This is a genomic window from Bythopirellula sp. (assembly GCF_041737835.1).
GTDB lineage: Bacteria > Planctomycetota > Planctomycetia > Pirellulales > Lacipirellulaceae > Bythopirellula.
Window position 1 is genome coordinate 173,015 of record NZ_JBGSQY010000040.1, and the last position, 230,686, is coordinate 403,700.

General features: G+C 54.2%; 198 protein-coding genes, 3 tRNA genes and 1 pseudogene (2 of these 202 cut by a window edge). 99 read left to right on the plus strand and 103 right to left on the minus strand.

The features are described from left to right. The 10 genes from AC6T8Q_RS12295 to AC6T8Q_RS12340 form a co-directional block, all read right to left on the minus strand. Positions 1 to 792, minus strand: partial view of an amidohydrolase family protein gene (locus tag AC6T8Q_RS12295; RefSeq protein WP_500679358.1) — the 5' portion only. The gene continues 420 nt to the left of window position 1, outside the view; only the first 792 of its 1,212 coding nucleotides appear in the window; the start codon lies at positions 790 to 792; the stop codon falls past the left edge of the window. A gap of 62 nt (positions 793 to 854) precedes the next feature. Then, positions 855 to 3,134 carry an ABC transporter permease subunit/CPBP intramembrane protease gene (locus AC6T8Q_RS12300; protein ID WP_500679359.1) on the minus strand — a complete coding sequence of 760 codons (2,280 nt, stop codon included), beginning with the start codon at positions 3,132 to 3,134 and terminating at the stop codon, positions 855 to 857. Between the two features lie 6 nt (positions 3,135 to 3,140). Then, positions 3,141 to 3,917 carry an ABC transporter ATP-binding protein gene (locus AC6T8Q_RS12305; RefSeq protein ID WP_500679360.1) on the minus strand — a complete coding sequence of 259 codons (777 nt, stop codon included), beginning with the start codon at positions 3,915 to 3,917 and terminating at the stop codon, positions 3,141 to 3,143. 143 nt (positions 3,918 to 4,060) lie between these two features. Then, the gene (gene mqnC / locus AC6T8Q_RS12310) at positions 4,061 to 5,200 is read right to left on the minus strand and encodes a cyclic dehypoxanthinyl futalosine synthase (RefSeq protein ID WP_500679361.1); all 1,140 of its coding nucleotides are present in this window, start codon (positions 5,198 to 5,200) and stop codon (positions 4,061 to 4,063) included. Then, complete coding sequence (locus AC6T8Q_RS12315) at positions 5,197 to 6,006, minus strand: menaquinone biosynthetic enzyme MqnA/MqnD family protein (RefSeq protein ID WP_500679362.1); 810 nt, start codon at positions 6,004 to 6,006, stop codon at positions 5,197 to 5,199. Before AC6T8Q_RS12315 ends, mqnC begins: the two co-directional genes overlap by 4 nt. Positions 6,007 to 6,157: 151 nt before the next feature. Beyond that, positions 6,158 to 6,700 (minus strand): methyltransferase domain-containing protein, encoded by a 543-nt coding sequence (locus AC6T8Q_RS12320; RefSeq protein ID WP_500679363.1) that lies wholly within the window; start codon positions 6,698 to 6,700, stop codon positions 6,158 to 6,160. Next, the gene (locus AC6T8Q_RS12325; RefSeq protein ID WP_500679364.1) at positions 6,684 to 7,070 is read right to left on the minus strand and encodes a rhodanese-like domain-containing protein; all 387 of its coding nucleotides are present in this window, start codon (positions 7,068 to 7,070) and stop codon (positions 6,684 to 6,686) included. The genes AC6T8Q_RS12320 and AC6T8Q_RS12325 overlap by 17 nt, the downstream gene beginning before the upstream one ends. A gap of 61 nt (positions 7,071 to 7,131) precedes the next feature. Further along, positions 7,132 to 8,946 carry a putative ABC transporter permease subunit gene (locus AC6T8Q_RS12330; RefSeq protein WP_500679365.1) on the minus strand — a complete coding sequence of 605 codons (1,815 nt, stop codon included), beginning with the start codon at positions 8,944 to 8,946 and terminating at the stop codon, positions 7,132 to 7,134. An 8-nt stretch (positions 8,947 to 8,954) separates the two neighbouring features. Next, entirely contained in the window at positions 8,955 to 9,677 is a 723-nt protein-coding gene (locus AC6T8Q_RS12335) for an ABC transporter ATP-binding protein (protein WP_496922947.1), read from the minus strand. A 53-nt stretch (positions 9,678 to 9,730) separates the two neighbouring features. Continuing rightward, the gene (locus AC6T8Q_RS12340) at positions 9,731 to 10,720 is read right to left on the minus strand and encodes a hypothetical protein (RefSeq protein ID WP_500679366.1); all 990 of its coding nucleotides are present in this window, start codon (positions 10,718 to 10,720) and stop codon (positions 9,731 to 9,733) included. A gap of 572 nt (positions 10,721 to 11,292) precedes the next feature. Between AC6T8Q_RS12340 and AC6T8Q_RS12345 the strand changes: the two genes are divergently transcribed. Next, positions 11,293 to 11,538: a response regulator gene (locus AC6T8Q_RS12345; protein ID WP_496922945.1), complete on the plus strand. Its 246-nt coding sequence runs from the start codon at positions 11,293 to 11,295 to the stop codon at positions 11,536 to 11,538. A gap of 26 nt (positions 11,539 to 11,564) precedes the next feature. Here AC6T8Q_RS12345 and aroA read toward each other — a convergent pair whose 3' ends face one another. Then, the gene (gene aroA / locus AC6T8Q_RS12350) at positions 11,565 to 12,854 is read right to left on the minus strand and encodes a 3-phosphoshikimate 1-carboxyvinyltransferase (protein WP_500679367.1); all 1,290 of its coding nucleotides are present in this window, start codon (positions 12,852 to 12,854) and stop codon (positions 11,565 to 11,567) included. 164 nt (positions 12,855 to 13,018) lie between these two features. Here aroA and AC6T8Q_RS12355 point away from each other — a divergent pair, with 164 nt between their 5' ends. The 6 genes from AC6T8Q_RS12355 (at position 13,019) to AC6T8Q_RS12380 (ending at position 19,716) form a co-directional block, all read left to right on the plus strand. Then, entirely contained in the window at positions 13,019 to 15,265 is a 2,247-nt protein-coding gene (locus AC6T8Q_RS12355; RefSeq protein ID WP_500679368.1) for an FdhF/YdeP family oxidoreductase, read from the plus strand. A gap of 43 nt (positions 15,266 to 15,308) precedes the next feature. Further along, entirely contained in the window at positions 15,309 to 15,554 is a 246-nt protein-coding gene (locus AC6T8Q_RS12360) for an addiction module protein (protein ID WP_500679369.1), read from the plus strand. Then, the gene (locus AC6T8Q_RS12365; protein ID WP_500679370.1) at positions 15,551 to 15,853 is read left to right on the plus strand and encodes a type II toxin-antitoxin system RelE/ParE family toxin; all 303 of its coding nucleotides are present in this window, start codon (positions 15,551 to 15,553) and stop codon (positions 15,851 to 15,853) included. Before AC6T8Q_RS12360 ends, AC6T8Q_RS12365 begins: the two co-directional genes overlap by 4 nt. A gap of 51 nt (positions 15,854 to 15,904) precedes the next feature. After that, positions 15,905 to 17,587: a M2 family metallopeptidase gene (locus AC6T8Q_RS12370; RefSeq protein ID WP_500679371.1), complete on the plus strand. Its 1,683-nt coding sequence runs from the start codon at positions 15,905 to 15,907 to the stop codon at positions 17,585 to 17,587. A gap of 154 nt (positions 17,588 to 17,741) precedes the next feature. Continuing rightward, positions 17,742 to 18,344, plus strand: a complete 603-nt coding sequence (locus AC6T8Q_RS12375; RefSeq protein ID WP_500679372.1) for a hypothetical protein — start codon at positions 17,742 to 17,744, stop codon at positions 18,342 to 18,344. 46 nt (positions 18,345 to 18,390) lie between these two features. After that, entirely contained in the window at positions 18,391 to 19,716 is a 1,326-nt protein-coding gene (locus AC6T8Q_RS12380) for a hypothetical protein (protein ID WP_500679373.1), read from the plus strand. A gap of 63 nt (positions 19,717 to 19,779) precedes the next feature. Here AC6T8Q_RS12380 and AC6T8Q_RS12385 read toward each other — a convergent pair whose 3' ends face one another. Beyond that, positions 19,780 to 21,723, minus strand: coding sequence for a preprotein translocase subunit SecA (locus tag AC6T8Q_RS12385; protein ID WP_500679374.1), 1,944 nt, complete (start codon positions 21,721 to 21,723; stop codon positions 19,780 to 19,782). 93 nt (positions 21,724 to 21,816) lie between these two features. Next, positions 21,817 to 22,779 carry a hypothetical protein gene (locus tag AC6T8Q_RS12390; protein WP_500679375.1) on the minus strand — a complete coding sequence of 321 codons (963 nt, stop codon included), beginning with the start codon at positions 22,777 to 22,779 and terminating at the stop codon, positions 21,817 to 21,819. 250 nt (positions 22,780 to 23,029) lie between these two features. On the opposite strand from AC6T8Q_RS12390, the gene AC6T8Q_RS12395 reads away from it, so the two are divergent. Next, positions 23,030 to 24,409, plus strand: coding sequence for an APC family permease (locus tag AC6T8Q_RS12395; protein WP_500679376.1), 1,380 nt, complete (start codon positions 23,030 to 23,032; stop codon positions 24,407 to 24,409). Between the two features lie 27 nt (positions 24,410 to 24,436). Here the strand turns inward: AC6T8Q_RS12395 and AC6T8Q_RS12400 are convergent, their stop codons facing one another. Together AC6T8Q_RS12400 and AC6T8Q_RS12405 are read right to left on the minus strand one after the other, a co-directional pair. Further along, complete coding sequence (locus AC6T8Q_RS12400) at positions 24,437 to 24,877, minus strand: hypothetical protein (protein ID WP_500679377.1); 441 nt, start codon at positions 24,875 to 24,877, stop codon at positions 24,437 to 24,439. A gap of 130 nt (positions 24,878 to 25,007) precedes the next feature. Beyond that, positions 25,008 to 27,035, minus strand: a complete 2,028-nt coding sequence (locus AC6T8Q_RS12405; RefSeq protein WP_500679378.1) for a M13 family metallopeptidase — start codon at positions 27,033 to 27,035, stop codon at positions 25,008 to 25,010. 119 nt (positions 27,036 to 27,154) lie between these two features. Here AC6T8Q_RS12405 and queG point away from each other — a divergent pair, with 119 nt between their 5' ends. Both queG and AC6T8Q_RS12415 read left to right on the plus strand, forming a co-directional pair. Then, positions 27,155 to 28,195 carry a tRNA epoxyqueuosine(34) reductase QueG gene (gene queG / locus AC6T8Q_RS12410; protein WP_500679379.1) on the plus strand — a complete coding sequence of 347 codons (1,041 nt, stop codon included), beginning with the start codon at positions 27,155 to 27,157 and terminating at the stop codon, positions 28,193 to 28,195. 61 nt (positions 28,196 to 28,256) lie between these two features. After that, positions 28,257 to 29,336 carry a tRNA dihydrouridine synthase gene (locus AC6T8Q_RS12415; RefSeq protein WP_500679380.1) on the plus strand — a complete coding sequence of 360 codons (1,080 nt, stop codon included), beginning with the start codon at positions 28,257 to 28,259 and terminating at the stop codon, positions 29,334 to 29,336. A 96-nt stretch (positions 29,337 to 29,432) separates the two neighbouring features. Here AC6T8Q_RS12415 and AC6T8Q_RS12420 read toward each other — a convergent pair whose 3' ends face one another. The 5 genes from AC6T8Q_RS12420 to AC6T8Q_RS12440 form a co-directional block, all read right to left on the minus strand. After that, entirely contained in the window at positions 29,433 to 33,200 is a 3,768-nt protein-coding gene (locus tag AC6T8Q_RS12420) for a hypothetical protein (protein WP_500679381.1), read from the minus strand. 209 nt (positions 33,201 to 33,409) lie between these two features. Beyond that, entirely contained in the window at positions 33,410 to 34,531 is a 1,122-nt protein-coding gene (locus AC6T8Q_RS12425; protein ID WP_500679382.1) for a hypothetical protein, read from the minus strand. Positions 34,532 to 34,570: 39 nt separating this feature from the next. Beyond that, positions 34,571 to 35,341, minus strand: a complete 771-nt coding sequence (locus tag AC6T8Q_RS12430) for a WecB/TagA/CpsF family glycosyltransferase (RefSeq protein WP_500679383.1) — start codon at positions 35,339 to 35,341, stop codon at positions 34,571 to 34,573. A 17-nt stretch (positions 35,342 to 35,358) separates the two neighbouring features. Continuing rightward, positions 35,359 to 36,771, minus strand: coding sequence for an O-antigen ligase family protein (locus tag AC6T8Q_RS12435; protein WP_500679384.1), 1,413 nt, complete (start codon positions 36,769 to 36,771; stop codon positions 35,359 to 35,361). 28 nt (positions 36,772 to 36,799) lie between these two features. Then, on the minus strand, positions 36,800 to 38,383 hold the full coding sequence (locus AC6T8Q_RS12440; RefSeq protein ID WP_500679385.1) for a GumC family protein: 1,584 nt from the start codon (positions 38,381 to 38,383) through the stop codon (positions 36,800 to 36,802). A 338-nt stretch (positions 38,384 to 38,721) separates the two neighbouring features. Here AC6T8Q_RS12440 and AC6T8Q_RS12445 point away from each other — a divergent pair, with 338 nt between their 5' ends. The 6 genes from AC6T8Q_RS12445 (at position 38,722) to AC6T8Q_RS12470 (ending at position 45,196) form a co-directional block, all read left to right on the plus strand. Then, a complete protein-coding gene (locus tag AC6T8Q_RS12445; RefSeq protein ID WP_500679386.1) occupies positions 38,722 to 39,870 on the plus strand; it encodes a GNAT family N-acetyltransferase in 1,149 nt (382 codons plus the stop codon). 12 nt (positions 39,871 to 39,882) lie between these two features. Beyond that, on the plus strand, positions 39,883 to 40,767 hold the full coding sequence (locus AC6T8Q_RS12450; RefSeq protein ID WP_500679387.1) for a polysaccharide deacetylase family protein: 885 nt from the start codon (positions 39,883 to 39,885) through the stop codon (positions 40,765 to 40,767). Positions 40,768 to 40,783: 16 nt separating this feature from the next. Then, the gene (locus AC6T8Q_RS12455) at positions 40,784 to 42,313 is read left to right on the plus strand and encodes an oligosaccharide flippase family protein (protein ID WP_500679388.1); all 1,530 of its coding nucleotides are present in this window, start codon (positions 40,784 to 40,786) and stop codon (positions 42,311 to 42,313) included. After that, positions 42,310 to 43,497, plus strand: coding sequence for a glycosyltransferase (locus tag AC6T8Q_RS12460; RefSeq protein ID WP_500679389.1), 1,188 nt, complete (start codon positions 42,310 to 42,312; stop codon positions 43,495 to 43,497). The genes AC6T8Q_RS12455 and AC6T8Q_RS12460 overlap by 4 nt, the downstream gene beginning before the upstream one ends. 149 nt (positions 43,498 to 43,646) lie before the next feature. Beyond that, entirely contained in the window at positions 43,647 to 44,249 is a 603-nt protein-coding gene (locus tag AC6T8Q_RS12465; protein ID WP_500679390.1) for a lysophospholipid acyltransferase family protein, read from the plus strand. 2 nt (positions 44,250 to 44,251) lie between these two features. Further along, on the plus strand, positions 44,252 to 45,196 hold the full coding sequence (locus AC6T8Q_RS12470; protein WP_500679391.1) for a phosphatidate cytidylyltransferase: 945 nt from the start codon (positions 44,252 to 44,254) through the stop codon (positions 45,194 to 45,196). A gap of 10 nt (positions 45,197 to 45,206) precedes the next feature. On the opposite strand, the gene AC6T8Q_RS12475 is transcribed toward AC6T8Q_RS12470, so the two are convergent. From AC6T8Q_RS12475 to AC6T8Q_RS12485, 3 genes are all read right to left on the minus strand, one after another. Then, a complete protein-coding gene (locus AC6T8Q_RS12475) occupies positions 45,207 to 46,211 on the minus strand; it encodes a DUF1559 domain-containing protein (protein ID WP_500679392.1) in 1,005 nt (334 codons plus the stop codon). Positions 46,212 to 46,281: 70 nt separating this feature from the next. Beyond that, positions 46,282 to 47,538: an MFS transporter gene (locus AC6T8Q_RS12480; RefSeq protein WP_500679393.1), complete on the minus strand. Its 1,257-nt coding sequence runs from the start codon at positions 47,536 to 47,538 to the stop codon at positions 46,282 to 46,284. A 186-nt stretch (positions 47,539 to 47,724) separates the two neighbouring features. Next, positions 47,725 to 48,750, minus strand: coding sequence for an SMP-30/gluconolactonase/LRE family protein (locus AC6T8Q_RS12485; RefSeq protein ID WP_500679394.1), 1,026 nt, complete (start codon positions 48,748 to 48,750; stop codon positions 47,725 to 47,727). Positions 48,751 to 48,901: 151 nt separating this feature from the next. On the opposite strand from AC6T8Q_RS12485, the gene AC6T8Q_RS12490 reads away from it, so the two are divergent. Then, positions 48,902 to 49,606: a carboxylesterase family protein gene (locus AC6T8Q_RS12490; protein ID WP_500679395.1), complete on the plus strand. Its 705-nt coding sequence runs from the start codon at positions 48,902 to 48,904 to the stop codon at positions 49,604 to 49,606. Between the two features lie 79 nt (positions 49,607 to 49,685). Here AC6T8Q_RS12490 and rho read toward each other — a convergent pair whose 3' ends face one another. The 3 genes from rho to polA form a co-directional block, all read right to left on the minus strand. Further along, on the minus strand, positions 49,686 to 51,164 hold the full coding sequence (gene rho / locus AC6T8Q_RS12495; protein WP_496922917.1) for a transcription termination factor Rho: 1,479 nt from the start codon (positions 51,162 to 51,164) through the stop codon (positions 49,686 to 49,688). Positions 51,165 to 51,432: 268 nt separating this feature from the next. Beyond that, the gene (gene coaE, locus AC6T8Q_RS12500; RefSeq protein WP_500679396.1) at positions 51,433 to 52,041 is read right to left on the minus strand and encodes a dephospho-CoA kinase; all 609 of its coding nucleotides are present in this window, start codon (positions 52,039 to 52,041) and stop codon (positions 51,433 to 51,435) included. Between the two features lie 74 nt (positions 52,042 to 52,115). Further along, on the minus strand, positions 52,116 to 54,971 hold the full coding sequence (gene polA / locus AC6T8Q_RS12505; RefSeq protein ID WP_500679397.1) for a DNA polymerase I: 2,856 nt from the start codon (positions 54,969 to 54,971) through the stop codon (positions 52,116 to 52,118). Positions 54,972 to 55,345: 374 nt separating this feature from the next. Between polA and AC6T8Q_RS12510 the strand changes: the two genes are divergently transcribed. Further along, the gene (locus AC6T8Q_RS12510; RefSeq protein WP_500679398.1) at positions 55,346 to 56,755 is read left to right on the plus strand and encodes a hypothetical protein; all 1,410 of its coding nucleotides are present in this window, start codon (positions 55,346 to 55,348) and stop codon (positions 56,753 to 56,755) included. On the opposite strand, the gene bioA is transcribed toward AC6T8Q_RS12510, so the two are convergent. From bioA to hisN, 7 genes are all read right to left on the minus strand, one after another. Further along, positions 56,756 to 58,135, minus strand: coding sequence for an adenosylmethionine--8-amino-7-oxononanoate transaminase (gene bioA, locus AC6T8Q_RS12515; protein ID WP_500679399.1), 1,380 nt, complete (start codon positions 58,133 to 58,135; stop codon positions 56,756 to 56,758). Between the two features lie 14 nt (positions 58,136 to 58,149). Then, complete coding sequence (locus AC6T8Q_RS12520; RefSeq protein ID WP_500679400.1) at positions 58,150 to 58,938, minus strand: SAM hydrolase/SAM-dependent halogenase family protein; 789 nt, start codon at positions 58,936 to 58,938, stop codon at positions 58,150 to 58,152. Between the two features lie 9 nt (positions 58,939 to 58,947). Then, positions 58,948 to 60,423, minus strand: a complete 1,476-nt coding sequence (gene gatB, locus AC6T8Q_RS12525; RefSeq protein ID WP_500679401.1) for an Asp-tRNA(Asn)/Glu-tRNA(Gln) amidotransferase subunit GatB — start codon at positions 60,421 to 60,423, stop codon at positions 58,948 to 58,950. Positions 60,424 to 60,513: 90 nt separating this feature from the next. Then, positions 60,514 to 62,052 carry an Asp-tRNA(Asn)/Glu-tRNA(Gln) amidotransferase subunit GatA gene (gene gatA / locus AC6T8Q_RS12530; RefSeq protein WP_500679402.1) on the minus strand — a complete coding sequence of 513 codons (1,539 nt, stop codon included), beginning with the start codon at positions 62,050 to 62,052 and terminating at the stop codon, positions 60,514 to 60,516. A 24-nt stretch (positions 62,053 to 62,076) separates the two neighbouring features. Further along, the gene (gatC, locus tag AC6T8Q_RS12535) at positions 62,077 to 62,367 is read right to left on the minus strand and encodes an Asp-tRNA(Asn)/Glu-tRNA(Gln) amidotransferase subunit GatC (RefSeq protein WP_500679403.1); all 291 of its coding nucleotides are present in this window, start codon (positions 62,365 to 62,367) and stop codon (positions 62,077 to 62,079) included. Between the two features lie 47 nt (positions 62,368 to 62,414). After that, positions 62,415 to 62,690, minus strand: coding sequence for a 50S ribosomal protein L28 (gene rpmB, locus AC6T8Q_RS12540; RefSeq protein ID WP_500679404.1), 276 nt, complete (start codon positions 62,688 to 62,690; stop codon positions 62,415 to 62,417). A gap of 103 nt (positions 62,691 to 62,793) precedes the next feature. After that, the gene (hisN, locus tag AC6T8Q_RS12545) at positions 62,794 to 63,624 is read right to left on the minus strand and encodes a histidinol-phosphatase (RefSeq protein ID WP_500679405.1); all 831 of its coding nucleotides are present in this window, start codon (positions 63,622 to 63,624) and stop codon (positions 62,794 to 62,796) included. Between the two features lie 209 nt (positions 63,625 to 63,833). On the opposite strand from hisN, the gene AC6T8Q_RS12550 reads away from it, so the two are divergent. The 6 genes from AC6T8Q_RS12550 (at position 63,834) to AC6T8Q_RS12575 (ending at position 71,879) form a co-directional block, all read left to right on the plus strand. Further along, positions 63,834 to 64,172: a hypothetical protein gene (locus AC6T8Q_RS12550; RefSeq protein ID WP_496922906.1), complete on the plus strand. Its 339-nt coding sequence runs from the start codon at positions 63,834 to 63,836 to the stop codon at positions 64,170 to 64,172. Positions 64,173 to 64,276: 104 nt separating this feature from the next. Beyond that, positions 64,277 to 65,899 carry a hypothetical protein gene (locus AC6T8Q_RS12555; protein WP_500679406.1) on the plus strand — a complete coding sequence of 541 codons (1,623 nt, stop codon included), beginning with the start codon at positions 64,277 to 64,279 and terminating at the stop codon, positions 65,897 to 65,899. A gap of 96 nt (positions 65,900 to 65,995) precedes the next feature. Next, positions 65,996 to 67,096, plus strand: coding sequence for a hypothetical protein (locus AC6T8Q_RS12560; RefSeq protein WP_500679407.1), 1,101 nt, complete (start codon positions 65,996 to 65,998; stop codon positions 67,094 to 67,096). Positions 67,097 to 67,193: 97 nt separating this feature from the next. Then, on the plus strand, positions 67,194 to 70,781 hold the full coding sequence (locus tag AC6T8Q_RS12565; protein WP_500679408.1) for a cytochrome c biogenesis protein: 3,588 nt from the start codon (positions 67,194 to 67,196) through the stop codon (positions 70,779 to 70,781). Between the two features lie 14 nt (positions 70,782 to 70,795). Next, entirely contained in the window at positions 70,796 to 71,053 is a 258-nt protein-coding gene (locus AC6T8Q_RS12570; RefSeq protein ID WP_500679409.1) for a hypothetical protein, read from the plus strand. 13 nt (positions 71,054 to 71,066) lie between these two features. Next, positions 71,067 to 71,879: a TatD family hydrolase gene (locus AC6T8Q_RS12575; protein ID WP_500679410.1), complete on the plus strand. Its 813-nt coding sequence runs from the start codon at positions 71,067 to 71,069 to the stop codon at positions 71,877 to 71,879. Between the two features lie 61 nt (positions 71,880 to 71,940). Here AC6T8Q_RS12575 and AC6T8Q_RS12580 read toward each other — a convergent pair whose 3' ends face one another. Then, positions 71,941 to 73,026 (minus strand): hypothetical protein, encoded by a 1,086-nt coding sequence (locus AC6T8Q_RS12580; protein ID WP_500679411.1) that lies wholly within the window; start codon positions 73,024 to 73,026, stop codon positions 71,941 to 71,943. Between the two features lie 702 nt (positions 73,027 to 73,728). On the opposite strand from AC6T8Q_RS12580, the gene AC6T8Q_RS12585 reads away from it, so the two are divergent. Beyond that, complete coding sequence (locus tag AC6T8Q_RS12585) at positions 73,729 to 74,322, plus strand: PEP-CTERM sorting domain-containing protein (RefSeq protein ID WP_500679412.1); 594 nt, start codon at positions 73,729 to 73,731, stop codon at positions 74,320 to 74,322. A gap of 139 nt (positions 74,323 to 74,461) precedes the next feature. Here the strand turns inward: AC6T8Q_RS12585 and AC6T8Q_RS12590 are convergent. The 6 genes and pseudogenes from AC6T8Q_RS12590 to AC6T8Q_RS12615 form a co-directional block, all read right to left on the minus strand. Beyond that, a pseudogene (locus AC6T8Q_RS12590) lies at positions 74,462 to 74,919 on the minus strand (transposase). Between the two features lie 154 nt (positions 74,920 to 75,073). Continuing rightward, a complete protein-coding gene (locus AC6T8Q_RS12595; RefSeq protein ID WP_500679413.1) occupies positions 75,074 to 76,399 on the minus strand; it encodes an alkaline phosphatase family protein in 1,326 nt (441 codons plus the stop codon). A 2-nt stretch (positions 76,400 to 76,401) separates the two neighbouring features. Then, positions 76,402 to 77,241 (minus strand): sugar phosphate isomerase/epimerase family protein, encoded by an 840-nt coding sequence (locus tag AC6T8Q_RS12600; protein ID WP_500679414.1) that lies wholly within the window; start codon positions 77,239 to 77,241, stop codon positions 76,402 to 76,404. Between the two features lie 31 nt (positions 77,242 to 77,272). After that, positions 77,273 to 78,193: a UbiA family prenyltransferase gene (locus tag AC6T8Q_RS12605; RefSeq protein WP_500679415.1), complete on the minus strand. Its 921-nt coding sequence runs from the start codon at positions 78,191 to 78,193 to the stop codon at positions 77,273 to 77,275. Beyond that, positions 78,190 to 79,053: a sugar phosphate isomerase/epimerase family protein gene (locus AC6T8Q_RS12610; RefSeq protein ID WP_500679416.1), complete on the minus strand. Its 864-nt coding sequence runs from the start codon at positions 79,051 to 79,053 to the stop codon at positions 78,190 to 78,192. Before AC6T8Q_RS12610 ends, AC6T8Q_RS12605 begins: the two co-directional genes overlap by 4 nt. 67 nt (positions 79,054 to 79,120) lie before the next feature. After that, on the minus strand, positions 79,121 to 80,290 hold the full coding sequence (locus tag AC6T8Q_RS12615) for a THUMP-like domain-containing protein (protein WP_500679417.1): 1,170 nt from the start codon (positions 80,288 to 80,290) through the stop codon (positions 79,121 to 79,123). 228 nt (positions 80,291 to 80,518) lie between these two features. On the opposite strand from AC6T8Q_RS12615, the gene AC6T8Q_RS12620 reads away from it, so the two are divergent. From AC6T8Q_RS12620 to AC6T8Q_RS12630, 3 genes are all read left to right on the plus strand, one after another. Next, positions 80,519 to 81,367, plus strand: a complete 849-nt coding sequence (locus AC6T8Q_RS12620; RefSeq protein ID WP_500679418.1) for a DUF6690 family protein — start codon at positions 80,519 to 80,521, stop codon at positions 81,365 to 81,367. A gap of 30 nt (positions 81,368 to 81,397) precedes the next feature. After that, entirely contained in the window at positions 81,398 to 82,303 is a 906-nt protein-coding gene (locus AC6T8Q_RS12625) for a GNAT family N-acetyltransferase (protein ID WP_500679419.1), read from the plus strand. A 540-nt stretch (positions 82,304 to 82,843) separates the two neighbouring features. Beyond that, positions 82,844 to 84,286 carry a DnaA ATPase domain-containing protein gene (locus AC6T8Q_RS12630; RefSeq protein WP_500679420.1) on the plus strand — a complete coding sequence of 481 codons (1,443 nt, stop codon included), beginning with the start codon at positions 82,844 to 82,846 and terminating at the stop codon, positions 84,284 to 84,286. A gap of 22 nt (positions 84,287 to 84,308) precedes the next feature. Here AC6T8Q_RS12630 and AC6T8Q_RS12635 read toward each other — a convergent pair whose 3' ends face one another. The 3 genes from AC6T8Q_RS12635 to AC6T8Q_RS12645 all read right to left on the minus strand — a co-directional run bounded on the left by AC6T8Q_RS12635 (position 84,309) and on the right by AC6T8Q_RS12645 (position 86,333). Further along, positions 84,309 to 84,947 (minus strand): transposase, encoded by a 639-nt coding sequence (locus AC6T8Q_RS12635; RefSeq protein ID WP_500679421.1) that lies wholly within the window; start codon positions 84,945 to 84,947, stop codon positions 84,309 to 84,311. Positions 84,948 to 85,071: 124 nt separating this feature from the next. Further along, a complete protein-coding gene (locus AC6T8Q_RS12640; protein ID WP_500679422.1) occupies positions 85,072 to 85,812 on the minus strand; it encodes a methyltransferase family protein in 741 nt (246 codons plus the stop codon). 98 nt (positions 85,813 to 85,910) lie between these two features. After that, on the minus strand, positions 85,911 to 86,333 hold the full coding sequence (locus AC6T8Q_RS12645) for an EamA family transporter (RefSeq protein ID WP_500679423.1): 423 nt from the start codon (positions 86,331 to 86,333) through the stop codon (positions 85,911 to 85,913). A 103-nt stretch (positions 86,334 to 86,436) separates the two neighbouring features. On the opposite strand from AC6T8Q_RS12645, the gene ribH reads away from it, so the two are divergent. From ribH to AC6T8Q_RS12665, 4 genes are all read left to right on the plus strand, one after another. Beyond that, entirely contained in the window at positions 86,437 to 86,910 is a 474-nt protein-coding gene (gene ribH / locus AC6T8Q_RS12650; protein WP_496922887.1) for a 6,7-dimethyl-8-ribityllumazine synthase, read from the plus strand. Between the two features lie 151 nt (positions 86,911 to 87,061). Beyond that, positions 87,062 to 87,463 carry a transcription antitermination factor NusB gene (gene nusB, locus AC6T8Q_RS12655; protein ID WP_496922886.1) on the plus strand — a complete coding sequence of 134 codons (402 nt, stop codon included), beginning with the start codon at positions 87,062 to 87,064 and terminating at the stop codon, positions 87,461 to 87,463. 107 nt (positions 87,464 to 87,570) lie between these two features. Continuing rightward, positions 87,571 to 88,512, plus strand: a complete 942-nt coding sequence (gene ftsY / locus AC6T8Q_RS12660; RefSeq protein WP_496922885.1) for a signal recognition particle-docking protein FtsY — start codon at positions 87,571 to 87,573, stop codon at positions 88,510 to 88,512. Between the two features lie 360 nt (positions 88,513 to 88,872). Next, positions 88,873 to 90,345 (plus strand): ammonium transporter, encoded by a 1,473-nt coding sequence (locus AC6T8Q_RS12665; protein ID WP_500679424.1) that lies wholly within the window; start codon positions 88,873 to 88,875, stop codon positions 90,343 to 90,345. Positions 90,346 to 90,768: 423 nt separating this feature from the next. Here AC6T8Q_RS12665 and AC6T8Q_RS12670 read toward each other — a convergent pair whose 3' ends face one another. Further along, positions 90,769 to 91,776: a serine/threonine protein kinase gene (locus AC6T8Q_RS12670; RefSeq protein WP_500679425.1), complete on the minus strand. Its 1,008-nt coding sequence runs from the start codon at positions 91,774 to 91,776 to the stop codon at positions 90,769 to 90,771. 253 nt (positions 91,777 to 92,029) lie between these two features. Between AC6T8Q_RS12670 and AC6T8Q_RS12675 the strand changes: the two genes are divergently transcribed. Further along, on the plus strand, positions 92,030 to 92,377 hold the full coding sequence (locus AC6T8Q_RS12675) for a P-II family nitrogen regulator (RefSeq protein ID WP_496922882.1): 348 nt from the start codon (positions 92,030 to 92,032) through the stop codon (positions 92,375 to 92,377). 24 nt (positions 92,378 to 92,401) lie between these two features. Beyond that, positions 92,402 to 93,067 (plus strand): hypothetical protein, encoded by a 666-nt coding sequence (locus tag AC6T8Q_RS12680; protein ID WP_500679426.1) that lies wholly within the window; start codon positions 92,402 to 92,404, stop codon positions 93,065 to 93,067. A 10-nt stretch (positions 93,068 to 93,077) separates the two neighbouring features. On the opposite strand, the gene atpC is transcribed toward AC6T8Q_RS12680, so the two are convergent. The 10 genes from atpC to AC6T8Q_RS12730 form a co-directional block, all read right to left on the minus strand. Then, positions 93,078 to 93,497 carry an ATP synthase F1 subunit epsilon gene (gene atpC / locus AC6T8Q_RS12685; protein WP_500679427.1) on the minus strand — a complete coding sequence of 140 codons (420 nt, stop codon included), beginning with the start codon at positions 93,495 to 93,497 and terminating at the stop codon, positions 93,078 to 93,080. 32 nt (positions 93,498 to 93,529) lie between these two features. Beyond that, positions 93,530 to 94,984, minus strand: coding sequence for a F0F1 ATP synthase subunit beta (gene atpD, locus AC6T8Q_RS12690; RefSeq protein ID WP_500679428.1), 1,455 nt, complete (start codon positions 94,982 to 94,984; stop codon positions 93,530 to 93,532). Positions 94,985 to 95,043: 59 nt separating this feature from the next. Further along, positions 95,044 to 95,925, minus strand: a complete 882-nt coding sequence (gene atpG, locus AC6T8Q_RS12695) for an ATP synthase F1 subunit gamma (protein ID WP_500679429.1) — start codon at positions 95,923 to 95,925, stop codon at positions 95,044 to 95,046. A 58-nt stretch (positions 95,926 to 95,983) separates the two neighbouring features. Continuing rightward, the gene (gene atpA, locus AC6T8Q_RS12700) at positions 95,984 to 97,519 is read right to left on the minus strand and encodes a F0F1 ATP synthase subunit alpha (protein ID WP_500679430.1); all 1,536 of its coding nucleotides are present in this window, start codon (positions 97,517 to 97,519) and stop codon (positions 95,984 to 95,986) included. A 62-nt stretch (positions 97,520 to 97,581) separates the two neighbouring features. Then, positions 97,582 to 98,226: an ATP synthase F1 subunit delta gene (gene atpH / locus AC6T8Q_RS12705; RefSeq protein WP_500679431.1), complete on the minus strand. Its 645-nt coding sequence runs from the start codon at positions 98,224 to 98,226 to the stop codon at positions 97,582 to 97,584. A 9-nt stretch (positions 98,227 to 98,235) separates the two neighbouring features. Continuing rightward, positions 98,236 to 98,886, minus strand: coding sequence for a F0F1 ATP synthase subunit B (locus AC6T8Q_RS12710; protein WP_500679432.1), 651 nt, complete (start codon positions 98,884 to 98,886; stop codon positions 98,236 to 98,238). Positions 98,887 to 98,944: 58 nt separating this feature from the next. Continuing rightward, positions 98,945 to 99,268, minus strand: a complete 324-nt coding sequence (atpE, locus tag AC6T8Q_RS12715) for an ATP synthase F0 subunit C (protein WP_500679433.1) — start codon at positions 99,266 to 99,268, stop codon at positions 98,945 to 98,947. Positions 99,269 to 99,331: 63 nt separating this feature from the next. After that, positions 99,332 to 100,240 (minus strand): F0F1 ATP synthase subunit A, encoded by a 909-nt coding sequence (atpB, locus tag AC6T8Q_RS12720; protein WP_500679434.1) that lies wholly within the window; start codon positions 100,238 to 100,240, stop codon positions 99,332 to 99,334. A gap of 8 nt (positions 100,241 to 100,248) precedes the next feature. Next, the gene (locus AC6T8Q_RS12725) at positions 100,249 to 100,710 is read right to left on the minus strand and encodes a hypothetical protein (RefSeq protein ID WP_500679435.1); all 462 of its coding nucleotides are present in this window, start codon (positions 100,708 to 100,710) and stop codon (positions 100,249 to 100,251) included. A gap of 40 nt (positions 100,711 to 100,750) precedes the next feature. After that, positions 100,751 to 101,047: an AtpZ/AtpI family protein gene (locus tag AC6T8Q_RS12730; RefSeq protein ID WP_500679436.1), complete on the minus strand. Its 297-nt coding sequence runs from the start codon at positions 101,045 to 101,047 to the stop codon at positions 100,751 to 100,753. Positions 101,048 to 101,681: 634 nt separating this feature from the next. On the opposite strand from AC6T8Q_RS12730, the gene AC6T8Q_RS12735 reads away from it, so the two are divergent. Both AC6T8Q_RS12735 and larE read left to right on the plus strand, forming a co-directional pair. Beyond that, entirely contained in the window at positions 101,682 to 102,725 is a 1,044-nt protein-coding gene (locus AC6T8Q_RS12735; RefSeq protein ID WP_500679437.1) for a DUF4912 domain-containing protein, read from the plus strand. 43 nt (positions 102,726 to 102,768) lie between these two features. After that, the gene (gene larE / locus AC6T8Q_RS12740; RefSeq protein WP_500679438.1) at positions 102,769 to 103,644 is read left to right on the plus strand and encodes an ATP-dependent sacrificial sulfur transferase LarE; all 876 of its coding nucleotides are present in this window, start codon (positions 102,769 to 102,771) and stop codon (positions 103,642 to 103,644) included. Between the two features lie 623 nt (positions 103,645 to 104,267). On the opposite strand, the gene msrQ is transcribed toward larE, so the two are convergent. The 3 genes from msrQ to AC6T8Q_RS12755 all read right to left on the minus strand — a co-directional run bounded on the left by msrQ (position 104,268) and on the right by AC6T8Q_RS12755 (position 107,585). Next, positions 104,268 to 105,968, minus strand: coding sequence for a protein-methionine-sulfoxide reductase heme-binding subunit MsrQ (msrQ, locus tag AC6T8Q_RS12745; RefSeq protein ID WP_500679439.1), 1,701 nt, complete (start codon positions 105,966 to 105,968; stop codon positions 104,268 to 104,270). Between the two features lie 26 nt (positions 105,969 to 105,994). Continuing rightward, positions 105,995 to 106,963 (minus strand): protein-methionine-sulfoxide reductase catalytic subunit MsrP, encoded by a 969-nt coding sequence (gene msrP / locus AC6T8Q_RS12750; RefSeq protein WP_500679440.1) that lies wholly within the window; start codon positions 106,961 to 106,963, stop codon positions 105,995 to 105,997. Positions 106,964 to 107,108: 145 nt separating this feature from the next. Continuing rightward, positions 107,109 to 107,585 carry a hypothetical protein gene (locus AC6T8Q_RS12755; protein WP_500679441.1) on the minus strand — a complete coding sequence of 159 codons (477 nt, stop codon included), beginning with the start codon at positions 107,583 to 107,585 and terminating at the stop codon, positions 107,109 to 107,111. A gap of 250 nt (positions 107,586 to 107,835) precedes the next feature. On the opposite strand from AC6T8Q_RS12755, the gene AC6T8Q_RS12760 reads away from it, so the two are divergent. Both AC6T8Q_RS12760 and AC6T8Q_RS12765 read left to right on the plus strand, forming a co-directional pair. Beyond that, a complete protein-coding gene (locus AC6T8Q_RS12760) occupies positions 107,836 to 108,558 on the plus strand; it encodes a response regulator transcription factor (protein WP_500679442.1) in 723 nt (240 codons plus the stop codon). Further along, entirely contained in the window at positions 108,555 to 109,616 is a 1,062-nt protein-coding gene (locus AC6T8Q_RS12765; protein ID WP_500679443.1) for a sensor histidine kinase, read from the plus strand. Before AC6T8Q_RS12760 ends, AC6T8Q_RS12765 begins: the two co-directional genes overlap by 4 nt. A gap of 280 nt (positions 109,617 to 109,896) precedes the next feature. Here AC6T8Q_RS12765 and AC6T8Q_RS12770 read toward each other — a convergent pair whose 3' ends face one another. From AC6T8Q_RS12770 to AC6T8Q_RS12780, 3 genes are all read right to left on the minus strand, one after another. Next, the gene (locus tag AC6T8Q_RS12770) at positions 109,897 to 110,481 is read right to left on the minus strand and encodes a hypothetical protein (protein WP_500679444.1); all 585 of its coding nucleotides are present in this window, start codon (positions 110,479 to 110,481) and stop codon (positions 109,897 to 109,899) included. Positions 110,482 to 110,483: 2 nt separating this feature from the next. Continuing rightward, positions 110,484 to 111,077 carry a DUF1559 family PulG-like putative transporter gene (locus tag AC6T8Q_RS12775; protein ID WP_500679445.1) on the minus strand — a complete coding sequence of 198 codons (594 nt, stop codon included), beginning with the start codon at positions 111,075 to 111,077 and terminating at the stop codon, positions 110,484 to 110,486. A 252-nt stretch (positions 111,078 to 111,329) separates the two neighbouring features. Then, positions 111,330 to 112,028 carry a hypothetical protein gene (locus AC6T8Q_RS12780; protein ID WP_500679446.1) on the minus strand — a complete coding sequence of 233 codons (699 nt, stop codon included), beginning with the start codon at positions 112,026 to 112,028 and terminating at the stop codon, positions 111,330 to 111,332. 365 nt (positions 112,029 to 112,393) lie between these two features. On the opposite strand from AC6T8Q_RS12780, the gene AC6T8Q_RS12785 reads away from it, so the two are divergent. After that, positions 112,394 to 112,612 (plus strand): glutaredoxin family protein, encoded by a 219-nt coding sequence (locus tag AC6T8Q_RS12785; protein WP_500679447.1) that lies wholly within the window; start codon positions 112,394 to 112,396, stop codon positions 112,610 to 112,612. A 15-nt stretch (positions 112,613 to 112,627) separates the two neighbouring features. Further along, positions 112,628 to 113,770: a glycine oxidase ThiO gene (gene thiO, locus AC6T8Q_RS12790; RefSeq protein ID WP_500679448.1), complete on the plus strand. Its 1,143-nt coding sequence runs from the start codon at positions 112,628 to 112,630 to the stop codon at positions 113,768 to 113,770. Between the two features lie 11 nt (positions 113,771 to 113,781). On the opposite strand, the gene AC6T8Q_RS12795 is transcribed toward thiO, so the two are convergent. Further along, on the minus strand, positions 113,782 to 114,351 hold the full coding sequence (locus tag AC6T8Q_RS12795; protein WP_500679449.1) for a hypothetical protein: 570 nt from the start codon (positions 114,349 to 114,351) through the stop codon (positions 113,782 to 113,784). 139 nt (positions 114,352 to 114,490) lie between these two features. On the opposite strand from AC6T8Q_RS12795, the gene AC6T8Q_RS12800 reads away from it, so the two are divergent. The 11 genes from AC6T8Q_RS12800 to AC6T8Q_RS12850 all read left to right on the plus strand — a co-directional run bounded on the left by AC6T8Q_RS12800 (position 114,491) and on the right by AC6T8Q_RS12850 (position 124,028). Continuing rightward, on the plus strand, positions 114,491 to 115,759 hold the full coding sequence (locus tag AC6T8Q_RS12800) for a nickel-dependent putative hexonate epimerase (protein ID WP_500679450.1): 1,269 nt from the start codon (positions 114,491 to 114,493) through the stop codon (positions 115,757 to 115,759). 223 nt (positions 115,760 to 115,982) lie between these two features. Further along, positions 115,983 to 117,041 (plus strand): sigma-54 interaction domain-containing protein, encoded by a 1,059-nt coding sequence (locus AC6T8Q_RS12805; protein WP_500679451.1) that lies wholly within the window; start codon positions 115,983 to 115,985, stop codon positions 117,039 to 117,041. Between the two features lie 367 nt (positions 117,042 to 117,408). Beyond that, entirely contained in the window at positions 117,409 to 117,834 is a 426-nt protein-coding gene (locus AC6T8Q_RS12810; RefSeq protein WP_500679452.1) for a response regulator, read from the plus strand. A 41-nt stretch (positions 117,835 to 117,875) separates the two neighbouring features. Next, positions 117,876 to 118,070, plus strand: a complete 195-nt coding sequence (locus AC6T8Q_RS12815; RefSeq protein WP_496922857.1) for a hypothetical protein — start codon at positions 117,876 to 117,878, stop codon at positions 118,068 to 118,070. A gap of 57 nt (positions 118,071 to 118,127) precedes the next feature. Continuing rightward, complete coding sequence (locus AC6T8Q_RS12820) at positions 118,128 to 118,772, plus strand: PEP-CTERM sorting domain-containing protein (RefSeq protein WP_500679453.1); 645 nt, start codon at positions 118,128 to 118,130, stop codon at positions 118,770 to 118,772. 52 nt (positions 118,773 to 118,824) lie between these two features. Then, the gene (locus AC6T8Q_RS12825; protein ID WP_500679454.1) at positions 118,825 to 119,898 is read left to right on the plus strand and encodes a PEP-CTERM sorting domain-containing protein; all 1,074 of its coding nucleotides are present in this window, start codon (positions 118,825 to 118,827) and stop codon (positions 119,896 to 119,898) included. A gap of 171 nt (positions 119,899 to 120,069) precedes the next feature. Next, complete coding sequence (locus AC6T8Q_RS12830; protein ID WP_500679455.1) at positions 120,070 to 120,777, plus strand: hypothetical protein; 708 nt, start codon at positions 120,070 to 120,072, stop codon at positions 120,775 to 120,777. Positions 120,778 to 120,828: 51 nt separating this feature from the next. Further along, entirely contained in the window at positions 120,829 to 121,470 is a 642-nt protein-coding gene (locus tag AC6T8Q_RS12835) for a PEP-CTERM sorting domain-containing protein (RefSeq protein WP_500679456.1), read from the plus strand. 49 nt (positions 121,471 to 121,519) lie between these two features. Then, positions 121,520 to 122,701 (plus strand): WD40/YVTN/BNR-like repeat-containing protein, encoded by a 1,182-nt coding sequence (locus tag AC6T8Q_RS12840; protein WP_500679457.1) that lies wholly within the window; start codon positions 121,520 to 121,522, stop codon positions 122,699 to 122,701. Positions 122,702 to 122,735: 34 nt separating this feature from the next. Next, positions 122,736 to 123,344 carry a PEP-CTERM sorting domain-containing protein gene (locus tag AC6T8Q_RS12845; RefSeq protein ID WP_500679458.1) on the plus strand — a complete coding sequence of 203 codons (609 nt, stop codon included), beginning with the start codon at positions 122,736 to 122,738 and terminating at the stop codon, positions 123,342 to 123,344. Between the two features lie 33 nt (positions 123,345 to 123,377). Next, a complete protein-coding gene (locus tag AC6T8Q_RS12850) occupies positions 123,378 to 124,028 on the plus strand; it encodes a choice-of-anchor F family protein (RefSeq protein WP_500679459.1) in 651 nt (216 codons plus the stop codon). A gap of 1 nt (position 124,029) precedes the next feature. Here AC6T8Q_RS12850 and AC6T8Q_RS12855 read toward each other — a convergent pair whose 3' ends face one another. From AC6T8Q_RS12855 to AC6T8Q_RS12865, 3 genes are all read right to left on the minus strand, one after another. After that, positions 124,030 to 124,986 carry a serine hydrolase gene (locus AC6T8Q_RS12855; protein WP_500679460.1) on the minus strand — a complete coding sequence of 319 codons (957 nt, stop codon included), beginning with the start codon at positions 124,984 to 124,986 and terminating at the stop codon, positions 124,030 to 124,032. Between the two features lie 9 nt (positions 124,987 to 124,995). Continuing rightward, positions 124,996 to 125,069: transfer RNA gene (locus AC6T8Q_RS12860), tRNA-Arg, on the minus strand. A 179-nt stretch (positions 125,070 to 125,248) separates the two neighbouring features. Next, entirely contained in the window at positions 125,249 to 126,097 is an 849-nt protein-coding gene (locus AC6T8Q_RS12865; protein ID WP_500679461.1) for a PEP-CTERM sorting domain-containing protein, read from the minus strand. 184 nt (positions 126,098 to 126,281) lie between these two features. Here AC6T8Q_RS12865 and AC6T8Q_RS12870 point away from each other — a divergent pair, with 184 nt between their 5' ends. Beyond that, the gene (locus AC6T8Q_RS12870) at positions 126,282 to 126,920 is read left to right on the plus strand and encodes a hypothetical protein (RefSeq protein ID WP_500679462.1); all 639 of its coding nucleotides are present in this window, start codon (positions 126,282 to 126,284) and stop codon (positions 126,918 to 126,920) included. Positions 126,921 to 127,091: 171 nt separating this feature from the next. Here AC6T8Q_RS12870 and AC6T8Q_RS12875 read toward each other — a convergent pair whose 3' ends face one another. Continuing rightward, entirely contained in the window at positions 127,092 to 128,096 is a 1,005-nt protein-coding gene (locus AC6T8Q_RS12875; RefSeq protein ID WP_500679463.1) for a glycoside hydrolase family 25 protein, read from the minus strand. A 280-nt stretch (positions 128,097 to 128,376) separates the two neighbouring features. Here AC6T8Q_RS12875 and AC6T8Q_RS12880 point away from each other — a divergent pair, with 280 nt between their 5' ends. The 9 genes from AC6T8Q_RS12880 to AC6T8Q_RS12920 all read left to right on the plus strand — a co-directional run bounded on the left by AC6T8Q_RS12880 (position 128,377) and on the right by AC6T8Q_RS12920 (position 137,219). Further along, positions 128,377 to 130,230, plus strand: a complete 1,854-nt coding sequence (locus AC6T8Q_RS12880) for an adenylate/guanylate cyclase domain-containing protein (RefSeq protein ID WP_500679464.1) — start codon at positions 128,377 to 128,379, stop codon at positions 130,228 to 130,230. Positions 130,231 to 130,408: 178 nt separating this feature from the next. After that, positions 130,409 to 130,482: transfer RNA gene (locus tag AC6T8Q_RS12885), tRNA-Asp, on the plus strand. A gap of 386 nt (positions 130,483 to 130,868) precedes the next feature. Beyond that, a complete protein-coding gene (locus AC6T8Q_RS12890; protein WP_500679465.1) occupies positions 130,869 to 131,234 on the plus strand; it encodes a hypothetical protein in 366 nt (121 codons plus the stop codon). 70 nt (positions 131,235 to 131,304) lie between these two features. After that, positions 131,305 to 131,682, plus strand: a complete 378-nt coding sequence (locus AC6T8Q_RS12895; protein WP_500679466.1) for a hypothetical protein — start codon at positions 131,305 to 131,307, stop codon at positions 131,680 to 131,682. A 292-nt stretch (positions 131,683 to 131,974) separates the two neighbouring features. Beyond that, positions 131,975 to 132,217 (plus strand): hypothetical protein, encoded by a 243-nt coding sequence (locus tag AC6T8Q_RS12900; RefSeq protein ID WP_500679467.1) that lies wholly within the window; start codon positions 131,975 to 131,977, stop codon positions 132,215 to 132,217. 224 nt (positions 132,218 to 132,441) lie between these two features. Next, positions 132,442 to 132,903, plus strand: coding sequence for a hypothetical protein (locus AC6T8Q_RS12905; RefSeq protein ID WP_500679468.1), 462 nt, complete (start codon positions 132,442 to 132,444; stop codon positions 132,901 to 132,903). Positions 132,904 to 133,100: 197 nt separating this feature from the next. Beyond that, positions 133,101 to 134,660 (plus strand): alpha-amylase family glycosyl hydrolase, encoded by a 1,560-nt coding sequence (locus AC6T8Q_RS12910; protein ID WP_500679469.1) that lies wholly within the window; start codon positions 133,101 to 133,103, stop codon positions 134,658 to 134,660. Positions 134,661 to 135,015: 355 nt separating this feature from the next. Continuing rightward, the gene (locus tag AC6T8Q_RS12915; protein WP_496922837.1) at positions 135,016 to 135,705 is read left to right on the plus strand and encodes a response regulator transcription factor; all 690 of its coding nucleotides are present in this window, start codon (positions 135,016 to 135,018) and stop codon (positions 135,703 to 135,705) included. 92 nt (positions 135,706 to 135,797) lie between these two features. Beyond that, on the plus strand, positions 135,798 to 137,219 hold the full coding sequence (locus AC6T8Q_RS12920; RefSeq protein ID WP_500679470.1) for a sensor histidine kinase: 1,422 nt from the start codon (positions 135,798 to 135,800) through the stop codon (positions 137,217 to 137,219). 194 nt (positions 137,220 to 137,413) lie between these two features. Here AC6T8Q_RS12920 and AC6T8Q_RS12925 read toward each other — a convergent pair whose 3' ends face one another. Together AC6T8Q_RS12925 and AC6T8Q_RS12930 are read right to left on the minus strand one after the other, a co-directional pair. Next, positions 137,414 to 138,937, minus strand: a complete 1,524-nt coding sequence (locus tag AC6T8Q_RS12925; RefSeq protein WP_500679471.1) for a PEP-CTERM sorting domain-containing protein — start codon at positions 138,935 to 138,937, stop codon at positions 137,414 to 137,416. A gap of 123 nt (positions 138,938 to 139,060) precedes the next feature. Then, on the minus strand, positions 139,061 to 140,194 hold the full coding sequence (locus AC6T8Q_RS12930; protein WP_500679472.1) for a DUF1559 family PulG-like putative transporter: 1,134 nt from the start codon (positions 140,192 to 140,194) through the stop codon (positions 139,061 to 139,063). A gap of 501 nt (positions 140,195 to 140,695) precedes the next feature. On the opposite strand from AC6T8Q_RS12930, the gene AC6T8Q_RS12935 reads away from it, so the two are divergent. The 5 genes from AC6T8Q_RS12935 to AC6T8Q_RS12955 all read left to right on the plus strand — a co-directional run bounded on the left by AC6T8Q_RS12935 (position 140,696) and on the right by AC6T8Q_RS12955 (position 147,931). Further along, entirely contained in the window at positions 140,696 to 141,865 is a 1,170-nt protein-coding gene (locus AC6T8Q_RS12935) for a XylR family transcriptional regulator (RefSeq protein WP_500679473.1), read from the plus strand. Between the two features lie 331 nt (positions 141,866 to 142,196). Next, positions 142,197 to 143,120 carry a PEP-CTERM sorting domain-containing protein gene (locus tag AC6T8Q_RS12940; protein ID WP_500679474.1) on the plus strand — a complete coding sequence of 308 codons (924 nt, stop codon included), beginning with the start codon at positions 142,197 to 142,199 and terminating at the stop codon, positions 143,118 to 143,120. Between the two features lie 85 nt (positions 143,121 to 143,205). Beyond that, on the plus strand, positions 143,206 to 145,575 hold the full coding sequence (locus AC6T8Q_RS12945) for a dockerin type I domain-containing protein (RefSeq protein ID WP_500679475.1): 2,370 nt from the start codon (positions 143,206 to 143,208) through the stop codon (positions 145,573 to 145,575). Between the two features lie 32 nt (positions 145,576 to 145,607). Beyond that, positions 145,608 to 147,173 (plus strand): right-handed parallel beta-helix repeat-containing protein, encoded by a 1,566-nt coding sequence (locus tag AC6T8Q_RS12950; protein ID WP_500679476.1) that lies wholly within the window; start codon positions 145,608 to 145,610, stop codon positions 147,171 to 147,173. Beyond that, entirely contained in the window at positions 147,170 to 147,931 is a 762-nt protein-coding gene (locus tag AC6T8Q_RS12955; protein ID WP_500679477.1) for a rhamnogalacturonan acetylesterase, read from the plus strand. Before AC6T8Q_RS12950 ends, AC6T8Q_RS12955 begins: the two co-directional genes overlap by 4 nt. Here AC6T8Q_RS12955 and AC6T8Q_RS12960 read toward each other — a convergent pair. Then, positions 147,925 to 149,769: a redoxin domain-containing protein gene (locus AC6T8Q_RS12960; protein WP_500679478.1), complete on the minus strand. Its 1,845-nt coding sequence runs from the start codon at positions 149,767 to 149,769 to the stop codon at positions 147,925 to 147,927. The two genes, AC6T8Q_RS12955 and AC6T8Q_RS12960, sit on opposite strands and share 7 nt — an antisense overlap. A gap of 410 nt (positions 149,770 to 150,179) precedes the next feature. Here AC6T8Q_RS12960 and AC6T8Q_RS12965 point away from each other — a divergent pair, with 410 nt between their 5' ends. From AC6T8Q_RS12965 to AC6T8Q_RS12980, 4 genes are all read left to right on the plus strand, one after another. Further along, positions 150,180 to 152,192, plus strand: coding sequence for a hypothetical protein (locus tag AC6T8Q_RS12965; RefSeq protein ID WP_500679479.1), 2,013 nt, complete (start codon positions 150,180 to 150,182; stop codon positions 152,190 to 152,192). A gap of 146 nt (positions 152,193 to 152,338) precedes the next feature. Then, positions 152,339 to 152,503 carry a hypothetical protein gene (locus AC6T8Q_RS12970; protein WP_496922826.1) on the plus strand — a complete coding sequence of 55 codons (165 nt, stop codon included), beginning with the start codon at positions 152,339 to 152,341 and terminating at the stop codon, positions 152,501 to 152,503. A gap of 9 nt (positions 152,504 to 152,512) precedes the next feature. After that, positions 152,513 to 153,484 carry a GGDEF domain-containing protein gene (locus AC6T8Q_RS12975; RefSeq protein ID WP_500679480.1) on the plus strand — a complete coding sequence of 324 codons (972 nt, stop codon included), beginning with the start codon at positions 152,513 to 152,515 and terminating at the stop codon, positions 153,482 to 153,484. A gap of 258 nt (positions 153,485 to 153,742) precedes the next feature. After that, positions 153,743 to 154,066, plus strand: coding sequence for a DUF6793 family protein (locus tag AC6T8Q_RS12980; protein ID WP_500679481.1), 324 nt, complete (start codon positions 153,743 to 153,745; stop codon positions 154,064 to 154,066). Positions 154,067 to 154,156: 90 nt separating this feature from the next. Here the strand turns inward: AC6T8Q_RS12980 and AC6T8Q_RS12985 are convergent, their stop codons facing one another. From AC6T8Q_RS12985 to AC6T8Q_RS13000, 4 genes are all read right to left on the minus strand, one after another. Then, on the minus strand, positions 154,157 to 155,176 hold the full coding sequence (locus tag AC6T8Q_RS12985) for a hypothetical protein (protein WP_500679482.1): 1,020 nt from the start codon (positions 155,174 to 155,176) through the stop codon (positions 154,157 to 154,159). Between the two features lie 365 nt (positions 155,177 to 155,541). Next, positions 155,542 to 156,153, minus strand: a complete 612-nt coding sequence (locus AC6T8Q_RS12990; protein ID WP_500679483.1) for a superoxide dismutase — start codon at positions 156,151 to 156,153, stop codon at positions 155,542 to 155,544. Positions 156,154 to 156,401: 248 nt separating this feature from the next. After that, positions 156,402 to 156,713, minus strand: a complete 312-nt coding sequence (locus AC6T8Q_RS12995) for a hypothetical protein (RefSeq protein ID WP_496922821.1) — start codon at positions 156,711 to 156,713, stop codon at positions 156,402 to 156,404. A 35-nt stretch (positions 156,714 to 156,748) separates the two neighbouring features. Continuing rightward, positions 156,749 to 159,049: a diguanylate cyclase gene (locus tag AC6T8Q_RS13000; protein WP_500679484.1), complete on the minus strand. Its 2,301-nt coding sequence runs from the start codon at positions 159,047 to 159,049 to the stop codon at positions 156,749 to 156,751. Between the two features lie 426 nt (positions 159,050 to 159,475). Between AC6T8Q_RS13000 and AC6T8Q_RS13005 the strand changes: the two genes are divergently transcribed. Next, positions 159,476 to 160,513 carry a hypothetical protein gene (locus AC6T8Q_RS13005; RefSeq protein ID WP_500679485.1) on the plus strand — a complete coding sequence of 346 codons (1,038 nt, stop codon included), beginning with the start codon at positions 159,476 to 159,478 and terminating at the stop codon, positions 160,511 to 160,513. 108 nt (positions 160,514 to 160,621) lie between these two features. Next, a complete protein-coding gene (gltX, locus tag AC6T8Q_RS13010; RefSeq protein ID WP_500679486.1) occupies positions 160,622 to 162,193 on the plus strand; it encodes a glutamate--tRNA ligase in 1,572 nt (523 codons plus the stop codon). A gap of 84 nt (positions 162,194 to 162,277) precedes the next feature. On the opposite strand, the gene AC6T8Q_RS13015 is transcribed toward gltX, so the two are convergent. From AC6T8Q_RS13015 to AC6T8Q_RS13035, 5 genes are all read right to left on the minus strand, one after another. Beyond that, a complete protein-coding gene (locus AC6T8Q_RS13015) occupies positions 162,278 to 165,217 on the minus strand; it encodes a secretin N-terminal domain-containing protein (RefSeq protein ID WP_500679487.1) in 2,940 nt (979 codons plus the stop codon). A gap of 118 nt (positions 165,218 to 165,335) precedes the next feature. Beyond that, positions 165,336 to 166,337: an isocitrate/isopropylmalate dehydrogenase family protein gene (locus AC6T8Q_RS13020; protein ID WP_500679488.1), complete on the minus strand. Its 1,002-nt coding sequence runs from the start codon at positions 166,335 to 166,337 to the stop codon at positions 165,336 to 165,338. A gap of 244 nt (positions 166,338 to 166,581) precedes the next feature. Next, positions 166,582 to 167,004 carry a hypothetical protein gene (locus AC6T8Q_RS13025; protein WP_500679489.1) on the minus strand — a complete coding sequence of 141 codons (423 nt, stop codon included), beginning with the start codon at positions 167,002 to 167,004 and terminating at the stop codon, positions 166,582 to 166,584. 230 nt (positions 167,005 to 167,234) lie between these two features. Then, positions 167,235 to 167,456, minus strand: coding sequence for a hypothetical protein (locus AC6T8Q_RS13030; RefSeq protein ID WP_500679490.1), 222 nt, complete (start codon positions 167,454 to 167,456; stop codon positions 167,235 to 167,237). Continuing rightward, positions 167,440 to 168,516 carry a saccharopine dehydrogenase family protein gene (locus AC6T8Q_RS13035; protein WP_500679491.1) on the minus strand — a complete coding sequence of 359 codons (1,077 nt, stop codon included), beginning with the start codon at positions 168,514 to 168,516 and terminating at the stop codon, positions 167,440 to 167,442. The genes AC6T8Q_RS13030 and AC6T8Q_RS13035 overlap by 17 nt, the downstream gene beginning before the upstream one ends. Positions 168,517 to 168,618: 102 nt before the next feature. Between AC6T8Q_RS13035 and AC6T8Q_RS13040 the strand changes: the two genes are divergently transcribed. Beyond that, entirely contained in the window at positions 168,619 to 169,629 is a 1,011-nt protein-coding gene (locus AC6T8Q_RS13040; RefSeq protein WP_500679492.1) for a hypothetical protein, read from the plus strand. Between the two features lie 527 nt (positions 169,630 to 170,156). Then, complete coding sequence (locus AC6T8Q_RS13045) at positions 170,157 to 171,554, plus strand: RtcB family protein (protein ID WP_500679493.1); 1,398 nt, start codon at positions 170,157 to 170,159, stop codon at positions 171,552 to 171,554. Between the two features lie 29 nt (positions 171,555 to 171,583). Here AC6T8Q_RS13045 and AC6T8Q_RS13050 read toward each other — a convergent pair whose 3' ends face one another. Further along, positions 171,584 to 172,999 (minus strand): vitamin K epoxide reductase family protein, encoded by a 1,416-nt coding sequence (locus AC6T8Q_RS13050; protein WP_500679494.1) that lies wholly within the window; start codon positions 172,997 to 172,999, stop codon positions 171,584 to 171,586. 82 nt (positions 173,000 to 173,081) lie between these two features. Between AC6T8Q_RS13050 and AC6T8Q_RS13055 the strand changes: the two genes are divergently transcribed. Next, positions 173,082 to 173,264, plus strand: coding sequence for a zinc ribbon domain-containing protein (locus AC6T8Q_RS13055; protein ID WP_500679495.1), 183 nt, complete (start codon positions 173,082 to 173,084; stop codon positions 173,262 to 173,264). Between the two features lie 88 nt (positions 173,265 to 173,352). Beyond that, the gene (locus AC6T8Q_RS13060; protein WP_500679496.1) at positions 173,353 to 174,156 is read left to right on the plus strand and encodes a polyphosphate kinase 2 family protein; all 804 of its coding nucleotides are present in this window, start codon (positions 173,353 to 173,355) and stop codon (positions 174,154 to 174,156) included. Between the two features lie 34 nt (positions 174,157 to 174,190). On the opposite strand, the gene AC6T8Q_RS13065 is transcribed toward AC6T8Q_RS13060, so the two are convergent. Next, positions 174,191 to 175,063 carry a secretin GspD/PilQ domain-containing protein gene (locus tag AC6T8Q_RS13065; protein WP_500679497.1) on the minus strand — a complete coding sequence of 291 codons (873 nt, stop codon included), beginning with the start codon at positions 175,061 to 175,063 and terminating at the stop codon, positions 174,191 to 174,193. 382 nt (positions 175,064 to 175,445) lie between these two features. Here AC6T8Q_RS13065 and AC6T8Q_RS13070 point away from each other — a divergent pair, with 382 nt between their 5' ends. Beyond that, entirely contained in the window at positions 175,446 to 176,867 is a 1,422-nt protein-coding gene (locus tag AC6T8Q_RS13070; protein ID WP_500679498.1) for an AAA family ATPase, read from the plus strand. A gap of 50 nt (positions 176,868 to 176,917) precedes the next feature. On the opposite strand, the gene AC6T8Q_RS13075 is transcribed toward AC6T8Q_RS13070, so the two are convergent. Both AC6T8Q_RS13075 and AC6T8Q_RS13080 read right to left on the minus strand, forming a co-directional pair. Further along, positions 176,918 to 178,006 (minus strand): protein arginine kinase, encoded by a 1,089-nt coding sequence (locus tag AC6T8Q_RS13075; RefSeq protein WP_496922804.1) that lies wholly within the window; start codon positions 178,004 to 178,006, stop codon positions 176,918 to 176,920. Between the two features lie 120 nt (positions 178,007 to 178,126). After that, positions 178,127 to 178,669: a UvrB/UvrC motif-containing protein gene (locus AC6T8Q_RS13080; protein ID WP_496922803.1), complete on the minus strand. Its 543-nt coding sequence runs from the start codon at positions 178,667 to 178,669 to the stop codon at positions 178,127 to 178,129. A gap of 318 nt (positions 178,670 to 178,987) precedes the next feature. Here AC6T8Q_RS13080 and trpE point away from each other — a divergent pair, with 318 nt between their 5' ends. Beyond that, positions 178,988 to 180,523, plus strand: coding sequence for an anthranilate synthase component I (gene trpE, locus AC6T8Q_RS13085; RefSeq protein WP_500679499.1), 1,536 nt, complete (start codon positions 178,988 to 178,990; stop codon positions 180,521 to 180,523). Positions 180,524 to 180,580: 57 nt separating this feature from the next. Here the strand turns inward: trpE and pyrF are convergent, their stop codons facing one another. Further along, a complete protein-coding gene (gene pyrF / locus AC6T8Q_RS13090; protein ID WP_500679500.1) occupies positions 180,581 to 181,498 on the minus strand; it encodes an orotidine-5'-phosphate decarboxylase in 918 nt (305 codons plus the stop codon). Positions 181,499 to 181,690: 192 nt separating this feature from the next. Here pyrF and AC6T8Q_RS13095 point away from each other — a divergent pair. After that, positions 181,691 to 181,764: transfer RNA gene (locus AC6T8Q_RS13095), tRNA-Pro, on the plus strand. A 9-nt stretch (positions 181,765 to 181,773) separates the two neighbouring features. Here the strand turns inward: AC6T8Q_RS13095 and AC6T8Q_RS13100 are convergent. Both AC6T8Q_RS13100 and AC6T8Q_RS13105 read right to left on the minus strand, forming a co-directional pair. Beyond that, positions 181,774 to 182,052 (minus strand): BON domain-containing protein, encoded by a 279-nt coding sequence (locus tag AC6T8Q_RS13100; protein ID WP_500679501.1) that lies wholly within the window; start codon positions 182,050 to 182,052, stop codon positions 181,774 to 181,776. Between the two features lie 92 nt (positions 182,053 to 182,144). Continuing rightward, the gene (locus tag AC6T8Q_RS13105; RefSeq protein ID WP_496922800.1) at positions 182,145 to 182,354 is read right to left on the minus strand and encodes a hypothetical protein; all 210 of its coding nucleotides are present in this window, start codon (positions 182,352 to 182,354) and stop codon (positions 182,145 to 182,147) included. 855 nt (positions 182,355 to 183,209) lie between these two features. On the opposite strand from AC6T8Q_RS13105, the gene AC6T8Q_RS13110 reads away from it, so the two are divergent. After that, complete coding sequence (locus AC6T8Q_RS13110) at positions 183,210 to 186,071, plus strand: PAS domain-containing hybrid sensor histidine kinase/response regulator (protein ID WP_500679502.1); 2,862 nt, start codon at positions 183,210 to 183,212, stop codon at positions 186,069 to 186,071. A gap of 9 nt (positions 186,072 to 186,080) precedes the next feature. Here AC6T8Q_RS13110 and AC6T8Q_RS13115 read toward each other — a convergent pair whose 3' ends face one another. From AC6T8Q_RS13115 to AC6T8Q_RS13150, 8 genes are all read right to left on the minus strand, one after another. Continuing rightward, on the minus strand, positions 186,081 to 187,532 hold the full coding sequence (locus tag AC6T8Q_RS13115; RefSeq protein ID WP_496922798.1) for a sigma-54-dependent transcriptional regulator: 1,452 nt from the start codon (positions 187,530 to 187,532) through the stop codon (positions 186,081 to 186,083). 319 nt (positions 187,533 to 187,851) lie between these two features. Continuing rightward, a complete protein-coding gene (locus AC6T8Q_RS13120; protein WP_500679503.1) occupies positions 187,852 to 188,055 on the minus strand; it encodes a hypothetical protein in 204 nt (67 codons plus the stop codon). A gap of 47 nt (positions 188,056 to 188,102) precedes the next feature. Continuing rightward, complete coding sequence (locus AC6T8Q_RS13125; protein WP_500679504.1) at positions 188,103 to 188,591, minus strand: phage holin family protein; 489 nt, start codon at positions 188,589 to 188,591, stop codon at positions 188,103 to 188,105. Continuing rightward, positions 188,570 to 188,752 (minus strand): hypothetical protein, encoded by a 183-nt coding sequence (locus AC6T8Q_RS13130; protein WP_496922795.1) that lies wholly within the window; start codon positions 188,750 to 188,752, stop codon positions 188,570 to 188,572. The genes AC6T8Q_RS13125 and AC6T8Q_RS13130 overlap by 22 nt, the downstream gene beginning before the upstream one ends. Then, positions 188,745 to 189,161 (minus strand): hypothetical protein, encoded by a 417-nt coding sequence (locus AC6T8Q_RS13135; protein WP_500679505.1) that lies wholly within the window; start codon positions 189,159 to 189,161, stop codon positions 188,745 to 188,747. Before AC6T8Q_RS13135 ends, AC6T8Q_RS13130 begins: the two co-directional genes overlap by 8 nt. A gap of 23 nt (positions 189,162 to 189,184) precedes the next feature. Then, complete coding sequence (locus AC6T8Q_RS13140) at positions 189,185 to 189,496, minus strand: hypothetical protein (protein ID WP_500679506.1); 312 nt, start codon at positions 189,494 to 189,496, stop codon at positions 189,185 to 189,187. Positions 189,497 to 189,529: 33 nt separating this feature from the next. Beyond that, positions 189,530 to 189,937, minus strand: coding sequence for a CsbD family protein (locus AC6T8Q_RS13145; RefSeq protein ID WP_496922793.1), 408 nt, complete (start codon positions 189,935 to 189,937; stop codon positions 189,530 to 189,532). 201 nt (positions 189,938 to 190,138) lie between these two features. Then, the gene (locus tag AC6T8Q_RS13150; RefSeq protein ID WP_500679507.1) at positions 190,139 to 190,687 is read right to left on the minus strand and encodes a hypothetical protein; all 549 of its coding nucleotides are present in this window, start codon (positions 190,685 to 190,687) and stop codon (positions 190,139 to 190,141) included. Between the two features lie 354 nt (positions 190,688 to 191,041). Between AC6T8Q_RS13150 and AC6T8Q_RS13155 the strand changes: the two genes are divergently transcribed. Together AC6T8Q_RS13155 and AC6T8Q_RS13160 are read left to right on the plus strand one after the other, a co-directional pair. Continuing rightward, a complete protein-coding gene (locus tag AC6T8Q_RS13155; protein ID WP_496922791.1) occupies positions 191,042 to 191,209 on the plus strand; it encodes a DUF1328 domain-containing protein in 168 nt (55 codons plus the stop codon). Between the two features lie 110 nt (positions 191,210 to 191,319). Further along, complete coding sequence (locus AC6T8Q_RS13160; RefSeq protein WP_500679508.1) at positions 191,320 to 191,640, plus strand: hypothetical protein; 321 nt, start codon at positions 191,320 to 191,322, stop codon at positions 191,638 to 191,640. Here the strand turns inward: AC6T8Q_RS13160 and AC6T8Q_RS13165 are convergent. The 3 genes from AC6T8Q_RS13165 to AC6T8Q_RS13175 all read right to left on the minus strand — a co-directional run bounded on the left by AC6T8Q_RS13165 (position 191,618) and on the right by AC6T8Q_RS13175 (position 193,686). Further along, positions 191,618 to 192,727 carry a zinc-binding metallopeptidase family protein gene (locus AC6T8Q_RS13165; RefSeq protein ID WP_500679509.1) on the minus strand — a complete coding sequence of 370 codons (1,110 nt, stop codon included), beginning with the start codon at positions 192,725 to 192,727 and terminating at the stop codon, positions 191,618 to 191,620. The genes AC6T8Q_RS13160 and AC6T8Q_RS13165 overlap by 23 nt on opposite strands. Before the next feature lie 142 nt (positions 192,728 to 192,869). Further along, positions 192,870 to 193,073, minus strand: a complete 204-nt coding sequence (locus AC6T8Q_RS13170) for a CsbD family protein (protein WP_500679510.1) — start codon at positions 193,071 to 193,073, stop codon at positions 192,870 to 192,872. Between the two features lie 91 nt (positions 193,074 to 193,164). Continuing rightward, complete coding sequence (locus AC6T8Q_RS13175; protein WP_500679511.1) at positions 193,165 to 193,686, minus strand: PRC-barrel domain-containing protein; 522 nt, start codon at positions 193,684 to 193,686, stop codon at positions 193,165 to 193,167. Between the two features lie 452 nt (positions 193,687 to 194,138). Between AC6T8Q_RS13175 and AC6T8Q_RS13180 the strand changes: the two genes are divergently transcribed. Both AC6T8Q_RS13180 and AC6T8Q_RS13185 read left to right on the plus strand, forming a co-directional pair. Then, positions 194,139 to 197,897, plus strand: coding sequence for a PAS domain S-box protein (locus tag AC6T8Q_RS13180; RefSeq protein ID WP_500679512.1), 3,759 nt, complete (start codon positions 194,139 to 194,141; stop codon positions 197,895 to 197,897). 199 nt (positions 197,898 to 198,096) lie between these two features. Beyond that, on the plus strand, positions 198,097 to 198,303 hold the full coding sequence (locus AC6T8Q_RS13185) for a carbon storage regulator (protein WP_496922785.1): 207 nt from the start codon (positions 198,097 to 198,099) through the stop codon (positions 198,301 to 198,303). Between the two features lie 3 nt (positions 198,304 to 198,306). On the opposite strand, the gene AC6T8Q_RS13190 is transcribed toward AC6T8Q_RS13185, so the two are convergent. Next, on the minus strand, positions 198,307 to 199,017 hold the full coding sequence (locus tag AC6T8Q_RS13190) for a phosphatase PAP2 family protein (protein WP_496922784.1): 711 nt from the start codon (positions 199,015 to 199,017) through the stop codon (positions 198,307 to 198,309). 6 nt (positions 199,018 to 199,023) lie between these two features. Further along, a complete protein-coding gene (locus AC6T8Q_RS13195) occupies positions 199,024 to 199,929 on the minus strand; it encodes a diacylglycerol/lipid kinase family protein (RefSeq protein ID WP_500679513.1) in 906 nt (301 codons plus the stop codon). Between the two features lie 269 nt (positions 199,930 to 200,198). Between AC6T8Q_RS13195 and AC6T8Q_RS13200 the strand changes: the two genes are divergently transcribed. Together AC6T8Q_RS13200 and AC6T8Q_RS13205 are read left to right on the plus strand one after the other, a co-directional pair. Beyond that, positions 200,199 to 202,028: an alpha-amylase family glycosyl hydrolase gene (locus AC6T8Q_RS13200; RefSeq protein WP_500679514.1), complete on the plus strand. Its 1,830-nt coding sequence runs from the start codon at positions 200,199 to 200,201 to the stop codon at positions 202,026 to 202,028. 25 nt (positions 202,029 to 202,053) lie between these two features. Further along, positions 202,054 to 202,257 (plus strand): hypothetical protein, encoded by a 204-nt coding sequence (locus AC6T8Q_RS13205; RefSeq protein ID WP_500679515.1) that lies wholly within the window; start codon positions 202,054 to 202,056, stop codon positions 202,255 to 202,257. 58 nt (positions 202,258 to 202,315) lie between these two features. On the opposite strand, the gene AC6T8Q_RS13210 is transcribed toward AC6T8Q_RS13205, so the two are convergent. After that, a complete protein-coding gene (locus AC6T8Q_RS13210) occupies positions 202,316 to 203,467 on the minus strand; it encodes a hypothetical protein (protein WP_500679516.1) in 1,152 nt (383 codons plus the stop codon). Positions 203,468 to 203,614: 147 nt separating this feature from the next. Here AC6T8Q_RS13210 and AC6T8Q_RS13215 point away from each other — a divergent pair, with 147 nt between their 5' ends. Both AC6T8Q_RS13215 and AC6T8Q_RS13220 read left to right on the plus strand, forming a co-directional pair. Next, positions 203,615 to 204,049 carry a hypothetical protein gene (locus AC6T8Q_RS13215; protein WP_500679517.1) on the plus strand — a complete coding sequence of 145 codons (435 nt, stop codon included), beginning with the start codon at positions 203,615 to 203,617 and terminating at the stop codon, positions 204,047 to 204,049. A 351-nt stretch (positions 204,050 to 204,400) separates the two neighbouring features. Then, positions 204,401 to 206,155, plus strand: coding sequence for a glycoside hydrolase family 3 protein (locus AC6T8Q_RS13220; RefSeq protein ID WP_500679518.1), 1,755 nt, complete (start codon positions 204,401 to 204,403; stop codon positions 206,153 to 206,155). A gap of 37 nt (positions 206,156 to 206,192) precedes the next feature. Here AC6T8Q_RS13220 and AC6T8Q_RS13225 read toward each other — a convergent pair whose 3' ends face one another. Continuing rightward, complete coding sequence (locus AC6T8Q_RS13225; RefSeq protein ID WP_500679519.1) at positions 206,193 to 211,505, minus strand: PVC-type heme-binding CxxCH protein; 5,313 nt, start codon at positions 211,503 to 211,505, stop codon at positions 206,193 to 206,195. A gap of 33 nt (positions 211,506 to 211,538) precedes the next feature. After that, positions 211,539 to 212,738, minus strand: coding sequence for a Gfo/Idh/MocA family protein (locus AC6T8Q_RS13230; protein ID WP_500679520.1), 1,200 nt, complete (start codon positions 212,736 to 212,738; stop codon positions 211,539 to 211,541). A 244-nt stretch (positions 212,739 to 212,982) separates the two neighbouring features. Here AC6T8Q_RS13230 and AC6T8Q_RS13235 point away from each other — a divergent pair, with 244 nt between their 5' ends. Beyond that, entirely contained in the window at positions 212,983 to 214,149 is a 1,167-nt protein-coding gene (locus AC6T8Q_RS13235; protein ID WP_500679521.1) for a XylR family transcriptional regulator, read from the plus strand. A 162-nt stretch (positions 214,150 to 214,311) separates the two neighbouring features. Continuing rightward, on the plus strand, positions 214,312 to 215,862 hold the full coding sequence (locus tag AC6T8Q_RS13240; protein WP_500679522.1) for an MFS transporter: 1,551 nt from the start codon (positions 214,312 to 214,314) through the stop codon (positions 215,860 to 215,862). A 1-nt stretch (position 215,863) separates the two neighbouring features. Here AC6T8Q_RS13240 and AC6T8Q_RS13245 read toward each other — a convergent pair whose 3' ends face one another. Then, on the minus strand, positions 215,864 to 216,772 hold the full coding sequence (locus tag AC6T8Q_RS13245; RefSeq protein WP_500679523.1) for a metallophosphoesterase: 909 nt from the start codon (positions 216,770 to 216,772) through the stop codon (positions 215,864 to 215,866). A gap of 612 nt (positions 216,773 to 217,384) precedes the next feature. Between AC6T8Q_RS13245 and AC6T8Q_RS13250 the strand changes: the two genes are divergently transcribed. From AC6T8Q_RS13250 to AC6T8Q_RS13285, 8 genes are all read left to right on the plus strand, one after another. Further along, positions 217,385 to 218,317, plus strand: a complete 933-nt coding sequence (locus AC6T8Q_RS13250) for a hypothetical protein (protein WP_500679524.1) — start codon at positions 217,385 to 217,387, stop codon at positions 218,315 to 218,317. 132 nt (positions 218,318 to 218,449) lie between these two features. After that, complete coding sequence (locus tag AC6T8Q_RS13255; protein ID WP_500679525.1) at positions 218,450 to 219,490, plus strand: DUF1559 family PulG-like putative transporter; 1,041 nt, start codon at positions 218,450 to 218,452, stop codon at positions 219,488 to 219,490. Between the two features lie 19 nt (positions 219,491 to 219,509). After that, on the plus strand, positions 219,510 to 219,953 hold the full coding sequence (locus tag AC6T8Q_RS13260) for a hypothetical protein (RefSeq protein WP_500679526.1): 444 nt from the start codon (positions 219,510 to 219,512) through the stop codon (positions 219,951 to 219,953). Between the two features lie 32 nt (positions 219,954 to 219,985). Then, positions 219,986 to 221,125: a hypothetical protein gene (locus AC6T8Q_RS13265; protein WP_500679527.1), complete on the plus strand. Its 1,140-nt coding sequence runs from the start codon at positions 219,986 to 219,988 to the stop codon at positions 221,123 to 221,125. Positions 221,126 to 221,217: 92 nt separating this feature from the next. Beyond that, the gene (locus AC6T8Q_RS13270) at positions 221,218 to 222,360 is read left to right on the plus strand and encodes an alkaline phosphatase family protein (protein WP_500679528.1); all 1,143 of its coding nucleotides are present in this window, start codon (positions 221,218 to 221,220) and stop codon (positions 222,358 to 222,360) included. 61 nt (positions 222,361 to 222,421) lie between these two features. Next, the gene (locus tag AC6T8Q_RS13275; RefSeq protein WP_500679529.1) at positions 222,422 to 223,684 is read left to right on the plus strand and encodes an endonuclease/exonuclease/phosphatase family protein; all 1,263 of its coding nucleotides are present in this window, start codon (positions 222,422 to 222,424) and stop codon (positions 223,682 to 223,684) included. 341 nt (positions 223,685 to 224,025) lie between these two features. Continuing rightward, positions 224,026 to 225,318: a DUF5722 domain-containing protein gene (locus AC6T8Q_RS13280; RefSeq protein ID WP_500679530.1), complete on the plus strand. Its 1,293-nt coding sequence runs from the start codon at positions 224,026 to 224,028 to the stop codon at positions 225,316 to 225,318. Between the two features lie 120 nt (positions 225,319 to 225,438). After that, positions 225,439 to 226,752: an MFS transporter gene (locus AC6T8Q_RS13285; RefSeq protein WP_500679531.1), complete on the plus strand. Its 1,314-nt coding sequence runs from the start codon at positions 225,439 to 225,441 to the stop codon at positions 226,750 to 226,752. 22 nt (positions 226,753 to 226,774) lie between these two features. On the opposite strand, the gene AC6T8Q_RS13290 is transcribed toward AC6T8Q_RS13285, so the two are convergent. Both AC6T8Q_RS13290 and xdh read right to left on the minus strand, forming a co-directional pair. Then, on the minus strand, positions 226,775 to 227,365 hold the full coding sequence (locus AC6T8Q_RS13290) for a nucleotidyltransferase family protein (protein ID WP_500679532.1): 591 nt from the start codon (positions 227,363 to 227,365) through the stop codon (positions 226,775 to 226,777). Positions 227,366 to 227,501: 136 nt separating this feature from the next. Next, positions 227,502 to 230,192 carry a selenium-dependent xanthine dehydrogenase gene (xdh, locus tag AC6T8Q_RS13295; RefSeq protein ID WP_500679533.1) on the minus strand — a complete coding sequence of 897 codons (2,691 nt, stop codon included), beginning with the start codon at positions 230,190 to 230,192 and terminating at the stop codon, positions 227,502 to 227,504. A 245-nt stretch (positions 230,193 to 230,437) separates the two neighbouring features. On the opposite strand from xdh, the gene AC6T8Q_RS13300 reads away from it, so the two are divergent. Next, a protein-coding gene (locus tag AC6T8Q_RS13300) for a YgeY family selenium metabolism-linked hydrolase (RefSeq protein WP_500679534.1) crosses the window boundary here: on the plus strand, positions 230,438 to 230,686 show its 5' end (the start). Its footprint extends 1,014 nt past the window's final position; 249 of the gene's 1,263 nt are visible here — the first part of the coding sequence; it begins with the start codon at positions 230,438 to 230,440; its stop codon lies off the right edge, out of view.

Below are 230,686 nucleotides of genomic sequence, written 5' to 3' on the forward strand. Positions count from 1 at the left end.
TTCCTCGAACGAAAGATAGTTGCCGTGAATCACGAGCGACCTTGGCGATTGTGACATCACACGCAAGTAATCGAGGGGCTTGCTGCCAAGTGGGATCGCCTGAGGGTCCCACATGCTGCGGTCGGCGAGCAATTGTTGAAACGGGCCGGTGTTATCCCTCAGGAGTTCAAGCTCTTCGAGAGATTCAGCCAAATGCATCGCCACCGGCAAGTTTCGACTAGCAGCGCTGTCGATCAGTCGTTGCAACAACTCGGGATGCACCGTGTAAGGAGCATGCGGGCTAATACCGACGTTGAGATGCTTTTCCAGCGCCGCATCGAGCCGATCTTCCAAATCTCCGTGCACGGAGTCACAGCGTGCTGCGGAGAAGCCAATCACTTCCTGAAATGCCAACAGCTGTGAGCCAGAAAATTCGCTGTAAGCGGAAGCCGAAGTCGTTGAAATTTCGCCGAGTGTCGTCACTCCCGCGCGAAGCGATTCATTCAATCCTAGCGAGATTGCCGCGGCGGGATCGCGATCAGCCCGATGCCGCGTGCCGATCACCTGGCGAATCCATTCGGGCAGTGCCATGCCCGCTCGGCCGAGCGGTTTCTGGCAATCGCTAAACTCCAAATGTGTGTGGGCATTCACCAGTCCCGGCATGAGGACCACGTCGCCCAGATCGATCTCCTGGCCATGGAAAGCTGGACCGACCGCGACGATTCGCTCTCCCTCGATCGAGATAACGCCGTTAGCAATCGGCGGAGAAGCAACGGGAACAACCCAACGGGCGCGGAGAGAAATTTGTGTCATGACGGCCTAAAGCATGTGCTCAAAATGTGTAGCACTTATTCTGGCCTTGCCCACAGAATTGCTCAAGCACCGGCGAATTGCTGGTGATCGAGCGCTTCTTGCAACTTTTCTTCCTGTGTGCGGCGATACGGCAGGCGATGCAGCCACCACAGGACCAATGCCGCGGCGAACAAGCAAGCGATCATAAAGCCGGGTTGGAATATTCCTTCGCCGTCAGTGCGCACGACATACTCCAGTAGGGGGTAGTCGTCGACGATTTTCTCAAACTGCGGGGCAATCTTCGCTAACACCAGCGTCAGGCTGTTGAAGATCGCATGAAATAGCATGCAGGGGATGAGGCTGCTGGTTTGTACCGCAATGAAGCCGAGCACAAGTCCCACCGCTGCCGCAGAGATCTTTTGCTGCAAGATAAAGTGAGCCATGCCAAACGCGATGGCCGAAATGCTGATTGCCCACCACTTGTGGCCGAGATGCCGCAGGCCGGAGAGGACAAAACCACGGAAGGCGATCTCTTCGCAGACGGCCGGCAAAAGTCCGATCAACACAAACGGCAGCCACCAATTCGGCGCGTCGCCAAGTGTTTTCTCGAGGGCCATGATTTGTTGCTGAACTTCCGTCGAAAACGGATAAAGTTGCTGCACCCATTGGCTCACTTGATGCCCCAATGGAAAGACAAGTAAAGCCAAAAGTGCAGCCGCAACGACATGCGAAAACCGCGGCAACTTGTCGAGCAGCAGCGTTCGCGCTGGGCGGCGCGTAAACAACAGCGTCATCAATCCCACGGGTAGCGCGATGCAGACCACCTGACTGATGAACAACATTTGGGCAAGCGAAAGAAAATCGCTTCCCATCCCCGCTTTGGCCGAGAGCGACAGATTCACAAAGAACTGCACGATCAGCACGACGGCGATGCAGAGCAAACCTTGCGCAAGCGTCGGCGTGTCGGCACGGTCACGGAATACATGGGTGATCCAACGCCCCAAGTCGAGCCGTTCGCTTTCGCGGAATAGCACGGATTCTCGATTGAATTGATCTTCGGCCCAACGAATGGCCAGCAAACAGCACCCGAGCGTCACTCCCACGACAGGAACCAAGTAACGCACGACTTCCCAATATTGCCCTTCGATCACGGCGCGTAGTACAAGCACGACGCCAGTGACAGGTATTAAACTGTTGCCAAGATTGAGCTCAACACCAGGTGAGAGCGGCAGCATCATCAACGGCATGATCACCAAAAGCAGGGGCATCAAATAGTACTGGCCCTCCTTGGTGCTGCGAGCAAACGCCGCGCAGGCGAGGCACATCGCACTAAAGAACGCCGCAATCGGTAGTAGCGCGATCACCAACCAAATCACGGAAACGAGCGGCGGCAGGGCCAAACTTTTAGCTCCTGGTAGGCTCGCAATTTCTTGGAATTGTCCCAGAATAAATTTCGCCGTCAGCCCCATGCTGCTCAGGTTCAATAGGGCGGTCACAATACTGAACGTCATGATCGTGAGCAGCTTGCCCCACACGATTTCGCGACGTTCGGCAGGACTCACAAGCAAAGTTTCTAGCGTGCCGCGTTCTTTTTCACCGGCGCAAAGGTCAATAGCCGGATAAAACGCGCCGGTCAGAGCCCAAATGAATAAGATAAATGGCAGGATTTTCGACCAGATGGCCGCCGAGCGTTGCTGCTCACGAGCGACATCTTGCTGTCGCACTTGAAAAGGATTCGTGGCATCGAGCGGCACATGGCTGTCACGGAGATTGGTTTGAGTCACCGCCACGCGCCAATCTCGCATCACGGCATCGACCCGCAATTGGGCAATCCGTGATTTTTCATTTGCTGAATTGTAGAAGATCTCCGGTTCGGGCACCTTGGCCTCGTCGGCGACCTCGTCGTTGGCACTGCGATTCATTAGCGAGGATCGCACTTCTTCAAGCCGTTCACTAAATCCCGGCGGAAAATAGAGTACAACTTGAACATTACCCTGCTCAATGGCCTGCCGAGAAGCATCTAGCAAGCGTTTGCCCTGTGGAATTTCATCGTCTTTCCACAATTCGTCAGGACGAATGACCTGCAAACTCTTACTGTCGTCGACACTCACGAACCAACTGCTCACAAAGCGATCTTCGTGTAACAGATCGGGTAGCCAAGGGCTGTCCGCAAGCTGTTCTTCCCCTAGCACCAGAACCTTCGAGGCATTGTTTCGCAAAAACTGCGAAAGCTGAAAGAAGCTCATCCCCAACAGCGGGTAGAGCAACAATGGCAGCACGGCAATCAAGAACAACGTCCGCCGGTCGCGGAGTTGGTCCCGCATCTCGCGGGCATACACCAATTTGACGTTGTGCAGATTCATGCGGAATTATTTGGCCTCGACCAGCGCGGCCTCTTCGGCGCGAATGAGTTCGAAAAACGCATCTTCCAAGTCACCGCCGCCATGTTGGTTGCGCATGTTGTCGACCGTGTCCTCGGCGAGAATCTTTCCTCGATGCATCACGGCTACGCGGTCGCAAAGCCGTTCGGCTTCGCGCATGATGTGCGTGGAAAAGACAATACACTTTCCTTCGTCACGCAGCTCAGCAACGATGTCCAGCAGCGCGCGAGCCACGAGGACGTCGAGCCCACTCGTGGCTTCGTCGAAGATCAACACGGGGGGATCATGGACAATCGCCCGGGCAATCGAAACTTTCTGCTTCATGCCGGTCGACATTTTCGCGCCCAATAGGTCGCGGATATTTTGCATTTGCAGGCGCTCGAACAAATCCTCCATCCGATCATGGAGTTGTTGTTCTGCCATCCCGTACAGTCGACCATAGTATTCAACCATTTCCCAGGCGGTCATGCGATCGTAAACCGCGGTGTTGGCCGACATAAAGCCGATATGGTGCCGCACGAGCGAGGGCTGCGTGACGCAGTCAAAACCATTGATGCTGGCTGTGCCACTCGTGGGTTGCAGCACCGTGCTTAAGATTCGCAGAGCCGTCGTTTTGCCCGCACCGTTGGGTCCGAGCAGACCGAACACTTCACCAGCACTGGCTGAAAAGCTCAAACCGTCGAGCGCGATAAAATCGCCACGGCGCAAGTCGGTATAAGACTTTGTCAACGAACGAGCTTCGACAACGGTGCCTGACAACGACATGGTGTCCTAACGAATGCTGCAAAGAAAACGCCACCGCCTCAAACTGGCCAATTATGGCGTCCGCCGACGAGTGCGAAAGAATCTGTTCCTGTTTGAAGGATAACAGAAACCGCCCGAATTGCGAAGCAAGTTCTTGGCCCGATTCAGTTTACGATGGGCAGGCTGCGAAGGTTCGCACCACCAGGCCGCACAATCGATTCGACCGGACGGTCGATCAGCTCGTAAAAGACATTCCGCTGCCGGGGCTCGTAACCGAGTTCCGCGATGGCCCCGCGAATTTCATCGAGTGTTAGGTGATGAACGGTCCCCGCCTCGGCGACAACGTTTTCCTCGATCATGAGACTGCCCATGTCGTTCGCACCATAAACCAACGCCATCTGGCCAATCTTGAGTCCTTGCGTGACCCAGCTCGATTGAATGTTGGCGAAGTTATCGAGATACAACCGCGCGACCGCATTGGTTTTCAAATATTCAAACGAACCCGCAGGAGGGACGTTCGACATCTCGGTGTGATCGGGCTGAAAGGTCCAACAAATGAATGCCGTGAAGCCGCCGGTTTCATCTTGGAGTTCACGCAAGCGATCCAAATGCTCGACGCGTTCAGCCAGCGTTTCGACATGGCCAAACATCATGGTCGCCGTGCTGCGGCCACCCATTTCGTGCCAAATACGATTCACGTTGAGCCAATCGTCGGTCAGCACTTTGCCGCGGGTGATCGCATGCCGCACACGGTCGACCAGGATTTCCGCGCCACCGCCGGGGAGGCTCCCTAATCCCGCGGCTTTGAGACGCTCTAGCACTTCGCGAGTGGGCAGTTTGCAAACTTTGGTGAAGTGATAAATTTCCGGTGGGCTAAAACCGTGGATGTTCACTTGAGGAAACTCGCGTTTGATGTCGCGGAGCATTTCCTCATACCACTCGAGCTTGTATTCGGGGTGCAGGCCCCCTTGCAGCAGTATTTGATCGCCGCCGATTTCGACCGTTTCTTGAATCTTTTGTAACAGCTGGCCGCGGTCGAGCGTGTAACCTTCATTCGATTTGGGCGTGCGATAGAACGCGCAAAAATCACAAACTGCCGTACAGACATTTGTGTAGTTGATGTTGCGATCGATGTTGTAGGTGCGGTAGCTCTCCGGGTGCAGCCGGCGCGTGACTTCATCCGCCGCACGACCGAGTGACGCCAAATCGTGGGATTCCAACAAGCGCAGTGCTTCGTCGGCTGTGATCCGTTCACCGGCCACGGCTTTGTCGAGAATGTAAGGGATCGAAGGTTGAGCAATCATCGCCGCACAACTCCTTCGCAATTGTGAGAAATTAATCCGAGAGCCAACGCCTTTTCGCGGAATAATTCCAACCCGCGGCGTTCTCGGCCACCAAGTTCAAAATGCAAATTCCGCGACAGATATTCGAATACTAAATCATAAGGAAGCTGCATCGCAACCGCCTGCTCGCGGGCGATTTCCGCCAGATTCTCGCAGCCACGATCTCGTGCGGCTGTGAACGCTTTTTCCGCGGCAGCCGTGTCGATGCCTGGCCGCGCGACCCACATGGCAAACACGAACGGAAGTTCCGCCCAACGGCACCAACGGTCGCCGAGATCCCAAACTTCAATAAACTCGTCGTCGGGCGAGCGAATCGCTCGATCACCAATCACGAGGACGGCATCGGTATCAGTTTGCGTAGCTTCATGCCCCAACGGCAAGTTGGAAAGTCGTGGTTTTACGCCGGCAAGTTCGCGTAACAAAATTTGCGACAGCACGGCACTCGTGCGTGAGCCTTCATCGAGAGCCAAAGTGCGAACCTGTTTGGGAGGCACGCGAAACAAAAGTTTTACGCTCAGCACGGGGCCGCGGCATGCGATGCAGGCATCGGAAACAATCGTCCAATCGGGATGGGCGAGCATTTCCGCCGAAGGAACCAGCGCGATATCGAGTTCTCCCGCGGCAAGCGCATCGGCCAAGCGGCTCGGATAATCGAACACAAGCTCGGCGTCGGGAAGCATTTCCGCGAGGCCATAAACCAACGGCTTGGTGTTGAGATAGGTGACCGCACCGATGCGAAGTTCAGAATTGTCGTGCGAGGTATTCATGGGATATTCGTGGAAAGCGGGCCGATGCAGCGATTATAGAGGGCCTGTGGAGGGCCGACTAGGCGGACTGCATCGGCGGCTTTTGTGGTCGCTTCCCACGAGGTTACCCGCAATAAGAGTGTTGCAATTAACTCAGCGCAAAATGTCGAAACTAGGTTCCGTTCGATGTTAATCGCAAACCATAGTGCCACGGCGGTAAATCAAGTACCGGCCCCGCTGACAAACCTGCTTCCGTGGCCCAGGCGACGATTTGTTCGGGACGCGGTCGCATATCGAGAGTCGGTCCACGGGGCGTTTCACCGTAGCGCCAGTGAACTACAAGAACCGCTTCCGCAGCATTGGCGGCATGACGCAAAAGCTCAACGGGCTGTTCGCAATGCAAAATGTTGAATAGAAGCGCCGCATCGGCGTGTCTTCCAAAGCCGTGCTCCATCACGTCGCGGTATTCACACACGATCGGCATGTCGGCGGCACGTTGCCTCGTCCGTTCGAGCATGGCTAAGTCGACATCAAAAGTATAAAGCGTTCCCGTGATCACCTGCGCGATGGGGATGCTGAACGTGCCATATCCACAGCCAAGTTCGACGACATCCTGCAAGCGACTATCGATTTCGAGTTGGACGAGAATTCTAGGAACATCGAATAATGATTCCCAGTAGACTTCGTCGGGCATGCCACTATCGCGGACTTTCATCGTGCTTCTTAAAACCCGCCTCGATTAATTCTTTGTATCCCGGCTTAAGCACGCGGACCTTGTAGCCTTGCTCTTCGAGGATTTCGCCCGCGGCTTCAGCCCGCATGCCGATAACGCAATGCGTGTACAAGATTCGATCCTTGGGAAGAATCTTCGCGACTTTCTCGGCGGGCAATTCTTCTAAGGTATTGATCGGCAGAAAAATTGCCCCTGCGACGTGGCCTTTGTCCCATTCATCCTTAGAGCGCACGTCGACGAGCACCGCCTTCTTCTTGGTGATATTTTCTTTGACTCGCGCGAGCGAATCGTCGGTGAACTCAATCGCGGTCGTGGCCATGCCAATGGCAATCGCTAGCAGAATACTGATCATGGCTTCCTCCTTAGTTGTTTCGCAATTGTATGGCGACTCGCCCGGATGGCAACGGCAAGATTTACACCTCCAATTCCCGAAACGCCTTCAAACCGCTGCGTAAGGGAATGATCGTGACGATCGCTGCGAGGATAATCACTCCTGCGAGTCCTAGACCGACCCATAGTTGCAAATTGCCGGGATGACCGATTTGTGATTGCAGATCGGCATCGCTGGTGAGCAGATAAAAATGGCAGGGGAGGGCGGTCATTAACACGACCAGCAGAATATAAATCGCGCTTAGTACCAAATTGAGCGTCCCGCCAAAGCCTGCCGCGATTTTCGAGGGCGATTGCTCGTGGAAGTCCGGCATGATTGCCCCCAATCCCACGGCCATACCTGACAGACCAATGCACAAGAGCACGCTGATAAATTGATGCACCAGCGTGACCAGCAACGACACGTCGAGCAATATATCGCTGGCCAGCACCAGGGCAGCACATGGGAACCACGATCCGCACGCCGCGAAGACAAACTTTCCCCATAGAATCGTGTCACGTTTGATCGGCAAGCGTCCCAGAATCCAAAACCGTCGTCCTTCAAGACTGATCAGCGGGTAGATAAATCGCGTGGTGAACGTCGAAAGAATCAGCCCCACCACGGCCAGATTCAAGAAGCTGACGATATTGACCCAGGTCATGATGCTCAGATCGGCACGGTGTTGCCGGAAGCGGTCGATATTAGCGAAGTACAACATCAACAGGCCAAAGAAGATAATGAACTGCGACCATTGCACGGGGTCGCGGCGAAACAGGCGGATGTCTTTGATGATCAACAGCTGCGTTTCGCGTGGCAGAAAGAACATTAGCTTTTCAAAAATGCGATCGATCCAAACCATGCCGGCGTGGGCTTCTCGAGCCTGACGGGAATTCAAACCGTAATAGCTATCGCGAAAGACAAGCCCGCCGATCCACAATAGCACCAAATGAAAGAACAGCGCGTTCGACACGAGCACGACGAGATACTTACCGCTATCCAACCAGGGGAGATCGTTGTAATCATCGCTTTGCCGACGAGCGGCATCCAGCAGCCCGTTACTCAGCCACGTGCTGGGCAGCCATTCCCCGCGAGTGAATTCAAACCGCTGGAAGGTTTGCTTGAACCACGCCGTGCCCAAAAGATCGGCGTTATCGATATCCAGCGTGTGCCAAATGGAACTGTAGGCGATAGCCACGACCACGAGCGCGATCGCGCCGACGATTATCCGTCGTAGATGCGGCACGCGGCTGATGAGAATCAGACAGGCAATAGCTCCGATCGAGCAAGGAATGTATGCGAACGAAATCATCAGCGCCGGCAAATATGCGTAATAATACCATGGAGCTTTCACGACCAAACCGTAGGCGACCATCATTGGGCTGGCCAGCAGGAAGAAGCCCCAACTGCTGAAAAACAGGGCTTCTTGAAAGCGATAGTAAACAAGCCGCGAATCGCGCACGGGTAGCGTCATCAACAATGAAGTTTCATTCGACGCATAAAGCCCACCGTACAGAATGATGCCGGCGGAAAATATCAGCATCACTTGCAGCGACATGAAGAACAGCGTGAAGACAAACTGCACGGTTTGCGCGTGATAGGTCGCCCCCGGCGGGCCGACATTGGACACCACAAACGAAAAGCCCATGTAAAAGAGCGCGAACAAGCCGGCCCAGAAAAAGATGCTCAGCGAGATCACCAAGCTGGTCCGCATTCGCGAATGGGTGAACAGATGCTTGAGCTGGCTACGCGATTCGCGCAAGCGCAGTTTCCAAAACAGCCGCCCTTCGCGTTCGTGCGTCGGCAGCCGCTCGACGTCGGCCAGATAATCGGGCTGAAAAGGAACGTCTGCCGTAGCCATCGCTGTGCTTAATCCTTTGTCAGCGCCAAATAGAGCGATTCCAGATGGCCGTCGGTTTCGGGGATACGCTGTCGCAATTCCGCCATCGGTCCACTGAACACCAGCTGGCTGGCCTTCATTACAGCTACGCGGTCGCAAATTTCCTCGGCGATCTGCAACGTATGAGTCGACATCAACACCGTGCGGCCGCTGTCGGCATAAGCGCGCAACAGATCTTTCACCAACCGAATGCTCTGCGGATCGAGGCCCACCATCGGTTCGTCGACGACCAGCACTTCGGGCTGATGAATCAATGCCGCGGCAAACACCGTGCGTTGCCGCATACCGTGGGAATAACTTTCGGTGAGCCGATTGAGAAACGGCCCGAGTTGAAAGCGTTCGGCTTCGCGATCGACCGCATTACGAACTTCCGTGGCGGAGAGGCCATAGAGTTCCGCGACGAATTCCAGGAATTCCCGCCCGGAAAGTTTTTCGTACAAATAAGGCTGATCGGGGACATAGCCGATGAGTCGGCTTGCTTCGCGAGGATTTTCGCTGACAACATATGGCCCGACGCGAACCTGCCCCTCGCTCGGCTTGAGTAGTCCTACGAGCATTTTGATCGAGGTGGTCTTTCCCGCACCGTTGTGACCCAACAGGGCTAGCAATTCCCCTTTGCCCAGCGTCAGATTCAAGCGATCAACGGCAACCCGATTGCCATAGGCGCGGGTGACGTCTTCGAAGCTGATCATGGGAGGAAGCGGCTCTGACACACTCACGATTATTATCGCCCGAGCAGTTCTGCTCAAGGATTCGTGGTGGCCGGGGAAAAGGGCGATCCCCCGTTGAGCATGTCGACCAAGGGAGTGGGAGACAAACGCTCCACTTTTTGATGCTTCGAGAACACAACCGGTTCCAGATCAACGATTTGGTCGAATAGTTCTTGACCAATCGCCGCGGATTGCTTGTCAGAAAGGCGATTGAAACGGAGGCGGGCAGTTCCCAAGAACACGTCGCGACGCAGCACGGTCCCTTCGGGCTCGACCCAAGAAACTGCCTGTAATCGCGCCTTGTCGGAAATGCCCGAGCCGATAATGCCGTGGTATTCCACCTTCAGCACACGACGGGACTCCTCTCCAAATTCAATCTGCTCTTCGCCGACCACTTCGGCATGGATCAATTCAGTCGGTTCACCGGGTGCGCGGAACGGGCTGTAGACTTCTTCCTGCCAATGGCGGCCGACATACATATAAGGAAGTCGGGCATCGGGAAACAACATTTCGTTGAGCGACTTGCTATCGGGCATGTAAATCGGCACTTCGTAAGGAAGCTGGCCCGAAATCACGTTGAGCCGCAAATAGGAATCTTTCACACGGCCCGAGAGCCGCAACACTGAAGGCATTTCGTTAAGCATCACCTTGCTATCAAAAGAAGCAAAGTTCCCGAGCGAATCGAATTCAACCCGCGAGATCACATCGAAAGACATTTCACCCAGGCTGGGCACGGCCATGCGCATCCAAGCGGGAGCGAGATCGATAATCGGCATCTCTTTGAGAGATATGCGGTTGTGTAGCTCGACGCTACCACCCGCCCCCGGTACGCGGACGCTGGCCGCTTTGCCGACATTCTTGCCTTCCCATTCGACATTCCACGCCACGGCTTGGCCGTTTTCGTAGGTTTCGATAGCAGGAGGTTGCCCATCTTGAAAGGTGGGTAGAATGCGATCCGTGAATAGCCAAGTCATGCTGCATAACCACAGCACAACCACAGCTAACACAAAAATCTTATTGGCCATGGGCGCGGCTCCAGGGTAAGGAAAGCCCAGTAGTTTGTTCCAAACTCAACACAACCTACACAACTCTAGGTCTGGCTGGCTCGGAAATTGGTTCACGATGGCCCGGGTCGAGCGGGGCAGCGCCACTTCTATTCCTGATCCGGCTTGCATTCTATCCGACTTCTCACGTAATTGCGACAGAATATCGCAAATTTACAAAACACAGTGAACAACTGTGAATTTTCTGCGTATAGCATCGACCATTGTGATATTTACTGGGATGCGGCTATGTTGGCCCATTTCTTGCATAGTTGGCTGAACCGACAGACGGTTCGCGCTGTCAACTCTTCCAGTATCTTGCGCTCTATGACCCGGAATCAGAATTTTGAATCCTAACTAGCTTCCCACAACTGTTAGGGTGTCTGGGTTATAACCTGGATGCAGCGACTGCACTTTGTTCGAAAATTAACCAAGTTTTAATGACACAAAGTCGTGCTGTCAGGAATTGCATTTCGATATTGGATCAGTTACGTTATTAACCAGCGCGGCCATGGATTGTTTCTGGACGAACAAGCTTTAACAGGAGGTAATCTATGCCAAGTGGTGCTTATTTCATTCGTAGTTGCCCTACTTGCGGCAGGTCCCTCGAAGTGCGGGTCGAATACCTCGGGAAGATGGTATCCTGCAAACATTGCTCGGCTCAGTTCGATACGAGCGATCCCCCTTATTTCTCTGACGGCGCGAGCGAATCGTCGCTCAATTTGCTAGCGCGTGCCGAAGAGCTTTTGCAAGCGGTGAAGGTTAACAAATCTGAAGAGAGCTGTTACGCACTCGATTAGGCTCTTCACGGATTAGGCAATTTTAATCAATTCGCCTTTGCGACCAATCTCGCTAGATCGTCGAAGAACCGTGGGTACGTTTTGGCAGTGCAGCCCGGATTTCGGATGACTACGCCGGGCTGTACTAACCCCGCAATCGCAAAACTCATCGCCATCCGGTGGTCGTTGTAGGTATCGATCGCAGCTGCACGCAGTGGTCCGGGCGCAATATCTAAGCCTTCGGCGTGTACGATAACGTTGGCACCAAGTTTTCTTAATTCCGTCGCCACGGCTGCGATGCGGTCCGTTTCTTTATGGCGGATGTGGCCCACATTACGAATCCGCGTGGTGCCTTCGGCAAACAGCGCCACCACCGCCAGCGTTTGCACGGTGTCACTGATGCCGTTCATATCGATGTCGATTCCCTGCAGCGGCATGCCGATCACCGTGATCGAATCCTTTTCGTGATGAACTTTGCAGCCCATTTGGGCCAGGCATTCCACGAAAGCAACGTCCCCTTGCAGACTTTCACGGCTCAAACCTTTGACCGTGACCTCACCGCCCGTGACCGCAGCAGCTGCCCAAAAGTAACTCGCCGCCGAGGCATCAGGCTCAATGTCATAATCAGTAGCGGTGTAGTTGCCGATGCTCGGAATCTCGATCTTGGCATAATCGCTTGCAGGAATGGTCTCAATACCAAACGATTGCATGACTCTCAGCGTCATCGCCACGTAAGGAATCGAAACGAGCGTGCCCGCGACATTCAAAGTCACTGGATTCTTGGCACACGGCGCTGCCATTAGCAGCCCACTTAGGAATTGACTCGAAATATCACCGCGTACCTCTGCCGAGCCGCCATCGAGGCCATCCGCGTGCACGACAACAGGGGGACAACCTTGGGCCCCATCACAAACGACCTTTGCCCCCAGCTGATTGAGTGCATCTACCAAATCGACAATCGGGCGCTCACGCATACGCTCGATTCCATCCAACCGATACTTGCCTTGTCCCAAGGTCACCAGCGCCGTGAGAAAGCGAATCGTCGTACCGCTATTGCCGACGAAAATATCAGCTGCATTGGCAGCTATTTTTCCTCCGCAGCCCTGCACGCGAAGTGTCTCGCCAGCATCGTTCACTTCAACATCGATCCCCAACTGCTTGAGCCCGGCGATCATCACATGGGTATCTTCGCTGTCGAGTGCCCCGGTGAGCAACGACTCACCCTGCGCAAGCGCGGCGCAAACTAGCGCGCGATTGGTGATGCTCTTAGACCCCGGGGGACGAACTTGGCCACGAATCGGCCCCGCGACAGGTTGTATCTCGATCTCAGCGGACATAAATCGGTGAATTAAGAAATCTTAGTGAAAATCGCCGCCCACGCGCGATTGGTCGTTTGATGCTCGGCGTGTATGCTTAGGACTAGAATATCGCGACTAACACTCTTCTGCCACCCGCAAGCCAATTCCGTCGACGCACTCCACCACACACCCTCGCGCTTCCCATGAAAAAAGTTTCTTCCGGCGGCGGCTGGCCAGCCATTTGGTACACGCTACGGAAAGGCCGCGAAGCAGGCGGGCTTTGGAAACTATGGAAGGCGATGCGTTCCAAAAACGCATGCAAGACCTGCGCACTCGGCATGGGTGGACAGCGCGGCGGTATGGTCAACGAGCAAGGGCACTTTCCCGAAGTCTGTAAGAAATCGCTGCAAGCCATGGTCGCCGACATGCAGGGGGCGATCAACACCGACTTCTGGCAACAGTACACCCCCGATGAGCTCAAACAATTCACCCCGCGCGAGTTGGAAAACTGCGGTCGACTGACGCAGCCTTTGCTCTACTCACCAGAGTTACGGCGTTATCAACCAATTTCTTGGGAAAGTGCCTATCAACGAATCGCCAGCAAATTACGCGAACTCTCGGCCGATGAGACCTTTTGGTATTTCAGTGGCCGCAGCAGCAACGAAGCTGGATTCTTGCTGCAGATGTTCGCGCGGCTCTACGGCACGAACAACGTCAACAATTGCAGCTTTTATTGCCATCAAGCCAGCGGCGTGGGGCTCACAAGCAGCACCGGCAGCGGCACGGCCACGATTGCGCTCGAGGATCTCGACGCAGCGGATTTGGTGTTTGTGATCGGCGGCAATCCGGCCAGCAATCATCCGCGGCTTATGCGCACCTTGATGGAAGTCCGTCGTCGTGGTGGGGAAGTGATCGTCATCAATCCCATCATCGAAACGGGCCTCGTCAATTTTCGCGTGCCGAGTGATTTGCGTTCGCTGTTTTTTGGAACCAAGATCGCCAGCCTTTATGTGCAGCCACACATTGGTGGGGATCTCGCGATGCTTACGGGCATTGCCAAACGGATCGTCGAACTGAATGCCCACCTGCCGAGCTTCTTGGAACAATACTGCAACAACTGGCCGGAACTCAATCAGAATCTCGCCGACACTTCTTGGGGTGAGATTATCTCGAAGTCGGGCGTCACGTTTGAAGAGATCGATGCGATCGCCCAGCGGTATTCGAAATCGCAAAACGCGGTTTTTAGTTGGACGATGGGCATCACGCACCATGTCCACGGCGTGCAAAACGTACAAGCCATTGCTAACTTGGCACTGCTGAGGGGGATGGTAGGTCGTCCCGGCGCAGGATTATTACCGATTCGCGGGCATTCCAACGTGCAGGGGATCGGTTCGGTTGGTGTCACTCCCAAGTTGAAAGATGCGATTTTTGACAGGTTGCAAACTCATTTTGGCGTGACGCTCCCCACGACGCCGGGACTCGACACGATGGGTTGTATGGAACAGGCCACGGCGGGCAAACTGAAGTTCGGTTTGTGCTTGGGTGGAAATCTGTACGGTTCCAATCCCGACGCCACATTCGCGCAAAAATCGCTTGAGAAGCTCGATATGCTCGTATATCTGAGCACAACTCTCAACACGGGCCATGCTTATGGCTTGGCACGCGAAACGATTATTCTGCCCGTGCTCGCGCGCGATGAAGAACCGCAAGCCACCACACAAGAGTCGATGTTCAATCTCGTGCGATTGAGCGACGGCGGCCCACGCCGCCACGCGGGCCCCAAAAGCGAAGTCGAAGTCATCGCCACAATCGCGCACAACATCGCCCAAGGCGAGCCCGCTTCAGCGGGCGGTGCAGCGGGCTGCGTAAACGCTGGTTTGAAATCCATCGATTGGAAATCCATGCGCAACACAGGCCGCATCCGCGAAGCTATCTCAGCCATTGTCCCCGGTTTCGACAAAATCAAAGACATCGACCGCACGAAAGAGGAATTCCAAATCGCCGGCCGCACGATCCACGAGCCCAGCTTTCCGACTCCCGATGGCAAGGCTGTGCTGCATACCCATGAATTACCAGAACTTTATGGGGCTATCCCTGGCGAACTGCGCCTCATGACGATTCGTAGTGAAGGGCAGTTCAATACCGTCGTGTATGAGGATTACGATCTCTATCGCGGCGTGCCCGATCGTCGAGTTATTTTGCTTCACCCCGATGATGTTACGGTATTCGGACTGGACGAATCAACAACGGTGTCTGTCCACGGACCAGCAGGCTTGATGAGCGGTGTGCGTATTCATGGCTTCCCCCAAATCAAACCAGGCAACGCGGCCATGTACTATCCCGAATGCAATGTCCTGGTCAGTCGTCATCTCGACCCCGATAGCAAAACCCCTGCTTTTAAGTGCGTGGTGGTAACATTAACTCCTGAAACAACACCTGTGGCCGTGTAGATTTTCGATTGCCCGCGTTCTATCCGCGAGAGATAATCAAATTATGAATACGTCTGTCCCCCACCTTCTGGAAGCGGCCCTCACTTTGACCGAAAGTGATCGCGCTCATCTTGCCTATCAGTTGCTTAGCAGCCTCCCCATGCCCGGACTGTCCTGCGAAGACGCAGGATTTGCTGCTGAAGTTGAACGACGAATCACTGAGTTTGAGGCGGGACATGTATCGGCCTCAAGCCTCGATGATGTGACCTTGCGAGTCCAGGGTGCTTTGGCAAGCAGGAAGTCTCGATGAAGCCGCAAGTTTTGCCCGTTGCCGAGGCAGAGCTTTTGCAGGCTGTACTATGGTATGAAAATCAACGTGAAGGACTTGGGGAAGAATTTTATGATCAAGTCCTTCATGCGATGGAAGAGATTGGTAAAAATCCACAGCGATTTTCCATCTATGAAGGATCGCTGAATTCTCGCCAACTACGACGTGCCATTGTCGATCGTTTTCCTTACGTTGTAATTTATGACTTAAGAGCCGATTATGTTCTGATTGTCGCCATTGCCCATACAAGTCGGCAGCCTGATTATTGGCTGCAACGATGACCCACGCGGTACTAAATTGATTCACGTATTCATTGCAGGCTCGAATATCATATGAACTGCCAAATTGCCACATTATTTGTTGCCATGGTTCTCATCACGGGACTTCATGCCACCAGTTCCGCCCAAGACAATACTGCCGCGGCGCGGGATTTCATCAAGCATTACGAAGAGACCGTCGTCCCCATCGAAATCGCTCTCAGCCGCGCGTGGTGGGATGCCAACACCACCGGCAGTGACGAAGCGTTTGCGTCTAAGGAAGCTCTCGACAAGCAACTAAACGAGCTGCTGGCTTCGAAGGAAGATTTCGCCAAGCTCAAGCTGATTAAGGCAGCGCAGATCGATGATCCTCAAGTGGCCCGCCAAATCGAGCTGCTTTATCTGTTGTACCTAGGCAAACAAGTCGACATCAAGCTGCTCAACCGCATGTCGTCGAAGTCCAACGAGATTGAAAAAACGTTCAACACCTTCCGCGCGCCGGTTGGCGACAAGTCGCTCACTGACAGCCAGGTTCGCGAAGTGCTGCTCAAAAGTCAGGATTCCGCCGAGCGGCAGGCCGTGTGGGAAGGCTACAAGCTGGTCGGTGAAAAAGTTGCCGAGGATTTGCGCGAGCTCGTCAAGATGCGCAATCAGGCGGCGCAGCAACTAGGGTTCAAGAATTATCATGTGATGCAGCTGGCGATCAACGAGCAAGATCCCGCTCAAGTGTTGGCGCTTTTTGACGAACTCGATGAGCTCACGCGCGAACCTTATGCCAATGCGAAGCAGGAAATTGATGCCTCGCTGGCTGTGTATAGCAATATCCCCGTGGATGAGTTGCAGCCCTGGCATTATCACGACCCATTCTTTCAAGAGCCTCCCGCCGTCTATGAGGTTGACCTCAGCGGACCCTTTGCGCAGGCCGATATTCTCCAAATCAGCCGCGAGTTCTATCAAGGCATTGGCTTGCCGATCGACGATGTGATCGAGCGGAGCGATCTCTACGAAAAGCCGGGCAAGAGCCCGCACGCCTTTTGCACCGACATCGACCGCGAAGGAGACGTGCGCGTACTGGCCAATATCGTTCCCAACGAATATTGGATGGGAACGATGCTGCATGAGTTGGGCCATTCGGTTTACACGAGTAAGTACATCCCCAGCACGCTCCCTTACTTGCTGCGGGTGAATTCGCACATTCTCACCACCGAAGGGGTGGCCATGATGTTCGAGCGTTTCGCCACGAGTGCCGACTGGCTCAAAGCCTATGGTGTGAAAGTAGACGACCCCGCGGCCTACACCGCCGCGAGCCATCGCATGCGACGCGACAAGTTGTTGATCTTCTCGCGTTGGTGTCAGGTGATGTACCGCTTTGAAATGGCCATGTATGAAAATCCCGATCAAGACTTGAACAAACTATGGTGGGATCTGGTCGAGCAGTATCAACTCGTGAAGCGACCCAAGGATCGCAATGCACCCGATTTTGCAAGCAAGATTCACATCGTCACGGCCCCCGCATATTACCACAACTACATGATGGGCGAACTGTTTGCCTGCCAAGTCCACGAAGCGATTGCCAAAGAATTGAAACTTCCCGGCGATCCGGCCCAAGCCATCTACACACGCGACCCACGTGTCGGCGAGTTCATGCAGGCAAAAGTCTTCGATCCCGGCGTGATGCTTCCCTGGAACGAGCTCACCAAGCATGCCACCGGCGAGGAACTCAATGCCAAAGCCTTTGCGGCGGAATTCGGTGAGTAAGCAATTCGTTAAGCAGTTCCCGTTTAGGATGAATCTTGCTGGCAAAGACTTGCTTGCTGGCAACGCTCAACTTACGCTAAGAGTTTAGTTCGCTGCGGAATGTAAAATTCTGTACACTCATCCTCTTTGAATTACGCTTCCCCAAGGCATGGCCATGAAACGATTTGTGAGCCTATTCATCGCTGGCTCGTTGTTGGCAGGATGTCTCTGCATCCGGCCCTTGATTTCCGTGGCACAGCAACCCGTCGGTGACAGTCCTCATCCGTCGACCACTACTGGGGAAATGGATGCCGCGCGAGAACAGATTTGGAACAGCCCCGAGATGCTCGAAGCGCGGGCTCACATGGAGTTGACGTTCCAAAGGTCCGCCCAGATTACTGACGAGCAAGCCGCTCAGTATATGGCCGACCTGAAAGCGATGTCTCCCGAGCAAATGCAAACTTGGCTGCTTCAACATCAAGCTCAACGCGCCCAGGTGCAGCAGGAAGAAGCCCGCTGGTCGAATCTGCGGCGGGACGCCTCACGGGGAAATTTGCCCGCGCAAAATGTCGGCGGCTTTCGCAATCCCGTGGCAACGCGCAGCAATGTCTCGTCGGGGCGGCCCGTGACGAGCCCTCCGATTCGGCAACCCCAACAGCCGGTCCAAAAGCCGTTTTCCGACCCCCAGTACGCTCGAGCGCTGAAACCCCTCGTTTCAAGTCGAGACGTGGCTCGCGCGGAAATCCTGCGCAGTTTTAGCCCGTGGTTCGTCTATTAAAATTGCGCTACGATTTGACCCATTAAACAAAGCAGACGTTTCAAATATGAACTCTCATCGCTTATCCCGTATTCTTGGCCTGATGCTCAGCGCCTTAATGCTGTTAGGCACAGCACACGCCCAGGAAATTCGCCAGCCGCTTCCCAATGGCTCGAGCAATGCGGCCTTGCACTATCAACGGGCGATTTTGTTTCTCGATAACGTCGATCCTGAGTTGAGAAAACTGCTCGACGAACCGCTATGGAAGCTTGTCACACCCGACATGACAAGCGATCAACAAAACAAAATCTCGCAGCTTCTTTTCCAGGGTCGCCATGCCTTGCGAGCGGGGATGATTGGCACGCAACAGAACGCGGCGGATTTTGGTACCGATTTGCGCGCCTACGGTTCGGCCATTCTTTTGCCACACGTGGAATCGCTGGGGCAATTGGCCAAGCTGATCGCCCTTTACGGCATGCAGCAGCAGGGAAATGAACAGTGGGCTGACGCCGCGGAAACGTATCTTAGCGTCGTGCGGATGGGACGGCATCTCACCGAGCAGCCTACACTGGGGGAATCCGCCAAAGGAATTCGCATTCTCGAGACAGGCTATTACAGCATCGTCACCTGGGCCACTCATTGCCCGGATCATAAACTGACTGCCTCAGCGCGGCTGTCGCTGTTGGCAGCCAACTCCGCATCGGTATCGCCGCTCAACGCGATTAACACCGAAGCCGCGATCGTGGATTTGCGGATCACTCAACTCCAAGGAGCTTATCCGAACGGCAACTGGCCAGAAATTTTGCTGGCTACGATTACCGATGTGCCAGAAGCCGAAGACGTTGCCGATTGGCAAGAGTTCGCCAAATCGCAGGCCATCAAACACGGCGTGCCGGACTCGGTTTTCACGAGCGCCGAAGAGTTCGACAAATTCGCTGATCACATGCGAGAAGTCAACAGGCAATATTATGCACGAACGCTCGCGGCGTTGGCTTTGCCACCACAACAAGCCATTCTCACAGGACAAAAAGTCCATACGGAATTCGCCGATCAGTTATTGCGAATAGGAAATGCTGAAACGCTCAGCCCTGGCCAGATCGCTGCATTCTATGCGACCCACGAAGCCGCTTTTCGGCTCTTGAATGTGACGCTTGCCGTTTGCGCTCAACGAGAGGGAGAACTCTTCTCGCCCGATCTCACAAAAGTCGCCGCCACCTTTGGCGGGAAGTTACCCATAAATCCCATCGACGGCAAAGCCGCTCAGTATCAAGTGAGCAGCGACCGCAACGGTTTTCGTATTTCGTTCCCTGCCATCAAGATTGGCGAAATCGAAGTTCCTCAAGTCGCGTTTGATTACAACTTCGCCCAAAAAACAAAGAAGACAAACCGCTAATGCACGCTAATCTGCGCTAATGAATTATTAGCGACCATTAGCGTAGATTAGCGGTTTACTTTGTTATCCTGGCGTGTCGAGATAAGGGTCTTGGCCCATGGCCCGCTGAATTTTTTGCCGTTCCTTTTCGTGATAGAGCATAATTTTGCGATCACGAAAGTGCCGTCGTTCCACCCGGCGCTGGGCTTTGTGAAAAATTTGCTCCATCGACTTGAGCGCTCCCTGTGAGCGCAGGCCCAATTCACGCAGTCGCGTTGCTTTCTTGGGACCGTAACCAAGGAGCAAAATCTCGTCGTCGAGCGCGAGAAACTGGCGGTACGAACCAGGATCCCCCTGGCGACCGCAGCGGCCAATCAACTGGCGGTCGATTCGCTTGGCTTCGTGGAGTTCCGTGCAAATGACGTGAATGCCGCCAAGCTCATGCACCCCCGGCCCCAATCGAATATCCGTTCCACGCCCCGCCATGTTCGTGGCCACGGTGACTTTGCCTTCTTGCCCGGCAGCTGCGACGATTTCGGCTTCACGTGCGACGTGTTTTGCATTGAGTACAACCGGTTCGATACCGCGTTCAGCGAGCATATTGGCTAGGTGCTCGCTCTTATCAATCGAGCGTGTGCCGATGAGAACCGGCCGGCCTTTTTGATGTTCGGCGATCGCATCTTCAACGACCCCCAACCACTTTTGGTCGATCGTGCCGTAAACCTGCGTCGGCAACTGCTTGCGGATAGGGGGGCGATTTGTCGGAATCGATTCCACTTTCACACGGTAGATTTTTTTCAGTTCGCCGCGGCTCGTTGAGGCCGTGCCAGTCATCCCGCCCAGGCGTTCGTAACGCAGAAACAAATCTTGGATCGTGATCCGAGCCGCCTGATTCGTGGCGAACGTGATTTCGACCCCTTCCTTGGCTTCGACCGCTTGATGAATCCCAGCGCGCCACTTACGCCCCTCGGCCATGCGGCCCGTGAACTCGTCGACGATCACGATTTCACCGTCGCGCACCACGTACTGACGATTGAGAAACATCTCGCGATCGACTTTGATCGCCCGCTGGATGTATTCGTAAATCGATGACAAGGGCAAACGATCCATCGCAGTCGGCTTGGGCAGCATCCGCACGAGCTGTCGCCCGGCGAGCGAAAGTTCGACTGTTTTGTCGTCATGATCATAAACGTAGTGTTCGTCTTCAATAAAATCGGTCTGCCGCTCGGCAGCCCAGCGATAGGCTTCGGTCGCGATTTTTTCGTCTTCACCTGGAAGAGCACTAATAATGAGCGGTGTGCGAGCTTCGTCGATCAGAATGCTGTCGGCTTCGTCCACCAGCATGAAATGCAATCCACGCTGCACGGGTTGATCGCCAGCGGCATCGCCCACCGTGCCGAGCATTTTGCCGAACAAATCTTGATTGCCTTCACCTTGCGACCGCATGAGCAACCGATCGCGGAGAAAATCGAAGCCCATTTCGTTGGCCGTGCCGTAGGTCACGTCGCAGGTATAGGCCTTGCGGCGTTCAGGCTGCGGTTGCTGGCCTTGAATCACTCCCACGGTCATACCCAACGCGGAATAGAGTGGTGTCATCGATTCAGCGTCACGTCGGGCCAGATAATCATTAACGGTTGCCAGATGAGATCCTTTGCCCTCAAGCGCCGCCAGATACATCGGCAATGTCGCGGTAAGCGTTTTGCCTTCGCCAGTCTGCATTTCGATGATCGAACGATGATGAACGGCCGCCCCACCCAGAATCTGCACGTCGAAATGCCGCATATTCATTTTGCGGCGACCTGCTTCACGCACGAGGGCAAACGCCTCGACGAGTAGCTTATCGAGCGATTCGCCACTCCGGACACGATACCGCAATCCCAAGCTGGTTTTGCGCAGGTCGTAGTCGCTGAGCTGCTGCATCTGCGGCTCCAGGGCGTTGACCAGCGGGACATAACTCGCGCAGCGGGCAAGATGATCTCCAAGCTTGGCTCGGATGGTGCAACTCAAACCACTGGGAATTTTCGACACGCTTGACTACCGCGAGATGTCTGGAGCAGAGAAAGAGAATAAGTCCCTCTGAATGATTCCATCATACCGGGACACGCGCGGTTGGAGAATGACTTACCGTTGCCGTTGAATCCCTTGCACCGTGTCGGAGGGCACGAACGTGCCGTCGCCGTTGTCGTGAGGTTCCATGAATCCTTGGATCAGCAAGAACTCACCGGGCTGCAATCCGCCGAGAATTTCGGGATTGCTAATCACCGCCACACCGCCGTAGTGATCGGGGGTCCCTTGCAGCGGAATATAGCGGACGCCCCAGTAGCCGGTTTGTGGATAGTATTGCAACTGCCCCCGGAGCGTGGCGTAGGAACCGTCAAAGCCAAAACGGGCCGGATCTTCCTGAGGTGTGCCAGGAGCTTGCGCGGGAATTGGTTCAACTGTAGCTGCTGCCGTTGCTTGTTGCGAACTCCCTTGCGGACGGAAACCATCACTCGCTGCCGCGGGGGTTGGCGTCGCCGTGTATTGGGCTGGTTGAACCGTGTTGGGGAAGCCTTGAGTTTCAATCGCAGGAGGCGAGTAAACAAACGGCGTACTCGTACCCATTTGCTGATTCGCCGCGACTTGCAGGATGTCATTCGGATTGCTGTTGGGCACTGATGCGAATCGCATGCTCTGATCGTCGGGATTGATTCGCACGACAGAGTTTTCCGTGCCCGTGGGGGCAGGGGTGTAACTTGTGGCTGGTGGTGCGCCATAAGGGTTGGCAGCGGGTTGATTCCAACCGCCGGGCGGGGTGACGGGCGCGCTTTGCAAAGGCTGTGTTTGTGGCGGAGGCGTCACCGAAGGAATCACGGTGCTTGCCGGGGCAAAAGTCGTTGCTGGTGCTCCCCCAGGAACGACTGCAGGGGCGCTGGCCATACCGGGATCACCAGGGTAATAAGGTTGAGCCGTCCCCGGCGCGAGAGTGCGCGTGGCTGGTGGTGGAACGCGATCAGCAGACGCGAAAGGGTTCGTGAGCGGCGTCGACTGAGAGCGACAGCCGCCTATCACGCAAAGCATTATGATTGCGATGACCCACCGCATCGGTAGATTCCTTTCCACCGCCTGGAGCGAAAAACAAAGCCACGTCTGGCTACGGTGCGAATGTTAACTAACTTGCCGATTGTGTCCAGACGGATTTGCCAGCTTTGCGAGACACCTGCTAAGAACTTGCCCAATTTGTTACGATCTTCAGCACAAGCCTCGAAAAAATTGCGGTAACGCAGACCCTTGAGGCAAATAGGCAAAATAGGCAGAGCACGAATCTGCTTCGCGATGCATTACTGGAGTGTGCGTGGCAGATAGCGAAAGTAACACACCAACTGAAAGCCCTCGGCTCTACGGCTATTGGACGGCCCATTTTGTCGTCGTGGCCAGCATGATCGGCGCGGGGATTCTCTCCACGTCGGGATATATCTTGCGCGACACAGGCAATCCCGCAGCTATGCTAGCGCTTTGGATTGTCGGCGGCGCAATGGCCTTGGCCGGAGCGGTGACAGTCGCCGAATTGGCCACGACCTTTCCGCGCGTGGGTGGCGACTATGTATTCGTCCGCGAAGGTTTTGGTCCCGCAACAGGCTTCGTCGCCGGTTGGGCCACCTTCTTCCTGGGATTCGTTGCCCCCACGGCAGTCATCGCCAGATTGGCGGGGTCCTATCTCATCGATCCGTATGAAACTTTCCTCAGAGAGCAGGGGCTCAACTTCATAGCAGATTACGGCCCGCAATCCGTTGCTGCCATGATCATCATCTGTAGCTCGATCGCCCACGTGTTGGGTCATCGCCAGAGCGCAACATTTCAAACGATCTCAACGATCAGCAAGCTGCTTGTGCTCGCGCTCTTGTGTCTCGCCGGATTGTTTTCCAGCCACGCTCATTGGGAATACTTGCAGCAAAGCAGTTGGCCACCAAGGGATCAATGGTCGCTGCTCGCCACCGATTTGATTTACGTCTGCTATGCCTATTCGGGCTGGAATGGGGCCGGCTATCTCGCGGGTGAAATCAAGAATCCCACCAAATTGTTACCACGCTCTTTGATCGGAGGCACGGTGACGGTGATTGTCATCTATCTGGCATTGAATCTAACATACGCCATCGCCTTAGACCCACAAGCTATGCAGCAGCTGCCCGTGGATAAGGTCGAGAACGTCGCCGAAATGGCGATGCAGCAATTATTTGGAACCACCGCCGCGACTCTCGGCGCGATGCTGTTGGGATTGGGACTGATCGCTTCGGTCAGTGCTTACATGATGATCGGTCCGCGTGTTGCGTTAGCCATGGCCTATGACGGTGCGTTCCTTCCGTTCGCTGGCTATTTGCACCCCACGCGGCAAACGCCTGTCGCGGCGATCTTTCTACAAGGTTTGCTGGCCTGCGTGCTCGTGTGGTCGGGCAGCTTTTTACAACTTTTGGATTATGTCGCCGTGGGGCTCTCGGCCGTGTCGGGGTTGATGATCGCCAGTATCTTTCCCATCCGGTGGCGTGAATTGGATCGACCCTACCGGATGCCGTTCTACCCACTGCCGCCTATCTTGTATCTGGTGCTTGTCACTTGGACCATCGCCAACACCCTGATGCAGCCCGACCGTCGCGTGCCCGCGCTCTTAAGTTTGGCCACAATGGCCCTCGGTGTTGCATTTGCCAGGCGCATAAAAAAAGCTCGCCCCCAACAATAAGGGCGAGCTTCTCGTTTTATGCAAATGTTATTTCGACGACGCCGTGTGCATCACATCCGTATCTACAAATGGATTCATCACCACCAACGGTGCCGGGGCGTTTGAGGCCTTCGTGACTTTGTCTTCTTCAGCCGCCGGCATTTCGACGGACGTTTGCTCGACGTAGGGATTCACGATTTCCTGAGCCGAGACCGTTTCCACGACTTCAGGTGTCATCGTTCCGGGCGGATAGGCAAACGGGCTGTAACCGTAGCTACGTGGAACCGGAGCACTGTAATACACCGGCGGGAAGGCTGCGTAATAGGGCACCTTCTGAGCCAGCACGGAATACAACCGACCGATGTCCCAGTAACCACCCATACCAAAACCGCCCATGCCGCCACAGGCACCGCCGCATTGGGCGTTTGCTTCACCGGCTACCAAGCCGCACAACAGGGCCACCGCCAACAAACCGCTTCTCTTGATCATCGCCGCAAACCTCAGAGGTGAATTAATCACGCTAGAAAATAGCCATCACAACCGCTATCTCCAGAATAATTGCTCGCCAAGGTATTGCAAATTCAGGCCATTTTCAGCACAAAACGGGCCTGCAAACGAATTACCAAATCTTGATCCGCTCGGCCGGGGCCCGGTAGAGCTCGTCCCCAGGCTTCACGTCAAACGCATCGTAGAACGCGTCGAAGTTCGAGACCGGGCCATTCGAACGATACATCGACGGCGAATGGGGGTCGGTCAGCAAGCGATTGACCATCTCGGCATCGCGATATTTGCGCTGCCAACTCTGACCCCAACCCAGAAAGAAGCGCTGATCGCCGGTCCAACCGTCGATCACGGGAGCTTCCTTGCCGTCGAGCGCGATGTTGTAAGCCTTATGGGCAATAGACATCCCCGACAAGTCGGCGATGTTCTCGCCCAAGGTGAGCTCGCCGTTCACGGTCTTATCGGGCAGTGGTGAATACTTGCTGAATTGATCCACCAACTTGGCCGTCTGCTTGTGAAAAGCCTCGCGGTCTTCGTCGGTCCACCAATCGTTGAGATTCCCGTCTCCATCGTACTTGCTTCCCTGATCGTCGAAAGCATGGCTGATTTCGTGGCCAATGATCGCCCCGATGCTGCCGTAGTTGACTGCATCATCCGCCGTGACGTCGAAAAACGGCGGCTGCAAAATCCCCGCGGGGAAGACGATCTCGTTCTGTCCTGGATTGTAGTAAGCATTGACCGTGTGTGGTGTCATGTACCACTCGGAACGATCCACTGGCTTACCAAGCTTATCGACCATCCGCTTGTACTCGACCTTAGCGGAGCGCATCAGATTGCCCAACAGATCGTTGGGATCAACCACCAACGTCGAATAATCGCGCCATTTGTCGGTGTAGCCAATCTTGGTTGTAATCTTCGAAAGTTTTTCCTCGGCCCGCTGTTTGGTGGCATCGGTCATCCACTCAAGCCCCATGATGCTTTCTTTATAAGCCTGCATCAGGTTGCCGACGAGCTCGTCCATCCGCGCCTTGGCTTCGTGCGGAAAGTGTTCTTTCACATAAATTTGGCCCACGGCATCACCCAGTGCGCCAAAGCCCCGCTTACCTGCCAGCGCTTCGACGGCCCGCTTCCAACGGGGTTGGAGTTCGGGCACGCCCGCGAGCTGCTTGCCATACAGATCGAACTGGGCATCGACGTACTCGGCCGGCATGCCGCTGGCGAAGCTGTCGATCAATTGATAGCGCAAATACTGCTTCCAAGTCTCGAGCGGCGTCTCCGTCACAAGCCCATCAAGCTCTTCAAAGAAGCTGGGGGTCACCACGTTCAACTCTTCGAGATCAACAACCTCTGCCCCATCGAAATATTTATCCCACGGGATGCTCGGCGAGAGCTTCTTCAGATCGTCCACCGACTGCTTGTTGTAACGCTTGTGCGCATCGCGAAGCTCGGTCCGAGTCCATTGCAACTTGGCCAACTTGGATTCCAAATCCAAAATCGTTTGGCCGATTTTGTCGTCGTGAGGAAGTTCGCTCAGCTCAAACACTTTGTTGACATATTTGACGAGTGCTTCCCGAGCGGCCTTGTAGTCGGCCGTGTCTTCCAGATAGTAATCGCGATCGGGAAGCGAGGTCCCCGATTGAATGATTGCCAGCAAATATTGCGACGAATCTTTGTCGTCCTGATCGACGTAAATCCCAATTGGCGAATCAACGCCGATCGTTGCCAAATAGCCAAAGTGCTTGATCAGATCGTCGTGGCTCTTGAGTTGATCGATCGCGTCGAGTTGCACCTTGAGGGCTGAAATTCCCTGATTCTCGATTTCTTCTTCGTCCATATAGCTCAAATAGAAATCGCCGATCTGCTGCTCGATGCTCCCCTCGGGATAATCGCCCTCGTTCAGGCGGTCGCAAATCTCGCGAATCGCGATTTGTGCCTCGTCCTCCAGCACGCTAAATGAGCCGAAGTTCGATTTGTCCGCCGGAATCGGCGTGTGCTTGAGCCAATTGCCGTTTACGTGCAAAAACAAATTGTCCTGCACGCGGATGCTTGGATCGACGTATTTCTTATCAATGCCGGAACGCAATTCCGCGGCAATCAGTTGGCAGGGGAACAGCAGGACGCACATCAAAAGCAGAACAAACCGCATCGTTCAATTTCTCCGGGACAGCTAGCCAATTAAGGGAATGAGTAAGTCTAGACAATTGAACCCAGACGGGCGAGACCGGTCGGCTCGTGAGTGGCGGCGGAGGCTGCTAGAATTGTGCCATGCCGCAACTCGACGTGACCACTTTATTGAGACAACGTGCCCAGGATTTGGGATTCGCGCTCTGCGGCATTTGCCCAAGCCGCTCGCCCGTGGGTGCCTCGCGGCTCGATGAATGGCTCGCCGCCGGGTACGCGGGACAGATGCAGTACATCGCCGACCGCCGCGAGGCTTACAACGATCCGCAGCACGTTTTACCGGGCGTACGGAGCATTGTCATGCTGGGAATACTATACGCCACGAGCGACCCAACACCGACGGATTCGACCTCGGGTCGCGTAGCCCGCTACGCCTGGGGCAATGCTGACTACCATGATCTCATTCGTGATCGATTACACAGTCTGGCCGATTTTTTACGCGAGCTTGTGCCCGCTGCCAACACACGCGGCGTGGTGGATACGGCTCCCCTTATGGAACGTGAATTCGCTCAGCTGGCCGGCCTTGGTTGGGTCGGCAAGAACACGCTGCTTCTTTCCAAACATGCCGGCAGTTATTTTTTTCTCGCCGCCTTGCTCACTAACGTCGAACTGGAGTACGACACCCCGTTCGTGGCCGATCATTGCGGCACATGCACGGCTTGTCTCGATGCCTGCCCCACGCAAGCGTTTCCGCAACCGTACGTGCTCGATGCTTCGCGGTGCATCAGTTATCTCACGATAGAAATGCACGATGCAGTGCCACTAGAACTTCGCGAAGGCATGCAAGATTGGGTTTTCGGTTGTGATGTATGTCAGGAAGTATGTCCGTGGAATCGCGGCGCGCCGAAATCGACGGAACCATCGTTCCAGCCGCAAGCTGATCTCAATCCAATCAATCTTGTGGAACTATTCGATCTGGATGAAGCCGCCTTCCGCGCGCGTTTTCGTCACACACCGTTATGGCGTGCCCATCGACGCGGGCTCTTGCGCAGCGCCGCCATCGCACTCGGCAACCACGGCGATCCGCAAGCGCTGCCCGCACTTAAAAAGGCCATGAGTGATCCCGAGCCAGTGGTTCGCGAAGCCGCCGAGTGGGCAATCGTGCGAATTAATGCTTGTTCCTAGCCGGACCTCCACGCGGTCCGGGGCTGTTGACGATTCCCACTCCCCATCGACAATAAAGAACATGCTCCACCCCATCCCGCAAACATTGCCAATCGGCCCGATCACGCTCGACTTTCCCGTCGTGCAAGCGGCACTCAGTGGCTACAGCGATACGGCGATGCGGTTGATCGCTCGCCGCTTGGGCGCGCCCTATACGTTGTGCGAAGTTTTGCTCGATCAATTCATCTTGCAAGTTCGCAAGCGCTCGCGGACCCACCATATCATGCACGTTGACGACGAAGAGCATCCCGTCGCCGGGCAACTCATGGGAGCTGATCCCAGCCAGTTCGGTCCGGCGGCCCAGCGTCTCGTCGAACAGGGCTTCGATGTGATCGACATCAACTTTGGCTGCCCAGTGAAAAAAGTCTTAGGTCGCTGCCGGGGTGGTTTTCATTTGAGCCAACCCGCCGTGGCCATCGAAATCATCGAGCGTGTTCGCGCGGCTGTTCCCGCTCACGTTCCCGTAACTCTGAAGATGCGCCGCGGCATCGACGACACCGCCGAAAGCCGCGATAACTTTTACACGATCTTCGATAAGGCCTACGAACTCGGTGTGACCGCGATCACGGTGCATGGCCGCACGGTCCAGCAGCGGTACGAGGGTCCCTCGCGGTGGGAATTCTTGCGCGAATTGAAAGAGTACGCCGGCAACCGAGTCATCCTCGGCAGCGGCGATCTCTTCGATGCCCAAGCTTGCATCGACATGCTCCGCTACACGGGAGTCGATGGCGTGACGGTCGCCCGTGGTGCGATTGGCAATCCTTGGGTCTTTCAACAAACTCGGGCTCTCGCGGCAGGTTTGCCACTCCCCGCTCCGCCGACGCTGTTCGAGCAACGCGACGTGATCGCCGAGCATTACCGGCTTGCCGAGGAACTTTATGGCCCTGAGCGTTGTCTGCCAAACATGCGTAAGTTCGGCATCAAATATTCGCGACTCCATCCGCAGGGCGAGCTCGTCCGCGCTGATTTCTGTAAAGTGAAACAACCAGGAAGTTGGCGCTCGGTATTATCCAAGTGGTACAGCATCGATGGCCCAGGTCTGCATCCTGTCGTGGAAGAGCCGAATCCGCTCTCGACAAGTTGCGCTCCGTCACTAACTTGAAGAGTGATTTAAACGCTAAGATCGCTGAGTGGCAGAGGACCGCAAAGTCAAACATCTCTGCGAACCTTGGTGTCTTGGCGACCTCTGCGTTTAAGTTTACCGCCAAATCTTTGGCACCCAGCCACGCAACCGGCCACCGGGCTTTGTCTTTGATTCGTCGGTTTCCTGTGCTTCCGGCTGTTTGGCAATTGCCGACGGCACGCGTTCTAGAGGCGGCACATATTCGACAAGGTAACGCGACCAATATTCGTTCAATAGTCGCAGGCAATCGACCACCTGATCATCTTCCAGGGCCGTCTTCGCTGCGAACACCCGTTTGACGAGCTCGCTGCGGCGGGAATCGTCAAAACGCAAATCGCACAATGCCACATCATCGATCAGTACGTTCGCCTGTCCCACGATGTGGAACTGCACACGGATTTGATTCGCATCCCCCACCGGTAGATCGCTCACCAGCATTTCCAGTGGTTTCCATTGGTTCTCCAGCGCGGGGGCATCAAAGGTCTGCACGCGGCGATAGGTTTGGCCGTTGTCTTCCGTCTCGATGGCTATCGCCAGCCGAGCATCTCCGGAAATTTCCTCGGCACGCACTTGAGCGTTTACGACTAACATGCCGGTTTCGGGCAGCGGGAATAAATGACTTTGCACCGCCACGCCCACGGCGTCCTCGCTCTTGAGTCGTACGGAACGAGCACCACTCCGCATCGCGGTTGTTTCCAATTCGACGGAACCTTTTTCACCCTTGCGCGGTTGCCAGCCGAAAATGCGGCTCGCCGTGTCGTCCAATTCAAAACCAGGATTCTGCAACTGCGGATAATCGCGAGCGATGTTGAGATTGCCCGTGCGGTTTTCAATGTCTTGAATCCGTCGCTGCAAATATTCTCGTGCTACGGCATCGGAGCTAACTTTGGCTTCGCCGGCACGGACACTAGCGTTATCAAACCGCCAAACGTGCAAACCGTAAGGCGCCAACGCCAAGGGCCAGTTTGATCGACCGGTCGTAAGCTTCCCTGAGAACTTAGCAGTCTCCGTTGATGCTTCATCGCGGCGGCCTAGCTCTTGCCAAGCTGTTTCCGCAGGTGCATCCAATTCGAGCGTCCCCAACACGGGCCAGGGGGATTCGTTCACGCACAACAAGAATGTTTCGTTCTCCGCACGACGAAGCTGCATCACAAGCGGCTGCTTGCGCATCGTGCGCGATTCCGTTCCTTGCGACGGAAGTTCAGCGAGCGACTGCAGATAGTCGCGGTGCTCGGAATCGATCACCATCGGCAAGTACTCACCCCCTTCGACAATCGTGCCTAGCTCGCCGTTGACCAGCGAACGCAGGATCGGCTTTTGATTCAGCGAGCTTGTCGGCATGGATTGCTCGGCCAAGATCAAAAACGTGCGATCCTTGGTATAAGGACTGCGATCGTCAAACGATGCCAGTCGAGTCTGCCGCGACGGATGAAACACCATCTCATGCGATAAACTGTTTCCGCCGGCAGTCACATCGTGCAGCACGAGGTCGGCGACTTGCTCTTGAACGTGATTTCGCGAGCTGAGTCGACTTGTATTAGTAATCTCGAGCCCTTCAATCGCTGCCAGCTTAGCCAGATCGATGCCCCGTTCGGCAAGGGCTTCTGAGTTGCGGCTAGGATTCGTCACATACCGCCGCGCCACTTGGGCAAGCGCCTGATCGGCAAACAGATTTTCGGTTGTTAGCACGAGTTTCATGTCAGGCCGTTGAGCACGGAGTTGCTTCGCAAGTTTGGCATAAAACTGCGTGACTTGCTCAACTCTCCATTCAATCCACGCTTGTCGGTGTCCTCCTGCAAGTGCGGCAGCAACCGTTTCCTGCGGAAGCTCAATGCCGGTGTCGGCACTGAACGCAGCTAAGACTTTGTCGTTCATCGCCACATCCAGCGGGCCAAGCATGCCGTAACCTCGGCTATCTAGCTGCAACGCAATCCCGGTAAAGGATGCGTGCCGGCTGTAGCGGCGGGCGACCTCCATCACCACGGCTTCCAATTCATGCTGCACGCGCACATCGAGCAGATTGTAGTTGGCTTTGCCACCAGCATCGTTCGTGACAGTCAGCCGCGGCAAGGGTGCGGTCAATTGAATCGCGGGGAGCACTCGTACTTCTTCGCGATCGCAAACTCGCAGCAGCATTTCCAACACGTCTTTGCGTACGGGGTCTTGCCCACACGCCGCCAACAAGCCCGTATCGAAACGCGGAGAGGGCTGCAGCATGCTACTAGGATAGATGGCACTGCCGTCGGCGGCCACCGAGAGCATCAAGCTGTTGTAGCCCGACAATTTCAAATGCTGTGTGAGACGCCGGGCCCCATCAAGAAAGGTCGACCAACTTTGCACGCTAATGCCACTCGCCGGATCGATGACTTCCGCTGCACCCATGTTTTGTGCGAACTGCGGTTTGGCGATATACCCCGCCACCATGCGGCCATCGGAGGTTGAAGGCGTTTTAGTAACCGAGGCACTAGCCGCATCATCGTGCCGCGATAAGGTAATCTTTCCAAACACGCCCCGCTGCGTCGCGTGCCGATTTACAATCAACAGTTGGGGGCTACCCGTCCGTGGCCAAAAGATGACGCGGTGAGTGGCTGTCTGCGAGGAATCGGTCGAAATCACGTCATCGACATGCAGTCCCGAATCAAGCACTGGCGCGGTCACACGCCCGGCGGCATCGGGTTCAATCAAACTTACGCCCAAATGTTGCTTTTCGCTGATCGGATAGGTGATCTCGACCAAATGGGGCACACCCACTTCGAGCACGGGCAGTGTAAAAGCCTGCCACGAAGGTTCCTGGGGATTAGTTGACGGCGGGAGTTCTACCAAACCATGAGTGTCCCCCTCTCGTGGCAGCAAACGCACATTGCCAATCGCCCCAGGAGGTTTGCCAGTCAGGCGTGACACTTGAGCCCATGTGGGAAAGCGTTGCCACCAACTCGGATTGGCCGGATCAATCGACAACACAGTGAGCCAGTGATCGCCGAGCGTCGGAACTTTTTGATTGGGGTCGATCACCACGAAATCGATCTCACGCGTGGCGAAAGGCTTACTCCCTTGGCCCGGAACAAACCGCGTGGCGAAACCATCTTCGTGTCTTGCGCTCAACGAAAGACGATAAGCTCCTTCCGCGCCGGGGCTCACAACGTCGAGTGCCAATTGCCCATTCGCGGGTGAACCTGTCATGAGTGTTTGTGACGATTGCCAAACGATGGCCTCGGAACCGATCGCTCGCACGACGGCATCGAAGATCACCGGTCCCACGGCAAGTTCTTCCGTGAAATCAGTTTGCAATCGCAGCGGCCAATTTTCCTTTGGGGCAAAAATCAAGTTTTCGCGTGATGGCAGGACCCGGAAACGATCACCAGGGCAGCGATAAGCCAACAGATAGCTCCCCAACGAGTCAATCGGCTCGCGAAGCTGCTCCTTAGCCAACTTGCTCAGCGGAACTTCCACAACCGTCGGTTCGCTCGCCTGTTCCGATTGCATTTCAAATCGCAACAGCGATTCGCTCTCGCCCGCGATGGTGATGTCGCAGCCGTCAAAGCCACGCTTTTCCCAGGGATCGATTTTGATCTGATTGTCGCGAAGTTGAATCGCGATGGGGGCATCGGCTTCCATGCCTAACGGCTGGAGTTCGGTGAGCTTGGCACCTGCGCAACTGATCTGCCCCGTCCAGCGATGTTTAGCACGATCGCCGTTACTCCAAGCAACGCGCAACCGCAGAGTGATGTCTTCAGCAAAGCACTGAGAAAATACTAAGAGCGTGGCGAGCAACGTGAGCATCGCACGGGTGAGCCAGCGTTGTCTGCGCATCGCGAGACACACGCCGCCGTAGAGCTTCCGCATTTTCGGACGTCCTTGTCCGATCATGGCTCACCAAATTGTCAGAGTAAGAGCGAAACAGCTTCGTCGCGCGAGATTCATCCTGAACTTGCGCGTGCTGGCAAATCGCCTAAATTGGGTGGCGGATTGTAGATAGCACGATCCTGGGTAGCTAGACCAGTTGAGTGCTAGCCAAGAGAATTTCTGGAAGGCGCTTCGCGGTTGCTAGCAGTTCATCGCCAAGGAGAAACAAGTTCGTCGGGCAGTGCTTGCTCGGCAGTCGTGCTATCACTCAGCAGGGTAACAATTTCCGGACAACGGCTGGCAATGTCGTTCGCTTCCCAACGATCGTCGGGCTTGGCATAGAGCTCGCTATGTTCACCTCGAATGAGCATCCAAGCGGGCGACCGCACCATTTGCTGGCCTTTATTGCTAGCTGTGGCAAGATCACGGAGTGTAAGTGGCATGCCCCCCAATGCCGGCAGCAGTGACATTCCCTCTGAACTGCTAGTGCGGAACCAATCGCGTAGCGTGGCTGCAATGTCTTCGGGTTGAGCAAATCCTATCACTCGGGGCAGGGGGGCCAAACTTTCTTGCGTAATTATCAAACATGGCAAATGCAATTGCTCGCTGTAGAGCGTGCAACAATCGCTGCCGACGCAACCGTGCTCGCCCAGCGAAAATCCCCGCGAACCAAGGATCATCGCCAGCTTTTCACTTCCGGCGAGTTCCTCAAAAGCTTCAATCGCCCCCGCCACGCACAATTCCAACACACTCACTTGTGCCGCGTAGGCCACGAGATATTGCAGCAATTCGTCGGGATCGTCGATGCCCTGCAAATTCGTCGGAGGGTCAACAAACTCCGGGGGCAGCGGGTCTTCCTCATCCATCATGTGCGCACGCAATTCCAACGGCGCGTCCCAGGTTCCGCACAATCCGCTAAAGTGGACCCAGAGCAAGCTATTGGCCTGCTGTTCCGCCGCATCTTTTTGCCACGCGGCAAACTGCTCGACAACTCGCGCAAAGAATCGCGTGGCATGAGATTCTTCGCTTTGTTCGGCTGACTGATTCGCCATCCGTTCGACGTGCATGACTTCATCGAAATTGCCAGCTTGCTCAGCAATCGTGGGATCATCGGTGATCAACCACCGCCTTGTTGGAGATTTCAGCTGCGGGCACGCATCTCGATAAAAATCAGCCAGGGCCGGGGACTTGGCAAGCAGCCATTCCACCACAAGTGCGCGGCTCGCGAGCTCGTCAAAAAGCGGTGTGGGAAACGCCGTATTCCCATAAGCCCCCCACGCCGACGCGCGCAAGCCATCTACCGCAATTACCAAAGCCAGGCGATTTTCCATCGCACTACTATAGCGGATTGAAGCGATTTAGCGCAGTGCCTACGCCCGTGCGCCGCGCCATTCCCGCCACACCAGTTGCGGGAAAATCCAGGCATCGCGCAAATAGCGTTTCGCCAGCCGCGATGGCTCTGTCGCTAAGCGATGGAACCATTCAAGTCCCATCCGCCGCATCCAGAGTGGCGACCGCGCTTTTTCACCGGCGAGGAAATCGATCGTCGCGCCCACGCACAAGGCCACGCGGGCCTGCATTTGGTCGGCGTGACGCTCGACCCACAATTCCTGCTTGGGAGCACCCAAACCAATCAAAAGAAGTTGTGGTTCGGCCTCGGCAATCATTTTTAGTATTCGATTGTTCTCGGCTGGATCGCTTTCAAACCCGAGGGGTGGCGAGTAAATCCCCACCACGTCGACGTTTGGCCAACGCTCATGAATGTTCGCCGCAGCACGTTGCCCAACACCGGGAGCGGCACCGAGTAAAAACACTCGGAATGGCTCATTTTTATCCATGCTTCCCTCGAATAACGCTGGCACCAAATCGCTTCCCGCCACGCGCTCGGGAAGTGCACGCCGCAACAGCCGGGAGGCCCACACCACGGGTGCCCCGTCTGCCAGCACAAGCGCGGCGTTGTCATACGCTTGCCGCAAGTCGCTGCGAGTTTGGAACATCACCGTGTGATCGACGTTCGGCGTCACCACATAACGGCAAGGCGCTTTGTCCGTCGTACGACACCAACCCAACACCGTGTCCACGGCCGTGGGCATGTCGATCGCGTGAATTCTCATCCCGAAAAGTGAAATCGTGTTGAGCATTGATGACTGGTTCCTCTTCAAGTTGCCAAACGCATGCCGTTCATATCTTGAACGGATGCAGAGTTCACTAGCTTCGATTGTCTTACGGTTTGTGTGCGGAGCAGAGCCTGCAGCCCCACGGTCACGCCACAGGTCAAACTCAGGACCCATTGCTCGCTGGGCGAAAGGGTCAGATCGTGGAACAGTGCATTCGTGACATAAGCGATTAGCGCAGCTAGCGAAAATAAACCTTGATTCCGCATCCAAGCAGCTGCGCTCGTGTTCGCCATCAGTTGCCAGGCCGCTCGTCCCCACGCAACCAGCAAGCCGACAAATAGAGTCAAACCGACGATGCCGGTCTCAGTAAGAATGCTCAAAAAAGTGTTGTGGTGATCGAGCGGACGAATCGATTCGAGTTCAATCTTTTGGCTACGGTCCGACAGATAGGGCATTTTTTTATCGTAGAACCGGCCAAAGCCGCACCCAAACAGCGGATCGTCACGAAACATACGCATCGACACATAGACAAACGAAGCGCGTTGATAGACCGAATGTCCCGCATCGCCATCGGAATCGTCGCGGCCCATGTTGATAACTTTGCCACCGAAGAAAATTCCGCCCAATCCCGTTCCCAACACCAAGCCGGCAATTACCGCGGGTCGCCAGGTTTTGGGGAAGTGCAAAAACGGAATGACGGCCAATCCCCCCGCGAGTCCCAACCAACATGATCGGGTGTACGTGTAGTAGAGTGCGGCGCACATCAACAGCATTACAGCCATCAAAGCCAACTTGCCCCAGCGCCCGACTTGCTGCCACAAAAACCACGCCGCCCAAAAGCAAACAGTGAGATAAACGCCCAAGCTAGCCGACATCAACGCAGGCCCACGCGCGCGGCCGAAGTGCGTGCCGAGTGTCGGATCGGCAATGAAGCGGGGAAACACGGCCCACCACTGCTCTTTGACCTCAGCAATGCCGGTCAGGGCCAAATACAATCCGAGTAACGACAGCCCCGCGAGTAACCATTTCCAATGTTTAGGATCAAGCTCCGAATTCCGCGCGATCCAATAAACCGCCGCCGACATCCAAAACGTTGCGATCAACCGCCAGAATGGTGGCACGCTCGACGCCACGCTGCCAGGTGGTTCGGTCAGCACGCAACGCACCGTCAGATAGCCGACTAGCAACAGCCCCAGCCAATCGGCCCCGGTGAGCGGGGCGATTGAAAACTCTTTCCGCCACCAGCGCCACGCAAATAGCGAAACGAGGCCTGCGATCAACACGCGATCCACGGTCAACGGCAACGGTCCTAGCCTGATTTCCCAAAAGTCGCGGGTGAGAATATAGCCGAAGGCAATAAACACCGTGCAACCCATGAGCAACGAGCCGTGCCGGCAATAGGCCAACGCCCACGCCAAGCCCGCCACGCCAAGGATTGTCAACAGAATTTCCATGCTTCCATCTCGTTAGCAAATGGCCAGCTTATGAACCAACGGAAGTGGGAACGCTGAACGATGAACCACTTCCCAGTGGCAGCACAACGGTAGAAGTCGCCGGCTTGGTCGTTTCCACTTTGCTGGCGGGGATGGCATTCGCTTCGCGTAGTTTTTTCGTGTAGCTGCTGAAATCAAACCCCGCGGTCGACGGCCGTGGCGTAAGCGGCTGAGTGACTTGCGGAACTTCGGCTAGTGGAACTCTTTGGGGTTCTCTTTGTTTCACGTCCTGAGCCGTTGGCAAACTGAGGAACAGCCATCCCAGACCCAACACCATCCCCGCAAATGTACCGAGCATTACCACGGTCGTGCGCCCCATTCCTACGGGGTAGGGACCCGTCTCTGGTGAATCGATCGGGGTCACGAGTTGAGCACTCGCGGCAGCCACTTGTTTGGCACGGACTTCGCTGAGTTGCTTGCGGGCTTCGCTCAAGATGGCCCGACTGCTGTCGACGCTCGCCACCCGACTCGAATATTCGGCCCGCAATTCCGCCAAGCCATTGAGTCGCGTTTTTAGTCCGGCAATTTGCGAATTCAAAACTTCCAATCGATTGTGGCTCAAGCCAACATCGACTTGCAAACCTTCGACAACCACGGCCAGTTCGCGATGCAACTCCGTCCGAATCCGAACCACGGTTTCCTGCGCGGCTCGCACGTGGGGGTGATCCGCCGTTCGTGTGCCGCTGAGTTTGGAAACTTGCAGTTGGGCGTCAACCAAACCATCTTTGAGTCGCTGAAGCGTTGGCTGAATTTTCAGCAAGCTTCCCGGCATGGCGACAAGCTTTTGTGGATTGTCTTGAGCGCCTTGGAGCACAATCAGGAGGTCTTCCGCCTCACGCAACCGAGCCTCAACGGCCCGGCTTTCTTTTTCGAGTTCCACCAGTTGCTGGCGAAGGTCACTTTGGCCCCCCATGGCGGAATGCAGAATCCGTAGTTCGCCAAGATCGCTGCCAACTTGGGCTTCAAACTCCTTAAGTTTGGCATTCTCTGCTTGGTGAATCTCGGCCGAGAGTTCAACTTGCTTTTCCAGATCGTTGATCAATCCTTGCGAGCGTTCCTGTCGTAGTTGACTCAAACGCAATGAAAGTTGCTTGCAGAGTTCACCCACCAAGGCAATCGCCCGTTCGCGACTGGGGTCCTTCACGCCGAAGTAAAAGATTTCCGTTTTGCCAAATTCCGCGCCGTTGGGTGGCGTCATGCTGAGCCGTTTGCGAAATTTTTCAATTTGCTCCGCATCAGGCTCCGTGGCTGGTAGGCCCTCGGCACGATCGACGTTCTTGATTGTAGCGCTGACGACTTGATGACTCTTGGCGAGTTCGAGGATCGTTTCCTGAAAGGTCCGCATTTCGTACAAGTCGGCGAACTTGCCGGGCTGCTTCGCGCCGGTCGAGACCGAAGCCTCCTCGCGCACAACCATACCCTGAAATGCTTCCCAGTTGCGAGTCATAAACGCCGCATACACGAGCGACAGCAAGCCACAAGTCACCATGGTGATGATCCAATCACGACGGCGCTCGATAATCAGCTTGATACAGCGTTGGGGCGTCAGGTCAAAAGTTTCGGCGTTGTTCATCAATGTTTCCCTTCCAAGGCACGCCACGGCTGGACAAATATCTCGTCCACCCCACGGGGTGATCACCCGCCGGCGAGGGAAAGAACGATTTCACGCGGCATGGGCCGCTAGTTTTCCCTAATAGAACGTAGCTTACGCAGCAAGCTACTGAGTCCAGCAAGCATCTGACGTCGGTTGGGTGTTGCCAAAACGCCACATGTGGCGAAATCTCCACCGTGTTTTTGCCAAATCCGCCGCGAAATCTGTGTTTTCTGTCCTAGGTTTAAGTACCCGTAACCACATGAAATCCTGTGGAACGCCACAGGTTATATGCCGCTCATTAGCTTTTGAAGCCAATCATGCTCGTACGCCCAATCAACAACATCGACGATCTCGCGCCGTTCCAAGCACGTTGGGATGAGCTTGCCGGGGATTGTCCGTTTCGCTGTTGGACGTGGCTCACCACTTGGTGGAAGCATTATGGCACAGGCCGCTCGCTGAATGTGCTGTTGGTCTTTTACGACGACAATTCAAGTTGTAGTGCTGACGTCAGTTGCCGCAACCAATCACTACCTCTCGAACAGCTCGTCGCCATACTTCCCTTGTACATCGATCACAGCCACACCCAAGGGAACGTCTTACGGCTGATGGGTGATGGCGAAGTTTGCAGCGAGCATCTCGATCTGCTGTGCGTGCCCAGCGAACTCGATGAAGCGAGCCAGGCACTTGCTGAATACCTCGTGGCACACGCCGACGATTGGGACGCACTCAAACTCACGGCTTTGGCCGAAGGAACGCGGAATCTCGATTCCTTATTGGTGGCCTTGACGATGGCCGGCTGCGAATTGAATCGCACGGCAGGCGTGAATTGCTGGTCGATTCCACTGCCAGCGAATTGGGACGAGTTTCTTGCGATGCAGTCGAAATCGCACCGCAAGCAGCTCCGACAACTCAAAAACCGAGTCCTTGAGAGCCCGCGCGCTGCCGCTTACGAAGTTAGCGACTTCCGTGAGTTTGACGTGGCTTGGGAGATTCTCATCGATCTCCACCAGCGCCGTCGCCTTAGCTTGGGAGAACCCGGTTGCTTCGCGTCGCCCCAATGGGCCAACTTCCATCGCGAAGTCGCTTTGGAATTCCTGAATCAAGGCCGCTTGCGATTGTCGGTTGTGGAACTCGACAGCGAACCGATCGCGGCGGAATATCACCTTGCTGGCAATGACGCCATCTATGCCTATCAAGGGGGCATCGATCCTGAACGCCGCGATGACGAACCGGGGCAACTTTCGATGATCCTGTGTATCGAACATGCCATCGCAGCGGGCTGCACACGCTTTGAATTGCTACGAGGTGATGAACCCTACAAAGCCCATTGGCGCGCCGCGGCCACACCCACAAGCGATATTGAAGTCATCGCGCCACGCACGCTGGCAAAACTGCGGCACTATTCATGGAATGGTCTTCGCCGCGCCGGCCGCCTGGTCCGCCAATTCACGAACTTGCTGAGTTAACGGAGCGCGTGAATGCTGGACAACTACAAAAGTCAGATTCTGGGACTGTATTACCTAGCCACACTGCCTCAAAGGCGACAAGCGGCTGAGCAGCGATGCGAAACCGGCACCGTGCCGATTATGTCGCTCTTGTATCATCGCGTGGCCGACACACATCCCAACACCTGGACGATCAGTTGGGAGCAATTCCGTTATGAAATGGAATGGCTGCAGCAGCACTTCGATCTGGTCTCGCTCGAAGAAGCGCAGCGCCGCATTGCCGCAGGCAAAAACTCGCGTCCGACGGTCTGCATCACGTTCGACGACGGCTATGCCGAGAATTGCGACAAGGCGATTCCCTGGCTGATCGAACAAAAGATTCCCGTTACTTATTTTGTTACCAGCAACAATATTCTCACGGGCCAGTCTTTTCCTCATGATTTGGCCGCTAATTGTCCGTTGCCACCGAACACCGCCGCACAGATTATCGATATGGCCGCGGCCGGCATCGAGATCGGGGCCCATACGCGCTCACATCCTGATTTAGGTCGGGTCACTTCGCTTGAAGAACTCACCGAAGAAATAGTCGGCTCGAAACAAGATCTCGAGGCCTTGCTGGAAAAGCCCGTGCGCTATTTCGCATTCCCTTACGGCCTGCACGAGAACATGACCCCCGCTGGCTTTGCGATTGCCTATCAAGCCGGCTTCACAGGGGTTTGCTCGGCCTACGGTGCGTACAACATGCCCGGCGACGACAGCTTCCACATTCAACGGATACACGGCGATCCCCAATGGTCGCGCTTCTTGAATTGGATGACGGTCGACCCACGCAAGATTTACAAACAAATTCCGTTTGACACGGGTCCTTACCGTCACGCTTTGCTGGCAAACCTCGCAACGGAGGTTTCCTGCGATTAGCGCTCCACACGAAAACTTGGCTTCGGCTCAACACGCCCGCATGCGGACCGACACGCTCGCCGCGAGCGTGGTGATTCTGATTGTCGCAACCGTCATTCAGCGCAGCGTCGGCTTTGGCCGAGGCGTGCTGTTCTGTCGGTGGCTGTCGCCGGAAACGCTCGGCCAATGGGATATGGCGTACAGCTTTTTGCTGCTGTTCGCCCCACTCGCCGTGTTGGGCATACCCGGTTCTTATGGCCGTTATCTGGAACATTACCGCCAGCGCGGCCAATTGCGCTTGTTCTTAAAACGCACGATGGTTTGGACCGCGGTGTGTAGTACTGTTTCGATCTTGATTCTGCTCGGTTTCGCGCCACAGTTTTCCAGCCTCGTCTTTGGCACCGATGGCAGCGTCAGCAGCATTTATGCCATAGCGGCTTGCTTGGCGGCAGTCATCTTGCATCACACGCTGACTTCGCTGTTAACGGCGCTGCGATTGTTCCGCGTAGTTACGATCATGAATTTCCTGCAGAGCCTGCTCTTTGCCGGCTTAACACTTGCCTTGCTCACCAAGCATGCCAGCGTGTTGAGCATCGTCGGTGGCTACGGCTTTGCTTGCTTAATAGCGTCACTGTGGGGCATCTGGTGGGTCTGGCCGGGACTCAAGTCGGAGGAAGCAACAACGACCCATATTCCGCACCTTGCATTCTGGTCGCGGCTTTTGCGGTTTGCACTGTTTGTATGGGTCACCAATTTGCTATCGCATTTGTTTGCCGTGGTCGACCGCATGATGGTCCTGCATTGCAGCGGGCTGGATTCTGTCGTTGCCCTCGAACAAGTCGGCAACTACCACAGCAGCCGGATCGTCCCGCTGTTGCTGGTTTCGTTTGCCGATTTGCTCAGCGGACTGATCATGCCGCATTTGAGCCATGACTGGGAATCAGGCCGCCGCGAACAGGTTGGCCGTCAATTGAATCTCGCCGTCAAGCTCTCGTCGCTGGGTATGCACGCCGTGGGTATGGGAGTGCTGCTGCTCTCCGCATTCATGTTCGACGTCATTTTGCAGGGCAAGTACAACGATGGGTTGGCCGTGCTGCCGTGGACACTCGCAGGCTGTGTGATCTCGGGGACGTATGTCGTCGCGCAAAACTACTTGTGGTGTGCCGAGCACCCGCGACTCGCCGCCTTGCCATTGGCCATCGGCTTGTTAGTCAACATAATTCTCAATTTTCTGTTCATCCCCTGGTGGGGTTTACATGGCGCCGTGTTGGCCACGGCCATTTCGACTGTGCTATGCCTAGCCATTATTTTGCTGTTAAGCCAGCGTCACGGCATGAAGCTCGATCCCGGTACGTGGATCACCTGCGCATTGCCAATCACTTTGGGTTTTGGCAGCTACGTCGCCACCGCGGCATTTGCCTTAGTCACGATTGTTGGTGTCAGCACCAACTTGATTCTCAACGCCGAGGAACGCGCCCAAATGCACATGTTGTGGGAGATGGCTCTGAGCAAACTGAGATCGATCTTTCCCAAGCTCACCGCGGCACGCACAACGGAATCACTATGAAAGCCCAAGAAAATAATCATCCGTTGCGCGTTTTGTTTCTCGTAACCAGCATGCCTGTCGGCGGTGCTGAAACGCTGCTCCTCAATCTGGTTCGTGGCCTCAATCGCCAGCAATTCTCTCCCGAAATTGCTTGCCTGAAAGAACGCGGGCCCTTGGGCGAAGAACTCGCACGCGAAATGCCCGTGTATCACAATTTGATTTCGTGCAAGTTCGACCTCTTGGTGCTGCCCCGTTTGTGGCGGTTGATGCGTAAACAGAAAATTGACGCCGTGGTCACCGTCGGGGCAGGGGACAAAATGTTTTGGGGACGTCTGGCCGCAAAACTCGCCGGCGTGCCCGTAATCGCCTCCGCGCTGCATAGTACGGGCTGGCCTGATTCCGTGGGTCGCTTGAATCGTATGCTCACGCCAATTACCGACGCCTTCATCGGTGTGGCGGATGCCCACGGTCAACACTTGGTCGAGAACGAACATTTCCCCGCTGAGAAAGTTCAGATCATTTACAACGGCATCGACACCACACGATTTTGTTCGGGTGACAAGTCACAAGCCCGGCATGATCTCGGTCTGGCCGCCGATGCTAAAGTCGTCGCCATTCTGGCGGCGTTGCGTCCCGAAAAGAATCACGCGATGTTTCTCTCTGGTGCGGCCGAAATCCTTCGCCGGGAGCCTCGTGCAAGATTTCTAATCATCGGCGACGGCCCACTGCGCGGCGAATTGGAACACCTCGCTCAACAGTGGGGCGTGGCTGACGTAACGGAATTCCTTGGCTCACGTCACGACGTCGAGCACGTGCTGCAGGCCGTCGATGTGTTGGCCCTCACGTCGCATAATGAAGCCAGCCCTGTTTCTATTCTCGAAGGACTCAGTTGTGGCGTTCCTTGCGTGGCCAGCAACGTCGGCTCGGTGAGTGAAACGGTGATCGACAATATAACCGGCAAATTGTTTCCCGAAGGCAATCAAACGGCCTATGTCAACGCGGTTCTCGAATTGTTGGAGAACGAAACTTTACGCGCAAAAATGGGCGCCGCGGGACGGCAATTAGTGATCCAGGATCGTTCGCTCGATGCGATGGTGCACGGCTACGAATCGTTGCTCACACGAATTTATTCACTTAAGACCAAGCAATCCGTCGCACCGGCAGCAAGTTCCAACCGCAAAGCCGCCTCCGCTGGATTGAGGTAGACGTGGCTCTCTTCCGTCAGGGCTAACGGCTGGATAGGATAGAGAGTTTAGGGCAAAACGGAAATCCATCACAAACACTTCCAGCAAAGCCCCACCCACTTGTTCAGGCTCGTTTGATTGCCAACCGAACCAAAGTTCACACCTAGCGCATGATTACCGAGACCCTGCTAACTTGGACCGCCCGCATTATCAGCGGGGTCAGCGTGCGCTGGGTCGATTCGCAACCCGACACCTGCCAGCGGGTCTACTTCGCCAACCACACGAGCCATCTCGACGTCGTGTTGGTTTGGTCGGCACTTCCGTCCGACGTGAGGCATCTCACACGACCGATTGCCGCAAAGGATTATTGGGATCGCGGCGTACTGCGGCCTTATTTGGCCAAAGTGTTCAACGCGATGCTCATCGACCGCACCGAAATTAAGGTCCACCATAGCCCGGTCGACATGATGCTCCGTGAAATCGGCAACACGCATTCACTGATTCTGTTTCCCGAGGGGGGACGCAGCCCAGGGGAAGAAGTCGGCGAATTCAAAAGCGGCTTGTACTATCTGGCCAAGAAACGGCCTGATTTGGAATTGATTCCCGTTCACATCAACAACATGAATCGCATCTTGCCCCGCGGCGAATTTCTCCCCGTGCCGCTATTGTCGTCGCTGACTTTCGGCCCTCCTATGTGGCTCGAAGCCGGCGAACCAAAGATGGATTTTTTGAATCGCGCCCGTATGGCCGTACTGAATTTGAGGAATTCTTGATCATGCAAAACTGGGGATTGATCGGCACTGTTTTGCTGCTCTTGATCGGAGCCACATTTGGTGGGCAATGGCTGAAGCGCCAGACTACGCTCGGCTTGGATCAAAAGGCCGTTGATTCTTTCAACAGCCGCATCCAAGTCTGGTGGTTCTTCTCGATCGTCCTGGGAATCGCCTTTTTCCATCCCACGACAACTGTCGTGCTGTTCGGCCTGCTGTCATTTTGGGCCTTGCGAGAATACATCACCCTGACTCCCACGAGCATTGGTGACCACCGCGCTCTGTTTTGGGTCTTCTGCTTCTTTACGCCGATGCAGTTCATTCTCGTGGGACTTAACCTGTACGGCTTTTACAGCATTTTGATCCCCGTCTACGCGTTCTTGTTTCTTTCCACACGCGTGGCCATCTCGGGAGATTTCCACCGCTTTTTAGAGCGTGTTGCCAAGATCCAGTTTGGTCTGCTGGTGTGCGTTTACTGCTTGAGCTTCGCACCGGCACTGTTGTTCATGAAACTCGAACAGGCCGACACCGACGCGTCGGTCAACGCGCGGCTTCTGTTCTTTTTCATCACGATGGTGCTTTTCTCCGAACTCGCCCAATTCCTATGCAGCCGCTCGTTCGGCAAGCACATCATTGCCGAAACAATCGACGAATCGCGCACCTGGGAAGGTCTGCTGGGCGGGGCAGGGGCCACGGCCGTGTTGGGAATCATTCTCTACTGGGCAACGCCGTTCGAGTATTTCTGGCAGGTGATGATCATGTCGGTGCTGGTCGCGTTTATGGCCTCAGCGGGAGCACTCACTATGGCCGCCATAAAACGCGATCGCGGCGAAGTCCGCTCAGGAACGCTCATCGAAGGACACGGCGGAGTATTGAGCCGCATCGACGCGATCTGCTTTGCGGCTCCCGTGTTTTATCACGTCACGAAGTACTTATTCGAAATTGAGTGATAAGCAGTTCTCATGGCAATTGCACGACTTCTCCGTCGGCCATCGCAGAGAGCGATTCCAGAATGCTCTGCTCCGTATCTTCGTTAAGAAAATGGACGGAACCATCGGCAAAAACTGCATTGGCGCCATTACCATGTAAGCTGCCTGCGCACGCGTACGTCCGTAACTGGGCCGGGTTGGGATCCATGATCACCCCTGGCCATGTTGTCCAGTTAATCGGATAGGCGCCAACGTCGATCCCCACCATCACCCAGCCTCGGTAGGCCCAAGCCGATGCCATGCCATTGTGGATCGTACGAGTTCTTTCGGCGAAGGCCAGTGTTTGCGATAGTCCATCTAAAACATTCTTGTCACGGAACTCCGTGTTTTCACCAAACATTCGCCATGTTCGCTCGGGCTGTTGTTGCCAATCTTTGCATTCATATCCCGGGGCAGTACTAAAATCGTAATTCGACTTCGCCCCACCAAAACCATTGGCCGCGGCATAAAGTCCTACTTCTGGGACAAAAATATCCCCCATATCGGAGGGACACAAGAAGATTTCAAGCACCTGTGTTGATAACTTGGCGTTGCCGCTCGTCACGGGATCGCCAACTAAATGACCTAGAGAATCTGTTGGGGAACAACAAGAATTATTGCCAACCATCACATTGGAACCAGCATGCTTTTGATCGAATTGATCATAGATTGTTTGCTGTTCTAGGTAAGGAAGCAAAAACACCAAGCCGTTCCAATTGCGAATCTCTTTTGATCCTCTAAATTCCGGGTATCGGCACCAGCCGTAGTCGGCACCCGCAAACGGAAATTTTTGATGGGCCGCGTGGTAGTTATGCAGCGCCAAACCTAATTGCTTCATGTTGTTCGTACACTGCATACGTCGCGCCGCTTCACGAGCCGCTTGGACCGCAGGCAATAGTAGCGCGATGAGCACGCCGATAATCGCAATCACTACCAGTAGCTCTACCAGCGTAAATCCCGATGTGCGACGGAAAGATGGAGACGACGAAGGTTTCAAGGTTGCTAATCCAGAGGAAGTGCGACAACATCCTCTAGAATAGTCTTCCCAGGCGGCGCATCCCACCTACTCAGTCGGGTTTAGCCCCCTGATTTTCCTGGTTATGTACCGCCAAACCGGTACAAACGATCCCAGAAACCGCCAAAACGCCCGCCGTTAGCAGAAACGCTGTGTTAATGCCCCAGTGCGTAACGGCAAATTCAGCAGAGCGCGGGCCGATGGTCGCCACGGTCCAGGCCCCCCCCATCATCAGGCTGGAAGCCAAATTCGCCCGATGCGGCAACAAATGCTGCGCGAGCGCAATCGAAATCGGAATCATCGCCGAGAAACCAACCCCCGCCATGGCCGCGCAAACGTAAGCCAACTTCACGGGCATTAATGGCAGCAAAGCCACCACCGGGGAGAAGACCAACGGCACGAGAATCATCGGCATCCGTTCGCGGTTGGCGTGCACAAACCGTCCAGCGAAAATGCCACCCATCGCCATGCCCAAAATCATCGCAGCATTGAGATTTCCCACCGTAGGTGCCGCGGATTTGGCAACGTGTTCCAAGCTCCAATTCGTGTGCTCCGCCGCGACGTTATCCTGAGCCCATCGCACGAACAAATAAACCAATGCCGTGTTCACGCAATACCGCAGTGCCGACGACACATACAAATACCACACGCTCTTCCAATTGTTCTTGATGACGCTCAGATCGAGCGATTGCTTGGAATGAATCTGCACGGCCGGCAGCAAGGATTGGCAACGATAGACAAAAATTGCCAAGAGGATCGCTGGCAGCGCAATATAAGGCAGCGTCTCGAATCCGTAGCTCGTGGATAGCCAGCGAGGAAAGATCATCGCACCGACCACGCCACCCACCATGCCAGCGACGAAGTGTATGCTTGCCGCCGAATTGCGGCGGTGCTTATACATCTGTGCGACGGTCGTCGCCGCGATGGGATGAAACACGCCGTTGCCAATCATGCCGGCGATATAAGCCAGTCCCAACAGGGTGCTAGTTTCGGTAAAACCGATCGCCGCAAATCCAAATCCGGCTAGCAAGATCCCCACCACGGTCATGATCCGCGTGCGGAATCGGTCGCTCATCACGGCACAAAGCGGCTGGGCAAGTCCCGAAGTCAACGACCCCAAGCCGATCAGCCACGCTGATTGTTCAGGAGTGAGGCCCGCCCGAACTTCGATCAAGCCTAAGCTTGCGGGCAGCAGCGTCGACAACGCATCGATGAAGAAATGCCCCAGCGACAAGGCTAAGAACGCGAGGCCGATGCCGCTCGCAAATTCGCGTTTCGAGTCAGCTTCGAGCAGGACACCTTGGCTCATGGAAAGATCGTCGATGGAAATTCAAGAAGGTGGGAAGATGGGCAGGAATTCGCCACAGCTGTCCGCTAGGACAGGACCATGGTGCCGTCCCGAAGGACATGACCAATCCTACCGGCCGCCTTCCTCACGGACCACACCAATCAGCATGAAGTTCGCGCTTAGAAAAGGCAATTCCACGGCTAACAGCTATTCCAATCGCCAAGCCGCGGCACGAGTTTTGGTCTGAATGCGGCACAAATACATATCCGCCGTGATGTACAACACCGAGCCATCGTCTCCCCAAGCACAATTGGCGGTCGCCACGCCGGTGTTAATACGCCCCAAAAGTTTTCCTGCCGGCGTAATGACGTGAATCCCACCGGGGCCGGTCGCAAACAGATTCCCCTTGGCATCGACTTTCAAGCCATCGGTTGAACCCTTGAGTCCTTTTTTGGCCAGCGGCAAGGCATCGTAAAAAATTCGGCTATTCGAAACGGCGCCATCTTCGGCGATATCAAACGCCCGAATGATCGGCGCGCTGCCGTCACTTTGCGCGACATACAAAATTTTCTCATCCGGTGAAAACGCGATGCCGTTCGGCCGCGTCATATTCTTGCTCACGAGTGTCACTTCGCCGTTGGGGCGAATACAAAACACGCCACAGAAGCCGTATTCCTGATGTTCATCTTTCTCGCGGTTCGGCAAGCCATACGGCGGATCAGTAAAATAGATATCGCCCGTCGAACGAACCACAACATCGTTGGGGCTATTGAAGCGCTTGCCGTCATAGCTATCGGCAAGCGTTACTTTGCCTTCTCCAAATGCCATCGACGACACCCGGCGGTCGCCATGTTCGCAGGAAATCAATTGCCCCTTGCCGCCGAGCGTCAAACCGTTGCTCCCTGGCTCGTCACTGTAACGCCCGATGCCCGTATAGCCGGAGGGTTTGAGGAATTCGCTGATTCCTTTGCCTTCTTGCCATTTGAAAACCGTATTTTTCGGCACGTCGGAGAACAACAGGTATCCCCCATCGCGTGGCACCCACACCGGCCCTTCCGACCACTCAAAACCCATCGCCAGCACTTCGATCTTCGCATCAGGATCAACGAGTTCACTGAGCGCAGGATCATCCTGCACCACCTCGCCGATAGTCGGAAAATTGCTCATGTTCTGGGCCCAACCAACCTGAACGCCAAGCGCCAACAGCGCAGCGAATAACACCACGGATTTCATCAAATCTCCCTCACACAAACGAGAAGCAAAGCACGTGCCACACTAGAATACTCTCTAAAGTGTATAAACGCGAGACGTAGGGCTTGCCCTTACCAATAGGTCAGCACAAATTGAGTTTTAAGACAAAAATCTTTAATTCGGGAAACCTATCATGATCCAATCCCTCTCGGTTTCACTCGCTATTTTCTGCATCGCATCCACGCTCGCACACGGCGAAGAATCTGGCGAAAAATTCACAGCAACGATCACTAAGGAAGTCGCCGCTCCCTACCTCGTAGTGACCCCCGAAGGTTATAGCAAAAAGAAAACTTATCCGTTGTTAATCTTTCTGCACGGACGTGGTGAAAGCGGAGACGATCTTGAGAAAGTCGCGATTCACGGCCCTTATAAGACCGTTGCTGACTTGAAGCTGCCATTCATCATCGTTGCGCCTCAAACACCCATTGATGAACGTTGGGATGTCGACATGCTCTCAGCCCTTGTCGACCACGTGCTCGGGGAATTACCCGTCGACGAAGATCGTGTCTATCTCACGGGTCTCAGCTTGGGAGGATTCGCTACTTGGGATCTCGCCATACGCCGGCCGGAAGTCTTCGCCGCGATTGCTCCAGTTTGTGGCCATGGCAAACCTTCGCAAGCCGCCAAGATTAAAGATATTCCCGTTTGGGCTTTTCACGGTGCGCTCGATCCCGTGGTCTCGCTTGCGGGAATGACCGATATGATCAACGCACTTTATGCCGTGGATAACGACGCACGCTTCACAGTCTATCCTAATGCCGGCCACGACAGTTGGACCGAAACTTACAAGAATCCCAAACTCTATAAATGGCTCCTAAGCCACAGTAAATCAAAATAGGGAATGGTGGTTGAATACCCAAAGCCGCTACTTGAGGTCTGTTGTTTTATAATTCAACCTGCGCTTTTGGAAATGCTGCCTATTCCTTGATACTCATCAAAAATTCAGCGTTTGACTTCGTCTTGCGCAGACGGGTGGTCAGCAAGTCCATCGCATCGGCGGGATTCATTTCGTTGAGAACTCGCCGCAACATACAGACACGGCGATACTCTTCGGGATCCATAAGCATCTCTTCACGGCGGGTGCCGCTCTTGTTGATGTCGATGGCCGGCCAAATGCGCTTGTCGACCAATTGGCGGTCGAGGACGATCTCTTGATTGCCGGTCCCTTTGAATTCCTCGAAGATCACTTCGTCCATGCGGCTGCCAGTGTCGATGAGCGCCGTGGCGATGATCGTCAGCGAGCCACCCTCTTCCACTTTGCGGGCCGAGCCAAAGAACCGCTTGGGCCGTTGCATCGCGTTGGCATCAATACCGCCAGAAAGGATTTTGCCCGAGTTGGGGCATTCCGAGTTCCAAGCGCGAGCCAAGCGCGTGATCGAATCGAGGAACACCACGACGTCGCGGCCGTATTCGACCATCCGCTTGGCTTTTTCGATCACCATTTCGGCGACCTGAATATGCCGCGCCGCGGGTTCGTCGAAGGTCGAGCTGATCACTTCGCAGTTCGGACCTTTGACTTCGCGCTCCATGTCGGTGACTTCTTCGGGCCGTTCATCGATGAGCAGCATCACGACATGCGCGTTGGGATAGTTGGCCAGTACTGCTTTGGCCATCTTTTGCATGAGGATCGTCTTGCCGGCACGCGGCGGGCTCACGATCAAACCACGCTGCCCGAAACCGATCGGCACGATCATGTCGACCACGCGCATCTCGATTCCCTCGGGGCTCGCTTCCAGGGCAATCCGCGAGTCGGGATGAACAGGGGTGAGATTATCGAAGAACACTTTGCGGGAGAGCAGATTGGGATCTTCGCCGTTGATGGCTTCCACTCGCAAGAGCGCAAAATAGCGTTCGTTTTCCTTGGGGGGACGAATCGTTCCCGAGACGGTCGCGCCAGTGTGCAAACCGAATCGGCGGATTTGGCTGGGCGAAACGTAAATATCGTCAGGACACGACAGATAATGATAGTCAGGGCTACGCAGGAAGCCGAAACCATCGGGCAGGATTTCGAGCGTCCCTTCGCCGAACATCATCCCGTCGAGCTTCACCCGCTGCTTGAGGATGCGGAAGATCAGGTCCTGCTTCTTGAGACCAGCGGCTTCTTCGACCCCTTCGGCCTCGGCCACTTCGATCAATTCAGGCATGCCCATCTTCTGCAGCGCAGCTATGTGCATATTGGCATCGGGCTTATCGGTCCGCTCGATGGACTTACCAACGCGACGCACCCGCTCGGCGGCCTTGTCGAGTTCCTCGGCAATCGAAAGGGGCTCTTCGCGCTCAAGTTCGGCGAGAGCTTCGCGGTCGATGTATGTGCCGTTGGATTCGAGGGGACGGCGATGGCGGTGCTGCGAGAAACTACGGCCAGACCTTGTACCGTGGTTGCCGGTTTCGGACATGACAACAAACTCCTGAAAAGCGAGGGTATTGGCGCGCGAACGGCGCCGGCGGGAAAGTTAAAAGCGCGGATCTATGAGGAGGCACTCCAGGGGAGATACTCCGCATTATGGCAGGAACGCAAACAAAATGGAAAGCGAATTTGGCGGGATTTTTTTGACACTCGATTCGTGTCAGGCGGGGCAGTCTTGGCAGTGAACCAGCGACCGATGCAAGCATTATGACACAGAGACCACGGCTAGGGAAGCAGTCGCGGATGCGGTTTCCCCGTCATATCGGCAGGGAAAGCGACTTCCAGAACTCCTCGACGCGCTGGCGAAGCTCGTCGAGCGTGCCATCATTCGCGATCACATGCGTGGCTCGGCGTCTTTTCTCTTCTATCGGCATTTGGGCAGCTTCTCGTGTTGTGAAATCTTCCGCCGTCCAATTTCGCGAGGATTTCGCCCTCAGCTGGCGATCTTCCAAAGGACTGTCGACAAACAGCACGATATCGCAACCTTGCTGCCAACCAGCCTCCAACAGCAGCGGAGCATCGATCACCGCCACGGGAGTTTTGGCAATTTTCAGCCGCGTGAGTTGGTATTCAAACTCATCTTTGATCCGACTGTGGAGGATTTTCTCCAAAAATTTGCGTTCCACGAGAGCCGGCTTATGGGTCGAAAAAACTCGCTCGGCTACCGCCTTGCGATCAACGTTACCATCGGCCAGCAGGATTTCACTGCCCCAACGCTCGGTGAGCGCATGCTTCACCTCGGGGAAATTGATGACTTCGTGGGCTGCTTTATCCGCATCGAGCACCACGGCCCCTAACGCCGCCAGCTCCTCGGCCACAGCCGATTTGCCGCTTGCGACCCCTCCGGTCAGTCCAATGATGAACATGTTTCGTTACCGTCTTTCCCGCGAAGGTGGGAAGCCATTCGATTTCCAACAATTCCAATGGGGATGATCACACGTCACGAATCTTGCCACGATTCGCACTCGGCCCAGTTATCGCCAAATTTAACATCGACTTGCAAAGGCACGGCCAGCGACATGACGCCACTCATTTCTTCCACCACCAGCCGTGCGAGCGTATCGATGCTGTCGGGCGCCACTTCAAACACGAGCTCGTCGTGGATTTGCAGCAGCATCGTCGCCGGTAGTTGGGATTCTTTGAGTCTGCGGGCGACACCGATCATCGCCAGCTTCATCAAGTCGGCGGCAGAACCCTGGATCACGGAATTCACCGCCGTCCGTTCCGCCAGATTCAATTGCCGCAAGAGCCCCGATTTCTCTTCGCGGAGACCCAGCGGTACTGGCCGCACTCCCTGCACCGAACGCCGTCGACCCAACAGCGTGGCGACATAGCCTTGTTGGCGGCAGCGGGTAAGCGTCTCGGTCATGAATCGCAACACGCCCGGATATCGAGCAAAGTAGGTTTCGATGAACTCGGCCGCTTCTTCTTTGGAGATGCCCAATCCCTTGGCCAAGCCAAACGGGCTTTGGCCATAGATGATTCCGAAATTCACCGCCTTGGCATTACGGCGCATACTGCTGTCGACTTCCTCGAGCGGAACATTCTGAACTTGGCTCGCCACGAGGGTGTGAATGTCTTCATTGTTCGCGAACGCCTTGAGCAAAGTTTCGTCGCCAGAGAAGTGCGCGAGCACACGCAATTCGATTTGGGAATAGTCGGCCGCCAGCAATTTCCAACCCGCTGGCCCCGCCTTGAACGCCGAGCGAATTTCACGCCCTTCGGCGGTGCGGATCGGAATGTTTTGCAGGTTGGGATTGCTCGAACTGAGCCGCCCCGTCGCGGCTACAACTTGGTTGCACGAAGCGTGAACCCTCTTAGTTTCCGGATGCACCATCGTGGGAAGAGCGTCGACATAGGTGTTGAGCAGTTTGGCGTACTGGCGGTGCTCGACGATCTTCGCGGGGAGCGGATGCATTCCGGCGAGTTCTTCCAGCACACTCGCATCGGTGCTGGCACCAGTCTTAGTCCGTTTAATGACGGGCAGCTTCAACTCGCTGAACAGCAATTCGGCCAGCTGTTTGGGGGAAGCAATATTTAACGGATGTCCGGCCAACTCTTCGATTTCTATCGTGAGTTTGTCGAGCTTTGCTCGGTATTGTTTGCTGAGCTCCGCCAAGCGATTCGTATCTATTGCGATCCCGGCAAACTCCATGTCTCCCAATGTTTGCACGAGCGGCACCTCCGCCGCCTCGTTGAGCGATTCCAGCCCTTGCTCTTCCAATCGCGCGGTCAACAGCGGCACCAAACGCAATGCGACTTCGGCATCTTCCGCCGCGTAGGGAGCGACTTGCGCGACGGGCACTTCGTCCATCCGTTTTTGATTTTTACCCGTGCCGATCAAGGAGTCGATTTTGATCGTTTCGTGTTCCAGGTAGCGAAGAGCGAGCTGATCAAGATTGTGGCTCCGTTCGCCCGCATCGAGCAAATAGCTGGCAATCATCGTGTCGAACTTGATGCCTTCAAGCGCAATTCCAGCCCCGCGCATCGCCACGTAATCGTACTTGAGATTTTGACCCACCTTGGCAATGTCTGGGTTTTCGAGAATCGGCCGCAAAGTATCGGCCACAAGCTCGGGGGCAAGCAAATTTCCCCCCGCCGGACCGCGGACGGGAATGTAATATCCCTCGCCAGGAACTATTGAAATCGCATAGCCGACAATTTCGGCTTGGCGTGCATCGATGTTTGTTGTTTCCGTGTCGATGGAAATCAATGGCTGTTGCTGCAATTTGGCGGCGAACTCGGTGAGTTTTTCCGGTGTGTCGATGACTTGCACTTGCAGTGCGGAGGCAGCTGCCTTGACCTGCGTTGGCGTTGCTTGATCCAAAGCCGAAATGCGTTGACCCAACGAACGAAATCCAAACTCTCGAAACAGTCGCTCGATTTCGTCGTGATTTATCGGCCTTTCCCGGGCGTCGTACCAATCGGGTTCCAGCGGCACATTGGTATCAAGCCGCGCCAGTCGCTGGGAAAGCAACGCATCGCCACGATGCTCAATGAGATTTTGCTGCCGCTTCGCACCCGCGACTTTCGAAGCATTATTGAGCACGTTTTCGAGCGTGTCATATGTCGCCAACAGTTCTTGTGCGAGCTTGGGGCCAAACAGTGGTACTCCTGGCACGTTGTCGACTTTATCCCCGACAAGGGCTTGGAAATCGACCACTTGATCGGGCCGGATTCCCCAGTCCTGCATCAACGAATTAGCATCGTAAACTTCGTTCTTGCGAATATTGAACAGCGACACACGATCGGTAATCAACTGCCGACAATCTTTATCTCCCGTGACGATCAGCAGGTTAGCGCCTAGTTCATCGCATTGCCGTGCCAAGGTGGCCAGCACGTCGTCGGCTTCAAACCCAGGGCTGGTTAGCACCGGAATGCCCAATGCATCGAGCACTTGGCAAATCTTGGGGATCTGCGGCTGGAGGTCGGCGGGCATCTCGCCGCGATCTGCTTTGTACGCGTCGAAAAACTCGTGACGGAACGTGGGACCCGGCAGATCAAACGCACAAAAAATGGCATCGGGTTGGCGCGTTTCCCAAAGCTGTAGCACGTCGCGCGTGAAGCCGTAAACAGCTGCCACCGGCTCGCCGTGAGGACTGGTCATTTCCGGAATCGCGTGAAAGACCTGGAAAATCAGCGAATGAGCATCCACCGCCACTATGTTCCAACCTTCGAGCGAACGGGGCTGGCTTTCCGGCTTTTCTTGGCGGGCCAACGTCGCGACGGGGGGCACAATGGCTGGCTCGTCGTGTTCCATACCGGGGAGTGACGGTTGTTGGGATTGCTTGGCCATGGAGGGTCGTCGGGGTGGCAGGGGGGTGCGGCAGTACGGAAAGACGGATTGTGTGAATTGCCCGGCCAGAATTCGACCCGACGAGTCTCCTAAGTATCGCTCAACGGACCGCCTGATGACCAGGGCCGAGTCGTTTGGCGGCTCTCCCCAAAGCGCCTAACCGCCATTTGTTGACATGACGTAATCCCACAATTAAGCTCGACTTAGGACGAATTTCCTCATGCAGACATACCTCGTCTTGCAGCGCTCTATTCGTTTTTGCTTCGTGGTCATCGTCGTACCTACAATAGATGAAACATCGCGAACTGATGGGCGGCCCACTTTAGCAAGCCCAGCAAACCACCGTTCACAGCTTTTTCTAGGACAGAGAAAAGATGGCGTCTCGAGAGAACACAACTTTGCAGGGCGTCGTGATCGCGCTCGTGCTGCTTTTGTTACTGATGTTTGTGGGCTTGTTTCTGCTGAACAATGCACGCAAAACGGAACAATCGCGCGCGAATGATGCCTCGACACAGGCTCAACAAGCGCAGAGTTCGCTCGGCGAGTTGCAGGCCGAAGCCAACAGCTACAAGACTTGGATGGGCTTCAACGAAGACGACACGTTAGAAACAATTCAGAAGTCGTTCGAGGAAGATATCGCCAAGTACGGCGCTTCATTTGAAGAGAACGACCGGTTTTACAGCCCGCTGTTAGCCAATTTGTCTGAAGAGAATAAAAATCTTTCTAAGAGCGAAGCCACGGCTAAATCCGAGAATAAGCAATTGAAAGAAAAATTGCTCGCTACGGAGAAAGAGAAGGACTTACAGATTCAGCAGTTCAGTAAAGAAGCTGCCAAAGCCGTTGAAGACTTGAAGGCGGAGCGGGCCAAGTTCGACCAATCCCGGGCCGCGATGAATACTGAAAACCAAAAGCTTTCTCAACAGCTGGCCGATCAACGTACACAAATCGATAAAGTCAACGCCGACGCTTCCACAGCCACAAAAAAGCAACTTGAAGAAGTGACCGCCATGAAGCAGGACATCGAAATCCTGCGTGGTAATCAACTTGATCCGGATCCATTCGCCCAACCCGAAGATGGCCTGATCAGCTGGGTCAACCAAAAAGAGGGCAAAGTTTGGATCAACATCGGAGAAGCCGATGCCCTACGTCCCCAGGTGACGTTCAGCGTTTATAGTGGCGACGAAGCCGACGCTCTTAAGGCCGACACCAAGGGAAGTATCGAAGTCACGAAGATTTTGAGCCCGCATCTGGCCGAGGCGCGCATTACGAGCGACATTCCCACCCGGCCTTTGATGGAAGGTGATAAGATTTACAGCCAAGTCTGGAATCGTGGCCGACAAGTTGGCTTTGCCTTGGCCGGCATTCTCGATATGGACGGTGACGGCAAAACCGATATCGATGAACTCAAAACGGTCATCGCCTTGAACAATGGCAAGGTCGATGCTCAACCCGCGGAGAACGGCGAAGTCGCCGGTCAAATGACGGTCGATACGCGCTACTTGATTCTCGGTCAGTTCCCGGAAGGCTCAATTCCGAATGTTGATAATCAGCGGCTTGCCTGGGAAACAATGACCGAAGCTGCCGACCGTCTTGGAATCGAAACGATCACGCTCGACGAATTTCTGAACCTGATGGGTTGGAAATCCGATCGCAGAACAGTAACGCTAGGTCCCTCAGCTAAGCCCGATGACTTCCCGGCCAAGAAGCCTAGCGACTACAAGCCGCCCCGAACTTCAGCCGGTGCGATTGAATTCCGTCCTCGTAAACCACAGCCCACGTTCTGATCAATCGTCACCCGCAAGGTGTGCAACTTGATCCGGCGGAAGCGGATTGGCTGTCACTGTTGCTATTGAATCGTGCAACATCTCGCCGAAGAATGTGAGTTCGTCTTGGGTGATCGACAGCGGGGGCATGATCACGAGTGTGTCGCCGAGTGGCCGCAACCACAGGCCGCGTTTCAAGGCTTCACGGCAGATTTGGTAGGCGATTCGCATTTCCACGGGATAGCGTTCTGCATTAGCGCCCGTTGGAGTTAGTTCCACGGCGGCAATCATCCCCATCCGTCGCGTGCTGGCCACATGCGGTAGACGTTCGAGATTTGCTAACAACTCGTTCAATTGCTCTTGGCGGTTGCTTACGTCTTGCGCGCCGCCGGAATCTTGTGTAATCTCCAACGCTGCCAATGCCGCGGCAGCCGCGAGCGGGTTGCCGGCATACGTGTGGCCGTGGCGAAAGGATCGCGCGCTGGCGGCGGTTCCAAGAAACGCTTGATAAATCTCAGACGTGGCAATCGTTGCCGAGATCGGTAGATATCCCCCTGAAAGACTCTTGCCCAAGCATAAGAGGTCAGGCACTACGCCTTCCAATTCACACGCCGACATCTTACCAATGCGGCCACAACCGGTGACAATCTCATCCGCGATCAATAGCACATTGTATTTCCGCGTCAGCTCGCGAACGCCATGCAAATAGCCCGCGGGATGGAAGATCATTCCCGCCGCGGCTTGAATGCAAGGCTCGATTACCATGGCGGCAATGGTTTCATGCTCCGCTGAAAGCACGCGATCCAATTCAGCCAGATAGTAGCTCGCATCGGCCCCCGCGGGCAATTTCTCCCGATCGGGGATCGGCAGGCGAATCACGTCGAACAAGAGCGGCTGAAACATCGCGTTGAACCGGTCGATGCCTCCCACGCTGGCGCTACCCAGCGTGTCGCCATGATAGGCTTCGCCCAACGCGATGAAACGTTGCTTCTTTGGCTGAGGATATTCATGTTGCTGCCAATATTGAAACGCAATCTTGATCGCTGCTTCAACCGCAGAGGAACCGTCGCTGCCAAAAAACACGTGATTCAGATCGCCGGGTGCCAGTTCGGCCAATCGTTTGGCCAGTTGAATCGCCGGCACCGTAGCCATTCCCAGCGAGGTCGCATGGGCTACTTGATCGAGCTGATTGCGGATCGCGGCGTCGATCTTGGGATGACGATGGCCATACAGATTGCACCACATGCTGCTGATGCCATCGAGATAGCGATTCCCCTCAACATCGTAGAGCCAAACCCCTTCGGCTCGCTCGATCACCAACGGCGTATATTCTGCCATTTGGGTGAAAGCGTGCCAATAATGTTGGCGGTCCCAGTCGATTAGTTCTGCGGAAGTGGGCATCGAACTCAAAGGGTTTACCAGCAAACTTCGACGGGGGCACCCACACCGACGCCGAGCATAATCTTGGCACTGTCGTCCACGATGGCAATTTCCAGCTGATCGTTCGAGCCAATTAACGCCACAAGGGTCATCGGCGGTTGGTCGGCGTAGGTTTTGAAAATGCACTGCGTTTCGTGCTCGTCGCAACGAACCGTCACCGATTCGTCGGTCGGCACGTCGGCGAGCATGTCGCGTGTGATATCGGTGATCAGGTTGCCGAAGGAGTCGACCGCCACCACTTTCCCTTCGATCCGATTTGCCATTCTCGTTGCTCCAGGCCAATCCAGTTTCTGCAATTCCAAGTGTGCTGGACCAAGTTGATCGGGATCCAAACCTAAGCTGAGCCGCGCCGCGACCGGGGCCATAATGTCCCGGCCATGGAACGTGGGTGCCACAGGTTGACGAAAATATTGTTCCGCAGTGATGTGGATTATCTTAGTGGGTGGCTGCCGGTCCGCCAACCGACTTAATAGCCCATTATCGGGGCAAACGAACCGCTGGTCGGCAATATCGGCATAAATAATGGCTCGCGAACTGCCCACGCCGGGATCGACAACCGCGATGTGAATCGTCCCTGCGGGAAACAACAGAGTCGTGTCGGCCAAGGCCATGGCCCCTTGAGCGATCTGCTGCGGCGGGATCGCGTGGGTAATGTCGACGATCTGTAGCGCTGGATTGATCGCGAGCATCACCCCCTTCATCGCCGCGCCATAGGGGCTCGATACGCCAAAATCGGTGGTAAGTGTGATAATCGAGGAGGACATAGGCTTCCTCTACACTTTACCACTCTCGATCAGCACTAAACAAATTTCGCGAAAACGGCCAGGATCGATGTTGGGGTTTAGTTTTTTCGCTTGTCCGATGAGCGAACTGACGGCCTGAGCTTTGCCACCCCGGACATCGGCCACGATTTTGGGATTTTTCGTGAGCAAATCCCGGCAGAGATCCTCAATTGCCGACTCATCAACCTGCTCGATTCCAAGCTTTTTAATGGCCTCCGCGACACTTAGATTTTCGCTCCGCATAATCTCGAACGCATCTTTGGCCCGCGGCTTGGGAAGTTGGCCGTCATTAATTGCCGAGATCATGCCGCCAAGTGTCGCTGCGGAAATCGGAAACTCGGCGATGGTTTGCTCGTTGTCTTTTAAGTAACGCAGGATGTCTTGCGTAATCCAATTACACGCCGCTTTGGGATCGCCGCACTTTTGTGCAGATTCTTCAAAATACTCGATCAGCGCGCGGCCCTGATTCACGATCACGTTGGCGTCATACGCCGAGAGGCCAAGTTGCTCCGTGAACCGCTTACGTAAATCCGCGGGCAATTCGCCCAATGAGTTCCGCACCGCCTCAATTTGCTCCTTGGTCACCACAACGGGAACCAGATCGGGATCGGGAAAATAACGATAATCGCTCGATTCTTCCTTGCTGCGTTGGCCGCGTGTCACTCCCGCGACGTCGTCCCAACCCCGTGTTTGCTTAGGGGCATCACCAATTTTCTTGCCCGTTTCTTGCCATTCGCGATATTGCCGCTCTACTTCGTAGTCGAGAGCCCGCTCGACCGCGCGGAAGCTGTTCATGTTTTTGATTTCGACGATCGGCGTGGCAATTTTGCCTTGCGGTGTGTCGATGTGCAGGTTCACATTGGCGTCGACTCGCAGGCTTCCTTCTTGCATGTTGCAATCGGAGACCGCGATGTGCATCAGGAGCAGCTTCAACTCTTGCAAAAACGCTTTCGCTTCGCCCGAGCTACGCATATCAGGCTCGGAAACGATTTCCAACAGCGGCGTGCCCGTCCGATTGAGATCGATTTCACTATCGGCCTTACCAGCGACTTCATCATGCACGCTCTTGCCCGCGTCCTCTTCAAGATGGGCCCGTGTGATGCGAACTCGCTTGGGCTCGAACGCGCCTTTGTCGTCAGAGATTTCGAGATAGCCATTTGACGACATCGGCAAGTCGTACTGGCTGATTTGGTAGCCCTTCGGCAAGTCGGGGTAGTAATACTGTTTGCGATCCCATTTCGTGAATGCAGGAATCTCGCAGTTAATCGCGAGTGCCGTTTTGAGCGACAACTCGTAAGCCTCGCGATTCATCACGGGCAATGTTCCAGGCAAACCGATACAAACCGGGCATGTTTGCGTATTGGGCTCGGCACCAAACTGCGTGCTGCATCGGCAGAACAACTTGCTCTTCGTGGCAAGCTGCACGTGAACTTCCAAACCGATGATGGTGGTGTAAGGTTTTGACATAGTCTACGTTTTTAACCACGAAAGACACTAAACACACGAAATAAAGTGATAAACTCTTTTATTTTTTCGTGTCATTCGTGTGTTTCGTGGTTAAATTTTTGGCCGACGTTTGTGCCAATCAGTCGCGTTTTCGTACATGTAAGCCGCGCGTAAAAGTGATTCCTCTGCCAGCGGCGGGGCCATCAATTGCAAGCCAATAGGAAGGCCCGCCTTGCTGAATCCACACGGCAAGCTGATTCCCGGCAAACCAGCAAGATTCGCGCTCACGGTGTAAAGATCGACCAAATACATCGCAAGCGGGTCATCGACCATCTCGCCAATCTTGAACGCCGTTTGGGCTGTCACGGGGCTGAGAATCAAATCAACACCCGCAAACGCTGCATCAAAATCCTGACGAATCAATCGGCGGACTTTCAATGCCTTGAGATAATATGCATCGTAATAACCAGCGCTGAGAGCATAGGCGCCAAGCATAATCCGACGCTTCACTTCAGCACCAAAACCCTCCGAACGCGAACGCCGGTACATCCGCACAAGCGAAGAGTCGAGTCGCCGCAGGGCAACTTGATCGCCAGCGGCTTCCAACGATTTGCGTTCCATCGCCAGGTCGGCCAGCATCGCTTTTTCATCAGTGCGATGGCCATAGTGGACACCGTCGTAACGAGCGAGATTGCTGGACGCTTCACAGGGGGCAATCACGTAATAAGTCGCCACCGCGTATTTGCTATTGGGCAGCGAGACCTCTTTGACGGTTGCTCCAAACAATTCATAAACTTTGACCGCCTCGCGAACTGCTTGCTCCACTTCAGGATCAAGCCCCGCGGCGAAGTGTTCGCACGCCAAACCGATCTTTAAACCCTTGAGAGGTTGCGTTACGGTCTTAGAAAATTCGGGAACCGCTTTATCGAGCGACGTCGAATCGCGGGGCTCATGCCCGGCGATTGTTTCCAACAGCAGCGCGGCATCTTGAGTTGTCCGCGCGAGAGGTCCTGCTTGATCGAGGCTGCTCGCGAAAGCCACTAGGCCGTAACGACTCACCCGGCCATAGGTCGGTTTCAGTCCTACAACGCCACACAATCCCGCGGGCTGGCGAATCGAGCCACCCGTATCAGTGCCGATCGAAAGTGGTGCCATTTCCGCAGCCACGCACGCCGCAGCGCCACCGCTTGAACCGCCAGGAGAGCGTTCCAGATCCCAGGGATTTCTCGTGAGTTGAAAAGCGGAATTTTCCGTCGAGCCCCCCATCGCGAATTCATCCATGTTGGTGCGGCCGATCAGCACCGCATCCGCCGCTTTCAAATTCGCCACGACCGTGGAATCGTAGGGCGCGCGGAAATTCTCGAGCATCCGCGAACCACAAGTCGTGAGCGTGCTTTGATCGCACAATACGTCTTTCACGGCAACAGGTAGCCCCGCCAGTTTGCCGAGGGGTTTGCCTGCCTTGCGGCGAGCATCGACATCCGCGGCTTGGGACAGGGCGGCATCGCTCTCGACTCGCAAGAACGCGCCGACTTTTCCATCGATTGCCGCGATACGATCGAGATAGGCCTGGGTCAACTCAACGGCTGTAATATCGCCGGAGGCAAGTCGCTCTAGTTGCTCGGTGGCCGACGTCTCGACAAGCGACATTGCGAAAACCCAAACAGAGAAATTTCATTCACCAAGCACGGGGGGAACAAGATAGCCACGATCATTGTGTCGCGGTGCATTCGACAAGGCAGCTTCCCGCGACAAGCTCGGCTCGACAACGTCGTCGGCAAACACATTGTGAACTTCGACCGCATGAGCCATCGGTTCAACACCCGTGGTGTCGACTTCGGCGAGTTGATCCACGTAGTCGACGATATTCGCGAGTTCCCCCGCCAAGCGATCCAGCTCCGAATCGCTCAATTGCAAACGGGCCAGCAACGCCACATTCTCGACGTCGGCACGTGTGATCGCCATGAGAATCCCCACCTACGAACCGCAAACAACGGTCACGGTTTCGAAACTTAGGTCGCGGCCGGTTGATCGGGGACCTTGAACGGCGCCTGACGAACGATCTTGGTGATCGTGCCCGAGCGGATGCACTGGGTGCAGGCCAGAATCGTCTTGTGCGTGCCGTTAGGAGTCGTCACGTGGATTCGTTGCAGATTCGGCTTGAATTGCCGAGCGGTAATGCCGGTGATCTTCGTACCGACGCCGCCCAGGTACTTCTTCTTACCGCGGATCGTCACCGAGTTACCGACTTGGGGGCCTTTGCCACAAACGTCACATTGTCGGGCCATGTCGCTGGTCCTTCGTAAACAGAGCTATATTCAATTGATTGTTGGGTAAACTCCTGAATATAGCGATTCGCAAAAAGAACGCAACCGCTGTTCAGGACAGAGTTTAGCCCAAATCGGCAATTTCTTCGGCTAAGGAATCGCCGAGGATTTGCCGAACTTGGGCGGCCAAGGCGCCATTCGTCGCCACGGCCTCGCCGCTGTGAACGGTCGGCCTGCCCTGCCAATCGAAGAATTGTCCCCCGGCTTCCTCGATAATCGGCTGCAATGCGGCGGCATCCCAGAGGTTCATGATGGGGTCAATCATGATTTCGGCTCGCCCCGTGGCGACGAGCATATAGCCAAACGCATCGCCCCAAGTGCGGCTCACCCGGCAGGATTCGGCCAATTTATCGAAAACCTCTCGCCCATCCTGCGGGCGGTCCAGCGTGTAGGAACGCACGCAGGTGGTCAAATAAACGGATTCAGCCAGGGAACTAACCTCGGAAACTTTGGCCGAATGCCGTTCCCCATCGTCGACGACATGCCAACAGCCTTGCCCCTTGGCGGCGTACACCATTTCGTCGACGGCAGGAGCGAAAATTACACCGATCAGCGGCTCGTCGTTCTGCATGACGGCGACCAGGGTTGTGTACAAAGGCACCCCACTGATAAACGATTTGGTCCCGTCGATGGGGTCCAAAATCCACTGATAGCCGCTCGTTCCCGAAGTTTTTCCGAATTCCTCACCCACAATCGCGTCGTCGGGAAATTGCTGTGAAATCAGCTCCCGCAACAGCTTCTCAGCCCCTTGGTCAGCCACGGTGACCGGCGAGCCGTCTCCTTTGCGTTCCACGGCCAGCCCTGGTTTGCGGTAGTGCTGCAACGTGAAATCGCCCGCTTTTCGAGCGATTTCGACGGCATATTCCAACCGGCTTGTGATTTCTGCGTTGCTCATGGCTGCCAAGTTAGCAAACGCCCCCAAAATCGCCTAGTTGCGGTTTCTTGAGGGCCTTAGGTGTGATTCTGGCGATTATGCTGTTTGAGTAAATCCAGATGGCGCAATAGGATGGGGTGAAATTTCCTTGAAGTGGAGGGGTCGGCTCTTAGAATAGAGGTTGAGGGTCACCCGCTGTTGATTCTACCCAAAATGGAGGAGATCGAGCGATGCGGCAATGGATTGTCTTGGCAGTGGTAGCCCTCGGGTTGGGTTTGTTGGCCAACGGTTGGCAGTCGGGTCACGAGACGGCATTTGCCGCTCCACTCAATGCCGGCCTGGGATCGACGGGCCTAATTACTCATGTGCAAGAACTTGATAACAAGCTGCTGCGGGTGGTAATGATCGACCCCGCTCAGCGCGTGATGGGCGTATACGACATCAGCCGCGATACGGGTGAGATCCAGCCGAGAAGCATTCGCAATTTCAACGCCGATTTGCAAATGCTGCAGTTCAACAGCGATACCCTCTCGCCCGCCGACATACAAAACACCTTGGAACGACAATAAGCTCGAACGATTCGACAATTTAGATAACTGCTCGTTGCTCGCATGGAGGTTTTAGCGCCGAGCCGAAACGTGAATCCAAACCATTTGGAACACCAGAGGCAGCGATGGAATTTGTCAATTTTGAAGACGCACTCAAGAAACTCAACATCTCGGCAGAACAACTCAATGAGTTGCGCGAGAACAATATGCTGCGGGCCTATCGCGATGGCTCGAGCTGGAAGTTTCGGAGTGAAGAAATCGACCGGATGTCAACCGAAGGCGTTCCCGATCTGCCTCCGCCGAGTGACATCAGCTTGATCGACCCTTCTGATTTAGTCGACGCCGAGCCGCTACCCGACTTTAACTTTGACGACGATCTGGGCCTCGCGGATCTGCCCGAGATCGATCTCGATGAGCCAAGCTCGTCACGCGAACCCGATGAATCGGCTCTCGATCTTCGAATGGCTGATACCGATTCGATATCGGCGGGCAGCGAACTCGAACTTGCTGGACTAGAAGATACGGTCACGGCAGGAACGAGCGATCTCTCCTTGGATGCTCCCGACGAACCGAGCGATCCTACCGATTCGATTCTCTTGAGCGATGAAGAACTGGGAGAATCGGTCACCGGTTCTTTGAGCACAATTATCGGCCGCAAAGAACTGAATTTGCCGGATGCCGATCTAGACCTCGAACTGGAGCTCGACGACGTTACCGACGAAGAAGACACCAAGCTGTCAGCGGCTGGCGCCTCGGACGTGCTTTCCTCGACCGTGGCCGGTTCGGGTGTGCTCGATGAAATGGAAGATCTCTCCGACGCCAAGAAAGCGTTTAAAGATCTCGAAGAATTGGAAATCGATCTCGCCGCGGAGTCGAGTCTGGCCTTGAACCCGGCCGACGTTGCTGACGCCAGAGAGAAAGCCAGCAAGTCGCTAACGAGCCCGAAGGGTGATAGCGATCTGAAGCTAGGCGATGATGATGAACCCGAAGACGAAGGCAATATGGGTTCGACCGATGTGCCGTTGGAAGATTTGGCAGCCGCGGGCACGAATCTCGAAGAAGCCGACGGCGATGTGGAACTGGAACTGGCGGGGGATGACGATCTGATCCTCGCCGACGCGGGTGGCAGCGACCTAACGCTCGACAGCGGCGATAGTGGCATAAATCTTATCTCGCCTTCGGACAGCGGCCTGGCTCTCGATGACATTCCTTTGGACGTTGGCGGCTCGGCGATTTTGAGCTCCCTGTCTCTCGAAGGCTCCGACCCTGAGATATCGCTGCTGGGCAGCGATATCGGTGCTGCTGCCTCGGGGGCGGCGCTTCAAACCGACGATGACTTCCAACTCACCCCATTGAGCGAAGGGGGCTTGGACGACGGCGACAGCAGTTCGCAAGTGATCGCCTTGGATGCCGATCTGGGTGGCTTCGATGGCGAAGGTGCTGGCCTGCTGGAAGATGGCTTCTCGGCGGATGATGAGGGAGTTCTCCTGACGGAAGATTTTGGCGAAGCCCCTGCTGGGGACCTTGGCATGGCCGCTTATGCAGGCGCGGTTGCCGTGCCCGTGGCGGGCCCCGAGGCACAATTCGGCATTGGCAGCATTCTGTTGTTGGTTGCCAGCGTCATGTTCCTTGGCTTCGGCGTATTCATGATGCTCGACATGCTGCAGAACGTCTGGAGTTGGAACGGCAATTATACGGTCAACAGTTCCATGCTGGACGCTATTTTGGGGTTGTTTGGCTTACGCTAATTCCGCTCACCGGCCTCACGGGTTGCGAACATCAAAAGAATCGGTCACGCTGCAGTTTGGCTTCTCGACAACTGCATGACGTGATCAGGTTCTCTCATGACCACCTTGGGTGTTCGACATTTTATCGGTCTGGCTTCGTTGATTCCTTTTCTTTGCCTGGGCTGCAAGCCACAAGGCGAAATCAGCACATACACGGTTGAACGCACGCGGCCTCCACGCGAGGCGATCGTTGCGAAAGATGTCGCCGCTGATTTCGATCGCATGCTCACCGCGATGCTCCCTGTCGGTGATCAGGTTTATTTCTTCAAATTGGTCGGCAAGAGTGCGGCCATTAATCGCCATCGCTCGGAGTTTGAGGCTTTCTTGGCCGATGTTGGCACGGGAAGTCCACTCACCTGGAAGTTGCCCACGGGTTGGAGTGAAAAAGGCCCCTCGGAGATGCGAATCAACACAATTGTGGTCCCCGATGAAGCGGGCGATCTGGAGATTGCGATTTCTTCGCTGCCGAAGTCCGACAATTGGGGCGAGTTCGTGTCGTCGAACGTGAATCGTTGGTTGGACCAGTTGGGACAAGGGGAACTGCCACGGCAGACGATTCTCAACCTGACCAAGGAAACGAAAACCAACGCCGGTCCGGCCACGGTGATTGAGCTTGTTGGCATCATACAAAACACGATGGCGATGAATCCTCATGGCAACATGGCAGGCACCACCGAACCAGCCCAGTCGACTCCTCCCGTTGCGAGCGCGACTCCTCCGGCGGCTGGAAGTGCCGAGTTCACGCTGACGACTCCCGACGGTTGGCAGCCGGGCCGCGTGTCGGCGATGCGTAAAGCCGCGTTTGTGATTACCGATGGCGATCAACAGGCCGAGTTCACGCTGATTGATTTGCCCGCCTCAGGTGGGGCACAAATTACCGATGTGCTGGCCAACGTGCAGCGCTGGGCGGCGCAGGTTGGACTTCCCGTTGACGACAAACTGGCGGGGCTTGTCGAAAAAATTGAGATCGACGGCACCGAGGGAAGTTTCGTCAATCTCGTCGGGCCAGAAGGGACCAATCCACGGCAGGCGATCTTGGCGGCAATGGTTGTGCGTGGTGGAAAAGTCTGGTTTTTTAAGCTCTTCGGCGCCGCACCACTTGTCGAACGAGAAACCGAGAATTTCCGCAATCTCACGGACTCCGTGAAATTCAAATAGCTGAATTCCCACTGAGTGGCGTTACCGAACTGGGCCTACAGCGGTAAACTTAAAGAATCATCATAAAGGCGGATTCCCCACCCACTTGGCAATTGTCGTGGCTACTACCGATCTCGGAAATTACGAAAAGACCAGTTCAGTTCCTCACTCTCGCCCGGCGCACGCTGCTGTTAATGCTGGCGTCCTTTCCACGGCCCTGTCGGCGTTTGCCTCGCTGCGTCTGACGGTTGTGTTGTTCGCGCTGAGCATTTTTCTGGTGCTGGCCGGGACGCTCGCGCAAATCGATCACGATGTGTGGTTTGTGGTTCACGAGTACTTCCGCACGTGGATTGCTTGGATCGAATTCAAGATTTTCTTTCCGCGTGAATGGAACGTAGGCGGAGCCTTTCCGTTCCCCGGCGGGTGGATGTTGGGAGCGTTTTTAGCCGCCAACCTGCTCGCCGCGCATCTCACGCGCTTTAAAGTCACCGGTCAGGGCCGCCAATTGTGGCTGGGCGTGGGGCTGATCGCCTTTGGCATGTTCTTTACTTATGCCGTCGTGCAAAGCGGCTTGGGCGACACCGTTCGCAGCGAACTTTCCTCGGGATTCTCCAACGGGTTGTGGCACGCATTGCGATTTGCCTTGGGTGGCGGCACGCTGCTTTTTGGTTATGGACTCGCACTGTCCTATCGTAATCGGCTGGTTACAGGTTCTGCTTGGTTATGGTGGCTGGGTGCGGCCTGCTGTACTGCGCTCGCTGCTGTGGCGATCTGGCTGTTCCTAAATCCCCAAGCGAAGCTCGATCCCTCGGGCTTGCGAATCATGTGGCAGCTGATCAAAGCAACTGCCGCGGGATTGATTTTGCTGGCCGGTTGTTACTTTGTTTTTGGCAAGCGAGCCGGTGTTGTGCTGCTGCACGGCGGCATCGCATTGTTGATGTTCAGCGAGCTCCACACAGGGCTGAACTACCAAGAAGCCCGGATGAGCATCACCGAAGGCCAAACCGTCAATTTTGCTGAAGACACTCGCCACACGGAGTTGGCGATCATCGACAAGTCGAACATTCAGGAAGACAAGGTAACGGTCATCCCCGGCGATTTGTTGTGGCAAGCGTTTGATTCGAAAGAGATCATTGAAAGAGATGAACTGCCATTTGCCATTCGCGTGACCGAGTACTATCCCAACGCCGTAACACGGCTGGCTCAACCGGGCGAAACGTCGCAAGTCGACTCCGGCTGGGGAAGTTTGCGAGTTATTGAAGAACGCCCCAGAAACACGGGAGCCTCCTCGGAACAAGGCATCGATCTGCCCGCCGCCACTATCGAGATCCTCTCAAAGAAGGATCACAAGCCGTTAGGTTCCTATTTGGCTTGGGCATTGCCTTCCTCGGTGGCGCAGGGCGACGTCGTCAGCGTGGACGGCAAAACCTACGAAATCGAAATGCGTTTTGAGCGGTTGTACAAACCTTATTCGGTGCACCTGATTGACTTCAGCTTCAAACGCTATGTGGGGACGGACACTCCGAAGGATTTTTCCTCGGAGGTTCGCCTCGCCGATCCGGATAACAACATCGATCGCACGGCCAAGATTTGGATGAACAATCCTTTGCGCTACGGGGCCGACACGCTTTATCAAGCGAGTTGGGATCAAGAAACCGAAAAGGGGACAGTGCTGCAAGTTGTGAGCAACACCGGCTGGATGATCCCCTACGTGTCGTGCATGTTGGTCGGCACGGGGATGCTTTATCACTTCGGTTTGACGTTCGTACGATTCGCCGAGCGTAAAACGTCGCCCAAATCTGTAGTTCGCAGCGAAACAGCCTCGGGATTATTGGCCAACTGGAAATCCCCTGCGGTGTGGGTTCCAACTTTGGTGGTCCTCGTTTTCGCCGGTTGGGTGTCGGGACGTGCTCGTGCCCCCAAAATTCCGGCCAACGAAATGAATGTCTATGAGTTCGGCCAACTGCCGCTCGCTTATGAGGGACGCATCCAGCCGTTTGATACGCTGGCTCGTAACGTGCTGACCGTCATTTCTGGCCACGGCACAGTGGAACTCGATAAAGAAAGCCTGTTTGGCATCAAGCCGAAAGTTGCCGCAACAAAATGGCTGCTCGATGTCATTACCGGTTCACCCAGGGCGCAAGACTATCAGATCTTTCGGATAGAAAATCTCGACCTCTTGCAAACCCTCGGATTAGAGCCGCGTGACGGTTTTCGTTACAGCGTCTCTGAACTCACCGATCGCCGGGAAGAAACACTCAAGCAATGGCAACTCGCACGAGAAGTTCCGGCCGAAAAACAAACGCTCGAGCAAAAGAAGATGCTGCAGCTCACAAAGCGAATTTTCCTCTACACGGCCCTGCAAGATTCATTTGCCAATCCCGCAATTCGTACCGATACCGAAGAAAACCTGCGGGCTGATCTGGCGATGATCGGCCAAGAAATGCAGCGGCTGGAAAAAGCGGGGCCACGCGCCATTCCACCGGTCGAACCCGATCAGCCTTGGCAAATCGTCTTTGCCGCGGAAGTCGAATACGCCGTGAATGGGCTCATGCAGAAGCCGCAAAACGAAGCCACACCAGCGTTTCGTGCGATCCTCGACGCTTATCGGGCCGACGATCTGGACAAGTTCAACACCTCGCTGGCTGGCTACCGGAAGATTGTGGCTGAACGTGCCGTAGCTGATGCCGCCTACCAACAAGAACTCGTGAAGGAACAGGCCGCTGGGGAACGCAAAACGGCCGAGCAACTCGATCTAGGCCGCATCGCTTACGAAGCCTATTTCAATCACTTCAATCCGTTCGTGTTGGCGATGGCGTTGTATCTAGTTTGCTTCGTTCTGGCGGCTTGTTCGTGGCTGGGTTGGTCGGAGATTCTCAATCGGTCGGCCAATTGGTTGCTATGGTTCACGTTTGGCTTGCACACCTATGCGCTTGTTGCTCGCATCTACATTTCCGGCCGGCCGCCGGTCACGAATCTCTATTCCTCGGCGGTGTTCATCGGCTGGGCCGCAGTGTTGTTTGCCCTCGTATATGAATATGTCTACCGCAAAGGGCTCGGCAATTTGCTCGCCGCGATAGTCGGTTTTCCCACGCTGTTCATCGCTTATAACTTGGCGGGTGACGGCGACACCTTCATGGTTTTGCAGGCCGTGCTCGACACGCAGTTCTGGCTCGCGACTCACGTGGTCTGCATTACGCTCGGTTATTCGACGACGATTCTCGCCGGCATGATGGGGATCGTGTACGTCGTGATGGTTTTGTGGCTCAAACGACTGGACGAAGAAAGCCGCAAGCAACTCATTCGTATGACTTACGGCACGCTTTGTTTCGCGACGTTCTTCAGCTTCGTGGGAACGGTTCTTGGAGGTTTATGGGCCGACGATTCGTGGGGTCGCTTCTGGGGCTGGGATCCGAAAGAAAACGGGGCGTTGATTATCGTGCTGTGGAATGCCCTCGTGCTGCATGCCCGCTGGGGCGGCATGATCGCCCATCGTGGTCTCGCGATTCTCGCCGTTTTCGGCAATGTCGTGACTGCTTGGTCCTGGTTCGGCGTGAACCTGATGGGCGTGGGCCTGCATTCCTACGGTTTTACGGAAGGCCGAGTGAAATGGCTGCTGCTGTTCGTATTGAGCCAATTGGCCGTGATGGTGCTCGGCCTTGCCGTTAGTTCCTCATCGAACAAGTCCGTGGTCGAAGCGGAATAAGCTGGAGTTCTGCCATGTCGCCTCCACAATCAAGCCGTGAGATCATGGATCGTGAATATCTGCCTACGCGGGCGAAAATTCTCGAAATCGCGGCGGCGCTCGATCGCGTTTCGCGATCTGGGAGTGGCACGCCGGACGATCCCCGCTGGCAGCAACTGCAAACGGCAATTCAACTGCTGCTTAACGACGAGAATGATCGCGCCGAGCAAGTGCAGCTTTTATTCAGTCGCGCGTTTGACGAAAACTGGCGGCAGACCTTGGGTGTGAAGTAGCAGGCGGCTTAACGTGTATTACATCGATCCCCATATCCACATGGTCTCGCGGACGACCGACGACTACGAAACCCTCGCGAAGATGGGTTGCGTAGCGGTGAGTGAACCGGCTTTCTGGGCCGGCTACGACCGGGGGAGTGTCGACGGCTTTCGCGACTATTTCACTCAACTCACCGGTTTCGAGCCCAAACGCGCGGCCAGCTACGGCATTCAGCACTTCACGTGGCTCTGCATCAATGCCAAGGAAGCGGAGAATGTGTCGCTCTCACGCGAAGTCTTGGCAATGATCCCCGAATTCTTGGATCGCCCTGGCGTGCTGGGGATCGGCGAAATTGGGCTCAACAAAAACACGCGTAACGAAGCTATCGTGTTCCTCGAGCACCTTGATTTGGCCGTGAAGACCGACGAGCAAATCCTCATCCACACGCCGCACTTAGAAGACAAACATCAAGGAACGCGGATGATTCTCGACATGCTTAAGGGCGACAGCCGGATCAATCGCAGCCGGGTGCTCGTCGATCACGTGGAAGAACACACGATAAGACCGGTACTGGAGGCGGGCTTTTGGGCGGGGATGACGCTCTACCCCGTGAGCAAATGCACGCCCGCCCGCGCAGCAGATATGGTGGAAATGTACGGCCCGGAGCGCTTGCTCGTGAATTCCGCCGGTGATTGGGGGCCCTCGAAACCAACGGCCGTGCCTGACTTCATCATGGAAATGCGCCGCCGGGGTCACAACGAAGCACTCATCCGGCAGGTGGTTTATGACAACCCCCTGCAGTTCTTCGGTCAAAGCCGCGGATTTAAGTTCGTCGAACCCAAATAGCAAACGCCCAGGGATTGCAATCCCTGGGCGTTGGTTTGCACTTATCAGTAGGTGTTAATTCCTACTTATTTGATTGACGCGAGCGATTGGCCGTTTGCTGCTGGCGTTTGGCTTTGGCTTTTTCACGAGCCTCAGCATTACGAATCTCGCGGTCAACCTTACGCTGAACGACGCTCTCGATGCGTGATGAATTCACCACGTGCAACGAAGGATCATCGATCACGAACGGCGTCGACCAAGTCTTGCCGTCGTTGTTGTTGCACACGTCGATGAAGAACGTCCGCAGCCGTTGAGCGTTGAAGCCGTACGGGAATTGCGAGGTAATGTAGTCAGCAGCTGTCAGATCTTCAACACCTGGCTTAGCGTAGTAGTGAACCTGACCATCGGGCGTGACCGACAGCCCCAGCGTCCACCAACCGAATTGATCGGCGGGAATTTCCTTGCAGCGAATATCACGGCCACGGGTATCGCCGCGATAGGTCAAGAAGGCAGAATCTTCCTTGGCACCCTTGTGGCCCTTACTGCGGAAGTGAATCCACAAGCCCGGCCAGTAGGGTTCGTTCTCGGTGACGGTCCGTGAACCGCCGAAGAAGCCGCCCTTGGATTCCGACTTAGTGTTGATGGTCGACGTGCTAATGCGGAAACCAAAGTGGGGACCGGTGCGATTCTCCCATTCATCGGCTTCCGGCAAGTAAACACGAATCGTGGCACTCGGCATTTCGCTCACGGGAATTGTCCCGATGCGAGCCAAACTGTTGGCCACGAGGTCGTCTTGCTGCGTGTCCCGCGACATGTAACCCGGGATGCCGGAGTTCAACGTACGAACAAGCAACGCATGATTGCTGCCTGGCAAACCGCCCGCGGGCGTGGGCACGATTTGCATGTGATCGGGATGGCCACGCTCGGGGCCTTCGACCCACAAGCCATTCGTGGAACGTCCCGTCGGCGAGCGCAAACGCTCGTCTTGTTCACGCGAACTCTTGGGAAAGTTGTGGATAAAGCTCCACTCGGTGTCTTCAAAATCGTCGCCAACGTAGTCGATTCTCGCGCCCGTGCCCGGAATGAGCGGACGAGCGGCAGTGGCAGTGTTCACCAAAACTAAGGCACAAACGGCTGCGGAAATGCAGCGACCAAATGTATGTTTCATAATTCATTCCCGGCGAAGGTGAATGGTCTGGGGCAGGAGCGCTCTGCGGGGTGCTCTCCTCAGGAGTATCGGAACCTCAAGGCTGGAGATTCGGTTCAACCGACACGCCAGACAGAGTCTTCCCAGATTGCCTGAATTCCGTGCTATCATCGGTTCATGTTGCGTATAAATCCCTTCTCTCGCATTTGGTTGGCCAGGTTTGCCAGCTTGGTCAGGTTTGCAGCAGCTCAAACGTTGCCAAGCAACTTTGTCATCTTGCTCAACTTCATCAACTTGATCACGCCTGGAGATTGAACAAGTTCCCTCGGTCTTGCAAACGGCCGTGCTTCACACTCTTGGTCATTCTGAGAACGCCTAGGCGACAGATGAATCTAGGTTGCCATTTCTCACGGCTCGAAGCCATTGCCGGAACTTCGTGAAACTCGTTCGCGGCCTACGAATAACCTACTCCCGTAAACGCATCACGTTTGCAACCGTCACCATAGCAGAAGTCGTGGCACAATTTCTACAGAAACGTCCCTGGCCTTTTTGGCGTTGCACGGAGGCACTTGTCATTTAGAAGTCGTAAAAAATGGCTTGAAATGGGAATTATTTTTGGCCGCCTCTCTGTTGACCCCTGTTTGCCGCTAGGGACAATGGATTCCCAGTTGGACGCCAACTCCGTGCTGACCGACAACTTCTTTTCTTCGGGGTGTTAGCGTAATGAAGAATACTTTCTTAGCTCTCGTGTTTTGGTTGTTGCTCGTCATGACTCACTTGGCCAAGGCACAAGAGAATCTCGTGATGAATGGTGGGTTCAACGGCAACTGGAACGGTTGGACGATCACAAATACTCCTTATGGTATTGGTTACCATTCACAGGTGGGCAATCCTCCTGGTGCCATTCAACTTGACGATGCCTACACGACACCCGGAGTTGACCCCACGGTGAGCCAAATCATCACCAACCTTGTGCCCAACCAGCCTTATCTTATAACGGGTGAATATCGCCAAGGAAAAATCCGTGGCATTGGCCTGCCACTGGATCTGCCCAGCTTTGGCGTGGCCCTAAACGGCGACTATCTTTTCACGGCATACTCGCCTGGAAATATTCCAGATTGGACGCAGTTTCGTTTTTTCTATACTGCATCGTCATCTACGGCTTTGCTTAGCATTTCATCGCAAATCAATGGAACGGGTGTTTCGTATGACATCGATAATATAGCGATGTACGCGGTGCCGGAGCCGAGTAGCGCGATATTGGTGGTATTTGGAGCAGTTCTGGGGATGTTTTGCAGGCGAACCTTTGGTCCTTGAAGGACTTGCTGTTAGAAACTTTGGATTCATTACCTTTTTTTGCTTCTTCAGCCACGAAGTGGCGACCCTAAGTCAGCCCAGGCCAACGGCCTGGGTTGTGAATATCCGTAACGATTCTTAAAGCCCCAACGGGGCGATGCTAATCCCAGGCATAATGCTCATCAATCTGGATGCCATGACGCTGGCAAAGAAGTCGAAACTCATCTTGAAACGACATCTGACGATGATGTTCCTCCTGGTTAGCTATGTAGAGTTTAACCTGCTCGATATTCGACTCACTGACAGAGAAGATGCCATAGCCACTTTGCCAATGAAAATCTGCCAATGTAGGCGATTGTCGTTTGAGCCACTTTGTTGATTCTGTTTTACCTCTTCCACAACGTCCTTGATGGCAAACTTACGCGAAAGCAAACACAGGATATGAACATGGTCAGGCATTCCACCAATTAATATCGCGGGCGAGTCGACATTGTTCTTTAGAATGGCCGCCTTATAAGCGTAGAGTTCCGCGCGCAGTTCAGGCTCATTCAGATAAGCAGCCCGGTGCTTGGTGCTGTAAACCAAATGTACGGCGACTTTGGCCAAAGATTGAGGCATGGCCTTAGTATCGCCCCGTTGGGGCTATGGATCAATGTTTTTCCCTTTCACCCAGGCCGTTGGCCTGGGCTGACATAGAGGCGCCACTTCGTGGCTTAAGAATGGTTGATCTGCGATCCTGCGCCACCAGCGGTCGTCGACTTTTTGGCTTCGTTCAAATCCCAAACTGCCGCAGCACGATATCGGCCACGTCAGTATCGGCCAAGGGTTGCTCCACGAACACGCCGCGTTCGCTGCAGAGCAACACGCCGCGCTGGTTGGGCTGCCGCGCGGGGACACCGTGGGAACCGCGGACTAAACTCGCGTCCAGCGGAATGCCCTTGTTGATGGAGTCCCAAAACATTTCGACGGGATCGTAGCCCGGCTTGCGATGGATATCGACCGTCCGAGCAAACGCGGGGGCCAGCAGATCATCGAACCACCAATAGTAGGCTTGCCAACTGTTGGGCGAGGAAATCAGCACCACATCGCCAGCCAGCTCGTGATTGAGCTCGTACTTGTCGAGTTCCGCGTGTGGCACGACCTCCGCGATGCCTTCCCGGTCGGCGAAAAGCTCACAGACTTTTGCGATTACCGCGGGATCGCGATTCTGAACGAACACGTGCGAGAATTGATGATCGACCAGCGCCCAGGCTTGGCTTGCAGCGACATCAAGCAGTTCGCGGCCATCTTCCAACTTCACTTGCAACAGGCCCGCTTCACGGAGCAAGCGGTTGGGGTACGTGACATGATCGACCGGCGTGATCGTATATTCACTCGCCACGAGCCACAGCGGTTTTACATCCTTGTAGGCTGCTGAAAAACCGTCGACCAACCGGCCAATCTGCTCATCGAGTTCCGCCACGGCTCGCAGCGCAGCGGGGCTGTCGGGGCCTTCTTTTTGAGCAGCGTAATCGAGATGTGACAGATATATATAAAACAGATTGGGCTGATAACGCTCGGCGGCGAAGAGGGCCGATGTGACGATCCACTCCGTGGATTTGATGTTGGCAAACGGCCCCCAAAAATGCTGCAGCGGGAAGTGGCCGAAGTTTTCGAGTAACTCAGGGTAGAGCGACTCGGGTTTCGTATAGCACCAGAGCGATTCGCTGCCGTCAGGATTGTGTTTGGGTGCTGGCCAGCAAATGACGTCCGCACCGGCACCGATGCAATGCAGCGGAAACCAAGCCGCGGCGGTAAGTTCGGGATTCTGCTCGTGCATCAAATCCCATAGTTGTGGCCGCTGGATACAACTATTCGGCGAGGTCCACATCTCGACCTGATTGGTGTCGCGAAAGAAAAATCCGTTCGACACCACGCCATGCTCATTCGGCATGAGCCCGGTCGTCATGTTGGCTTGCACAGTGCAAGTCACACCGGGAAAACTTGGCACAAGCTCCGTGGAATCGCCGTCACTTACGAGTGCGGACAGGCGCGGCATCAAAGCAAGGTCTTGCCGTCGCAGACCGGGAACCGAGAGTAAGACAACATATTCAGACATTGTTAATTCGTGCGTTTGATAAGTGGTTTCAAAAAATCAAAAGACTGCTGTGCCACAGCGGGTCCAACGTGACAGTGGCGGCTGAGTTCCACGTTGAGCGGTCCATCATAACCCACTTCACACAGTGCGGCGACAATGGGTGGAAAGTCCATTTCCCCTTCGCTAAACATCAAATGCTCGTGAACACCGGCGCGCATATCCTCGATGTGTATGTTGGCAAGGCGGTGATGCCAGTTGCGAATCACATTGGCAATCGGAACTTCTCCCAGGCAATGCAAATGGCCTACGTCGAGTGTGAGCATCAGTTGTGGAGAATTGATCTGATCGAGCAATTCTAGAAAACTGGCCATCGTGTCGATGAGCATTCCCGGCTCGGGTTCAAACGCCAGGACGACGTTCTTTGCGTTGGCATAGTCGAGAACGACTCGCAAACCTTCAACCAAACGCTCCATGGCCGCCGCGCGCGATTCACCTGTCGGTAAAATCCCCGACCAGAGCGATACGCATGCGCTGCCCAGTTCAGCGGCGATGTCGATGGATTTTTTCAGAAAGTCGATGCGGATCTCGCGATCGGCCGCATTGGCTGTCAGCAATGTTGGCTCGTGCTTGAGCCGTGGATTCAGCAGATAACGCGCCCCGGTTTCGATGACGGAAGTCATCTCGTGCTTTTCGAGCAAAGATCGAGACTCTGCCAACTCTTCACGAAAATGCGAACCATACGGATTGAGCGTCGCGTGATCGAGCGTGATCGCCACGCTGCGATAGCCAATCTCGGCCAGCAATTCAATCGACGCTGGCAGGCTATGATGGGCTAATCCATTCGTGTTGTAACCTAGTCGCATCAATCGATTGTCCGCCAATGTCGGTGCACGCTCAAGTCATTGCGATTCGGCGTGCGAGTAGCTTCGTGGGTATCCAAAAACTGAGGACGATCAACCCAGCCATCCAACCCGCCGCCAGTGTGGCGACGGCTGCATCGATCAGCAGAAACGCGCCAATCAAACTGCCAACGGTTTGACGAACTGACATTTGATTTGGAGCCATAAGTAGCGTGTAAGCCAAAGAGATTTCCCAACTCAACAGCGCCAACCAAACGAGAAACCACGCTTTGAGCGAAACTGCCGTCGCTTCCATGGCCAGTGGCAAACCAACGATCCAAAAGAGGGTCAAGATCACGGCGATACAGCCAGCCCACAAATCCAGGTGGTCGATCGAATCCGCTTCGTGCCGGGCAATCCGAGTGAGCCCATACGTGTGGAAGAAGAGCCCCCACGCCAACAGCCAAGCACTCGACCAGTCGCCGGACATCGTTCCCGCAATACTCGCCCCCAGCAGCACATTCATCATGCGGCAGCCAGCCATCGCCAGTGGCCCCCACCGCGTGGACTTCAGGCCAACATTGTAACCAACGATTGTTGCCGCCAGGGCCAAGGCGATCTGCGTTGTTAACCATTGATGCGTGAGCCAACTCACAACATAAGCCACAAAAACTCCACCAGCAAGCAAACTCATTCCCACCCATTTCGCTGCCTGCTTGGAAATTCGCTCCGCTGGAATCGGCCGTTCGGGACGCTCTTTGGCATCGAGCGCGGCATCGCATACGTCGTTGAGGACCACCCCCGCTTCGTACAGCATGACCGAAGCAACGATCAACAGCAGCAGCGGCGTGAGCGGTTGCCAACCGCGATTGATTAACAGATACCCAGCAATGACGTTCGACGCCGCGGTGAACACATTGGCGGCTCGCAGGATTTGCCACCACGCCGGCCAATCAATCGGGCGGGAAGAACTCACGGCGACTCCGCGATGCCGAGAACGTTGAGCGCGTTCGTGAGAAACGTGCGTGCTTCCTGGGCGGCTTTATCCGGCGAGTGAATATAGGGATAAAGCTCCACGGTTAGCCAGCCTTGATAACCGGTCGCCGCGATCGCGCGGAGCGTGGCGGGAAAATCAATCGCGCCGTGGCCAGGGATCAGATGATTATGAACGCGGGTGGCGGCAATGTCTTCCAAGTGATAATGAACCGTGTGAGGAGCCATCCGTGCGACCCAATCCTGTGGGTCTTCGCTCACACAGTAAGCATGTCCCACATCGAAATTCAGTCCTACCAGTGGCGAATCAAGCCGCGAGACAAATTCCAGGTATTCCTCAAACCGCTCGATGTACAACTCGGGCTCAGGTTCGATGAGCAGCATTACGCCCAATTGTTCGGCCACTTCAACGCAGGGCATCACTTCTTCATAAAAGATGTTGCCCGCTTGCTCGCGTGTTTGTTCGGGCGCAAGGTGCCCCCCGGGTTCGGTCGTGATGTGCGGCGCGCCCAAATCGGCAGCCAATTGTAAGGCACGCTTGGTGTGTTCGCGGCGAATCGCACGATAATGCGGATCGGGATCGGTCCAACCCGGGTGCCAATAGGGTTGCCGCGGATCGCCGACGGCGTTCATCATAAAGGCGTTGATGTTAGAGATCGTCAGCTGGTAATCATCTAAACATTGCCGAATCGCTTCGCGGCGTTCGGGCAGCAAGCCCGCGGGCCAAGCGTGCGGCACGTCGGCCAGCAATTCAATGCCGCGATAGCCCATGCCTGCGATGCGGCGAATGGTTTCTTCAATGGAAAAGGCGAGGTAAGCGTTGGAGCTGAAGGCGAGTTTCACGAGATTGTTCCGGCAAGCAAAAGCAGTAAGCGATCTATTCTAATGTTCCAGGCCACGGCTGTTACCCCTATGTTTGCCGCTCGGCCAGGATCGCGATTTCTTTTTTACCATGCCGGGTGAGTAAAAGAGTGAGGGATTTGCTGCCGGAAAGCTTGAGTTTTTTACGCAGCTCTTCAGGCCGCACAGCGACGCCGCGCGTTTTGATTTCGAGTTCGCCGATTTGAAGCGCGTTGATGTGCTTGACAAGGTCCGCCGTTCGCAGTGGCAGGACTTCGAGAACACGAAAACAGGATACTAGCGGATGCTCGACTTTTTGATCCGCCGTGAGATAACTTTCACAGGGAGTCAGAACATGGCACTCAAGAGATTCGGCGAGCGAGCCCGTCAGCCGCGCGGCACGGATGGCTGGGTCGGTGTCGTACACGTAAGCGTCCACGCTGTCCGCGATATCGGCGGGTACATCGGGCTCTCCCACAAATGAAGCATGAGTCTCGGGGGTAACTAAAGTCGCACGACGTTTTCCCGGTGAGCGCGCTAAATCACCGAGCCAAGCCACTTGCTGCCGGCATTCGCGGTCGCGCGAGATCCATTCCAACTCGGCGCTTGCCTGCCATTCTGCAGAGAGTTCTGCCGCGGGGGCGAGTTTAATCGCTCCCGACGGGGATCGCTGCAACCAACTTTGAATGATTACTTCACTCGGCGAATGCCATTGGAATTGAATCGAACGACGGCCATCGACACGGCGGTCGGGATCGAGGTGCCATTGTTCATCCGGCTGCGGGGGGTGTTCTTCGACAAGTCCGGTGCGCACATCGGTTTCCCGTTGCCATGCTCTCAAATTCGCCGCGGCGAAGAGCGCTATTTCAGGAGCACGGTCCCAACCAACCGTCGGTGCATGTCCCGCCAAGGCCATTAAATCCCCGCCGATCCCGCAGCAGTAGTCGACGATTGGTTGATCCGCACGAAATCGCTGAGCCTTATAGGCCGCGACCCAGCAGTCGGTCGCTTGTTGCAGGCCGATGTCGGTAAAGAACATTTGCGCCGCAGGTTCACCAAATTTCTTGGCCGCTTTCTGCCGCAAAATCGCTTGTTCGGCGACAAGGCGTGCTCGCTCGCTGGAAAGTTCTTTGCGGAGTTGGTTTTGCAGCCGCGCCGACGTTTCCTGACCCGCGCATGCGGCAAGCCAGCGATGGGCCTCGTCGCTCACGAGCCACTGATAGTCGGCAAGATCGGTCAAGTTTTCCTCATTGTTACTACATGGCAAGCGTGCCGGGGCCTGTCGCCACTATCAAGCAAACTGCACCGGCTATTCGGCGCCGGGGCAAGCAATGCAACCCGGCGGTCGATAAAACTCAATAGGAACGGAGTCCTTAACCAGCGTGGCCTTGCCACGATTTTAGCCGATCACGTTCCTGACCCCCACCCGTCTCGTTGGCTGGGCGGTACAAATGTAGGCATTCTCAATATGTTCTCGCGAGCTTTGGCAATCCCCGTGATTTTGGGTGCGGCCGTGGCCGTGCCGTATTTCTCAAAAGGGACCGACGGCATCAAAGAGATGTGGAACTCGGCCAGCGCGACATCCCCGGCCGACGTTGATATAGCAGAAGTTCCGGAGGCCCGTCATTTCGATCCGTTGCCGCAAGGTCCGGGCCACGAAATCTATCCCATCAGCACTCCGCTCGAAGGCGATGCTAGTGCCAGCCTTGAAGAAGTGTTTCGCTTCGACGTGACCAAGGAATGGGTCTACCAGCGCTGGGCGCGTAAGTCGACGGCCCTGGCTGAGCTTGGCCTGTATGGTGTGCGCGTGCCGCTGGTGAGTGGAACACAGATTCACGACATCGCGGGTTCGCTCACATACTTTTTTGATCGAGCGGGGCAGGTCCAACGGATTTCATTCAAAGGCCACACGGGTGATACAACCCGCGTTCTCGCGCTTGCGCAGCAAAAAGGATTGCAACAACAAATTTCTCCGATCGTGGGAGAGCAGCTTTTTCAAATGAAGCGTGGCGACGACGTGTTCAGCGAAGTCCGCACCAAACCGTCGGCCGTTTTGTGGTCGAGTTCGCCGCACGATAGTTTTGCCGTCGAAATGGACCTGCAACGCCCGGAGGCCACGACGCCGCTGCCGCCGAAACTCGCGCCGCTGCCGGAAGTGAAGGAATCCGCCACCACCGCAAAAGCTGAAGGCGCCGCAGAAACCGAAGCTCCTGAAGAACAAAAGAGCTTTTCAGAATCGCTCAAGACATTCTTTCCCCGCAGTCGTATCCCCGCCGAGCAAGTGAAAAACTTGGAGCGGCAGGACCGCATCTGGTAGTAAGTGTCGAACGCTTGGTATGCTGCCGCGATGAGTTCCATTGAAATATCGCGCTGTGCTGCCACCGATTTCCAAGCCGCGCTCAAGGTTCTGCACGACGGGCTTTCCGTCGATCAACAAGCGTCGCTGGTGCAGACGCTTGATTTGTTGCGCGGAGGTGACGAATCGATCTTTGCGGGTTTGCTGGTTGCCAAGTCTGATGGCCATTTGATCGCGGCCACGTGGATCCAATTCACCCCCGGCCAAGCAGCAGTCGTGTGGCCGCCTGGGTTTGACAGCCCCGCCGCCAAGCAACTCTTCCAATCCGTCGGCGAACTTTTGGAGCAAAACCAGATCGCGCTCGCACAAATCGTGATCGCCGCCACAGAATCTGTTCGTGAAGACCTGCTCGCTGTTGGCGGATTTCACCGGCTTGTCGATTTGGCGTATCTGACGCTCGAGCGGTCCAACTTTCCCAACTTCACCAACAGTCACACTTTGGAATTCTTGCCCCACGCGGACCAGCATCAGCATCGTCTGGAGATCGCAATTAAACAGTCGTACGACGGAACGCTCGATTGCCCCGAGTTGAACGATCTGCGCACGCCCGCCGAGGTGATCGACGGCTATAAGGTTCAAGGAGAGTTCAATCCCCAGAACTGGTTTCTTGTGCGGCACGAGAATCAAGATGTGGGTGTGTTGATCCTCGCCGAGCACCAACCGGGCGAATACTGTGAACTTGTATACATGGGTGTTACCCCCAACGCGCGTGGCCGAGGGTTCGGCGAGCAGATTGTGCGGTTTGCAATCGAACGGGCCAAGCAAATGAATGCCGAACGCTTAGTGCTGGCCGTCGACGAGCGCAATTCACCGGCATTTGAGTTATATCGCCAGCTCGGTTTTGTGATGTGGGATCGTCGTACGGTTTATGCCAGGTTGCGTGGCCGCGGCGTATAAATGGACATGTTAAATTGGGCGAGTTGAAATTGTGTGTCACTCGCAAACGAAGGCCACAGGATTTTGTGGTGTCGCTTGCTAACCCTCGGTTTCTCGACGATTTCGACAACTTCCACACGGCGATGAACGACCGCCGAGTCTCTCGTCACACACAAACAGATTATCCACAGGGGTGGTCAGGGTTCGGAAAGAATTTTTCCAACTTTTTGCTCTCAGAAAGTGGCCAGAAATTGGGCTTTAGTGAACCGTCTGAAAAGGGACACGAGCACGGCAACAGTCAAGACCTAGCAACCGAGTGCTAGCACTCTTAGAATCAGCCCCCACACAGGAATTGATTGGGCTGCCGATGGGGCAGGGAAACCGCGAGTCACCTTCTGATGGCGGAAAACGGTGACAGACGGACATGCCAGTTCGGCTGTGAGTTTTGGGCAATCTTTTTCTCCGATTTTCAAGCGGGAGTCAAGTTCTCGGAAATGAGGACTGCGAGTTATTGGATACTCGCCTTGGAAAGTCGATAATCGGATCTTGCAGGAAGTGAACATGGACGATTCGGACAGGCTGTCCGCGTTGCGCGCTGAACTTGTCGAGCGATTGGGAAGAGAGCGATACGAACTGTGGGTCGGACCACAGACATCGCTTGAGCTTACCCTACACGCTTTGCGAGTCGGTGCTCGCTCGCAGTTCGAGTTGCAATGCGTTCGCCGTCACGTTCATGCCAGCTTTGCGGAAAGTTGTCGATTGATCTGCGGTCACGACGTCGCGATTGAATACTTTGTGCAATTGGCCGAAAATCTTCCTGTGAAGACCGATGGTAAGTTGGTCCAGCAAAGTTTGCTCGACGAGTCGCTAGCCCCCGTCAAGGATGTCATGCCCGCCACGCTGATCCAGCAACCGCCTGTCGCAACAAAAAAGCCGCCGCGGTCCGCGGGCTCGGCTATGTCGCGGTCGACGTTCGCCAATTTCGTGAGTGGGCCCTGTAATGAATTAGCCCACCGCACGACCATCGCCGTGGCCGAACGCCTTGGCCATTATGGCCCCTTATTTCTGTATGGTCCCTCGGGCATCGGCAAAACGCATTTGCTCTATGCGATGCTGCACCACCTGCGCGGCACGAATTCGCTCGTGCGAGCGCTGCGTCTCACGGCGGAGCAATTCACAACCGAGTTTCTCGACGCCCTGAATCAGCGTACCTTGGCGAGCTTTCGTCATAAGTATCGTTCGGTCGACGTTCTGCTGATCGACGACATCCAATTCTTGGTCAACAAACGGGCCACTCTCGACGAACTTTTGGTCACGATTGATTCGCTGCAGGAAAAGGGAAAGCAAGTCATCCTGACTTGTGATACGAGCCCCACGGACTTGCTGAAAGTCAGCTCGGAATTGGCGACTCGAATTTCTGGCGGATTGGCCGTGCCGTTGGAAATGCCTGACTTCGCTACGCGGCAAGCCTTGGTACGAAAGTTTATCGCCGAAATGCATCCCGTGATTGGCATGGCTATCGATGACGAGACGGTCGTCGTGATAGCCACCCAAGTCGCTGGCAGTGCACGTCAACTGCGCGGAGCGATCAATCGCTTGATCGTCACCAGCCAAGCCTTGCGGAAGCCGCTCACCGCGGACCTCGCCCGCAGCATTCTCGCGGAATACATGCAGCAGATCACACCGACCGTTCGCCTAGCTGATATCCAGCGGGCCGTGTGCGAAGTGTTCGGCGTCGAGGCGAGCAGCCTCAAGTCGGCCAGCAAGGTTCGTAACGTGGCCGAGCCACGGATGCTGGCCATGTGGCTGGCCTGTCAGTTCACCCGCTCGGCACTCGGTGAAATCAGCGAATTCTTTGGCCGTCGCAGTCATAGCACGGTCATCTCCGCGCAGAAGAAAATCGAGCGGATGGTCAGCCAAGGTGACAACGTTTCCACGGGCCATCTTAACTGCAGCGTCGAAGAAGCAATCCGCAAAGTGCAGCAGAAATTGCGCCGGGCGTAACGCGAAGAACTGCCAGCACTTATCAGTATCTCCTATTCCCCACACTCGATTCTCCCACGGGAATTCTCCCGCGTTCACGACTCCACACAACCAACGGCCATGGTTGGCAATGACAAACATAGTGAATCGCCGTAGCCTTATTCTTCACAATCCGAGCTGATCCACCATCCGACCACCATGTCCCCGCTTCGCGTTCACCGAATAAGCGATTCAGCCTTCGTGATCCATAACCTTTAAAATCTCGCAAGAGTTGGCTTTTCATGGCAATGCCTCCCCCCGCTGACGCGGGAGGCTCAAAATTCGCCAACGAGCCTCCCGCGTCAGCGGGGGGAGGCTCTACAACCAAATGCACATGGTTCTCCATAATCGACACAGCATGCAGCACCCAACCACGATAGGCGGCCGTTTCTAAAAATTGTTCGAGTAACTGCTCGGCTTGTGCGAGATCAACATAAACAGGCTGACCTTTCAATTGCTCAATCGCTGCTTGATAGAGCCCCGGCATCGAACCGTCGAAGGCTTGCCCGGGTTGAGAATGCTCACGCCGCACTGATGACAATGCGTCGTTGGACCGCCGTTCTCGAACATTCGTCACGGACCCTCGTTTATTACCCGGCAACCATTGGCCATAGAATGTCGACGTGATGAGCCAACAAGGCATGTGAGTAGTCCTATCTGCAAGGAATGTTGCATATAGTGTACTTACGTCCACTTATTTGTCGAGAGCTGCTTTGGATATTTTTGGAAAGAGCTCCCCCCGCTGACGCGGGAGGCTCGTTTCGTGGCTAAACCTCGCCCCAATACAAAATCTGTGTGTGCTTCTTGAGCGTGCGCAGCAGCAAATAGATGATGCCGCCTGCGGCAAAGAGTAGCGACCATTCCGCTTCGAGCGTGAGCCGATCTTCGATAAACCAATGCTCGATCACCTCAATGGCGGTGTGCAGCAAGATCACCATGAACAAGCCGGTGTATTCACGCCGCAAAACCGTGCGCCACGAAAAACCGCGCGTAGCTGCTGTCCACTGAGAGAAACGTGGAATGAACGCGGGCGTTCGACTCGCCCAGTGATCGAACTGTTCGCCGAACTTGCGTTGCAAAAACGCTTCTTCGGCAATCATGATCCGTTCATAATAAAGATAATAAGCCGTCGTGTAGAGCAGCGGGAGCCACCACTCAAACGGCACAAGGACAGCGCCCAAGCCGATCAGATAGTTTCCCAGATACAAAGGATGGCGGATCGTAGAATAAATACCGGTCGTATTGAGAACAGTCGCTACTTGCCCTTTGGTATTACGGCCCGAAGTCCCTTCGGGGACGAATCCGACTGTGATGATGCGCACACCAAGACCGACGAACGAAATCGCCAGACAAATGAATTCCCAAGTTTCGTGAAACTCAAGACTGCCAAACGGCCAGACCATATTTGCCAGCACGCTGATAAGAATTGGAACGGCAACAAGCGGCAAATAACTACGCCGACGAAATAACCATTCGCCGTGCAATTCCATTTCTGATTTCAGTGACAAGGCGGTAGCTCCAGCGAGTTAGGAAATGTGGTGCTACTGTATGGCGAGTCCAGATAGCCGTCATGACGAGTTCAATTACGATTCCGTAAGACTGCTGACTACTTTCCGGATACGACGACCAATCCCGCCAGAATCAGTAGGCTCCCAACGGCAATCCGCGGGGTGAGATTCTCACCCAAAAATAGCCACGCCAACAAGACAGCAACCACGAAGCTCCCTTTATCGATCAAGGAGATCGTGGAGACCTCGCCTAATTTAAGGGCCTTGTAATAGAAAACCCACGAGATCGCCGTCGTTAATGCGGACAAAACTAACCAGAAATAATTTCTCGAAGTGAGCTGCTGAATATGTGCTTTGGGAACAGCGAACATTGCAAAGGCAATCACGAAAAAGAAGACAAAGCACGTCCGCACCGCGAGGCCCAGCTCGCCGGAAATTCCCGTAAGGCCTTGTTTGGCAATGACCGCTGTCAGCCCCGCGAAGACCATCGAAATGATGGCAAAGATGACCCAGCGTTCCATGGATGAGATTCCTGGCTTTAGGATTTCGCGTTACGGGATATTGATTTCTTGAGCGTTATTTTAACGGCTTACGCAAGCTCCTTTTAGGTGCGATAATGGTTTGATGGCGAATATTATTGAACCCGCTCCGCATGATGCTGCCGATCGCTACGCGATTGTCGTCGCTGAGTGGAACAAATCGATCACCGGCAAACTTTTGGATGGTGCCGTCACAACGCTCACGGCGGCTGGCGTTGCGGCTGAGAATATCGACGTCGCTTGGGTGCCGGGGGCGTGGGAAATTCCGATTGTGGCTCAGCGTTTTGCGCAGAGTCAGCTCTACGCCGCAGTGATCTCGCTGGGGGCTGTCATTCGTGGCGAAACCACGCACGACCAGCACATCAATCGGGCGGTCAGCTTGGGGCTGCAAGAAATTGCCCTGCACAACGAAGTACCGATGATTTTTGGCGTTCTCACCTGCGAATCGATGGAACAGGCGGTCCATCGGGCTGGCGGAAACGTTGGCCATAAAGGGGTAGAATGTGCCGAAGCGGCCCTGAAAATGGTCGGATTGCTCAAGAATTGCCCGCCCGAATAGAATAAGGATAGCCGACCACGAGGAAACGGAACGCTAATCCGCGCTAATCATCACTGATCTCAGATTAGTGGTCATAAGCGTCGATTAGCGTTCTGCATTTGCTGAACGAGACGGCAGGTGTTTTAGAAATTCATAGATTGCGTTGTAGAAGATGGCTGGACGTACACGAGCTCGAGAAGTTGCCTTGCAGGCCCTGTTTCAAGAGGATCTCAATCCCCGAGATTCCCGCGATCAGGTCATGCCATTGCTAGAGAACCGTCTCAAGGAACCTGATCTCCGCGACTTTGCCGTGTCGCTGGTGATGGGGGTTCTGCGCAATCGGGACGAACTCGACGCCTTGATCGCCGCCAAGGCCGATAACTGGAGCGTGGGCCGGATGGCCGCGACCGATCGCAATATCTTGCGGATGGGGGCCTACGAGATCCGCTACACCGACACGCCCCCGCGAGTGGCCGTCGACGAGGCCGTGGAATTGGCCAAACGATTTGGTGCCGCGAATTCCTCGCAGTTCGTCAATGGAATTCTGGATAAGTTGATCGAGAAGAAAGCGTAGGCCGGAACAAGCCGTGCGCAGTTCCGGCGCAACATCCGATAAACTGCCGGAACAGCGCTACCGCTCGTTCCGGCCAACATAAATCACAGGACCACTTTCAAAAGCTCATGGGTTTTTTCGACAAGATTAAGAGCGGTCTGCAGAAGACCAAGAATGTCCTCTTCACCGACGTTCGCGATTTGTTCAAGAGCGAAGGCCGGCTGATCGACGAAGAATTTCTCGACGAAATGCGAGCGATCTTGTTCAAGACCGACATGGGCTACGACTCGGCCGAAGAGATCGTCACCGAGGTGGCCAAGAATTTCCGCGGTCGGGTGGTTCACTTGGAAGATGTAGTGGCCACCTGGAAAGCGAAGCTGACCGAGCTGATGGGTCAGGCCGATTCGCCGATCCGCTTTGCCGAGTCGGGACCCACCGTGATCATGGTCTGCGGCGTCAACGGTGCCGGTAAAACAACATCGATCGCCAAGCTCGCGCATCTGCTGAAATCCCAAGGGAAATCAGTCGTCCTGGGAGCTGGCGACACGTTCCGTGCCGCCGCGGTGGAGCAACTCACGCTGTGGTCCAAGCGGTTGGGTGTGAATATCGTGACGGGAGAGCAGGGGGCTCATCCCGCCTCTGTGGCCTACCGAGCGGTGGAAGAATGCCTCGCCACGGGGGCCGATGTTTGTATCGTTGATACAGCAGGCCGTCTGCAAACGCAGAAGAATCTCATGAGCGAGCTCACGAAGATTCAGCAGTCGATTCGGAAACTGATTCCCACCGCGCCGCACGAAGTGTTGCTGGTGCTCGATGCCACGACGGGCCAAAACGGCATCAGCCAGGCGGAAAAGTTTACCGAAGCAGTCGATTGCACGGGGATCGTGCTGGCCAAGCTCGATGGCACGGCCAAGGGGGGCGTAGTGGTCGCCATCAAACAGCGTGTGGGTCTGCCCGTAAAGTATGTCGGCGTGGGCGAACAGCCCGAAGATTGGGCTCTCTTTAGCCCGGGCGACTTCGTGGCCGCGCTCTTTGCGGATATCGAGAAGACAGCCCCAGCATCTGCCTAGAACGGCTGCTGTTTTGCCTGCGGCTTCTGCCTACAAGCGCGACATGGTGTGATTACCTTGCTGGCAAAATCGTAAGGTTGCGCTCCAGTCAACCAGTTTTTCTCGCTCATACCGCCGGCGCAAACTCTTGCCAGTTGGCACGTTACAGCAAGCCTGCCCATTCTGAAGCCAGGCATGGCATGGGGATTGCTCTCCGCAAAGCCAACCGATTCGGATGTCGCCATAGATGCAAGGACTCAGCGTTCTCTGGCGATCCAAGAAGCGTTGTCGTGACGCTTCCAGGACCACAAAGGCGGAATTCTAGATACTTCCAGGTCCTGATTGACTAATCCTTCTGACAATCCAATAAGGGCGAATCTTATGTCAAGTGTTTTGACACTGCGCAGCTGGCAGTATCTGCTAGTTGCCCTAATCTTGTCGCTACAAGCGACGCCAATGATGACCCAAATTTCTTGGGCACAAGAAGAGGCCGCAACCGAAGAGGCCCCCGCGGAAACTCCGGAAGCCGAAGCGGCAGAGGCAGAAGAAGCCGAAACCGAAGCACCTACGGATCTTGGTCTCGGCTACGCACTGGACAACATCATGTTGTTCGTCTGTGCCTGTCTCGTGTTTTTCATGCAAGCCGGTTTTGCCTTGGTGGAAACGGGTTTTAATGCCTCGAAGAATGCCATCAATATCTTGTTTAAGAACACGATGGACTTCTGCATCGGCTCGATTTTGTTCTACTTCGTCGGTTTCGGATTGATGTATCCGGCAAGCTATGGAGTCGATGTCACCGAACACAAATACTTCGCGTTCGGCGGCATGGGATTGTACGAAGCTTCGAGTCCCCGGGAATTCAGCCCTTCGACGGACTGGTTCTTCCAATGCATGTTCGCCGCGACTGCCGCGACGATCGTATCGGGTGCCGTGGCTGGTCGTATCAAGATTGGTGCTTACTTTGTCTACAGTGCTTTCATCTGTGCGATTGTTTATCCGATTAGCGGTTTCTGGAAATGGGGCGGCGGTTGGTTAACCCAATTGCCGGATGGTCAAGTCTTCCAAGATTTTGCCGGCTCTGGTGTGGTGCATGCGGTTGGTGGATTTGCGGGTTTAGCTGGCGCGATGCTGCTCGGACCTCGAATTGGTCGCTACGTCGGTGGTAAAGCCGTGCCGATGCCTGGACATAGCTTGCCTCTAGCTGCACTCGGTGTGTTCATCCTGTGGCTGGGGTGGTTTGGCTTTAACCCTGGCAGCCAACTTGGTTTCCAAGCGACGGCTGAAATTGATATCGTCATGCACGTTGCTATTACAACGACCTTAGCTGCCGCCGCCGGTGGCGTGGCTGGTACGTTTGGTTCTTGGCTGTTGTTTGGCAAGCCCGACCTGGGAATGGCCCTTAACGGCATCCTCGGTGGTTTGGTCGGTATCACGGCTGGTTGCGATGCCTTCACCGTTGAGATGGCAATCCTGATTGGTGTGATCGCGGCGTTCATCGTGATGGGTGGCTGCATCCTCTTGGACAAGCTGCAAATTGATGATCCCGTCGGTGCATTCCCAGTCCACGGTCTGTGTGGCATCTGGGGTGTGATGGCCATCGGCATTTTGCCAAACGTCTATACCACGGCCTCCGTGGCTGAAAAATTGCGTGGCACGGCAGCCGCCGACTTCGCGGCAGTCACGAGCTTCAAGACGCAATTGATTGGTGCGTTGGCCTACGCCGGTTGGGCGTTCGTTACGATGTTCATCCTCTTTGGAATTCTTAAAGCGATTGGCTTCTTGCGAGCTAACGAGCACGAGGAAACCAAGGGTCTCGACATCAGCGAGCATGGTATGCAGGCTTATCAAGCCTAGAAAGTTGATAGTAGTCGCTTGTCGGGCGACGGTTGACGCCGCCCGACAAGTGTCCTTGATAATGTTGGATCGACTCTTGCCTGGGTCGCCGATGATGTCCCATGTGGCTTGGTCGCGCTTTGCCGCCTACAGTGCGACCAAGCCGGGACGTCATCAAATTTAGATAGCCAATAAAACAAAAGGCAGAGATCGCAAAGTCGCAGAGGGCCGCAAGAAGCGATCTTACAAGAATCTTCTTACACTCTGCGAAATCTCTGCGCCTTCGCGCACTCTGCGATTAAGCGTCTGCGTTGAATCGGATTATGGCCCGTCCAGAAGGATGCCCCAATGGCTTGGGTGGGTTTTCCGCCTAATCCCGCCCAGGCCGGGGTGTCTTTCCTGGACTTTTTCTTTTGGGCCGTTCTGAAGTCGTACCGTTGCAGTCTACTTGCTAAACATGGCAATTCCGGCAACTAATGCGGCAAGCACTAACAGAACCGCCACGAGGCGTTGCACATTGGGCTCGTCTACGCTGGCACGGTGTTCTTCAAGTGGCGGCACGTATTGAGTAAACCGCGATAAATCGGGACCATACTCTTTCATCAGATGATCGTTGAGATTGCCCTGCACCATGCGGGCGTTGAAGGGCCGCTTCTCGGGGTCTTTCTCCAAGAGCTGCATGATGATTTGCTCGAGCCACTCGGGGCAATCGATCCTTTGTTCGCGCAGGCCCTTGGGCTTTTCGCTCAGATGCTGCTTCCAAACTTGCGCGAAATTCGCGCCGGCAAATGGCGGACTGCCGGTTAGCATTTCATACATCACGCAACCCAGCGAATAGAGATCGGCCTTGCCGGTGATCGCTTTGTCGCCGCAAATTTGCTCGGGCGACATATAAGCATAGGTTCCCACGGTAATGCCCGTGTCGGTGATGTCGGCGTCGTGGGTATCGCGGGCGATGCCAAAATCGCCCAATACCAACTTACCATCCTTGTCGAAAAACAAGTTGCTCGTTTTAAGATCACGATGAATGATGCCGTGGTTGTGCGCGTGTTGCAGCGCCGAGGCGATTTGCGCGGCATAGGCGGCGGTTTGCTGCCAGGTTAGCGTTCCCTGCTTTTGAATGCGAGTCTTGAGATTGCCCTTCTCCAAAAGTTGCATGGCATAAAAATAATGCCCATCCATGATCCCCCCGCCATAGTTGCGGACGATATGGGGATGCTTGAGGCGCTCCATGATCACGATTTCGCGCTGGAAGCGGTTCACGATGTTGTCATCGTGCGAAATGTTGGGATGCAGCAGTTTGACGGCGACCGGCTCGTCGATGTCGGGGCTTTCCGCGCGGTAGACGACACCCACGGTGCCAACGCCCAGCGGTTCCATTAACTTGAACGTGGCTGAAGTCGGTAGAAACTTCAGATTGCGGCGAGGTGTCGGTGTGGCGGAATCGGTCATCGGCTTGGAGAAGGTTGAGGGACTTCCGACAAGGATGCCCAGTATTGATCTGCCACGGCGATGACAGCGGATTGCCCGAAGTATAGCCACTGCCGTGATAAACACCAACCGACGCGAGGCGGCGGTTTCTCGTGCTGTTTTCCCGCTCTTTCAGCCACCGGGCACGGATTTTGGGATTTCGGATTGTGACCTGGGGATTTAGGATAATAAGCAAAGGATTTATTAGGCCGCCGAAAAACCCGTCATTGCTCCCATGAAACTCATCATCGCCATCATCCAGCCCAGCAAACTGGAAGACGTTAAAGCCGCCCTCTCGAAAGTGGAAGTCGTCCGCCTCACGATCATGGACGTCCAGGGCTTCGGCCGGCAAAAGGGCCAAACCGAAGTCTTCCGTGGCCGTGAAATCACGGTCAATCTGCTCCGCAAGGTGCAGTTGCAGATCGCCGTGAACGACCACTTCGTCGAGCCGACAATCAACGCGATCATCGAAGGGGGCCGAACGGGGGACGACGGCTCGATCGGCGACGGCAAGATCTTTGTGCTGCCGCTCGAAGATTGCATCCGCATCCGCACGGGCGAGCGCGGGCCTGAAGCGATATAACACTTACACCACGCGGTCGCTGCCATGAACACTCTCGCCAAAAATCTCGTCTGGACAAGTTGGCTTTCATTCTGTTTATTGCTCTACGGCGCCGCGATCGCCGCGGAGACTGCTCCTGCGACAACCAAAACCGCCACGGAACCCTTCTATCCCTTGGCCGTGGGGAATCAATGGGACTACGAAGTCCATGCCAACGGCAATGTTTCGGAAATCTCGAATCGCGTGGCTAAAAAAGAAGTCATCGATGGCGAAACACTTTATCGCGTCGACACCTCCGCCGGAGGGAATGTCTCAGCCAGCGAGCATCTCCGCCATGCTCAAGCCGGGTTGTATCGCGACCGCTTCAATGGGTTGGAGTTCTCACCGCCGATCATCCTCTTGAAGAATCCGCCGACTCCCGGGGAAAAGTGGGAGACAGTCACAAAGGTTGGCGATCAAGATTTCAATGTGAAGTGTGTCATCGGCGACTATGAAGACGTCAAAGTTCCCGCGGGCACGTTTAAAGCGTTGAAGCTAAACGTCTCGACTACCGTGGGACCTGATACTTTTGTGAGCGATTACTGGTTCGCTCCCGAGACGGGGATCGTTCAGCAAGGTTTGGATCTGGCAGGCATCAAGGCACTGCTCAAGCTCAAGAAGTTTACGGCGGGAAAGCCGGAAGGTGCGCCGGCGCCACCCGCTGCACCGTAGCATCCGCCAACTATTTGGCTTTCACCGCAACTCGCAACTGAGCGCGAGCTTGTTTGACGATGCGATCTCGAATCGCCAATTCTTCGTCGCCGCTGACTTGGCGACCCAAGGCCAACGCCAATTGCTCGGCCGCGGCCAGTTGATCAACCGCTCCGGCAGGAATAGCCCGATTGGTGAGCACCGAGATGAGGTTGTCGTTCACTTGAACGAAGCCACCGTCGATGTAATAGCTAATCGTGGTGGCACCCTGGCGGAGACGCAGTTCACCGTAGCCCAAACGCCCAATCATCGGCGTGTGGTTCTTGCCGATGCCCACTTCACCGTCGTACAACGGCAGAGCGATAAAATCGGCCTCGGTGTCGAGCACGGTTTCTTCCGGCGTGACAACGATGCAGCGCAAGACGGCGTTAATGGTTTCGGTTGTGCTCATGGTGAGTTAGATCGTCGCTTTACTTAGCTTGATTACTTAGCTTTCGCGCTGGCCTGCAATTTGTGAAATTGGGCTTCGGCTTGCTCGATGGCACCGACGTACATGAAAGCGTCTTCCGACAGGTGATCCCACTTGCCGTCGCAGATTTCTTCGAAGCTGCGGATCGTGTCCGAAAGCGGCGTGATTTCGCCTGGCTTGCCAGTGAAAACTTCGGCCACGAGGAACGGTTGCGACAGGAATCGTTCGATACGGCGGGCACGGTGCACGACCAACTTGTCTTCTTCGGAAAGTTCGTCGACGCCGAGGATCGCGATGATGTCTTGAAGTTCGCGATAACGTTGCAAAGTCTTCTGCACGCGGCGGGCACAGTTGAAGTGCCGCTCGCCGACGTACTGCGGATCGAGAATACGGCTCGATGAGGCGAGCGGATCCACCGCAGGATAAATACCCTTTTCCGAAATCGAACGTTCCAGATAAATGAACGCGTCCAACTGGCCGAAGGCGGTCGCCGGGGCAGGGTCGGTCGGGTCGTCCGCCGGCACGTATACGGCTTGCACCGAGGTAATAGCTCCGTTGCTGGTCGACGCGATACGTTCCTGCAAGGCACCCATTTCGCTCGCGAGAGTCGGTTGATAACCCACCGCGGAAGGCATACGGCCCAAGAGGGCCGACACTTCGCTACCTGCTTGCGAAAAGCGGAAAATGTTGTCGACGAACAACAGCGTGTCGGCACCTGTCTTATCGCGGAAGTATTCAGCCATCGTCAAAGCCGACAAAGCCACGCGGAGACGGGCACCCGGCGGTTCGTTCATCTGACCGAACACCATGCAGGTTTGATCGATAACGCTACGGCCGGTATCGCCGATTTTGGCTTCCTGCATTTCCAGCCATAGGTCGGTTCCTTCACGGGTTCGTTCACCCACGCCTGCAAACACCGAGTAACCACCGTGAGCCGACGCGATACGGGCAATCAACTCGGTGAGAATAACCGTCTTACCAAGACCGGCACCACCGAACAGACCGGCCTTACCACCGCGGACGAACGGGGTTAATAGGTCGATCACTTTAATACCAGTTTCGAACAACTCGGTTTTGGTCGAGAGCTGATCCAATTTGGGAGCTTCGCGGTGAATCGGCCAACGTTCTGCGGCTTCGACCGGACCACGGCCGTCGACCGCTTCGCCCAACACATTGAACACGCGCCCCAGCGTGGCTTCACCAACGGGAACGCTCACCGGTCCGCCGGTGTCGACGCATTCCTGGCCGCGAATCAAACCATCGGTGCTTCCCAAAGCGATGCAACGCACGCGGCCACCGCCGAGTTGCTGTTGGACTTCGCCCGTGAGATTGATCTTCACGCCCTTGTTATCCGACACGACTTGGACGGCGTTGTAAATCGCCGGCAGCGAATCGTCGGAGAACTCGACGTCGAAGGTCGAACCGATCACTTGGGTAATATGGCCGATGTTCTTGGTAGCTGTTGCCATGATTTTTCTAATTCTCCCGGCGACTCGTTGAGTCGCGGCTAACTTAAACTCCAACAGTTCTATTTCAACGCTTCAACGCCGCCGATCAGGTCCATCAATTCCGACGTGATCCGGCCTTGTCGTGCGCGGTTGTATTGCATGCTCAAACTCTTAATCAATTCGCCAGCATTCTCGGTGGCACCCTTCATGGCGACCATCCGGGCGATCTGCTCGCTCACCGCCGAGTCGAGGAAGCACTTAAACAGCTTCACCTTGAAACTCGTGGGAACGACCTCTTCCAAAATGCTTTCTGGAGAAGGCAGAAATTCGTACTGCGGCCCGGTGTTTTGCGAGGCATCGTCTTCGACACTCGCAGCCAGCGAGCCAAGCGGCAGCAATGTCTCGACCGCCACTTTTTGACGGGCGATGCTTTCGTATTTCATGTACACCACGTCGAGCCTATCCAGCTTGCCCGTGATGTATTCTTCGAGATAGCGATTGGCGAGTAGTTCAACTTCGTCGAACGATGGCTTATCTTCAAAATGCGTGTAAGTGTGGTCCGCTTGATAACCACGGAACTTAAAGCCCGCGATACCGCGTTTGCCAGAGAGTTCCAACCGACACTGAGGCACTTCGGCTCGTAGTCCACTCCACCGCTCGAGACCGGCGCGAATCAAATTGCCGTTGAAACCACCGCACAACCCACGATTAGCCGTCAGCACCAACAACGTGGCGTTGTTCACCTCGTCGCGTTGCTCCAGCAGCGGGTGGCTCACTTGGAGACCCGTTTTGGTCAGGTCGGCCACCAACTTCGTGATGCGATCGGTGTAGGCGGTGGCCGCAGCTGCTCGATCCATCGCTTTCTTGAAGCGCGCCGTCGCGATCAGTTCCATCGTCCGCGTGATCTTGCGGATGTTGCGAACCGACTTGCGGCGTTTATCGAGTTCTCTGGGATTGGCCATGTTTAGTGCTTGAAAACGGTTTGCGAAATCCTAGCCGCGATTCAACGAATCGCAGGTCTTATACTGTCACGGTCGCGTGTTCGGTCACACCGACGAATTGCGTGTTGAATTCGTCGATCGCGGCGCGAATTTTGGCGGTTAACGCGTCGTCGAGATCTTTCTTCTCGGCCAGTTCCTTGCGAATTTCCGACTTTTGATCGGACATAAACTTCAGGAACTTGTCTTCCCACTCGGCCACGCGGTCGGTCGGCAACTTGTCGAGATAACCACGCGTACCGGCGAAGATCACCAGCACCTGGTCAATCACGTTGAGCGGCCTGTATTGGCCCTGCTTGAGCAATTCCACCATGCGGTAACCGCGATCCAAACGAGCTTGAGTCGCGGGATCGAGTTCGGTACCCAACTGGGCGAACGCTTCGAGTTCGCGGAACGCAGCGAGGTCCAAACGCAGACCACCGGCCACTTTCTTCATGGCCTTGATTTGAGCGGCACCACCCACGCGCGACACCGAGATACCAGCGTTCATAGCGGGCTTCACGCCGGCGAAGAACAAGTCCGGTTGCAGATAAATCTGACCGTCGGTAATTGAAATCACGTTCGTGGGAATGTAGGCCGAAACTTCGCCTTCGAGCGTTTCGATGATCGGCAGCGAGGTAATCGAACCACCACCCAACGCTGCCGAAAGCTTACAGGAACGCTCCAGCAAACGGCTATGGCAGTAGAACACGTCGCCGGGGAACGCTTCGCGACCCGGCGGACGACGCATCAACAGCGACAATTCGCGATAGGCCACGGCTTGCTTGCTCAAGTCGTCGTACACGACCAAGGCGTGACCGCCGTTGAACATGTACTCTTCGGCCATCGCCGTGCCGGAGTAAGGGGCAACATATTGCAGCGGGGCAGGGGCGCTGGCACCGGCGACGATCACAGTGGTGTAATCCATGGCGCCAGTTTCACGGAGCCTCTCGATCACGCCGGCCACGGTCGATTCCTTTTGGCCGATGGCGACATAGAAGCACTTCACGCCTGAGTCGCGTTGGTTGATGATCGCGTCGATGGCGATTGCGGTCTTGCCTGTCTTACGGTCGCCGATGATCAATTCGCGTTGACCACGACCAATCGGGGTCATCGCGTCGATGGCCTTGATACCGGTTTGCAGCGGCTCGTGCACCGGCTGACGTTCCGACACGCCCGCGGCGATCACTTCCACGGGACGACGTTTGCTGGTCACGATGGGACCTTTGCCGTCGAGCGGGTTACCCAGCGGATCGACCACACGGCCCAAGAGCTCGTCACCCACGGGGACGCTCAACAAGGTTCCCGTGCTGCGAACTTCTTCGCCTTCGTTGATGTTCAGATAATCGCCGAGGATAATCACACCCACGGAGTTCTCTTCGAGGTTGAACGCCAAGCCTCGCACGCCGCTGGCGAACTCGACCATTTCACCCGCCATTACACCGGATAGGCCGTAAACCTGAGCGATACCGTCGCCCACTTCCAACACGCGGCCAACGTCGCGGACGTCGATGTGTGTCGAGAATTGCTCGATCTCTTTTTGGATCACTGAAGCGATTTCGTCGCTATTGAACTTCATCGAAGCACTCCCGGATATTTCTTTTTGCTTTTAATGTTTTGCTTAGTTAGTCGTCGAAGCCATTAGGCCCCGGACTCTTGGTAAAACTGCTCGGGGCGTTGCTGAATCATCTCGACCGCACGCGCGATCATCGCTTGGCGTGCTCGTTCCAAATTCGACCGCGTCGAAGCATCCAGCACGCGATCCCCCGTGCGAACCACAAAGCCACCGATCAGCTCGGGGTTGATCTTCACGGTCACCAAAGGCTCAGCCGCGAGCTTCTTGGCAAGTCGCTCGATCATTTCCTTTTGAAGCGATTCCTCAACCGGATGAGCAAACTCGAGCGTCACCGCGACTTGATTCTTGCGGATTGTCCACAGTGCATTCGCATTGCGAATAATCTGCCGCAACACACCCAACCGACCGTGCCGAGCGATTACCTTCAAAAAGTTGAGAGAATTCGCCGACAATTGATTCGCAAACACACGATCCAAGATGCCTAGCTTGTCGTCGTTGGAGACCAGCACCGAGGCAAACACCTTTTCCAAGTCCGGAAACTTGTTGAGCACCTCAGTAACAACAGCGTTGAGCTCATCCATCAAACTCTGCTGAGCTTGAGAATCACCCGCCGAGTTCAGGCCAGCCTGAGCGTACACCTTCGCCAGCTTTTCGACGTCAACGTCGAAAACCGATTCTTGCGCGAAGTGTTGGGTTACGGAGTCGCTCATAGCTCTCACTTAGTTATTGCTGGCAGCCAAGGTCGTCAGGGCGTCGCGCACCAATTGGGAATGCTGCTCGGAAGTGAGATTCCGACTCACCACTTTGCCAGCCAAATCGACGGCTTGGTTGGCAATCGTCTCGGCGATGTTTTTCATCGCGAGATCGGCCGCCCGTTCCACGTCTTTCAGCGCCCGATCCCGTTCGGCATCCGCCAGCGTTTTGGCCTCGGCCAAGATTTCCGTCTTAGTATGCTCGGCATCGCGACGGGCTTCTTCCAACAACGCACGGACTTCGTTGGCGGCACTGGCCAACTTGGCCTCGTACTGCACGAGCATTTGCTTAGCTTCCTCGTGCTTTGCCGCCGCTTCGGCCAGGTTGTTACGAACCGATTGCTCACGCTCGGTGAGTGCCGCCGAAATGGTCGGCCAAGCAAACGTGCTCAAGATGCCAAAGAGCAGCAAGAACACCACGCCGGTCCAGATCGCTAGGTCGGGATCAATCGCCAGTGGATTGGGATTCCCGCCATGCTCTCCCCCATGCGCGTCACCGTGCTCGGCAGTTTCAGCCGCGTGATCATCGCCTTGAGCCTGGCAGACCGACGTGTTGGCAAGCCAACCCATCAGGGTCAAACCCAAGAATACAACAAAGCCAAATTGACGAATGTTCATGCGCAACACCTGTCGCAGTTTCCACAGCGGCACGTGACCCCACTGGCCACGGCCAAAACTAGTTGTTGAACAACATACAAACGATCAACGCGAAGAACGTCGCACCCTCGATAAGAGCGGCGGCGATAATCATCGCGGTTTGAATGTTGCCAGCAGCTTCGGGCTGACGAGCCATGCTCTCAACGGCGTTGCTGCCAATCTTGCCGATGCCCATGGCGGCACCGATGATCACCAAACCTGCACCAAACGCGGCACCAGGATTCAGGCTGAAACCAGCGGGAGCAACCACAGCGGCGCCTTCAGTTTCTTCTTGAGCCATGGCTGGGCTGGCCATAAATACCAACGCCAAACAAAACACCATCATTTTCGCCAACTTGATCACGTTAATGTCTCCTTCGACTAAGCAAAAAGTGGAACGATTACGGGTAAGCCGGTTTGTCAATCGTTAGTGCGGGTGGACCGCCGCTCCGATAAACAAGGCCGACAAAAAGGTAAAAATATAAGCCTGCAAAAAGGCCACAAACAGTTCGAGTAAACTCAGGGCAGTGGCACCCAAAACGCTGGCGGCAGTGACGCCACCCCAGATCGCTTGGCCCGCCACGGCACTAGCCGCGATAAACGCCATCACCACCGACAACACCACGTGGCCGGCCATCATGTTCGCCAAAAGACGAACGGCCAACACACAGTGCTTTATAAATAAGCCCAGAATTTCAATCACGAAGATCAGCGGAACCAAGCCAATCGCAATTGGCTTGGGGAGATCCATGTGAGGGACTTGAGCCTTCAAGAATCCGAAGAAGCCAAATTGCTTGATGCTCGAACCGCATACCACGAGAAATGTCGTGAGTGCGAGAGCGCCGGTCGTGGCTAAAGCTCCCGTGGGAGAACCCATCCAGGGGATCATCCCCATCAGATTACAGCCCAGGACAAAGAAAAACATCGTCCACAGGAACGGAACAAACCGGTCGGCATCGTGATCGCCGATGCAAGGCCGGGCAATTTGGTTTCGGATATAAAGCAAGAAGACTTCAAGCAAATTCCACAACTTGCCCTTGGGAACCTTGCCCCCTTTGATTCGCATCGCCAACACGATGAACAACACGCAGATAATCAAAGCAATGATGACTTCCAAAACCATGAACTTGGTCAGTCGCAAGTCGAGTGGTTTGATCGTGTCATCGAGCAGGGCATTGCCCGTGTGCATCTCGAAGAGCGGCTCATCAGGAGCCAGAGGTTGGGGAAGCTCAATATGCCCATGGTCGTCGTGCGAAGTGAACGCACGCGGCAAATGGAAGGATGTCGAGTCTTCGACGTGCCCGAATAGTTCGTTGGGATGTAAGGGATTGGCCATAGTAAAACCTATTGCAGCTCAATCTTTCCACTGTTGTGAGACGGGGTGATCGAGCGTACCGAGAGAAATGTCTCGACAGCCAACGAAACCAAATAGGCCATGATCAAGAAGCCGGCAAACACTTGACCTTGCGGGCCATTCTTCTGTAGAGCCAGCCAGATGCACATCACCAAGGGTGGCAATAGCCGGCATCCCATCGCGAGCAATACGCCGGCCATTTGCTGGCCGCGCTGAGCGAAATAATGAGAAATCGTGAGGGCCGCGAGCCCGGGGGTAATGCATACACCGGTCGCGGAGAGCAGGGCCTCGACTCCGTTGCCACCCAACCAAATCGCAAGCGGCAGGCAAAGCAGGGTGAAACCAACAAGCGACAGGATTAAGATCATCGCGGACGCGACAAAGCTATTAGCGCAGGCGACCAAGCTGTTATCCGAGTTGCTGGTCGGCCAACTGGGGGCTTGCTGAGTCACGGGATGACTTTCTGGTTCACCAAAAAAATGTTAAAGATCGTTAGCGCAAATCTGACCGATTCTTAGCCTTATACTTCGGGGCAGACTGGGCAATTACCTTCAACTGCTTGAAGGCCAAATACCCCCCCACCGCAAAGCCCAGGAGCAGAAACAAGGGTAGTGTTCCTGTCCTCTTATCCAACCAATAACCCGCCAGTCCCGGCAGAACCATTTCCAAGGAGATGGTCATGATCCGCGACGCCCATTCGGAGGCTCTCGCCGTGGCCGAACGTCCGTCGGAAGCGTCGCCATTATCTTGAGCAGCGTCATCTTGACCAACTGGGGGCCGCAATGACATCGCTTTGAAATGCCTGTAGAGGTTGCGCTCGAAAGAATCGGACCGCTTAGAATGAGCCACAGACCTCCAGCCCAAGACTTCATCCCTCGCGGACTTGATTAATCTAATTACAGTTCAGAAAGGCGCAAAGGGGTATTCGTGAATTTTTTCACAAATTAGTTTGTGTTTTCATAACTCTTTATTGCATAGATGGTTATGAGATATTCTCGGAAATGCGCATAAGGGCTTACGTCGACAAGCAGGGTCGGAAACAAGCTTAGTAACAACTTACCAGCGGCCATTTGTTGCAAGCTCCCGCCCGATAACGATTTACGACGCAAAATGGCAGCAAAAAGCTTGCAATTCCGTAATTTAAGGGTAGTATGGGTTTTGCGGGAATTGCCGACTCTCAACAAAGGCGGGCCAGATTTCTGCAAAGCTCTCGTTTGGTCATGGAACGCCAAACAACAATCCGCACGGCAATTCGGCTGGATGTCGCCAGACTTTCCACCGCCGCATTCTGATTCGGCGTCTCTCACACGGATGTTCTATCCGTATCCATCAGCTTCGAGAGTAATCGCGTTCGAGAACGCAGGGGTTTTGCGATATGACTGCTGCTGCATTGCGCTCCCGCACCGCAAAGGACTTGGCCCAAATGGCTCGTCAAAATGGCGTGGCCGGTTGGCATTCGATGAAAAAAGAAGAATTGATCGACGCCTTGGTGGTGATTGCACGTAAACGGAATCTCGAAACACGGCAGCCGGGCAATGGGCATGCCACCAACGGACGCGACGTGCAGCTCGGCACACAAACTCCCGCGCATGTCCGCAAGAGTTTGGAACAGCTGCATCAAAAGCTCGCAAATCTCAAAAACCTCGCCCACTCAGCCAAGCCCATATCCAGCGAAGTGAAAGACGACCGCTTGGTCGTGATGGTCCGCGATCCCTATTGGCTACATGCCTGTTGGGATCTCTCGCAGCGCAGCGTCGATCGGGCGCAAGTCGCCATGGGACCCCGCTGGCATACGGCGCAGCCGACCTTGCGAGTGATTCGCATCATGGAAGCCGGCACCTCGAAAATCGAACGCGACATTACGATTCACGGCGGCGTGTCGAATTGGTACGTCGACGTCAACGAACCACCTTGCAGCTTTCGCATGGAGATCGGCTATCTCTCTGCCGACGGCATGTTTTATGCGCTCGCTCGCAGCAACTCCGTGCAAACTCCGCCCGCGGGTTCTAGCGACGCGGTCGACGAAAATTGGTCCGACGTCGCCCAAAATGCCGACATGATCTACGCCATGAGCGGCGGTTATTCTCCCCAAGGGACAAGCCGCGAATTGCAAGAATTGCTCGAAGAACGTCTCCGCCGGCCGCTGGGTTCGCCGATGCACACACGCTTTGGCAACGGTGCGGCAGCATTGCTCCAAGAGGATGAAAGCATGGCGCTTGCCGTCGATGCCGAAGTCATCATCTACGGTGCTACCAATAAACATTCACACGTGACACTCAAAGGTGCGCCGGTGCAGGTCCGTCCCGACGGCACATTTTCGGCTAAGATCAAACTCCCCGAACTGCGGCAAGTGATTCCGATCGTCGCCAGTTCCTGCGACGGTGTCGAGCAGCGAACCGTGATTCTCGCCATCGAGCGAAACACCAAGATCATGGAACCAGTGGTCCGCGATCTCACTGGGCACTAGAATTCAGTCTTTGCCAGTGCATCGCACACAAATGACTGAATCCATGTCGTCTGCTTCCCAAGATCAACTGGTCGAGTTTCTCGCCAAGCTGCCTGATTGCCTCGTCGCATTTTCAGGCGGCGTCGATAGCGCGGTCGTGGCTAAAGCCGCCCAGGTTGCGTTAGGGGATCGTGCCGTCGCCGTCACGGGCGTGAGTGCGAGCCTCGCCACGGGGGAACTCGAAGCCGCGCGCCGCATTGCCGCGGCCATCGGCATTCGCCATGAAATCATCAACACCGACGAACTCAGCGACCCCGGCTATTTGGCCAATGCCCCGTCGCGATGTTGGCACTGCAAGAACGAGCTCTATTCGCAAATCCGCGGATTGGCCCAAAAGTTAGGCATGACACAAATCGCCAATGGCACGAACCGCGATGACCTCGGCGACTTTCGACCCGGCTTGCAAGCCGCGGCGGAGCAGGGCGTACTCAGTCCGCTTGTCGAATGCGGCATCGATAAGCAAGGAGTTAGGCAACTGGCTCTCGACTGGCAACTTGAAGTGTGGGACAAGCCCGCCTCGCCCTGCTTATCCAGCCGCGTGGTGTACGGGCTCGAAATCACGCCCGAACGTTTAGCACGCATCGATGCAGCCGAAGCGTTGCTCAAGGAGTTAGGTTTCACGGGGGTGCGAGTGCGTTGCCATCACGACGAGCTCGCAAGGCTGGAAGTCGCGGCTGATGAAATCGCGCGGCTCGCCGATACAGAATTGCGCACAAAGATTGCCACACGCTTACGCGAGTTCGGCTTCCGGTTTGTAACGATCGACCTGGAAGGCTTCCGCTCGGGGAGTTTCTTGCCGTTGGTGATTCCTGTCATTCCCGCGCAGGCGGGAGTCCAGAGAGCACCGTCAAATCCTGAATCTCCGCCTACCCGGGAATGACGAAGCGGGACTAAATGAGGATGCAGGATTAATACCCTCCTCAGAAGTGGGGCACGCACCTATGACCGGTTTCTCTGTTTGTAAACGAAGCCGACACGATATCATAGGACCGGACTAAACGTCAGCTGCGACGGGATGCTAAAACGCGCTAGCCGATGCAGGACACGCCCTCCTTACGCACTTTGTTAATGAGGGGTACGGAAACTCGCCGATGACGGTCAAAGCTGTCGAAGGTCTCACATGAGATTTCCAAAAACCTAACGGTCGACAGACATTAAAAATAGACCTGTGTTTTCAGATGACAAGGCGCGAAATTTTGCTTTCTTGACCTTTCCCGATAAAGTAACGGATCCCGCATTGGGAAAGACTCAACGTCTAAGTTAGCCCGGATGGAAAGTTCCTGGCTCCATAAGGTCAGGCAAGACCTTGATCATCTAGCGCCCCTCAACCATTCGATATATCTATATACTCAAGGGAATCAATTTAGGTCGGCTGCATCGCATTCAGCCCTGATCGCAAGTTGCTGGCCTTCGGCAACGCGGATGTGATGACACAATTAAGTGCTCAACGCATTTTTTCAGATTCTGTTTAATCGCAACCTCAAGTGCTCTTACCTATTTACTTCATGCTTCCAAGGACAAATCTTCCAACGCATACGCTTGGCAGGCGAGGATAAAGCCAGCTTGCTTTTCGCTCTCTAGTAACGCATCTTCGGCGTTCATCTTGACCCTGCCCAAGGAAAGTTTGGTTTTGCACTGGCCGCAAACCCCGCTGCGGCACTCGAAGGGGAGATCGACGCCGATTTCTTCCGCCGCTTCGAGGACCGTCACATTCTTGGTAATACGGCCTGATTTAGAAGATCGCTGGAAGTGGATACCAGCGTCTTCGGCAACCATTGTGACATCGCCATTCTTTATTATTGGTTTGGTAACATCAACGAGTGGCGAATCGACCGCTGGCGAAACGAAAGCTTCGGTTTTGATCCGCTCACGAGTGACCCCCATGCTGACTAGCGACTCGGTCACCCCAGTCATCATCGGTTGCGGGCCGCAGAGATGCACCAGTGGCGTTCGCCAATCGTCCACCCATTTTTCGAGTACCATGCGATTGAGGCGGCCACATTCGCCGGTCCAAGCGGGATCGGCCTCGGCGGCCGAGAGAATGATGTGTACATGTAGATTCGGAAAGCGGGCCGACAAATGTTTCAGCTCTTCATGGAAGATAATGGCGTCGGGAGTGCGCGCGGCAATGAGAAAGTCGATTCTGCCGGGCCAGCAGGAATCAGTGAGGTAGCGGGTCATTGACATCAAAGGCGTGATGCCAACTCCTCCGGCAATCAATACGACTCGCTCGCAACCCTTTCCATCGAAGACAAAATGACCCGCCGGTGCGGAGACTTTGAGGCGATCGCCTTCGCGAACGTGGTCATGCAAATTCCGCGAGGAGGTACCAAATGGCTCGCGTTTCACGCTGATCTCACAATAGCGGGAGCGCGAGGGGGCCGAGGCAATGGTGTAACATCTGATTACGCGACGGCCCTCGATCTGTTGTTCGAGAGTCAGGTATTGTCCTGGTTGGTAGTCGAAGGGGAGCGGACCGCCGTCGACCGCAACGAGTCGAAAGGTGCGAACTTCGGATGTTTCCGAGAAAATCCGAGCAACGCGGAGTTCGCCTTTCCAAAATGAGCGTTTGAGCGGAGCTGGGGAGGTCACGGATTTCGGCTTTTGTTGGGCTGCCTGACGGAGATCGCGATAGTGCAAAACGAAGCGCGATCCCAGCAGCAAGCCGAGTAGCCCCGCGAAGGCGAGCGGTTGGCGGACGTCGGATTTCACGAGCAAATAATAGTGTAATACTCCCAAGGCAATTGCGAGATAGGCCAAGCGATGGAGGAGTTTCCAGCGTTTGCCGCCGAGTCGCCGGACCATGGAATCGCTGGAAGTAATTGCGAGCGGCGTCAACAAAACCACGGCCGCAAAGCCGACTTGCAGATACCGCCGCGACAGGATTTCTTGCAAGGTGCTGGTGAGATTCAAGGCTCGATCGAGGCCGACATAAATCGCTAGGTGGATGCAGACATAATAAAACCCCCACAAGCCCAACGGGCGTCTGACTGCCAGCAATTCGTTCCACTTGGTGACACGCCTCAGAGGGGTCACAAGAAGTGAGAGCATGAAAAAGATGAGCGCGAGTAGTCCCGTGGTGCGCAGCGCATCGTTCACGGCATTAGCGCCCAAGCGTCCGTGATAGGCATCCCAGGCCAGTATTAAGCCAGGAATCGCGCCATTGACCCAAACCAGAGTTTTGTAGAATTTCGCTTTGCTCATAAACGGTCGATCAAAGATACACGTTTCTAAAAATTGGTACTCAAGTCCATCCCTTCGTAGAGATGAGCGACTTGGTCGGCATAGCCATTGAAGGGAAGAGTATTGCGGCGGCCTGATTCGCCGATGCGTTGTTCAGTGGCCTGACTCCAGCGCGGGTGGTCCACAGCTGGATTCACGTTGGCGTAGAACCCATACTCATCCGGTCCATAACGATTCCACGAGGTGACGGGTTGGTCGGCGACCAATGAAATCTTGACAATCGACTTGATTCCCTTGAAACCGTATTTCCAGGGGACGACCAAGCGAATCGGGGCACCATCCTGCGGCGGTAGTTCCCGACCATAAAGTCCGGTGGCCAAGATGGTGAGCGGGTGCATGGCCTCGTCCAAACGCAAGCCTTCAATATAGGGCCACTCGAGGACAGCGGTTTTTTGCCCGGGCATGCGGTCGGGGGCGAGCAATGTTTCAAATGCCACGTACTTGGCGGTGGGCAGCGGCTCGACGGCTGCGAGCAATTTTGCCAACGGGAAGCCAGCCCACGGGATGACCATCGACCAAGCTTCAACGCACCGCATACGATAGACGCGTTCTTCGGGAGGACCAAATTGGCCCAAATCATCAAGTCCGAACACTTGAGGTTTATTGACTAGGCCCTCCACAGCGAGTTGCCAGCCATCGGTCTTGAAGTCCGCGGCCAGCCGAGCGACGTCCATTTTGTTGGTGGTGAATTCGTAAAAATTGTTGTAGTTGGTGATCGACTCGAACGACGTTTTTGGCTCATCAACGAAGAATCCGCTCGCTGGGGGAGTATCTTGAGCGGCAACAACTTGCGGTAGCTCCCGGGTCTCAATCGTTTGCATGGGCGTGCCCTTGAGCAGTCGATAGAGCAACGCCGTACCCGCAGCGGTCCCCAGTAAAGCCCCAGAGCGGAGCAACGCGCGGCGATTGAAATAGAGTTCGGGAGGTGTAATTTTGTCTTGGTTGTCATCACTCATGTGAGTGTCTCTTAAAGTGGGAAACGACAGCAAATAATCAATATGCCCTTGCGATAAAGGAAGGTATGCCCAGGGGAGCAACCCCTGGGCCGGGCAAGCAACATGTTCACGGGGTTCATAAAGATACCACACAAGTCTCAAAGAGCTACTTGGCCACCAGGGCTTCGCCGTGCATCATCTCCATTTTGCTGGTGACCATTTGGCGCACCATCACTTCCTGCATCAAGGACATCATGAATGCCTTGTCATTCATCATTTTGGTTTTGGCAGCCATGAGTTTATCAGCCATCATTTTGTCGGCCTGAGGTTTCTTTTCCATTTCCATCGCCATGTCGTTTTTCATGGCCATCATCATTGGTTTGTCCATCATCATTTCCTGGATCATCATTTCGCGCGCCATCATCATGGTCATTTTGTCGCTGGCCATTTTGTCGTCGGCCATCATGCCCATCATTTCCTTTTTGGCCATCATCAAGCCTTCATCCATCATTTTCTTGTCCATCATAGGCTTTTGCATCATGGCTTTTTCCATTTTGGGAGCGGCCGTCGTTTGACACATCGCTGTCGGGGTTAAAATCATGCTGAAGATCATTCCCAGGACCAACATCAATAGAGTACGCATTATTTTCTTCTCCATAACTGTGGTAAGACTGCCAGCAACGCCAGGCGACGTTTCGCGTCCTGACAAGTTGCTTTCCGACACGGCATCGGAATCAGGAAATCTTAGGAAGAGCTGGTGCTGATCTTGTAACGATTGCGTAAAGATTTGGTAAAGTGGGCCGTGAACTTATGATAACTCCATGCCGCAAGCAGCCAACAAGCATTAAGTTTACAATAATATTCTTGCCCAAAGCCTCAACTCGGATTGCGACATGACTGCGACGAAATTGCCGTTGATTCTGCTGGCGGAAGACGATTTGAAGACATCGAACTTGCTGGCGGTTTACCTAGAACGGGAAGGTTACCAGACGATTGCCGCTTACGATGGCCAACAGGCGATTGATCAGCATCGCAGGCGGAACCCTGATTTTGTCGTGCTTGATGTGATGCTGCCCCATAAAGATGGCTGGGAAGTCTGTCGCGAAATCCGTCAGCATTCCGAAGTGCCCGTGCTGTTTCTCACGGCCCGAGATGACGAAAGTGATCGGCTGCTGGGCCTGGGACTAGGGGCCGATGATTACGTCCTCAAACCCTTTAGTCCCCGTGAGGTTGTGGCTCGGATTAAGGGGATTTTGCGGCGCACACGAGCCGTGAATGTTTATGACGCGGCAAGCGATGTTCTTACTCACGGTGCACTCGTCCTTGATACGACGAAACGGCGCGTAAGCTTGGACGGTGAGTCGGTGGAATTAACGCCTATCGAGTATACCTTGCTCTTGACGCTGATGTCGACTCCCGGGCGCGTGTTTCAGAGGGATGAAATCATCACTCGGCTTTATCCTCGCGGCGAATCGGTGGTTGATCGCGTGGTGGATGTTCACGTGGGTAAATTGCGGCAAAAAATCGAAGCTGATCCCGCGGACCCAAAATACATCATCACCGTGCGCGGCACGGGATACCGATTTGCCGACCGGCGCAGTGAGTTAGGATCATGAAGCTGCGGCTGATCTGGAAACTCGTGCTGATTAACGTCATCTCGGTACTGATCGTGGTGGCGATTGTGGATGTCGCGCTGCGCGCGCTGGCCGCCGATTATTTCATGACCCTTGTTGAAGAGTATGACATCGATCCCAGCGAAGTGCATGCCATGTTTTTGGCCGCCGTGGAGCGCTATCTCGTGGGAGCGTGCTTGGCGGCGTGCGTGGTTTCGGTAGGGCTGAGTTCCTGGCTTACGTATCGCTCGATTCGCCCACTCCAATTGGTCATGAATGGTGCGAAGCAAATTACCGCCGGCGATTATTCGGTGCGGATCGACGAGAGCAATTGTGGCGAAGTCAGCGATCTGGCGCGGACGTTCAATCAAATGGTCGATAGCCTCGCGCGCACGGAACGGCTCCGTAAAGAGATGGTCACCAACCTTGCGCATGAGCTGCGCACCCCTTTGACAAATATTCGTGGCTATCTCGAAGCACTGACCGATGCGGTGATTGAACCCCATCAAGAAATCTTTTCGTCGTTGCATGATGAAACGCTGCGGCTGGTGAGTTTGGCGGATAATTTATTGCAAGAAGCTCGGGCACAGGCGGCTCACGGCGGTCTACGGATCACTACCCTGCGACTCGACGATGCTGTATTACAGTCCTTGCAGTTGTATCAACTCAAATTCGCGCAGAAGCAATTGCATGTTGTGAAGCAACTGGAGGCGGCTGCGGTGGAAATCCGTGCCGATGCGGAGCAGCTCGCGCAGGTCTTGACCAACTTGTTGGAAAATGCCTGGCGATACTCGCCGGTCGGCGGCAACATCCAAGTCCTTGCCGCGAGGCAACCGATGGCGATTCGCGTCGAGATCACCAACGATTCGGCCACGTCTATCGATCCTGGCATCGACATCTTCCAGCGTTACGAGCGGGGGGGAGCGTCAGGTTCGTCCGCAGACGGTGGTACAGGCCTGGGGCTGACGATTGTTAAACAGATTGTCGAAAGCCATGGCGGGGCTATTGGCTGTGATCTACAGGCCGGAAAAACTCGGATTTGGTTTACATGGCCTGCGTAGCTCGAAACAGTTTTAAAAATACGCCCTGATCAGGCCGCTAGATGATTCTTCGACAATTTTATTGCGTTCACTAATTCAAACTGCACGGAAGTCGTGATCTTAATCAAGTCATTAACACGTGGTACATGTCAATAATCGATCATTATTTCTACCGTCGCGGGTTGACAAGGCTCCCGGCCTGCTTGTGCCAGTTTTTCCATTCTGTTCTTGATTTCCTAACACCGTTGCGCGCACAGGTCGAACCGACGTTGGGGAGTGCCTGCGCCGGCTAACGACACGATTAAAACCCACCACCACCAAACGGCGGCATGGGCTGCAAGCCGCGTTCCTTGCGGCGGTCGTTCATCATGCGCATGCCGTTTTCGAACTTCGAGCGTTGTTCGGGCGTGGTCCAATCGAGCATCTTTTTGCCGATCTCGCTCATCCGCTTGGGATCCATCGGCGGGCGACCGCCACCAGGACCTCCTGGGCCACCCGGTCCGCCACCCCGGGCTTCCATTTCGTCGATTCGTTTGTCGAGTGCCTTGCGCTGTTCTTCGGGAGTCATCTCCATGTACTTGTCGTATTCCTCCTCGAAGCGTTTGGCCATCATCGGCATGAAGATTGGCATACTGCTCTCAAAAAACTCTGCCCGCTGGGCTTCGGAGAGGCCAGCCATTTGTTCGCGCATGGCGTTGCGCTGGTCGCGGAAAGCATCAGGGGAGCCGCCCTGCATCTTCGCCACGTTTTCGTCGCGAATCTGTTGAAGCTCAGCCACTTTGGGATCGCTGCTGTATTCTTTGGAGTCGAACCAGCCCCAAGCCCACGCGGCGAAGAGCAACACCACGACAGCCGTGGCACCATACATGATCTTATTCTTATCCATCATTACTCCTCAGGAACGACAACCGCGTCGACGTGCCCATCGAGATATGCGTAGTTTCGCGCACCATTTTCGCCCGGCGAGCCGTGAAACGCATCGAAGTCATAGACGATCCAGACTTCGCCCGTCCCCACGGTTCCCACCCGAGTATCCAACACCTCGGGACGCGTCCTGTTCTCAAACCGCACGGAAGGGTATTCATAACTTAAACCCTCCCGCTCGTGCCAGGTTTCGAAGCGATCGTCCTCGGCGATGTCGCCGTTTTCATCAGGGATCTGCTTATAGTAGTCGCTGGGGCAACGGAAAATCTCGCGATTATTTTCGCAGAACGGGGCCAGCACATCATAAAGCGAAGGCAGCTTGCTCGGATTTTCGGTCTTCGGCAATCGCGCGGTCATCGGGAATTTACCGCGTTCTCCCTGGCGGTCGAGATATTGGGTCATCGCCAGCCCGATCTGCCGCAGATTCGATTTGCACTGCGTGCTCCGCGACGCTTCCCGCGCCCGTTGAATCGCGGGAAGCAGCAGCGCCACAAGTACGCCAATGATTCCAATCACGGTGAGCAATTCGACGAGGGTGAATCCCGGTTTGCGTTTCATGCTGGCAAGCCACTCCAAGCCAGTACCTATTGGCACATTACTTACAGCGTAATTCTTTACTGGCACTACGCGAGTTTCGCTCGAAAGCTTACGAGCCTGCGTCAATTATCACCGCAAATGGCTATAGAAAGCAAGAAAAGCTGGGTAAGACAGCAGACTGCCAGAAATCATCTAAGCCAATAACTGAGGGACGAGAGTCTAGAGCCAAACATTCTGGCTCTAGACTCTGGTCTTTTGGCTATCCACTTTCACTTACCACTTGTGATGACGCTTTGTCACCTTCTCGGTCTTCGGTCGACGTGCTCCGCGACCGCCGCTGGCCAAATAGCCGTATTCGATCGCAAACCACTCGGCATACCGCTCGCGGTCCGTGTAGTTGGTATTGCGATCGTCGACCAAATGGCCCAGCTCGTGGATCAGGATGTTATTGAGATAAAAATCCTGCAATGCTTCCTCGCTCCAAGTCAGCCGCCAGGAATAGGCATCGGGCCGATCCCAGCGTCCACCGTACATTTTGGCTTCGTTGACCGTTTCAGGGCGGGGTGGGGCATGGAAGACTTCTTCGCGCGATTCTTCCAAAGGATACAGGTAAAGCGTCGCGCCCCACTGCATTCCGTAGCAAGGAAAGCTCATCTTCTTGCGGGTCATGCAGCTGAACTGCACATTCTCCAACCCTTTGAGAAACTTTTGCGGCACCTGGGCTAAGCGCTCGCGTACTTGCTCCGGAGTGAGAATGTGGCTGTAGCCATCCCCGGGAACTTGGACGATAATCTGGTAATCCGCGCCATTTTCGGTCGGTTCGTGCCAATCTTCGGGAGGCGCAAAAGGTGCGCGGGCGTCGCGACTGCCAAGTTGCAGATTGCGTGCGCGCTGCGACCACACGGCCTTCGACTGGACAATCGGGCGGCGATCTTGATAGTTGTTACGGGTGAATTGTCGTCGTGATTTCATAGTTGGAACCTCTAGGCAAAGGGGCTTTGCTGCGGCGGCTCCCGAAGGAGAGCTTCTCAAAGGTCAGAGGCGGGGATGTTCGACCCTTGTGAAGGCCCAAAAGGAGACTTGGTGGGCCCGTTTGAAGCTTATTCCAGCATACCTTGCGGGCCACTGTGGGTTCAAACAAGTGCCTTAAGTGGCGACTGGCAATGAACTTAAGCGATCCACGCCACCCCCTCCTTCGGGGGTGGACAGTTCGGTTCGCCGGGAACTGACATGTGTACGGATGTTTATTATTTATGTTCGCTTCAATGGCAACAGATGACTGCCAATCAACAACACAACATGTAGTCATCACTATTCGCGCGTGATACAAACCACCGATGAACGTAATTCTTTACACTCGAACAGGTTGCCATCTTTGTGATGTCGCATTGGCCACGTTACGCGAACATGGAGTTGAACCCACGCTTCAAGATATTGATGCCGACGACAAACTCCGCGATGAGTTCAATGTGTGCGTGCCTGTGGTCGAGATCGACGGCAAGATTCGCTTTCGTGGCAAGGTGGATCCCATCCTGTTGAAGCGGTTATTGAAGTAGACTTTAGACTGTCTCATGCAAGCGTATGCCAAATCTTCTGAAACCCTTGATGTCCTGCTAATCGGCGGGGGCGTGATGGGGCTGTCGCTCGCCTGGGAGCTGGCCCAACACGGTGCCAAAGTCTGCATCGTCGATAGTGGCCCGATGGGGAGTGAAGCCTCGTGGGCCGCTGCGGGTATGCTCCCCCCGGGACCGAATCGCACTCTGTGGCCACAATGCTCGGCTTACGAGCAGCTTCAAGGTCTCAGCCACGAGCTGCATCCTCAGTGGCACGAACGACTTCGCGAGTTTATTGAAATCGACAACGGTTACCGTCCGACCGGTGCGATTTACATCGCCGATGGCACACCCGCCGCCAATGCCAGCTTGCAAAGAAATCAACAAGAATGGTGGCAGTGGCAACTCGAACAGCATTCGCTCGATTCCACATCACTTTGCGACCTCGAGCCCGCGTTGGCCGTTACGGGTGAGGCCGTTTTGCTGCCAAGTGAATCTCAGGTCCGCCCGCCGCGTCATCTCAAGGCATTACTAGCTGCGTGCCAAAAATCGGGAGTCGAATTGCGTACCGGTTGCCAAGTCTTGGGCTGGCAAACAACCGGCAACAAGATCACGGCTGCTCTGACGAGCACCGGCCCCATTTCGGCGGAGAATTATTGCCTCACGAGCGGCTGTTGGACCGGTGCGCTCGCCGCAGGGCTGGGTTTGAGCCTGCCAATTCGCCCCGTCCGGGGACAGATTTTGCTACTCAACGGCCCTCCTCATATGCTGCGACGGATCGTCAATGCTGGACCCCGTTATCTCACCTCACGACCCGATGGCCGCGTGCTCGTGGGGGCCACGCAGGAAGAAGTCGGCTTCGACAAGCAAAACACAGTCGAAGGTTTGGCCGAGTTAATGAATTTTGCTCGGACGCTTTGCCCCGCACTGGCAAAGTTCACCTTAGAGAAAAGCTGGTCAGGTTTGCGGCCCGGCACGGCCGACGATCTGCCCTATCTAGGCCGGCTGCCACACCATGAAAATGGTTGGATCGCCGCCGGTCATTTCCGCGCTGGAATTCAACTATCCCCCGCCACGGCCGTGGTGATGCGGTCGCTCATCTTGGGGCAGGAACCGCCGGTGGATGTCACCGACTTAGGAGTAGCTCGTTCCCTCAATTAACACGACAGTACTTATACATCCCGTCCATGCGCTTGCCGCCAGGCGTCGCGCGCGATCGCAGTGAAGCTCACGGCGAGAAAGGCGAGCCAAGTTCCCAGCACTCCGCCAGAAATTGTTGCCACGACCCAACCAGCTATACCGATGCGATAGCCAATCGTGAGCCACACGACGCTGCCGGCCAAAGTGGACCCCACCACTAAACCTGCGAGCAGCATCCATTTGATCCCGCGCACCAAGCGACCAAAGTTCCGCAGATTGGTTTCCGGCAAGAGGACCAGATTCGCAAGCTCATCAGCCGAAGTAACGTGTGGATCGTCGGGCGACTGGCGCGGGTCAGCGTTTCGCCAGCGTAGTACTTCTGTGGAGGTATCTCGCAATCGGGTGCCGATGAGATTCCCCAACACGTGGGCCCCGACCAGCAAAGCACCGATCACGATCACCCATGGAACCGGGCCGTCCGTTAGAGCCACCAAGGCGCATAAGATGCTTAAAAGGGTCACGACCAAAAACATCTGCTTCAGCCGAAATTTCAGCAAATGCGGCTCGCGCAACGGGGCAGGGGGGTCAAGCGGCGTGGGCATGCTGCAATTATCTTCCGTGGCAAAACTTCGAGCAAGCGCGGCAGGCCCTGCGAATCGATGTGGATTTGAGTAGGATAGATACCGCACAACGATTCGTTGAATCACGGCTAATTCTGGTTTCCACTTACCTTTTTCCGCCATGCTCTACTTTGCCACCGGTTCGCCAACAACCGAGCTTTCTGAGAACGACATTCGCAACGCACTGTTTGGCGTGTTCGACCAACTCGGCGTGCGCAAACGGGTGATCGCGGTCCCGCCGGACTTCACGCGATTCAATAGCCGTGCTGGCCAACTCACCTGCCTCAGCCATGAATACTATGGCGAGGCGCTGGTCGACGTGCTGCCGGCACTGGGCACCCATTTTGAAATGCCGCTCTGGCAGCGAGAAAAGATGTTCCCCGGCGTGCCAAATGATTTGTTCCGTTACCACAACTGGCGGACCGACGTCGAAACCATCGGCGAAGTCCCCGCCGAGTTTGTCACCCAAGTCACCGATGGGATCTATCGCGAACCGTGGCCCTGCCAGCTTAACCGCCTAATTTGGGAAGGGGGGCACGATCTCATTTTGTCGCTGGGCCAAGTCGTGCCGCACGAAGTCATCGGCATGGCCAACTACAACAAGAATTTGTTTGTCGGCACCGGCGGCGTTCGCGGTATCAATGAGAGTCATTACGTCGGAGCGGTCTACGGCATCGAACGCATCCTCGGACGGGCTGACAATCCCTTGCGCAAAATCTTGAACTACGCCCAGGACAATTTCTGCCAGCATCTGCCGCTGCTCTACGTGCAGACAGTTGTCGGCTATAACGAGGCGCGGGAACTGGTTGTCCGCGGCCTCTATATCGGCGACGATGTCGAATGCTTTGAGCGGGCCAGCGAATTGTCGTTGGCCGTGAACTTCGAAATGGTTCCCAAGCCGCTTAACAAGGTCGTGGTTTTTCTCGACCCCGAAGAATTTCACAGCACTTGGCTGGGAAACAAATCGATCTATCGCACGCGGATGGCGATCGCCGATGGGGGTGAGCTTGTTGTGTTGGGGCCATCGGTGCGTACCTTTGGCGAAGATCCCGAGATCGACCGCATGATTCGTAAATATGGCTATCGCACCACACCCGAGGTGCTCGACTTTGTGGCGAAGAATGAAGACCTACGATCCAATCTGTCGGCGGCGGCCCATTTGATCCACGGCTCGTCGGAGAATCGCTTCACGATCACTTATTGCCCGGGCGAACTCACGCGCGAAGAAGTCGAAGGCGTTGGCTATCGGTATGGCGATCTGGCGGAATATTCACGCCGTTATCCAATCGAACAACTCCGCGACGGCATGCAGACCCACAACGGCGAAGAGATTTTCTACATCAGCAACCCAGCACTTGGATTGTGGGCACATAATTCGCGCATGAATTAATTTTCACCACCTATGAGAGGGATTTATCCTAGGCACTGTCCAAGTTCTGAGCAGAGAAATTGCTGAAACTGAATCTTTATAGATTAACTTGATAGATTTTTCGTCGAGATACTTGCTTCTCGAATTCACTCCAGCCTAGAATCTCCCTCGGCATCTGATCTGATCAGCTAGTCAGCCGCGCATCACTCTTCTCTTTGTCGGCCAGCAATTGCAGGGGGTGCTAATGAGCAAGACCAACATCTCGAGCGCAAATTCCGCAAGCTTGCGTTGCGTTGGCGTTTCGACCGCCTCACAAACACTGCTCAACTCCATCTCGCGCGTCGCGCTGTTCCGCTCAACGGTTCTCATCAGCGGTAAAAGCGGCACAGGCAAGGAACTCGTTGCCCGACAAATTCACGATTGGAGCCCGCGCGCGAATTCACTTTTCGTCCCTGTCGATTGTGCATCCATGACCGACGAACTCATGGCCAGCCAACTTTTTGGCCATGTCAAAGGGGCATTTACCAGTGCCGATCAAGGCTCATTGGGCTGTTTTCGCGCTGCCCATAATGGCACGATCTTTCTCGACGAAATCGGTGAATTACCTCTATGCTTACAAGCGAAATTGCTGCGCGTGATCCAAGAACGTGCTGTCATTCCCGTCGGCAGCCATGAGTCGATTCCGGTCGATGTCCGCGTGGTGGCTGCCACGAACCGCGATCTTCGTCAGGAAGTGGTGGCAGGTCGATTCCGCGAAGATCTGTTTTACCGCCTGAGTGTGGTGACCATTCAGACGGTTCCACTGTGCGAACGCCCCGAAGACATCGGTGTCCTTGCGGTCCACTTCCTGAAGGAACTTGAAGAACAAGGCCACCCGCGACACGAACTCACCCATGGTGCCAAGGAGTTACTGGAACTTTACGATTGGCCGGGCAACGTGCGGGAACTCAAAAATCTGCTCGAACAGGCCGCGTTGGATACGGACGATTACTGGATCTCGAGCGAAACGATCTTGCGGATTCTGTCGCCGATTTCAGCAGGGAATTATCAATTATCTTGGCCTTCATCGCCCACACTTCAACAACAGCCACGATTTCCACAGCATCCCAACAACTTGCCGGCCGATGATGGCCATTGGCCCAAACTCGAAGAGCAAGAACGTCGTCTGATCGTGCAAACACTCGAACATACTTACTACAACAAAAGTGCAGCCGCACGGCTGCTTGATATTTCACGGCAAGCCCTGTTGCGCAAGATTGCCAGACTCGGTATTAATACCTTGCCACCTGACAGCAATCACTAAGCAACACATTTTCGCAACGGCGTTCTGCCGTTAAGTCGCATTCTGCGCACTCAGTTTTCCCCCTCGGCAAATCTTGCTTTATTTTGCGCACTGAAATGTGTTCACAAACGGACGGAACTGCCCTACTGACATTAGTCAATAACGATCATTTATGTCGCATAGTCGGACGGGGCAAGATTCCTCTGTGATGACCGTTGCCTTGATCGAATAGCGTATCGCAATTTTCTTCTTGTTTGCACAGCAAGACTTACGTTCCATGGGCAATCTCATGGAGTGTTTTTTTCTTATCGTGGCACATCGCTTGCGAAGTCCTCTTTGCGTAAGCAACGACTCAACGTTGCCAAGGCTATCAACTGAGGAGGTGACGATGCGACTTCACTCCACACAACAACTCGACTTACTGATCGTCGACGGCAATCGCACTCAATATCCGACGTTAATGAAAGCGGCCAAGGAGGCCGGACTAGAATTCTCCCACGCTTACGACGGACACGAGGCCCTGCAGCTCGTTTCACGGCGACCCCCACGGCTCTGGGTGGTCAACATGTCGCTTCCCGACATGACCGGCATTGAATTGCTGCGATTGATCAAGGCGAAGCGGCCAACAACGCCATTTTACTTAGTCAGTGATTCTTACTCGGCAGAAGACGAACTCGCTGCGCGTGCGTCCGGGGCAACTGGTTATCTGTCGAAGCCCGTAACCCTCACCTGGCTGGAACTTTGCCGAGCAACGCTTGCTCGACAAGCACCGACGAACGCACACCACGCCAGCGGTGACCACGTCAAGATTTGAATTCACTCTCACATATATTCTTTCCACAAGGATCGATCCCCATGTCCACTCTTGAAATTCTGGAAAACTTCGGCGGACTTTACGACAGCTTTGAAGAGAACGTCACCTTCGAGCGAATCCGCCATCACCGCGACGGCAAGATGCCCGTTGGTCGTTCAGCGGCTGCCACACGCTCGTCGCGACGTCATGATCGTTGGCGAAATTTTGGCCGCAAGTCGCCAAACAAGAACTTCTAATCGACTCTCAATTCATTCCAAGGCACTGCTAATCAACACACGACTCGGAGAAATTCCATGCGAACTTTCAAACTTCTCATCTGTCTGCTCAGTTTTCAATTAACTCTGTATTCCCTAACGGCCTGGGCCGTTCCCATCGCCAATCTCTACAACACGGGTCTCGATGCTAGTGGCAATTACTTGCCTACCCTGGGCCTTGACGGCAACTACACCGTTATTAGTTCTCCACTCGGATCATTCACGCCCGCGGCCGTCGACGACACGGTCTATCCCTTCCCGTCGTTCTGGATCGCCAATAACCCACCATTCTCGCGTTGGATTGGTACCAGTGCGCAGTATAGCGATGGACCGAATGGCAACTATCTGTATCGCACAACGTTCAACTTGCCAGCTAACGCCAACCTTGGCAGCGTCGTGCTTACCGGCATGTGGGCCACCGACGACCCCGGTCTCGACATCCTTATTAATGGGATTTCTACAAGTCAAGTTTCAGCTGGCTTTAGCAGCTTGGTCGGTTTCTCGGTGACGAGCGGGTTCAACGTGGGACTTAACACGCTCGACTTCCTCGTGGGTCAGGTGGGTGGTGGTCCTACGGGCCTGCGGGTCGACAAGATTTTCGGTAGCTACAACGTCCCCGAGCCAACATCGGCCGCATTAGCTTTGCTCTGTCTAGGAGGAATCGTCATGCGTCGACGTGCCTGAAACTCCTTCAACTCGATTCCAACACAATTCAAATTCACACGGAGATGATCTCATGAATACAAAAACGTTTCGACCGCTTCTCTATTCACTTTGCTGTGTCGCACTCATTACCAGTCAAACACAAGCCGACCCGCTGCCGGGCCGCGATGTCCCCAAGTTCAGCCAAAAACCGATGATCGCCACGCAGATTCCGAACGACAACGGCTTGCTCGATACCTACTACGGGCACGACCAGTTGAGCACCGCGTATGGATTTCAGGGCACCGCTCCAGGCATCCCCGTCTACCAAGGCCGCTTCATGGCCGACGATTTTGCGGACAATTTTTCTTCGCCCGTCGTGCATGTGAAATGGTGGGGCTCTTATTTCAACGACTTCATTAACCCCGCGCTGCCGGTAAATAAGTTCTTGATCTCGTTCGAGAACGACATACCCCAAAGCACGACCAATCCCTTCAGTCGTCCCGGCGATATCAAGTTCAACCAGGTCGTCACACGTGATATTAATAATGACCTCTCACCCGGTGGCGAGTTTTCAGAAAAGGTGATTCGTGGTCCCGATCCAATCTTGGGTGAATCGCTCTACGAATACAACGCCGAATTGCATCTCAATCTGCCGTTCCCCCAGCAACCCGACACGGTGTACTGGCTGAAGATCGTCGCGATGGTCGACGTGCCCGTGGGCTATACGCTTGATCCTTACAATCCCTCGTCGCAAGAAACTCGCTGGGGCTGGCATAATCGCGATTACACCCAGCAGAACACGCTCGCCTCTCCGAATGTGACCGGTCCTCCGTTTCCTGCAGGTGAAGCGATCATCGGCCAGGTTGGCCCCGCGACTTCTCCCACACCCGTGTGGCACTTTCAAGATGACGCCGTGCGGGGCGATGTGCGCATCCTCCCCGGCACCGCCGGCTATACCGTGCCGACCGTGTTCCAACCTTTTCAAAACATGCAGCCGACGAATTACCTCGACGGCATCGACGGCCCAGGGATCTCACCCAACGGTGCCAACATCGGCCAGTACTCCAAGGACCTCGCGTTCGAGTTGTACACAACCGTGCCGGAACCGACGAGCGGCATCTTGCTGATCTTCGGATTCGCGGGCACTCTCCTCCGCCGTCGCTAAGTTTTCATCCCCCCTCCCGCCCACAATCTAAACCTTGGGTCGGGAGGGGTTAGTGGTCCGTAATCTCCTCACGCCAACAACCCAAACGATGGCCGGGAGGGGGCTAGGGGAGGGTCACACGAATCTCAATCAGTTCCAAACTTAGTACCAGATCACACAGGAATTCACACCATGCTTCAACCACGCTTCATCTCAACTTGCTTGAGTTGCCTGGCACTTTTAACTGCCACATCACCATCGTTCGCCGTGCTAACCCCCAACCTGCTGACCGACCCAGGTTTCAACACGCCACTCACGAATCCACTCACAAGTTATCTGAATGTCCTGGGTCCGCCATACGCTTTGAATGTGTGGGGCGATGAAAACTCGACTGTTGTTGGCGCCGAATTTGGTGCCACTCCCTTGGAAGGCAACGGCATGCTGCGGATGGATGACGACGGACTGGTCGTCACGCAAATCTTTCAGCATGTGAACGTCGCCGCGTTCGCTACCGACATCGATGCCGGCAACGCCGACGCCATGCTGTCGGCGAATTTCACGACAGGTGGCGGTGTGTTGGGATCCGTAGGGGCGCTCTACATCCGCTATTTCACCGCGAGCAACACGTTCCTCGGCACGTCAGCTTTCGTGACACCCGCCTTGGACCCGAATCCCGTCAGTTGGCAACCTTTTAGCGTGCCCTGGAACTCCATTCCCGTCGGCACTCGCATCATGGAAGCTCAGTTGGCCTACGTGAATTCAACCCTGCCTCAGGGCATGGGTGGTTATGTCGACCTCGCTGACCTGCGGCTTCGCACGGTGCCTGAACCAAGTTCCTGCCTCCTAATCATGGCATGTGTTAGCAGTGTCGTTACACGTCGCCGATTGATCTCGCTTTAGATGCCTCGAAATAAATTGCACAAACTTTCTTTCAAATAGGAAAACTAATTCATGTTCAAATCAATCCAACATCTGACCTTACCACTCGCCATGTTCGCGGTGCTAACGACCAGCCAACTCACACAGGCGGCGATAATTAGCACCCCTGGTCTGATAGGCGTCCGTTTCTGGGAAGCGACCGGGCCTTTCGTACCGTTTACCTTCGCCCCCAACAGCTCGGAAATGACAAATCAACTGGGAGTCGGCGTTCTCGGCCCCGGTAACGACGACTTTTCTCAGTTGCCCACCGAAAACTACGACGTCTTCTATTCCGACGTTAACGGCAACTTCAATCTCAATGGCAATTATGTGACGGTGGAAGCTGTTTATCCCAATGCCACCGGGGGTGGCGGACTCAACTTGGGTGCCGTTGATCTGGTGTTTGGATCAGGCATACTCCGCGCCGACGTGTTGGCGAGCTTTGTCGGCTTGGGACCAAACTTCTTGCCAGGCTCAGTGCTAAACGCCGTCGACGCCGATACGGCGATTCCCTCCACGGCCACCACGATGGGCAGTACGGTCATTCCTCCACAGCAACATTTGCGCGTGACGGTTACTTGGTCCAAGCTTCCCGTTCCAGAACCTGCCTCCGCAGTAATGGCCATGGCTGGCTTGGCAGCGTTCGCGCTTCGTAGACGGGCAATCGGTATGTAAACAATACCGTCATCTTCGGCTTTAAATTCTACCAAATCTGAGAGACATCATGGATACTACTGCGACAAAGAGCGCGTTTGCACTATCGAGGTGGCGTCGGACGCTATCTACCCATGGCAAGTTTTGTTTAGCAATCGCGGCCGTAGTGTTTGCGGCAACGACCCCAGCGATGGCCCTGCCTGTCACCGGATGGGTGACAGGCAGGCTCGGTGCGATCGCACACACCACTGATGGTGGCGGCACTCCCTGGAATAGTCAGACCAGCAGTGTAAACATTGAGCTCACTCGCGTTGATGCGGTGGACGCACTAAACGCCTGGGCCGTGGGAGAGCAGGGTCGGATCGTGCATACGGCCAACGGTGGCAGCACCTGGACCACGCAAACCAACGTCGTTCCTGCGTTGCAAGCTAACGACATATTACGGGGTGTCGACTTCATAGATGCCAATTCCGGCTGGACTGTGGGTCGTCGTGTCGGAGCCCCGATCATAGGGGTGATCGCCCGAACGACTGATGGCGGCACGAGCTGGACTTCGCAGACCATCGGCAGCGATGAAAGTCTTGTTGATGTCGACTTTCATCCTGGCTCTACGACGGGTTGGGTCGTAGGAGGGCAAATTGCCGGTACGGCCAGTGTCATTCGCAAAACGACCGATGGCACAAACTGGTCCGCCCCGATTTCGTTGCCGGGTCCAATTGCCAACGGCATTCTCAATGGTGTTGATTTTTCTGATCTGCTTACGGGTTGGGCTGTGGGCTCGGCCGGAAAGATTCTCAAATCGACTGATGGCGGTGCATCTTGGAATGCACAAATCTCGGGTACGACACTCGAACTGGGAGCTGTGAATTTCTTCGACTCCCAAACAGGTTGGGCAACCTCGGTCACGGGCGGTCAAATCCTCCGTACGGTGGACGGCGGTGCGAATTGGGCGCAGACGAACATCAGCTCCAGCAGCAACACGATCACCGTTCTCCGTGACATCGCCTTTGCAGACGCGAATAACGGCTGGGCCGTGGGCTCGGTCTTAAATTTCTCCACGTCGAGTAGCAGTAGCTTGCTGCTTTACTCGGGCGACGGAGGGGTGAATTGGACTCCGCAAACCACGACCCTCCCGCCCAGCGTGCTCTTGCTTTCGGGTGTGGCGGTGCTCCCGCCGACCGTTCCCGAGCCAACATCTCTCTTACTCTTCGGACTTGCCGCAATTGCCTGTTCGAGTTGCAGAATTCGTTAAATCAATTTTTCCATCTTTCAAAAAGGTCCTTACCATGTCTCAAAACAAAATACGCCTAGCAGTCGTTCTCACCACTTTGATCACAAGCAGCATCGCCTGGGCGCAAGGCACCGCTGTGCCAATGTTCTCAATCCACGCTGCTCAGCCAAACGGCCAAATCCTCATCGGTACCGCGACAAGCCCCATTCCTGTGGCACTTGGCCCCGCGCCGAACTCGTGGCTGAAATCTATCGGCGACCCACTCAACGCGATCCCACCTGGCCTACAAGTTGTGGATCTCATTGAAACGGTTGTCAACGTGGGGACTCAACCCTGGACCGACTGGCATGAGATCATCCTGCCACCGCCCGTGGGTTTGGTGCCAGCCACTTGGAGCAGCGTCGTAGGGCTGAAAGTCAACAATACATCGATTGGCTTCTCGGCCTGGGGTCTCGGCATGCAGACACTCGATCTCTACGCTTTCAGCCAGCCAGTGATGCCCGGCGACATCTTTGAAATTCACAAACAAGCGCTCGTCGTGACTTCGTCTACCGGCGGCGAAATCCTGCGTATTCAACAATATCCGACCAGCACCGTGCCCGAACCATCTGCTCTCGTTCTCGCCCTTGGTGGGCTCGCAGTCTCTGCATTCCGTCGTCGCTAAATCGATAACTCAATTCCTTAAGGATTCAACAACATGAAATGCTATCAATTTTTAATGCTGGCCGCTGTGAACGTACTCCTGGCAACCTACACGCATGCCGGCGAGATCACCGGCTTCTCGTGGTCGTCGGGAATCGCCTCGGTCGGTGTTCAACCGATCGTGCCGCCGATCGTGCCTAATAATAACGACGCCGTGGGCACGTCACCCAACGAAGTGTTCATCCCGCAGAAGAATTATGTCGGCATCGGGCCGGTCGATATCGAGTTTACCGTGTCTGATTCTGGCGGCGTGACCGAATATCATTTCCGCGAAGGGGTCTTCAACGGCACGGGTATTCCTTGGACCGACTACCACATGGAACTCGGCTTTGGCATGGGGACCGACTTTGCTCGTTCAACAGCGGGGGATGGGCTCGACTTCGATTTCCCAGAACAAAATTCGCCGGTTTCAATGGGACCTTTTACGACCATCGTCGTGGGCGAAGATACGATCGATGCCTACAACGGCGTCGTTCCACCGTTGGTTTATGTCGGTTATCTCCATTTTCACATCGACGTGCCCGACGGAATCACAGCATTTACCATTCGGCAGTATCCCACGATTGACGGCACCGTGCCCGAGCCCAGTTCGCTGTTGCTCGCTTCAATACTTTTGGCAGCCGCCGCCATGAAGAGAAGGAGTTAAGCTACGGAGATGCTGCTCTCTCGGGTGCTGCCATCAGCGCAAAGATTCGCTCGCCCAGTTCCTTAAACTTAGGTTTCGCGGCTACTTCGTTGAGTGGCAAAAAGCACGCAATCACGAACTTTGTCTTCCCATCGTCGACAATCCCCACGTCGTGGGCCCAGTCGGCGTACCAACCCGTCTTGTGATAGAACATCGCATCGCGGGGCAGCCCCTGTGCGAGCTTCGTATTATCAAGTTGCCGTCCCAAGTAGCTTTCCAGTTGCCTGCTCACCCAGGGATTCACCAATTTGCGGGCGTGGATGCGATACAGAAAATCCGCCGCGTGCAGGGCACAGGTTTCCGTCCCCGGCACGTCGGCGTAACCTGGGTCCTCGACCGTTCGCTTGAGAAACTTGCGTGTCACTTCGCTCCCCTGCCAACCATACTCGTGCAGCAAGGAATTGATCGCCGGGCGCTGGGCAAAATCGATAAGGCAATTCGCCGCCGTGTTGTCGCTCCGCGTAATCATCAGATCCAAAAGATACCCCAACGTCACTTCGTCGCCATTCACCATCAACGGCCGCGGATCCGTAGGGATTTCTTTCACGCGGTCGACGACGTTGGGGTCCTTCACGACAAACTTCGTATCAAGCTCGGCCTTGCCATCGGAAATCTGACGCAGTACCTCCGCCGCGACGTACATCTTGTAAACCGACGCCGGATAAATGAAGTTGTCGGCATGCACGCCCCCCAACCGCGGCGGATCAGCCGACAGATCAATGACCGCGAGCGAAATCCGCTCGGGCCCATCTTCGGTCGGAAACTCGCGATCAAGGCCAAGCTCGGTAACGATTTGGTCGAGAGACCGAGAAAGCCGCGGATCATCAACAAAATGCGCGGGGAGAGCGACGTCAGCGGGCCCACTGATTTGGGACGAAAGATTGGCCAACACAACGGCGATGGCTGTGAAAGTGAGCATAGATATTAGTACGCCTGGCAGGACTCGAACCTGCGACCGGCGGATTAGAAATCCGCTGCTCTATCCAGCTGAGCTACAGGCGCGTGCTGATATTCTAGCTGGAAATAACGCTTTGGGCAGGCCGGATTTTCGCGAGTGGCCGCGTGTGCGACTATCCCGGCCAGTACATTCTTCCCCCAGAAGAGCGAATCCATTGCCGGTGTACGACGATCTCAGTTTTACGGGAAGATATTCTCGCTGCTGCGGATAACCCGGCATTCGACTAACGCCGACGAAGCAGACCTAACGAAGCCAAACCAACAAGAAGGATGCTACTAGGCTCTGGCACGGCGGTTGATGCGGCCAGTGGTTCGACGACCACGCCGTAGTTGGTTTGCCAACCTGCGAGGCCGCCGGCAGACGTGATCACGGAAGAGTTAGGATCGCTACGTTGCCAGATCAAAAAGTCTCGTCCATCCACGTCATTATCGCGATCAAAGTCGCCCAGCAAAATCGGTGGGCTGATTCCCATTAACCGCCGTGCCTGGCTACAACTGAGTTGTGCCTGGTTGAACCACAAGTCTGCTGCGCTGGAGTAACCGACCGCGCCAATTTGGGAAGTGGTTTGAGTCCAGTTCTGGCAGCATTGCGAGGATTGGTACCCATTAAAATCAGAGCCTGTCCAGAAAGGTGAATTGGCCTGAAGCGCCGTACCAAATTCGTTGTAGTTCACGGGAGAGAGAAGATAACCGTCCCAAAAATCGGCACTATCGGTGGCCAACAAATCGCCGTTTCGATTGTAAACAGGACCGACGATCTCCATGCGATCTCGCGCGTTGACATCGTTGGTGGAGATCAGAGCTTTATAAATGCGATCGCTACCATTCCAGCCGGGAAGAAGTTGGGCAGCGTTGGCGCGTCGGTTCACCTGCAAGTCAGCCGACAAAGCACCGCCGAAGTTCGAAGCGCCGGGATGCGGTTCTGCACCTGCGGAGATTGAGTACGTGTTATTGGTGATAAACACGACATGCCGGTATTGGGGCGTTTGGGCGTGAGCAGAAGCTGCGAAGCTGGCTACGGTTAGCGCCAGAGCAGAAAGAAGCCGCCAACGAGAATCGAGCCAAATTTGCATGACGGTTTCCAGAGAAGTCTTGGGGTGAGCATCTAGTATAACCGCAGCCAGCGAGAAGAGCTACAAAGCTGTGTAGGTGGGTGTAAGTGCTCGCCCACTCCCGGCCACTCGGCCTTTTCGCTAAAATGCACTTCCACGTGTTCGTACAGACAATACAGATTCAATCAGCGCAGGCGGTTTCGCAGTGAGAAAATTGGCTTTAGGGATCGTTCTATTACTCATTGCCGTCAGAGCTTTCGCCGATTATCGCTTCATGTCGGAATTCGGGGCCGACTCGCAGCACTCTGTCTGGCTGATGTATCTGGTGGGGAAAACCCTGTTCTGGCTCGTCACGGGTATCGCAGCCATCGCCTTGATTAACACCAGCGAGATGAAAAGCCGGCTGTCAATCTTCGGCTGCCTGCTGCTGGTGCTCTGGATCGGCGCGCTCAGTTGGTCAATTTTCGTCTATCACGATGCCCGACGGGCACTTGTCGATGCTTCGTCAACGGAGTCCTCATCCGAACGACTCAAAGCGCTCGCCAACTTCGCGGGCCTGCAAGCGGGCTACGAACTCGACAACCGGCTGGCGGGAAATCCCAACACGCCCCCCGAAGTTCTGCGTCGCCTGCACGGCAAGCCTTATCAAATCGGCACGGAGATCACGCTCGCGAAAAACCCGAACGCCCCCGACGACGTGCTCCTGGCAATAGGAGCCCGCAAGGACGAGTGGTCGGAGCATCTTCTTAAAGCGCTCAAGGAAAATCCCAGGTACAAAGATTTGTTTCCCGAGGAAGCTGCCGCCGAAGATGCTGCCAAGCCCGAAGCAGATGAAGAGAAATAATCTCCTGAAGGTGTTTGTTACTGCCGAGCAGAATTTGCTCAGTGGATCCAGTTCGATGTACAGCAAACTAAAATCAGGCCGACTTTACAGCCGGCCCGTTCGCTTAATTTGAGGAAAACTGGATTCCCGCCCTCACCTTCGTGAGGGCAGGCTCTGCGCGGGAATGAGGGGCTACCGCGAACGGCGCTTCAACACCAGCACGCTGCACAAGCTCACGAGCAACAACGTCGACGGCTCGGGCACGGTCGTCAAGCCGGCCAGCGATCCGTTGGCATATTGTGTTTGCCAGATCGCGAGGTCCGTGGCATTGATCGCCCCATCGTGATTGGCGTCCCCCTTGGCGAAGGTCACGCCCGTGGCCAATCCGACATTACGCTGCCAAGCGAGAAAGTCGCGGCCATCGACGTCACCATCGCGATCGAAATCGCCCGACGGTTCGAAGGGGACAAACTCCAAGAGATCGTCCATCGTTCCTTCAAACACGTTGCGGTCGACTGCGCCGCTGATGCCGCTCACGGTTCCGGAAGCAGTGAACTGCCAGAAATCCCAATCGCTCCAAATGCCACTGGCCGACGCCGGTGGTTCTGCAGGAGGTGTGTAATTGTAGTTAGCGAGCCAAAAATCGTACTGTGAAATGTTGGATTCAAAATAGCTTGTAGCGTAATTCGTATTTGCATAGATGATCGGAGCGAACCCCATTCGGTTCACAACGACGGAAACGAAATCGCGAATCCATTCCGAAACATAGGCCTTCTGCGTACCGGAAAATTCGCCAATCGTGGGCAACCGTTCGACATCAAGCACCGGTCGCAGCACATGCCCCGGTTGAGCGTAATAACCCTGAATCGCGTCGACGAAATCATTCGCTTCGTCGATGGCATCGTTGGGGTTGCTTTCCGCGCTATCGGGACGACCAAAATGATAGGGCCCGATGAGCATCCCCGCATTGATCGCGTTGGTCATGTTTTGCGTGAACTTGGCATCAACGAAATCGACCCCTTCAGTCGCCTTGGTGAAGGCGAACTTGATCCCAGCGTTTTTCACAGACGTCCAGTTGACGTTCCCCTGATAGTTGGAAACGTCGATGCCCGGCAGATAGGGTTGGGCAGCCGCAAGTTCAGCAAAGGCACCAATGACGATAACAACCAAAACGACGACACCGCGCAAACAAGCCATCTTCTCAACCTTGTTGATGTGTTGAATTCGATTCCGTGCCTACGGAGCTTATTGTAGCCGCAAGTGCGAAAATCGCCGCATCGGAATGCGCTGGGGTTTATCGCATTCGCGCTAGGTGCCCATGACCCGCACGACAGCCCCAAACCGCATATTTTGCCGAGAAAGGCAGCCATTCCGTGCTCTCCACGCCCCGTGCTGTAGGCTCACCCCGCCGCGTCGATTACCATAAAAGAGGCAGGGAACTGGCCACAACTTCTCGATTTCCAGGGTCGCGAGCCGTATGGCTACTACATCCCTTCAACTTTTGCAGCCCGCCAAAAAGACCATCCTCTCGGTCTTGTTCTATCACCGCCATCAACGTGTCTTCGCTACGCCGCTCGACACGCGTTTGGAAATCGGCCGCCAACGCTCGGGTGAACCGGCTCCCCGGCGGCGGATCGAACGAACCGACCACGCCCGGATCGTGCTCGCTCCGTACGACGACGTCGACATTTCGCGCTCGCACATTTCGCTGCGCGCGATCAGCGACAACGAGATTGAAATCAAGAATCTGAGCAAGACCCAGCCCGTGCGGTTGTCGCGAGACATCCTGCTTAACCCGGGCCAAAAAACAATCACCAGCCCACCGCTACTCGCGCAGTTCAGCACCTATGCGGTGCGCGTGGAACCGCCACTGGAAGAGGATCTTGATCTGCAGCCGCTCCCCGAAGCCACGATGCCGCCGGGGACAAAAGTGTTCGAGCAAGGCCTGGGCCGGCTCAACATCGGCACAATGGACGAACGGCTTCTCATCAAATGGCTGGAGACCGTACTCAGCGTATTCCAAAGCGCCGCCAACTCACGCGACTTCCCCGTGCTTGCTGCTAAGGCACTTGTGAAAATTGTCGGCCTCGACGCCGCGGCGATGATTGAATGCGAAGCCGACGGTCGCTGGAAAGTTGCCGCGCTGCATTCGATTGTCGATGGACAAAACGAAGCTACGTGGATCCCCAATCAAACGCTGCTCAAACGCGTCATCCGCGAGCGGCGCACCTTTCGCAACGTTCCCGCCAACGCCCCCGATACCGCACAAAGTTTGAAAAACATCTTCGCGCTTGTGGCCGCACCGATTCTCGATGGCAAAGGAAACGTGCTGGGGATCCTTTACGGTGACAGGAGTAGTCACAAATCCGGATGCATCCCCGAAATCAGTCCGTTTGAAGCCAAACTCGTGGAAGTCTTGGCGACTGGCATCGCCGCGGCACTCGCGAGGGTGAAGGAAGAACAAGCAACGATGGCGGCCCGCGTGCAGTTCGAGCAATTCTTTACGCCGCAACTGGCGATGCAATTGGAGAATGATCCGCAACTCCTCACTGGCCGCGATGCCAATATCACGGCGCTCTACGCCAATGTTCGTGGCTTCAGCCGAATCAGCGAGCAACTTGGCCCCGCGCGCACGATGACGTGGCTGCAAGACGTGATGGGTTCGCTCGCCGAATGCGTGCTCGAAAGCGACGGCGTGCTCGTTGATTTTCTCGGGGACGAATTGATGGCGATGTGGGGGGCACCGATCGCCCAAGCCGATCACGCCGATCTCGCTTGCCGCACGGCGATGAAGATGCTCGGCACGCTTTCCGAAATCAACAATCGCTGGAAACGGCAACTCGGCCGCGATGTCCATCTGGGCATCGGCATCAACTCGGGCGTAGCGCGGGTCGGCAACACCGGCTCGAAGCAAAAATTCAAATACGGTCCGCTCGGCGATACGGTCAACATCGCCAGCCGCGTGCAGGGGGCCACCAAATATCTCGGCACGGAATGCCTCATCACCGGCACAACCCTCAGCGGACTTTCCCAACCCCACGCCACGCGGCGGCTCGCGCGGGTGAAAGTCGTGAACATCGAGCAACCGCTCGATTTGTATGAAATCGTCCGCAGTACGCCGCCCGATTGGCAGCAACATTGCTCGCGTTATCAGGACGTTCTGACGGCGCTCGAAACCAAGAATCTCACGCTCGCGGGCGATCTGGTCATCAAAATGGGCGAAGATTATCCCCACGACGCGGCCGTCGAAGCCCTAGCTCACCGGATTGCCGAAGCTCGGCTCGCTCAACCCACGGCTGACAGCGCGATCTGGCATTTGCCGGGAAAATAAAGTGAACGTAGGTCCCTGGCGAAAGGTCCCAGCAGTGGTGGATAGGTGCCCCAAGCCCCCTTGCCAGACTTCGGTGCTGGCAGTATATTTTCGGGTCTCGTTTGCCGATAAAGTCGCTACCCATGTAAGGCCTGTCCTGCACTGGATTTGCTAGCAAACGAATCGAAACCATAAACACGGCGCCGTAGCTCAATTGGTTAGAGCACTGGACTGTCGATCCAGAGGTCGCGGGTTCGAGCCCCGTCGGCGTCGCTTAAAGAAAAGCTAAGCCTGACAGTCACTTATGGCTGTTAGGCTTTCTTCTTTTGGAATGCAAATTCTTCGCTGCCCTCCGCTGGTCCTCCAATCTGTTCGGGAACTAGGACTTTCTGGCCATGAACTGCTGCTTGAGTAGCGGCGGATATCCTGAAAGATCAATGCCAGTTGGTCATGGGTCATGCCTTCCTGGGAATTTCAGGAGTGCTTGGCTGAATGATATTTCAGCAGCAGAGTGTTGTTTCTGCCTTATTTAAATACGATCCATTGTGGTTTGTTCTTCTACGGATTTGCCGCCACAAGCAGGCCTATGCAATAATTGCTAAAGCAGTAAGTATCATTTAATCCGCCGTTGGGGCGGCAACGAGATGGGATGCCAGGCTATGTTGCGATTTGTGACGCTGACGTTGATTGGTATAGCATTCGTGACGTACCTGATCGTGATTGGCCAGATGTCCCTGAATGCGTTGTTACTGTTCTTTCCGTTTACTATGATTCCTTACTTGCTGATCGCGGCGGTAGTGATGCGCTGGCGTTCGATCGGAAGTCAACTAGTATGCTTGTTTGCAACCATTGCATACTTGGCATGGTTTGCCTACGTGTACTTAGATGCAACGGTCTGGCACCCTGACGCTCAAAGTCCCATCGCCTTCGCATTCGTCAGCAATTATGCCGCTCCTGTACTTTTCATTCTGTGGTTAGTGGCTTACGCATTCGAGTGGAATGCCCGCTCCCAGAGCTACAGTTAGTCGCGTTTGCAGACCGATGACCTTCCACGGCGATCGATAGTCCTAATCAAATGATTTTTCGAGCTCAGTTATGAGTTGGTATTCAGACGATCCGCGCTTAGAGTACTACAGCCCTTTGGCAATCTCAGCAGCCATTCCTGTCGATACGTTTTTATTTGTTATTGATGCATTGCACGTAACACCATTCTACGCCGGTGAAGAGCCCAGTGACTGTGAAGCAGATTCGCGACATTGTTCCGCCAAAGAGCTTTGCTTAGCAATACCCCATTACGCTAAAAGTCTATTTGGAACTGAGTGGCAAGCGGCTCTACACGAGATGGGTCTCCTCACCAGTGATGACCTCGGCCAAATTGTTTTTTCAATGGTTGACGGCGGTTTGCTTCAAGCGACGGCAGAGGACCATTTAGAAGATTTCATCGGTGTTTGTCGCTTTGTTGATAGTCATTAAACCCATAGCCATGTGAAAGCAAGCCGCGCGGCGAGTGTTATCTTCGATCCCCAGCATCACCGACAGCATCCCCGCCCAGGCTTTCTCCTCCCATACGACGAAGGGCATAGAAAATGCCTTGAGTTATTTGCGCCCAATTTACGGGCTCACTGCGATTTGAAAGAGCATCGCCGAGGTTTAGATTTTACACGAATAAGCTTGGGGCTTCGGATCAATCCTGATCACGGCAATTCTTTTGCTACTTATGAAGTCAGCAATTCGTACAAGTACACCCCAAAATAGGATTCAATTCATGCGCGACGCGAGCACTACCGACAATGTTCCCATCCAAGTCCATGAGGATAACACTGGTCGACCATGCCTCGAAATCGCGCCGGTCCAAGTTCCTCAAATTCGGGTGCTTTTTGATAGTGTTGGGCTGAAATACACGGTCGAAGAACCTTTGGACGAGATTAGCCAACCGCTGACATCGATCGTGTTCGAGACCAAAACCAGCCGCGAAGAAGTCCAAAGTTTGCTCGATGAACTCGATTAGTGGTCCTCGAGATTACGGAACAGCAACTTCTCGCAATACACTGATCATCACTAGGCCACTTAGGTTACACAAACACCAATTTCCGAATTCCCGCTGACTCGCATCGCGGTACAGGTATCTCGTACTCGAACTTTTCCCAAATGTCGGTATGCGAGTTGCTAGCTCTAAACAGAATCAATCAGCACTCGGCTGATCTCTTAAACCTGTTCACAGAGGGGACAAAAATGAGTCGTTTCAAAGGTATTGCGAGTTTTCTCATCGCACTTTCACTCTTTAGCTTGGTGAGCGAGAGCGCCGAAGCGCGCTGCCGCAAGCGTTGTCGGCCACATCGATCGCGTCATCAATCTTGTGCTCAGACGTGCCATCATCAGGCCGCGCCTGCACCATGTGGTTGCAATATGGACGGTTATGAGTCGTCTAGCACGTATGACGAACACCAATCGCAAAAAATCGACAGCTCGCAGATGGACGGTCAGTCGTACGCCAATGAATCGGCCAATGCCCAAGTTCCCGCACCTCCCACGGCTGCTAACTCGGCACCCGCTGCTAACCAAGGCGATAATCCCAATGAACGTGGCGACCAACGTTCGGCCGCCGATGTTGAGCAAAACCGCGGTCAGAATACCGACCAGAGCTTGGCTCCTGACAGTTCCGACGTTCCCATGCGTCCCGGCAGCACCAACTAGTGTTGAAAATCACAAAACTCCGCGCTGGCGATGTTGCCAGTGCGGAGTTTTTTTATTCCCTATCGAGCCCGCTTGCCATCTCTTCCGCTGTCCTGTCTTTAAGACAGATTTCAGTTGGTGAAATGCCGACAAAATCTCAACACGTAAATCAGCTTCTGTTACAATGAGGGTCTCATCGATACCCAGGGTTTTGGCGGATGTGGCAGACTCTCTTTAATCGGGCTTTGCTTAGTAGTCTTACCGGACTTTTGGTCTGGCTGAACTCCACAACTGTCTTGGCCTTGCCCGCGCTTGAAGACGTCGTCTTGTATGAAGTCAATCTCCGCGCTTTCTCAGAAGCAGGGAATTTAGCTGGGGTGACCGCGCGTTTGGATCAGATTCAGGAGGTCGGAGCCAACGTGTTGTGGCTGATGCCCATTCATCCCGTTGGACAAGAGCGGAGCGCCGGAGGACTGGGATCTCCTTACTCCGTGCAAGACTACGGAAGTGTCAGCAGCGAATACGGTGGTTTGTCGGCGCTGAACACACTCGTCGATGCGGCCCACGAACGTGGGATGTCTGTGATTCTCGATTGGGTCGCCAACCACACCGCATGGGATCACCCCTGGATATCCAATGCCGATTGGTACACGCAAAACTCGCAAGGACAGATAGTTCACCCCCCAGGAACGGGTTGGCTCGACGTAGCCGACTTGAATTATTCGAATTCTGCTATGCGGTCGGCCATGATTAGCGAGATGCAATATTGGGTGACTGAAGTCGGCATTGATGGGTTTCGAGCTGATGCCGCCAACTTTGTTCCTTACGATTTCTGGCAACAAGCCATACCCGCCGTGCGCGGGGCGACGGAACGCCCGCTCTTGATGCTCGCCGAGGGGGATCGACCCGATCACCATGCAGCCGGCTTTGACCTGACATTTGATTGGAGTTTCTCCAACTTAGTGAAGAACGTGTTTAATTCGTCTGGCTCAGCGTTGACATTGCAAGCGGGTCATCAACAGATATTCTCGGGAGTTCCGGCCGGCAAGAGCGTGCTTCGCTTTACGACAAATCACGACGAAAGCGCGTGGGATGCAACGCCCGTTGAGCTTTTTGGCAGCTTAGAAGCTTCGCTCGCCGCTTACGCGGTTACGGTCGCTTACGGTGGTACGCCACTCATCTACGGTAGTCAGGAAATCGGCTGGGAAGAAAATATTCCGTTCTTCACGAAGGCGCCAATTGATTGGACAACGGGTGCCGAGACAGCCGAGTGGTATGCAAAGCTATTCGCAATTCGAGAAGACCACGAGGCACTTATAAAAGGAACGCTGAGTGACCAAAGCAATAGCAACGTGGCGATGCTGATGCGACAACATGAGGATGACCAAGTGCTGATCTTGGTTAACACGCGTAATAGCGCGCGTTCCATTCAAATTCCTGCCGATTGGCAAGGGTCTTGGTACAACCAATTTACGGGTGACTCGCAGACATTGACTCCGCTCTTTTCGCTCGATCCCTACGAAGTCCTAATCCTAGCGCAAACGTCGCCCTTGGTGCCGGGTGACTTTGATGGCGATGGTGACGTCGATGGCAGGGACTTTCTGGCCTGGCAACGAGGTGAATCACCAGCTCCCTCCAGCGTGGACGATTTGGCCGATTGGCAAAGCAGTTACAGCATAACAATGTCAGCCGATGTCACCGCAATCCCCGAGCCAAATAGCCTACTGGTTGGTTTTATGCTGTTTGGATTGTTAACCTGCCGTAGGAAACACTTTTGAATGTTTGTCCGACGTAACCGTCGTCTAATACTAAAATCAGCCGCCGGATCATCCAATCCCTGCGGCTGATTGCGTTTTTCGAAACGGTTTCTGTTCTGGCGGGCACGGTCAAATCGCCTGGGATATTGGCTGAAATTTGGCTTGAAGGCGATGATCGCAGGACGACCACGCCATTGACACCTGTAAGCTCTCGTGGCTGCAATCGCAAATTGAGCGCTATTACAATTCCGTAAGAATCGCTCGCCTTTTACCCTTCGGCCAGAAATCGTTAAAATAGAAACGTTAGAATTACATATCGAGCTGCTAACTTCAGTAACCTTGCATTGAACATCTCCACCAGCCCCGCGGATCAACCGTGAAAGTCTTAGTTATCGAAGATGATGCGGTCATTGGCCGGGCGCTTACCCAAGGCCTCCAAGAAGCAGGCCACGAATGCGAGTTGGTTGCCAACGGTCGTGCGGGTTTGGCCAAGGCTCAATCGCAATCCAGCGATGCAATTGTGTTGGACCTAGCGCTCCCTGAACTCAATGGTATGGAGTTGCTCCAACAACTCCGTGCGCAAGGAATCGATACCCCCGTGTTGATTCTGACTTCGTTGGGCTCGGTCGACGATCGCGTCGCGGGGCTTGAAGCGGGCGGCGACGATTATCTCGTCAAACCGTTCGCCTTTCCTGAACTGCTGGCCCGCTTGGTGGCGATCACGCGACGGTCAATCAATCAAAGTTCCCAATACTTGGAAGTCGGACAACTGCAGCTCGATCTCTCTACGCGCCGCGTGACGCGCGAAGGGAAAGAAATCGATCTCACCCCCACCGAATTCAGTTTACTCGAATTTCTGATGCGCAATGCCGGTCAGGTTCTGACTCGCAAGATGATTTGCGAGCATCTTTGGGAAGCCGACTGGGAGGGAGTGACCAACGTTATTGAAGTCCACGTCACCCGGCTGCGCGGCAAAATCGACCGCGGCTTTGACGAGCCCTTATTGCACACCGTGCGTGGCCGCGGCTATGTGCTACGAGCCGCGCTGACTCCATCGGCTCAATAATGGCCAGCTTTTGCGAATTGCGGCTTTCGCACTCTTTCTATCGCTGACTATCATGACTTGAATTGTCAGTCACTCCTTGAACCAAGAGTCGTATGGCCAATTTCTTTCAAAAGGCGCGCTTCCGGATCGCGCTGTGGAATACCTTCGGCGTTGCGGCAATTGTGCTTGCCGCATTGTTTGCCGTCCGCCAAGGCGTATGGTGGACGATGCTCCAAGAGACCGACGACCTACTCGCCGAGGACGCGCAAGAAATTCAACTCGCGCTTCAGGAACTGCCTGAGAGTCAATTCCTGCAACTCAAAGACGAACTTCGTCGCAAAGCGCTCGGGCACAAAGAGCATGACTGGTTTGTCATTTTGATTGACGACCAAGGAAATGTGATCTGGGAAAGCGAAAAACTACCCATCAACCTCTCCGACTTTCAGCAGCTGTCCAACCGGTCGCGACGCACCATCGATCAAAATCGTTTACTTTGCCGGAAAGTCGATTCCAACGTCCATGGTGTCGCTAAAATTTGCGTCGGCGCGGCGATGGATAATCTCACCGCCGACATTGCTCGCGTCGATCGGCTGGTTGTCACCGCCGGTTTTTCGATTTTGTTGCTCTCGCCGTTGTTAGGTTATCTCTTGGCGGGTCGGGCCACCAAGGACGTGCAGGAAATGTCCGCCACGGCCGAGCGGCTTAAGCCCGCGGCGCTCGACGAGCGTTTGCCGATTCGCGGCACGTACGATGAGTTCGACCGACTGGCGATGACGATCAATCGCTTGCTCGACCGCATCGCGCTCTACATCAATCAAAAGCGCGATTTTTTGGCCGATGCCGCCCATGAACTACGAACTCCGCTAGCGGCGATTCACAGCTCGATTGAAGTCGCGCTCGCCAAGCCCCGTTCCCAGGAAGAATATCGTCGGCTGTTGGAAGAGGTCATGGAAGAGGGAGAATCGCTTGAGGTCTTAGTCAATCAACTTCTCTTGATGTCCGAAGCCGCCGCGCGACCGCACGTTGGTGAACCCGCCGACGTGAATCTCAGCGAGGTCGTTGCCAAGTCGGTCGACATGTTCAGCGGTGTCGCCGAAGCCAACAACGTCGCGCTGAAGTCCGAAATCGCCCGTGGCATTTTTGTTCTGGGTAACAAGCCCCATTTGCGTCAGTTGCTCAATAACTTGCTCGACAACGCGATCAAATACTCCCCACCGCAATCCCAAGTGACCGTGCGGCTCGTGCTCAATGCCGCCAACCACTCGGCGTTGCTGTCTGTTTCCGACGCCGGCCCCGGAATTCCGGCCAACGATATTCCGCAATTGTTCGATCGTTTCTTCCGCGTTGACCGCTCGCGGAATCGCGATGCCAAAAAAGGGACCGGCCTGGGGCTCTCGATTTGCAAAGCTATCGTCGAAGCGCACAATGGTACGATTGAATGCCAAAGCGGCGCAGGGCAGGGGACCACAATGACGGTTCGCTTGCCTCTCAAACAATGGCAAGCCGTCGACAGTGCCACGGTCGCACAAGATTAGAGCAATTACAAAAAGTGATGAACCGGACGCTAGCGCGTGGCGGCTGATTTGATCAGCCGCAGGGCGCTAGCCCACGGTTTATTCAGGCGTCAACCACAACATCGACACAAAAAAGGACGACTCGACTCTGCCCAATCATTGTTTGGAAAAGTCGAGCCGCCCCCTGTAGTTTCAGGCGTTTGTCGTTGCTGAACTTATGCCCGACGGCGTCCCATGAAAGGGACAACAGCCAGACACAACAACACCAACGAAGTCGGCTCGGGCACGGCACCGATTCCCGCCAAGGCACCACCATTGTAGGCAGTTTGCCAAGTGCTCAGATCGCCAGAGCTAAATGGCGCCGGCGAGTTGCCACGCTGCCAAGCGAGGAAGTCACGGCCATCGACGTCGCCGTCATCGTCAAAGTCACCAGGAGTTCCGGCAGAGACGGAGCTGTGGCCGATCAAGACAACGTCTTTACCATTACCCGCACCAAGGATGGTGTCCACTACGCTATTATCAGCATCGATCCAAGAGATATCTCCAGTATAGCTGATAGTCCAGTTGTATTGAGTCGAACCGAAAACAGCAGAAACCATATCACCTTCACGATAATGAGTCGTACCGTCGGCGCTTGAGAAAACGCGATCATCAACTTCACTTCCGTTGCCGTTGAGGTCACCCGTACCCAAAATCAACCCACCGAAAACCCCACCGAAATCAACGTCAAAAAGCCCAATATCATTGGGAACACAAGCCGCACCTACGCAAGCCGCTTCATTGAGAACAAGTTCTAGCCTCGACGAGCGTGTTCCGCCTGTAGCTGAAGTCAACCCGTTGTTTATCGAGAGGTTAAAAGGTACCTGAAACGGACGAGTCTGTCCGTTTTCATAATGAAATTCGAAAATGCCAACGCCACGATTGATACCGTCTGGATCTCGGTTGGTAGTTCCACCATCGGTCGTGTTGGCAATTCCTGCGAATGATGCAATTGCCACGTTAAAAGCTCTCGCATAACCGCCCGTACTTGGATTATGTACGATGAAGCGAGCAACTCCACTTGCACCTGTTGGCTGGGCTGTCGTCCCATTAATCGTTCCGCTTCCGTGGGACATTCTCATGCCTGGCCCACCCACGGACCCAATATCGAAGACACCACCGCGATAATCATAAATACCGTTCCCAATGCCCGCTTGAGACGTGTCCGGTCCCGCAAGATCAAACTCATCCAATGGAATTAGAAAATTGCCACTGACTTGATTGATGCGACCGGTTGTAGCCACACCATCAACACCGCTTGAACGACCGACCACAATCCCGTCAACAAAGTTCATGTCGCCTTTAACGGTCAATAAATTTGAACTGGTTGTCGCTCGAGAAATATAGAGATTGTCGAAAGTCTGAGCGCCATATCCGGATGGAAAAGTAAATGAACCGACATTTGCAAAATTTGGATCGTTAGTCGGATCGTAGACAACGCCCTCCGCATTAATGCCATAACCATTGTTGATCTGAATATCGGTTGCACTTGCGCTACCTGGAGGCAGAACATTGTTGGCATTGGAATTGATATTCCAATTCACTGGATCAAACCACCACGACGTTCCATTTTCTCCATCCCATACGATAGCGGCATTTGCTGCTGTGGGAGCAAAAAGCATCAGACCAACGGCTAGCAACAATAACTTTTGAGATACAAGTTTCAATACTGTAGGTACACCAAAGAGTCGAGCAATCATTATCGAGTTTCTCCCAGTTGAAATGGTGGAATGCCATTCCGTTCGCCAAACACTTGCTGGCTTGATGACTAAGTTAAAGAAAAGCTATGGTGAAAAGTTTATGCCTTAGTATTAATGCTGCTATTAAGGACAGACTGGCGCTGACCCATTGATGTCGATGACCTCCCCGCCATCACGGGTCGCCATGCGATCAAGCATATTTAGGTCGGTATCCCTGGAGAGACCTTGAACGCTGCCATCGCACATTGCAAAAACCACAGTACCCGGATGATTTCCGCCGAATCCACTGTCACCAAAGTTGATAGCGGCCTCGGTATTACCTTGCGGTCGAGGCGGTAAATCACAGCGTTCACAAAATCCTTTTCCGCTATTGGCACGGTTACCCACAAATTCGAATGGAGAATGATCGCCATTAAAAGCGTGTGCATTCTCGGAACGGCCCTTACCAACTTCACCTGCTAAAAGGGTATTGGTCGTGCCATCGGTGATACTCTTGAGGCTTGTTAATCCCTTCCATCCGATAACACGGTTGCCATTCTTAATTAAGTCAGTAGCCCGCCTCACTTGCGGCACAGGACCGTCAACGAGATGAGCATCACCCGTCGTAAATCCACCGAAATATTCCCAAGTTCTAAGCACACCCCCATCGTCGAAAATCGAGCACGTCGAACCGGCCACGGGCATGTAATCTGAAATCGAGCCATAGTAGCCAAGTGGAGTTCCCGATTGCTCGGGATCGCCATGAGGATGACCATGACCATCTCCTACGGCCCTACGAACCAACATCACACGCGATTCATGATTCATCGAAGGGCAAAAGTAGGCATCCACAGTGGCCGATCTCATTTGTAAGGTCTGATCGTAAAAGCACCCGAAGCTACCCCGATTCTTATCCCACAGCTTTTTAGCTTGGGATTGCTCAAGATAATCCAGCAGCAATGCCGCATAGGTCAGATTGCCGTCTGCAATGCGCATGGGAGGTAATTCCCGGCGTGAATCGTGATAATTCAGTGTCGCCAAGCCAATTTGTTTCATGTTGTTGATGCATTGCGTCCGCCGCGCCGCTTCGCGTGCTGCTTGAATCGCGGGTAACAACAACGCCACCAACACACCGATGATCGCAATCACCACCAATAGCTCGACGAGCGTAAAACCGCGTCGGCGGGATGTGGGGCAAATCTCCAGAATTGGACCATTTCCCTCGAAATTAGGGATCTGACCCAGAAAGCTCTCCCTAACAACTACCGATCGACTCATAGCAGTTCCTCTTACTAACGATCTTCACTGACGGCCAAGCCGTCGATTGCAACTCTGGAAAAGTGGTCCAACTGCCAGAAGCCAACTAGCAATCTCTTGGCAATAGGTTTGCCAAGATTTCGACGTCGATCTTCAAGCGTGGAACAAATCGATAAGTGACTAGTGCAAAAGAAAAGAAGTTTTTGCCGCTAGACCTTATTCTAATTTAAATGTGCTCCTGGTACAGCTTTTTGGCAGACTGAATCACGCAGCGTTCTTCCGAATCGTTCATCAACCTGTCTGCCCTGTCGTTGCCAACAGGACAATGTCTATCAGAAACGACTCCCGCTTTAGGTCGATTAAGCTTTGCCAAAAAATATGCAAGCAAGCCTCTTGAAAAGTTCTTCATTCATTCTAAAAGAATATGGTTTGCATTCTAGAGGCACTTCTTGCAATAATGGTTCAACAATGCGCATCGCACGATAGCGTACCTTTTCTGCGAAAAATATCACTTTTCATCCAATGACCGAGGCTCATCAAATCGCGCTCGCGTTTCCTCGTGGGGCCCACCAGGAAATGCTTATCGACGGCGTATTGCAATACGCACGCGAGCATGGCTGTCGTTGGTCGTTTATTACTGCCCCCGAATCGCTCTCGCTCTCGATTCTCGATCTCCAAGGACGCTGCGGCAACGGCGTGATCGCCGCGCTCAACACGGCCGAAGAAGTGGCCTGTGCCCAACGCTTGGGGGTGCCGATGGTCAACATCTCAAGCGCGATGGTCGAGTCCCCCGTCCCCCGGGTGAACATCGATAATCTGCTGTTGGGCAAAATGGCCGCCGATCATTTGATCCAGCGCGGCTTCTCGAATTTCGCCTACTACGGTCTCACGAAGGTTGGTTATTCCCAACTACGCCAGGAAGGTTTTGAATCGCGGCTCGCGGCGGCCGGATTTCGCTGCAATGTTCTGCTCGCCGCCCCCACTTTTGGCGTGCAGGAGCTGCATTGGCAGGAGCAATATCAGGCCCTGGCCGAGTGGCTCGGATATCTGTCCGCTCCCGTTGCGCTGTTCGCCGTCTCTGACTACCGAGCCAGGCAAGTACTTGACGTATGCAGGGAAAGTGGAATTAACGTCCCTCAAGATATCGCCGTGTTGGGGGTCGATAACGAGGAAGTCATCTGCCAACACATCCAGCCGCAGCTGAGCAGCATCGCCCGTAACGACCGCTTGGAAGGCTATCAAGCCGCGGCCGTTTTGCACAATCTTTTGCAGGGTAAAACTGCCAGCCAGTTCACAACGATCCCGCCCGCGGGAATCGTCGAACGCGAATCCACACGAGTCATCGCCGTGTCTGATAGCCGTATCCGCGAAGCCATCAACTACATCTTCCAGCACATCGAGCAGCCGTTCGGAGTACAAGAACTGGCCTTGCATGTGGGCGTGTCGCGCCGCTGGTTGGAATACAGCTTCCGCGAAACAGTCGGAGAGAGCCCTTACAAATACATCCGCCGACAGCAACTCGAGCATGCGCGGCGATTGTTGGCGGAAAGCCCAGCTATCAAGATTTACCAAATTGCTCAGCGCACGGGCTTCAATTCCGCGAAGCGATTCATGACTGCCTTTCGTCAAAGCTTCGGCATGAGCCCGCGCGAATACCGCCGCGCTCATCACGGCGAGGTGACCAAACCGTAATGATCAACAACATTAATTACGCAATCACGACCTTTGCGCAAAATGAGAATTGAATGCAAAAACTGCTCCTTGTGCGCAATTTCACGCGGAGTTAGTGTAAATGCAGGCCAAAAAGGAAATGGTCAATTAGAGTGATATGAACAAGGCATCGCGGCGGCGATGTCAGTAACCTTTTCTCGATAATCAAATGTGCGTTTCGCTCCCCAGCTAACGCACATACCCGGGCAAGTTACTAGCCCGGGCAAGTTACTAGCCCACTTATCTTGATTACCGACAACTATTCTTATCGACTACTACAGCGAGTTTTTCACTAACCGGGAGGGACTGTCTAATGAAATGTTCGTGGCTTGCATGTCTTGTGTGCGCACTTGCGCTTTTCTCGATTCACACACCTGCTGTTGCGGGCGTCGTTGTGAACGACACCTGGATCGATGGCACCGATGACGACCCAGCGGGTCCGATCTTTTCTGAAAATGGCGTCGATTCCGACTCCGACGGCGATCTCGAATCGGCTTGGTTCCAAGGTGGCGGTGGCACGCTCAACCCGGTCGGCCCCGGCGGCCCCTTGCGAGGCGAAGTTATCGCCTCTTCGTCTTCCTGGACGACCTATTTCACGGCTGAAGGCTCGGAAATTAACCTTGCAAATGATGGTGACGCAATCAAAGTCACCTGGGCATATAGCATCAGTGGTCTTGGTGCTGGCAATACTAGCCAAAACCATCGTTTAGCAGTTGTTGATTCACCTGCTGCTTCTCGCATCGACACGAATGCCGCGCCAGGAAATGCAGTCTACACTGGCTATTCCATGTTCATGAACATGAGCCCGACCTTGGGAAATTCCAATCCCTTCCAACTGCGCGAACGCGGTGGGGCGGGTGATTTGCTTAGTTCGTCTGGCAACTGGTCCTCGCTGGCAAACGGTGCCACGACTGGCGCCGCTGGATACGCGGAAGGCACGACTTACACCTACGAATTGACCATGACGCGAAATGGAACGTCGCTGGACATTGTTTCCACGATGACCGGTGGCAACTTGAACAACGCAGGATTCGCGACCGTTAGCGTCAACGATCCTTCACCAAGTTCATTTGCTTTCGACACGTTCGCGTTGCGTCCTTCGAATGCCGCCACGACGGCCACGACGTTTGACACTTCGTTGTTCCGCGTCGAGTTTATTCCCGCGGTTCCCGAACCAGCTTCATTGGCTCTGTTCGGAATGAGTGGACTGGCTTTGCTGCTGCGTCGTCAGCGCTAAGATTTTGTACTTTTCAATTTGATTCAGGCGGTGTTCCTCAGACGGGACACCGCCTTTTTTCTACGCTTCCAAGTGGAAACCCGTCATGCGCAAGTTCGTTAGGCTCGTTGTTCTTTGTTTGGCCGTTGTTGTTTGCTCCCAGGCACAGGCCCAGCTTCCATTCTTCCCGGGTGCGGAAGGCTACGGCGGCAACTGGTCAGGCACGGCCCCAGCTGGTGGTTGGTTATCTAACGCATCGGTCTATCGCGTAACCAATCTCAACGACAGCGGCGCGGGATCGCTGCGCGGCGCGTTTCAGGAAAACAGCTCCAACAAGATTATCGTGTTCGATGTCGCTGGGGTAATTAACCTCACCACCGACAATCTCGATATCAAAAACCTCTCGAATTATTACATTGCCGGCCAAACCGCCCCAGGACCCGTCACGATCTACGGCGACATGGTGCAGCTCACCCACAGCGGTGGCAAAGAGAACCGCAACGTCGTGCTGCGCTATTTGACATTTCGCAAGGGAACGGCCGACAACTCCGACTCGATCACTTTGGCAGGTAGCGGATTGGGCACCAATTTGATGCTCGACCACGTCACTGGTTCTTGGTCAGAAGACGAAATCCTCTCGGTCGCCAACAACAATACCAACGTCACGGTCCAATACTCGATGATTCACGACGCGCTCGTGAACGGCCATGCCTATGGTTCGTTGATTCGCCCACGGATCGATTCGCAAGTGTCGTTTCACCACAACCTGTATGCCAACAACGCCAGCCGCCAGGCTCGGTTTGGCACCTACAACGGCGAAACACTCACAGCTGACTTCCGCAATAACGTCGTTTACAACTTCCGCGACCGCGCCAGCTATGCCGGTGGCAGCAGCGAATCGGAACAAGAGTATGCCGACATCAACTATGTCGGAAACTACGTCATCGCGGGCCCAGGCACGACCGGCAATGCGAATATCGCCTTTAGTGTCGACAAAAACATGGACGCCCGTGTTTATCAATCCGGCAATTATATCGATCCCAATAAGAACACAACGCTCGATGGCTCGAACACAGGTTGGGGGATGTTCCTGGTTTCTCCACCGGTGACCGACCAAACTCTCACACAGATGGCATCGCCGTTTGCCACATCCCCGGTCACCACCCAAACCGCCCCCGAGGCCTACGAACAAATCGTTGACTACGTCGGCAACTGGTGGTGGGCCCGCGATGCCATCGATTCGCGCGTGATTGGCAACGTCACCGACTTCACCGGCGTACCCATCGGTGCGGCCGCTCCGATCGCCAGCGAATTAAATGCATTGCTTGCCACCCCTATGACGACTCACCCCGTGGGCTACGACGTTGATAACGACGCCATGTCCGACGCTTGGGAAACGCTCCACGGTGGCAATTTGGTGTGGAACGCCGACTTCGATAACGACGGGTACATCAATCTCATCGAATTCATCAACGAGAAAGGGGAGTTCCCCGCCCCCGCGCCAATTGTTTTTAATGGTGGCCTTAACAATCGCTATGCCCACATCATGAATTGGAAGACCGACGATGGCGGCATCACCACGGGCTCGAATTGGCAACCCTCGAAATATGATCTCGCTGTGATCGAAAATGGAACAGTCGTTGTCGACGCCGTGGGCCAACACGCAGGCATTTTGCAGATCGCCCCCGAGGCGGGGAACAACGCCACACTCAACATCACCGGCGGCTGGCTCAAAGCGGCCGAAGGGGTGGAAGTCGGCTCGGCCAGTGGCACAGGTCAGCTCACAATCGCATCCGCGGGAACACTCTTCGCACCAATCGTGGCCGTCGGTGCCCAAGGCACACTCAGCGGTACTGGCGAAATCATCGGCAATGTGCTCAACGAAGGGGTTGTTTCCCCGGGAAATTCTCCGGGTACGCTTGACGTCTCCGGGAACTTCGCCCAGAACGCTGGCGGTATTTTGAAAATGGAAATCGCCTCCACCTCCAGCTTCGACAAACTGCTCATCGGCGGGGCGTTGATGGCGGGCGGCACACTCGATATCGACTTGCTGAGCTTCATGCCGTCGGCGGGCGATTCTTTTGATCTGTTCGATTTCGCATCGTCACTCGGTTCCTTTACGCTCGATCTCCCCGCTCTCACCAGCGGATTGATTTGGGACGCCAGCAACCTGCTACAAACCGGCGAGTTGAGTGTCATCACGGGGGCCATTGAAGAAAACGCCGACTTCGACGGTGATGGCGACGTCGACGGCCGTGATTTTCTCATCTGGCAACGCGGCTTCGGTGGCCCGGCCTCACTCGCCACGGGAGATGCCAACAACGACGGCCAAGTGAACGAACTCGATCTCGCGATTTGGCACGATCAGTATGGCAATCCGCCGGAAGTCTCGGGCGTGACGGCCGTGCCTGAACCCGGCAGCTTGGTTTTAGTCAGCTTGGCCGTCTGCGGCTTGCTATTCCGACGTACCAATTAGGCATGAGCAATCGATTTCGGATGGAACAGAGTATGCAAAGTTGGAATCAAGCGGTAATCACGGCATGCACTATTGGCATCGTCTTAGCAGCAGGCCACACGCAGGCAGCGGAATACTTCATCGCCCCAGGGGGCAGCAATTCCAACGGTGGCTCGATCGCAAGTCCATGGGGAACTTTCGACTTTGCCATCGATCAACTGAATCCCGGTGACACACTGTTTGTACGGGGCGGCACTTACAACTTATCTAATCGAATCACTCTTAGTTCCGGCGACGGCGGAACTCTCAACAACCGTGTGAACATTTGGGCTTACGAAACAGCCGGAGTGATGGAAACGCCGATTCTCGATTTTGCTGGGATGTCGAATTCGCTCTGGGGGCAATCTGGTGGGCGCGGCATTCAGGTCAACGATGGCATCGATTGGGTCCACATCAAAGGGCTCACAATTCAGAACGCCCGCGATAATGGGCTGCAAAGCCAGAGCGACAACAGTATCTTCGAGCGCATGACCACCCGCTGGAACGGCGACAGTGGATTGCAGATTGACGGTTCATCCTCATACAACATCGTTCTCAACTCCGATTCGTATGAAAACTACGACCCTTCAGCTAACGGTGAAAACGCCGACGGCTTCGCGGTCAAATTCGCGGAACTCGGCCCCGGCAATGTCGTCCGCGGCAGTCGCGCCTGGGGGAACTCCGACGATGGTTGGGATATGTGGGAGAGCACAATTGGCGGTGTATTGGTCGAAGATTCTTGGAGCTTCGACAACGGCAAATTGTTACCGCGATTTCTCGCCGCCGACGCGCTGGAAGCCAACAATCTGAACGCCTCGAATTTCAACGGCGACGGGACTGGCTTCAAGTTGGGCCAGGACGGCGGTCGCCATATCCTCAATCGCGTGTTGGCCTGGGACAATCGGAACGGCATCGACGTCAACGGCAATGGTAATGGAGTGACGGTTAACAATTCCGTCGGCTATGACAACACGCGCAACTGGCTGTTTGATGAAACTTCGGCTGAAACTCTCAATCAGCATGTGCTCACGAACAACATCTCGTTCGCAGGAAGTTCTTCGGATACGTTTCAGTCGGGGGTGACTTCTTCGCACAACACTTGGAACGGCATTCCCGTCAACGCCGCGGATTTTTTGTCTTTGGACGATTCCATTGCCCGTGGTCCTAGAAATCCCGACGGTAGCTTGCCGATCAGCAACTTCTTGCGTCTCTCCTCAGACAGCAATTTGATCGATGCCGGCATCGACGTGGGGCTACCTTTCAATGGCATCGCGCCGGATTTGGGAGCGTTTGAAACTTCACCCATTGTTCCCAACAACGCCGACTTCGATGGCGATGGCGACGTCGACGGCCGTGATTTTCTCATCTGGCAACGCGGCTTCGGCGGCCTCGCCACACTCGCCACCGGCGATGCCAACAGCGACGGCCAGGTGAATGAGCTCGATCTGGCAATCTGGCACGATCAGTTTGGCAATCCGCCGGAAGTCTCGGGCGTGACGGCCGTGCCGGAACCCGGCAGCATCGCCTTACTGGTACTGGCTTTGAGTTCGCTGGCCGCCATGCGGAGACGAATGGCGTGAATCGCTTGGGAATGTTGTTGGCGATCGCAATTCAATTTTTTGTCTGCTTTGTCGTACATGCCGACGAACCCAAACCGACAATTCACCTTGTTGGCGATTCGACGATGGCCGACAAACCTAAGCTGGAACTTCCTGAACGGGGATGGGGACAACTGTTTCGCGAGTTTGTTTTGCCGTCGGCCAACATCGAAAACCATGCGGTCAACGGGCGGAGCACAAAATCTTTTATCGATGAAGGGCGTTGGCAGAAAGTCGCCGATCGGATCAAACCGGGCGATTGGGTGATTTTTCAGTTCGGGCACAACGACGAAAAAGAGTTGGATCCCACCCGTTTTACTCGCCCGCATAAGGAATACAGCGACAACTTACGCCAATTCCTCCGCGAAGCCAGGGCAGGGGGTGCAACACCCGTATTGGCAACGCCCGTCGCGCGTCGTAAGTGGCTCGACGGCAAACTGGTCCCGACGCATGGCGATTATCCCGCGGCAATGCGTAAGATTGCATATGAAGAAGCTGTGCCACTGCTCGAACTCATGCGACGGACCGCCGAAATTGAGTCGCAGCTGGGCGAAGCAAAGTCCAAGCAGCTGCATCTCTGGTTTTCACCCGGTGAGCATCCGGAACTTCCCCAGGGGCTAGCCGACGATACGCATTACTCGGAATTCGGGGCGCGGAGGGTTGCTAAACTCGCTGTCGAAGAAATCCAACGCCTCAAATTGCCGCTAGCCAAACACTTGCGAACACCGAGTGATCAATAAGTCTTACCGAAGTCGACTTCTTCGTATTTCACCCGCAGGTTGAGCATTTCTTGCTCGGACTTCAATCCAAACCGCACTAACTTTTCGGGGTCGGGGTTGTTGGGGTTGTAGTGCGAATTGTCGAAGTGCGTCACCGAGTACAGCGCATCTCCCGCCTTGAGCCGGATCGGGTTCACGAACTCATACGTCCGCTGCCAGTTGGTGTCGTACGCGGGGACCTTCAAAATCAGCTCCCGTTTTTCCTCGGGGGTACCCGGATTGGTCGCTTTGTAGAGCAAAAAGTCCTTGCCTCGGAAGTGCATGTGCGGGGCCAAGGCATGAATCAAGACGTCGGTGGGGAACTGATAATAATTCGCCTTTCCGTAGTGCATGTCATGTGGCCGCAGGCGGATGTCCTTGCGATTGAAAACCTTGGTCTCTAACACGTGCTCGGGCTTTTGCTCGGCCCATTTGATGCTCATCCGCGAAACGTCGGATTCCTCGGCCTGCCCAGTGGGGGTGTAGTGCATCTCGAAGAACAAATCGTGCCCCGCCGGCAGCCGCAAGGCATAACCTTCTGGGTAGATCCGCGAGTTGAACGGATCGCCGGCAACGTAGTCTCCAATCTTCTTTACCTTGTCGCCGGTGAGTCCATACAACTCGAACATCGCCTTGGTGGCTTCTAACTGCTTGTCGCTATGCGGACCGACGATCGCGCCGATATGGTGCACGACGGCTTTATTCCCCGGCTTCAGCTCGATCGCTTGAATGTAGCGATCTTCAGCAAAGTTGGCTTTGATGCGATAGAACTGGTATTCGTCTAAGCGGAATCGCGGCACGACATACGGTTCTTCCATCTCAAACACGAAGTCGGGTGTCCCGATGGCCCATTCGTCGGGGCTCGGCCACTTACGTGGTTCTGGGGCATCGGCCGGATCACCCGCGGGGCAATCCGCCGCGACCCAGGCCCGGAACATGTTGATCTGGTCGTCCGTCAAACGGACGTCGTGTTGAAAGCCGCCGTTGTTGGGATCGGTAATGCCATGCCAGGGGGGCATGATCCGATTCTCGATCCGGCTCAGCATGACCTGGCTCATCCCCGCGACGGTTTCATAAGAATCGAAAGCGCTGAACAACTCCGCCCCCGACTCGCCTGCCCGGTGGCAACTCACACAGTTGTCTTGCACCAGCCGGGCAATTTCTTTGTGATAGGTAACCCCAGCATGTTTGCTCAAATCGCGGACCGTCTTCTTGGCGATGTCGCAACCCGAGGCCGCGGTTTCAGCGATCGGAGCTTTTTCGTTTTTCACAAATGCAGCCAAGGCGTCGGCAAGATAATTCTGCTTGCTCTGCGAACTCCCGCCCCCGAACCACATGCCGTTGACCTGCCCGCGGTAAAAGATTTTGTTGGGATCAAAACCTTCGCGGGTATCGAGCACCACCACTTGGGGGGTTTTTGTTAGCCCCAACTGTTCGTGCCAGGGGTTCGCTTCGTCGTCTTTGAACACGGGAAACATCAACTCGTTGTCGAGCGCGTACTCGGCGATTTTCGCGATTTCGTCGTTACCGTTGGTGAACAGCCCGATGAATTGGATCCCCGCCTCGTCGTACTGCTTTTGCAGCTCGTTCAGGTTGGGGACCAACCTCCGCACGAGTGGGCACTGCGTCGAAAAGGTCACCACCACCAGCGCCTGGTTCTTCTTGCTGGGGTAGTTGTAGGTCAACTGCTCCGGCACGCGGGTGTCGCCCCACCGACCCGTGAGTTCGGGGGGGGCAGCCGCCTGCGTCCTTGCGATTGTGAAAACCATCACAATCGTCAGAAGCGGTATGGCATGTCGTAGAAGGAATTTCTTACTCATTTTTGGCCAACCTTATTAGCACTGCGTGTTCCCGCTAATCACAATGAAGATTAATTGCAACCTATGTTTCCACAAGAAAACGTACCGCGGTCATTGTGATCAGGGTATCTGCAACAGAAAAACATACGGCACGGGAAGTGCCGAATCTTAAACGCAAGTTGGATTCGAATGTTTTTGTGGAATTGACCACTTAGGTGCCATATGTCGCAAATGCCAAGGACACAAGGAGCCAACTGCCGATGTAATGCTAAACATCGCAGTTGATAGCGGAGGAATCACTTAATTGGTGGCTGGACAACCAGAGTTGACTCATGCCGGCCACCAGTACCTAGCTGGACAGGAAAAACGAAACCTAACCAGCACGCCGCTTGGAACTCATTGATATGTATTGCACCATTGCCCGCCTGCTCATGAGAAGCTCCCTCCTTCTCATTCTTGGCACAATAATTTTCGGGGGCCAGTCTCTGGCTCAAGAACTCAGCGATCCGCGCGCCATTCTCGACGGTGCGGAAGAAAAGTTCGCCGCCCCCCCAGTTTCGTGGTTCTACGAAACCCAAGATGCTCTCCAGGCCGAAATGCAAACCGTCGCCGCCGCGCTCGAAGCCCAGGGCTCGGCCTATGCGGATCCCTGGAAAGAGCATCTCCGCTGGTCGTTGCTAGAAAAGAACTTAGTGCCGCTCAGCCAGATCAATCTCGCAGAAATTGAGCTCGCCCGCCGGTGGATGTATTCCAACCGCAAAGGGATGGAACTTCCGTTTTACGCTAATTTGCGCGAAAAAACCGACGCCTATCTCGATGCGGCTTATACCCTGTCGCAATCCGACTTACAGCAGCAATTCAATGCCCAAGTTGCGACCGCTCGCCAGCAAATTTCCGACTTGTTGGACAATCCAACCGACGCCGAAGCCGCGGCCTTGGGACGCACGTTGGGATGGCTGGAACGAACGAAACAACTCACGACCGAAGTGGCCGCTTTGCGGGCCCAGCTTTCGCACCCCAACGCACAGGTTCTTGTCGGCAAAAATTTGGTCTTCAATTTCATGTCGACGCAAAGCCCCGAGGTCAAGCAATCCCTGCCCGTGGCCGACAGCGGCGAAGCGCCCCCCACGCGGCGGTTTCAAATCCCGCGCATGGTTCATGTCCGCGGCACGGCCCACACCGTGGGGGAGATCTCGCTGGAACTCGTCCCCAATGATCTCCAAGCGGAGCTCAGCATCGTTTACAACGGCGAAGTCGATTCGCATTGCCATGCCGATGCGGGGCCAGTGACGTTTAACATCCGCACGATCGGCCCGATGAAGGCCAGCAAGCCGGTCACCTTCGGACCCACGGGAATCGAAATGGGCGAAACATCCATTCACCCCCGCGTGCGAACCCGCGTCACGAATATCAACGCCGATAATTTCCTCATTCAACGAATGGGCGAACGTCGCATTAACGATCCCGAGAATAAAACGCACATCAGCAAACGGGCCCGCCAAAAGGCCGTCCAGGTGCTGGAAAACGAAATGGACGAGAAGGTCGGCGAGGCCATCGACGAAATCAAGGCCGAGATCGCCCGCATGCAGGGCAACGCCAGCGAATTTGGCGACGTCTTTGCTCCCGTGGTTCGCGAAGGGGCCCGCCCCTTTTTCCATAGCACGGCTTCCGCGCCCGATGCGATTGCCGCGAATATCATGTCGCAACGCCGCGAGCAATTCGGCGCGGCCACGCCATGCCCGCTCGACTTTACTGAAGGCGACGTTCGTTTCCGCATGCACGTGTCGTTTCTCAACAACATGATGGAAACCATCATGGCGGGAAAAATGTTCACCGACCAGTACTTCATGCAGTACGCCAAAGTCCTGCAACCGACGTTGCCGCTCGACTTGATGGTCCATGCCCGTACGCCACGTTGGGCAATCATTGCCGCCAAGCCGCGTCCCCTCGAATTGAGCATTCCGGCACCGAATCAATTTCAGTTCGCGCTCAACATTGCTTCACTCGAAGTCGATGGCGAAAAGTTCAACGAACCCACTACTGCCACGGTTCGCTACGAGCTCGTGAAGAATGAATTCGATGAATACTATTTAGAACGCACGGCCGACGTGCAGCTCGATTCCAGCTTACCGACGGCCCAACGCGAATTCTTGCATAAGAAGTTGAGTGCCTTCTTCGCCCCTGTGCTCGATGCGGGCGGCGTTTCCATCCCTGAAGGGGGTTCACTCGGTTCGCTCAGCACACTGCAATTCCTGGGCGTGCAGGCCGACCAGGATTGGCTGGTCGTGGGCGTGAATGTTCCCAAGGAATTTGTCGACAATGTGATGAAAGCCCAGGACGCCGACCCCGCAGCCCCAGTCGATCCCGATGCCCCTGTGGAATTGGTGCTACCCCCGCCGTTCGCCACCGACAGCGCCTTGAGCGGCTATCCCACCACTCCTTAGTCGCTCCCACCAGCCGATTGTACCGATAAGTCCGACCATGCCGCCGGGCATCTTCGCACCACTTCTCCACAGTCTGCGCGATCGCGACCTATCGTTTACCTGGAGAGCATTGCGCGCGTCCGTTTCCTTGATACGAGGAATATTCCATGAAATACATCTACGAAGCACAAGCCTGGCTGGTTTCTATCAAAGGTGAAACGTGGCAATGGTTCTCCGGACTCAGCCAACAAGAATGGATGGTCGTCCTGGGAATTGTCTGCGTCCTCGGCTTTTTTTGTATGCGGGGCTTCAGCCAACGTGGCACGCTTTAGGACAACACTATGTTGACAGTCCCGCCCATTCACTTCGCGTTCCTCGAAACTCTGCACTGGGGGCTCGTCGACACCGGCGCGCTCGCCGCGATTGCTCTGATTGGCTACCTCTTCGGCCATCGCACCCGTGCCACGGCTGAGCAACCGATTGATAATCAACTACAACTCGAACTCTCGCGAGCCTCGCAAATCGCACGGGAAATGCAACAAATTGCCAACCGCATTCTCGATGACGTCGCGAACCATCAAACTAATATCGCGCAGTTCAAATCGCGGCTTGATGACGTGCAGCACGGCACGACGAATTCCGGCTGGCAAATTCTTAGCCAAGAAGCCGAAACGCTGCTCACGCCGACGATGAAGCTCGCCACGAATTTATCGCTCGCCTATGACGATCTCCGCAAGCAAACATCGCAACTGATGGTGTTTACCGGCTCACGCACTGACCAGGAAACTGGCTTACGCAATCGCCGCGCGATGGAAGAACAGCTTTCCGTTTTACTGTCAAATCACTCCGTGGATTCTAACCGCTTTGCGATTGCGCTCTTTTGCGTCGGCAATGCCGCTCACGAAGTGACCAAAGCCCAAATCGGCGCGATGGCCGGATTGTTAGAAAATACAGCCCGTGATACCGACGTCGTGGCCCGCTACAGTCCCGACGAGTTCGTCGTGCTGATGCCACAAACGAGTCTCGCCGGGGCGACGATTTTCGCACAACGCCTGCTCGACGTAGCCCATCAAGAACTTGGCCTGCTTGTGTTCGGCGGGATCGTCGAAGCGCAAGAGGAAGACGCGCCCGAAAAACTTTTGAGCCGCGCTGATTCGGCCTTGTATAGCGCTCGCAGCGAAGGCGAAAGCTGCCTTTACCAGCACACCGGCAAGTCGATTCGTCCCTACGATACCAAACCCGCTATCGACACCGCCGACCTATCTATTGGCGCTCCTGCCGAATTACAGGAACCGGTTGAAATTACGTACTAATTCGCGGCTTTCTCATCACAAATCTCGCCATCCAGTAAGCAAGCCCAACAGCAACTTACTTATTTTTCCACAATCAATCTTGTCAGAAATAGCGTGAATTTCTCCAGCAAGTTGACGGTCATTGTGGCAATGAATTAAACTTACTTGGAGCGTGGGCGAGACATCCTTCGCGACCGCTGAGTCGGCCCTTCGCTAGGATGTCCGACAAGCTAAGCCGTTCTGTTTCCCTTCTCAAGTCCGTATGCAAAGGAGATCGCCATGCCACTCTTTGAGGTTGAAACGGATAGTCACATCATTATCACTTGGGCCCAGGACAACGACGAAGCTTCGGCCGTCGTGACCGATGCCTATCCCAATGATTCTGTCATTCGCATGACGAAGCGACCCCGCGATACGTGGGTCATCTCCAAGAGCGCGCTAGGCCTGTCGGGCTCGTTCGACATTTGTCACACCGCGCGCGACTGCTTATCGAAGGCCGAAGGAGACAAGGTGCATGCCATTCGTCTTTATATGCACGAAACAGGCTCTGACCTCGAGCAAGCTCGCAAAGTGATCGAATCCAACATGGTCATGGGCTGGTAAGAACCAGCATCTGACCTTGTCGTTGCATCATGGGGTGCCACTGCTGGCTTACCCAGCAGTGTTTCCACACGCTAAGAACGCGATCCACGTTTAGCGATACTGCACGCCACCCGTGCTGGGATAGCTGCTTGGTGTTGTCGAGGTCGTCGTGCTAGGCCGGGTGGCGACTTCATAATTTGCCGACGTTCCCGGATAAGAGCTTGTGCCACCGGGACGATAGGGCTGTACACTCACTACCGCAGAAGCTGGCTGCACGGGTGCACTGGCCGGCATGGAGGTGCTGACGGGCGATGCCGTCGTTGGCGTCTGTGTCGCGTAACGATCACCCAACACGGGTGAACTTGGATTCGACGCAAACGGTGCGCTGGAGTTGGCTGGTGTTGTGGCATTCACCGGCGTACTCGCAGCGGATGGTGCAGTAGCAGCTAGATTGGTGGTGGTTGGATAGATGCTGGGCGTAGCAGCCGGAGTTGTCGTCGGATAACTGGCTGGCGTGCTCGTAGGCGCAGTTGTCGTTGGATAAGTGCTGGCGTAGCGATCTTGTGCCGACATACCATAACGATCCGTCTGAGCGGCCGGAGTGGTTGTTGCCGGTGTCGAGGCAAGGCTCGCTGCAGGTGGAACCGCTGCAGGGTTGTATGGCATTGCCTTTGAAGCGGCCGGGGCACTGCTTGTGGTTGCCGTCGTCGTAGCAGCCGGGGCGGTAGTGGCCGCGGCAGAATAACCTTGCACACCGGTAGTGGGATAACTGCTCGGAGCAGCCGTACTGGCTGAATAAGCAGGAGCCGTGGTTGCCGCCGTCGCCGCCGCCTTGGCGGATTTCACCACCGGAGCCGTTGCCGCAACGACTGGCGTTGTGATTTTCACGGGATCGGCACCTGCCAAGGCTTCCGCTTGTTTCGCGATTTCCGAGGGCAACTGAGGAGCACCAGCCACCGTGCTGGCCTTCTCGGCATCGGTTGTACTCGCTGTTTTCGCCCAGGGCAGCTTAGGAGCTGATTTGCAGCCAACTGAACCGCAGCAAATTGCTAAGGCTAGCCCAATCGAAAGAATGCTGACTCGCATGGCATCCGTGCCTTCAAAGTGATTTGTGTTTTTGCTTCGCGCCATCCTGGCGCTCAATCGCGGGGCATCAGGTCACGCTATTCGTGCCAGGGATTACCACCGACACGAGTGCTATAACCCGCACTATTGGACTATGTCGGCAAGTCGCTGCCTCGCCGAACAGAAAATCATTTCAATTCTTGAGCACAAAGTCCGATAGCACAGCGCGCGGCGGATTATAGAAAACCCACAACCGGGGTCAACGGCATTTTGGTATCAGTGGCTTCCAGCCGCTGCTCACTCTGCCAGCTCAGCAGCTGGGAGCCACCGTTACGAAAAAAAGCCTGCCACTTCCGTGGCAGGCTTTAACCATTGGTCTAAGCAAGGGTGCCACTGCTGGCTTGCCCAGCAGTGTCCAAACATGCTAGCAATCAACCCTTGGCTTTCGCATAGCGATCACCCACGGCGTTCCAATCGATCACGTTGTAAAACGCGGTGATGTAATCGGGACGGCGATTCTGGTAGTTCAAATAGTAGGCGTGCTCCCAAACGTCGAGGCCCAAGATCGGCGTGTTGCCGGTCATATAAGGGTTGTCTTGATTGGGAGTGCTTTCGATCACCAACTTGCCGGCGGGGGTTACGCTCAGCCAAGCCCAACCGCTGCCAAATCGCGTGGTCGCGGCCTTAGTGAAGTCTTCCTTGAACTTGGCGAAGCCGCCGAGTTCGCTCTCGATGGCCTTGGCCAAATCGCCGGTCGGTTCGCCGCCACCCTTGGGGCTCATAATCAGCCAGAACATCGAGTGATTCGCATGACCGCCACCGTTGTTGCGCACAGCCGTGCGAATCTTCTCGGGGACGCCCTCGATATTGCGGCAAAGATCTTCGATCGACTGCTCGGCCACGCCAGCACCGTCAAGTGCCGCGTTCAGATTCGTCACGTAAGCGTTGTGATGCTTGTCATGGTGGATTTCCATAGTCTTGGCATCAATGTGCGGTTCCAAAGCATCCTTCGGATACGGCAGATCGGGAAGAGTATAAGCCATCGCAAACCTCCTTCTATATTGTCTGTTAAAGCATTCTGTTGCGTATTAAGAGTGCAACAGCGGTAAGCGCCGCGTCACGCTCTTATGGCAGCATACCGGATTGAGACTGCACCGGCAATCGGCCCAAGAATGGGCGAGCCGGCCAACGAATGCGCACGTTGGCTCGAGAGAAGTCATTCAGAGGGGCCACTATCAAATTTTTTTGTACGACCAGCAGAAACTGGCTCTTGTCTCTGGACTATTTGCTCTCAGCTATGAGATTGCGCCGGCGCCAACGCCAACAACTGGCGCAAATTCTGGCACTGACTTTCCAGCGCCGCCAACTGCGCGGCCAAGCTTTCCACCCGAGCCGCTTGCGGCTTAGCGTCCTGTCCCTCACCAACAAAACTAACCATCTCTTCCTCAAACACAGCATCAACCGTCGCCGTGGTCAGAGATGTGTTCACACGCATCTCCGCGGGAGCATTCTGTGCATTCATCGAGGGTCGCCGCTTCATGCGCATTTCATTCGCGCAAATTACTTTCACGGCACGCTTGATTTCGGAAATTTCACTTCTCATGACACAATCTCGTCGAAGGGACACAATTTACGGGTTTAAGACGTTTTAGTTGCTTCGGCCGCTTCGGCTTCGCGCTCGGCCGATTCCTTGGCCATCAGATAAGCCTTCACGCTTTGCAGAATCAATCGTGCGCGTTCGGCAATTTCACCACGGCGCCGATTCGTGGCCCGGCGGGGACGAATCTTCACTTCGATATGCGTTGAAGCGTATTCGCCCGAGGCTAGCCCACTGTTGTTTCTGCGTTCTTCACGGCGTTCGCTGAATTCCATCTCGATGCGGAAGTCGACGTTGCGATCGCTTTTGCGGCGATCGAACGAAACCTTCTCGCTCGAAATCTCCAGCTCCACCGAATTCTCGTGCGTGGAAATCACTTTCGCTTGGTGATCCGAAACGAAGCCCCGCAACTTCGCAATTGCGATGTCGATCGGCACGGCGGTGGTTAACTCGGTTTCAATCACCGGTTGGGCCGTCAAACTCCCAAACCACCACCAGCGTTTTTTCTCGGCTTGCTTTACAATACCATTCCCCAATTGCACAACTTGGTTGCGGCCTTGCTCTTTGGCCATGAGAAGTGCGCGGTCCGCGCGTCGGAGCATCGTTTCACAGTTGTCACCAGCTTGCAGTTCGGTCACGCCGAAGCTCGCCGTGATTCGTTTATTGCCTAAATACGAGTGCGGTGTATCCGAAAGTTTGGTGCGAATTTCTTCGGCCCGTCGCGCCGCATCGGCATTGTTGCAGTCAGCACACAGCACGGAGAATTCTTCACCGCCATACCGAGCGACCAGATCGCCCGCCCGACACATCGTGGCTAGCAAATTGGCGACCATGATGATCGCTTCGTCGCCGGCCTGATGACCAAACGTGTCGTTGATTGATTTGAAATGATCGATATCGATCATAATCAAGCTGCAAGGTTGCTTGGCTTGTTCGTGCGCTTCAATAAAGAGCGCCTGCATCCGGTCAAACTCCGCCCGATTGGCCACTCGGGTCAAGGGATCGCGGGTCACTTCGGCATGCAAAGCTTCGCAGCGTTCTTCGAGCGTGGCTTCCGGCTGGGCATCGTGCAGCAGAATCGTTGCGCCTTGAATGCCCCCGTCCGGGCCAACCACGGGAATCGCGTGCAAATCGATCGGCACCAAATTCCCTTGTCGACCCAGAATCAACAGCCGTTGGCGAATCTGCGAATTGGTTCGCAACGCCCGCGTCACAGGGCACGAACCGTCATGAATCCGCCGGTTGCCGTGATTGCACATCTCCAGCAAGCTGGGGGCAAATGTGCGGCCCGTCGCGGCACCCCGGCTAATGCCGGTGAGTTGTTCCGCTCCTTTGTTCCAGAGCGTGATTTTGGCTTGGGTATCAACGAACACGACGCCGTCGTGCATCGTGTCGATAAGTTTCTGCTCGAACAGCGACCGGCCCTTGCTGACCGACTTGCTGGTTTTGTCGGTCGTCGATCCCTGAGAATGTCCGACGTTCTGCCAGGGCAATTGTTCCTGGCGAACCTGCAAATCATTGAGCCACCGCGCGGCAACGCGGCTGGAGAGCACGTCCTGCTGCTGGGCCAATACGTCTTGAAATTCTTTCACCAACTGCGGATCGAATTGCGTTCCCGCGAACTCGAATAGTTCGTGCAGGGCACGGTCTCGTGACCATGCAGGCCGATAAACTTGATCGGTCGTCATGGAATCAAACGCATCAACGATCGCAATCATCCGCGCTTCCAGCGGAATGGCTTCGGCGATGAGGACCCCTTCGGCGCCCTGACCATCGTAACGCAAATGGGCATATCGCACGGCGTTGAGCACACGTTCGTCGCTGCAGCATTCGGCGAGGATCATGCTCCCCAATTCCCCTTGCTGTCGCACGAGTGTTTCTTCATCAGAGGTTAACCGGCTCGGCTTCGTCAGGATCGCATCGGGCACGCCGACTTTCCCCACGTCATGCAGCAGAGCGGCGACTTCCACGATATCGCGTGATTCATCATCGAGCCCTGCATGCAAAGCCCAGGAACTACAACCCAGCGCCACTCGCAGCGAATGTTCGGCAGATTGTGGGTGCTTTTGTCTCAAAGCCACGAACAAGCTGCTCGCCATGCCGAGCCGCACTTGCACGAGTTTGTTTTCATATTTCGAAGACGGCCGGGGCTGCGGAACGTCCTTCCGCGGTGCCAAACCATTCCCACCCGCGACTTCTTCCAGGGCGTGAAGCAACGAACTGATTTCCGCAACACGTGTCTCCGTGGAAGAAAGACGAGGCGAGCGATTCTCATTCTCGTCATTGAGCAGCGCGAGCGCGGCTGGATCGAGAGCAGCGGCGGGGATTGTGGTATCAGCCATGGATTGTGCGTGGTGGCAAAGTGCAAAAGCGTGGTTACGCACGCTTCGGGGGCATTGCAGTTGTCACTCAAAAACTAGGTTACTTTTAGCCACAATAATCTCAGGATTTACCACTAAGGCTGGCATTTTCCCCAGACGAAGCCGTCCAGGGTCGCGTGAAGCGGATACACCGCACCTTCCGACTGCAGATTGTCCCACACTCACGACGCTAGCTACCAAACGCCGAACTATCTTGCCTAATCGCTACAACGGGCACACGCGCACGTTCGTAGCGGCTGGTGCAGTCAAAATGCCGATTCCGATTGTGCGGAAGGGAATCGCTCTCGAACTGCGCCAATCGTTTGGCAGCTAGTTCTTGGGATCTTTTGATTCCCTTCTCAATCCTTCTGAATTGGCATTCCCAGGCAATCACATCTAAGCGGACTTATGGCACGCAATAACGGACGGTGGGGACGCCTGCGTCGCGTCCTGAATGAAGATCTCTCCACGTCGACCGTCATCTATGGCGGGACGGACGTTGACCGCACCCCCGGCGACACGCCGCGGTATGGTGCCGGTGCGAACATCGAAAATCATCCTCAAGTCACCGACTATGTTCCCCGCCGCTTCCGCATCATGGGCTTGGTCCTGGCCGGCGGCGCGGGCTTAGGCATCTTAGCCGAAACTATCGCTCACAACGCCGACGCCTTGAGCAGCATGCTCGGCGTGACACCAACAGAACTCACCGCCACGATGTCCGACCGGCTCGTCGGCTGGACCAGCGCAATCGCCCTGGTCGTCGCGGCAGCTTACGCTCGCGTAATTTTTATACTCAAACGTCACCGCCTGGACGACTTGCGCGGGCGTTATCGTGTTTGGCATCATGCCAGCTTGCTGGCCATTGTGCTGAGCGCGAATTGCGTCATCGCGCTCCATAGCTTGCTGGCTCACGCGGCGGGCCACGTCACTGGCTTTCATCCGCTCGGGGGCGATGCCGCTTGGTGGCTCGTGCCGACGGCACTTGTTGGTGGTTGGATTTTCGCACGTTTGATTCGCGATGCCGCCGAATGTCGCACGGCACTCATGATGTTCGCCCTGTCGGCTGCGAGCTTTACTATCGCTGCCATCTGTGCGGCCGGTTGGTCGCCAATAAGCTCAGCTCTGTGGGCCGACACGCTCACCCGTTCCTTGCCGCTCATCGGCTGCATGTGTGCGTTGGCGGGAACATTGCTGACCGCTCGCTACGTGGTACTCGACGTCCAGGGCCTCATCGAGCACGAAGTTGAAGTTGCTAAGCCCGCGAGCGATGCTAATTCATCGTCGCGGAATTCCAGTTCATCCAGCAGCCATTCGTCAACTGACGACGAACAGGAAGTCGCTTGGACCGACGGCAGTGAGCCCGAGGACGACTACTCCGACGACGACCGTCCGCTGAGCAAGGCCGACCGCAAACGGCTCCGCAAAGGCCGCTTCCGTGCCGCTTGATTCGGTTGAAATCCTGTCCTAGCCGCCGACGGAAGTCCGCGGTAGACAGTCTCGCTTTCGTGAGAGATAGTGGTTGCTTAGCCACAATTCTCAACTCAATTGAATGCCATGACTGTTCGCACGCGTTTTGCTCCCAGCCCCACCGGCTACCTCCATATCGGTGGGGTCCGCACGGCCCTGTTCAATTGGCTCTTTGCCCGCAAGCATGGCGGCCAATTCCTGCTGCGCGTCGACGATACCGATCAACAACGCAACGTCGAGGCCGCGCTGGCCCCGATTTTACACGGCTTCGAATGGCTGGGGCTCGATTGGGATGAAGGCCCCGAAGTGGGCGGTCCACACGCCCCCTATTATCAATCGCAGCGGGGCGAGAAGTATCAAGCCGCAGCCGCGCAATTGCTGGCCAGTGGCCATGCCTATCGCGACTTCGCCACGACCGAAGAAATTCAAGCCGAACGCGAAGCGGCCCAAGCTTCCGGCAAACAATTCACTTACAGCCGGCGCTGGATGGCGGAAACCGAGGCCGATGCGGCGCGCTTTGCCGCCGAAGGTCGGCAAGGGGTCGTGCGTTTGAAGATGCCGCGTGAGGGCGAGCTTATGATCAACGACCTCATCCGCGGCGAGGTCCGCTTCCCCTGGGCGGGCGAACAAGATCACGTCGTTCAACGCGCCGACGGCACCTGCCTGTATCACCTCGCTTCGGTGGTCGACGACCACGACATGCAGATTTCGCACGTGATCCGCGCCGAAGAGCATCTTTCCAACACGCCCCGGCAAATCTTTATCGCCCAATCGCTCGGCTACTCGCTTCCCGAGTATGCCCACTTGCCCTATGTCGCCGAACCCGGCAGCAAAAACAAACTCAGCAAGCGCAAGCTCGATAAGTATCTTAAGAACAAAGATTTCGCCTCACTCAAAGACCACGGCCAACGCATCGCCGACCGCCTGGGGCTCACCGTTGAGAGCGACACCTTCAACCCGGTGATCGTCGATTTCTACGAGCAAATCGGTTTCCTGCCCGACGCGATTCTCAATTATCTCGTACTGCTCGGCTGGTCGCTCGACGACAAAACCGACGAGTTCACCCGCGCCGCAATGATCGAGCATTTCTCACTGGAACGAGTGAACAAAGCCCCCGCGAGTTTCGATCCGCAAAAGCTTTTCGCGTTTCAAGATCGCGCGATGCAAAAGCTACCGCTTAAGCAAAAGGTCGCGCTCGTGCTTCCTTACTTGCAACAAGCAGGCTTCGTCTCCAGCCCGCCGCCGTGCGAGACTGCGCCGTATTTATCGCAAATCGTCGAAGCCGCCGGCGACCGTATCAAAGTCGCGGGGGATATTCTCGATTACGACGATTTCTACACCACCGACGACAAACTCACGTACGATGAGAAGACGCTTGATAAGCGTCTGAAAAACGCCGCTGGCGCACCGCAACTTTTGGCCGAGTTCCGCGAAGTGCTCGCAACCGTTGAACCTTACGACGCAGCAACCTTGGAACACGCGCTCAAATCGTTCGTCGAACAAAAGGGCATCAAGATCGGCGATATCGTTCACGCAGTCCGCGTGGCAGTCACCGGCAAAGGAGTTGGCTTCGGGCTCTTCGAAACACTCGCCATCCTAGGCCGCGAGCGCTGCCTCGCCCGCATCGACCGAGCATTGGCCGAAATCAAGTCATCCTGAGAGAGCCTTGGCGACCGAGGGATCTAGCCTGAACAATCAAAATGTCATCGACGACTATAAAGGTCAGTACTAGAAGTCTTAAGATCAATTATTTCCACCCCGGCCGCCACCACGCCGACCACGATCGCGACCCCGCTCCCGCCAACCGTCGCGGCGCTCTTGGTTTTGATTCGGCTGATTCGCGTTGAGTTGGCTCACTGGCTTGCCACCCACCCACGGCTCGGCCATCGCCTGCATCACGGCCCGCTGCAACCGTTCCGGCTCAATCATCCCGCGAATTTCATGCACGCGCACCACCGTATTGGGCTCGGCCGCTTGATCCAGCACGTTGATCGTATCTTTGATGCTATTCAACACCCCCGCCGGAGCCGACACGATTAAAGAATTCGAGACTTCATCAACCCCAATCGATAGCGCGCCCTCAAACGAAATCAACACGCCCCCTTTGCCGCCTTCTTCCTCGGCAGGGGCACCAAACATATACCGCGTCGAACGGCCGGAACTCTGCTGCCGCTCGCGATTTTGAAATTCCTTGTCCTTGGAACTCAGCAAGTCCGCATAAACTTCTTTGAGTGATTTGGCGATATCCTGGGCTCGCGAATACTTGACCTTCACGGTGATCGTCTGCCGTTCGGGAAATCCCTTCGGCTCGGGCTCGATATCGTACAGCCCAATCATCTTTTCGATGATCCGCAATTGGCTTGAACTGGCGTTGGAAACAATCAGCGTGTTTGAATAGTAATCGTCGATAAACCTAAGCTTACGGGCCTTACCCAAAGTAGCCACTTCTTTATTTTCATCGTTATCCCCACGCCGCACGCGACCCCACCAATCCAAGATCGGCTCGGCATCGTCCGCAATAATATCACGAAAGTATGTTTCCAGAATGTCCTTCATATCCTCTGCCATCACGTGGACAAGCCGGTAGTGGCGAAATTCCGGTTGCGGCGGGGCCAACTGATCAATGAGCTCCTGCATCCGATCCGCCGCCAGCGGATCATCCGAAATAATCACCAACTGCCCATCATCATTCACAGTCACCTTCACCTTAGGCTTAACCGCAGCCGCTTGCAGCTTAGCGCTCTCCTCCACCTTGGCTTCATCACTCAACTGCGCAAACTGAAACCGCGCCCGCCCCGCCAAGGGCTGCTCAGTAATCTTATCCGCTTCGGCTTCCTCCGCCGGTTCCTCTTTTTCCTCAGCCGGAGCAACGCCCCCCTCGGGGATTTCAATCTCCAGCTCGTTCTCGCCTGACCAAGAATCCTTAAGCCGTTCCAGCAACCGCTGCGTCGCCTCGGGGCTCCGTTGCTCGAGCACCCGCACGCGGTCCGCACCCACGAGCGTGCCGTCGGCACTTTCACTGAGCTTCGCGATCAGATTGCGCACCTCGTTCATCTCGTTGTCGGTCGCCCACAACAGGATCCGATTGTTCTCGACATCGGGCAGCACGCGAAATGCGGTCTTTGGCTTGTCATCGTCATTGTTGTTGCGGCGGAAAAAGAAGAAGGGAAAACCATTGTCATCGTCTTTCTTTTCTCCTTCGCCGGAAATCAATTCCATGATCGAGCCCGCCACCTGATCCGCCGGCAAACGCTTGGGCAGCCAAATCACTTCCGGCCGCCGTCCCGAACCGTCGAGCGTCGAGATCATCCGCTTGATCGTCGCGTGGTCTTCCGCCGTGGCGTAGGCATAAATCGTTTTGCCCTGGCCGTCACTTTGCAACTGCGTGAGCGGATTCAAATTGCCGATGTCTTGCAGCGTGCTCACAACTTTGTCCGGGCTGGCCGTGATCGTGCTGTATTTTTCCATGTACCGTGCGCCACTCTCTTGCCCTGAGGCACCCACCGCGAATTCCTGCTCTTCGACGTCGAGTTCCGCGATCGTGCGATCGATCACCGGAATCAAATCGGGCGGGGCATTCACCAACAGCGTGTTCTGCCGGCGATCGACCGTGATGTAAACCTTCGGCTCGTCTTTTTGGAACATCTTGGCAAGGTCCTGTTTATTCCCCCCGCCGCGCTGCATCATCTCTTGCATCTGCTGCATTTGTTGCATCTGCTGTTGCTGAGCCATCATCTGTTCTTGCGGCGACTGCCGTTTGTCTTTGTCCAAGCCCAACACGATCATCACCTGATCGGCAATATAATCCGCCCGGCGATGCCGAATCTGATACACCTTCGGTTTAAGAAACTGGCTCGCCGCTATTTCCTCAGAATAAATCAAGCCGCGGACGTTCCGCAGATTCCCAACCGTATCAATCACCAGTAACCGCTTCGTTTCCAACAACGGCGTGACTTTCGCATCGGGCCGCAGCAAGGCCTTCACATCTTCAGCCGCCTTGGCGGGGTCCAGCCCCGCTGGCAAGTTGAAACGGACCCGCACAAACTCATGCGGCATTAAAGTATCTAAATCGTCGGCGCTCACTTCGGGAACCAAACTCGAATCGAGATTCGCCACCTTCACCACGCTCAGCACTTCACCTTGCTTGATGATCGTGAACCCCCGCGCGATCAAATGCCGGTTCAACAAATCGAGCGCTTCGGGCAGCGTGTATTTGCGCTGCGTCGTGAGATTCAGAAAGTCCGCCGGCAGCTCCTGCCAATCGAAACTCAGCTTCGCCGCATCGGCATAATCTTGTAGCACCTCGGCCCAAGGCTGCCCCATGTAATTGAACTGCACAAGGCCGTTCTTGTCGGGCGTGAGCTTCGGCCGATTCGGATCAACCGTCGGCGGCTTGTCGGTCGGTCGCTTGATGGTCTTGGCGTCACCTTCGCCCTCGGGCTTCTTCTCGCCTTCGCCCTCTTTTTTCTCTTCCGGCTTTTTGTCGTCCGGGGGAGTCGCAGGCTGTCCCGGCATGGCTCCCGGCGGCATTCCACGCCGCTTCATCCGTTCCATGATCTTGGCCCGTTGCTCAGGAGGCATATCCGGCGGGAATTGAATTTCCTGCGCCAGGACGCTCGCCGCGGAAGCAAACACGAGCATCGCGAATAAACAGATCGAACAGCGTTTCGTGAGAAATCTCATGGCACGAAAACCCGCAGAAAAAGGGGAGAAGTTCCAACCCTTGATTATAGCCACCCCAAGGGGGAATTACCAAAACGTTAGCCGGCATCGTCCCGATGCCTTGAACGAATCGCGGCTATTACCCCAACCGATCCATCACCGCCTGGGTGTACTCGCTCGTCGACGATTTCCCCCCCAGGTCGCCCGTGCGGACTTTTCCCTCGGCCAGCACGTTCCGTACGGCGTTTTCGACGCGGTCTGCCGCATCCTTTTCCCCTAGAAACCGCAGCATCAAAACGCCGCTCAGCACCAAGGCCGTTGGGTTGGCCAATCCCTTGCCCGCGATATCGGGAGCCGTGCCGTGGACCGCTTCAAACACGGCCAGTTTCTCGCCCACGTTGGCACTGGGGGTAATTCCCAACCCACCCACCAAACCGCTGGTCAGATCCGAAAGAATATCGCCGAACAGATTCTCCATCACCAGCACATCAAAGGCCTGCGGATCGCTCACCAATTTCATCGCCGCGGCATCGACAATCCAATCATCGAACGCGATATCGGGATACTGGGCCGCCACTTCCTGGCAGCATTTCACGAAGAGCCCGTCGCTCAACTTCAGGATATTCGCCTTGTGAACGCACGTAACTCGCTTGCGGCCCTGACGACGAGCAGTCTCAAACGCGAATTTGGCAATTCGATCGGAAGCCACTTTGGTGATCACGCGCAAACTTTCCACCACCCCCGGCACAACGATATGTTCCAAGCCGCTGTAAAGTCCCTCAGTGTTTTCGCGAATCACGATGAGGTCGACGTTCTCGAAGCGCGTCTTCACGCCGGGGAGCGAACGGGCAGGGCGATAGTTGGCATAAAGATTTAACTTTTGCCGCAGTGCGACATTCACGCTGCGAAAACCGCCACTCTTGGGCGTCGCCGTCGGACCCTTGAGCGTGGCATCGGCGTTCCCCACCGCGTCGAGTGTCGATTGGGGCATCGGATCGCCCAACGTGTCGAGCGCAATCTGCCCCGCCGGCTCCTCTTGCCATTCGATTGCCACGCCACTCGCGTCGAGTATCGCCCGCGCCGCCGCGCATACCTCGGGACCGATGCCGTCACCAGGGATCAACACAATGCGATAACTCATGATTCACTCTCCAGGAATTTTACAGGAGCGTGCAGAGGTAGCAGAGAGTGTTAATCGTTATCATTCTGAGGGAGGCTCGCCGACCGAAGAATCTAGCTTCCAACTTCATACGCCTTCGAAGCCTGGAAGTGCTTCAATCCAGATCCTTCTGTCGCCTAGGCTCCCTCAGGATGACACACACAAAACTCTGCTCTCTCCGCTCCCTCCTGTAAAAAAAAAATTTCTTACGGACGCCCAAGTTTTTTTACGGACGCGCTGCAAACGGCACGGTCAAGGCCGACGCTCCGCCACACGTGACGGAGATCGCCAAAAACCCATCCGCGGGGGGCGACTTCAAGGCGGGCTCAAGGTAGGGGAACACGGCGGGCACCTCCGTTCGGCATTTCGCGAACGGGAAGGCGTGGGCAAACACGGTCGTTTCGGCTTCGTCGTCGCTCGCGGCGCGGTCAGCGATCGCATCGGCGATCGTTTCCACGCCGAGCCAACTCCGCGCGATCTCACCGCCGATTTCGTCTTCGCAATCCAACAGAAACACGACCGGATCGCGCAGCTTGTCACGCAACGCTTCATCATAAGCGTCAAACGCCAGCTCCAAGCTGCTTTCCAATAACATCTGCTGGGCTTCGAGGGGATCGAACCCCTCGGCAGCCTCGCGCGCATCACTCATACGACTTGGAATTCTTCTTGGCGTTCTTCTCGGCCCGCTTTTCCTTGGTGGACTTTTGCGGCTCTTTTTTAGTTTCTTTCTTACCTTTGTCTTTAGCACCCATGTCGGTAACTCCTTTAAGTTGAACAGAAAACGACAAGCATTATATCGCGTTTCGGCAAAATACAAATCCCAGCCGCTCGCGGCTTAGCGGCAAAAACAAAGCTGTGGTCGCCGGGTTGCGCAGGCTGCTAACTCACTTCCATCATCGGACGAGTCCGAGGCGACGGCAGCTCACGGCCAGTTCGCTTGAACTCATCGATCACTTCCTGCACTATTTCATTCAGCTCGGAATAAACGGCCACCGGATCATCTCCGTGAATCCCCGTAATCAAGTCAGGGCACTTACCGATGTAAATCTGATCTTCATCACTCCATTCGACCCAGCGATGATACTCATCGATCGGTTTCATTTTGAACCTCAAATTTCCCCGCCCCCGCCAACCGCTCCACCGCACCACTCCCCAACAACATCGCCGGGGTACAACTTCCCCCCTCGGGCGGCGTGTCCAACAGATGCTCCACCACGGTCAGCGCCGTATCGACCGTCACGTCATAGACGTTGCCGATCTCGATCCGTACGGTTTTACTCTCTCCCGCGGCATTCACCGCTTTGCCCCACACCCACGTGTGGGATTTCCGGCGCTGGGTGGTCGTGGGGCCTTTCACAAACTTGGTCACCAGTTTTTTAAGTAAGCTCTGCATAAAACTCGTCGCCAACACCGGCCGCGCGGCATTGAGCACTTTCAACACACCGGTCCGCTTGCCCGGTACGGGAATCCACGTGTCGATGTTCGGTATGCCCGTCGTGTAATACGCGCTCGACACATCCCCCCAGGAGATCGCCATCGCCGGCACTTCGCCACGGCCAAAATCAATCTCACGCGAAGTCTCCTCGGCGGGGGTTTTCACAATCGCCCCCTCCCGCCGGCGTAGCATCCCGTTGCCCAAACTTTCGAGCGCCGTTTTGAGTGTTCCCGGCGAAGCGGCCGAATCGGTTTCAAACCCCAACGACAACCGCGTGGCATCGGGTAGCAATTCCTTCAGTCGCAGCGCCACGCAATCCGTCGGCACCACATCAAACCCCACCCCCGAACAAAGCACCACACCAACTTCCCGCGCTCTAGCCGCTTGCGGCTTAGCGTGCGTATGCTCCAAAACCGCAATCTCACCCGTGATATCGAGGTAATGCGCCCCCACGCGCAAACAACCTTCTATCATCGGCGCGCTCGTCCGCGAAAACGGCCCCGCACAATGCAGAACAAGTTTTACGCCGTCCAATCCCTCGGCAACCTGCGCGGGATTGTCGAGCCCAAACGCGGAACACTCCAACCCCAATTCCCGCGCCAACGGCTCAATCTTCTCGCGATTCCGCCCCGCCAATATCGGCAGCAACCCCCGCTTAACCGCCGCCCGCGCGATCAGTTCGCCCGTATATCCATTCGCACCATACAGCAACCATTTATGTGTCATCCCCAAAGTCTAGCCGCTCGCGGCTTAGCACTCAATGTAAACAAACTACGCAAATAACGAGCGTCTGTTGCATCAACAACAACGCCGTGCCAGAATTCTTAGATGCAAACACTCATCCGTACATTGCTCTGTGTAGCCCTAGTCGGTTCGCTCGTAGCAGCCCAATCACGCGCCGACGATGCACTCTTACACGAGGTTAGCAAACGCCACAGAGAAAATTGGAACGCCGTCCAAAGCTGGCGCGGCGAAGTCGAAATTGTGGATGAGAATACAGACCCTGCTGTCAGATTTAAAGATGCGAAGTGGTGGAGCAAGGTCTCATTCGCCTATCAAGCGTCACCGCACTTAGTTCGTTGGAACTGGCGGATGGTTAAATCCGAGAATGCTGAGATTCCTATACCGATTTCAAATGGGTTAATCAAAGATGAAGTGGCAACTGTACTCGAAGTCCACACACCAAAGGGTGAAACAAAGGAACGTAGAGACGTGCGTATCCTCGATCTGGAATCGCTTGGGTTAGGGCCTCACGGACAAATGTTTAGCCCGATGTATTTCACAGGCTACAGGGGCGATAATCTCGCCGATTGGTTTGATCACGTAGCCGGCTGGTTTGAAAAATTAGACCCTGCCGAACTGAAAGGTTGGGACGTTTCGCAAAAAGGCGACTTATTTATTCTTTCGTTCGTGAGTCCTACTTTGCTGAATTGCTATACGGCAGACCTTTCCAAAGGGGGCAATCTCGTTTCTTACGAAGCGGAAGAAAGAGAAGACTCGGTCGTGGTCTCAAAAGGCCATTGGGTATGGAAGTACGAGCAGCTTGATGGTGTTTGGTTGCCGGCAAATTTGACGATAAGTAAGTTTGAGTTTGCCAGAGCTGGTGGCGACCAAAAAGCAGGCACTGAATTATCGAGAAGCGTCCGCACAATTACTTGGACAACTAACGAAATCAACGTTCCCATGGAGAATGAATTCATGCTGGAAGCAATTGGCCTAGTAAAAGGCGATCTCATCTCAAACACGATTACTGGGGAATACTCTCGCTATGGCATGGAAGGTGAACCAGCCTTCCCCATCCCAGAGGGCCAAGTTTGCCCCCTGCCAAGTCCCAAGTAATCTCCCCGCCGCTCGCGGCTTAGCACTCCACCAAAAACAAAGTTCACCAAAAAACCAATCGCGCAAAAAAGCAGCCCGGCCGTCACAAGGACGACCGGGCTGGATAATGTTGCTTGAAGAACAGGCTTTAGTCAGGTATCTCGAGTTCCCTGGTAAAGCGGGCACTCACAAGCAGGTGGTGGCTGTCTCCGTAGACAACCCGCCGGCGGTCAACGGTTTGCACCACCCCACTGGCGTATATGATAATCGTTCAAAAAACCACCTCCTTTCAATCAATGTCACGGCGGCGGAGCAACGCTGCCAGAGGTCACTCGCGCGGCCAAAGGGGCCCGTCGTGGTGCGGTCCCACGACCCATAGCTGCATTATAACCACGAACTTTGAGAGTCAAATATTGATTTTGGCCAGCAAGATCAATTCCTGAACTCAAATTTGCCGTCATTTTGCAGATAACCCGATGACGCAACAATGTGTCCCAAGGTTCGCAAGTATTTTCCCCCTTCCTCCCTCCGCCTTCCGCCTTAGTTTTATGAACCGCCGCCAACTTCAAAAACTCGGTGTCCCACCCACCTGCGCCAAGGCTGCCATCGACGCGCTGTGCACCGCCGCCGGACAAGGTCTCGGCATGGGACTCAAAGGCAATCGCGCCAAACAGTTGGTCGCTCAGGTCGTCGAGAAGCCGGAGGATTTTCTCGCCGATCCGATTTGGGCCACATTTGCCACAGAACTTTTGGGCGAAAGAAACTTCGTCGAGCAAGAACCGATCAGCTACCAAACCTGGGGCACCGACATCGATGCCGGCGCGCACGCCCAGATGGAAGTCGCCTGCCAGGTGCCGAATGCCATCGCCGCCGCGCTGATGCCCGACGCCCACGTGGGCTACGGCCTCCCCATCGGCGGCGTGCTCGCCTGCGAAGGGGCCGTGATTCCCTACGCCGTGGGGGTCGACATCGCCTGCCGCATGAAGCTCTCCGTTTTAGACATTAGCCCTGAGAAACTCTCTGGGAATCGCTTGCGGTTTCGCGAAGCCCTGGAAAAAGGAACCCGCTTCGGCGTCGGCTGCACGCACCAACCACCGCAGTCGCACGCCGTGCTCGACGAAGATTGGTCGGTCACCCGCATCACGCGTGAAAAAAAAGACACCGCCTGGAAGCAGCTCGGCACATCGGGCTCCGGCAATCACTTCGTCGAATTCGGCACGCTCACACTCGCCACCCGGTGCGAGGAGTTATCGCTCGACCCTGGGGAATACACGGCGCTCCTGAGTCACAGCGGATCACGCGGCACAGGCGCCGCCGTGTGCGACACCTACAGCCGCATCGCGCAGCAGTTGCTCCCCCAACGCCTTAAATCTCTGGGCCGGCTCGCTTGGCTCGATCTCCAGAGCGAAGCTGGCCAGGAATATTGGGCCGCCATGAATCTGATGGGTGATTACGCCGCGGCCAATCATGAAGTCATTCACAAACTCGTGAGCAAGCTGCTCGGCGCGCATATCGTGGCTGGCGTGGAGAATCATCACAACTTCGCCTGGCTCGAATGGCACAACGGCAAGCAAGTCGTCGTTCATCGCAAGGGCGCCACCCCGGCAGGGCAGGGGGTGCTGGGAGTGATTCCCGGCTCGATGGCCGATCCCGCATTTATCGTGCGCGGCTTGGGGAATACCACGAGCTTGAACTCCGCCTCGCACGGGGCAGGGCGGCGGATGTCGCGCAAGCAGGCGCACAACACGTTTCGCTTCAGCCACGTGCGGCAAGAACTCGCCGAGCGCGGCATCGAAATCCTCTCCGCCGGATCGGATGAAGTCCCCGGCGTTTATAAAAACATCCTGGAAGTGATGGCCGCCCAACAAGATTTGGTCGAGACCGTCGCCCGCTTCGACCCAAGGATCGTCAAAATGTGCGGCGACGGCAGCCAAGCGGAAGACTAAATAGCCGGATCGTCCCGATCCGGAAAAAATTATTCCGGCGACGTCACACCAATCTTCTCTTCCAAAAGCTCAAACCACTTCTCATCGGTGTCGGGCATTCCGCGAATCACGCCGTTCTCGAAAATCAACAGGGGCAGCCCCACTTGCAGTCTCTCAAATTCCTTCGCCGCTTCGCCTATCCGTCGGCTCGATTCTGTGGCGATCGTCTTATCAAAAAAGATCGCATCCCCTGCCATTTCACGAGCCTTTTTCTTGGCCTCATGAATCGCCGGCGCGCGTTTACCTTCGAGCAGCCATTCGTGAAACTCGGCAAACCGATCAGGCGCCAGTTTCCACACGCCATAAGCCAACTTGGCGTATTCGCAAGCATTTTGGTGGCTTGATTGGTCGAGCTTCACCAGCGGATTGCACTTGCGGCTCAGTGGCACGTGATAAATCACAAAGCCTAGTTGATCGCCATATCGCTCCACCGCCGCTTTGATGTGTGGATGAAGTTTGCGGCAATGCGGACACGTGTAGTCCATCATCTCCACGAAGCGATGCGGTGCGTAAGGATTCCCCACCACCGGATTCCCCGCCGCGTCGACCTCGCGAGCGAGATACTTAAACGTAAAATAACGCGGTGCGGCGTCACTGCTCGGTGCGGTCGCCGTTGCTTCGCCGCCGCTAATAATTTCTAATTTCTCGGCGGGAGTTTCTTCCGCAACCTCGACCTCTTCGTCAGCAGCCCCTTCATCAGCAGTGGGGCCCGTACTCTCTTGAACTGGCTCTTCAACAGTACTCGTTTCCGCCGAGGTCTGCACCACCTCCAAAGGTATGTCGACAACTTCCATCGTGTCATGCGAAAAGAAAAGCTGCCCGCCAATCAAAGCGAGTAGTCCCACGCTCGCCACCCCGGCGGCAATCAGCGGTTGATAAACAGAAACTTGCCCTTCATCGTCATCGTATGATTGCTCGCCACCGAAATACCCTTGCATGTGATTGCGGTTCGAACCCGTCATACTGTCGCGCAAGAGCAGCACCGACAGCGTACAAATCGCCAAACCACAAGCGTGGACAACAAGACAATACAGACAAAAATGCTCGACCACGATCGCTTGCGTGCCGATGAACCACACGCCCGCTCCCGCGGCCATCATCGCCAGCGTCAACAATCCCGTCATCGCCCAGCCACCCAGCAACACGGCGGGCCAAACCAGGGCTAGAATACCGGCATAAGTGAGTGCCCCCAGCAGGCTCACGGGAATGCCCAGCCATTTCGAGCCGGAGCTGCTCAGAACTTCGTCGCAATCGACTGTGGTCCCACCCGTGCAGCCCACGACCGTTGACTGCTGCCAGGTCACCCAAGTTAAATACAACGCAACGCCCAAGGCGATCACAGCCAAGCCGGTGATCGCACCGGCGAGCGATTTGCGTGTTCCAGAGAGTTGCGATAGTTCGAGCACAGAACAATCCCTACCAGTTACAATTCAGACAACCAGCAATTCTAGCACAATTTAACGCCCAAGAAGCAGGCTGCCACAAACCATGGAAGACGAAATCAGCTATATCTGCGGCAGTTGCGGCGAGGAAGTCGTCATCCCGCTCGATTATTCGCAGGGCAGCTTGCAGGAGTACATCGAAGATTGCCCCGTCTGCTGCTGCCCGAACGTGATTCGCATCGAAGTTGACGAAACTGGACACAGCCAAGTTTGGAGCGAATTAGAATAAAGAGGGTTCAATTTCTGTAGCCGGGGTCTATGACCTCGGTCCTAGAACGTCCGACCTCGCAGAGGTCAGCCACAGGTAAACCACTCGCATGACCCAACCACTCATCCCACCCATCGGCGAAAAAATCGTTCTCGCCGATTACGACACCCGCTATCTCGCTCCCGATTGGGACAAACAATCCGCCTCGGCCCAAATCAAAGACAACACAGCTGTTAGCTCCGACTTGGCCTACAAGCTTTACGCCGAAGACCGCCGCGCGATTTTGTTAGTCCTGCAAGGGATGGACACCGCGGGCAAAGACGGCACGATCCGTACGGTGATGAGCGGCGTCAATCCGCAAAGCTTTCAGATCACGTCATTCAAAACACCCAGTTCGGTGGAGCTCGATCACGACTTCCTGTGGCGGATCCACCACGCCGTCCCTCGGCGTGGCGAAATCGGCATCTTCAATCGTTCCCACTACGAAGACGTGCTGATCGTCCGCGTACACAATTTGGTTCCCGAAAAAGAATGGCGGAGCCGCTACGATCGGATCAACGAATTTGAAGAGCTCCTCGTCGATGGCGGTGTGACCATCGTGAAGTGCTTTCTGCACATCAGCAAAGACGAACAGCGCGAACGACTACAAGCACGCCTGGACAATCCCAATAAGCGTTGGAAATTCAACATGGGCGATCTCGAGGAGCGCAAACTCTGGGACGAATATCAACGCGCCTACGAAGATGCACTGACCCAGTGCAACACGTCCCATGCCCCGTGGCACATCATCCCCGCCGACCGCAAGTGGTATCGCAATCTCGTGGTGAGCAAAATCCTCCGCGAGACGTTAGAAAAACTCAACCCCCAGTTTCCAGTCCCAGCAACCAACCTCGACGGCATCGTCGTCGAATAGATGTCGTTAGCCGGCAGCGTCCCGCTGCCGTGCATCATTTTCTAATGGATTCACTGCCGGGACGTTTCGCCCCCGCCGCGCTGCGTTCAATCGGCTGCGCAATCTCCGGCGTCACCACGACCATATAACCGATGTCGACCGTGACCTCTTTGATTTCGCCATCTTGCCCCTGAATGGCCTCCACGCGTTTCTCAACGTGCCCAGTGATGACCACCGTTTCTCCGAACGACAATTCGCAGCCTGTATCGCATTGGCGAACTTTTAATCCCGGTATACTGACGCCGTGAATCTCAATGGCATGATTCTGGTCAAGGGCACTCACGTTCGCATTCACTTCCAAACGCACCCGATTGTCTCCCACTGCCTCGGCCATGACGTTTAGCTCTGTTCCGAAGGATCGAAACGCAACAGCCGTTGCCGACTCTTCGTTGCTCGGCAACGGGAATTGGCCCCCGACAAACATGGAAGCCGGCTTTCCACTCGTGGCCACGATCGTGGGATCAGCCAAGACCTTGGCAATATTTTTTTGTTTAAGCCATTCCACGAATCGCAGATTCTCGTTGGATTCAGCTTCATCAGCAGATTCATTCGCTATGGCATGAGCAGATTGGCCCGTCGCTTCCAACAACTGCTGCAATTTGGTTGGCTTCACGTAACCGTCAGAAAACCAATCCGTATCCAAACCTCGATTGCGGAGTTTCGACAAGTCGACTTCCAGCATTTGCACTTTCACAACGATCTGTTGCTCGGTGCCGGTCACTTCGCGTAAACGCTGCACCTCGCGTTGCAACACATCAAGTTCCGCCGATTTCTGCTTCAGAAGCTGCTGGTCGCTTTGCGTCTCTTCCGCCCGCGCGGTCTGCATGGCAAGCAACATCACACTCAGAACAACCATTCGTAGCAACATGACCACTTTCTCCTAACCAGCGCGCGAGGGATATGCGAGCGCGAATCATAGCCAGTTCAATCCCACGCAACAAGATAAGAGACGTTTCGCATGCTAGCGGGTGTCCTTAGCCGGAGGGCCACGCCCTCCGTGATTACCCTTCTCACCGTCAACCACCATTCGTGGCCACCACCCATTTTCTTCCCCCCGCGGCCTCAGCGCCCCTGCTTGGAAAATTATTCCTTCCCCAAACTTTCTTGTAGAAATTGTGCCACGACTTGTGCTAATCCTGGATGCATAAATATGGGCCACTGGTTTCCTGCCTGCGCGGGAATGACAAACTTTGCCGGAACTCGTGTTACTCGGTCCGGCCTACAAAATGTAAAAACACCAGGAACACATTATGACCAATAAGTCTACCGAAGAGATTCCCGACACCCCTACGCTTCCTCCGATCAAAATCAAAACCGAGCTCATCGACGTTGCCGGGCAACACTGCGTGGAACTTCGTCGCGGAAGTGTTCGCCTCGAGCGATTCTTCTACCTCGAAGACCACGAAGAAACCAAGGACTTCATCGACGCGGCCGTGCAGAAGCTCTACATCCCGGGCGAGGAGCAGCTCGATCTTCAGAATTGGATTCACCAGCTTTTGAATGAAGAGCGTTGGAACTTCCAACGGCATCAATCGCACATCGTGCTCGAACCACTCTCTGAAGCTAAGGAGTGCGCGATCGAGTGGCTCTGGCCGAGCCGCATCGCCGCCGACAAACTCACGATGCTGGTCGGTGATCCTGGCGTCGGCAAAAGTCTCGTGGCGCTCGACATCGCGGCGCGGGTTTCGACCGGTCGCCCTTGGCCGGATGAACCCGCTGATGCTGAACCCCGCGAGCCGGGCGACGTGCTGTTGCTGGCGGAATTCGACGACGTCGACGATACGATCCGCCCGCGACTCTTAGCCGCGGGGGCCGATTTAGATCGCATCACGTTGGTTCGTTCGTTTATCCGTGCTAATGATTTTATGCACAGCGATAATTTGCCGTTCTCCGTGGGGGGTAAGCTCGACATGCTTGGAGATTGTGTAAAGCGGCTCCCCAATTGCCGGCTGATCATCATTGATCCGCTCTCGGCTTATGTCGAAACCAACTACACCCGGCGAGAACTCTCGGCATTGCTGCAAGAACTGGTCGAGATCGCCGTAAAGCATGGAGTCGCGATCCTCGTGGTCAGCCATTTCAGCCGCGGCAGCCACGCGTTGTTTCATTACGGTTCGCAGGCCAATTCGCGATTTGTGGCCAGCGCGCGGTCGGTCTGGAAGATCCTGGGCGACGGCGATCATCGCGATCGTCGTGTACTACTCCCTATGAAAAACAATCTGGGAAACGATTGGCTCGGGCTGGAATTTAGCATCGAGGCGGAACAGCAGGGCGAGACGCCAAGAATTGCATGGGCGCACCAACCGCTGGAGATCGCGGTCGAGCGCTCGAAGTTCAAGCCCGAATCGCCCGAGCTGCCCAACAGTTACGAAGTTCATCGCAAAATGATTCGCGAGTGGCTCCGTCAACAACTCAACGACGGCGAACGCTTCGCGCAAGAAGTCCTCGCCGCCGCCACGGTGGCAAGAATTGGCAAACGCTCGTTGCGACTAGCATTGCGTGAAATTGGCGGAACCACTCAAAAAGGCTCAACAGGTCTCTGGATTTGGTCACTACCGACAGTTTTGGAACAAGAAATCGATGTGGTCGAAAAAAAAATTTCATCACAAAATGATTTGCGAATGATGCCCGACAAGTTGGAAAAGTTAGACAACTTGGAAGTCTTGAAATGAGAATCCGTGCTAAACCGAGGTTGAAGAAACCGACGCTAGCGCGTTGCGGCTCAGTTTTTACCCGAGCCGTTGCCGCCGTCGGCGTTGAGATGCCGACGCAGATAAGTGGCTCGCTCGATATTCCGATCGTTGGAATCGAGCTCGCTGCCCGTGATCTTCTGCAAGTGAGCAGGTTGCGTATGAATGAACAACTTATTGATCGTGGGAATTTGCAACTCACCGATGAGGCCCAGATTCACGCCCATGCGCACACTCGAAAGCAAATGCATGGTCTCTTCGGAGCTGATCGTCTGCGCGGTCCGCAAAATGCCAAACGCGCGGCTCACGCGGTCGTGCAGCGTTTCGTGACTTTCGCGGATCAGGAAATCACGGGCTTGTCGTTCGTACTCAATCAACACCGGCACGATATCTGCAACCTTGGTGATCAATTCTTCTTCGGTTTGGCCAAGCGTGATCTGATTGCTGATTTGATAGAAGTCGCCCATCGCCTGCGAACCTTCACCATACAAACCCCGCACGGCCAGATTGATCTTCTGCAAGCTCTTGAAGACTTTTTCGATCTGCCGCGTGATCACCAACCCCGGCAGGTGGAGCATAACGCTCACACGAATGCCCGTGCCGACGTTCGTGGGGCAAGCGGTCAGATAACCCAAGCGTTCGCTGAAGGCGTAAGTCACTTGCTCTTCAATCAGGTCGTCAAGCTGAGTCATCTGCTCCCAAGCCGTTTGCAGATTCAAACCGCTCTGCATGACTTGCAGACGCAAATGATCTTCTTCGTTGATCATCAAGCTGAACTTCTCGCCCGGATCAATCACCACGGCCCGCGCACCACTCGCATCGGCCAGTTCGCGGCTGATCAATTGGCGCTCGACGAGAAACTGCCGATCCAGATGCTCGAGATTTCCGACGTCGATATACAACGTCCCTTCGTTGAGCCGATGCGACGACATCAAACTCGTGACGCTCGCACGCAGGCTTGCTTCGATCGCGGCACGATCCGAATCCGTGGCGCGGGAAAGGAAAGGGAAATCCGCCAAATTCCGCGCAAGGCGAATGCGACTGCTAATGACGATATCCGACTCGGGGCCGGCACCGCGCAACCATTCACCGCTCGAACTGGTCAGATCGTTAAATTCCATGTTCCACTTGCGTCTCGTCGTTCCCTGATGACCAACACCCGCTATTCTACGAAATCCCTCCAGAATTGTGAGGGGAAAAGCGCCGCAGAAAAGCCTCACCTGATGGCACGCCAGAAAGTGTTAGGAACTTTCCCCAGGCGTCGGTTCCTTGGTACGAACCTGGGCTTCGGTGGCACGAATTTCGTCGCGCAGCTGCGACGCCCGTTCGTAATTCTCCGAAGCGATCGCTTCCTTCATTTCGCGCCGCAGCCGAATCAACTGCGTTTGCTGATCGGCTCCCTGAGGGCAACGCTTGGGCACCTTACCAATATGATGAGTCTGGTCGTGGATGTTCATGAGCAGAGGTTCAAGCTCCTCGGCAAAGAACTCGTAATCGTGCGGGCAACCCAACCGACCCTGCTTGCGAAACTCCAAAAATGTGATCGAGCAAACCGGGCAGCGGCGTTGATCGAGCCGCGCCAGCTGATCGGCCGTTTCGCCCACCGCCAAATGCTGAGCCAACAAACCGGCCATGGCGGGCATCACTTCCGCGGCATCTTCCTCGCTGGGAGTCAGGAATTTCTGGGCACACTCTTCGCAAAGGTGCAATTCCTTCGGCTTACCATCGATCAGATCGGTGATATGAAAGGTCGCTTGTTTATCGCATTTTTGGCACTTCAACATGGTATCCCTCGCAACTTTCCGCCCGTCGGCCTGGCATCGATTCTTCTCTTAATCATTGACGCAATCAGCCGCAGGGCAAGGCCGAACCTCGCTCTAAGGTTCGACCTCTTAAGTACGGGGGATTCTAGCCCCGGTAGGCCTAGTGTCAAGCGAAGCCTCATCCCTCTAACTATTTGCTGCATCACGAGATGGAACCACCCGCCCAGAAGTAAGAACGCTGTTGTTGGGGGCCATTCCGGGTGATAAGCTGGCACTGCCCTGTCTGTTGGGATCTCGCGGGGCACAGTCAATCGGCCATTTAGGAACACTGTTTCTCTTATGATTTACTCCCCCGACTTTGACCGATTCGCGGAACTGGCCGCCGGTGCCGACTTTGTCCCCATCTTCCGGCAACTGGTCAGCGACGTTCTGACCCCCGTGCAGGCGTTCCAGCGTTTGGACAGCACGACCGCGGCTTGTTTGTTTGAAAGCGTCATCGGCGGCGAGAAAGTTGGCCGTTATAGCTTCTTGGCCAGCGACCCTTTTCTGTGGATCAAAGCCTACGGTAACGACGTAACCGTGTCGCAACTGACTAGGCCAACCGGCAAAACGGCCACCGAGAAACCGCAGTGGGAAACTCAGTCCAGCCAAGTCGACAACCCGTTTGAAACGCTTCGCAAACATGTTCACGCGATGAACGTCGCCCATCTCAAGGAGTTGCCTCCATTTATTGGCGGTGCCATCGGCTACGCGGGGTATGACACGGTTCGCTATGTGGAAAACTTGCCGAACGCTCCCCAGGACGACCGGCATCTGCCCGACTTATGGTTTGCGCTCTACGACCATATGGTTGTGTTCGATCACGTGCAGAAGACTGTCATCGTGTTGGCACTCGCGGATGTTCGGGACAAAAGCACTGCCGCGTTGAAGCAATCCTACGAAACGGCCTGTCGGCGAGTCGATCATTTGGTCGAACAGTTGGCGACGTCGAGCGATTCGCTGAAAATCGCCGACATCCGGACCGATGGCGACGTGACGTTGAAAACGGAATCGAACCTCACGCAAGCACAGTTCGAGGATTCGGTCCGCAAGTGCGTCGAATACATCCGCGCGGGCGACATTTTTCAGGTCGTCATCAGCCAGCGTTTGCAAACCAAGTTCGCCGCTCCGCCATTCGAGTTGTATCGCACGTTGCGGGTGGTCAATCCCAGCCCGTTCATGTTCTATCTCCGCACGCCGGAAGTGACGCTCGTGGGCAGCTCGCCGGAGATATTGGTCCGCGTAGTCGATGGCCAAGTCACCGTGCGACCTTTGGCCGGCACGCGCAAACGAGGCCGCGACGAAGCCGAAGACAAACGGCTGGCCGAAGAACTGCTGGCGGATCCCAAGGAATGTGCCGAGCATGTGATGCTCGTTGACCTGGGCCGCAACGACGTTGGCCGCGTCGCGCAGTATGGTTCGGTGGAGATTGCCGACGTGATGGTGATCGAGCGTTACAGTCACGTGATGCATATCACATCGAATGTGACCGGCCAGCTACGCGAAGGCTGTGATGCGTTCGACGCGCTGGCCGCGTGCTTGCCAGCGGGAACCGTTTCCGGCGCGCCCAAAGTGCGGGCGATGGAAATCATCGACGAAATCGAGCCCACGCGACGCGGTCCTTACGCGGGGGCCGTGGGTTACATCGACTTCGCCGGTAACATGGATACCTGCATCGCGCTCCGAACGGTCATCATTCATAACGATACCGCGTACCTGCAAGTTGGCGCGGGGATCGTCGCGGATAGCGTTCCCGAGATGGAATTTCAGGAAACGATGAACAAGGCCCGTGGAATGCTCAAAGCTATTGAAGTGACGCAACAACGGCTCAATTAAATTGTGTGGCTGACCTCTTTGAGGTCGGATCCGAGGTCGAAGACCTCAGCCACAGAGTTACAGCTTGCTGACCGAAGTCTCGGCATGCAGTTGGGCGATCATGTCGGTCGTCGCCGCGGCAACGGCTTCCTGCCACCGAGCTTCGCCGAAGCGGTCCTTATACTCGGGGCGTTGGTGAGCAAAGATGATCCCGCGTGAGTTGTTAATCACGGCGCCAAGGCCGTTGGCATCGAAGGCAGGAGCGACGTCCTTGGCTGTGCCGCCCTGGCTGCCATAACCCGGGACCAGGAACCAAGTGTGCGGCATCGCGGCACGCAGCTCGACCAGTTGTTCAGGATAAGTCGCACCAACTACAGCACCAACACTACCATATCCAGATTCGCCCACATGTGCCGCGGATTGCTCTTCGACATATATGGCGACAACCCGATACAGCGGTTCGCCGTCGATCAGCCGATCCTGCAGCATGCCACTACCAGGGTTCGAGGTCTTCACAAGCACGAACAACCCCGCGCCACGTTCATGGGCAACATGTATAAACGGCTCCAAACTATCGGCACCAAGATAAGGACTGATCGTCAGAGCATCGCAACCCCAACCGCTCCCCTCACGCCCCAAATACCCACGGGCATAGGCTTCGGCCGTCGAACCAATGTCGTTGCGCTTGCCATCCATGATTACGAGCAGGCCTTGCTGGCGGGCATACGTAACGATATTACCCAACGCAACCAATCCCGCAGGCCCAAGTTCCTCAAAAAACGCCGCCTGCGGTTTGACCGCGGGAACAAGCGATGCAACCGCATCGATAATGTCGCAACAGAACCGCTCGTAAGCTTGAGCGCGGGCCGTTGAGTTATTAATCGAAACCTGCCGATGACCTGCTGGCAATTGTTCCCACCGCGGATCAAGTCCTACCACTACAGGATTGCCCCGACGCCGAATGGCCTCCGCCAACAGATCTCCAAATTGCTTCAACGCCTTACTCCCGAACTAACAATAGCGACCAATTTCATAGCCGCATGATAATAGCAGGGTTAAGTAGGGCTCAATGGGCCAAAAATTCAGGCGTTGCAAAGGGCGGGTGAATCTGAAATACTGGCTGTTTCTCAATTCCCCCCGCGTCGTGAACAGATCGTTCGCGACTCTCTAAAAGAGTTTTCTTCGAATCGGGCCGTGGCGCAGTCTGGTAGCGCGTTTGACTGGGGGTCAAAAGGTCGCAAGTTCAAATCTTGTCGGCCCGACTTCTTTTCTTATGCATTCGAGTATGTATCGACTCGCCGATAGTTGCTTGCGTAATCCACCCGGATCAAGTTATTGACCCTAGTAATTCCAGGACAATGGGCAGCAACGTTTTGCGCTAATTGCTTGGAATGGAAAGAGATAGCGACTCCGCTAAGAATTACTTCTGCGTTTTCTACACTGCTGACAAAAGCGACTAAATGGGGATAAGGACTGGAATTGAAATGGTCATATACGTCTTCTATGGTCGGTGCCACCGAAGTTGAAGACTCAAGAACAGTCTCTGTCATTCTTAATAGCTTTCAAAAATTAGGATGAACAATCGCCCCGTCTATCTAGGCAGATCCTTGCGCCCTTAAGTCACGAAAAATAATTTGTCGCTTTAAGGGGCTGGGGTTTCACGATTGACCTCGACATCGGTTTCACCTGTGTCGACATCTCGTTCCACTTCGATATCTGCGTTGGGTGTTTCGATGTCTAAAACCTTTTCCTTTTCAGCACACCCTACAAAAGTCGCCGGCATGATCAAAACAAGAGAAAACAGCAGCGAAGTCAACACGCTCGACAAGCCTTCAAGAAATTCGCATTTCATCGGTCATTCCTCCGGATAAGTCTCAAAATAGTACGAAATGCGATTTAGCTAATAACGTGCCAATGAATAATCGTCAAAAACTACTCGTTAAAGGTTCGAGTCCTGATTCAACTGGCTACCAATCGCCCAATTCGAACTTTTCGCGGCCAGAAGCGGACAAGAAGTGAAATGAACTTCGGGAAAGATACTAACGTATGAAAGCCCAGTCAGCGAACAAACTTTCTGGCATATAATTCGCTAACTTCAGGGCCGTTACGTTATTGAGCATTTTTCATTCGAAAGGAGTTACCAAATGACTTCACAAGCAAAAGCAACCGGCATGGAATCACGTTTGACGGCAAAGTGTAAGCAAATCCGCCAAAGCTGGAGTGATTCAGAGAAGAAGATGCGGGAGTTGAGAGCCAACTTAGCCCAAAGTCGTTTGGCACTAGCGATTTTGTTCCGGGACATCAACGCGGGCTGTACCAAATAACACACATGTTATGTGCCACGCGAGAGACGGTCTTGAATCTGAAGAGCATGTAAAAAGACGATTCGTTCACGGTGTGGTTTTACACGAACCACCCTGGCCTCGGATAAACCGAATCTATCGGGCAATTGATGCGTTAAATTGGCGAATTCGCATTCACTTCGAGCCATTTAACGCAAATTGCAATCGCATGATAACGTGGCACGATGATTGCCATCTAATCATAAGTGGCTCGCTTACCGTGTATCCGAGCCAACTAGCAACAACCAATATGTGTTAAGTCTCGGGGTATGCACAGATTCCCCCCCGTAACTCGTACGCCATGACTTGATAGTTAACGATGCTTGACGAACATATGCTCGACCGACTTAAGAGATGCATCGGCAATGTATGAAATGACGTTTGACGAATGGCCTGACCAATTGCCTGAATTGGGGAAGGCTGTCAATGCGCATTCTGTGGCGATTCTGAAGTTTTGGGAAAGGTTAGTTGAGCAACGTTTACCTTCTTCTAGTCGCACAGCTCATCGAGCTGAACTTCGAGATCATCTTCCTCAGTTTATAACTCGGCTATCGCAGGATCTTATCGCAGGCCGCTCTGGTCGAAATTCTAAGACCCAACCTGCTGCAAGAGAACATGGTATACAGCGTTGGCAGCAAGGATGGGAACTAGAACTTGTCATCCGCGACTATCAATTACTCCTTCATGCCATCATGAACGTCCTACGAGACCAACTCCCGCGAGAGTTGACTTGCGAAGAAACTCAAAATCTGACCAAATTGTTACAAGACGCAAGCGTTTCTGCGATACGAAGCTTTCTTTCCTACAGAAATCTTGAAGAAAAACAACGCGAGGGCGCCCCAATCCTGAATGGGCTTCTGGATAGCAGCAATGATGCCGTCATCGAGTTATCTCTTGATGGCATCATTTTGCATTGGAACCATGGCGCTGAGAATATCTATGGCTATAAGGCTACGAGTATCCTTGGCAGCCATATCAGCACGATTTTACCCCCTGATCGTCAACTCGAATTTGACCGCTGCATTGCGATGCTGAAAGCGGGCCGTGATGTTCCTCCCTTCGACACGATACGTAGACGCGCCGATGGTACAGACGTGTCTGTGTCCATTACCGCATCACCGATTCGTGACAAGAACGATCAATTGAAGGGCTATGTTTCGATTGCTCGTGATATCTCCGATCGCGTACGTGCCGCGGAGGCATTGCGAGATGCCTTGGAGGAAGCGGAACGCGCAAGCCGAGCGAAATCGGAGTTTCTGGCGAACGTGAGCCACGAACTACGCACACCAATGAACGCAATTATCGGCATGACGGAATTGGCCTTGGATGAGGAACTTTCCCCCGAACTGCGCGACTATTTGGAAACCACACGCGAGTCGGCCGATCTTTTACTTACGCTGGTTAACGACGTTCTTGATATTTCAAAACTTGAATCGGGCAAGTTCGTTCTCGAGGAGGTCAACTTCAGTCTGCGGGAACTCATTGATGAATCCTTGCGGAGCATCGGTTCAAGAGCCTATCGGAAAGGACTGGAAATTGCCTGCCGCGTGAACAACGATGTTCCTGATGCACTTCATGGTGACTCGCTACGCTTACGCCAAATTCTTACCAACCTTGTCGGCAACGCAATTAAGTTCACCGATGAAGGCGAAATCGTCGTTGAAGTTAATGTCGATAGCAGCTCGGGGCGGAGCTGTGTGCTGCGATTTTGTGTTTCTGATACCGGCATTGGTATCTCCCAGGAAGATCAACAGCGTATCTTTGCGCCATTCACCCAAGCCGATGCATCCTCAACTCGCCGTTTTGCGGGAACGGGACTCGGTTTGGCGATCGCAACTCACCTAATCAATTGCTTCCGTGGTCAATTCTGGGTTGAAAGTGAATTGGGCTCAGGCAGCAGATTTTACTTCACAACTCGCTTCGCTCTAGCTGACGAAATTGTCGTCGAGCAAAAAACAAAACGCTCTAATATCTCGCAGCTTCGCAACTTGCCCGTGCTTGTTGCCGATGACAACGAAACGAATCGCGAAATCATCGCGCGGCTACTGGCCGACTGGCAGATGATGCCGGTGGTAACGGCTGATGCGCGAACGGCACTTGAGAAAATCGAATCCTCACTTACAGACGGCAAGCCAATCCCTTTGGCCGTGGTGGATGCCATTATGCCAGAGCATGATGGTTTTCAGTTGGTCGAGGAAATAAGAGCGAGAACCAAGGCTGGCACAAAAACGATTCTGATGCTCTCCGCGGCCGATCGGCTCGCATTTAAAGAGCGTTGTCAAGAACTGTCGTTTGATGGGGTACTCGAAAAACCCATCTCTCAATCCAATCTATTTGACGCCATCGTCACGGCGATGGGAGTGGCCACGATTGACCCCATGCCGCCTGGCGATTTGAAGCACAGTCGTCCCCCGGAGCGTACTCTCAACGTTTTGCTGGCCGAAGATACGCCAGCGAATCGTAAAGTTGTTGAACGTGTCTTGAACAAACGGGGTCACAATGTTGTCTCCGCTGGCAATGGACGAGAAGCAGTAGATCAGTTTCGGCTGCACTCCTATGACGTTATTCTCATGGACGTGCAAATGCCTAGTATGGATGGCTTGCAGGCGACCGAAGCAATTCGAGCATGTGAAGTAGAGCATGAATTAAGCGAACGAATTCCGATTATTGCCATGACGGCCCATGCCATGGTTGGTGACCGCCATCGTTGCCTAGCGGCGGGAATGGATGACTATATTTCAAAGCCGATTAATATCCGTCGGCTGATCGAAATTGTGGAAAGTCATGGACAAAAGCGACAAAGCATTCAACCTCAATCCGAGCAAAGCATGAACGATAACCAATCAGCATCGATGCCGGCTTATCGGCCAAACGACTCAAGCGACATCATGGATCTCGATCGGGCCCTGCGTCGGCTCGATGGAGACGAAGGACTTCTGGTGGATCTCATAGGATTCTTTTTGGAAGACTACCCGTCTCTCGTCGTGAAAATGGAAGAGTCGGCTACTGCCAACGACGCGCCTTCGCTTGAGCGTGCTGCACATAGCATGAAAGGATTGGTCGCCAATTTCGATGCAAGCATAGCCCGAGATATTGCGCAGCAAATTGAGACAGCCGCCAAGCAGAGAGAATTGCATGGCATTAGCAACTTGATCAATGATCTCAAATCGGCAGCAAGCGAACTTGCCGTAAATCTTGAGCGTTATCGCCAAAAAGCTGGCAATTAGGCTATCTGGTCAATTTTCCAAGGTGACGACCTGATCGATAGAAATGCCGTGAGTACGAATTTTGTTTCGCAAGCTGCCACGAGTAATGCCCAAAATTCTGGATGCCTCGGACTGATTGCCACCCGCGTGTTGCAGGACCATCGTGAGCAATTCAGTCTCCATCTGAGCCAAAGTCTCAGCATAGAGATCCTTAGAGAGAGAACCGAGTCGTTCGTTGATAAATTGAGACAATCCGACCGCAGATTTTGCGGTAGAACTCTCCACGGTCTTTTCTCGGCCATGTTGTACTAACGATGGCTTTAGTTCCGTAGGAAGCGAAGATTCAAGCAAAACTTCGCCCGAACATTGCAGCATCCCTTGCCGTAAAATGCCTTGGAGTTCGCGGATGTTTCCAGGCCATTCATAATCCAACAAACGCTGTAGCGCGGCCGGCGCAATTCCCTTGACTTGTTTCCCAAGCTGACGATTGAGAAGTGCCAGAAAATGCTCTAGCAGCAGAACCACATCTCCCTCGCGATCGCGTAGTGGAGGAAGTGTGATTGTGTAGCCGTTGAGTCGGTAATATAAATCACTTCGGAAGGTACCTTCCTCAGCCATTTGCTCGAGGTCGCGATTTGTCGCCGAAATAATTCTTACATCGGTTTGAATCGTTTCGTTGCCGCCCACGCGTTCAAACTTCTGCTCTTGTAGTAAGCGTAAAACTTTTCCCTGAACCAGAGGCGACATGTCGCCCACTTCGTCGAGAAAAATCGTACCGCCGGAACACTGTTCAAACTTGCCGATACGTCGACTGTGAGCGCCCGTGAATGCCCCCTTTTCATGACCGAACAGTTCACTTTCCAGCAATGTTTCAGAAAGTGCCGCACAGTTCACGGCCAAAAATGGTCCATTTGCTCGAGAGCTGTATTGATAGATGGCGCGTGCGACCAATTCCTTGCCTGTACCACTCTCGCCGCGGACAAGAACGGTCACATTCTGTGGTGCAACGCGGCCAATGGCTTTGAATACCTCTTCCATCGCCCCGCAACGACCGATGAATGCATCACCCTTTTCGTCGGGCTTGAGCATCCCTTGCATACCAACTGGTACATTGGATATCCGTCGAGATTCCAAGGCATGACTGACTAATTCTTGTAGCCGAGCCACTTCGATGGGTTTATTGACATAATCAAAGGCCCCAAGCTTCATGGCTTGAATTGCTGTATCGCTCGAGCCAGAGCCCGTAACAACAATCACGGGCAGGCGACTGTCTTTGTCACGAATCATGCCGAATGCTTCAAGTCCCGACATATCAGGCAGCATCACATCAAGCAAAATGGCATCGGGCTTATACTCGTCGATCTTCGCAAGGCCTTCTTCTGCCGAAAACGCGCTGATCATTTCGGCATCGAGTGATTCCAAGCTCTTCTTGATCATGTGGTGAACCGAACGGTCGTCATCGATGGTTAGTATGCTTCTCATGCCATATCCAAAAAGTGAGTTATTTTGTTGCGTAATTTGCTTGCTCAATTCCGAAAACGCGAACAAGTCAAACGAAAGCCTATGTGGTAGACATCAAAAGCAACATGCGTTCCAAACAACCAATGTGAAAAAAAGCCCTGTTTATAAGGCATTTTATATAGCCGCCCAAATACACCACCCATAGGGGTGGACTGAGAACGATCAGTATGGCTGATTTTTGCCAGTGTAGTTAGTGAGTTTGGGATCAAAAGAAAAAGAGCCGACATAGAGTCGGCTCTTTCGATAAATGCGCAATCGACGGACTAGTGAGTATGTCGCTTTACCAAGGCTTTAGCTTCCAACCAAGGACAAAGCCTATGCCAAAACACCACAAGGCCGCAACTTCGGGCCGTTCACGAGCATAAGCCTTCAGATAATCAATTGCGTCCTGGGCGGGCTGCAAATCTGCTCCCAGTTTCGATGAGTTAGCAGGCGTCGTTGTTTGCGAATAGGCCGTTCCGGCAGAGCCACTTTGGTTTGACATGGAAAACTCCTTGAGGTTGACGGTTTCTGTATTTCGAGCGTGTGGGACTAGAGCTGGTGATCGGCAGTCGGTTGGCTGGTCTTCCCAAGCATCACGCGCAAAGTTTCAAAGTTCTTCTCGAGTTCGCTAAGCGATCGCTGCAGGGGATTCGTACATTGCTTAAATTTTTTAATCGCCAGGGCACCTAGCCCCATGGCAACCAATAAAGCCCCTCCCGCACAGCTTAACTGGGCGACGTGTGGCTGCCACTGCAGTTCCTCAACAAGGAGTGAGGAGATGCCAAAGAGCAAAATTGGCATCGCCCCCAATAGCAGAGTCGTTGACACAATCACAAACACTGTGGGCTGAATCGTTGCCACTGTCGATTTGCGTACATCGTTAACTATCAAGCGAGCTTGTAGTTCCGCCAACTCAGCAACATCACTCAATAGTTGTTTAAATCCGCTCATCTGCTGATTCTCTGCATCCTGATTATCGTGGGAAACTTTTTCCCAGCTGTAACCGTGAAAACGGTTTATCGGCGTTTGGTCAACCATGCTAGGACCACTCCTATGCTGGCGGAAACGAGTAGGGCCATTCCCGGGTGATTATGGATCGACTTTTTGAGAGCGTCGACGGAAGTTGCCACGAGATGTTGCGCTCGCTCCTGCAATTCGATCGTCTCATTTTCACGCTCTGTGTAGACAGGACTAGGCATGATCAACCTCCTCCCGCTCTGAAAACTTAGAAAACTCACTCACCTTAGTGGCCAGGAAGTTTGTGGCGGCCCGAGTGAGCGCTGCGCCGGCAATCGCGGCAACTGTACCTACTAAACCGGGGGAGGCCGACGCCTCTTTTGCCACAATTACCGTGTGTTCCTTAGCAAGCCTCTCAATATCGGCACTAGTTAACGCAGGTGCCGGTTGACGTTTCTTTGGAACAAGTAGAAACCCTGCCACGGCGGCAATTGCTACCGTCGCTAATGGATTCTTTCTGACAATGTACCGCCAATCCGTCATATTTTGGACTGATTGCTTCGTAGCCTGTGCATCTCGATCTAGACGGCCCCGCACCACTTCCATGCGTGCAAGTACCTCGTCGATATTTTGCCGGCCATTGACGTACATCTTTTCACCTTTAGCAAATTAGGCTATTTCCCCAACCGATCGCGTAACATAGTTGGCATCACTTGTTCGACCCGTTCTAGCAAGTTACGGCCAAATCGTTCTGCAGTATGGCGATCAAATGCGCCATACGAACGTCGTGGCTCTTCGTGGGTCAACAGACGACTCAACAATAGCCCCACCCCAAAGCCAGCAAGACAGGTCACCATCAGCGATCGAGCAGGGCGGTCCTGTATAAGCTGTGAAATTTGCTCCGTGCCTCGATGAACATAATTATTAACTGACGACAAACAATCGTCAGCACAGTTCGCCATATCTTCGTATTTTTCAGCAATCATGATTAATCTCCTTATATCAAAGCAGGCATTGCCTTATTTGGAGCGGAACATCAAACCGACGACAACCCCCACAAGCAAACCCGTGCCGAACGAAACAATGACCGATTCCGCAGGGCGTTGCCGGACCATATCCTGAGCACGACCATATTGTTCCTTGGCCATGTCAGATGCTTGATTCGCATACTCCTGTGCAGCCTGGGTCGCTCCTTGCACGGCTTGTGAAGCATTGCCGAGCATACTCGAGGACTGTTCCGAGAGAGATTTCAAAGTGTTCTCGATTTCTGTACGAGCAACACCTGTCTTTTTCTGAATGACACCGACCAAACGGTCAATGCTTCCTTCCACTTGCTTGAGGTCATCATCACTGATGTTGCCCCATTCCTGCTTGACGCGACCTTTGATATCGTTCCAAGTGCCGGTTAGTTCTTCTTTGGTAAGCATAGTAAGACTCCCTTTGAGTAAGAGTATTAAGGTAAGGTCATCTAATTAGGTTGACGCACATATGCAATTAACAGAAGCAACCGTTGTGCCAATCAACAAAATTGTACGTCGTAATTTGAGTGGCCGCTTTTCCGAGGAAAATCGAATTTTTCCCATTTATTGATTCTTCCACTTAACGAGACGACAAGTCAACAACGGCAGCTATTTCGAGGAAAAATCAGGGTTCTTGTTGAGTTCTAAAGGTTCTGCGCCGGCCGCTTCGAGCACTCCAGCAGCGTCAACTTGCATTGAATCGGTGTGCTCGAGATTCGAGAAATCAACAGCTACAAGAGTCTTGCCGTCGGCCACAGCGAGTTCATAGTAATCTGCGGCTTCCGTTTCGAAGCCACGTTCGGCCATTGCACCGGCTAGACCACCCACGACTCCACCGGTTAGAAAGCTTGCTAAACCACCTGCAAGTAGAATTGGCACTCCTGCTCCCGTCACTATAGCTGCGACTGAGGTCAAACCTGCAAGTACAGCACCTGTGGTACCTCCTAGCACGGCTGCACTCTTCCAATCTTCAGAATCAACATCTGGGCGATATTCTGGAAAATGCTGTCGAACCACGTCGCTGGAACTAATGACAGTAATCTGCTCTTGAGTGAGCCCGATATTCTCAAGCCCTCGAACAGCGGCTTCAGCGTCATGTAGCGTCGAGAAGACACCAACAATCATGTTGGTAGATTGTGTTTTTTCATTTTGCAACATAGCAGTCCCTTTCTCAGTGATCGAAATGCAAACTTGTTGACCAACTCGGTCGCAATTTGTATGCCGCGTCTTAAACTGCAATGAAGCAAATGCATCGGCATGCTCCTGGACCAGGGTGATCGATAAACGACCAGCACTTCATCAAACGCTTCAACCTTGCTCTGGCAAATTTAAGTGCAGAAATCAATGAGACAATTAAATTGCCTACAAAACGAAGCCTGATTTTGTTTTGGCATAGTGATTGCATCCACTTAGAACGTCGAGACGCAAGAGCTCACTCGAACGTCTCAAGCCGACTTACATTGGGTCAAGCGGCGAAATCTTAGATTCACTTGTGGAAAGTTGAGGTGTGAGATGTTGAGTTGGGCGCTAACGTTTTTGATTGTTGCTTTGATCGCAGCTGCTCTCGGTTTTGGTGGTGTTGCCGGAGCTGCGACAGGCATTGCCAAAATATTGTTCTTTGTCTTTATAGTCCTGTTTCTGATCAGCTTGGTGGTTCCACGGTTACGAAATTCCGTATAGTGGACATCACGCGCTGAAATAGTGGAACAGGCAAACTCCGCCGCTAGAACTCATGAGGCTAGCGGCGGTTTTTTTATGCGATAATGTTTACTTGATTTAAGGTATTTAACATGAGAGCTATCATTGTTCTTGCTTTAATTGTGTTGCTTATGGGATTCGCCGGCTGGTTAACCTTCGGAAGTGTCCCAGGCAAAACAAGCATCACAATTGAAACGGATGAGATCCGGCGTGACACCGAAGATGCCTTGGAAAAGACGGAAGAGGTGATCAAGTCCGGGGCTCGTGCCATTTCGAATGACGACAATACAGTCCAAGAGCAACCGGTTGCTCCAAGCACCGCTTCCGCCGAATTAGAACCCCACTCCAGAGATACGGAACCTGTCACGACTACGCCCACTGAAACGCCAGTTACGAGTCCTGTGACGCCGTAAGTGCTTCTGAAAGAGGTTCTATCTCGGGAATATTGGTCAACTTTCTAGATTCATCGATCACGGGATTGAGGATGAGTTGATGAATGTAAGTAAGTTTCTTGACGACCGGATCGGCAATAATCTCGGGCACAAGATCAAAGATTCCTAAACATCGATTAATCTCGTTCACGATGATGCCCAGCTTTTGATAGGCGGTAATGTATTTCGTGCATTCATCGTTCATCTTCATAGCTGGCAAGGGCAATTTAAGATGTTGAGCCGTATCAAGCACGGAGCGTATATCAAGATAAAGTGCGAATGTTTCGGCAAAATCCTCCCAAGGGTGTGCCGTCGAATAAGCGCTGACGTAATTTAGGGCCCAGTCAGGACGTGGACCTTTGGCATAATATTGGGTGAGTGCCGTTCCGTAGTCAGGATTATTATGGTCTCCAAATATGGCCATGAAAGCTTCTTCATCTGTGTCTTGCACAAGCAATTGCCAATAGTAGTGCCCGACTTCGTGCCGAAAATGGCCGATTAAAGTGCGCTGGGCTTCGTTCATATCAACACGAAGTTGCTCCCGCTTGACATCGTCGGCCTCGTCGATATTGATCGTAATTTTTCCGTCAGCATGTCCTGTATAGACGTACTCTGTTTCTTCTCCTTTACGATAGACGCAATTGTCGGCGAGAACGTTGCCTTTGAAGTCAAAACTTAGTGCTGGCACGACACCGCCATAGGGAAGATTAAGCAAATCCAGTTGGTAGAGAAGTCGCCGCTTGGCTTGTTCCAACCGACGCCACTTAACGCGATTGATTTCAATGGCGAGATCAGGAATTGTTTCCGTTAGCACGCACGAAGTGCAAAGTGCATCTTGGGAGAGCTCGGGGTCAGCCGCGACAAACCGATTGCAAACTTGCTCAACGCTAAAGTTATGGCACTTCTGTGCGACTTGGCCACAGTTATCACATACAAAGTGATCGTTATCATTCAAAAAAGAAGCAATCTGACCGCAAGCTTCGCACCACCCCACATCGCGGCCGCACGCTAAACATTGAGTGTTCTCAAAGAACAAGCGGATACCACACTGGCAGGAAAAAGTACGCATATACCGAATCGACTCTTACGTGAAATGTTATTAATTGAACAAGCGAATTATACAAAAAAAGCGGCCGTATTACAGATGTTGTGAAACTCATACGTTTCACGGACATTGAGCAATACCGCCGCTCGTGGTTACCATTATCCGATCAGCAATTGCAGCTTTTAGCGAACTGCTCCATTTCTTGATCAACCTTTTCCTTTGCGTAGCCATAACGCTCTTGAATACGGCCGGCAAGCTCTTCGCGCTTGCCTTCAACGCGATCCAGATCGACGTCGGTGAGCTTTCCCCATTGCTGCTTGGCTTTACCCTTCATCTGTTTCCAATTGCCTTGAATTTGATCCCAGTTCATTGTTATTCTCCCTCGTAAAAAATTGAAAAAAATAGCCGCCCCACGGCTTGCCCCGTGGAACGGCATCGGCGAGTGAGCAATTACTCACTCATTATCGATTGGTATTGACGTTGACACTCACGCCATAATGACGGTCGTTGTCTGTCGACCACTTCTCATTGCCAAAATCTGGCCAGTGGTCTTGATCAAAACCAGGGGCTTTTTCGAGCTTTTCCTTGGTTGTGTTTAACGAAAGGTAAGAATTGCCATCTTCGTCCTTGCGGCATTCAAAAGCCTTCCAGGGTACAGCAACCATCTTATCGCCAATGCCCAGGAAACCGCCGACAGAGACTGCCGCATAGCGAATAGTTCCGTTCTCGGCATCGAGAACTAGATCATCAACTTCGCCAATCGTGTCTTCATTGTTCGGAGACATGACATTAAGACCTAGGACTTCACTCGCGCGATGAATCTTGCTGGCAGCCGAGTTAACATCGCCACGATAGTTCGCCGAATGCTGCTGGTCTGCTGGTTTCTGTAAACTCGGGTCAATGGTTTGTACTTCTTGGGCCTGGCTAAGCCCAACACAGGCGAACACAATCGCAAGTGCGCCAAACAGTTTTGTGACAGACATCTTTTTTCTCCTTATTGCGGCCTTGAAAGGCCATATTCGAGTAGATCGGCGTCAGAGCGACTAACGTCCGAAGTGTTTCTCCCCAGACATTCTCTGGAAAGCGATGGACTTCTTGAGTTGCAAAGGCTATGCCGATCATCGCTCCTTAGTAAACACTAAGGAACTCAACTAAGAATTGTTATGAATCAAAAGCGAATGAGTCCGCTATTGGACGTTTACAAACCATCCCGCAGTATGATGGAGCAGCAAAACCCTGCTTCTAGACGATCAGTTGTGCCTTTTACGGCAAATCCCAAACTGAGCCACTTGCTACGGCAAACCCATAGTGAACATACTGTTACTAATTGATAGGGTTGGTTTGTAATCGCTCAGAAATAACTTCGATAAAATCACACTGGATTGATTTCGTTCAGTCATTCATTTTTTTTTCATTCGCAGAAGGATTACGTGACTTGCAGCGGCATCGACTCCCCTTGGACAATCGGCTATTTGCGGCCTTTGGACTGATTGTCGTTTTGTTACTTGTCAGTGCCGTCGTGAGTTATTTGAACACGCAACAGCTGTATGAAGATTCTAAGTGGGTGGCTCACACCCACGAAGTGATCGCCGCCTTGGATAGCCTACTGGCCTCGGCGGTTGATGCTGAGACCGGCCAACGCGGATTTATTATTACTGGCAAGGAAAGCTATCTTGAACCCTACCAGTCAGCTTTGTCCGTGATCCATGACCGAATGGAGGATCTAGAAAAGCTGACGTCGGACAATGAGCGGCAACAAAAGCGTGTTGCCGACATCAACACTTCGCTCCATGGTCGTCTCGCAATTTTGAAGGATGTGCTCGACAAGCGCAATTTAGAGGGATTTGAAGCTGCGCAAGAGGATCTCAAGGGAGATCGCGGTAAAGAACAAATGGATCTGCTGCGGATGCAGATTAGCGAGATGCTGGAAGCAGAACATGCTCTGCTGTTCCGTCGGTCCCAGGAAAGTCGCAATAGCTACCGGACAGCAGTCACTAGCGGTGCTATTTCCTCGCTGTTGGGAGTTCTTGCCATCGGCATGCTGTTTTATTTTGTCTCTCGCAGTATGAGCGATCGTGATCGAGCGGCCGAAATTATTCACCGTGAGCGGGAGCAACTCGAAATCACCCTTACAAGCATCGGCGATGGCGTCATTGCCACCGATCCGCAGGGACGTGTGACGATGCTCAATCCGATTGCCGTGGAATTGACGGGCTGGACGCAAGAAGACGCGGCCGGCCAAGATTTGACCACCGTTTTTAATATCGTCAACGAAACCACAGGGGAAGTCGTTGATAATCCGGCCCTACGGGCGCTTGAGCAGGGCACGATCGTTGGCTTAGCTAATCACACGGAATTGATTGCCAAAGATGGCAGACGGTGCGCGATTGCCGACAGCGCCTCTCCCATACGCGGTTTAAGCGGAGAAATTCATGGAGCCGTGCTGGTCTTTCGTGACGTTTCCGAAGATCGCCAGTCGGAAAAGGCGTTGCGAGAAAGTGAAGCCCTTAAAAGCGCTATTCTCAATACGGCTTTGGACGCCATGATCACCTGCGACCATGAAGGCCGCGTCATCGAATTCAATCCGGCCGCCGAGCAAATCTTTGGCTATTCACGTGATGTAGCAATGGGAAAAGAACTCGGCGACCTGATTGTCCCGCCCAGTCTTCGAGATCGCCATAAGCAGGGTATGATTCGCCATCTTGAAACAGGCCAATCGTCGATTCTGAACAAAAGATTGGAACTAACCGCATTACGAGCTGATGGAACTGAATTCCCCGTCGAACTGGCGATCACGCGAATTCAAGGCGATGGCTTGCCTCGATTTACGGCCTACCTACGCGACATAACTCAGGAAAAGAAAGCGAAAGCCGAACTTGCTGAACGGATCCAATTGCTGGCTGAGAATCGCAAGTTGCTGGAAGTAACACTCACAAGTATCGGTGATGCAGTCATGACGACTGATGCCGAAGGGCGTGTTACCTTCCTAAACAGCGTTGCGCAACAACTGACCGGGTGGACCCAAGAGGAAGCAGCTGGCCAACTCGCTAACCACGTATTCCATATTATTAACGAGACTTCCAGCGAACTTGTAGAAAGTCCTGTTGACAAGGTGCTTCGTGAAGGAGTCATCGTTGGTCTTGCGAACCACACTATTCTTGTTGCGAAGGATGGCCAGAGACATCCGATTGACGATAGCGGCGCTCCGATCCTCGTAGAGGGCGAAATCTTGGGAGTTGTGGTGGTCTTCCGAGACGTCGCTGAACGTCGGCGTGCCGAAACAGAACTTCAGGAATCGCGGCAGTTTCTTGTGGAATCCTTAGATGCGTTACCGGCTCACATTGCTGTGGTCGACAAGGCAGGCACGATCCTGTTGGTCAATGATGCCTGGCAACAGTTTGCGAAGCAGAATCAAACTATTGATGCTGACTATGGTGTAGGCACAAATTACTTACAGGCTTGCGAAAGCTACGGCCATGGCGAAGGTTGCCAAGATGGAGCTATCGCCGCACAAGCCATCCGGGATGTCCTTGCAAAGAAAACCTCTTATTTTGAAATGGAGTATCCATGCCACAGTCCGGATGCCTCACGCTGGTTTTTGATGCGGGTGAATCGGTTCGAGTCTGGTGACGGCCCGAGGGCAATTATATCCCATGAAAATATTACCTCGCGCGTAGAGGCCGAAGCCAATGTGCGTGAGAGCGAGGAAAACTTCCGTAGTCTGGCCGACAATATTTCGCAGCTCGCCTGGATGACCGATGAGACAGGTTATATCTTCTGGTACAACCGTCAATGGTTAGAGTATACGGGAACGACACTCGCGGACATGAAAGGCTGGGGATGGCAAACCATCCATCATCCTGACCATGTCGATCGAGTCACCGAAAAATTCAAGCAAGCTCTGGTAACGGGCGAATTCTGGGAGGATACGTTCCCTCTGCGTGGCCAAGATGGACAATATCGCTGGTTCCTTTCGCGTGCCCGGCCGATTCACAACTCGGACGGCAAAATTGTCCGCTGGTTTGGAACCAACACGGATATTTCGGAACTACGAGAGCTCGAGAATGCTTTGCTCGAGGCTGATCAACGTAAAGATCAATTCCTGGCCACGCTAGGACACGAGCTTCGTAATCCGCTCGCTGGCATTTTAGGAGGCATCGAAATCCTTGAGTCGCCCACACATGATGCAGAAGATCAAATTGAAGCGCAAAGAATCATCGGGCGGCAATCTCGGTTTATGCAACGCTTAATCGACGATTTGCTCGACGTTTCACGCATAGTTCGTGGCAAAGTGACGCTCGACAAAAGCACCTTTGATCTCACGCTGTTAATTCGCGAAGTGATTTTTGACTGTCGCCGCGAAATGGATGAGAAAGGCCTGACTATAACGCTGTCGATTGAAAGTGAACCGTTACCAATCAACGGAGACCGGGAACGCTTACGCCAAGTCTTTACCAATCTAATTCACAATGCTGGCAAATTCACCGAGCCGGGGGGCGGAATAGAGGTTGTCGTTGATAAGTCCGCAAACAACGGTGTCATAAAAGTTGTGGATACCGGTATTGGCATGTCCCCAACAACGCTCAACAGCATCTTCCACCCCTTCGTTCAAGCTGACATTTCGTTGGAAAGAGGCAGGGGAGGGCTCGGTCTGGGGCTAGCGATCGTCAAAGGGCTTGTTGAACTTCATGAGGGTCGAGTCCAAGCTACAAGTGCCGGATTGAATCAGGGAAGCACCTTTCAAGTTGAGCTGCCGCTCGAAGCTACACTTCCCGCTCAGAAGTCACCTAGCCCCGATGAAAATTTCGATTCCTCTGTTGGCACATTGTCAGTACTGGTGATTGATGATCGCAGGGATGCTTCTTACCCAATCATCAAGTTTCTGGAAAAAGAAGGGCATCGCGTTCACACCGCTTTTGATGGGCCAAGTGGAGTGCAAACAGCTCATCAATATCAGCCTGACGTTGTGGTTTGCGATATTGGCTTACCCGGGATCGATGGTTACGAAGTCGCACGCCAGCTACGCTCTGACGCCAAATTTGGCAGATGCCTTCTGATAGCAGTGACTGGATACGGACAGCCACAGGACAAAAATGCGGCTCACGACGCAGGCTTTGATTTGCACCTAGTAAAACCTGTTGATCGCACTCTGCTATTACAAGCAATTCATAACTGGAACACCAATCAGAAATAATGATTTCTGACACAGCATTTTGGGAGCTTAGGCACCATGCAGTTGGATGGCACAAAGACAAGCTATTGGAGGAACAGGTAAATGAGACAAATTAGACAAAAGTAGCGGGTGAAAAATTGGCAGTTATCTCAATGGCGCACTATTTGCACAATGCCGAGCCATACTTAGGGGGAAACCGCTCTTTTTGGAGAACTGCAAAATGTTAGTTTTGTCTCGCAAGGAAGGTGATGAAATTTTGCTGCCCGAATTGGACATTGTTGTCCGCGTGCTGAAAATTCGTGGCAAAGCTGTGTCCATTGGGATTGAAGCTCCCCGGGGCATTCGCATTTTGCGGAGTGAACTGGAATCGCACTCTTATCCCTCAGAACCGATGTGGGATGACGAATTGGTACATGCGGTGGGCTAATACTTAGTCAGTTGGTCTAATGCTTTGTCCGCGGTAATCGACCCAATTATCGATCGCACGGGCTGCTGACCAACAAAGTAATGCCCAGGTGGCACCTGCGGCCCAACCCGCCAAAACGTCGGTTGGCCAATGAACGCCCAAGTACACACGGCTTAAGCCAACGAGTACGGTGAGCAACACGCCAAGAGTTAGAAAAAACATCTTCAAGCTGCGCAGTTTCTCCGCTTGGGCCATGATAGCGCCCAAGGTGAGATATGTCGTTGCGGCCATCATGGCGTGTCCACTGGGGAAACTTTTGGTCAACACATATGATCCGTGCGGCACAATATCTGGTCGTGGTCGGTCGAAGGCTGATTTCAACACCGTGCTTAGCAGAATGCCACCCACCGTTGCCACAATGATAAGCATGGCCGTTTGACGTCGGTTGCGAATCCATTCGTAAATCGCGACGGATATTGTGAGTGGGGTAAGAATTGCATACCCACCCAAGGCCGTAATATCCCGCATCACTTCCTCGAACCAGCGGGGACCAATCGGGTCTGATTTATCGATGGGATCACGCAATGACAAAACGATCCATTCATCGATTTCACGCGAATCTCCTTCGTTCACGGCATCCGCAAGTTCAATAAAGGTCCACACGCCTCCCGCACTTAAGATCAAAAGAATCAGTATCACTGGTTCGCGCACGACGGCAGCAATAAATTTCTGCATGAGAATTTAACCGTTCTGGAATTCCTCGCCCACGATGACATTCAACGCTGCCGGCAAGCAGCGGAATGAAATCGGTTGCTCATCGACAATGTCACCATCCAAAGAGAATTTAACAGGGGGTTGTGATTTCAACGCAATATGTCGGGCCTGTCGGTAAATGACCTGATTGGAATCAATATAGTCGTCGAACAAATACCGAGCTGACAAGTCTGCAAGGTCAATCATTGTGCCCGACTGGATGATTACCAAGTCCAGCAAACCGTCGTTTAACCGCGCCTGGGGAGCGACTTCCACGCGACCAGCGGATGTTTTCCCATTGGCGACAAGGAGATTCCACACAGAGTAGTCCTGCGGCTCGGCACCGTCGATGCTTATCGTCGTATCAAAGCTCTTCAGATCGTTGAGAATACTCACTGCCCCCCTGATGTAACAGAGTGCTCCCCAGCGTTGCTTCATCTCCGCGGTGATTGCTTCAGTCACACGATGGCTATTACCCCCGGTAGCAATGTTTGCAAAGCGAGTCGTCAGCGATTCTGTCTCCAGTTCAACCACGTCAACAGCTTGAACACGGCGATTTTGCAGCGTTTCCCAGGCTAATTCTGGGTCGTTCGAAATCGCCAGTGACGCACACCAATCGTTGGCCGTGCCAAGGGGTAAGACGCCGAGAGTGACATCATTCGGCGCTGTGCTTAATCCATTGATCACCGAATTCACCGTGCCATCACCACCAGCAGCGATAATCAACTTGGTTCCTTGCTCGCAGGCGATTCTCACTTTTGCTTGAGCATCGGTGGCGGAAGTGGGCTCATAAATCGTCACTTCAGGATGATCGATGAATTTTTGGCGAATCGCCACAGCTTGCTCGATTGACCCTGCATTCGGATTCCAAATAACAAGTGTGTTTTTATCCATAACTCATATTGTTATGAAAATGCCATGCCGTCAGATATTCGAGAGCAAACAGTGGCTTTTTCTCGAAGTTGCAGAGTTTCTGGTCGTCGTGAAACCAACTATTGGTTTAAAGATGACCTTCTTTGAGATCATGTTCCAGTACTTCAGTAAATCACCAGGTATATCCCATGAAACAGGTTGATATTAACGTCGGCATAATAAATGCAATATTTGTATATAGATTCTCCACTTCGTCCAGTTAGCTTAAGTCCAAATGAAAGGCACGCGAAATGTCAACCGTTTGTGAGCCGAACAATCGCCAGACCACGAAGGAAATTCAGACCGTGAAAGTTGAAGGAATGGGATGCATACTTCACGAGGAGGGTGTTGCATTTAGAGTTTGGGCTCCACACGCTGAGAGCGTCAGCGTGATTGGCACTTTCAATGAATGGAAGGAGACTGCCAATGTCCTCGAAGCTGAGGCTAACGGACATTGGTATATCAATGTTCCTGAAGCAAAGATTGGCGACGAGTATCGTTACGTCATTATCAATGGTGACCAAAAACTCAGTCGCATTGACCCCTACAGCCGTGAGGTGACAAATTCGATCGGCAACTCGGTTGTGCATGATCCTGAATTCGATTGGGAAAGTGACGATTTTACGATTGCCGCTTTCAACGAACTCATTATCTATGAAATGCACGTCGGAACATTCAATCGCTCCCGACCTAATGTACCCGGCACCTTTGAACAAGTAGCTCATAAGCTGGATTACTTGCGGCGCTTGGGCGTCAATTGCATTCAACTCATGCCCACGGCAGAGTTTGCTGGGGATCTCTCTTGGGGTTACAATCCTGCCCATATCTACGCGGTCGAGAGTGCTTATGGCGGTCCCTGTGGCTTGAAGGAACTTGTCAAACGCGCCCATCAACATGGCATCGCGGTCATTTTGGACGTCGTTTACAACCATTTCGGACCGAGCGATCTCGATATCTGGCAATTTGATGGTTGGAGTCAAGACGGCAAAGGGGGTATCTACTTCTACAACGACTGGAAATCAAGCACTCCTTGGGGAGATTCGCGCCCCGATTACGGCCGCGCGGAAGTGCGTAGCTATATCCACGATAACGCCATGATGTGGCTCGAAGATTATCACATGGACGGTTTGCGTTATGATATGACGCTCTTCATGCGATCCGTAGACGGCGCACGCGAGCTACCAGAGGGTTGGTCGTTGGCGCAGTGGGTTAACCGCGAGACCCATTTCAAATATCCGCACAAAATCACGATCGCTGAGGACTTGCAAAACAACGACTGGATGACCAAACCCGCCGACTGGGGCGGGGCAGGTTTTTCCAGTCAATGGGACGCTGGCTTCGTGCATCCGATTCGCAACGTTGTGCAACAAACGGAAGACCAATATCGATCAATGTTCGCGGTCCGTGATGCACTGTGCCATCGCTACAACTATTCCGCATTCGAGCGAGTTATCTACAGCGAATCGCACGACGAAGTTGCCAACGGAAAAGCTCGTGTCCCATCGGAAATCGATCCCAAAGATCCTAAAGGTTGGTACGCACAGAAACGGTCTACGCTTGCGGCCTGCATGGTCTTCACGGCCCCGGGAATTCCGATGATCTTTCAAGGCCAAGAATTTCTCCGTAGCGGTTGGTTTGATGACTCGCGCGGGATCGACTGGAGTGAAGAGAAAGACTGCGAAGGAATCGTTCGCCTGTACCGCGACCTAATTCGCTTACGGCTGAATAAAAAGGGTTTCACTTCTGGACTGACGGGCCAAAAAATTGAATGCCATCACCTAAATGATAGTGACAAACTTATTGCATTCCGACGCTGGAAAGACGGAGGACAGGGCGACGATACAATCATTGTCGCCAATTTCTCCAATAAGGCATGGGAAGACTATCGCATCGGCTTTGTGCGTGAGGGACATTGGCAACTTCGATTTAACAGTGATGCCAAATTCTATAGTGAAAATTTCGAAAACTTCAACTCTCATGATGTTCAAGCCGAAGCGGCTCCTTACGACGGCCTCCCCGCCAGCGGTGCAGTAAACATCGCCCCCTACAGCGTACTTATCTTCTCTGAGAACGTTTCTTAACACCATCTTATCGAAGGATACGATCATGCTTGCGACTTCAGAATTTGCTATTGGAGAACAGCCAGGCAATGGCTGTTATCGCTGCTGCAAATGCAATTCTTATGTGGCTCAGTTGTTGGGTCCCGAAGAGCAATTGCCACCTTGTGAAAATTGTGGTTCCGCTGGTGACGTGCGCTACAAGGCCGCAGACGGAGAAGCCTGCGATTCGCACGGTCCTGAGGAATGTTGAAACTTCGTTTCGACAACACAGTTAAAGCGGGGCATGCTATCAATGCCCCCTTTTTAAATCAATTCTTTGCTTCTGGAATTTCCTCTGTGTCCGCTTGAACAGCTGCTTGTGCATCAGGGTTTTGTGAGCGAATAAGCACCCAACCATCGATGACCTGAACATTGACGGGTAGAACCCCGTCTTCACCGGTTAAATCAACACCGGGAATACCAACATCCGGCAATTGTTCAGCTAGCCATGCCCCCGCATTATCGATTGCCTCTGGAATAGTCCCATCAGGTCTGGCAATGAGTGCGGTTTGAAACCAGAGCTCGGTATCACTCGGATCGATGCCTTCTACTGGGCAAACCTTCGCAAGTGGCGATGCATCGCCACCAGCAAAACTGACGTTGATGCAATTCGAGCTCGTTGAAAACTGAACACCGGCGTCGTTCAATTTTGGCAAAATCACCGACATTAACGGGCGATTATCGATACGCTTGTTGAGTTTTGCAATCTGTTGATCGACGATTCGATTAACGTCGGCCAATACCTGTTTGTCGGTATGCTCGCCGCTGATTCGCTCTGCCGTCGCATTGCACTCAATCGCACGCCGCGTGGCAATTCGGCTCACAAGCCGTCCTCGTAACCCAGGCAACGAAGAATCTGCGCCCAAAGGGATGATCTTGGTACTACTTTCAATCGTACCGGGGGTGGTGACAAATTCCTCGCCATCAAATCGGACAATCTTCTTGGCAGTCCAAGTCGTGATTGATCGGGAATGGATAATCGCTGGTCCGTTGCGACCTACAGTGCGGGAATCCGTGGAACCAGAGATTTTCACGTTAAACGAAGCATTATCTTGATCGGCCTTAGTATCAACGTCGGCCCGCCCTTTTGTATGGGCGGTTCCAGTGGCATGGGTGCCGAGAACAACTCGTGTTACAGGAGTGCGTTTATTGATGTCGCGCGCGAAAAGCTCTTCGAGGTAACGCTCGGAAACCCGCATTATCATTACGCCACGCAGTTCGATCTTTGGAACTTCAATCTCTTCAGAGGCATCCTGCTCCTCGGCAGCTGGCTGAGCAATAGATTGGGGGCTAAACGGTCTAATTGGCAGGAGTGTGAACAGCAACGTTAACAAGATGACTCTACACATAGTAATGAAGCCTAAGCTAAGGAAATGTTGCATTAATAAAAGAGAATTTGTTCCTAGATAGTAAATCAGCAAGGCGCATGCCATTAAGAATTAACATTTTTCTAGTTGCGTCCAGATTACAGCGGAATGATTGCTTGGCACGGCAGATGCGTTTGGAAAACGCAGGACAGAATTTCCAAAAAAGTGATCCTCGAACATTTAAGAACGAAGAGGCGAATTATGAAAAACTCGTATACCGATCAATTAATTAATGAGTTCCCAGCTGAAAAAAATGCTGCGTACTGGTGGGGTGAACATGAGCACAGCGCTAAAGCAGAGAGCGAAGAACCCATGCACTTGATAAGAGTTTCAGGGTCAGCTGAAATTGCCAAGCAAGCAATTGAGGCAGATCAATATGCACGGGAGTCACTGCCAACGGCAGCCAAGGAAGAGTTGGCTCACGATCTCGGCTACAAGAGTGCTCGGCATATGATGGAGCAGACGGAAATAGTTGCTCTGCCAACGGGATCGTACATGCATTTGACGATCGACTCTGACGGATTCTGGGTTGCCTGGAACGACAAGCCCAATTATGACTTACAACGCTTCAATAGCAGACAACACGCGCTCACGTCTCTACACGAGGATGCGGGATCGATTGTTCTACAAAGCTAGTCAAAGTACGGAAAAACGCTTCCAATGGATTACTCTGCAAGAATGAGACGGCACCGTGCATTGGTAATAGTTCAAAGCAGAAGTGAAAGGCTAGATATTTGGCTGATATTTCGTGTGATGACCTGAAAACCGGTTTAAGCCCTGTGCTTGCCCTGGATTTTTGTTGTTGAGATAGGCAAAATGGTGACTCTTCCTTATCCCCAATTTTCCTCTCAACCTTGACCCATTTCCAATATGCGATTTATTGCGTTTTTGCTCCTTGCCACAACATTAATACAAACACCTTCCTTGGTTTTCGCTGAAACCGGGACAGAATTAAAAAACTTTTCTGCTCATCAAGAGCAGGCCAGGATGTTTCTGGCAAGGATGTCGCTCGCCGAGAAGATTGGGCAAATGACTCAGGCCGAGTTAGGTCATCTCAAGGGTTACGATGAGATCACGGAACTCTTCCTGGGCTCGATCCTAAGTGGCGGTAGTTCCGACCCCAAGGCGGGCAACGACCTCGCCTCTTGGACAGCGGCCGTTGAAGATTGTCAGGCCGCCGCACTCAAAACGCCACTCAAGATCCCACTCCTTTACGGCATCGATGCCGTGCATGGCCACAGTAATTTGTTAGATGCAGTCATCTTCCCGCATAACATTGGCTTGGGTTGCACGCGGAATGCTGATCTCGTGCGCGAAGTAAATCGTATCACTGCCGACGAAATTCGGGCGAGCACAATCAATTGGAATTTTGCACCCTGTGTCGCCGTGCCGCGTGATATTCGCTGGGGCCGCACCTATGAAGGCTTCTCTGAAGATCCCGAACTTTCTGGCAGGTTGGGTGAGGCGGCTGTATTGGGTTTACAAGGCCACAACCTGAGCGACCCGACGCGAGTACTTGCCTGCGCCAAGCATTTCGTTGCCGATGGAGGAACAAAGGCCGAAATACGACTAGCCGATTGGGAGGGCTTCGGAGATGAAAAGCGACTACGTCTCGATCAGGGTAATGTTGATATCGATGAAATCACGTTAAGAGAAATCCATCTTGCACCCTATCTACCGGCGATCGAAGCAGGCGCCGGGACGATCATGCCTTCGTACAGCAGCTGGAATGGCGTGAAATGCTCGGCGAGCAAAGAGCTGCTCACGGATATCTTGAAAGACGAAGTGGGCTTCGAAGGGTTTCTCATTTCGGATTACAACGCCATCGATCAAATCTCGAAAGACTACAAGGAAGCGATCAAGACCTCCGTGAATGCGGGCATGGATATGTTCATGGTACCAGGAAAATATCGTGAATTTATCACCTTACTGACCGAATTGGTCAACGAAGGAGAAGTGCCTCTGGAACGAATCGATGATGCCGTTCTGCGTATTCTTCAAGTAAAAGCTGCGATGGGATTGTTAGACCCAGGTGTGACGCTCACAGCGGATAAAGCATTACAAGAACAGTTCGGTTCGGAGGCCCATCGCAAAGTTGCGCGGCAAGCGGTCCGCGAGTCACTCGTTTTACTGAAAAACGACGAAAAAACCTTACCGCTTTCTAAAAACCTCAAGCATATTCACGTCGCGGGAGTCGCTGCTGACGACATTGGTATCCAATGCGGTGGTTGGACGATTGACTGGCAAGGCAAAGCAGGCGATGTCACCACGGGTGGAACGACATTGCTGGCCGCCTTACGCGAAAAATTGGGCGATAATGTTAAGGTCACATCTTCTACCGACGGCAGTGGTGCTGAAGGCGCCGACCTAATTCTTGCGGTGGTTGGAGAAATCCCTTATGCCGAGGGGGCTGGTGACGACGATGATTTGAAGCTTCCTAAAGCTGATCTGACGATGCTTGCCAAAGTCAGCGAGAGCAATATTCCAACGGTGGTTGTCCTTTATTCAGGCCGGCCATTGGATATCAGTGATGTCATTGGACAAGCTGATGCCTTCGTCGCTGCTTGGTTGCCGGGAACTGAAGGAGCCGGCATCGTGGACGTGCTCCTGGGAGACTACTCACCGACGGGCAAGCTCTCCTTCACTTGGCCTAAGTCCGCCGCACAAGAGCCAATTAATGTCGGCGACGATGAATATGACCCACTGTTTCCTTTTGGCTATGGCTTGACCTACGACAAGTAAGCAACTCTTCCCTTTAAGTGTCTTCTGCCACTTACTGCTATTGAGCCACTGGGATCTGTGGGGTTGTGTCTGGTAGTATCTCGAGCTTGAAATTGCGGAATCGCACTTCCGTGGGACCACCTGAGTGTAGCTGCAAGGCAAAGATGCCGCGTCGCTTACCTTCGGGATCCTCTAAATCCACGCACAGGTTGCCATTAATCCAGGTTTGGATATGTGCACCTTCTGCACGGATTTCGTACTTGTTCCACTGTCCATGAAGCGCGAATTGCTCGCCAGATTCTTTCCACAACAACTCACGGCCATGTTCCTCGTAGAGCTTGCCCCACCAATCATGACCGATATCCGCCTGATAGCCGGCAACTTTTGTGAACCCCTTAATCGGTTGGCTGCGAAACTGTATCCCGCTGTTGCCAGCGTTGTCCTTTAGCATCACTTCAACGGACAAATGAAAATCCTTGGCACTTAAGTCGCTAAGCAAAAACGAATTCTGCTCAAGACCTTCACTCCTACCGACGATTTCACCATTTTCAACCGACCATAATTTTTCGTCGCCTTGCCAGCCAGTTAAATCTTGGCCATTAAAAATCAGGCCCGCATTGTTCTCGGCGGCCAACAGAGGAACTTGTTTTTTACCTCGCAAGTATGCGAAGAGCGCCAGAATCTCGTCCTCAGTGAATTGAGCGAGTTGATTCTCCGGCATCATCGAAGATTCGCTAAGCATCCGCTCTTCAATTTCTTCCTTGGGGACAATTAATGTCTCTGCAGTGCTGCGGATAGTCACCGATTTGTCATTTTCGGCAATGACGATACCCGTGATCACGCGCCCGGTATCAGTGATGAGGACTGAAGTTTGATACTCCTTGGAAATCAAGGAGCTGGGATCCACGATATTGGTCAAGAGATATTCGGCGTCGGCTCGATTGGAACCCGTTAGATCTGGCCCTATATTGTTGCCCGCGCCGTAAAGGGTATGACACTGTTGGCACGTTCGGTTGAAGACTGCTCGCCCTAATTCGGAATCAGCCTGAGTCGCTTTTGCTGAAGCAAGTAATTTCCTGTAGTCAGCCATCAATTTTAGCTTGTCGGCGGCGGTCGTGCGAACTTGTCCCCAAATCTCTGTCAGCAGTTTGCTAATTTTCTCATTTTCAAGATTGTGCAATTGACGAACGAGATCCGCTGACAGATCAGATTTAGGAATTTGGCCCTCTTGAATAGCTTGCAGTAGTGCGACGGCATATTCTGCTCGTGAAGACAACGTGGAAATCGCCTTTTGTTTTTCTCCGAGCGAGTAGTCTCGGTAAGCCGCTAAAACCGCTTGTGGTGTTGCTGGATCATCGTAGAGCGCTAAACCATTGAGCGCGACGTCTCTCATTGAAGCCTCAGCAAGCAGCTTCTGCAAAGTTTTTACCAACTCAGGATCTTTAGCAGCCAATAAGGCTTTAAGAGCTTCACGGCGTTTATTAAGGTCCGAATCTTTCGATTCGATCAACTCACGAAACGCAGCAAAAGCATTCACATCACCGAATTTGATCCCGAGAGCAGTCGCCTGCGTGCGCAGGCTTTCATCCGTTGACTTAACTAATGCTTGATAAACGCTCGACCACTCATCGGGCGAATTGACAAGCCGCTGCCCTTCAAGGGCTTGTCGCATCGCCGCGATAACCGCCAACTGCTCATCGAGCTGTGTTGATTTGCCCAACGCAACAACTAAAGATGCTAAAACTTCCGGTGAATCCAAACTTGCCACACGTCGAAGCATAAAATCACGAACCTTTGGCAAGTTCTTGCCGCAGGAAAGGCCGAATTCTAGTGCACGCCTTGGATCGGCCTCCGCCAGCGGCTCAGCCGCATACCACACCATGAGCGATAAATTCTGATCTCCCGCGTCTTCACTATGGCTCGCCAATCCCGCAAGGATTTCCCAGCGACTCTCAAGCGGAAGGCGTTGAAGAGCGGAGGCAAGGTACAACCGCACCACGGGCGAAGGATCGTGATGAGCAAGTTCTGCAAGCTTTGTCAAAAACTCTGGACTGGCAGAATCATCATCGAGAGCAGAACCGCCATCGAGCGCGAGCTGAATTGCCCAGCCACGGACATAAGGACTTTCATCGCCTAAGAATTCCTGAGATAAGGCCGCGTCAATCTTGCCGATCCCATGCAATGCCCAAATCGCTCGCAGTCGGCGAGTATCGTCTTCATTCGTTGTGGCGATCTCGATGAGTTTTTCTATAGCTTTGTTATCGATCTCGCGATCACCAACACGTTCCTGAAGAATGCGACGGGCATGGCGAACATACCAATTATTGTTATTCAGCATGGCCTCGGCCAGCTCCAAATCACTCCACGACTTGAGGTCAACTACAACAGGCTCTGAATCACCATAAACGATTTTATAAATGCGACCATTACTCCGATCATGCAAATCTCGATTGCCATCGTGACAGGCCTGCATGTCGTACCAATCGATAACATAAACTTGCCCATCAGGACCGTAACGAAAGTTGAGCATCTGCGAAGCTCGATCTTGCGTCAGCAGGAAATCGGGACCATGGCTCCCCACAAGTCCAGAACCGTGAGGCTTGACGATGTCGGTGTTCAAACGTTGGCCGTGAATGTTGTTCATCACGATCGCATTTCGATATTTCTCGGGCCAAGCTCCTCCCAAGTAAAACATGGCACCAGCGTGCGCGTGGCCTCCGCCGGCTTCATTGGACTTCGCATTCCCCGAGTGAGGTGTATCCCCGAGATAATGAAAGTGATCTGCAATCGTTTTGATATCGTCATAAGTGAAACGATTGAAATGCTCACCGGCTTGGCGATGGTAGCGGCCCCCTTGGATGATGTGAAACAAATGAGGAATCACACAAGCTGTGACAACCGCTTGCCCATGATCGTTGAAATCGATTCCCCAGGGATTGCTCGTCCCGTTAGCAAAAACTTCAAACTTATGTCGCGTGGGATGATACCGCCAAATCGCCGCGTTGAGCGGCACGCGATCTTTCGGCAAGCTTCCTGGCTTACCAACGAGAGAATGTGTGAATACACCGTGGCACCCATAGAGCCAACCGTCCGGCCCCCAAGTGAAAGTGTTTAGAGTTTCATGCGTGTCTTGAAATCCCCAGCCATCTAGCAGGATTTCAGGCTTACCGTCAGGTACATCATCGCCATCCTTGTCGGGAATAAAAAGTAAATAAGGCGCGGCACCAACCCAGACCCCACCGAATCCAACTTCAAAACCGCTGACGAGATTCAAGCCTTCCGCGAAGACATTCCGCTTATCAAAACGCCCGTCGCCATCTGTATCCTCAAAGATCAGCAGGCGGTCTTGTCCTTCACCTTCGGGAGCACGATTTGGGTATTCATACGCCTCGGCCACCCAAACTCGCCCACGGTCGTCGAGGGCCATGGCAATGGGCTGCTTAATGTCTGGCTCCGCAGCGAATACCTTTGCTACAAATCCATCCGGCAAAATCATTTCGGCAACGGATTCATCCGGTGATAGACCACTGTGCGGATATTCATCGAGTTGCAATACATTTGATTCGAGAACTGAGATCTGTGGCCTGGTATCCCAAAAGCGAAAATGGTCGTAGTTGACGTGCCCCCAAGGGACGCTTGATTCATCGACAATTCGCAAGAAGATTTCTTTACCGACATGGTTGCTAAGATCAGCCACCACAGGATTCATCTGCTCGTTATCTCGACCGCTGGCTGTAAAAATGATCTCATCAGTATCCGCTCGCACTATTTCCACCCGAGTTGAGTTCTGTGAACCACCACCCACCAAGAGCGTTGCGAAGGGATGAGAAACTATGAAATTCGCGGATGTAAAAGTTCCTTGAGGTTCGTCACCACCAATCTCGAAGCTGCCAACCCAACGATCGCCGCGGTGGCCGCTAATCATGTCACCGCGTCGCGTATGAACGGTATCTCCCCAAACAGGCTGTTTTTCAAAAGCCGTCCCCGTGGCCGTCCAATCGCGGGCGTCACCAGCTTCAAAGTCGAGATTAATGACTCTGCCGTTTGCATCTTGCGCGAGATAGCCATCTTTTGGCTGTTTTTTGTTGCCTTGCCGTTGAGTAGCGACCAACTTGACGTCGGCCGTAGGGCGAGGCTGGGCTTTTTGCCATGCAGCGTGATCCACTGGCTTAGCATGATGTAGTAATGCAAAAGTTCCCTTCTTATTGCCGACAACCAAGTCGAGCCATTGGTCGCCGTTGAGATCGGCAACAACGACCTGCGTTCCAACACCAGACGATCTGTTAATTAGATGAGGAACAAAGCGTACTGTTCCACCTTCACGAACTGTCTCGAACCAATAGTTCACCGCGGGATCAAGAGAACCCGGATCTTGGTCCTTGTGAGCCCAAAATCGCTTGCCGGTGATAATGTCCAGCACACCATCGCCATTCATATCGGCGAGTGCCAACGCATGAAGTTGTGAGAAAGCAACTCCATACTCATTATCTTCAGGCCGCTCGCCCATGATGACATGTTCACGAAACTCAATTTCCCCTTCGGAATTCGTGGCAACATTTTCGAACCAGGACAATCCATAGGCGTGAGCAGCCTTGCTTGTGACAACATCGTTATCGCCATCGGCGTCAAAGTCATAGGCATACATTTGCGCCCCACCGGCGTCAGCAAACGGAACCGGATGAAATTTCCAACTCTCACCCTTAGTAAGAGTCGCTGGCTGTTCCCACCAACCTTGCTTCTCCAGCAGATCGACCCGGTCATCGTTATTAACGTCGCCAATACCTAGCCCATGATAGAAGTGATCGTAGCCACGATCGGGCGAAATCGCATGAAACGACCATGGTTGCGCCGGCTTGTTGGCGTCGTACTCCGCATATCCGAGTTGGCCATTGGTGTGACATATTATCTCTGGTTTGCCATCGCCATTGATATCGCCGAATGTGGGAGATTCATTATCAACGGTCGGGAAAGCCAAATGCTTCTGCCAGTGGCCAGACTTCCCGCGTGGATTCTGGTACCAAACAGCTTCCTTGCCCGGAAAACCAATGACAAGTACATCAAGCCATTCGTCATTATTGAAGTCATGTGCGAAGGCAAAGAAGTTGTCTGAATAGCCGTCAATGGAAAAAGCCTGTGGAGCGTAGAGTTCGGTGCGCTCCGTAAACTCTGGACCTGCATACCAATATGGTCCGGCAATCAGGTCAGGATGGCCATCTCGATTCAGATCGGCAGCTGTAGCGCCTTCGCATGTAAATTGATCGCTGAGCTGTCGTCGTTCAAACGAGTGGACGAAATGCTTGTCTTCGGCGCATGCAGTGGCACTTAAACAAACGGCCAGCACCCAGCCAACCAGAAAATTCCTGGCGGTCATAATTCAATTCCCTTACGCACGCGATGAGTGCGATTAGCTCAATGAATCGCCGTTTTGACCGGCGGACACGACTTGACGTGCCTTGTGATGAGTACGTTTAACGTCTTCTTGCGGGTCCATGCGGGTTGCCGAGCTTTTTGTAAAATCGGGTAACCAGCGAATTTCACCCCCCGACATTGCCGACTCATGAGCCAGAATACCAACACACGTCCAGTTGGCACTAGTCTCGGCATTCGGCCAAGGATCGCGATCTTCGACCAAGGCCTGCACAAACTCGTTTACCAAATGGGGATGCGAGCCGCCGTGGCCGGAACCTTGCAGGAAGGATAAATGGTCGGCGTCGACAATTGACCGGGTAAACTGCTGGATTTCTTCCGGCAAAAGGTGGGCAAAGTCAGGAATCGCGATCCGCTCAGCGATTTCGTGCTCAGGCCGCTTGGCCGTATGCAGGATATGTGATTCGCCTTCGACGAGCGTCCACTCAAACGATTTTTTGGACCCATAAACGTCAAAACTCTCGCGATACTGCCGTGCCGTATCGTACAAAAACCGCCAAATATGCGCAGAAACATCGCTATCGGCGAGTTTGATATGACACGACTCGACGGCAAAGGGGCTGCCGCTCTTTTGCCGGATATCGTCGCGTACACTTCCAGAACCGAAACACGAAACACATTCGGCACGACTGTTCATCAACCCCAAGACGGGGCTGACAACATGCGTGGCGTAGTGCATGGGAATCATGCGTTGCCAATACTCAGGCCAACCATCCATATCCTGAGGATGAGATGCCTGCAGGTATTGAACCTTTCCGAACTCGCCTCGTTCGTACATATCCTTGATAAACAGAAACTCGCGGCTATAAACCACCGTTTCAGCCATCATGTATTTTAGCCCCGTCTCGGCGACAAGGTCACAAATCTTCTCACATTCTTCAACCGTCGTCGCCATCGGAACGGTACACATGACATGCTTGCCAGCTTCTAGAGCGGCAATGCTCATGCGCGCGTGATCACCAATAGGGCTATTAATGTGCACGAAGTCGATCTCTGGATCGGCAAGTACATCGGCAAACTTGGTGTAACGCTTTGGGATACCAAAGGCATCGCCAATCTTATTTAGCTCAGCTTCATTACGGCGACAGGCCGCCGCAATGTTCACCATCGGGTGCTTCTGATAGATGGGAATGAACTCGGCGCCAAAACCGAGTCCGACAAGAGCGGCATTCAACACTTGTGTTTCTCTAACCACTTTCGTTGTTCCTGCGCAATAGAAAAGATGCGGCGCTGAGTTTCCTCAGCACTTCATAAGCAGCGGAAAATACCGCCTTTTAAAATGATTTCACTCTTTTATTTTAGCCACGAGTCAGTAATGTAGTATGGAGAAAAGCGCATAACACCTGTGATTTATTACATGCTCGTCTAATGATCAAGGTTGCGATACTCATCAACTTGCCCTCCAACGAGGTGACAGACGCATGCACGGCCGAAAGTCTGTAGCTCTTTTGATCGAAACTTCCAACGCTTACGCGCGAGGATTGCTTGACGGGATTATTGCCTATCAACGCGAGCATGATCCCTGGTCAATCTACGTCGGCGAGCAGGGGCGTGGCGCGCAGCCGCCAACCTGGGTCAAGAATTGGAAGGGCGATGGCATCATCGCTCGTATTGAAACCGAAGCTATTGCTTCCGCGGTGAGACGAACACGTCTCCCTATGGTTGATGTAAGCGCAGCACGCTTAATTAAAAACATTCCCTGGGTCGAAACCGATGACCGCGAGATCGCTCGTTTAGCAGCCCAGCATTTGATTGAGCGTGGATTTGAAAAGCTTGCGTTCTATGGCGAACCGAAATTCAACTGGTCCCAGTGGCGGCAACAGCATTTCGTAACATCGGCCGCCGAAGCAGACTGTGAATGCTTTATCTTCGACGGCAAAAGTCGCAGCGACATCGACTATTCATGGACGACCGAACGCAAACGCCTCAAAGCCTGGGTGCAAAAGCTTCCCAAACCCATAGGGGTCATGGCATGCTATGACTTTGCGGGACAACAGCTATTAGACGTCTGTCGCGAACTCGATGTCGCTGTACCAGAGCAAGTGGCTGTGATTGGCGTTGATAACGACGCGCGTCTGTGCCGACTCTGCACCCCGCCACTTTCGAGTGTCATACCTGACACGCACCGCACGGGTTACGAAGCTGCACAATTGCTGGACCAATTGATGCACAGTTTAAAAAAATCAGAGGAATGTATTTTGGTTCCTCCGTCGGGAATAGCGGAGCGTCAATCGAGCGACGTTTACGCCTTGGACGATAATGACATTGTTACCGCCCTGAGATTTATTCGAGAAAATGCCTGCAAAGGAATTGGAGTAGCCGACGTTCTTAAAGCCGTGCCGCTTTCACGTCGCATGCTGGAACATCGTTTTCAGAAACTTGTGCGACGCACCCCTCATGCGGAGATTATTCGCATTCGTATGGAACGAGCGTGCCGTCTATTACGCGAAACGGACCTTTCTCTTTCCGAGATTACCAGTCGATCTGGCTTCGCCAATCCCGATTACTTTTCTGTGGCGTTTAAGAATTTCATGCAAATGACGCCGCGGAACTATCGCAAGCGCAGTCGGTTGTCTCGTCAAAAATAAATACCGCTGGAGCGTTATGACCCTATCTCCCTAGCAAACTTCACTCTTTAACTCTTACATCTTTTCAGCCTATCTCTTCAATTGAAATCGACTCCTCTTTTTTTGGCGAGAATCTTTATGACCCAGTCAAGCGATCAAAAGCGACTTTTTCTCGGCTGTTTTATGGCACTCGTGGCCACGGCATTCGGGTTTGCTGTTCGCAACTCACCACAAGTGATTGAAAGTTGGCAAAAATCGTTTGATCTCACGGAAGAACAGATCGGCACATTGATAGGCGTTGGACTATTCCCATTTGCAATCTCCATCATCTTGCTGAGCCTGGTTGTTGATCGCATTGGATATGGCCGCATTTTAGTGTTTGCTTTTATTGGTCACCTTGTTTCGGTCGTCCTTACAATTATGGCAAATGATTTTCGCACGCTTTACGTCGCGACCTTTGTCTATGCCTTAGCCAATGGTGCGGTTGAAGCCGTGATTAATCCAGTCGTGGCGACAATTCATCGTAAAAATAAGACACACTGGCTTAATATCTTACATGCGGGATGGCCAGGGGGACTCGTGCTGGGTGGTCTTCTATCTATCCTGGTTTTAACCTTGGGCAATACGCTTGGTGCATCGCTGCCCGGTGAACTCTGGCAATGGCAATTAGGAATCTTGCTGCTGCCAATTCTTTCATATGGCCTTCTTTTGGCGGGAATGAAGTTTCCCCCACAAGAACGTGTTGAGGCAGGTATCAGTTATCGCAAGATGCTTGAAGAATTTGGAGCAGGCAGTGCCTATATTGTCTCCTTTCTTATCATCATGGGGATCAGCCAACTCTTAACAGTATTTGGTTATCCACCTATTTCTCCCCAAATGGCGCTCGCCTACGCTATCGCTCCCACGGTTTTGTATGCAATTTTTATCCCTAGCTTCGGTCGACCAATGTTCGTTTTCTTGATGCTTGTCATGTTCCTGTTGGCGACCACAGAACTTGGCACCGATGGTTGGATTCAGAGCATTATGGCAGCGGTTTTGGATGACCCCATCAAGGGAACTTTATTCTTAACTTACACCTCGGCAATTATGTTTGTGCTGAGATTCTTTGCTGGCCCGATCGTCCACCGCATCTCGCCGCTTGGTTTATTGGCGGGTTGTTCGGCACTCGCAACCGTTGGTTTGTACTGGCTCGGAAATGCTGGGACCGCGGCGATGACCTTGTTTGCCGCCGCGACTTTGTACGGCGTGGGCAAAACTTTCTTCTGGCCAACCACACTTGGTGTCGTGTCGGAACAATATCCTAGGGGGGGCGCGCTCTTACTGAACGCGATTAGCGGCGTCGGAATGATTTCGATCGGTACGCTGGGTGGACCAGCCATCGGTACTTTACAGGACCAAACCATCAATGCTGCAGTTGCCGAAGCAGTCCCTAACGTTCATGCCGAGATCGCCCAGGAGCAACAAGGGCTCTTTTTTAACTATCAGGCCATCGATAACACCAAAGTTGCATCACTCCCAGAGGCGGATCAAGAAAAAATCAACCAGATCTCCGCGCAAACTAAGCAACACGCCCTTGCAAAAATCGCTGTCTTGCCCGCGATTATGTGCGTCTGCTATCTCGCGTTGATTGCTTACTTCAAGTCACGCGGCGGCTATCGCGCCGAGGTTCTCACGGGGCATGCCGCCGAGGATGAAAAATTCACCGGCGGCACGATAGGGCCAGGAGAAGGTTGAGCTACTTCATCGGTTCACATTCCAACGTGAATTGTTGATCCTCGGCTGTGTCGTAGCGATCAAGCACAGGCGAATAGGTACGTACTTCGACCGTTTTACCATCTGGCAGAAATTCCAGAAGGCGCATGTCGCCCATGCCACCTTCTTGCTTGAATTGGTAGTTGGCAAGCAGCTGATGAACGGTGTTACCGTTCTTTCCTTCGCTACTTAGCCGGCCGGTGCCGTCTTCCAGCACATGACCGTTAAAAGTAAAGCGAAAGTTGGGGTATTTTGAGACGAGCTTCTGCCACAGTTGTTCACCGTCGTTGATCGTCTGATTGGGAATTTTCGCAAGTGGATAGGAATGGGGATTCCAAGTCTGGTTGTGGCTCTTCTTGGCCCAATTGTATCGAGTATCGTCGTAGTACATGTAGGCATGCGTAACGAGCATCACCAGGTGATCGGGATGCTTTTTCACGACTTCTTCAGCCCATGCAACGACCTCATCCCGGGGCGCCCATTCCAAAGCAATCACGAGCCATTTCTGATCACCTGCTTCAAAGGTGTGGAAAGAATTATCTGTCTGCTCATCATCAAAAAAAGCACCAATCGAAGGTTGCTGAGCATAAGTAGATCCAACGCCAAAATACTTTTCCTTGTTAAACATCGTGTCACGATCGGCGGAATTGCCGTTGGGCCCGTAGTCGTGATTACCGGGAATCATTGCGTAGGGCACTTTGCCATCAAGTGTCTGCATCGCCGCTAAGGCATTGTCCCATTGCTCTGGGACGTTGTTATCGGTGATATCTCCTTCGTGTAGAACATATTTAATATTGTGAGATTTTACATGATCAACGATCCACTGCGTTTGCTTCTTGTAATGTTCGGGATAGGCACGACTGTAAATTTGCGTGTCTGGAAGAATAACCATCGTCCATGAACCGGGTTGAATCGGTTGCACTTCAGCGAGAGCTGAGTACGTCGCCAGAGCGCAAAAACAAAGCGTGAGGAAACAAATGCGCAGAGGGTTGATCACTGAAATTACTTCCCTTCTCGAGTTCGTGTGTAGAATACATTTAGAGGATTTAGACGGCGGAACTTTTCTAAACTTATCTAACGCAAATTCAATATTGCGACTTTGAAATTTCACATCTACACGTGTTATTTCACAAAGCAAATGGTTAGCATTTTTGAATTGACGTTTCTTGCATCTTCATCGAATATCGTAATAGAGAAATCAAATCCCCAAACAGTTGCTCAACTACTTTTCTAATGTTTGAGGGTTTGGATGAGTCAAAGCTGAGGTGGGCCTGAACGAGGCTAAAGGCCTGATCGAATTTAGGCGATTTTGGCGTCAGGCGGAAGGCGCGGTATCGGTACATCTCACCTGAGACGAATTGAAACGACTTGGAAGCGGAAAGAAAGAGCCAAGATTGCCTGGCAATCACCCGAGGCTCGCGCGGAGAGGGTCAACGCTCATGGCGTTGACGACAATCCGGACGAGTCATGACGTTCTATTTTCTTACTTGTGAGGGAGAGTCTAATGAAGAAAACTTTTCTTGTGATCACGGCTACGTTGGCCGTTGCTTGTTTGTTGACAATTCAAAGTTCGGCTCTGGCAACGCTAAACTACGCCGGTACTGAATACAACATTGGTGGAACATTCTTTCCCGGAGGTTCTGCACCCTATGTCGTCGTGCCCTGGCGGTCTGATTCAGTTACAAAGGCCCTTGATATCGATGGAAATAATGTTTACGGCAGCGATGGCTATGCCCTGTTCGCAACACAATTCAATTGGCCTAATCAAGGCTGCTGCGGCTCGGTGCAAGCTGTGAACAGCGCCACCTATCCAAACCTGATTGATTTGCCATCTTACGTCTCTGCATCACAATTCCTCGTTAATAACAAAATTGGCGGTTGGAACTACGCTTTGATCGATGACCCGACACTGGTCAACGGCTACCGCGACTACAATTGGGGTAATACACAAGTACCAGCAGTAGTTCCAGCAAATTCACAATCTCCCTATGTAAAAATGGGCAACATCGAAGGCAATGACATTTTAGGAAACAATGCACGCACTGGTCCTAATGGTGCAGGCCGCTGGGGTTTCACGTTGGGCGCTGATGTGCCACAAACGGTTCGAGTGAGTGTGATGAGCGATGGGTATGATGGCACTAACTGGTCGGCAACAGAGGTGTTGTTGGCACGCGTTGATAACGTTGGCGGTATTTTGGACATCGTCGGTTCAGGTGCATTAACTCGTAATCGATTCGTCGATATGCATACGTTTGATATTGTTGGTGGCCAGGCTGGTGAAAATTATGCCATTTTCGCCAAGGCCTCGGGCGACGGCCAGGGTGCGATCGCCGGCGTTGCTTTTGACAGTGTGGTGCCTGAACCAACCGGCGTGGTACTGCTGTTGTGGGCTGTGGGATCGCTTGTGGCATTTCCCAAGCGACGCCAAGGTCGTTAATTGATTGAGGGTGAACGTCAGGGAGGCAGTGATCGCTGCTTGTATCACTGCCTCCCATTTTCAACAAGAAGCAGAGAACAGTTGGAAATCACATTGGGCGTTCTTTTAGGGAGATTCGAGAAGAGGTGGACTATGGAAAAGCATTTTAAGTCAAACAGGCGAGCTTTCACACTCGTTGAGCTCTTGGTGGTCATCGCGATCATTGGCGTCCTTGTGGCACTCTTATTGCCCGCGATTCAAGCGGCGCGCGAAGCGGCTCGTCGAAGTCAATGCACCAATAATATCCGTCAATTCTCGCTAGGCTGCTTGAACTACGAAAGCGCCAACAAAGCCTTGCCAGCTGGGGCTTCCACGCGTGTCAACGGCGACAATGACATTCATCACTCTTGGGCTGCGTATATCTTGCCTTATCTTGAAGCCAGCTCGATGTTCGATCAAATCGATTTCAATCAAGCCGCTTGGCAGCCGTGGGTTGCCAGCTTCTATCAATGTCCCCCCAACGCCGCGTGGACCTATACACAACTCGATCTTCACTTGTGCCCTTCCGACCAAACTCGTGGTATCCATACGGGATCGTGTGCCTGCTTTGCTCATGGAAACTATGTCGCGAATCAGGGCTGGAGACCTTTATGGTCACAAATTGAAAGCGAACAAACTCACGATGCGGAAGTTGCACAGAATCTTGCCGATTACGCAAACGATCCCGCCGGCAGTGCCGATATGAGGGGACCCTTTGAAAAGATGTTTGACATGAGTGGCAAAGGCATTCCACTTAAACGAATCACGGATGGAACCACAAATACGGCCATGCTGGGCGAAGTGCGTCAATTCGCGGGCGAAGATTCACGTGGCATGCTCTATCTGGCCAGTTCCATGTACGGCCATTTTTCGGCGCCTAATACCGCTGCGACCGACTACATGGAATTTTGTACAAATTCCATCAGTCCGATGAAAGTTGATGATCCATTGGGTTCGGTCAATCCCGACGCTCCTTGCAGTCAACAATATGCAGCTCCGCCACGACGCCATGGCCAAACTTCACGCAGCTCGCATCCTGGCGGCGTTAACTTGTCTTTTTGCGATGGCAGCGTGCGGTATATCTCCGACGACGTCGACCTCGCCAATTGGCGGCGGATGTCGACCCGTGCTGGTGAAGAAATCATTACGAACTAGCAAACTGAACTCATCGAAGATGCTTTTCCTATACCGTAACAGAGATTATCTCGCTTCTTCGGCATTGCTGGGGTTGTGTGTGCTCGTTTTTGTCGGCTGCGGGAAGAGTCAATCGGGTATTGCTCTCTCCGGCGGTGTGACATTCGACGGCAAACCCGTCGAGGTCGGCCAAATCGTGTTTGAACCTCAAGCGAGCGGCAAAATGACAGTCGCACAAATCAACAACGGCACTTATCAACTTCCTGCCGAGCGTCCTGCTCAAGCGGGCAAATACTTGGTCCGCATCACGGCCGATCGGCCGACGGGACGCACAATAGCTGCCGATCCCCGTTCGCAAGAGGACCAAGCCACTGAAGAACTCGAACAATACATTCCTGCGAAATACAACACGCGATCAGAACTTTATTTGGAACTAACGGATCAGACCCCTGATAAGCACGACTTTGCATTAACAACTAATTAATTGAATTCGCTGACACATACGGCGATCGGAGAATGAAAGGCGTCATCATGAAATACTTATCTGCCACTTTTGTATTACTTCTCTGCGTGGAATTAGCCGGTGCTGTTGATTTGCAGTTCGTTGCAACTCAAGAGGATATCGGCGGCACATTCTTCCCAACCTATTCGTATCCTCAGAATTCGATCTCGAACTGGCGTAGTGATTCTGAGGCTAATTTTTACAGCGTCTCCGATCAGATCGGTCAACGCTATTACGCGAGAGACGGCTGGGCGCTGTTTGGAACCCAGTTCGCATTTCCCAATGCCAATCCTGGTGGAGTGGCTAACGCCTTCCTTCCTCCCGAAATGGACATTACCGATCCTAACTTTGAAAACCTGTTCAATCTACCTAGTTTTGTAACGCAACATCAAATCTTTTCCTCACGCATCGCTGCAGGTTGGTCCTATGCACTGATTGACGATCCCCGCTTACAGGGCGGTATTCGCAAGTGGACCTTTGATGGCACAAACTATCCCGATCCAGTTGGACCTAATCCGGGCACCGGCGATCCCGGCAATATCACGGGCGTTGTTCCCTATGTAAAACTTGGAATCCTGGACGGCCTCGATACCATCACGGGAGCAAACCCAACTTTTGATCCGTCGGGTCGCTGGGGTTTTCAAGTCGGTGCCAATGTTCCTTCGCATTTCCGTATTGGGGTCATGACCGATGGGCTAGATGGAGCGCAATGGGCACCCGGTGAAGTCTTCTTAACTCATGTGGTCGATCAAACACCTGCCGAGACGATTAGCTCGGGAACATTGTCCCCTAACCGTTTCGTCGATATGCATTTCTTCGACATCATCAATGCCCAGCCAGGGGATCAATTTCTCTTTTCTGCCATGGCAACGTCGACAGGCTCCACTGCTGGTATCTCTGGGTTTTCGTTCGACATCATTACCCCCTTCGTGGGCTCAGGTGCTGACTTCGACGGTGACGGCGCGGTCACTGGCCGAGACTTCTTAGCCTGGCAGCGTGGTGAATCGCCCACTGCTTTCAGCAGCGCCGACCTGACCTTGTGGCAATCGGAGTACAATGGCGGCGCCTTGGTGGGTGGTGTCAGCGTACCTGAACCAAGCACAGCAATGATTTTTCTGGCTTCGCTCTTGTGCATTAAAATACGTCGCTTCTAATTAACTGACATATTGAACAACCTCCCTGACCCTCTTTCTTTGGATTCGTTCAAAGGGAGAGGGTTTTTTAATTGACCATAGCCATTATGTATATGTTTATCACCCGAACAGTATTCGCACTCGCCAGCCTTTTGCTCGTTTGCTTCCCATGCGTTGCCGAGGTAACCGACCGTCAGACTCAAAACGTCATCTATATTTCCATCGATGGCTTGCGATTTCAAGAATTGTTCACCGGTGCGGACAATCGACTGATCGATAAGGACGCGGGTGGCGTTTACAACCCTGAAGCTCTGCGTACTCGATTCTGGCGCGAGGACGAAAAGTCCCGCCGCGACCGATTGATGCCGTTCTTTTGGAACACGATCGCCAAGCAAGGACAAGTCTTTGGCTCGCCGGAAGACAACTGCATCGCCTTAGTCAAGAACGGCAAATACTTTTCCTACCCCGGCTATCAAGAGCTCCTGTGCGGCTTTCCCGACGACGCGATCAACTCGAACGATAAAAACCCGAACCCCAATAAATCGGTGCTTGAGTGGCTTAATGAGCAGCCAGAATTGAAGGGCAAAGTCGCGGCATTCACTTCCTGGGATCTGTTTCCTTATATCCTCAACGCCGATCGCAGTGGCATTTACGTCAACGCGGGTTGGCAGCCGTTTGATTTCGCACCCGATTCGCCAACACTTGCCGATTTGAACCGCACGATGCGCGAGTTGCCCCATTTGTGGGAATATGCTCGCTTCGATTACTTCACCATCGCGGGGGCTTTGGAATATTTGCGCACCAAGCAACCGCGAGTTCTGTATATCTCGCTCGATGAAACCGACGACTGGTGCCATTCTGGGCGCTATGATTTGTATCTCGATGCCGCTCATCGCACTGATGCCTATCTCAAACAAATTTGGGACTTTCTGCAAAGCTCGTCCCACTATCGTGGCAATACATCGCTCGTCATCACTACCGATCATGGCCGTGGGGATGGACGCGAAGGTTGGAAGAATCATGGCGTTGACCTCCCGGGTTCTGAGCGGGTTTGGAGTGCAATCATTGGTCCCGATACTCCGGCACTGGGTGTTCGCAAGGATTTGGAAGTGACTCAAGGTCAAACCGCGGCGACGGTAGCGGCGCTGTTGGGTTACGATTACGCCGCCACGGATTCTCGAATTGCACCAGTCTTGCCTGATGCAGTGAATTTGATGGACAAACCGCAAATAAAGAGCGTCTCAGACAACAATTGAATTGTCTCGCATAGCATGTCAGAATAGGGGACCTCAACGCCTCGGTTCCCGGAGTCTGATGATGCCACGTTTTGTGTTTTCGCTCGTGCTGCTTACGCTGATTTCCTCGATTTCGTTTGCCCAAAGCAAGCCCGCCATCGACCCCGACGAGGGCGTTCCCCATATCAATTGGAGCGAAGCTGGCAGCGCTGTCGGCCAAACGGTCTATGTCAGCGGCAAGATCACGAGCGTCGGCAACACAAACCGGATCGCTTTCCTCAATTTTGACGAGAATCGTCCCCCCGCCTTCACGGCAGTCATTTTCAACGACAACTGGGACAAATTTCCTGGCGAGCTGCGAGACTTGTATAACGACAAAAACGTGGAGATTCGTGGATTGATCACCACGTATCAAGACCGTCCACAAATTGTTGTGACCAAACCCGAGCAAATCAAAATCCTCGACGAACTTCCCGAAACCCAAACGCTTGAAGACAAAAAGGTGGAAACCTGGTCGGGAAATCCCCAGGAAATTGTTGTTGCCACGGTGAACACGCTGAATTTGTTTGATGGTCATGATGATCCTTACACCACCGACGAAGGCACGCCGGAAAAACCGCGGGAAGAGCTCGAGCATCTCGCGGCAACGATTCGTAAGGTCAACGCCGACGTGGTTGCCTTGCAGGAAGTCGAGAATCGCGGATATCTGGAACGCTTCGTCAAATTGTTTCTCGCTGACATGGGTTACAACTATATCGTGCAGTTTGACGGCAATGACCTCCGCGGCATCGATGTCGCTCTGATTTCGCGGGCACCCATTGGTGAAGTCATATCGCGACGGCATCTGGAATTTCGTGACCCAGGCGGTGTCCTGCGGCGGTTCAATCGCGACGTCCCTGCCATTACGGTGATGCCCAAGGATGCCGCGCCGATTGAAATCTGGCCCGTGCACCTCAAGAGCAAAGCCGACAGCGCAGAGACTTCCGAACCCATTCGTTTGGCGGAAGCCACGGAATTGCGGCGACTACTCGACGAAGAATTCAAGCAGGACCCCAACGCACGGATCATCGTGACTGGTGATTTCAACGACACCCGCGACAGCAAACCATTTTCGATCATCTTGGGATCTGGCGCTACGGAAATGTGGGCTCCCGAGGCCAAGGAAACAGCGGATTCCGTCATCGACCCTGAGTTCCCCGAAGGCCGCGCTCCGATCGACTTCATTACCGTATCGCCAGCGATGCGCAAGCTTTACATCGAAGATTCGTGCCAGGTAATGCGCGCCCCCGACGAAGTTGACGGCTCGGATCACGACCCCGTGTGGGCAAAGTTCAAGCTGCAATAGCGCAGCGGCTGCGCTAAGGTCCGGAACTTTGTCATCGTGTTCAACTTCAGCAACTTGTTCATGCCTTTGGTTTGATCAAGTTGCTGGTAATATCGGTGTGCTTCGTCCTATAGTCTATAGTCTTCTCCTTCCAGGTTTGCCAGCTTGGCGAGGTTTGCTTGGTTTGCAGGCTCTCGATTGTTGCAAAGCAGGAGGAACGACTGTGGTCGATGGACTGTAGACTGTGGAATCTCTTCTCCAGTCCTTGGTTCTACTGTCCACAGTTCTATTGTCCCATGGTACTTTTTTATCACATCGCGCGGCCATTTTCGACAAGATTCCGTGGTTACAATTAGTTGCTCATGAGATTCTTGGTTTGCTTTTTGTTTGCCATCACCACAGGCTTGACGGCCATAATGGCCGCCGAGCCTGTGCCATCACGGTACGTGGCTGCCTTCCCCTCATCACTTTCCCAAAAAGGGTTGCAGGTCGAAGATGTTGACGATGCCCTGCGATTGGGAGTAAAACACGCCGCGATTAACGTCGATTTGTGCCAACTGGTCGACATATCTTCAGACGACTTGGAAGACAACGGCCAGCCTCATTGGATGTCTGGCGGACAGCGGTTCAATTTCAATTCCCTTTACCTGCATGAATTGGATCGCAAGATCAAGAAACTTTCGGATCGCGGCGTCGTGGTCTACCTCATCCTGCTGACGTATGCCAATGCCGATGAGCATATTAATAAGATAATGCTCCATCCTCGCTATGACCCAGGGGCACCTAACCGGCTGGGTATGTTCAACGCGACAACGCCCGAGGGAAAAGCCTGGCTCACGGTGATGATGGAATTTCTTGCGGAGCGTTGGTCGCGGCCGGATGAAAAGTTTGGCCGAGTCTCCGGTCACGTCGTCGGCAACGAGGTCAACTCGCACTGGTGGTGGTCGAACATGGGTCGCGCGTCGTTAGAGGACGTGGTGACTGCCTATCACGCCGCTGTGCGACTGGTTCACGATGCCGTCCGGCGGCAGTCGTCGTGGGCCCGGGTTTACGTTTCCCTCGATCATTTCTGGACGATGCGCAATCCGCCGAGTGATGAACTGCAGGCCGTTGGTGGTAAAGCGTTTCTCGACGAATTTGCGCGACAGGCTCGGGAAGCAGGGGATTTCGATTGGCACGTGGCGTATCATCCGTATCCCGAAGATTTGTTTAACCCCCAGTTTTGGAACGACACAACAGCCTTACCCGATGAAAACTCTCCCCGGATCACATTCAAAAATCTCGATGTGCTAACACGATATCTGAAAAGTGACGAGTTGTTGTATGATGGCGCGCCCCGGCGGGTCATACTCAGCGAGCAAGGTTTTCACACGCCCGATGGGCCGGATGGAGAATTGGTCCAAGCGGCCGCCTACTGCGCGGCCTATAAACAAGTTGAAAGAACCGAGGGTATCGATGCCTTTATTTTGCACCGACACGTGGACCATCCGCACGAGGGTGGCCTGCGATTGGGATTGCGCCGGATGACTCCCGGCAATGGTGAGCCGCACGCAAAAAAGTTGATCTATGAGTGCTTCCGAGCGGCGGATACCGCGGAGTGGGAAGCGGCATTTCGTTTTGCGCTGCCCATTGTGGGAAAAAAGAGCTGGGAATAAGGACGTTTCCGTGCGGTCAAAGTGCCAGCGGCCGAACCCCACGGATTGCCGAACTGTCCGTCTCAGGGCGTTTGGCCAATAATAGTTGAACGGAATCAGTACATCGAGGCAGGCGAAGCAATGGCATCAGGAGAAAGCGACGACGAGGCAAGTCGCCAGCGAACACGAGAACGGATTGTTGTTTTAATTCTGGCCGCGGTCCAATTCACGACGATCGTCGACTTTATGATCGTCATGCCGCTGGGGCCGCAGCTCATGCGGACTCTGCAAATCTCTCCCGCGCAATTCGGCACGGTGGTGTCTTCCTACACGTTCGCCGCTGGAGCGGCAGGCTTGATCGCTTCATCGATTGTTGATCGCTTTGCCCGACGTTCGACGTTCATGGTGTTGAACGCTGGTTTTCTGCTGGGAACGTTATTCTGCGCGCTCGCACCTAATTACACGGCGCTCGTGCTCGCGCGGATCGCTACCGGGGCCTTTGGCGGTATTCTGGGCGGGATGGCGATGGCAATTATCGGTGATGTCTTTCCCGAGGAACGACGTGGCAGGGCGACCGGCTCGATGATGACGGGCTTCGCACTCGCTTCGGTGGCGGGAGTGCCGTTTGGTTTATATCTCGGCACGAATTACGGGTGGCACGTACCATTCGTGGTGCTGGCGATTGGCGGCTTGCCGGCATTGATATTGTCGCTGTTGGCTCTACCACCACTCAATGCCCACGTGGGGAAGGCTCACGAACATCCGCTTGCTTCCTTGATGGAAACATTCTCGCAGCCGAATCATCTGAAGGCGTTCGCGTTGATCGTCACGTTGATGGTGGGCAACTTCACGGTCTTTCCGTATTTGAGCGCTTACTTGGTGGCCAACGTCGGGATGAGCGAGCAGCAACTGCCGCTGGTTTACATTGCCGGTGGTGCGCTGACCTTTGTCGCGGCACCCATTGTGGGCAAGCTCGCCGATCATTTTGGGAAGCTGAAGATTTATCGCTTCGTGGCTCCCACGTCGGCGGTAATGATTCTGTTGATCACGCATTTGCCGCCGGTGCCGACAGCCATTGCGGTGCTCGTGTTTGGTGGCATGATGATGTGTAACGTGGGTCGCATGATCCCCGCGATGGCGATGGTCACCAGCAGCGTCGAGCCTCGCCGTCGCGGCGCGTTCTTGAGCGCGAATTCCTCGGTGCAGCACATGGCCTGTGGTTTGGGTGCTTCAATCGGCGGGATGATTATTGCCGAATCACCCAGCGGCAAGATCGAGCATTTCAGCACCGTAGGTTGGATCGCCGTGGCATCGACGCTCGCCAGTTTGTGGCTGGCGGGGCATTTGCGAGTGGCTGATGAACCGGTCTCGGCCGAGGAAATTAGCCTCGCGGCGGCAGCAGAGGGCGAAGCCGTGGCAGGCGAGCCGATGCTGGTGAGTGAAATTACGAAGTGATCACCCGCTAAGCCGCGAGCGGCTAGAGGGTGTCGATGTCGTGGATCACGCTTGGGTCATCGACCTCAATGCGCATGCACAAGTCGGCGTGATCGAGCCAAAATTGGCGCAAGCCTCCGGCATCGTCGGCGGTGAGAATCTGTTCGGCTATCGTGGCTGGAATCAGCACGGGGTGCCCGCCGTTGCCATTGAAGGTGGGCATGATTGCTTTTCCTAGGTGTTCGCTGGCGATTGCTGCGATTTGCATCAGGGTTTGTTGACTAATTGTTGGATGGTCGCCGAGTTGGAGGAGAATGGAAACATTACCCCCGGACCGTGTGACGGTCCGGCTAAACTCGAGTGCAGCGTGCAGGCCGGTTTTGATCGAGTTGATCATTGGTGCGTCGGGATCGGACTCGACAACTTGGAATTTTCGATTTTTCAGTGCGGCCACGACTTCGTCGGCGCGGTGGCCAACGACGACGAACATCGCTTCGCAAGTTGAAACAATTGTGTCGAACGCCGCCGCGACGAGAGGCTTCTCACCGTCGGCGGTTGGTACGAGGTGAAACTGCTTGTTGCCGCCCATGCGACGGCCACGACCGGCGGCGAGGAGTAGGCCAATGTAGTTCATGTTTTCAACGAATTGCTGTCATTCCGATAGGAGTTCTGCGACTAGAGGAATCTGGCTTGCAGTACCTTCACGCATTGACGACGTGCGATGATCGAAGCAAGATTCTTCGGTCGCCTAGGCTCCCTCAGAATGACAATCATTTCCGAGCCGCTTGCGGTTTGGTGATCGCCAGCGCCGCAGGAGAATCGCTCATCGGCAGCTTCAATCGTACTTGGCCATCGTATTTGTAGAGTGCGCCTGCAATCGCGGGGGCCGTCGGCACCAAGCCGATTTCGCCGACCCCACGCGCGCCGAAAGGGCATTCGGGATCGGGTTCCTCGACGAAAATGAGTTCCATCTCCGGCATTTGGTGGCTGCGAAGGACGCCGCAATCGTTCATTTTTTTCGCTTGAATGACGGCCCCCTCGCTCTGAAAATCTTCGGTCAGTGCGTAACCAATCCCCATGTGGAGCGAGCCATACATCTGACCCTTGAGATGCGTTGGATTGAGCACGCGACCGACGTCGTGAGCGGCAATCATCTTCACGAGCTTGCCAGCATCGTCGAGGATCGCCACTTGCGTTGCGAAACCATAAGTGATGTGAGTCTTGGGCCCGCCGGGCTTGTCCATGTCGTAGCCGAGCTTACTGGTGTAGCTGCAAATCCACTCGCCGTGGAACACTTGCCCCGCGAGATCGGCAAGAGTTTTGCCACTGTCGAGCGCGGCCTTGAGGGCTTTTCCCGCTTCAGCAATGGAATTTCCAGCAAGCACGGTCGCACGGCTGGCGGTCGTCTGGCCGCAGTTGAGCATGAGACTCGTATCGGTGGAGCATTTAAAAACTTCCGGAGGCAGGCCGGTCGCTTCCACCGCAAATTGGATGCAGATCGTGAACAGACCTTGGCCCATTTCGGTGAAGCCGGTGCGAATGTGTACGCTGCCATCGTCTTCAATCGTGAATGCCGCGCGGCCGATGTCGGGCATGCCGTTGCCGATGCCGACATTCTTGATGCCGCAGGCGATACCGGCGTATTTGGCCGCTTTGAATTGATCTTTAACGGCTTCGAGCGTTTTTCGCAGACCGAATGGCTTATCGAGAACCTGTCCCGTGGCAAAGGCTTCACCCCGTTCAAGGATATTCCGGTCGCGGATGTCGTAGGCATCGATACCGACTTTTTCGGCCAAGCGGTCGAGCAAACCTTCAATGGCGAATGCCGCCTGATTCGCGCCGAACCCACGCATCGCTCCGCAGGGAGGATTGTTTGTGTAAACGGCGAGCGATTCCATGTCGATGTTAGGCACGCGGTAAGGACCCGTGCAGTGGCCACCGGCACGCTCCAACACTTTGGCACCCACCGAGGCATAAGCGCCCTTGTCGCCGATGATGCGTGCCTTCACCGCCATGATGTGCCCTTCGGCATTACAACCGATTTTATAGTTGAGCACAATCGGATGGCGTTTGGGATGGATGCGGAAGCTTTCTGGCCGGGTGAGCGTCATTTTCACCGGCCGCTGAACGAGCCAAGCCATGAGTGCTGTCTGGGCTTGGATCGACATATCTTCCTTGCCGCCGAAGGCACCGCCGTTGCTCACGAGCAAGACTTCGACGTGTTCTTTATCGATGCCAAGCACCGAAGCGATCTGGCGTTGATCGTCGAAGACCCCTTGGCCCTGTGTGAAAACAAACAGGCCGGGTTCTACGGGACGCTGAAGCGACCACTCGGTGTCCTTGTTGATCGGTACGACCAGGCATGCTTCGGGTTCGAGGAACAGGTGCTCGATCCGCTGTGTGACGTAGGTGTCTTCCAGCACGTAAGCCGAGTTGCGGAAGCCTTCGTCGACGTCCCCTTTTTTGAGCGACGATTTGCTCAGTAGGTTGGTATCGAGATGGGGATGCACGATGCCCAAGCTGGGGTCGAGTGCTTTTTCGGGATCGGTGATCGGCTCGTAGACTTCGTATTCGATGTCGATCAACTGGGCTGCGCGGCGGGCCAAGTGCTGTGTGTCGGCCACGACTGAAGCCACCACGTCGCCCGTGCAGCGGGTCACGTCACCAATGCCCACGTAAACGGGCCAATCTTTGGCAATAAGTCCCACGAGCGGATCGCCCGGGATGTCGGCGGCGGTCACCACGCGATGCACACCATCGAGTGCCAGCGCGCGAGTGGGATCGATGGAAAGAATCTTCGCGCGGGGGTGATCGGTCAGCCGCACCGCACCGTACAGCATGTCGGACACGACCATGTCGTCGACGAACTTACGATCGCCAAGCACGGCGTCGTGGCCTGTGTAACGCTGCAAATCGGTGCCCACTTTGCCGGAACGGTCGGCTTCGGACAGCGGCGGCAATTCTTCGCCGCGGCGGAGTTTGGCGTATTGATCGATGCTGTCGACAATTTGCGCGTAACCCGTGCAGCGGCACAAATGGGGTTTGAGCGAATTAGTGATTTCTTCGCGGCTGGGATTCGGATTTTTATCGCACAGACCAACGCCACGCATCGCCATGCCAGGAATGCAAAAGCCACATTGCACCCCGCCACAGCGGACGAATGAATCGGCGATCTGCTGGCGATGCTCTTCGTCGAGCCCTTCGAGGGTGGTGATTTCCTTGCCAACCGCTTTGGCTGGCTTGATCGCACAGGACAATGTCGCCTTGCCATCGAGCAAAATTGTGCAGCAACCGCACTGAGCCTGGGGCGCACAGCCGTTCTTGGGTGAGGTGATCCCCAAGTGATCCCGCAGCACATCGAGCAGGGTGAGCTCTTCGTGGTCGGGGATTTCGACTTCAACGTCGGAACCGTTGACTCGGCACGAAAGTTTGAGAGAGTTAGCGTCAGAAACTGTTGCCACAGGGTTGGCCTCCAGAGAACTGGTGTAGGTGAACCAGACCGGCGATGGTAAAACCTCCGCCTTGGGGGTTTGATAGCAAACCCGGTCAGTGACTGTTGCCTGGTCGTAGTGGCCAACTCATGCCTCGCAGTGGGCGAGACTATCCTTCCACCAGTACTAGTGTGCCATACGGACAGGCTTGGTTCAAGCACAATACGGGACCTTCGCATAGACACAATAAGGGTTTTTGGTAGATTGCTCCGATTATGAAAAACAGCACATATCTCAAAGCAGCACAAAAGTACGAAAAACAGATGGTCAAGTTCCTGCGGGACTTGATCGCGATCCCCAGCGAATCGGCCGAAGAAGGGCCGGTAATCGCCCGTATCCGCGAGGAGATGGAAGCCACGAAGGCGTTCGACAAGATTTGGGTCGACAAGCTCGGCAACCTGTTGGGACAGGTCGGCACGCCCGGCAAGGGTAAGAAACTGATCGCCATCGATGCCCACGTCGAT

What these genes read in the sequence shown, in the direction of transcription:
- AC6T8Q_RS12850 (WP_500679459.1), top strand. Translation starts at nt 123,378, where the DNA reads ATGAAATGCTATCAATTTTTAATGCTGGCCGCTGTGAACGTACTCCTG.
- AC6T8Q_RS12980 (WP_500679481.1), top strand. Translation starts at nt 153,743, where the DNA reads ATGCCACTCTTTGAGGTTGAAACGGATAGTCACATCATTATCACTTGG.
- AC6T8Q_RS12985 (WP_500679482.1), bottom strand. Translation starts at nt 155,176, where the DNA reads ATGGCGCGAAGCAAAAACACAAATCACTTTGAAGGCACGGATGCCATG.
- AC6T8Q_RS13120 (WP_500679503.1), bottom strand. Translation starts at nt 188,055, where the DNA reads ATGTCAAACCAAAGTGGCTCTGCCGGAACGGCCTATTCGCAAACAACG.
- AC6T8Q_RS13130 (WP_496922795.1), bottom strand. Translation starts at nt 188,752, where the DNA reads ATGCCTAGTCCTGTCTACACAGAGCGTGAAAATGAGACGATCGAATTG.
- AC6T8Q_RS12375 (WP_500679372.1), top strand. Translation starts at nt 17,742, where the DNA reads ATGAAACGATTTGTGAGCCTATTCATCGCTGGCTCGTTGTTGGCAGGA.
- AC6T8Q_RS12770 (WP_500679444.1), bottom strand. Translation starts at nt 110,481, where the DNA reads ATGGATAAGAATAAGATCATGTATGGTGCCACGGCTGTCGTGGTGTTG.
- AC6T8Q_RS12825 (WP_500679454.1), top strand. Translation starts at nt 118,825, where the DNA reads ATGAATACAAAAACGTTTCGACCGCTTCTCTATTCACTTTGCTGTGTC.
- AC6T8Q_RS12550 (WP_496922906.1), top strand. Translation starts at nt 63,834, where the DNA reads ATGCGGCAATGGATTGTCTTGGCAGTGGTAGCCCTCGGGTTGGGTTTG.
- AC6T8Q_RS12345 (WP_496922945.1), top strand. Translation starts at nt 11,293, where the DNA reads ATGCCAAGTGGTGCTTATTTCATTCGTAGTTGCCCTACTTGCGGCAGG.
- AC6T8Q_RS13205 (WP_500679515.1), top strand. Translation starts at nt 202,054, where the DNA reads ATGCTTGCGACTTCAGAATTTGCTATTGGAGAACAGCCAGGCAATGGC.
- AC6T8Q_RS13035 (WP_500679491.1), bottom strand. Translation starts at nt 168,516, where the DNA reads ATGACACATAAATGGTTGCTGTATGGTGCGAATGGATATACGGGCGAA.
- AC6T8Q_RS12820 (WP_500679453.1), top strand. Translation starts at nt 118,128, where the DNA reads ATGCGAACTTTCAAACTTCTCATCTGTCTGCTCAGTTTTCAATTAACT.
- AC6T8Q_RS12865 (WP_500679461.1), bottom strand. Translation starts at nt 126,097, where the DNA reads ATGCAAATTTGGCTCGATTCTCGTTGGCGGCTTCTTTCTGCTCTGGCG.
- AC6T8Q_RS13165 (WP_500679509.1), bottom strand. Translation starts at nt 192,727, where the DNA reads ATGCGTACTTTTTCCTGCCAGTGTGGTATCCGCTTGTTCTTTGAGAAC.
- AC6T8Q_RS12635 (WP_500679421.1), bottom strand. Translation starts at nt 84,947, where the DNA reads ATGCCTTGTTGGCTCATCACGTCGACATTCTATGGCCAATGGTTGCCG.
- AC6T8Q_RS12600 (WP_500679414.1), bottom strand. Translation starts at nt 77,241, where the DNA reads ATGCGACTAGGTTACAACACGAATGGATTAGCCCATCATAGCCTGCCA.
- AC6T8Q_RS12785 (WP_500679447.1), top strand. Translation starts at nt 112,394, where the DNA reads ATGAACGTAATTCTTTACACTCGAACAGGTTGCCATCTTTGTGATGTC.
- AC6T8Q_RS13070 (WP_500679498.1), top strand. Translation starts at nt 175,446, where the DNA reads ATGACCAATAAGTCTACCGAAGAGATTCCCGACACCCCTACGCTTCCT.
- AC6T8Q_RS12390 (WP_500679375.1), bottom strand. Translation starts at nt 22,779, where the DNA reads ATGCGGTGGGTCATCGCAATCATAATGCTTTGCGTGATAGGCGGCTGT.
- AC6T8Q_RS13265 (WP_500679527.1), top strand. Translation starts at nt 219,986, where the DNA reads ATGAAAGGCGTCATCATGAAATACTTATCTGCCACTTTTGTATTACTT.
- AC6T8Q_RS13145 (WP_496922793.1), bottom strand. Translation starts at nt 189,937, where the DNA reads ATGCTTACCAAAGAAGAACTAACCGGCACTTGGAACGATATCAAAGGT.
- AC6T8Q_RS12330 (WP_500679365.1), bottom strand. Translation starts at nt 8,946, where the DNA reads ATGGCTACGGCAGACGTTCCTTTTCAGCCCGATTATCTGGCCGACGTC.
- AC6T8Q_RS12845 (WP_500679458.1), top strand. Translation starts at nt 122,736, where the DNA reads ATGTCTCAAAACAAAATACGCCTAGCAGTCGTTCTCACCACTTTGATC.
- AC6T8Q_RS12520 (WP_500679400.1), bottom strand. Translation starts at nt 58,938, where the DNA reads ATGTCCTCCTCGATTATCACACTTACCACCGATTTTGGCGTATCGAGC.
- AC6T8Q_RS12670 (WP_500679425.1), bottom strand. Translation starts at nt 91,776, where the DNA reads ATGACCGATTCCGCCACACCGACACCTCGCCGCAATCTGAAGTTTCTA.
- AC6T8Q_RS12960 (WP_500679478.1), bottom strand. Translation starts at nt 149,769, where the DNA reads ATGAGTAAGAAATTCCTTCTACGACATGCCATACCGCTTCTGACGATT.
- queG (WP_500679379.1), top strand. Translation starts at nt 27,155, where the DNA reads ATGCCGCAACTCGACGTGACCACTTTATTGAGACAACGTGCCCAGGAT.
- AC6T8Q_RS13285 (WP_500679531.1), top strand. Translation starts at nt 225,439, where the DNA reads ATGGCATCAGGAGAAAGCGACGACGAGGCAAGTCGCCAGCGAACACGA.
- AC6T8Q_RS12400 (WP_500679377.1), bottom strand. Translation starts at nt 24,877, where the DNA reads ATGATCAAGAGAAGCGGTTTGTTGGCGGTGGCCCTGTTGTGCGGCTTG.
- AC6T8Q_RS12580 (WP_500679411.1), bottom strand. Translation starts at nt 73,026, where the DNA reads ATGAAACATACATTTGGTCGCTGCATTTCCGCAGCCGTTTGTGCCTTA.
- AC6T8Q_RS12925 (WP_500679471.1), bottom strand. Translation starts at nt 138,937, where the DNA reads ATGATTGCTCGACTCTTTGGTGTACCTACAGTATTGAAACTTGTATCT.
- AC6T8Q_RS12735 (WP_500679437.1), top strand. Translation starts at nt 101,682, where the DNA reads ATGGCTCGTCAAAATGGCGTGGCCGGTTGGCATTCGATGAAAAAAGAA.
- AC6T8Q_RS13000 (WP_500679484.1), bottom strand. Translation starts at nt 159,049, where the DNA reads ATGGCTGATACCACAATCCCCGCCGCTGCTCTCGATCCAGCCGCGCTC.
- AC6T8Q_RS12855 (WP_500679460.1), bottom strand. Translation starts at nt 124,986, where the DNA reads ATGCTCACTTTCACAGCCATCGCCGTTGTGTTGGCCAATCTTTCGTCC.
- AC6T8Q_RS13100 (WP_500679501.1), bottom strand. Translation starts at nt 182,052, where the DNA reads ATGACAGAGACTGTTCTTGAGTCTTCAACTTCGGTGGCACCGACCATA.
- AC6T8Q_RS12595 (WP_500679413.1), bottom strand. Translation starts at nt 76,399, where the DNA reads ATGTCTGAATATGTTGTCTTACTCTCGGTTCCCGGTCTGCGACGGCAA.
- nusB (WP_496922886.1), top strand. Translation starts at nt 87,062, where the DNA reads ATGGCTGGACGTACACGAGCTCGAGAAGTTGCCTTGCAGGCCCTGTTT.
- gatB (WP_500679401.1), bottom strand. Translation starts at nt 60,423, where the DNA reads ATGTCAAAACCTTACACCACCATCATCGGTTTGGAAGTTCACGTGCAG.
- gatA (WP_500679402.1), bottom strand. Translation starts at nt 62,052, where the DNA reads ATGTCGCTTGTCGAGACGTCGGCCACCGAGCAACTAGAGCGACTTGCC.
- ribH (WP_496922887.1), top strand. Translation starts at nt 86,437, where the DNA reads ATGGCGAATATTATTGAACCCGCTCCGCATGATGCTGCCGATCGCTAC.
- AC6T8Q_RS13080 (WP_496922803.1), bottom strand. Translation starts at nt 178,669, where the DNA reads ATGTTGAAGTGCCAAAAATGCGATAAACAAGCGACCTTTCATATCACC.
- AC6T8Q_RS12910 (WP_500679469.1), top strand. Translation starts at nt 133,101, where the DNA reads ATGTGGCAGACTCTCTTTAATCGGGCTTTGCTTAGTAGTCTTACCGGA.
- AC6T8Q_RS12965 (WP_500679479.1), top strand. Translation starts at nt 150,180, where the DNA reads ATGAGAAGCTCCCTCCTTCTCATTCTTGGCACAATAATTTTCGGGGGC.
- AC6T8Q_RS13280 (WP_500679530.1), top strand. Translation starts at nt 224,026, where the DNA reads ATGAGATTCTTGGTTTGCTTTTTGTTTGCCATCACCACAGGCTTGACG.
- AC6T8Q_RS13215 (WP_500679517.1), top strand. Translation starts at nt 203,615, where the DNA reads ATGAAAAACTCGTATACCGATCAATTAATTAATGAGTTCCCAGCTGAA.
- AC6T8Q_RS12360 (WP_500679369.1), top strand. Translation starts at nt 15,309, where the DNA reads ATGAATACGTCTGTCCCCCACCTTCTGGAAGCGGCCCTCACTTTGACC.
- AC6T8Q_RS12510 (WP_500679398.1), top strand. Translation starts at nt 55,346, where the DNA reads ATGGCGTCTCGAGAGAACACAACTTTGCAGGGCGTCGTGATCGCGCTC.
- AC6T8Q_RS12645 (WP_500679423.1), bottom strand. Translation starts at nt 86,333, where the DNA reads ATGGAACGCTGGGTCATCTTTGCCATCATTTCGATGGTCTTCGCGGGG.
- ftsY (WP_496922885.1), top strand. Translation starts at nt 87,571, where the DNA reads ATGGGTTTTTTCGACAAGATTAAGAGCGGTCTGCAGAAGACCAAGAAT.
- AC6T8Q_RS13030 (WP_500679490.1), bottom strand. Translation starts at nt 167,456, where the DNA reads ATGAAACCGATCGATGAGTATCATCGCTGGGTCGAATGGAGTGATGAA.
- AC6T8Q_RS12415 (WP_500679380.1), top strand. Translation starts at nt 28,257, where the DNA reads ATGCTCCACCCCATCCCGCAAACATTGCCAATCGGCCCGATCACGCTC.
- AC6T8Q_RS13025 (WP_500679489.1), bottom strand. Translation starts at nt 167,004, where the DNA reads ATGAGTGATGCGCGCGAGGCTGCCGAGGGGTTCGATCCCCTCGAAGCC.
- AC6T8Q_RS13105 (WP_496922800.1), bottom strand. Translation starts at nt 182,354, where the DNA reads ATGAAATGCGAATTTCTTGAAGGCTTGTCGAGCGTGTTGACTTCGCTG.
- AC6T8Q_RS12380 (WP_500679373.1), top strand. Translation starts at nt 18,391, where the DNA reads ATGAACTCTCATCGCTTATCCCGTATTCTTGGCCTGATGCTCAGCGCC.
- AC6T8Q_RS12405 (WP_500679378.1), bottom strand. Translation starts at nt 27,035, where the DNA reads ATGCGGTTTGTTCTGCTTTTGATGTGCGTCCTGCTGTTCCCCTGCCAA.
- AC6T8Q_RS12460 (WP_500679389.1), top strand. Translation starts at nt 42,310, where the DNA reads ATGAAAGCCCAAGAAAATAATCATCCGTTGCGCGTTTTGTTTCTCGTA.
- AC6T8Q_RS12950 (WP_500679476.1), top strand. Translation starts at nt 145,608, where the DNA reads ATGCAAAGTTGGAATCAAGCGGTAATCACGGCATGCACTATTGGCATC.
- AC6T8Q_RS12445 (WP_500679386.1), top strand. Translation starts at nt 38,722, where the DNA reads ATGCTCGTACGCCCAATCAACAACATCGACGATCTCGCGCCGTTCCAA.
- AC6T8Q_RS13125 (WP_500679504.1), bottom strand. Translation starts at nt 188,591, where the DNA reads ATGGTTGACCAAACGCCGATAAACCGTTTTCACGGTTACAGCTGGGAA.
- AC6T8Q_RS12945 (WP_500679475.1), top strand. Translation starts at nt 143,206, where the DNA reads ATGCGCAAGTTCGTTAGGCTCGTTGTTCTTTGTTTGGCCGTTGTTGTT.
- trpE (WP_500679499.1), top strand. Translation starts at nt 178,988, where the DNA reads ATGATTTACTCCCCCGACTTTGACCGATTCGCGGAACTGGCCGCCGGT.
- AC6T8Q_RS12325 (WP_500679364.1), bottom strand. Translation starts at nt 7,070, where the DNA reads ATGATCAGTATTCTGCTAGCGATTGCCATTGGCATGGCCACGACCGCG.
- AC6T8Q_RS12585 (WP_500679412.1), top strand. Translation starts at nt 73,729, where the DNA reads ATGAAGAATACTTTCTTAGCTCTCGTGTTTTGGTTGTTGCTCGTCATG.
- AC6T8Q_RS12990 (WP_500679483.1), bottom strand. Translation starts at nt 156,153, where the DNA reads ATGGCTTATACTCTTCCCGATCTGCCGTATCCGAAGGATGCTTTGGAA.
- AC6T8Q_RS12680 (WP_500679426.1), top strand. Translation starts at nt 92,402, where the DNA reads ATGAACACTCTCGCCAAAAATCTCGTCTGGACAAGTTGGCTTTCATTC.
- AC6T8Q_RS13240 (WP_500679522.1), top strand. Translation starts at nt 214,312, where the DNA reads ATGGCACTCGTGGCCACGGCATTCGGGTTTGCTGTTCGCAACTCACCA.
- AC6T8Q_RS12435 (WP_500679384.1), bottom strand. Translation starts at nt 36,771, where the DNA reads ATGGAAATTCTGTTGACAATCCTTGGCGTGGCGGGCTTGGCGTGGGCG.
- AC6T8Q_RS13115 (WP_496922798.1), bottom strand. Translation starts at nt 187,532, where the DNA reads ATGAGAAGCATACTAACCATCGATGACGACCGTTCGGTTCACCACATG.
- gltX (WP_500679486.1), top strand. Translation starts at nt 160,622, where the DNA reads ATGACTGTTCGCACGCGTTTTGCTCCCAGCCCCACCGGCTACCTCCAT.
- AC6T8Q_RS13195 (WP_500679513.1), bottom strand. Translation starts at nt 199,929, where the DNA reads ATGGATAAAAACACACTTGTTATTTGGAATCCGAATGCAGGGTCAATC.
- AC6T8Q_RS13040 (WP_500679492.1), top strand. Translation starts at nt 168,619, where the DNA reads ATGCAAACACTCATCCGTACATTGCTCTGTGTAGCCCTAGTCGGTTCG.
- AC6T8Q_RS13150 (WP_500679507.1), bottom strand. Translation starts at nt 190,687, where the DNA reads ATGTTGCAAAATGAAAAAACACAATCTACCAACATGATTGTTGGTGTC.
- AC6T8Q_RS13220 (WP_500679518.1), top strand. Translation starts at nt 204,401, where the DNA reads ATGTTTCTGGCAAGGATGTCGCTCGCCGAGAAGATTGGGCAAATGACT.
- AC6T8Q_RS12900 (WP_500679467.1), top strand. Translation starts at nt 131,975, where the DNA reads ATGCGCGACGCGAGCACTACCGACAATGTTCCCATCCAAGTCCATGAG.
- AC6T8Q_RS12630 (WP_500679420.1), top strand. Translation starts at nt 82,844, where the DNA reads ATGGACGATTCGGACAGGCTGTCCGCGTTGCGCGCTGAACTTGTCGAG.
- aroA (WP_500679367.1), bottom strand. Translation starts at nt 12,854, where the DNA reads ATGTCCGCTGAGATCGAGATACAACCTGTCGCGGGGCCGATTCGTGGC.
- coaE (WP_500679396.1), bottom strand. Translation starts at nt 52,041, where the DNA reads ATGTTCATCATTGGACTGACCGGAGGGGTCGCAAGCGGCAAATCGGCT.
- AC6T8Q_RS12560 (WP_500679407.1), top strand. Translation starts at nt 65,996, where the DNA reads ATGACCACCTTGGGTGTTCGACATTTTATCGGTCTGGCTTCGTTGATT.
- AC6T8Q_RS12625 (WP_500679419.1), top strand. Translation starts at nt 81,398, where the DNA reads ATGAGTTCCATTGAAATATCGCGCTGTGCTGCCACCGATTTCCAAGCC.
- AC6T8Q_RS12365 (WP_500679370.1), top strand. Translation starts at nt 15,551, where the DNA reads ATGAAGCCGCAAGTTTTGCCCGTTGCCGAGGCAGAGCTTTTGCAGGCT.
- AC6T8Q_RS13270 (WP_500679528.1), top strand. Translation starts at nt 221,218, where the DNA reads ATGTTTATCACCCGAACAGTATTCGCACTCGCCAGCCTTTTGCTCGTT.
- AC6T8Q_RS13110 (WP_500679502.1), top strand. Translation starts at nt 183,210, where the DNA reads ATGTATGAAATGACGTTTGACGAATGGCCTGACCAATTGCCTGAATTG.
- AC6T8Q_RS13160 (WP_500679508.1), top strand. Translation starts at nt 191,320, where the DNA reads ATGAGAGCTATCATTGTTCTTGCTTTAATTGTGTTGCTTATGGGATTC.
- AC6T8Q_RS12880 (WP_500679464.1), top strand. Translation starts at nt 128,377, where the DNA reads ATGGCTACTACATCCCTTCAACTTTTGCAGCCCGCCAAAAAGACCATC.
- AC6T8Q_RS12555 (WP_500679406.1), top strand. Translation starts at nt 64,277, where the DNA reads ATGGAATTTGTCAATTTTGAAGACGCACTCAAGAAACTCAACATCTCG.
- AC6T8Q_RS13250 (WP_500679524.1), top strand. Translation starts at nt 217,385, where the DNA reads ATGAAGAAAACTTTTCTTGTGATCACGGCTACGTTGGCCGTTGCTTGT.
- AC6T8Q_RS12570 (WP_500679409.1), top strand. Translation starts at nt 70,796, where the DNA reads ATGTCGCCTCCACAATCAAGCCGTGAGATCATGGATCGTGAATATCTG.
- AC6T8Q_RS13170 (WP_500679510.1), bottom strand. Translation starts at nt 193,073, where the DNA reads ATGAACTGGGATCAAATTCAAGGCAATTGGAAACAGATGAAGGGTAAA.
- AC6T8Q_RS12420 (WP_500679381.1), bottom strand. Translation starts at nt 33,200, where the DNA reads ATGCGGAAGCTCTACGGCGGCGTGTGTCTCGCGATGCGCAGACAACGC.
- AC6T8Q_RS13255 (WP_500679525.1), top strand. Translation starts at nt 218,450, where the DNA reads ATGGAAAAGCATTTTAAGTCAAACAGGCGAGCTTTCACACTCGTTGAG.
- AC6T8Q_RS12940 (WP_500679474.1), top strand. Translation starts at nt 142,197, where the DNA reads ATGAAATGTTCGTGGCTTGCATGTCTTGTGTGCGCACTTGCGCTTTTC.
- AC6T8Q_RS12430 (WP_500679383.1), bottom strand. Translation starts at nt 35,341, where the DNA reads ATGCTCAACACGATTTCACTTTTCGGGATGAGAATTCACGCGATCGAC.
- AC6T8Q_RS12765 (WP_500679443.1), top strand. Translation starts at nt 108,555, where the DNA reads ATGAAGCTGCGGCTGATCTGGAAACTCGTGCTGATTAACGTCATCTCG.
- AC6T8Q_RS12760 (WP_500679442.1), top strand. Translation starts at nt 107,836, where the DNA reads ATGACTGCGACGAAATTGCCGTTGATTCTGCTGGCGGAAGACGATTTG.
- AC6T8Q_RS12975 (WP_500679480.1), top strand. Translation starts at nt 152,513, where the DNA reads ATGTTGACAGTCCCGCCCATTCACTTCGCGTTCCTCGAAACTCTGCAC.
- AC6T8Q_RS13005 (WP_500679485.1), top strand. Translation starts at nt 159,476, where the DNA reads ATGGCACGCAATAACGGACGGTGGGGACGCCTGCGTCGCGTCCTGAAT.
- AC6T8Q_RS12775 (WP_500679445.1), bottom strand. Translation starts at nt 111,077, where the DNA reads ATGAAACGCAAACCGGGATTCACCCTCGTCGAATTGCTCACCGTGATT.
- atpH (WP_500679431.1), bottom strand. Translation starts at nt 98,226, where the DNA reads ATGAGCGACTCCGTAACCCAACACTTCGCGCAAGAATCGGTTTTCGAC.
- AC6T8Q_RS13020 (WP_500679488.1), bottom strand. Translation starts at nt 166,337, where the DNA reads ATGAGTTATCGCATTGTGTTGATCCCTGGTGACGGCATCGGTCCCGAG.
- AC6T8Q_RS13045 (WP_500679493.1), top strand. Translation starts at nt 170,157, where the DNA reads ATGAACCGCCGCCAACTTCAAAAACTCGGTGTCCCACCCACCTGCGCC.
- rho (WP_496922917.1), bottom strand. Translation starts at nt 51,164, where the DNA reads ATGTCCGAAACCGGCAACCACGGTACAAGGTCTGGCCGTAGTTTCTCG.
- msrP (WP_500679440.1), bottom strand. Translation starts at nt 106,963, where the DNA reads ATGAGTGATGACAACCAAGACAAAATTACACCTCCCGAACTCTATTTC.
- atpG (WP_500679429.1), bottom strand. Translation starts at nt 95,925, where the DNA reads ATGGCCAATCCCAGAGAACTCGATAAACGCCGCAAGTCGGTTCGCAAC.
- AC6T8Q_RS12480 (WP_500679393.1), bottom strand. Translation starts at nt 47,538, where the DNA reads ATGAGCCAAGGTGTCCTGCTCGAAGCTGACTCGAAACGCGAATTTGCG.
- AC6T8Q_RS12835 (WP_500679456.1), top strand. Translation starts at nt 120,829, where the DNA reads ATGTTCAAATCAATCCAACATCTGACCTTACCACTCGCCATGTTCGCG.
- AC6T8Q_RS13065 (WP_500679497.1), bottom strand. Translation starts at nt 175,063, where the DNA reads ATGTTGCTACGAATGGTTGTTCTGAGTGTGATGTTGCTTGCCATGCAG.
- AC6T8Q_RS12355 (WP_500679368.1), top strand. Translation starts at nt 13,019, where the DNA reads ATGAAAAAAGTTTCTTCCGGCGGCGGCTGGCCAGCCATTTGGTACACG.
- AC6T8Q_RS12665 (WP_500679424.1), top strand. Translation starts at nt 88,873, where the DNA reads ATGTCAAGTGTTTTGACACTGCGCAGCTGGCAGTATCTGCTAGTTGCC.
- AC6T8Q_RS12305 (WP_500679360.1), bottom strand. Translation starts at nt 3,917, where the DNA reads ATGTCGTTGTCAGGCACCGTTGTCGAAGCTCGTTCGTTGACAAAGTCT.
- mqnC (WP_500679361.1), bottom strand. Translation starts at nt 5,200, where the DNA reads ATGATTGCTCAACCTTCGATCCCTTACATTCTCGACAAAGCCGTGGCC.
- AC6T8Q_RS13260 (WP_500679526.1), top strand. Translation starts at nt 219,510, where the DNA reads ATGCTTTTCCTATACCGTAACAGAGATTATCTCGCTTCTTCGGCATTG.
- AC6T8Q_RS12730 (WP_500679436.1), bottom strand. Translation starts at nt 101,047, where the DNA reads ATGTCATTGCGGCCCCCAGTTGGTCAAGATGACGCTGCTCAAGATAAT.
- AC6T8Q_RS12905 (WP_500679468.1), top strand. Translation starts at nt 132,442, where the DNA reads ATGAGTCGTTTCAAAGGTATTGCGAGTTTTCTCATCGCACTTTCACTC.
- AC6T8Q_RS12780 (WP_500679446.1), bottom strand. Translation starts at nt 112,028, where the DNA reads ATGAAATCACGACGACAATTCACCCGTAACAACTATCAAGATCGCCGC.
- AC6T8Q_RS13245 (WP_500679523.1), bottom strand. Translation starts at nt 216,772, where the DNA reads ATGGTTATTCTTCCAGACACGCAAATTTACAGTCGTGCCTATCCCGAA.
- AC6T8Q_RS12935 (WP_500679473.1), top strand. Translation starts at nt 140,696, where the DNA reads ATGACCGAGGCTCATCAAATCGCGCTCGCGTTTCCTCGTGGGGCCCAC.
- AC6T8Q_RS12425 (WP_500679382.1), bottom strand. Translation starts at nt 34,531, where the DNA reads ATGGAAAATCGCCTGGCTTTGGTAATTGCGGTAGATGGCTTGCGCGCG.
- AC6T8Q_RS12300 (WP_500679359.1), bottom strand. Translation starts at nt 3,134, where the DNA reads ATGAATCTGCACAACGTCAAATTGGTGTATGCCCGCGAGATGCGGGAC.
- AC6T8Q_RS12810 (WP_500679452.1), top strand. Translation starts at nt 117,409, where the DNA reads ATGCGACTTCACTCCACACAACAACTCGACTTACTGATCGTCGACGGC.
- atpA (WP_500679430.1), bottom strand. Translation starts at nt 97,519, where the DNA reads ATGAAGTTCAATAGCGACGAAATCGCTTCAGTGATCCAAAAAGAGATC.
- AC6T8Q_RS12620 (WP_500679418.1), top strand. Translation starts at nt 80,519, where the DNA reads ATGTTCTCGCGAGCTTTGGCAATCCCCGTGATTTTGGGTGCGGCCGTG.
- AC6T8Q_RS13060 (WP_500679496.1), top strand. Translation starts at nt 173,353, where the DNA reads ATGACCCAACCACTCATCCCACCCATCGGCGAAAAAATCGTTCTCGCC.
- AC6T8Q_RS12875 (WP_500679463.1), bottom strand. Translation starts at nt 128,096, where the DNA reads ATGGCTTGTTTGCGCGGTGTCGTCGTTTTGGTTGTTATCGTCATTGGT.
- AC6T8Q_RS12995 (WP_496922821.1), bottom strand. Translation starts at nt 156,713, where the DNA reads ATGAGAAGTGAAATTTCCGAAATCAAGCGTGCCGTGAAAGTAATTTGC.
- AC6T8Q_RS13155 (WP_496922791.1), top strand. Translation starts at nt 191,042, where the DNA reads ATGTTGAGTTGGGCGCTAACGTTTTTGATTGTTGCTTTGATCGCAGCT.
- AC6T8Q_RS12335 (WP_496922947.1), bottom strand. Translation starts at nt 9,677, where the DNA reads ATGATCAGCTTCGAAGACGTCACCCGCGCCTATGGCAATCGGGTTGCC.
- AC6T8Q_RS12830 (WP_500679455.1), top strand. Translation starts at nt 120,070, where the DNA reads ATGCTTCAACCACGCTTCATCTCAACTTGCTTGAGTTGCCTGGCACTT.
- AC6T8Q_RS12440 (WP_500679385.1), bottom strand. Translation starts at nt 38,383, where the DNA reads ATGAACAACGCCGAAACTTTTGACCTGACGCCCCAACGCTGTATCAAG.
- AC6T8Q_RS12450 (WP_500679387.1), top strand. Translation starts at nt 39,883, where the DNA reads ATGCTGGACAACTACAAAAGTCAGATTCTGGGACTGTATTACCTAGCC.
- AC6T8Q_RS12970 (WP_496922826.1), top strand. Translation starts at nt 152,339, where the DNA reads ATGAAATACATCTACGAAGCACAAGCCTGGCTGGTTTCTATCAAAGGT.
- AC6T8Q_RS13135 (WP_500679505.1), bottom strand. Translation starts at nt 189,161, where the DNA reads ATGTACGTCAATGGCCGGCAAAATATCGACGAGGTACTTGCACGCATG.
- AC6T8Q_RS12320 (WP_500679363.1), bottom strand. Translation starts at nt 6,700, where the DNA reads ATGAAAGTCCGCGATAGTGGCATGCCCGACGAAGTCTACTGGGAATCA.
- atpB (WP_500679434.1), bottom strand. Translation starts at nt 100,240, where the DNA reads ATGGCCAATCCCTTACATCCCAACGAACTATTCGGGCACGTCGAAGAC.
- AC6T8Q_RS12470 (WP_500679391.1), top strand. Translation starts at nt 44,252, where the DNA reads ATGCAAAACTGGGGATTGATCGGCACTGTTTTGCTGCTCTTGATCGGA.
- AC6T8Q_RS13175 (WP_500679511.1), bottom strand. Translation starts at nt 193,686, where the DNA reads ATGTCTGTCACAAAACTGTTTGGCGCACTTGCGATTGTGTTCGCCTGT.
- AC6T8Q_RS12340 (WP_500679366.1), bottom strand. Translation starts at nt 10,720, where the DNA reads ATGGCCAATAAGATTTTTGTGTTAGCTGTGGTTGTGCTGTGGTTATGC.
- AC6T8Q_RS12370 (WP_500679371.1), top strand. Translation starts at nt 15,905, where the DNA reads ATGAACTGCCAAATTGCCACATTATTTGTTGCCATGGTTCTCATCACG.
- gatC (WP_500679403.1), bottom strand. Translation starts at nt 62,367, where the DNA reads ATGGCGATCACACGTGCCGACGTCGAGAATGTGGCGTTGCTGGCCCGT.
- AC6T8Q_RS12840 (WP_500679457.1), top strand. Translation starts at nt 121,520, where the DNA reads ATGGATACTACTGCGACAAAGAGCGCGTTTGCACTATCGAGGTGGCGT.
- polA (WP_500679397.1), bottom strand. Translation starts at nt 54,971, where the DNA reads ATGGCCAAGCAATCCCAACAACCGTCACTCCCCGGTATGGAACACGAC.
- AC6T8Q_RS12710 (WP_500679432.1), bottom strand. Translation starts at nt 98,886, where the DNA reads ATGAACATTCGTCAATTTGGCTTTGTTGTATTCTTGGGTTTGACCCTG.
- AC6T8Q_RS12930 (WP_500679472.1), bottom strand. Translation starts at nt 140,194, where the DNA reads ATGAGTCGATCGGTAGTTGTTAGGGAGAGCTTTCTGGGTCAGATCCCT.
- AC6T8Q_RS13015 (WP_500679487.1), bottom strand. Translation starts at nt 165,217, where the DNA reads ATGAGATTTCTCACGAAACGCTGTTCGATCTGTTTATTCGCGATGCTC.
- msrQ (WP_500679439.1), bottom strand. Translation starts at nt 105,968, where the DNA reads ATGAGCAAAGCGAAATTCTACAAAACTCTGGTTTGGGTCAATGGCGCG.
- hisN (WP_500679405.1), bottom strand. Translation starts at nt 63,624, where the DNA reads ATGAGCAACGCAGAAATCACAAGCCGGTTGGAATATGCCGTCGAAATC.
- AC6T8Q_RS12465 (WP_500679390.1), top strand. Translation starts at nt 43,647, where the DNA reads ATGATTACCGAGACCCTGCTAACTTGGACCGCCCGCATTATCAGCGGG.
- thiO (WP_500679448.1), top strand. Translation starts at nt 112,628, where the DNA reads ATGCAAGCGTATGCCAAATCTTCTGAAACCCTTGATGTCCTGCTAATC.
- AC6T8Q_RS13275 (WP_500679529.1), top strand. Translation starts at nt 222,422, where the DNA reads ATGCCACGTTTTGTGTTTTCGCTCGTGCTGCTTACGCTGATTTCCTCG.
- AC6T8Q_RS12815 (WP_496922857.1), top strand. Translation starts at nt 117,876, where the DNA reads ATGTCCACTCTTGAAATTCTGGAAAACTTCGGCGGACTTTACGACAGC.
- AC6T8Q_RS13190 (WP_496922784.1), bottom strand. Translation starts at nt 199,017, where the DNA reads ATGCAGAAATTTATTGCTGCCGTCGTGCGCGAACCAGTGATACTGATT.
- AC6T8Q_RS13140 (WP_500679506.1), bottom strand. Translation starts at nt 189,496, where the DNA reads ATGATTGCTGAAAAATACGAAGATATGGCGAACTGTGCTGACGATTGT.
- AC6T8Q_RS12895 (WP_500679466.1), top strand. Translation starts at nt 131,305, where the DNA reads ATGAGTTGGTATTCAGACGATCCGCGCTTAGAGTACTACAGCCCTTTG.
- AC6T8Q_RS13200 (WP_500679514.1), top strand. Translation starts at nt 200,199, where the DNA reads ATGTCAACCGTTTGTGAGCCGAACAATCGCCAGACCACGAAGGAAATT.
- AC6T8Q_RS13235 (WP_500679521.1), top strand. Translation starts at nt 212,983, where the DNA reads ATGCACGGCCGAAAGTCTGTAGCTCTTTTGATCGAAACTTCCAACGCT.
- AC6T8Q_RS12795 (WP_500679449.1), bottom strand. Translation starts at nt 114,351, where the DNA reads ATGCCCACGCCGCTTGACCCCCCTGCCCCGTTGCGCGAGCCGCATTTG.
- AC6T8Q_RS12755 (WP_500679441.1), bottom strand. Translation starts at nt 107,585, where the DNA reads ATGCGTACTCTATTGATGTTGGTCCTGGGAATGATCTTCAGCATGATT.
- AC6T8Q_RS13055 (WP_500679495.1), top strand. Translation starts at nt 173,082, where the DNA reads ATGGAAGACGAAATCAGCTATATCTGCGGCAGTTGCGGCGAGGAAGTC.
- AC6T8Q_RS13075 (WP_496922804.1), bottom strand. Translation starts at nt 178,006, where the DNA reads ATGGAATTTAACGATCTGACCAGTTCGAGCGGTGAATGGTTGCGCGGT.
- AC6T8Q_RS12675 (WP_496922882.1), top strand. Translation starts at nt 92,030, where the DNA reads ATGAAACTCATCATCGCCATCATCCAGCCCAGCAAACTGGAAGACGTT.
- AC6T8Q_RS12920 (WP_500679470.1), top strand. Translation starts at nt 135,798, where the DNA reads ATGGCCAATTTCTTTCAAAAGGCGCGCTTCCGGATCGCGCTGTGGAAT.
- bioA (WP_500679399.1), bottom strand. Translation starts at nt 58,135, where the DNA reads ATGCCCACTTCCGCAGAACTAATCGACTGGGACCGCCAACATTATTGG.
- AC6T8Q_RS12485 (WP_500679394.1), bottom strand. Translation starts at nt 48,750, where the DNA reads ATGAAATCCGTGGTGTTATTCGCTGCGCTGTTGGCGCTTGGCGTTCAG.
- AC6T8Q_RS13185 (WP_496922785.1), top strand. Translation starts at nt 198,097, where the DNA reads ATGTTAGTTTTGTCTCGCAAGGAAGGTGATGAAATTTTGCTGCCCGAA.
- AC6T8Q_RS13290 (WP_500679532.1), bottom strand. Translation starts at nt 227,365, where the DNA reads ATGAACTACATTGGCCTACTCCTCGCCGCCGGTCGTGGCCGTCGCATG.
- larE (WP_500679438.1), top strand. Translation starts at nt 102,769, where the DNA reads ATGTCGTCTGCTTCCCAAGATCAACTGGTCGAGTTTCTCGCCAAGCTG.
- AC6T8Q_RS12800 (WP_500679450.1), top strand. Translation starts at nt 114,491, where the DNA reads ATGCTCTACTTTGCCACCGGTTCGCCAACAACCGAGCTTTCTGAGAAC.
- atpC (WP_500679427.1), bottom strand. Translation starts at nt 93,497, where the DNA reads ATGAGCACAACCGAAACCATTAACGCCGTCTTGCGCTGCATCGTTGTC.
- AC6T8Q_RS12490 (WP_500679395.1), top strand. Translation starts at nt 48,902, where the DNA reads ATGATCCAATCCCTCTCGGTTTCACTCGCTATTTTCTGCATCGCATCC.
- AC6T8Q_RS12890 (WP_500679465.1), top strand. Translation starts at nt 130,869, where the DNA reads ATGTTGCGATTTGTGACGCTGACGTTGATTGGTATAGCATTCGTGACG.
- AC6T8Q_RS12315 (WP_500679362.1), bottom strand. Translation starts at nt 6,006, where the DNA reads ATGAATACCTCGCACGACAATTCTGAACTTCGCATCGGTGCGGTCACC.
- AC6T8Q_RS13225 (WP_500679519.1), bottom strand. Translation starts at nt 211,505, where the DNA reads ATGACCGCCAGGAATTTTCTGGTTGGCTGGGTGCTGGCCGTTTGTTTA.
- rpmB (WP_500679404.1), bottom strand. Translation starts at nt 62,690, where the DNA reads ATGGCCCGACAATGTGACGTTTGTGGCAAAGGCCCCCAAGTCGGTAAC.
- atpD (WP_500679428.1), bottom strand. Translation starts at nt 94,984, where the DNA reads ATGGCAACAGCTACCAAGAACATCGGCCATATTACCCAAGTGATCGGT.
- AC6T8Q_RS12805 (WP_500679451.1), top strand. Translation starts at nt 115,983, where the DNA reads ATGAGCAAGACCAACATCTCGAGCGCAAATTCCGCAAGCTTGCGTTGC.